Origin of the sequence: Priestia megaterium, assembly GCF_046599315.1 — a bacterium.
Lineage (GTDB): Bacteria > Bacillota > Bacilli > Bacillales > Bacillaceae_H > Priestia > Priestia megaterium_F.
Genome location: NZ_JBKIKC010000003.1, coordinates 293,357 through 524,042, shown reverse-complemented (window position 1 = coordinate 524,042; position 230,686 = coordinate 293,357). Strand labels below are relative to the sequence as shown.

Below are 230,686 nucleotides of genomic sequence, written 5' to 3'. Positions count from 1 at the left end.
ATCGCTTGTTTTACCTTAGATGTAATCGATCTTTTCGAAATCATTGAATCTGTTAGACCCGCTAAAAACAAGTCAAAATCAAAAGAATCCGCGCTCATCTCAATAGAGGCGCGTTTTGAAGAATCCATGAAATCCGTTTGGGTATCAGGAGAAAATACATCTTTGCTCTCAGCTTGAAAGCTTGGAGCCAGCTCTGTTGCTTTAACCGATTTAAATACATCGTTAAATGAATGCGTCACTTCTTTGAACGATTGGCTATCGACAAGTGAATCCGAAAAATAATTTTTTACTTTTTGAAAGATGGATTTCCCTAGTCGATTATATAAATACACATTTAATACGCCATCGTTAAAGAACTGATGAGGCGTAAGAGGAGGAATGAGCTCATAGATGAACACACGAACATCCTCTTCTTCCTTAATGTATGTTTTTAACAAACCAATGCCTTCTAGCTTTAAACGCTCCTGGTAAATAGCTTTCAAATTAATTTGCATCATCGACATTAGATGATGATGCGTTGACTCTTTTCCCCATAAACGATCTTGTTCTAGCTCGCTCCATAACGTCATATACAAACTAAAACACGTTGTACCTACCAACGGCTGATAAAGCATTGTTAAAATCTTTCGGTCGTATTCCTGCAGTATGCCGTTCGAACGAACAACATAACGATCGACCGGTATCATTTCTTTCCAATGTTGTTCTTTCATGTCGTTCCCTACCTACTTTTAAAGTAATAGAAATGACAAAAAAAGAGCCTAAAGAATACTTCAATAGCTCTTTTACAGTCGTTCCTTCTTAATTAAATCTTTTAATTCATCAATAAATACATTGATGTCTTTAAACTGTCGGTATACAGAAGCAAATCGAACATAAGAGACTTCATCGATAGCAGCTAATCGCTCCATCACCATTTCTCCTACCACATCTGACTGCACCTCTGATGTACCTTGACTGCGCAGCTCTGTTTCAATATCGTGTACAGTATCTTCTAATTGTTTTAAGCTTACTTGGCGTTTTTCACATGCCTTAATTAACCCTCGAAGGATTTTGTCTTTGCTGAACTCTTCTCTCGCTCCATCTTTTTTTACAACAATTAACGGAAGTTCTTCTACTTTCTCAAAAGTTGTAAAACGATAGTGACACTCTTCGCATTCACGTCTTCTACGAATAGAGCGTCCTTCTTCTACAGGGCGCGAGTCCAGCACTCTCGTTCCATTGTAATGACAGGATGGGCACTTCATATTCTCAGCTCCAATAATAAACCTTGTTTTTCTTTTTATTTTCTCTCACATAAGTTAATTTTCATCTATGTTAGCCGGCTATTTGCCATTTATTATGATTGTCATCATCATTTCCTTTAACAAACGGAATGCTATATTAAAGGATTTACTTTATTCCATCTTATAGAAAACAAGGCTTGAATACAAGTAAAGGAAAAGGAATTTCCCCATTTTATTTCCTGAAATTCAAAAAAAATGAGAAGTAACTTACGAAGAAAGAGGAATCAGTTTTTGATCAAAGCTCTTATAAAGCGTGCGTACAAGTTCTTTACTAAAACCAAAATCAACTGGCATCACTTTTGATTCTGTTGTAGCAGAAAAATCGATAGCGGTTTCAAGAGAACGCACGCTAATAATGGTAATCACAACAAAAGCTTTTCTTCCTTTTACAACATTTAAGCTAATTTCTCCTCGTTCTTCATATGCAGCAAGTATTTCTATCCCTTGCATGTGTTTCAACATTTCATGAACTTGCTTGAATGCATTCCCAGCTGTTGTTTTGTAATAATGTGTTTTTAGAGTTGAATCTGAATGGTGATCGCTTGTTTCTACATGATTAGAAAATAAAGATTTAACTGCTTGTACTACCCCCATGTTGCTATCCCCTTTGTTTTTACATACTAAAAGTTTATATACTAAAAAGAGGTGTGTAATACACCTCTTAACTTACGTAATCAATCGACACTATTAAAGTGCATTCGCTTTAGTTTGTTTTACCTGAACAGGACCCATTCCACGTGGCAATTCAATTGTTTCACGTGTTTGTGCACTTAGAGCATCTGCAATATAATCCGCTGCGATTGTAGGATCTAAATGACCACAAGTATAAACATCAATACTTGCATAACCATGCTCTGGGAAGCTGTGAATCGTTAAATGTGATTCTGAAATAATAACAACGCCACTTACACCTTGAGGTGCAAATTTATGGAACGCTACTTCGCGAACTTCCGCACCAGATTTTAAAGCTGCATCAACAAACGTTTTTTCAATATAATCAATATCATTTAACTTATCGAAATCGCATCCCCATAATTCTGAGATGACATGACGACCCATTGTTTCCATAATGATATTTCCCCCTTTAACAATTTTTAATCGTTAAACATGAAGTTCTTTCGCCATATAGCATGTTAACTACCACGGGGGAAAGTTAGTCCAAAGAGGTCCTAACCCTTTAAGTAGCCACATCACCGAAAGGTACACAAGAAGTTCACGAAACATAGTATACTTTGTTTACATTTATTTTGCAATACGTGTTTTGATTTTATTAAAGATTGTTCTTGCAGACAGACCTATACAAATTATCCCTATGTCTTATGAGGCTGCGCACAAAAGCTGCTAAACGACTGCTAATTTTTCATTAAAATTGCGGAAAAGAAACACCCCTTTACATGCTTATCTTATTGCCTTTCCCTATTCTTTTGAATAAAAACAAAAAAACAGGGCGATAGCTCCCTGTTTTTTTAAAAGCAATCCATAGCTTTCTTAGCTTACTCTTATTTTTGATCCATTACGCATTTCTGCAGCAATATATCTTACCAAATCGACTACGCGCTGAGAATAACCCCACTCGTTATCGTACCAAGCTAACACTTTAATTTTATGGTCTTCCATCACGATGGTCGATAGTCCATCTACTATAGCTGAATGAGGGTTTGTATTAAAATCGATTGATACAAGTGGTTCCATTGTTAAATTTAGAATATTCTTTAATGGCCCTTCAGCAGCTTTAATGAACGCTAAATTAACATCTTCCATCGTCACAGGTTTCTTTACATCTACAACTAAATCGACAAGAGATACGTTCGGCGTTGGCACCCGCAGCGCCATCCCATGAAGTTTTCCTTTCAAATGAGGAAGAACTAACGAAAGTGCCTTAGCTGCTCCAGTTGTTGTAGGAATAATTGATTGAGCACACGCGCGAGCTCTTCGCAAGTCTTTATGTGGATTATCAATATTCTTTTGATCATTTGTGTATGCGTGAACGGTCGTCATTAAACCGTTTTCAATTGTGAACGCTTCGTCTAGCACCTTGACAACTGGAGCTAGACAATTTGTCGTACAAGAGGCATTGGAAATAATGTTATGCTGATTCACATCAAACTCTCGCTCGTTCACACCCATCACAATGGTGATATCCTCTTGTTTACCCGGTGCTGTTAAGACAACTTTTTTCGCACCTGCTTCAATATGTAACTGCGCTTTTTCCCTTGAATTAAATTTCCCTGTTGCTTCGACAACTAGATCAATCCCAAGCTCTTTCCAAGGCAAATTTAACGGATCACGTGAATTTAATAGCTGAATTCTTTTACCGTTAACAATTAGCGCATCATCATCACATTTAACATCCCCATTAAATGGGCCGTGTATAGAATCATATTTGATTAAATGTGCTAGCGTTTCTGCTGGATAAGATGCGTTTATTGCAATAATATCTAAATTCTCCTCTATAATCGCTGTGCGAAACACCATTCTTCCTATTCTCCCAAAACCATTAATGGCAATACGTGCTTTCATGGCTATACCCCTCTCCATATGTGTTATACTAATTAACTTTTTATATTGAATAGTATAACATAAATATTTAAAAAGTGAATAATATTAATTTTTTTTAATAAATTATTTCAATTAAGTTTTACTATATGTATATAGAGAGAACAGATATTTAACACATTCTTTTTTAGAAGCTCTTAAATATTCTCAATAAAAAAAGAGTGAATGCAATCATTCACTCTTTAATCTAGCCATAGGGCTAATATACTTAAAAGCTGTTGTTTTGTTTCCTCTATAGGACCGTTGTTGTTAATCACCGCATCGGCTAATGCTACTTTTCGAATCAAAGGCAGCTGAGCATGAATACGCGCATAGGCATCCTCCGTCGAGAGATTATTACGCGACTTTAGTCGTTCTAGCTGTACACGCTCATCGACATATACAACTACTACTTTATCGACTAAGTGTGTTAAATCACTTTCAAACAGCAGCGGAATATCTAATACAACAGCTTCGTAGCCTTCCTCTATATATTTTTCCTTTTGAGAAAGCATTTCTTTTCTTACAGCAGGATGTACAATTGCATTTAGTTTTTTACGTTCTTCCTCTTGATAAAACACAATCTCCCCTAAAGCTGCTCGATTGATCTCCCCATTCTCGTGAAGAATAGCACAGCCGAACGTCTCTACAATTTGTTTGTATGCTTCTTTTCCTAGTTCTACAACTTCTTTTGCAATGTGATCAGCATCGATTACGGGAATATTAATATCTCTTAGCATTCCAGTTACCGTGCTTTTTCCGCTTGCAATTCCCCCCGTTAATCCAATTACAATTGACATTGGCCTCTCCTTTATCCATTTATTTAAAATCTAAAAATACCTAAAATAATAAGCAGAACTCCTGGTACAAACGAGAACATTTTCATCCATGATAAACGTGAAAAAATTTTACCAAACTGTATGCCAGCGCTTAAAAAAAGAGAACTCATAAGAGCTACAGCCAACGCTAAAGCATACGGTGAATAACCTAATAAAGCAGCTCCAAATCCCGCTCCAAATGCATCAAGAGATAATGCAATTCCAAGTATAAATGCCTCAATCCCAGTGATAGAACCTGAATTATCTAAATCTGCTGCAGTCGGTTTTTTCAATACGTTAATGACTAAGCCAATTGACTTAATTTCAATTTTCACTAATGTTTTTTCTTCTTTCACTCGAGACGAATCTGCTGGACGAAAAAACTGGTATAAAATCCACATTCCAAGCAGAACAAAGATACTTCCACCCACTTTATTTAATACATCCACTGAAAATAGATGCGTAAGTACCTTTCCTAAAAACATAGAAAACATTAGAGAAAATGCTGAGCAACACGAAATGATAAAAATGGATTTCAGCGGAATTTTTACCTTTCGAAGTCCGTATGTCAGGCCAACGCTAAAGCTGTCAAGACTTACGGCAAAAGCAAGGATAAGTAAAGAAAATGTTATCATGATGAGAGGACTCCTTTCCTTTCTGTCTATACATAGTATATGAAAGGAGCCCATCCATTGTTATTTTTTAGCCGGCTGACAATTTGGGCAGATATGTGTTCCTCGACCGCCTACAACAAATTTTTCAATTGGTGTACCGCAATTTTTACAGGATTCACCTTTTCTTCCGTACACATAGAGCTGCTGCTGAAACATGCCTATTTGTCCCTGTGTGTTTACATACGTGCGAATTGTGCTACCCCCTTGTTTTACAGCTTCTTGAAGGGTTGCTACAATTTCTTCATACAATTTTTCATACTCTTCATCTGTTAATTGGCTAGCCACACGTTCAGGATGAATCCCTGCGCGAAATAGTGCTTCATCTACATAGATATTCCCGAGCCCAACAACGACATTTTGATCGAGTAAAACCGGCTTGATTTTTCGAGACGTTTTGCCGATTCGCATTTTTAATTGACTTGGATTAAATGTTTCGTCAAACGGTTCAGGTCCAAGGCCAATAAGAGGAGGAAACAGATCTTCCTCTCCCTTTTTAAACAAGTGCATAGTACCAAATTTCCTTACATCCCGGTATCGCAATTCTGTTCCATCCGTGAAGTGAAAAAAGACGTGTACATGTTTGTCTGGTTCTTCTGCATTCTCATGAAGAGCATATTTTCCTTCCATACGCAAGTGAGAAACCATTGTATAATCGTCGAGTACAATTTTCAAAAACTTACCTCTGCGTTCAACATCTCGAATGGTTTGTCCAACAAGCGCGTCACAAAACTGTTCAACTTGTTCAGGACGTTTAATAATATTAGGCCATTTGACTGTTACACGCTCAATGGTCTTTCCACTAGCTAATTCAATTAACGTACGTCTGACGGTTTCAACTTCTGGTAATTCTGGCACGTTTGTCACATCCTTTTTTTCACTACTTTGCTTCGTACCAAGTCTTTCCGTAAGAATAATCTACTTTTAATGGAACTTTTAGCTCTAAAGCATGTTCCATTACTTCGGGTACGATTTTTTCTAAAATTTTAATTTCTTCTTCTGGGGCTTCAAAAATCAGCTCATCGTGTACTTGAAGCAGCAGCTTAGCCTGAAGATTCTCTTCTCTTAAGCGCTTATCCATTTCAATCATTGCTTTTTTAATAATATCAGCTGCTGTCCCTTGGATAGGCGTATTCATAGCCGTACGTTCAGCGAAGCTGCGGAGATTAAAGTTTCGGCTCGTGATTTCAGGCAAATAACGTCGGCGATGCAAGAGCGTTGTTACATATCCCTTTTCTTTTGCATCGCGTACAATCGTATCCATATACTCCTGCACACCTGGGAAGCTTTTTAAATAACGCTCAATAAAAGTAGCTGCTTCTTTTCTTGTAATTCCTAAACTTTGCGATAAACCATAGTCACTAATGCCGTAGACAATCCCAAAATTAACTGCTTTAGCCTGACGGCGCATATTCGACGTTACTTCTTCTCTTTCAACGTGAAATACATCCATTGCTGTTTTCGTATGAATATCTAAGTCATGCTTAAACGCATCAATTAACTTTTCATCATCTGCAATATGAGCCAATACGCGCAGCTCAATTTGTGAATAATCAGCCGCAAATATCAACCAATCAGGCTGTGACGGCACGAATGCACCTCTTATTTTTTTACCTTCTTCAAGACGAATCGGAATGTTTTGCAAGTTAGGATCTACTGAGCTTAACCTTCCCGTTTGAGTTAACGTTTGATTAAAGCGTGTATGAACCTTCCCATCGTTTTCATGAATAACTTTCTTTAATCCTTCAATATACGTAGACTGGAGTTTTCCTAGCTGACGATATTGGAGAATCTCTGGGATAATATCATGGGTACTAGCTAATTGCTCCAATACATCAGCTGATGTAGAATAGCCTGTTTTTGTTTTCTTTATGACTGGAAGCTGCATTTTTTCAAAAAGAACAACCCCTAGCTGCTTTGGTGAATTAATATTAAACTCTTGTCCAGCGTATTCGTAGATTTTCGCTTCAATTTTTTCAAGCTGTTCTCGAAGATCTTCTCCCATTTCATCCAAACGCGTACGGTCAATTTTCACTCCTTGATATTCCATATCAGCGAGGACAATAGCAAGAGGCATTTCAAGCTTTTCAAACAGCTCAAACTGTTCATTTTCAACCAATTCTTTTTCTAACGCTTCTTTTAAATAAGCTACAGCGGCTGCTTTTCGAATAACGTGCTCAGCTAGCTGCTCGGCCTCCGCAATGCTTCGCTTAGCTCCCTTTCCATACACAGCTTCATCTGACTGCACTTGGTGATATCCTTTTAATTTTGCAATTGTGGCTAGATCATCATTTGCCTCAGCAGGATTTAAAATGTAAGAAGCAATCATTACATCATGTTCAATTCCTTTAATTTCCTGACCCGCCCATTTTAACGATACAATCGTACGTTTTCCATTAAACACCGTCTTTTTTACACGTTCATCTTCTAACCATGCTTTAAATTTAGAAGATGAAAGAGCTGCATCTTTATCAATAAAATAGTGGCCATTTTTGTTGCTGATTCCAAAACCAAGCAACTGGTTGCGATGATAGTTTTCTTCATAACCTTCTACGATAAGAGCTGCTTCGCTTGTTAACATATCATCGTGAACTTCTTTCGCTACTTCAAACGTTAGTTCTTCAAAATTAACTTCTTCTTCTGCCGATTCACCAAATTTAGCAAGCAGAGAATTAAATCCAAGCTCTTTAAATAAAGAAATGACCTTTGAAGATTCAAACCCTTCATACTTTGCGTCTTCTACAGATACTTCAAGAGGCGCTTCGCAATAAATAGTCGCAAGCTTTTTACTCATAACGGCTGATTCACGATTATCTTCTAGCTTTTCTTTTAATTTTTTACCGCTGACTTGGTCGATAGATTCCAATACATTTTCAACCGTTTCGAACTCTTTTAATAGCTTTAAGGCTGTTTTTTCCCCGACTCCGGGCACGCCTGGGATATTATCTGAGCTGTCCCCCATAAGCCCCTTCATATCAATGATTTGTGCAGCTGTAATACCATATTTCTCATCAATAGCTGCAGGCGTATATGAATCGACATCTGTAATTCCTTTTCTCGTAATATCTACTGTTACATGCTCTGACACAAGCTGAAGTAAATCTTTATCCCCGGAAATGACTTTCACAGCCATTCCTTTTTGTTCAGCTTGCTTCGAAAGTGTACCGATAATATCATCTGCTTCATAATCAGGCAGTTCATAGCGCTTAATTCCATATGCATCTAATAATTCACGAATAAAGGGAAACTGCTCTGAAAGTTCAGGAGGTGTCTTTTGTCTGCCTCCTTTATATTCTGTAAATGTTTTGTGACGAAACGTTGTTTTTCCTGCATCAAAAGCCACAAGTAAATGCGTTGGCTTCTCTTCCTCTAAGATACGCGTCAACATCGTAGTAAAGCCATATATGGCGTTTGTATGTATTCCTTTATCATTGTTTAAAAGCGGCAAAGCAAAAAATGCACGGTAAGCAATACTATTCCCGTCAATTAATACTAGTTTTTGTGTCATTCGTGTTCCTCCATTTCGCTCTCTTCTTATCTTACCTTTATTTTAGCAAACAATAAGCTTTAAGGACAAAAAGTACTCTTGAATTCAACGTTTTATTTTCATATGGTGATAAGGTTCTATACATCATAAAATAAAAACACCGCCTAGTTATCTTAGGCGGTGTAACATGCAAATGAATAAAAATCGCAAAAAAGAATCGGCGAAAATAGCACGGTTAAAGCTATTTCCGCCTTACATATTGGCTCCTTGGATGAAGGGGTTTCCATGAAAAATTGTATCAACAATTTATTAAGCTACATTAAATAAATTGTAAAAGGAACGTAAACATTTTATATCTGCGGTAAATACTTGTGTAGCTTTACCGAAAAAGTTGTTCCTTTGTTGACTTCACTTTTCACTTCAATTTCCCCTTTATGAGCTTCAACCAGGTGTTTGACAATTGCTAATCCAAGACCTGTTCCTCCGGAATTACGGCTTCTTGCTTTATCTACTCGGTAAAAACGCTCAAAAATACGTGAAATTTCATCAGAATCAATACCGATACCTGTATCTTGAATATGAACCGTAATTGTTGCTTCTTCCTCTTCAAGCGAAACGTGAACGGTTCCTCCAGGCATTGTATACATGAGCGCATTGCCAATTAAGTTAACAAACACCTGCATAAGGCGCTGACTGTCACCATCAATCCACGCTTCTTCAGGAAGCGTATCTAATGTTAGCGTGATTTCTTTTTCAGTCGCTCGGTTTGATAGCAATGTCGTAACTTCATAAAGAAGTGTATTCAAATCTACTGAATGAATGCTTAGTTTAAACCCTTGCTGTTCAACTTTAGACAAATCTAAAAGGTCTTGAATCAAGCTCTCCATGCGCTGACTTTCCGTTAGAATAATAGATAGAAACTGCTGCCGCAGCTGCGGGTCTTCCATGGCACCGTCTAATAATGTCTCACTAAACCCTTTAATGGATGTAATAGGAGTTTTTAGTTCATGAGACACATTGGCTACAAAGTCACGGCGAACTTGTTCTAGTTTTTTCAGCTCAGTAATATCATGGAAAACAAGCACAATACCTTTCCATTCATCGTTTAAGCCAATAATCGGCGCTCCGTAAACATCAAAATACCTTCGTTCAATATTTAAAGGCAGAACCACTTGTTTTCGAACCTTTACCTCCGTCATAAATATCTTTTCCACAAGTTTAATGATTTCTTTGTGCTCAAACACCTCGTAATACAAATGATAAAGGAAGTCGTCCGGATGTATATGAAACTGCTCTTTATAAGCTCGATTCACTAAGTTTATATAGCCTCGACTATCGATGAGAAGCATGCCGCTTCCCATATTTTCAATTAGAGTGCGCAGCCTGTCCTGCTGCATTTCTTGATTAGTGATAGACTCTTGCAGATTACGCGCAAGTGCGTTAATAGACTGACTGAGCATACCCGTTTCATCTACGTAATCTTCATATGTACGAGCTTTATAATTCCCTTTTGCAAGTTCCATAGCCACCTTGGTTGCCGATTCAATAGGACGGGTATAGCGCCCCATGATCTTTACACCTAAGAGTAAAATTACAATTAAAGCTAGACCTAAACTCCCAATAAGAAGGCCCCAGATTTGCTGATTTACTTGTTTTAATGAATCAAACGATGTGCTCAGCACAACAAATCCCTCTTGCTTACCTTGTATAGTAAGCGGAATGCCATAGTAATATAAGTCATAATCTTCTTTAATTTGATCAAAGCTTTTTTTACTGTTTAACTGTTTTTTCAACACTTGTTGAATTACGATACTTTTTTCGATTCCTTGCTGTTTGCTACCTGGATTTGAATCAACTAATATTTTTCCGTCTTTTTGAACGATAGTCGTTCGTACACTTAACGAATTGCTGATTTGATCAACTTTAGATTTTAAAGCAGGACTTGCGATGCCTTCTTCGCTAATATACATTTCTACAAGCTTTGCTTCTTTTTCCATTCGCTCTTGAAACGTCTGAAAATAAAAGTTTTTAAATAACTGTCCCAGCAGCAGACCAAGACCTACTAATACAATAATGATAAGTACTAATAGAGCCAGAAGTAGCCTTGAACGAAATTTATTCATCTATCTTTGGTTCCTCCAGCTTATATCCTAATCCCCTAATTGTTTTTATATAAACAGGTTTTCGCGTGTTATGTTCAATTTTCTCACGCAGGTGGCTGATGTGCACATCTACAATTCGCGTATCTCCAGCAAAATCGTAATTCCACACTGCACTTAGCAGCTGATCACGAGTTAATACCCGCCCTTTGTATTTTGCCAAATATAATAATAACTCGAATTCTTTCGGGGTAAGCTCAAGCTGCTCTTGATTGAAATAGGCTTCATAATGATCTGGAAGAATTTTCAAATCACCAATCGTGATGCGTTCGCCGTCTTCCTCTTGTTCATTTTCCTGAGCAATAATTTGTGTTCTGCGTAAAATGGCTTTTACACGTGCTACTACTTCTCGAGGGCTAAATGGTTTAGTCATGTAGTCGTCTGCCCCAAGCTCTAACCCTAACACCTTGTCAAACTCATCGTCTTTTGCGGTTAACATTAAAATAGGTGTCATCACTTTTTGCTGACGAAGCTTTTTACAAACTTCAATTCCATCCATCTTAGGAAGCATCAAGTCTAATACAATTAAATCCGGTTTTCCTTCTAGTACCTTGTTATATCCTTCTTCCCCGTCTTCAGCTGTTTCTACTCTAAATCCAGCTTGTTGTAAATTATATTGTAATAATGTTGAAATTGATTGTTCATCATCTACGACTAATATTTTCTTACTCATATTAACGATATAAGCCTCCATCTAGTTAAATTAAACCGCAGCTTCATCCAAATGATATTGTTTTCTTTTTATCTTCTCTTATCATACAATGTTTTAGCCTCGTTCTCCAATACATTTCGACATTTTCAGAAAATATGGCCAAAGAGTTTCTTCTATACCTTAAACATTTACGTTGTTTTAAAAATTTTCAAAGTCGTGTGTTTCTACTGATGGAAGTCTAAACGGCGGATGCACAAGAAACTGTGCTGTTACGACTTTCTCCTTTTGCTCATTAACTGCTTCCACCCCAATCGTAACAGTTTTAGAAGAAATATCTACTTCTGTCACTTCGAATAAAAATTCGATTGTGCTATAATGATGAATTTTTTTAGGAAAGGCAACCGTATGTTCTGCAACGTGGCTTCCGGGTCCCGGTAAATACTTTGAAATGGCTGCTGTCATAATACCGGTAATCATAATGCTTGGTACAATAGGTTTTTTAAAAGGTGTCTGAGAGGCGTAATCATGTTGAATGTATAAAGGGTTAGAATCATTTGTCAGTCCTAAGTACAACAAGATATCTTTATCTTCAATTCGTTCAGTCAGCGTTAACTTCTCTCCAACTTTGATGTCTTCAATACTTCGACCTATTTTTTGTTTTTTACCTAATACCATCATCATTCCACCTTTTGTATAAAGTAATAGATTTTCTTTCTCTGTATACAAGAAAAATTCGAGGTTTCCCTCGAATTTTCCTTGTGACTATTGTTTGAATATCTATAATAACCTATACTCAAACCTATTTTATTGTATTAAGCTAATACACCCATGACAGTTTTGACTGACTTTGCTGATTGATCTAACGCAGCTTTTTCCGAATCAGTAAGTTCTAATTCAATTACTTGCTCAATTCCAGCAGCTCCTAATACAGTTGGAACACCTAAGTAGATGCCGTTATAACCATATTCACCCTCTAAGTAAGCAATCGCTGGTAAAATGCGACGCTGATCTTTTAAGATCGCTTCTGTCATTTCTACTAAAGAAGCAGCAGGAGCGTAGTACGCACTTCCGTTACCTAATAAGTTAACGATCTCGCCACCGCCTTTGCGTGTTCTTTCAACAATTGCTTCAAGGCGTGCTTTTGGAATAAGCGTTTCAAGAGGAATACCGCCAGCATATGAATAGCGTACAAGAGGTACCATGTCATCGCCATGTCCACCAAGTACAAAACCTGTGATATCTTTCACTGAAATGTTTAACTCCTGCGCTACGAACGTACGGAAACGTGCAGAATCTAGTACGCCTGATTGACCAATTACGCGATTCTTAGGAAAACCAGACTCTTTAAATACTGTGTACGTCATAGCATCCACCGGGTTTGTTAACACGATAATGTGACAGTTTGGTGAGTATTTAACAACTTCTTGAGTAACAGACTTCATGATTTTTTGGTTCGTTGTTACTAAATCATCGCGACTCATACCTGGCTTACGCGCGATACCAGCTGTAATAATGACAATGTCAGAATCAGCTGTGTCTTCGTAGTTGGCTGTTCCGGTAATGTTAGCATCAAAGCCTTGTACAGGACTTGCTTCTAACATATCCAGCGCTTTACCTTTAGCTGGATTTTCTAATTGCGGAATATCAACTAATACAACATCAGCTAATTCTTTTTGACCAATTAAAAAAGCAGTTGTAGCTCCCGTAAAGCCCGCTCCGATAACAGATACTTTTTTACGAATATTTGTCATTATAATTCCTCCCCTAAATGAATAGCTATTAAACTGTTACTTGTTTTCCTAGATTGCTAATTAATTCATCAGCAAACTCTGAACACTTTACTTCTGTTGCGCCGTCCATTAAACGTGCAAAATCATATGTTACTACTTTTGAAGCAATTGTTTTTTCCATTGATTTCATGATTAAATCAGCTGCTTCATTCCAGCCAAGGTGTTCAAGCATTAACACACCTGATAATAATACAGAAGATGGGTTTACTTTATCTAAACCAGCATATTTAGGTGCTGTACCGTGAGTTGCTTCAAAGATAGCATGTCCAGTTTCGTAGTTGATATTTGCTCCTGGAGCAATTCCGATACCACCAACTTGTGCTGCTAATGCATCTGAAATGTAATCTCCATTTAAATTCATAGTTGCTACTACATCAAATTCACGTGGACGAGTTAAAATTTGTTGTAAGAAGATATCCGCAATTGAATCTTTTACAATAATTTTTCCTGCTGCTTCCGCTTCCGCTTGAGCTTTGTTTGCAGCTTGTGCACCTTCTTTTTCAACGATGCGGTCATATTGAGCCCAAGTAAATACTTTATCGCCGAATTCTTTTTCAGCTAGCTCATAGCCCCAATTTTTAAATGCGCCTTCTGTATATTTCATAATGTTACCTTTGTGTACAAGCGTAACAGACTTGCGGCCTTGTTCAATTGCATAGTTAATTGCTGCACGCACAAGACGCTCTGTTCCTTCAGAAGAAATAGGCTTGATACCCAATCCAGAAGTTTCAGGGAAACGGATTTTATTTACTCCTAATTCCGTTTGTAGGAATGAAACAAGCTTTTGTACTTCTTCAGAACCCTTTGCATATTCAATACCCGCATAAATATCTTCAGTATTTTCACGGAAGATAACCATATCAGTATCTTCTGGACGCTTAATTGGAGAAGGTACACCTTCGAAGTAACGAACAGGACGTAAGCATGTAAATAAGTCTAATTCTTGACGCAATGCCACGTTTAGAGAACGAATTCCACCGCCTACTGGTGTCGTTAATGGTCCTTTGATTGCAATTATGTATTCGCGAATTGCATCTAACGTTTCTTCCGGTAACCATTCGCCAGTTTGATTAAATGCTTTTTCACCTGCTAATACTTCTTTCCAAACGATTTCTTTTTCACCGTTGTATGCTTTTGCAACTGCTGCTTCTAATACGCGAGAAGCTGCTGCCCAGATATCCGGACCAATTCCATCACCTTCGATAAATGGAATAATTGGATTATTTGGTACGTTTAAAACACCGTTTGCTACAGAAATTTGTTCACCTTTTGTCATGAGAATGACCTCCTTAAAAAATTTGTCTACTTTCACTTATGGAAGAGTGCTCAACGAACGTGAGCACCTTCGTCACATTGTTTAGTTGCGTTCTTCAAGCGGAATGTACGTTTGTTTTCCAGGACCAATATAATCAGCTCTTGGACGAATCAAACGATTGTTTGAATACTGCTCTAAAATGTGAGCAATCCATCCTGATACGCGGCTTACGGCAAAGATTGGAGTAAATAAATCGTGATCAATACCTAAGCTGTGGTATACAGAAGCTGAATAGAAATCAACGTTTGGCGGAAGCTTTTTCTCGCCTGTTACGATTTCCTCAATTTTCACTGACATATCGTATAACGTTGTATCTCCTGCTTGTTTTGTAAGTTTTTCAGACATTTCTTTCAAGTGCTTGGCACGCGGATCACCCTGCTGATACACACGATGTCCAAATCCCATAATCTTTTCTTTTTTCGCGAGCTTTTCGCGAATGTAAGGTTCTGCATTTTCAACTGTTTGAATGTCAGACAACATTTTCATAACAGCTTCATTCGCCCCCCCGTGAAGAGGTCCTTTTAACGCTCCAATAGCAGCTGTAATTCCTGAATAAATATCGGATAATGTTGCCACACAGACACGTGCTGTAAAAGTTGAAGCATTTAGCTCATGGTCAGCATGTAAGACAAGTGCTTTATCAAAAGCCTCAACTTGAATATCAGTTGGCTCTTCGCCGGTTAACATATATAAAAAGTTAGCGGCAATGCTATAATTTTCGTTTGGCTCAATTGGCTCTAATCCGTTACGAACTCTTGAAAAAGCAGTTACCACTGTAGGTAATTGTGCTTGCAAACGAACAGCCTTGCGATAATTTGCTTCTTCATCCATTAAATCAGCTTCAGGATCGTATAACCCCAATAGTGATACGACTGTTCTTAAAGCTGCCATTGGATGAACATCTTTAATTGGATAAGTTTTGAAATGATCTAAGACTTCTTGGGGTAATTTAGCGTTTTCTGCTAGTAATCTAGAAAACACAGATAATTCTTCTTTATTAGGTAATTTTCCGTGCCATAGTAAATACACCACTTCTTCAAACGTTGCATAATTCGCTAAATCATCAATATTGTAGCCTTGATATGTTAATGTGTCATCAATAATCGAACTTACTGCTGACGTTGTAGCGACTACCCCTTCTAGACCTCGAGTTGCTGTCATAAATCTCCACTCCTTTACAGAAAAAATTCCCCATACCTTTCTGTGTAAAACGTGAAAAACAAAATTGAGCCTCTGCTCAACTAGACATCAAATGATATACGAAGCGCCTCTTTTGAATATATATCTTGGAAGAACATTCCTTCACCCCACGTAAAGAAAATGCTTACATTTCCATTTGTTTCAATAACACACAAAAGTAAAACATCTGCATGTGTTATTGCTTTGTTACAGCCCTATAGGTAAAACATACAATTGTATGTAAAAAGATGCGGCCTCAAAATATATTATAAACAATTATCTGACTTTTGTGAATCAAAAGAGAGAAGAAATTTTAAAAAAATTATTATTATACAAAAATTTCTACGAAAAGAGTTCAGTTAATTTCATAAATAAATAAGCAATCCCAGCCCCGATTAATGGACCTACTGCTACCCCTTGAAACAGTGCCACAGCAAGAATTGTGCCGAAAACTAAAGCGGTTGTAATATGTGGATCATCTTCCAAAAGCGTAAGCCCATACTTAGCAATAATTGCCACAGCGATTCCGGCTCCTAGAGCAATCCAAGCGTAAGAAGATTTCACGGCTTCGCCTAATTGTTTGAACCCTATATCTCCTGTTGCAATTGGCACAAGAACGGCAATTGTAATAATGGTTACTCCAATGTTGATTCCTTTTGATTGTAAAAAAGGAAAAACCTTACTGTCCAAACCGATTAATTTTAAAATAAGTAAAAATGCAACTGCAATAATTAATGATTGATTTTTAGCCACCAATCCAATCACAAGTAAAATAGCTAAAAAAAGCATGGGTTGTGAGAACATTTTAATCATCCTTTCTTTTTTATTGTGATAAATCTAAAGCGTATCACGTAGATATTTTATGAGTAGCTTTTTCTTTTGTTGACTATCGTTTACAAGGAGGCCTCTATTTATTGTGTACAAGCTTCATTTACATCGACTATTTCGCTTAACTTATGTGTTAGTAATTATTGCAGCATCTGTATTTCTTAGTTATTATATCTCTTCTCTCATATATCCATTTATTATCGCCTGCTGCATTGCTTTTTTCATAAATCCTATGGTTAATCTATTTGAATTGAAGCTGCACTTACCTCGCTACTTAGCTGTTTTACTGTCAATGGTTCTTATCTTCTCTCTTTTGGCCGGACTTATTACGTTACTTATCACAGAAATCATTGCAGGAAGTACGTATTTAGCGAAAGTTGTTCCCACAAATTTCAAAGAAGTGGTCATATTTATTGAAAATATTGCTACAGAACAAATACTTCCGTTTTATGAACGCATTACTTCTATGTTTAATAACTTAAATATCGGTCAGCAAGCAACTATTTTATCGAACATTAAAGGGGTAGGCAACCATATCGCTCAAACGGTGGGCGATTTTCTGCAAAATGTATTGCAAAGCATCCCTATATTTTTATCCGTGCTGCCTAATGCGGCTACTGTGATTATTTTTTCATTGCTGGCTACTTTTTTTATTAGTAAAGATTGGTACAAGCTGATGACTAAAAGCAGCATATTTATTCCTAAAAAAGTAAGAGAAAATGGACAGACAGTTGTTGTGGAACTAAAAAATGCACTGTTTGGCTTTATTAAAGCACAGCTTACACTTATCTCGATTACCACAATTATCGTCCTTTTTGGTTTACTTATTCTTAGGGTTGATTATGCTATTACAATTGCTTTATTAATCGGCTTAGTTGATATTCTTCCTTACCTCGGAACAGGACTAGTTTTCGTTCCTTGGATGATTTATGCGTTTGCAACAGATAACGTGTCATTTGCCGTAGGGCTTTCGGTACTATATGCTGTAGTACTTGTGCAGCGACAAATTATGGAGCCTAAAATTCTGTCATCAAGCATCGGTCTCGATCCTCTTGCTACATTAATTGCTTTATTTGTAGGATATCAACTAATTGGATTTTTTGGATTAATAATTGGCCCTGTTATTCTTGTTATTTTAAAAACACTTTATACAACGGGAGTTTTCAAAGAAACATGGCAATTTATTATAGGAAAATGAAGAAAGTGTGTGAAAGAAGCTTCTTTCACACACTTTCTAGTTAACGAATAATCGTCATTCGATTACGTCTTTGAAAAAATCTTCTTAACCATGTTAAAAGAAAAGGCTTAACGATTCTGCGTGTAAACGGCAGTAAAAAGACAAAGCCTACAACATCTGTCAAGAAGCCTGGAAACAGCAAAAACAGCCCGCCAAATAGTACACATATACCATCAAGGATTTCACTGCTCGGAACATGGCCCTGGCTCATCTGGCGCTGTGCTTTTTGAAAAAGAGATGTTCCTTGTTTTTTCGCTAGAAACGCACCAATAAAACTGGTAGCAATAATCAGTAAAAATGTTGATATTACACCAATGAGATGACTTGAATAAATCAAAATCATTACCTCAACAGCAGGTACAATAAGAAGGAGCGGAAGGAGCTTCCTCACCATCATCACCTCTTCGCTTTTTGAATTGCCTAAACAAAAAGAGAAGGATTTCCCTTCTCTTTTTTCTATCATATACGTGTTCTTACAGTACGCTTGCGTGTCCGTTGTATACAACACCACGTGAAGCATCAACTGTAATATCTTGATCTTCTGAGAATACGCTTGTTGCGTTTTCTACGCCTACAATGACAGGAATGCTTAAGTTTAATCCTACTACAGCTGCATGGCTTGTTAGACCGCCTTCTTCTGTAATAAGAGCCCCTGCTTTTTCAATTGCACTGATCATATCGCGATCTGTGCTATTTGTAATAAGGATAGCACCTTCAGTCATTTTTGCATTTGCTTCTTCAGCATTTTTAGCAATAACTACTTTACCCACGGCTGCTTTACGACCGATTCCTTGTCCTTTAGCAAGAACGTCACCTACAACTTGAACTTTCATTAAGTTCGTTGCACCTGATTCTCCAATTGGAACACCAGCAGTAATAACAACTAAGTCGCCGTGTGCTACAACGCCAGTTTTTACTGCGTCATTTACAGCATGATCTAACATATCGTCAATTGTATTTACGCGCTCACCAACAACTGGTGTAACACCCCATACTAGAGAAAGACGACGTGCAACTGAATCGTTTGCCGCAACAGCTACGATTGGAGATTGCGGACGATATTTAGAAACGATTTTCGCTGTATAACCACTTTCTGTTGGCGCTACGATTGCACTAGCATTTAAGTTAAGAGCCGTGTGTACAACAGATTGTCCAATTGCATCTGTAATAGATGGGCCAACTTGCTTGCTGCGCTGTTGTAAAATCTCAGAGTAGTTTAGAGCTTGCTCAGCACGAGAAGCGATTGAATGCATTGTTTGTACAGCTTCAACCGGATAAGAACCTGCAGCTGTTTCACCAGATAGCATAATTGCATCTGTACCATCAAAAATGGCATTGGCAACGTCACTTGCTTCCGCACGAGTCGGGCGCGGATTGCGTTGCATTGAATCAAGCATTTGTGTAGCTGTAATAACTGGTTTGCCAAGCGCGTTACATTGTTTGATTAGATCTTTTTGTACTAATGGCACTTCTTCAGCAGGGATTTCTACCCCTAAATCACCACGAGCAACCATTAAGCCGTCTGAAACTTCAAGAATTTCTTTGATGTTATCTACGCCTTCTTGGTTTTCAATTTTTGAGATGATTTGAATGTGAGCTGCATTATGTTTTTCTAGTAGTTCACGAATTTCTAATACATCAGATGCGCGACGTACGAAAGAGGCAGCGATAAAGTCAATACCTTGTTCAATACCGAATACAATATCGTTTGCATCTTTTTCAGTGATACCAGGAAGGTTTACACTTACGTTTGGTACGTTTACACCTTTTTTATTTTTTAATGTACCTGGGTTAAGTACTTTTGTTTTGATTTCACCCTCAGTTTTATTGATGTCTAGTACTTCAAGACCGATTAAACCGTCATCTAAAAGTATTTTTGATCCTACGTGTACGTTCAATTAGACCTGGATATGTAATTGAGAATTTTTCAGTTGTTCCCACTACTTCTGTCATAGAAACGATGATTTCAGAACCTTCTTCTAACTCAATTGCACCATTTTCCATTGTGTTTGTACGAATCTCAGGTCCTTTTGTATCAAGTAAGATACCTACTGTTTTACCTGTTTGTTTCGCAGCTTCACGAATGTTAACAATACGTGCACCATGCTCTTCGAAGTCACCGTGAGAGAAGTTTAGACGACAAACGTTTAAGCCTGAGTTAATTAGTTCAACTAATTTCTCTACACTTTCACTCGCTGGTCCAATAGTACATACAATTTTAGTTTTACGCATTCAAATTTCCTCCTATATATTTACTATTTGCCCTTTAGGTAGAGCAAATAGCTATTTCCTTTACTAACCTTTTACTAGCAGGCTGTGAACAAATATTTTGTTACCTTAACTTGTCCACCTTGCTTTACGTGTAACTTATGAAATATCTACGTAGCACTGAATCAAATAGCAAACAAATACACAGCACTTTAACGATGAATTTCTTCATCGTTTGCTTCTTACTTTACTATTCCCTGCAATTCATACAGCAATACTTGCTGCCTGATTTGTCTTATATATCTCACGTTTTAAAGAAAAAGACAAACGCTCGCACAGCTACTAATAAACATAGGAAATTTTTAAAAACAATCTTTTTTCTACTTTTTCTTAAAGGTTTTTGCTGTCTATAAAATACCACGAAGAACTTGTAAACACAATAGAGAAGGGCTATAGAAACAGCATAAAAACGCGCACCCTTATTTTTCAAGAGTGCACGTTTCTTTATTTTATAGTAATGGCATCGTTTTCAGCTGCAAATTGTCCGATTTTTTTGTATTTTAAATAACGCTCTTCCACTAGCTGTTCTTTTGATAAATTCAGCAGCTCTTTTAATGATTTCTTAATAACACTTTCCATGTATCCAGCTTGTGCATCGATATCTCGGTGAGCTCCGCCTCTTACCTCTGAAACCATTTCGTCTACAATACCCAGTTCTTTTAAATCTGGTGCTGTAATCTTCATTGTTTCAGCAGCTTTTTTCGCCAGAGAAGAATCTTTCCAAAGAATGGCTGCCGCTCCTTCTGGAGAAATAACTGAATACGTGGAGTTCTCAAGCATATGAAGGTGATTTCCTAAACCTAATGCTAAGGCACCTCCACTTCCTCCTTCTCCAATCACAATGCAAATAATAGGTACAGTTAAGCCAGCCATTTCGAAAAGGTTTTTCGCAATAGCTTCACTTTGTCCCCGCTCTTCTGCCGCTTTCCCTGGATAAGCTCCTTTTGTATCAATAAAGCAAATAATCGGGCGGTTAAACTTCTCTGCTTGCTTCATTAGACGCAGTGCTTTACGGTAGCCTTCTGGATGAGGCATACCAAAATTACGACGAATATTTTCTTTTGTGTCTTTACCTCTCTGATGTCCAATCACGGTAACAGGCACGCCGTTAAACTTGGCAATTCCTCCTACGATTGCTTCATCATCTCCATAAAAGCGATCTCCATGACACTCTAAAAAGTTTGTAAACAAGCGAGAAATATAATCGAGTGTTGTAGGACGTTCAGGATGACGAGCAATTTGAACACGGTTCCATGGGCTTAGATGATTGTAAATATCGTTTTCTACTTTTTCTAAGCGATTTTCTAACTTATCAATTTCGCTAGATAAATCCACTTCTGTATTTTTAGCAAACTCTTTCAGCTCTGCAATCTTGTTTCGCAACTCAACAATTGGACGTTCAAATTCTAATTCACTTACCACTCCATGTCACCTCCTGCTACGTGTATATCTAAAATAGTTGTTAACGTTTCTTTTAAATCATGGCGGTCAATAACTCCATCTAGCTGGCCATGCTTCAATAGAAATTCAGACGTCTGAAAATCTTCTGGAAGCTCTTCTCTAATTGTTTGTTCAATAATACGTCTTCCAGCAAAGCCAATTAACGCGCCCGGCTCAGCTAAATTATAATCGCCTAACGAAGCAAAGCTTGCTGACACTCCTCCTGTAGTAGGATGTGTCATGATCGAAATGATTAAGCCGCCTTCGTCACTGAACAGTTTAAGAGCTGCACTAGTTTTAGCCATTTGCATCAAGCTCAGAACACCTTCTTGCATACGTGCACCGCCTGAGGCTGTAAAAATAAGGAATGGAACATGCATTTCCTTCGCTTTTTCAATGGCGCGAGTAATTTTCTCACCTACTACAGAACCCATGCTTCCCATACGGAAATGTGAATCCATCACAGCAACCACTACTTTGATTCCTTCAATATTTCCTTCACCCGTAACAATCGCTTCACTTAAATTAGTTTTCTCACGATCTTTTTCGAGCTTTTCAAGATAATCAGGGAACCCAAGAGGATTTTCTGACGTCATATCTTTGTCGTATTCAACAAACGTACCGCTGTCAATTAAGCTTTCGATACGCTCCGGTGCTGTCATTTGATGATGATATCCACAGTTCAAGCATACTTTTAAGTTTTTATTTAACTCTTTCGTATACATTATTTTCTTACACTTTTTACACTTTGTCATAATCCCTTCAGGTACATCTTGTCTTATATGCTCAGAAGGAATCGTAGCATACTTTCGCTTTTTTGGAGTTTTTGTGTTTTTTGTAAATAAATCTCGTAACAAGGTGTAACCTCCTTTTGGTTCTTCTCTTTACCATAAGAACCTTTATTCTTCCTCTTCTTCTACTTTACAGATTATGAAAGTCCGTCTCAAACGCAAAAACAAACGACGGATAGACAAAAATGGATGAATTGTTCGCTTCACTTTATTAGTTGCTATTTACTTTACTAGATGACTGTTTGATTTTGTGTAGAAAGATGGCATGTCCCTTTCGACAAATTCCTTCTTTCAAACTTGCTTATAGCACTGATGATGAAGATTTAATACAGTCGCTTCATCTTTTTTAGCTAACGCCTCTACCAATTCATTCACCAGAGTGTCGCTTGGCGCTGAGTTTTGTTGAAAAGTTTGAGAAAAACGGCAAATAATCAGCCAAATTCGGTGTAACAGCCGATTAGGCTGCAAAGAAAACAAGTAGTCAAACAAGTTCTTTAAACAATCATCATTCTGCTTTTGAATTGCTTTCGAAACATTGATTTCGTACTGTTCCGCGAAAACAGAAAACAAACAGCTCTTTTCAAGAATATACCTCGTTTGAATTAAATCTGATTTTGTTTTACTGTCTTGTACTAAAAAAGTAGCTAATAAATCAATAAATTGATGATCTCCTACTTCTTTAATAAACGTACCTTCACCTCTTCTAGTTTCAATCAACCCAATTAGCTCTAACGCTCTGAGCGCTTCTCGAACGGAAGAACGTCCTGCGCCTAATCGTTCAGAAAGTTCTCGTTCTGACGGGATTTTATCGCCCGTAGTTAAACGATCGTCTTCCATTAGCTGGCGAATTTGTTTCAGAATTTCTACATATACTTTTGAACGTTCATTCTTCAAGTTTACTACCACTCACTTTACATTACTTTAACAGGCATGCTTGAAGCATCATGCCTGTCAAAGAACAGTTGATGTAACCTTATTCAATAATCGCTAAGCGACGTGTATTTTCAGCTACCGTTTCTGGCTCTACTTTTATTCGGGCAACGCCTGTTTCCATAGCTGCCTTTGCAACAGCAGCAGCTACTGCAGGAGCCACTCGCGCGTCAAAGGGGCCTGGAATCACGTAGTCTGTATGCAAGCCATCTTCTGTAATTAAATTAGCAATAGCCTCAACTGCAGCCATTTTCATTTTTTCATTAATATGAGTAGCCCGCACATCTAGTGCACCTCGGAATATCCCCGGAAATGCTAAGACATTATTCACTTGATTAGGAAAATCTGAGCGCCCTGTGCCAATTACTTTTGCGCCAGCTTTTTTAGCTTCTTCGGGCATGATTTCAGGCACGGGATTTGCCATTGCAAAAATAATTGGATCTGAGTTCATTTTTCCAATCATCTCCGGTGTTAGTGCTCCTTCAACCGAAACTCCGATAAACACGTCAGCTCCTTCTAACGCATCAGCTAACGTCCCTTCTACTTTGCTTCGGTTTGTGTAAGCTGCCACTTCATCTTTTATACGGTTCATGCCGTGAGGACGCTTGTCATAAATCGTTCCTTTGGAGTCACACATAATGATATCGCGCACTCCATAGCTATATAATAATTTAATAATAGCAATGCCAGCAGCTCCTGCTCCATTCGCTACCACTTTGATCTGTGATATTTTTCTTCCTGTTAGCTTCAGAGCATTAAGAAGACCCGCTACTGTAACAATAGCCGTTCCATGCTGATCATCATGAAAAATCGGGATATTTGTTTCCTTTTTTAACCGCTCTTCAATTTCAAAACAGTTAGGAGCCGCAATATCTTCTAAATTAACGCCTCCAAAAGTAGGTTCTAGCAATTTAACAGTTTCTATAATTTTGTCCACATCTGTCGTGTTTAAACAAATTGGGAATGCATCTACGCCGGCAAAACTTTTAAAAAGGACAGCTTTCCCTTCCATTACTGGCAGAGCAGCTTCAGGGCCTATATTGCCCAAGCCCAATACGGCAGTGCCATCAGATACAACAGCTACCATATTTCCTTTCATCGTATATTCATACACATTGTTTACATCATCATATATTTCTTTGCAAGGTTCTGCTACACCAGGAGAATAAGCAAGGCTTAAATCCTCTGCGTTTCGAACAGGAATTTTGGACTTTGATTCTAGTTTACCTTTGTTAATGCGGTGCATATGCAATGCTTCTTCACGTAAAGACAATGAATTTCACTCCCAATAAACAAAATGATAACAAGTACTGCGCTTGAACCATGTTCTTTCCCACACTCATACGATGTTATAAATCCAACTGCATTTCATTTCAAGAAAAACGCATCTAATTCGTATATTTCATAAAAAAACGGTGGTCAGACCACTTTTTTAACTATTTTACCATATAACATCACATGAGATCTGTAAAGACTATATCTTCTTGAACACAACGTGCTTCTCTCCAAGCAGTGCTTTTAAAGTCTTTATTAACTCGTCGCTCCGTTTGATAGAATAATGAACGGGAAGCTTGACTAGTTGACGCTCTGCCTCGTAATAAATTTTCACTGGGATTTTTCCTTTATGAGACTGAAAGTGCTGGTAAATAGCATGCAGTAGCTTTTCTGTGCCTTGTTTTGTTTCTATACGCAAGTATAATTCTTCCGACGGGAGTTTTTGAACCGCTTCGCTAGCAGATTGAGCACGTTGACAAACAATTTGCTGCTGCCCGTTTCTCTCATCTATTTTTCCTTGTATCAGTAAAACATTCCCTTGTTCAAACAGCAGACGGTTCTGCTCAAATACTCGGGGAAATGCAACAACTTCTCCTTCTCCACTTTCATCCGTGATGCGCAAAAAGGCCATTTGCTCTCCTTTTTTCGTTCGAATGACGCGAATTTCCAATACAAATACTAAAAGAGAGACTGCTTTTCCGGAAACGTATTCTTTCGTATCTTGAAGAGGAACAATAGGATAAAAGGAAGTGAGCGCTTCATATTGAGAGGCTGGATGGCTTGACAAATAAAAACCTAGCATATCTTTTTCATATTGAAGCCGATCTTCTATTTTCATTTCCTCTGTTTCTATATATTTAGGCTTCAACGAAAATTCAGCGCCAAATCCAAAGTCATCATCAGGTAGTACCAAGCTTGCATGTTCAAATGCTACATCAATCGTTGCTAATAAAGTAGCTCTGTTTTCCCCAAACTCATCAAAGCCTCCAGATAGAATCAAAGCTTCAAGCGCCTTTTTATTCACGGCCTTTTGTGAAACACGTGCGCAAAAATCAAATAAGTCTTCAAACCTTTTTTTCTTTCTCTCTTCTGTTATTTCCTGCATAGCTGCTACACCAATATGTTTAATCGCCGCAAGGCTATATCTTATACTTTCACCTTCTACGTTAAACGAATACATGCTCTTGTTAATAGAAGGTGGGAGAACTTGTATTTTTTTTCTTTTTAGTTCATTAATATATTGAGCAATTTTCCCTTCGTTTCCAATAACACTCGTTAATAAGGCTGAAAAGAACTGCAGCGGATAATGTGCTTTTAAATAGGCTAACTGATAGGCTACCATGCTGTAGGCAACGGCATGACTTCGGTTGAAGCCATAATCAGCAAAGCGCACAATAAGATCATACACCCGATTAGCCACGGATAAGTCATACCCTTTCTTTTCACTCCCTTGAATAAAATGAGCTCGTTCACGATCAAGCACTGCCCGTTCTTTTTTACTCACTGCTCTCCTCAATAAATCTGCTTCCCCAAGGGAAAAACCAGCCATCTCTGAAGCAATCTGCATAATTTGCTCCTGATATACGATAACTCCGTGCGTGGATTGTAAAATGTCTTTGAGCTTAGGATGATCATATATTACTCTCTCCACTCCGTGCTTGCGCTTAATATAGGTTGGAATATTTTCCATCGGACCGGGTCTATAAAGCGCATTAACCGCTACAATATCTTCTAGCTCTGTAGGTCTTAATTGCTGAAGCACTCTTCTCATTCCATCTGACTCTAGCTGAAAAATACCAGTCGTATCCCCTTTGCTCAGCAGTTCAAAAGTTTTCTGATCATTAAATGGAATATGAGACAGCGACAGCTTTTGATTCATGTCCCGCTCGATTTTCTTTAAAATATGATCTAAAATCGTTAAGTTGCGCAAACCTAAAAAATCCATTTTCAAAAGCCCAACGTCTTGCAGTGCTTCCATTGGATATTGAGTCAGATAGACATTTTCATGTCCTTCTTGTACAGCTACAGATTGCGTGAGCGGCTTTTCACTAATTACAACGCCTGCTGCATGTGTAGAAGTATGCCTCGGCAGTCCTTCTATCTTCATGGCAATGTTGTACCATTGTTTTCTGGCTTCATTTTCAGATAAATAGGCTTGAAGCACTTTTGAATCACGACGAGCACTTTTTAATGTTGTGCCTGGTTTAGTTGGAATCGCTTTGGACATTTTGTTTAACGCCTCTTGATCAAATCCCATCACTCTTCCTACATCACGTACGGCTGCTTTAGCTGCTAATGTTCCAAACGTAATGATTTGAGCTACGTGCAGCGCTCCATATTTTTGAGCTACATACTGAATGACTTGATCTCGTTTATTATCAGGAAAATCAATATCAATATCAGGCATCGAAATACGTTCAGGGTTTAAAAAACGCTCAAATAAAAGCTGATGCTGAATTGGATCAACATTTGTAATTCGTAAAGCGTATGAGACCAGTGATCCTGCAGCTGAGCCACGACCTGGGCCCGTTAAAATACCGTGTTCATGAGCATAGTTCATAAAATCCCATACGATAAGGAAGTAATCACTAAATCGCATACTTTCAATAATGTTCAGCTCATAATCCAAGCGTTTCTGATACTCTTCTGTCATCATTTGAACTCTTTCGCGCAACCCTTTTTCGCAGAGAGTGCGCAAGTAGGTTGATGATGTAACAGACGAGGGAACAGGATATTTTGGAATGGACATTACTCCTAGAGAAATTTCTAGCTCGCATCGCCTTGCGATTTTTAGACTTTCTTCTATTAAAAAAAGCTGGTCATGAAAGAGAGCTTCCATTTCATGAGGTGATTTGAAATAGTACTCGCTGCTCTCTTCTTGCATCTGTTCATCGCTATGTAATTTCTCTCCGTCTCGAATAGCAGCTAAACAATCATACGCAACTCGATCTTCTTTTTTTAAATATTTCACTTGATTCGTTGCAACGAGCGGGATATTTTCTTCAATAGCAAGTTCCGTTAACCGTTGATTTATAAAAGCTTCATCCTGTCCGTGGCGCTGTATCGATATATAGAAAGACTGTGAATATATTTTTTTAAAAAATCGAAGTACTCGCTTAGCATCTTGAAACTTATTTTCTGCTAACAGAGTTTCTACTTCTCCCGTTACACCAGGTGTAATAGCAATCAATCCGCCGCTGTAATGCTGAAGCCATTTTTTATTTACACCGTGTTTTTCCTTGGTTTGAACTAAACTGCTTAGTTTTAATAGGTTTTCATATCCCTTATCATTTTCCGCTAACAACACTAAAGGATACGCTCGCTCGCTTTCTTCTTGTTCTAAAATTGATAATGTGAGCCCAATAATCGGCTTGATCCCCGCTTTTACGCAGGCTTTATAAAAAGGAATAACTCCGTACATCACATTTTCATCAGTCAAAGCAATCGCTTCATAGTTCATTTTCTTAGCTGTTTCTACAAGTTCAGGAATACGAATGGAACTGCTTAGTAAGCTATAAGAACTTTGAAGCTGTAAGTGAACAAAAGGCACAAGACTTTCCACCTTTCTTTAATTCTTTATTCTCATTATAAATTTTGTTGCCGGCGTAGACAAATTACATAACTCTGAGCGTTTGTCCATATATATGTAGGAAGCGTGATTCATCGATAAAATAGTAAAGGAGGACGCGTTATGACAAAAGAGCCTTTTATGTCTCTTTTCATTTGGAGTTACTTCACTTCGTTAGGTATTATTTTAGGCGGTTCATTAATTGGAGCATTTGCGGGGTTTTTAATTGGAAAATCTCCTTTATACGTCATGCATACCCTCAGCAATAGTTTGAAAATCTGGGCAATTGTCGGAGCAATTGGAGGAACATTTGATACGTTTTACAGCTTTGAGCGAGGACTCTTTGAAGGAGCCACAAAAGATGTATTCAAACAAATTCTTTTAATTCTATCCGCTATGGGAGGAGCCCAGACCGGTGCTCTTATCATCAAGTGGTTAACTCAGGAGCATTTTGTATGAGGGTGCCCAGCGAGCGAATGTTCAAGCGCTCCGACTGGCAGCGTTTTTTTGCCGGTATAGTCATTGGAGCAATTGTCAGCTGGGGTGTATTTTTAACGATTTATGGCGTTTCAAGAGATAGAGAGCTAGAAGAAGTTCGGATTGCTAATGATAAGCTAGAAAAAGCAAATTTGCAAATCAGCGCATGGCAAGAAGATGTAAAAGCATTAAACAAGGAAATGAAACAGCATTTGATTATTCAAAATGTGAAAGTAAAATTAGTAAATGGCAATCGTTATAAAGTAAATTCTGTGGTTGAATACAATATTCAAAAAAGCGTCGATGAAGAAGCGCAGCACTTAATTGCCCAAGATATTGAAAGTGCATATCGAAGCCGAGATATCTTAAAAAAAGCAATTGAAAATAAAAAATATGAATTCGATAAAACGATTTATGAAGTTGAAGTTCATCAAATTTATTTTTACACAACGCTTTCAATTGAAGTTCGAATTAAAAAGATGGAAAAAGTATTATAATAAGCCGATGATTTAAAATCACCGGCTTATCTTACGTATTATTCCTGACTGCAAAGCTCTTCTAAATCACGCAGTAAAGGTTCTACTTCTTCCCATGAATAAATAGACGCACCGGACGCAAGAGGATGACCTCCTCCATTGTATTTTCTAGCAATTGTATTAATGACAAGCTCTTTTGAACGAAGGCGAACACGAATCTGATTTTCTTCCTCTACAAAAAACACCCACGTTTTCACTCCGTCAATTTGTCCTAACGAACCGACTAACTGAGAGGCATCAGCAGGTGTCACATCATATTTACGAAGAATTTCATTCGGAATCTTCATGTGGGCAACTCCTGCTGGAGACATCGTGAAGTTTTGTAGCACATATCCATGTAAATGAGCGACGTTTTCTTTTGTTTTGTATAACTGATCATATACATCTTTAAAATTGAAACCATACTGAATTAACTCACTTGCATAGCAAAACGTTTTTGGCTTTGTATTTGGAAATAAAAATCGGCCCGTATCGCCGACAATACCACTGAAGATCAGCTTTGCTCCTTCATCATTAAGAGATAACCCATTTTCTTTTCCTTCTAAGTAAAATTCATAAATCATTTCGCTTGTTGAAGAAGCAGACGTCTCGACCCAAAGCAAATCACCGTAAGGAGTTTGGTTTGGATGGTGATCAATTTTAATAATCATTTTTCCATTTGCGTAGCGCTGATCTGATACTCGCGCTTCATTAGCCGTATCACAAACGATGACAAGCGCCTCTTCATAAGTGTCATCAGCGATATCATCCATACGGTATAAAAATTTTAATGACTCCGCTTCTTCTCCCGTTACGTATACTTTCTTTTCGGGAAAAGATGTTTTTAACAATTCTGCTAATCCACACTGAGATCCGTATGCATCTGGATCTGGTCGAATATGCCGATGAATAATAATGGTGTCAAACTGCTTGATGGCTTCTAATATTTGTGCTTTCATTCTCTCTCTCCTGTCAATGCTATTCTTGTTTTATGTATGTACCACATGCACTTACATTTCCACAGCGCTGTATCCATATTATTTATTAAATCATATCTCTTCTCTTTTTTAAAAGAAGAATCAATCGATAGTAGAATTTTCTGTCATCGACCTGTAAAATAATAGATACTACTGTAAACACTTTCAACACCAACGATTACTAGCATCAAGAAACATTACGGATAGAAATAAACCGGACTGGAGGAGCTTTTGTGCCATTTTTTATGATTTTAATCGTTGTTTCCTTTGTTTTCTACCTGTATTTAAAAGTAAAATACGTACGTTCGAAACGTCCGATGGAACGAAAGTGGATTTCCGCTAAGTCGAGTATTTGTCTCGGTTCTTTTGTATTATTTTTTGGCATCAATCAATGGTTTATTTACGAAACAAACGTTTCGCTTATCATCGGCATATTATTTGTATTATTCGGCTCAGGCAGCATATTAGCAGGTGTCAAAGCTTACAAGTACTATCAGCCTTATGCAATAAAGGAAGCAGATCAAATGTAAAAGAAGCTGCAAAGCAGCTTCTTTTTTTATACTCTTTCCAATAACTGAGCCATCATCATCGCTTTTCCTACTACAACCCCAGCATTATAGACTTCTACATCTAATTTAGCAAACTTCCGACCAAGTTCTAGCAGCTTAGGACGAATTTCAATTATACTTTCAATTTGAACTGGCTTAATAAAATAAACGGTGATGTTTTCAATAACCAAATCACCTTTTTTATATAAGCGAAGAACACGATTGGCGGCTTCTGTTACAATAGTAGTAAAAACTCCGTACGAAATAGTCCCCATATAATTCGTCATTTGCGGCGTTACTTCACATCGATACACCGGTGCTTCTTTTGTTTCTTGTACGTCCATAAATTGATTGGTTACAATGTCGTCAATGGTTTCCCCTACCTGTGGTTGACGCTGAATCATTTGCAGCGCCTTTAAGACGTCTTGACGGCTGATAATGCCTTCTAGTCGGTGGTAATCATCCACTACAGGCAACACTTCAATCCCTTCCCATACCATCATATGTGCAGAAGAAGCGACGGATGTTTTCCCATGAACGGTCATTGGATTTTTCGTCATCACTTTTTCAATCGGAGTAGAAAGGTCATATCCGATAATATCTTTTGATGTGACCATACCATGAACTTTCATATGCTGGTCCACTACAGGAAAACGACTGTGGTGAGTCTGATCGTTACATTCATGCCATTTTTCAATTGTATCGGTTAACTGCAAGCTAACCGCTTCAGAGACGGGTGTTAAAATATCCTCAACAAGCACAATTTCTTTTTTTATCAGCTGATCATAAATAGCACGATTGATCATGGTTGCAACTGTAAACGTATCATAGCTCGTTGAAATAATAGGAAGCTTAAGATCATCCGCAAGCTTCTTAACCCATTCTTCGGTATCAAAGCCGCCCGTAATTAACACGGCTGCTCCTGCTTCAAGAGCTAATTCATGAGCGTTTACTCGATTCCCTACGATAAGAAGGTTTCCAGCCTCGGTATATCTCATCATAGCATCAAGCTTCATCGCTCCAATAACAAACTTATTTAACGTTTTATGCAAGCCTTCACGTCCGCCCAGCACTTGTCCATCAACAATGTTTACTACTTCAGCAAACGTTAGCTTTTCAATGTTTTCTTTCTTCTTTCGTTCAATTCGAATGGTCCCAACTCGTTCAATGGTTGAAACATACCCTTTATTTTCTGCGTCTTTTATTGCTCGGTACGCCGTGCCTTCACTGACATTCAGTTCTTTGGCAATTTGGCGCACTGAAATTTTTTCACCAATTGGAAGCGAATCAATATATTGTAAAATTTGCTCATGTTTTGTCGCCACGTGTACTTCACCCTTCTAAAACGTTTTTACGTTTCATATGTCTTTTCTTTTATTATACGGGGGAAGTGAAATGGATTCAATCTAACCTCTTTGACGCAAAGGCTTTCTCGCACTATTTTTTTGAATACCTGCCTTTTTACGACGCGGTGTATAAAGTAGTGATGACAAATTTCCTCCGGCTACAAAAAGAGCAAAGGTAAGCCAGCTTATACTAAAAATCCCTTGCAAACTCGAAGTTGTTAACACTAGGTGCGGCATTGCATAGTAAAGCATCACTCCGCATAGTAAAAGCGATAAAATAACTCGATTTTTTTCCATAACTCTCCCTCCTTATTATTACTATCGTATGCAGGGAAGTAAAAAAAGCAGAACGTTTCTTTGCAAATAAAAAACACGATGCAATCGCACCGTGTTTTCTTCTTTATGATTAAAGATCCAATCCTTCTCCAGCTTTTAATACTTTTCCTTCAATACCAGATAAAGACTCAACAAATTGATAAGGATCTTGCTTAATCACAGGAAATGTATTGTAGTGAATTGGCACAACAAGCTTTGCCTGCACCCATTCCGCTGCGATAGCCGCATCTTCAGGCCCCATTGTAAAGTTATCTCCAATTGGAAGAAATGCTACGTCCGGCTTATGGCGACCAATTAATTTCAAATCAGAAAATAAAGCTGTATCTCCAGCGTGATAAATCGTCTTTCCTTCAATTGTTAAAAGCAAACCAGCCGGCATTCCTGTATAAATAATCTCTTCATTATTCTCTGTATAACTTGAACCGTGGAAAGCTTGCGTCAATTTCACCGTGCCAAAATCAAATGTATAGGCTCCGCCTATGCTCATTGGATGTACGTTTAAGCCTTGCCAGCTAAGATATGTAGCTAATTCTGCTACTGCCACAACAAGTGAACCACTGCGCTTAGCAATTTCAACCGTGTCGCCTACATGGTCATTATGGCCGTGAGTCAGTAAGATTACATCAGCTTTTACATCTTTAGCATTTAAATCTGTTACTTCATTTCCAGTGATAAACGGGTCAATTAAAATTGTTTTTCCTTTTGTTTCAATTTTAATAATAGAATGACCATGATAAGAAACGTGCATCATTTATTCTCTCCTTTTACACTAACCTTTTCTATATTCTACCCGTCTGTTTTGGCTACAAAACAAGTGAATACGCCGCTATCATATCATATACAGCACAAAAATATGCCTTATTATGCTTGCTCTAATAAAGTTGTTGCATCAGCGTAAGTTAGACCGTGCGCATCTGCCACAGCCGCATAAGTGACAAATCCGTTTAGTGTGTTGACACCTTGAAGAAGGGATGGATTTTTTAAGCACGCTTTTTTATATCCTTGACTGGCTATTTGCAGAGCATAAGGCACCGTTACATTCGTCAGTGCTAAGGTTGACGTGCGGGGAACAGCTCCTGGCATATTTGCAACAGCATAGTGTAAGACCTCATGCTTCAAATAAGTCGGGTTATCGTGAGTTGTAATACGATCAGTTGTTTCAAAAATCCCGCCTTGATCAATGGCAATATCAACTACAACTGACCCTTTTGACATCGTTTGAACCATTTCCTCGGTGACAAGCTTTGGCGCTTTAGCTCCAGGTATGAGGACCGCTCCTATAACTAGATCTGACTCTTTTACAGATTGTGCAATATTGTAGTGGTTTGACATTAATGTTGTCACTTCTTTTCCAAACAAATCATCAAGCTGGCGAAGGCGATCCGCATTTAAATCAATTATTGTGACGTCAGCCCCTAATCCAACAGCAATTTTAGCAGCATTGGTTCCTGCTACTCCTCCTCCAATAATCGTTACTTTTCCTCTTTGAACGCCTGGAACTCCACTTAATATAATCCCTTTTCCGCCTTTGGTTTTCTCTAAAAATTGAGCTCCAATCTGAGAGGACATTCTTCCTGCAACTTCGCTCATCGGCGTTAACAGAGGTAAACTTTTATTTGGAAGCTGTACGGTTTCATAAGCGATACCCACTACCTTTTTATCAATTAATGCTTTCGTTAACGCTTCTTCAGCTGCCAAATGTAGATACGTAAATAAAATAAGTCCTTCACGAAAATATCCGTATTCTTCTGAAATCGGTTCTTTTACTTTCATAACCATTTCAGCATCCCATACTTCTTTTGCAGTATTTACAATAGAAGCTCCTGCATTTGTGTAATCTTCATCATGAAATCCAGAGCCTTCTCCTGCCTGTGTTTCAATGTATACATCATGCCCACCGTTAACTAAAGCTGTGACACCAGCTGGAGTAATAGCCACGCGATTTTCATTGTTTTTTACTTCTTTCGGCACTCCAATTTTCACCTTTATCCCTCTTTTCTTATATCAGTGATTAACTGAAAAAAGAACGTCATACCAAATCCTTTAGAAAACCGGATTTACTATGACGTTATCTTTCGATAGAGCTCAGCATAATCCTGCTTTTCTTAGTCTATATACAGTATATGCATGCAGTTATTCATATAGTTCGTTATCACTCGTTGCTTCCGGATTTTCAACCACAGAAGCCATAGCATCGCCAATAACGCCGCTTGAATAAGAATCCATTAGCTGTCTTGATGTCTCTTTTTCTCCTTCAAAATCATATTCATATACATGCTGCGGGTGTTTTTTGTCTTTCATATGTCACTTCTCCTTTTTTCACTCTATTTTCTTTACGAATATGGACTTTACTTCCTAATACCTTGCATGATCTTTTCTATTTTCTTCTTAAATGATCTACTTATACCATTTATCTCATACCAAAAAACGCCCGCAGATTTTTCTGCGAACGTTTTGAAAACTTTTTTATCGTGAGGATTTTTCGTGCAATTCATCTTTAGCTAGCTGAATTGCTTTTTTTACTTGTTCAAATCCTGTTCCTCCCGCGCTATTGCGGCGGTTAACAGCTGTTTTTGGGCTTAATACATGGTAGATGTCTTCCTCGAATAAATCTGACGCTTCCTTATATTGCTCAAGCGGCAAATCCATTAGATAGATATTTTTCTGAATACAAACAAGAACCAGTTTCCCAACCACTTCATGTGCTTCACGAAACGGCATACCCTTTGAAGCAAGATAATCAGCTAACTCCGTTGCATTTGAAAAATCTTGTTGCGTAGCTTTTTCCATAATGTTCGTTTTTACTGTCATTGTTTCAATCATGCCAGCAAAAATGGTTAAGCACCCTTCAATAGTTGTAACCGTATCAAACATGCCTTCTTTATCTTCTTGTAAGTCTTTGTTATACGTTAAGGGCGTACCTTTTAATACAGTCAATAAGCTAAATAGATGACCATATACTCGTCCTGTTTTACCACGAATTAACTCGGCCATATCAGGATTTTTCTTTTGAGGCATAATACTGCTGCCTGTTGCGTACGTATCATCCATTTCAATAAATTGAAACTCTTGACTCGACCATAAAATTAACTCTTCACAAAAACGAGATAAATGCATCATTAAAATAGAACTATTGCTTAAAAACTCTAAAATAAAGTCACGGTCGCTGACAGCGTCCATACTGTTTTGATAAATTCCATTAAAACCTAGAAGCTCCGCGCTGTAATGACGATCAATTGGGAATGTCGTACCGGCTAAAGCTCCTGCTCCTAAAGGAGATAAATCAATACGCTTTAGCGATTCCACATAACGCTCAGCATCACGTTTGAACATTGAAACATAAGCCATCAAATGATGAGCAAAGGAAACGGGCTGCGCGCGCTGTAAATGTGTGTAGCCTGGAAAAATTGTTTCAACATGCTGATCTGCTTTTGTGAGCAGTACATCTTCTAGATTTTCAATCAGCCCTACAATTTGCTGAACATGCTTTTTTAAATATAAGTGCATATCTGTAGCAACTTGATCATTACGGCTGCGACCTGTATGAAGCTTTCCTCCAACAGGACCAATTTCATCAATTAATAACTTTTCTAAATTTAAATGAATATCTTCATATTGAGCAGAAAATGTTAATTCTTTCTTTTTAGCTTTTTCAAGCAGTGTTTGAAGGCCTTTTTTAATCTGTGACGCTTCATCTCCAGAAAGAATGCTGCATTTTTCAAGCATTGTTACATGCGCTAAACTTCCTTCAATATCTTCTTCTACAAGATGCTGATCAAATGAGATTGACGCACCGAACTCGTCAATCCATTGTTCAGGGCGTTTCGTAAAACGCCCTCCCCAAAGTTTGGTCATACCGTTGTCACCTTCTTTTGATTTACCATGCTGCTCACTTGTGTTGGAAGACCCCATAATGAGATAAAACCAACTGCTGCATTGTGATCAAATTCATCTTCTTTTGTATATGTTGCAAGTTTTTCATTGTATAACGAATTAGGAGATTTACGTCCCTCTACGATAGCATGCCCTTTAAATAGTTTTACTCGCACTGTTCCGTTCACATATTGCTGCGTATCTTTTAAAAATGCAAGCAGCGAATTTGTTAATGGAGAGAACCATAAACCTTCATAGATAACTTCTGTTAATTTTTTCTCAATTACTGGTTTGAAGTGCGCCACTTCTTTCACTAATGTTAAATCTTCAAGCTCTTTGTGTGCTTTAATTAGTGTCATAGCGGCTGGACACTCATATACTTCACGTGATTTGATTCCGACAAGGCGGTTTTCGACATGGTCAATACGTCCAACCCCGTGCTTACCTGCGATTTCATTCAGTTCTAAAATTAACTGAGCTAACGTATACGATTGACCATTTAATGATACTGGCACACCTTCAACGAATTCAATTTCTACTACATCCGCTGTATCAGGAGTGTTTTCAAGAGAAGCTGTTAGGTCATATGCTTCTTCAGGTGGAGCTGCCCAAGGGTCTTCAAGAACGCCACACTCGTTACTTCTTCCCCATAAGTTTTGGTCAATTGAAAATGGGCTGTCTAAGTTAATTGGAATTGGAATATTCTTTTCTTTTGCATACTCGATTTCTTCTTCACGAGACCATTTCCAGTCACGAACAGGAGCTAAAACTTCTAAGTGTGGATTTAATGCTTTAATTGATACTTCAAAACGCACTTGGTCATTTCCTTTTCCCGTACATCCATGTGCGACAGCTACTGCATTTTCTTGTTCTGCTACTTCTACAAGCTTTTTAGCGATTAGCGGTCTAGATAGTGCAGATACTAATGGATACTTCCCTTCATATAATGTGTGTGCTTGAAGTGCTGCTAATGCAAATGTATTGGCATACTCTTCTTTTGCATCAATCACATATGATGATACTGCTCCAACTGTTAATGCTTTTTCTTTAATAAATTTCAAATCTTTTCCTTCACCTACATCTAAACAGCAAGCTACCACATCGTACCCTTTTTCCTGTAACCATTTAATTGCAACTGATGTATCTAAACCTCCGGAATATGCTAAAACAACTTTTGGATTACTCATCATGTATTCCTCCTACAAATTATATATATTAATACAACCGTTTTAATTTTTATTCATTTAATCTACTATTACTTTAACAACTTTTTAATCTATTTTCAATAGTTATTCAAAAAAAAGTATATAAATTCACGTTTATTTTGAATCAACAGGATAAAACCTCTTAAAATACTATAAAAATGGACAAAATTGAATATTTACAACTTAAATGCCGTGTATATTTACATGCATAAATTGAGTATAAATGATTTATTTTTTCACTTTCAGTAGCTCTGGCTTTTGTCATTGTATAAAATGGAGGGGAAGAGGTGAAAAAATGGAGCGCTTTTTTACTTATGACAACAGACTCGGTATAAAAATTCCTGCTCTTGAAAGAGAATGGACATTCTATTCTGAAAAAATTCAGCAAGATATCCTCCTAACCTGGGAAGCGATTCGGGGGCAGATACCAGACAAAATTCAATCTTTAGAAAAGAGCATTAATCAAAAACAAGCAGCATTAGAAGATGAGACCAACTTCATCCGCTCCTGTGAATTGAATAGCGAGATAGGGGAACTTGCTTCAATTATTAATGATCTATGGATTTGGTATCGAACGAATGAGGAAATATCCAAAAAAGTTCACGGATAGACAAAAAAACGAGTCTCATGAAAAATTAATGAGACTCGTTTTTCTTATCCAGCAAATAGCGGTATTGGTAAAAGCGCTTCGCATAATCCGTCACTTGTTTGGCCATTCGGTAATTCATACCTCCGCCAACCATCATACTCACCACCGGCAAACGATTGTAAACTTTTCGTTTCGCAGCAAATATAGCGAGGGTTTTTCCAATTTGTACAACGATTTTTTGCAGCCACGTCTTATCTACAATTTGGTCCACACCTTCATAAAAATAAGGGTCAAATTCTTGGCTTAGCTCGCTCTTCAAATGATGCCATCCCTCAGCCTGAAGATGTTTAGGTAACGTTGCTGCATGAAAAACTTTTAGAGTTAGCATAAGCTCTGAAGGAGTCTGAATATGATAACCATAGCTCATTGCTGCCTGTTGCACCGCTTGAATATTCATGCATAAAACAACGGGTATATCAATGCCGACTAGCAGCGATTGTCCTGTTCCTGAAAGTGCGCCTTGACTTAGCGCATACAGCCGAAGCTTGGCCATTTGCTGCTCGCATATATATGAAAGCTGGTCTACTTGAAGGGAATTCATTTCTGATAAATCTGTGATATCCTCTTTGAATACACGAGCAGTTTCAATAATTCTTTTTGTCGCTTGAGTTTGCATTTCCGTACCTTGAATTAATGCAGTTAACTGAAAGAGTCCCTCATCAATTTTATGTAAATAGGTCTCACGAACGGAAGAAGGAATTAAGTTAATCCCTTTTTCTAACCACTCTTCGTATAACAATTCCATATCAGTTGCTTTTACGCTCTGTAAGCTCTCTTCCCATTTGTGGATTTCTTCTAAAAGCTGTTCTTCACGATTCGTTAGTATCATCATGTCACCCTTTCAAGAAATAAGTAGTTTTATTTTCATTATAACAAATAATACATCCGTTACATTTTCCTGCCTATATTATTTCTTTCTTCTATATGTTGTAAACCTTCTTTAAACCGTCAGCTATTTATGCTATATAAAAAGCCGATTTCCTTCTTAGGAAATCAGCTTTTAGTTAGTTTGCCTGACAATTTATGAGAATTCATTCATTGAAGAGGCACTTTATGAACTTAAATATTCGCTAAACGAATAACGTCGCGTGCAATCATAACTTCTTCGTCTGTAGGAATAACCATAACTTTAACTGGAGAATGAGGATAGCTAATAAATGCTTCTTCCCCTTGTACGCTATTTAAAGCTGGATCCCAATAAACGCCCATGAACTCTAAACCGCGAAGAACGCGAGCACGTACAACATCACTGTTTTCTCCAATACCTGCTGTGAAGATGATTGCATCTACACCAGACATGCGAGCAGCATAAGAACCGATATATTTATGAATACGGCTAGCAAATACTTCAAGTGCTGTTTCAGCGCGTTCATTGCCTTCAGCGCTTGCTTTGATTAGATCGCGTAGGTCACTAGAAATACCAGATACTCCCAAAAGACCACTTTCTTTATTTAATACATTTAATACTTCGTCAGCAGTTTTTCCTGTTTTCTCCATAATAAATGGAATTAACGCAGGGTCAATATTACCTGAACGAGTCCCCATTGCTACACCAGCTAATGGTGTGAAGCCCATTGATGTATCAATTGACTTGCCGCCTTCAATTGCAGCGATACTTGCACCGTTACCTAAGTGACAAGAGATTAAGCGTAATTGTTCAATTGGACGGCCAAGAAGCTCAGCTGCACGCTCAGAAACATATTTATGAGATGTGCCGTGGAAACCGTATTTACGAACGCCATATTTTTCATAGTACTCGTACGGTAAGCTGTACAAGAATGATTTTTCTGGCATTGTTTGATGGAACGCTGTATCGAAGACTGCTACAGCCGGAACATTTGGAAGAATATCTTGGAACGCTTTAATTCCCACAATGTTTGCTGGGTTATGAAGCGGTGCTAAATCAGATAAAGCTTCAATTTCCGCTAGTGTTTCATCTGTAATTAAAACAGAATCAGCAAATTTCTCTCCGCCGTGTACGACACGGTGACCTACACCAGTGATTTCATCGTATGATTGAATGATGTTTTGAGAAAGTAACTTTTCAACTAAAATTTTAACTGCAACAGCATGGTCAGGGATTTCTGTAATATCCGTTTGCTTTTCACCATTTACCGAGATCGTGAAAACAGCGTTATCTAAACCAATTCGTTCTACTAAACCTTTTGTTAATACCGTCTCACTTGGCATTTCAAATAATTGAAACTTAAGTGAAGAACTGCCGGCGTTGATTGCCATGATTTTTGACATAAAAAAACAGCTCCTTCTTTATTATACGTGCATCATAAACATAACGAACAGAACATAAAAGTGTAATCTCTACAATATTCTATGCATTTCGACACGATTTCTATCCTTATTCATTTAATCATTCACGACAATAGATTTCAAGAGCTATACATCATGAAAACGCTACCGACAAATATTCATTATTTTCGAAAAAGACTTACTTTTTATTAACGCGGAACCATTGGTCCATTTGAGCCATAATATCACTCATTGCTTCTCGATTGCTGAACTTCGGCAAATTCACAAGCAGCGCTTGCTTAGGTGCTGTTACGCCTTCTCCCTGCTTTTGAAGAATGATAATGCTCTTAGCAGCCTGTTCCTGTTTGAACAATGAAAGTGGTAGCTGAACGATTCCTTGAACGATTGCTTCCTCTTTTAGCAGCGGCTGTAATAAATGAGACTGTTCAGATTCGAACAAGTTATTTGGAATAAGGGCAATTACGTATCCGCCGTCTTTTACATGACGCAAGCTTTGTTCAATAAATAAGTGATGAGCATAGGTATGGCCTTCTTCAGCTCTTACTTTATATTCTTTTGCCCCTTCATCGTTTGGATAATAACCAACCGGCAGGTCACAGACAACTAAATCAACAGGATCAATAAAAAGCGACTGCAAGCTGTCTTGATTGAATAATTGAATGCCGTGCTTCTGTAAATTTGCATTTACATATGTCAATTGAAGTAATAAATCATCCACATCTACACCGTATACATGTTCAATTGACGCAGCGTGTGTATTTAAAATTGTGGTTAATAAGTTCCCTGCTCCTACTGCTGGATCTAAAAGCGTGTATTTGTCTTTCCCTGCCATGAACTTTCCAACTAGGTAGCTGACAAATAGTCCTACAGCATCAGGCGTCATTTGATGGTTAGGCTGAACAGCTTCTTTCATCCCTTTTAAAATGGCTAGCTGATACGCTTTTCGAATGGTTTCTTTCTCAAAATGATCAAGCGTAATAGAATCGTACTCTTTTTTTAAACGTTTTTTCGTTACCTCATCTAGCTCTTCTTGCAAAATAGTTCCTTGAAACAAGTTTTCTCCCGTTTCAGCTACTGCTTCTAAATATACGCAGTTTAGTTCTTTTCTTAAAATAATAGCTGTTTGATCAATTACACCAAATAGCTTTTCCATACTAGCTAACTGACTCATATTCTGCCTCCTGTATAATAAAAGAATATCTATATAAATGAATAAACGTCCTATTTGGAACATCATATTTTATCATAAAAGCTTCTTAAAACACAAAGAAGGCGAAAAACATTGTTTTCCGCCTTCTGCCGAACGTCACCGACAATCTTACTTAGCTGCTTTAGCTGCTTCGATTGCTGCTTCGTAGTTCGGATGCTCAGTTACTTCTGGTAAGTACTCAACATACGTTACGTTGTCATTTGAGTCTACTACAAAAATTGAACGAGCTAATAAGCGTAATTCTTGAATAGCTACACCATATGCTTCTCCGAAAGATAAGTCGCGGTGGTCAGATAAAGTTTGAACATTCTCAATGCCATTAGCACCACACCAGCGCTTTTGAGCAAACGGTAAATCTACGCTTACTGTTAATACTTTTACATTATCTAATTTAGCTGCTTCTTCGTTGAAGCGACGAGTTTGCGCGTCACAAACTCCAGTATCAATAGAAGGAACTACACTAATTAGGCGAACAGAACCCTTTGTGCTGTCAAGCGTTACTTCTGATAAATCGTTTGCTAAAACGGTAAAGTTTGGAGCCTTGTCTCCAACTTTCACTTGATTTCCTAATAATGTTACATCGTTACCTTTAAATTTAACCTTAGTCACGAATAATTCCTCCTTTAAATAAGTATGTACACTGTTCATATTAGCTTGTCTGTCTCTATATTGCAATTAAATGACATACATAACATGATGATTTATCCTAGAAAACACACCCAACAAAAAAAGGCTTTGCTTGCTTCTTTCATCATTCCAAGAAGCAAGCAAAGCTTTATTTTATTCCTACAAATTAAAATCGTTTGCACTGTCATGATGCTGATTTTGTTGATCCTGCTGCTGATTGTTTTGTTTAAACATTTGCTGCACGCGTTCAATTGCTTGAGGTGCTGTATCTAAAATCTTTTCGTATAAATGCGTACTTTCGTTAAGATGAAGCATTTTAATTCCGCTTCCACTCACAATTAAAAAGGCAATTGGCGTAATTGATACACCGCCACCGCTACCTCCGCCAAATGGATGACCTGATTCTTGCTGATGCTGCCCTGAAGAAGATGGTGCATGTCCCTCTACTCCAAATTCACTTCCGCCCGCTGCAAAACCAAAACCTACTTTTGAGACAGTTAAAATGACGCTGCCATCAGGTGTTTCTACAGGATCACCAATGATCGTATTAACATCAATCATTTCCTTTAAATTTTCCATAGCTGTCGACATTAAACTTTTAATTGGATGTTCTGCCATTAAGATAACCTCCTTATGTTTTCACAGAGTGTGTCTTGTTCTTATTTGACGACTTCCATCTTTTGCGACGCTTTTTGGACGTATGCCGCCAGTATCTCAAGGTCCGTAAACCTACTAGAATAGCTTGACCAACTCGAAAAGAAATTATGCACTCAAATACCGTTTCTGACCAAAGATGTTGAAATACAGGAGTAACGCTCATTACAGGCATATCTTTTAGTTTCATATAACGGCTGATTATACCAACTATGCTCCCTTTTGCAGACCATACAGCCCCGGTTAATACACCAGTTAGCGCAGCATCACCCAAGCCGAAACGGCTGTGCCACCTAATGTCGCTTACCGTCACTTTTTTTAGAAAACGGCGAAGAATTTTATGAAAACCGATTACCTGTTCAAGGAATTGCTTCGCATTGTCTAGCATGCTTAGCCCATCTTCTACCGAATAATCACTCCATGAATTCTCGTCTTCTTTCCCTTGATCACCCATTCCTTTCTTCTTCTTAACTAGCAAACGCGGAGAATCTTCTTTCACTTTGACTACCGGAATTTCATATGTATAGCGAATAAGACCGAACCAAGCTCTAAGCCTCACTCTGTAATAATCGTTATCTCGGACATGATGAAGCTCTACAAATACCGTGATTTTTGTCCATACAATAAGTACAATAACAATTAAAAGTGCTAGCAATATCCATAAAAGCCATAGCACATCCTTCACTCCTTCTTAGCTTCACATTATCTCCAAAACCCAGAATATTAAACGTTATAGAAACTATAAAAAGAGCTGTTCCCTAAGGGAACAGCTCTTTTTATCATTTGCTTATTGTACCTTCATGTATGACGGTTGTATCTGCGTAGTAATCATGTGCCCCTTGCTTTTTAGGTAAAAAAGCAACTAATAAATAGCCAAGTAAAAAAACTGTTTTAGAAATATAACGTCCGACTCCTTCACGAAACAGCACAACGGGCCAGGTTAAAGTGGAGTCTTTTAACGATACTACTTTAAGTCCAAACACCATCTTTCCAAGCGTTTGTCCAAAATACTTTGTCATTAAAACAAAGTAACCATAAAAGATAATAACCGTTACAATTGTATAGGGAGAAAAAAATCCATCCCTTTGAGGGATATCTGCTAAATGAAAAATGGGCTTGATCAGCAGAGAGTTCAAGCTAGCTACCACAGCTAAGTCCAAAAGATATGCCCAAAACCGCATCCAAAAGCCTGCATAGTGAAATTCACAACCAGTTGGAGCACTTGCTACTGACTCATGTTTTATATTGTCATTTGATTCGGTTGAATGAGACTGATTTTCCATGTTCCCACCTCTATTCTGCATATAAATACATCAGGCGCGGAGAACTTGGCTGCGCAAATGTTTTTAACATTGCAGTGACTTGTTCATCTCCACCTATTACTTTTTGCATACTCATTGAAAGCCAAGAAGGCAGTCCGAATCCTTGATTGTATTGAATTACCTGTGCACCTTTTAACTTATAATCTTTCTCCATACCTTTTACCGCATCTTCAAAATAGCCTAATTGATCGACCAGCTTCAGCTCTTTAGCCTGACGTCCATCGTATACTCGCCCATCTGCAATAGAACGTACTTTTTCTTTAGACAAGTGACGTCCTTCAGAGATAACATTGACGAAGCCATCGTATGAGTTGTCTACAAGTGTTTGCATAATTTCTTTTTCTTCTCCGGTCATTTCTCTTGTTGGAGACATAATATCTTTATGAGCTCCGCTTTTGATGACAACAGATTCTACTCCTAGTTTATCAGCCAGCTTTCCGTAATTAACGCTTTGCATAATTACGCCTAACGAGCCTGTTAAAGTATCCGGGATTGCATAAATTTTATTAGCAGCTGTTGAAATGTAATAGCCTCCTGAAGCAGCCATTGAGCCCATTGAAATGTACACTGGCTTTTTCGTTTCTTTCTTCAACTCTTCAATTTTTTTATGTATTTCAGCACTTTCAACGACGCCGCCGCCCGGTGAATTCACCTTGATAATAACTCCTCTGACTGTTTTATCATTTTTTGCGCTTTCTAACTGTTTTAAAAACGCTTGGTGGTTATAACCATTTTGGGACATAAGCGGTGAGGAACTGCTTCCTGTATCTTGAATTGTTCCATTGACCTCTAGCACTGCAATTTTCTTAGCTGCATTCCCTTTTTCGATAACTGTTTCTGATAGTTCACTGTCATCTCCTCCAAATATACCTGCCAGGCCATCATTTTTTTCTTCCTTGACAGAAAAACCAATATTCACAATCGCAGAAAAAACAAATAAGCAGGCTGCAATTAAAAGAGCAATCCACCTTTTTTTATTCATGAAAATCCTCCTTTTTAGGTGTCAGAATTAAAAGATTATTCTTTTAATTCTTAAAGCAATAATGCTATAATTATTGTAACAAACTTTTTTTAAAAAGTTTACTTTATCGCTAATATTTTACATATCAGACAAACAAGGGGGAACTATCTATGCCAAATCGTCGTAACGTTTATTTCTTTCATCCAAAAAACCAGGAAACAAAAGCGCTCGTAAGTCCACTTATTGAACTTGCAAAACAATATGACTTTCAAGTAGTAGATCATTTCGACAGCGCTAACATCATTGTAAGTATTGGCGGTGACGGAGCTTTCTTGCAGGCTGTCCGTCAATCTGGCTTTCGAGATGACTGCTTATATGCTGGTGTCACAACTTCAGACCAACTAAGCTTTTACTGTGATTTTCATATTGATGAAACGGATAAAATGATTGAAGCTATTACGACTGAAAATATAGAAGTACGTCGATTTCCTGTTTTGCAAACTCAAATTGATCAAGGAACTTCTTTTTATTGCTTAAATGAATGTTCGATTCGATCAGGTGTTATAAAAACATTCACTCTAGATGTTTTTATTAACGAAAATCACTTTGAAACATTCCGTGGGGATGGGATGATTATTTCAACACCAACAGGCAGTACCGCTTATAATAAATCGGTAAATGGAGCCGTAGTTGATCCGTTAATTCCTTGCATGCAAGTCAGCGAATTGGCATCGTTAAATAATAATAACTATCGTACATTAGGATCTTCATTCATCCTAAGCGCCGAGCATACGCTCACTTTGAAATTATCCAATGACAACAATCACAATCCAATTATTGGAATAGATAACGAAGCATTAAATGCCCGTCAAGTTGATCAAGTTCAAATTCGGTTAAGCGATCGTCAAATTAAAACAGTTAAGCTGAAAGATAACTCTTTCTGGCAACGTGTTAAGCGTACGTTTTTATAATAAAAAGCGCCCAAGGGCGCTTTTTATTTTTGATATACAACTTCTCCATCAATGACAGTCATCTGCACCTGTACCCCAGGGATATCATCTACAGGTATCTCAAACAGATCTCTTTCTAATACGGTAAAATCAGCTACATAACTCTTTTGAATATACCCTTTTTTATGCTCTTGATGAATGGCCTGCGCGCTTCCTAAAGTAAACAGCTGAACAGCTTCAAATACAGTTAGCCGCTCAGAAGGTATGTAAACGACCGAGCTGTTCGGGGAAGTTTTTCTAGAAACCGCTGCATGAATCGTTAACATCGGATTGATAGGTTCAATAGGAGCATCTGATCCCCCTGCACACATAACACCTTCGTCCAATAACGTTTTCCACGCATAGCAGTAGTCCAAATGTTCTTCTCCAATTTTTTCAATGACCCATGGAAAATCACTGGCTAAAAACCGTGGCTGAATATCCAACACGACAGGGAGCTTTTTTACACGGTCAACTAAATCTTTTCTCAGAATTTGTGCATGAATAATACGATCTCTTTGCCCTGTTTGAGGAGGATATTGTTCGATGCTTTCTACTACATATTCAAATGCTAAATCACCAATTGCATGAATTGCAACGGTCATACCAAATTCTCTCGCTTTCCTCACTAGCTGTTTTAATTCATCTAGTGATTGAATAGCTACACCTCTTGTAGAAGGGTCGCTTTTATATGGAAAGCTTAAAAGCGCAGATTGACTGCCGAGCGAACCATCAGCAAAAATCTTCATTGGTCCTATTTCGATAAAAGCCGATGTATCTTTCTTTTCTTCAAAGTATGTATACATATCATCTACAGCTTCATGATGAACAAGTAAATGGGCACGAAACAGCTGCTTTTCTTTGTGGATAACGTCTTGAAATGCTTGATATGTGCGCAAAAAGCCTCCATAATAATTTAAATCTTCCGTGTGTCCACCCGTTAACCCATACTGAACACAATCTTTAATAGCTACTGAGAGCGCTTGTCGAATGTATGATTCTGATACTTGAGGAATATGAGCCGTTACTAACTCTTGCGCTTGATCAGCCAAAAAACCGGTAGGATTTCCTGATTCATCTCTTTGGATAATACCTCCTTCCGGATCGCGTGTTTCAGCTGTAATCCCGGCTATTTTTAGAGCCGTTCCGTTTGCTACTAATCCATGACGACAGACTCGTTTTAACATAATGGGATGGTCAGTTGATAGATGGTCAAGCTCTTGAAACTGAATCAAAGAGGAATCTCCCCACTGATTTTCATCCCAGCCTTCTCCAATCACCCATTCTCCTTTTGGTGTACTCTCTACTTTTTGCTGAACACGTATCAACACGTCTTCCCGAGAAGTAGCTTGAGACAAATCAAGCCTAAGAAGCTTTTCACCGTGACCAATTAAGTGAAGATGGCTATCCACAAAGCCCGGATACATTGTATATCCTTTGAGCTGTACTTCTCTTTCAATCACAGAACCCCATTTGTTTCTTAGGTCTTCTTCTGTACCTATATCTTGAATGAATCCTTTTTCAACATATACGCTTTCTACATGCTCATCTTCTTTTAGCATCGTATATATTTTGCCGCCGTAAAATAAAGTCCCCATCGCCAACATCTCCTTTACTTTATAAAGCTTGACCTTCTCTCTATTATACGTGACAAAACAAACAAGACAAAAGAGTGAGGTTTCCCTCACTCTTTTTAGCCATCATTATTTAATTAATATGACTTATTTACCACCAAGTTGTTGCTCAGCCATTTGAACTAAGCGTTTAGTGATTTCTCCACCAACAGATCCGTTAGCGCGAGCTGTTGCTTCTGGTCCAAGGTTTACACCGAATTCAGAAGCGATTTCGTATTTCATTTGGTCGATAGCAGCTGCTGAACCAGGAGCTACTAATTTATTTCTGTTTGCCATGTGTTTTCACCTCCTTGTTGAATATAGATTGTGTCAAAACACATGGCTTCATACATTATTTAATTAGTAATTTTATGAAATTTCACTTTTAAAACAAGTCTTCTACGCTGTCTGCCGTATTTGTAGCCGAAGAAGCTGTCATTTCAAGCGTTTCTACATTATTTACCGCTTCCTGAATCAATGTTTCAAAATCATAAAATTGTTCGTATCGATTGATTTTTTCACGCTTTGGCTTAGTTTTTGGTGAGCTTGGCGTAAAAATTGTACAGCAGTCTTCATACGGACGATTCGAAATTTCATGTGTATCAATTTTACGGGCAATTTCAACAATCTCCGTTTTATCCATTGTCACAAGCGGACGTAAAATTGGCGTATTGGTCACTTCATTAATCGCATACATGCTCTCAACCGTTTGACTAGCTACTTGCCCTAAGCTATCACCAGTTACAATAGCTAACGATTCATTTTTTTCACGAATGAGATCCGTAATTCGAAGCATCATGCGGCGGGTAGATGTCATTGTATAATTCTCTGGAATTTGTTTTTGAATCGCTTGCTGTACAGCTGTAAACGGTACAATGTGCAGCTTTACTTTTTCGTGATAAGCCGTTAATTTTTGCGTTAAATCAATTACTTTTTGCTTAGAACGTTCACTTGTAAAAGGCGGACTATAAAAATGAACCGCTTCTATTTCTAAACCGCGCTTCATTGCTAAGTATCCTGCAACCGGACTATCGATTCCTCCAGAAAGCATCAGCATCGCTTTTCCACTTGTACCAACTGGAAGGCCACCAGCTCCGCGATAATCAAAACATGTAATATACGTTGCTTCACTTCTCACTTCTACTCGTACATTTACGCTTGGTTCTTTTACGTTGACTTGTAGATGCTCTGTATTTCGTAGAACATGACTTCCTACTGCATAATTTAATTCGTTTGTATCAAGAGGAAATTGTTTGTACGCTCTCCGAGTAGATACTTTGAATGTTTTGCCTTCTATATCAAATTCTTTCATTGCTTCTAACGCTGCTTCTTGAATCGCTTCAAGTTCATTTTCAACTTTTAAAGCTAAACTAAAGCTTTGAATACCAAAGATTTGCTGAAGGCGTTCAATGATAGGCTCATGATTTTCACCGTTTAAGTGAATATACATGCGGTCTCTCGTGTATTTTACGTGAATGTTTTTGAATGTACTAAGTGCCGTTACAATATTTTTTCTTAACTGTGCAACAAATTTTTTTCTGTTTTGTCCTTTAGTTGAGATTTCTCCGTACCGGATTAAAATATGGTTATATATCATTATCATTTACCTCATTACTTTCTTTAGATCTTCAATGACTGTGAAAATAGCATTTATAATGGGCGTTACTTCATTATAATCATTTAAACCAGACAAGCTTAAACGAATGGACTGATCTGCTTCTTCATAATTTTTACCGATGGCTAAAAGCGTTTTACTTGGCTTTTTCCGCTTTGACGAGCAAGCAGATGTAGTGGATACAAACACTCCTTTTTCCTCAAGAGCGTGAACAAAAACTTCGCCTTTAATACCTTGTGCTGTAAAATTTATAATATGAGGAGCTGAATGCTTGACCGGCGTATTAATCGTGATTCTTTCGTGAGCAGAAAGCTTGTCCATCAGTTCTGCTTTTATTTTTCGCATCTTTTGCTGGTTCTGGGCTGCATGCTCAAGTGTTAAACGAAGTGCTTTAGCAAATGCCACAATTCCCGGTACATTTTCCGTGCCTGATCGATGCTGCATTTCCTGAGAGCCTCCGCTAAGTAACGGATGAAGCTGAACACCATTTCGTTTATATAAAATTCCCGTCCCTTTTAAGCCATGAATTTTGTGCCCTGATAATGTGCATAAATCAATTTTATGATCCGCTAAAGAAAGCGGAACTTTTCCAATCCCTTGCACATGATCGACATGAAAAAGCACCTTCGAATAGTTCGTCAGCATTTGTCCAATTTCTTCAATTGGCTGAATGGTGCCAATCTCATTATTTACATGCATAACAGATACTAAAATGGTTTCATCTGTCATAGCTGATTCAATAGCCGCGGGTGACACAAATCCACTTGAATCTACCGGAACATACGTAACCTTAAATCCTAGTGCTTCTAACTGCTTAAATGGTTCATGAACGGAATCATGTTCAATATTTGTCGTAATGATATGCTGACCTCGGCTTTTATATTGCATCGCTACGCCTTTAATAGCCAAATTATTCCCTTCTGTCCCTCCTGATGTAAAGATAATTTCATTTGACGATACGTGTAGCAACTCTGCCACTTGCTCACGCGAACGACTCAGCAAATTCTCTGCTTGTACGCCAAATTGATGGAGGGACGATGGATTGCCATAGTAAGTTGTAGCTACTTTGGTAAAAGATTGTATTACTTCATTATAGGGTTTAGTTGTAGCGCTATTATCTAAATAAATCAAGGATGCACGCCCCCTTCTTCATTTTTTCGGAACAACGTATTATCATACCATACCTTGCTACTTTTTTAAATTAGGCTTTGCCTTAGTAATCATAACAAGTATAGACGATCTTTTCAAAAACTATTTACCGCTTTATAACCAAGGTGTTGGCTGGCTCATCCCAACAGTTGCTGCCGCATTCATAGGCTATATTATTAGCGTTGAAAGAGGTTTCCATTAAACAGATGGTATACGAAGAACAGCATCATAAAAAAGCTCGTGTCCTTTGGACACGAGCTTTTTAACTCTGTGAAGATACAATACGCTGTATACGATCAAGCGCACCAGGATCTACTTGCTCAATAGCCGCAGATGCCTGTTTTAATGCTTCTTTATATTCATAGTGGCGAAATGCTTCTTCTGCTTCTTCTAAAGACTGTGCAATTCCATGATGAGTACTTCTATAACGGTTACCGTATTGAATCACTCGTTCAACTAGTCGTGCTTCTTCTAGCATTGCCTCTGTCTCATCAAATGTATCTTGAACAAAACCAACAGCATCTTCAAGTAAAGATTGAACAGCTCGAATATTAAGCGGTTTTTCTTTCAGCTTAGCGGTTACTTCATTTAAGATATGAACCGTTTTTTCAAGCTGCACTTTATATTCTTCAGGAACACCAGGAAGGTTGCTTTTTTGAATAAGGCGTCGCGCTTCAATCAACTGAGATTTCAGTTCTTCTATTTTGTCTTTAGCCGCGAGCTCATCTTTGCGAAGAGCTTGTAGCATATCGCTATAAGATTCCTGAGATTCTTTTAATTGGTTGAGCTGCTTGGAAACGTCTTCGAGTTCTTCTTGGATCACACTGTAGGCTAAATTGTGTTCCGCTACCTTGTCCGAAATATTATAGTACAAGTTAGTTAATCTTTTTAGTTCGCGGTCCATTTTATAATATACATCTAAGTCTCGCTCTTTAAAATGATAGCTTTGCTGTACAAATAGCGTTTCTTCACGAAGTTCACGGTTTCGTTCTTGAAGCATACGAAGGAAGTTAGATACCGTATGAGATTCACGGTTCATTTTATGATAGGAGAAAACCTCATGCTCAAGTGAGTCATATAACTGCTCTAAACGTTCGTTCACATCATCTAGTTTTGTAATCGCTTCTTCCACATATAATTCCTCAATATCTGCAATAATTTCAGCAGTTTCTTGTTTTAAAAGCTCTACCGTTTCTTCTACTTGCAGATGATCTAACACGTATCCCTGCTCACTCATTTCGCGGAACCCTTCAAGCAGTTCATTGAACTGGACAGGAAGAGTGGTCTGACACTCAACTAGTACTTTTGGAATTTGTTCTAAATACGAATCAATAGCTGTTAAATCAGTTTTTAATTGAAGAACAATCTCGCGTGCTTGAAGATAGTTTCCGTTAATCGTCTCTTCCTCGTATTTTTTAAACTGCTCTTTAGATGTATTAATTGCGTATTCTAGCGTTTTTTCAGCATTCCCATAGGAATAACGATGTGCGAGCAATTTTTTCTTCACATGGCGGTGAAGCTGATTTAATTCCTCAATATCATATCGATTATCTTGTTCGCTACCAATTAAATTTTGAAGTTCAGTAAGTATGTTTTCAATATCTATCTTGGTTTGTTCTAAGGCTTGATCAATATGTATAGATAACTGCTTCGCTTTTTTAAATCGGTATTTATCTGCTGCTTCTTCCGTTTCAAACAGTTCTTTATCAATTTTCGGGAGATTAGTTGATATAATTTCATCCCACTGCTCACGCCAACGTTCAAATAGCTCTTCAGTTTGACCTGTCATGTTCAATTCTTTTACTTTTGAAATTTCCTCTGCAACTGGCGTATTTGCTAATTCGACTTTGATCGTTTCCAGGCGATCAATTTCTTGATAAATCTTTTTACGTGAAAACATTCCGTACACAACTAATCCGATAATAAGTATGATTAGCGCTATAATGAATTCCATACTAAGCCCCCTTACAGTGCGTTCTACATGACAAGTTTCTTATTTATAAAAAGGGTGAATTTAATCCTTTAAATTTTTTTGCGTCAATGTTTTTATGATACCATGTAAAGTCCAACTTTTGAGCAAAAAATTAAATTTTTTTATACAAAATATTGGCATGGAGTCACTTTATGTCGTTACAATGGAAAAAGAAGAAAAAAGGAGGCATTTTTTATGAAAGTTGACAAACATATTCATACTCCATTTTGCCCACACGGTTCACCTGATTCATTGCAACAATATGTTGAACAGGCGATTTCCTTGAACTTTGGCGAGATTTCATTTACAGAGCATGCTCCATTACCAAAAAGCTTCAGCGATCCGACGCCCGATCGAGACAGTGGAATGGATCCTGATAAACTTGATCACTATATTCACAGCGTACAGCAAGTCAAAAAAGAATTTGAGCGCGATATTCGTATTAATATCGGGTTGGAAGTTGATTTTATCGAAGGATTTGAACACGAAACAATGGATTTCTTAAACGAATATGGTCCTTATCTCGATGACAGCATCCTTTCCGTTCACTTCTTAAAGTATGAAGAAGAGTACGACTGCTTAGATTTTAGCGCTGACGTATTTGCACATATTGTACAGAAATTTGGCAGCGTAAGCAAAGTATATGATAAGTATTACAACACGGTATTACGCTCTGTACAAGCCGATTTAGGCGTTTATAAGCCTAAGCGTATTGGTCATATGACGCTGGTACATAAATTTAAAACGCGCTTTCCATACGAAGACACACTTTCCCCGATTATTTTATCAATACTCGATGAAATAAAAATGAAAGATCTAGCTTTGGATTATAATAGTGCAGGATTGTTTAAACCTTTGTGCAAGGAAGCGTACCCAGCTTCATTTGTCGTAAAAGCAGCTCAACAGAAAAAAATCCCTCTCGTATATGGGTCAGATGCCCACTGTGCGAAGGATTTAGGCCAAGGCTATAGAGAGCTCCACTTAGGATAATTGAACGCGCAGTTTGTTTGTCCGTTCATACGGCAAACATACCGTTGTGTGCACCCATTGCTCAAGTTCAATCGCATATTGCTGAACAAAATATGGTTCGTGAGGCAATATATGAAGAACTTCACTTAGATACTGAGGATGAAGATAAGGCATAGACAGCATTCCCTTAAGCTCAATGATTGTAAAAGAAACGTGCAGCTTTCGAAACTCCTTTTCTTTCATCCCTCTTTCGAGGATTGTTTTTAAGTAATACTTTTCCTTGGTTAAATACGTAGTCATGACTTCGCGAATTAAAATCGTATCGAGAGAGGTTTCTCTATATACAAGCCGTGCAATATGCCTATTTTCGTGCTGGTAATGTAAGATGGCTCGAATCATCACAATAATACTTTCTGTTGAAGACAGCCTTTTCATTTCTTGGAATGCTTGCTCCAGCACCTGAATATAACCTTCAAAATAAGAAATCACCAAACTTTCAAGTAACCCTTCTTTGCTATGAAAATAATATGAAATATTCGCTACGTTCACTTTTGCTTTTCCTGCAATCTCCCTCACGGACGTACCATCAAAACCTTTTACGTTAAAAAGAGAAACAGCCGCATCAATAATTTTCTCTTTTGTTTTTGACTGTACAGCCATCTATCTACACCTCATTTCGATTTATTTTCACAAAACACATATGATTGCAAAATTGTGTAGAAATCGTTACAGTATTTAAAAAGGATTTTAATAGCCTCTCTACATAATTCGTGATGGGCTCTTTAGTTCCTGTAATCTTTTATCGACAAAGTAGCGTTAAAACTGACGTTTCCTGATAAAATTTCATTAAACCTTATGTTGAATGGAGGAGAATACATTGTTTAATGTCGAAAACTACAGCGGCTCAAAACAAAAAGATTATGAATTAGTAATTAAGCAATTGCGCGCCTTACTAGAAGGAGAAAGCAATACAATTGCTAATCTAGCGAATGCTTCAGCTTTATTAAATCAATTTTTAAATGAAGTAAACTGGGTAGGTTTTTATTTAATGGAAGACGGGGAGTTAGTGCTGGGCCCTTTCCAAGGGCTGCCGGCTTGTGTTCGTATTCCACTCGGAAAAGGCGTATGCGGTACAGCAGCTCAAAATCAAAAGACAGAGCGAATCGAAGATGTTCACGCCTTCCCTGGCCACATTGCATGTGATGCTGCTTCTCAATCTGAAATCGTTGTACCAATTGTAAAAAACGGTCAGCTTTTAGGCGTTCTTGATATTGACAGTCCAATCAAAAATCGCTTTGATGAAATTGATCAACATTATCTTGAAGAATTCGTGAAAGAACTCACCTCTTTTCTTTGAATATGAACAAGCAAAACCAGCTGCTTTGCAGCTGGTTTTGCTTGTTAAACAAACGTTTGTTTAGTCCATCAACACCGTTTTCTTATGCTGTTTCTTTTCCTTTTATACTTCAAATGAACATATTCTTTCTTTTACATTCTTTTAATCTTCAATCTTCCTTGACTTTATACGTGAAAACACCTATAATACTCGTTGTGTGAAATATTGCAGCTTATACAATCTTCTTTATGTTTTTCATTTTGTTCCTCATTAAAAGATTGTTTTACAGAAGTAGCAATTCTTTTAACAAGATGGTGTATCGTGTAACTCTCTGCTGCTAGAGCGATGGTACATGAAAACAAAATGAGCATATCGCTAGAATGTGTCTGTTTTTGTTTTGCATAAAATAAAAACACAAACAAGGAGGAGTCATCATGGCTCGTTATACAGGTCCAAGTTGGAAAATCTCTCGTCGCTTAGGTCTTTCTCTAAGTGGTACAGGTAAAGAATTAGAAAAACGCCCTTACGCTCCAGGTCCACACGGCCCAGGTCAACGTAAGAAAATTTCTGAGTACGGTTTACAATTACAAGAAAAGCAAAAATTACGCCACATGTATGGTGTAACTGAGCGTCAATTCCGTAACTTATTCGTTGCTGCCGGTAAATTAACTGGTAAGCACGGTGAGAACTTCATGATTCTTTTAGAAGCTCGTCTTGATAACTTAGTATACCGTATGGGTCTTGCACGCACTCGTCGTCAAGCTCGTCAATTAGTTAACCACGGTCACATTTTAGTTGACGGTAAACGCGTTGACATCCCATCTTACCGTGTACAACCTGGTCAAGTGATCGGTGTTCGCGAAAAATCTCGCAACCTTTCAATCGTGAAAGAAGCGCTTGAAGTTAACAACTTCGTACCAGACTACTTAACAGTAGACGCTGAGAAATTAGAAGGTACATTCACTCGCTTACCAGAGCGTTCTGAATTATCTGCTGAAATCAACGAAGCACTAATCGTAGAGTTCTACTCTCGTTAATAGTGAAAAGCCGTTCCCTATGGAGCGGCTTTTTTACTGTCTTTATATAAAAAAAAGGCCTTTCGGCCTTTTTTTTATGCGTATTGAATAAGCGTATACTTTTTCTTGCCTCGACGAATTACCGTGAATTGACCTTCAATACGGTCTTCCGCACCTACTATTTTTTGTAAATCCTGTTCACGCTCACCGTTTAAGTAAATCGCACCGTTTGAAATATCTTCACGTGCTTGACGTTTGGAAGGAGAGATTTTACTTTCTACAAGTAAATCAATTAAACCAATATCTTCCCCTGTATGCGTGTAAGAAGGAACATCCTTGAACCCTTGCTTAATTTCTCCTGCTGTTAACTCTGAAATACTTCCGCTAAATAAAGCTTGTGAAATACGAATTGCTTGCTCAAGAGCATCTTCACCGTGTACAAGCGTAGTCATCGCTGCCGCTAGTGCTTTTTGTGCCTCGCGTTTTTCAGGAGCTTCTTTTGCAGACGCTGCTAGTTCATTAATTTCTCCGTGCGATAAGAATGTAAAGTATTTTAAATATTTTATAACATCACGATCATCTGTATTAATCCAGAATTGGTAGAATTCATACGGACTTGTTTTTTCAGCGTCCAACCAAATTGCTCCGCCTTCTGTTTTACCGAACTTCGTGCCGTCTGCTTTTGTTACAAGCGGAACTGTTAATCCAAATGCTTTTGCATCTTCTTCTGATTTCCGAATTAATTCTAAGCCAGCCGTAATATTTCCCCATTGATCGCTACCGCCAATTTGAAGCTTACAGTTATATGTTTGGTATAAATTCAAGAAATCATATGATTGTAAAATCATGTAGCTAAATTCCGTAAATGAAATGCCTGATTCGATACGAGATTGAACAGAATCCTTTGCCATCATGTAGTTGATACCAAAGTTTTTACCGATATCTCGTAGGAATGTAATAACGTCTAAAGAGCCAATCCAATCGTAGTTATTCGCAATAACTGCTGCATTTTCACCTTCTTCGAAATCTAAGAAGCGTGAAAGCTGACCTTTAATACGCTCACTAAACATGGCAACCGTTTCTTTTTCATTTAACGTACGCTCTGCTTTTTTACCACTTGGATCTCCAATAAGACCTGTACCTCCACCAACTAATGCAATCGGTTGGTGTCCAGCTTGTTGAAAGCGACGTAAAATTAAAACAGGCAGCATGTGGCCAATGTGAAGGCTGTCGGCCGTCGGATCGAATCCGCAGTATAAACGAACAGACTCTTTACTCAAAAGTTCACTTAAACCTTTTTCATCCGTTTGTTGGTTAATGAGCCCTCGAAACTCAAGATCTTGTAAAATATCCATGTTATATTCTCTCCTTTATCTAATTGCTCGTTACAATTTGTTGAACAACATAAAAAACGCCCCTTCTTAAAAAAGAAGGGACGAAAATATCGCGGTACCACCCTATTTGGAAATAAATTATTTCCCACTTAAATGATGTAACGGTCTACCCGTCTTTTGCTACTGTAAGTTCACAAAAGATGCTCAAGGACGTATTTCATATTTGTCTATGTACTGATTTTCAGCAACCATCAGCTCTCTTAAACAGGGAGACAAGTATTACTTCTTCCTATCACTGCAGTTTATTTTATTTAAAAGTTTACACCCCACAATTATGAATGATTTCATTTTAAAATTCAAGTCCAAAAAAAAGTTCAAACAGCTGACTGTTTGAACTTTATAAAAATCACTTATTTCCCTACAAAGATTGAAACGTTTACTCCTTAGTCTTCCATCGTTGATAAATCGCCCGTTGGCAAATCTAATTCCCAGGCTTTTAAAACGCGACGCATAATTTTACCGCTTCGTGTTTTAGGTAGCTTGTCTTTAAACTCAATTTCACGCGGGGCTGCATGAGCAGCTAACCCTTTTTTCACAAATTGACGGATATCTTCAATCAGTTCATCCGAAGATTCATAACCATCTCTAAGCGCGATAAATGCTTTAATAATTTCCCCGCGCACAGGATCAGGTTTGCCAATGACACCAGCTTCTGCGACAGCAGGATGTTCAACAAGCTTACTTTCCACTTCAAATGGACCCACCCGTTCTCCTGCCGTCATAATAACGTCATCGATTCGACCTTGGAACCAAAAATAACCCTCTTCATCCATATACGCCGAATCACCTGATACGTACCAATCACCTGGCATAAAATATGACTCATACTTTTCTTTGTTGTTCCAAATTGTATGCATCATAGATGGCCAGCCTTTTTTGATTGCTAAGTTACCCATTCGATAAGGTGGAAGCTCTTGTCCTTGATCGTCAACGATTGCTGCTTGTACACCTGGAATTGGTTTCCCCATAGATCCTGGCTTAATTTTCATAGACGGATAATTACAAATCGTCTGACCTCCAGTTTCAGTCATCCACCACGTATCATGAATACGTTTTTGGAAAACCTTCATTCCCCAGCGTACCACTTCAGGATTTAACGGTTCTCCCACACTTAATACATGTCTGAGATTGCTTAAATCATAGCGTTTAACTAAGTCATCACCAGCGCCCATTAGCATACGAAATGCTGTAGGTGCACTATACCAGACCGTTACGCCAAAATCTTCAAGTGCTTGATACCATGCATCTGGACTAAATCGTCCTCCTACAATCACATTGGTTGCTCCAGCAAGCCAAGGACCAAAAATTCCGTAGGAAGTACCCGTCACCCAACCGGGATCTGCTGTACACCAATACACATCGTCATCTTTTAAATCGAGCACCCATTTTGCAGTTTGATAGTGCTGAAGCATTGCATTGTGAACATGAAGTACGCCTTTTGGCTTGCCGGTTGAACCTGATGTATAATGAAGCAGCATGCCATCTGTTCTATCTACCCACTCAATTTCCACCTCTTTATTCGCCGCTTCTAATCGCTTCAGGAAATCTAGTTGAATGCTTTCTTCTTCTACATTTTCCCCTACAAGCAAAATATGTTTTAAAGCTGGCAAATCTTTCACCGGCACACGGCTAAGCAGTTCAGGTGTTGTAATTAACACTTTTGCATCACTGTCTTGCAAACGATCTTTTACTGCACCTTCCATGAACGCTTCAAATAAAGGCCCAACAATAGCGCCAAGCTTTACTGCTCCTAACAATGCAAAATAAAGTTCCGGAGAGCGAGGCATAAAGATAAACACACGATCTCCCTTCTCTACGTCTGCTTGTTTTAGCACATTTGCGGCTTTATTTGACCATTCTTTCATTTCTTTAAATGTATATTTTTCATTGCGCTGCGCATCTCGATAATAAAGCGCAACTTTATTTTTACGCGTAGAGTTTGCGTGCTTATCAATCGCTTCATAAGCTGCATTTAATTTACCTGTTTCATGCCATGAAAATTCCTTCTCCACTTGTGACCAATCAAAGGTTTGATACGTTTTATCATAGTCCTGTAAGTTGTATACCCCTTCAATTACAGGAAGCGCTTCCACCTTCATCACAAACTCCCCCTTATGTATAAAATTTACAAACCTATTATATAACAAAGTTAGACTTTTCACAATTTTATAAAATTTTTTTGTCGGAATTAGGATAATAGTCTCCCTTGTTATATGACAACCTCTGTTATAAAAGTGTCGAATTAACAAGAATCTCTTCTAATTTTTCTATTCTATGTTTTTTTAAAAACTCCTTTTCTTTTATTTAATTTTTTGAAAACGCTTTAGTACGGAGTTTTTTTTGTATTATAATACAGATAAGACTGCTTGAAGGTGGTGATTCATTTGAAACATTCCCAAACATACAATATGAAAGAAGTAAAAACAGCTGTTGGGGCAATTGTTATTGAAGGACCTGTCTCCTCAGATACCTTGCAACAACTTGATTTTCATGAGCAACTAACGGCTTTTCGCCCACCTGAACAGCAAAAAGAAGCATTAATTGAGATTGCCAATTTGCCTGAAGGTAGAATTATTATTGCTCGCCATCACCATACAATCATTGGTTACGTAACCTTTTTATATCCCGATCCTCTAGAACGATGGTCGGAAGGAAATATGGATAATTTAATCGAATTAGGAGCTATAGAGGTAGCCACTCCGTTTCGCAGTTATTCTATTGGAAAAAACTTACTTACCGTATCTATGATGGATGATGCAATGGAAGATTATATCATCATTACGACAGAATACTACTGGCATTGGGATTTAAAAGGAACAGGGTTAAACGTGTGGGATTACCGTAAAATCATGGAGAAAATGATGAATAAAGGCGGGCTAACGTGGTTTGCCACAGATGATCCAGAGATTAGTTCCCACCCCGCTAATTGTTTGATGGTAAGAATCGGAAGCAGAGTTCCTCAAGAAAGCATGCAAGAATTTGACAGCCTGCGCTTTCGAAATCGTTTTATGTATTAAGCTGACCATTAAGAAAAGGAGCCATGTCTGATGATTGTTGAAGAGATGATGAAAACCGATCTCATTACCTTAACCCCCGACCATACGATCGCTGAAGCTATGAAACTTTTAGATACACATAAGATTAGACATATTCCCATCATTAATGAATTTCATCACGTAGTTGGCATCATTTCTGATCGAGACGTAAGAGACGCAAGCCCTTCTATTTTAGATAGTACTTATACATCTGCTCTTCTATCCGAACCCGTGCGGATGATTATGCAAACAGAAGTTATTACAGCTCACCCTCTTGATTTTGTTGAAGAAATTGCAAGCATTTTTTATGAACATCAAATCGGTTGTATTCCCGTCATCAAAAACAAACGTTTAGTAGGCGTTGTGACCGAAAGAGATCTATTACATACGTTTATTCAGCTTACCGGCACCAATAAGCCAGGTTCACAAATTGAAATAAAAGTAGAAAATAAGGCTGGCGTGCTCGCTGAAGTTACATCCCTCTTTGGTTCAAAGAGAACGAACATCTTAAGCGTACTTGTCTACCCTGACGTAGACGAACGATATAAAATTCTTGTGCTTCGCATTCAAGCTATTAATCCATTAATTAGTGTAAATTTATTAAAAGAAAACGGCTATGAGGTGTTATGGCCTAAATTACCGGAGATGACGTAATGACTAGTAATGCTGTATTTATTTATTCAGATGATATTCTTTCATACAAATTCAGAAATAATCATCCGTTTAACCAGCTTCGTGTTCAACTAACATATGAACTGTTACGGGAATTTGGCGCTTTAGGCAATCAAGATATCATATTACCGCGGATGGCATCTGATGAAGAACTTCAGCTTGTCCATGATACTAGCTATATTCAAGCGGTAAAATTAGCAGGAAGCGGCGAGCTTTCTGTTGAAAAAGCAGCGGATTTCGGCCTCGGAACAGAAGATACACCTATGTTTCCTAACATGCATGAAGCCAGTGCGTTTTTAGTGGGCGGAACACTTACTGCTGTAGATTATGTTATGACTGGAAAAGCTAAGCATGCTCTGAATTTAGGAGGAGGACTGCACCACGGCTTTCGAGGAAAAGCTTCTGGCTTCTGTATTTACAACGATAGCGCAGTAGCCATTAAATATATGCAGCAAAAGTACAATGCGCGCGTTCTCTACGTCGATACAGATGCTCACCACGGTGACGGCGTGCAATGGACATTTTATGACGACCCTTCCGTTTGTACTCTTTCTATTCATGAAACGGGACGCTACTTGTTTCCAGGCACAGGAAACGTAAACGAACGCGGGCACAGTAAAGGCTATGGTTATTCATTTAATGTACCGGTTGATGCTTATACAGAAGATGACTCTTGGCTCGATGTTTATAAGACCTCTTTAAAAGAAGTAGCTGCTTTTTTTAAACCGGATGTTATCTTGACGCAAAATGGAGCCGATTCTCATTATTACGATCCACTTACTCATTTATGCGGCACCACTAAAATATACCGTGAGATTCCTAAAATCGCCCATGAAATTGCCCACAAGTACTGTCAGGGAAGATGGATTGCCGTTGGCGGAGGAGGATATGATATCTGGCGCGTTGTTCCTCGGGCATGGTCATTCATCTGGCTTGAAATGATCGAACGAAAGGCAGAAGGCATGCTTCCTCTGTCATGGCTTGAAAAATGGACGAAAGTATCACCTCATCCCGTTTGCACACAGTGGGATGATGAACTCAATATCTATCAGCCAATTCCAAGAAAACCAGAAATAACTGAAAAAAACGCTCAAACTCTGGAGCGCGCTCTTTATCCTATTCGTTCTCATACATCTCATTCTTAAAAAAAGGCTATACAAGCGTATGGCCTTTTTCACTGTGCTTCAGGATCTGCAATAATAATTTCGACGCGTCTATTTTTTTGTAGATTGCCATTAGACGTATTCGGGATAAGCGGCTTTGTATCTCCGTATCCAATTGCTTCAAAGCGTTTAGCAGAAAGAGAAAAATGGTTTGTTAAATAACGTATGACGCCGCTAGCACGTGCTGCTGACAGTTCCCAATTAGATGGATAACGATAGGTGTGAATGGGTCGATTGTCGGTATGACCTTCTACTTTAATATCATTTGGAATAGTACTGAATAACTTTCCTAATTCATCTAGAAAAGGGGTACCTCTTTCCAAAATGTCTGCTTGTCCTGTTTCAAACAGCACCTGTTCTTGTAAAATAAGCACAACTCCGCGTTCCTCTCGTTTAGCAGTAATGACGTGCTGAAGCTTATTTTCCTGCAAGTAGTCCTCTACTTTTGCTAAAATACTATCCAGCTTTTGAGACTGTTGGCTCTTTTCTACAGAGGCCACAGAACTACTGCTTGTAAGCGAATTAACAACGGTCTGAAACTTTTGATTATCAACGCTAGACATTGAAAATAGTAAAATAAAAAAAACTAAAATTAACGTCACCAAATCAGCAAATGTTACCATCCATTTTGGCGACTGTGCCGAGTACCTTTTTCTTCTACGCTTCACGAACGTGCTCTCTCTTTTCTTCAAGCTTTCGTTTTTCAACAGGGGCAAATACTTTTAGCTTGGCCTGCACAAAGCGAGAATTTTGGCCCGCCTGCAAGCCGATGACACCTTCGATAATCACTTCTTTAACAAAAAGCTCATGCTCCGTTTTACCAGCTAATTTAGCCGCGATTGGTTGAAAAAACAAGTTTGAAAGCAGTGCTCCATAGAAAGTCGTTAACAGGGCAATCGCCATATTAGGACCAAGCGATGAAGGAGCATTAAGGCTTTTTAGCATCAACACTAGTCCAACGAGCGTCCCGATCATTCCCCAAGCAGGGGCATAATCGCCTGCTTTTTCAAACATGTTTCGGCCTCTGGCATGTCTTTCTTCCACTGCAGCTATTTCAGCTTCAAGCAGCTCTCGAATCATTTCTGGTTCTACTCCATCAATGGCTAGTAAAATACCTTTTTTTACAAATGAATCATCGATTTGTTCAAGCTCTGCTTCTAATGATAAAAGTCCTTCTCGACGCGCTTTTTCAGATAAATGTACAAATGTTCCTACAATTTCTTCTACGTTTATTTCTTTAGATTGAAACGCTTGTTTCCCTACTCTTCCCATGTTTTTTAATTGTTTTAATGGAAAGCTCACACACAGCGTACCGAAAACGCCTCCTAGTACAATCAAAATCGATGGAACATCAATAAAAGCTAAAAAGCCGCTTATTCCTCCACTAGAAATAACCCCAAACACAACCATAGAGATACCAATTAGTATCCCTATAGGTGTGAGCATATCAATTTTTTTCATATTTTATCTCCACGTGTTTGAACTTTTAATTCGTTCTTATTCATTCACAGGTATTATTTTGTTGATTGTCTGAACTCGATGCGGTGAGGAAGCTGTACAATACTACTGTCTACCGTTTCTTTGTTCATGTATTTTGTTAATAGGCGCATCGCTACTGCACCAATATCATACATTGGCTGTACAACAGATGTTAACTGAGGACGAACCATTGTTGAAAGTCTTGTGTTATCAAAACCGATAACTTCTAGATCGTTTGGTACATTCAATCCGCGATCTTGTGCCCCGTGAATAACGCCTAATGCCATTTCATCCGTTCCAACGAAAATAGCAGTTGGCTTTTCATCTTCTTCTAATAGTTTTTCAACAGCTTCAATACCAGAATCGTACGTGTAGTCTCCTTCTACAATATAAGAATCACGCACAGGCAACCCGTTTTCAGTAAGAGCACGCTTGTATCCCTTTACTTTTTTCTCATGATTGATTGGTTCTTCTAACGTACCTGAAACGAATGCAATATTTTTATGACCGCTGTCAATTAGTGTTTGCACTGCATCAAAAGCTGCTTGTTCATAATCAATAGTTACAGATGGGATTTGATTGGTTGATTCGATCGATGCTGCAAGTACAACTGGAACCGGTGATTTTTTTAGTTCTTCTACGTGTTCTTCCGTTACATTCCCACTCATGAAGATGATTCCATCTACTTGTTTACCAAGCATGTTATTTAAAAGGTGAAGTTCTTTATCTTGATTTTGATCGGAGTTACTTAAGATGATATTATACTTGTACATCGTTGCAATATCTTCGATTCCACGCGCTAATTCTGCATAAAAGATATTTGAAATATCCGGAATGATAACTCCTACTGTCGTTGTTTTTTTACTTGCTAATCCACGCGCTACTGCATTCGGACGATAGCCAAGTCTTTCGATTGTTTCTAATACTTTTTTTCTAGTTGATGGTTTTACATTTGGATTTCCGTTTACCACACGAGAAACCGTTGCCATCGACACGCTTGCTTCCCTTGCTACATCATAAATTGTTACGTTCACAACAAACACTCCTTATCGAAAAACATTTCGTTTATTTTATCCTTATTTCATTTTTTGTATTTACGTATATAAATCCATCTTCCTTTATAGAATGGCTATTTCTAGCTCTTTCACTCTTACATACAGCTTAGATACCCTGTATGCATCTAAATCATTCCTGTTATGTCCTTATTAGTGTACAAAGACAATTTTACCAGTTAATATGTAACAATGTAAAAGACGGTGTATAGTAAGTAAATAAAAAAAGTGAATCGCGAATTTATATCATATGCAATCACAGAATGATAGCGAATATCTGTAACTACTATACGACACTATGTGCTTCATCGCAACGTATTTACCGCCTTTTTCCGACAAGTTTCACGAGAATTTCATAAATTCTTGTTTTTTGGATTTGCACTTATTCTTTCCTATTTTGACAAAAGTTATCGACTATTTTCAAAATACGTGATAATTTCGCGTATCTTTATTATAACGAAAGGCAAACAAGCTTGAAACCATTAAGTGCCTCAAACTTGTCATAAAAGTATACGAATTTTTCATTTTTACGTTTTTTTATAAATTTAAGTTACATACAGGTTTTAACTGCTTCATAAATTCAGTGAATTGCGGAATATCCATTTGCTGAGCTGAATCAGAAAGTGCTACAGCAGGATCTGGATGAACCTCTGCCATAATTCCATCCGCACCAATGGCAAGAGCCGCTTTAGCCGTTGGAACAAGTAAATCTCGTCTTCCCGTTGAATGCGTGACGTCGACTAAAACAGGTAAATGAGTTTCTTGTTTTAAAATTGGAACGGCTGAAATATCCAGCGTATTTCGCGTTGCTCGCTCATACGTACGAATTCCTCGTTCACACAAAATTAGCTGATTATTTCCTTTTGAAACAATGTATTCAGCGGCATTAATAAACTCATCGATCGTAGCGGCTAAGCCTCGCTTTAATAAGATAGGCTTGTTCACGGCACCCGCTTCTTTTAACAGCTCAAAGTTTTGCATATTACGAGCGCCAATTTGAATTACGTCCACGTACTCTAACGCTGTTTCAATATCAGCTGGGTCGACAATTTCACTAATAACGGCTAAATCGTATTCATCAGCTACTCTTTTTAAGATTTGTAGTCCTTCTAAGCCAAGGCCTTGAAAATCATAAGGAGACGTTCTTGGTTTGTACGCGCCGCCTCTAAGCATCCGCACGCCTTGCTGCTTCACCACTTTCGCTACGGCTGCTACTTGCTCATAGCTTTCAACTGAACAAGGGCCTGCTACAAAACGCTGAAGTCCGTCGCCAATTCTTTCTCCTTTTACCATAACAATTGTATTTTCCGGCTTCTTTTTACGAGATACAAGAAGTGCTTTACGATGATCATCTTCTTGAAGCTCTAAATGAGCTTTGAAAATCTCTTTGAAAATATGTTGAAGCGTAGATGTTTGAAATGGTCCTTCGTTTTTGCTTAAAATCGAGTCAAGCATTGCTCGTTCACGAACGGGATCAAACCGTTTGGTTGACTGCATTCCTTTTAACTTTCCTATTTCTTGAACAAGCTCTCCTCGCTCATTAATAAGCTTTAACAGTTTCATATTTACTTCGTCAATTTGAGATCGCAAATGCTGAAGATCTGAATTCGTCATGTACGTCCACCCTTTCACTAATTTTAAAAAATCCGTTTAGCAGGGTTACTACATAAGATGATAGATGATGGAGGATATATGTAAGAGGCTTCTCTGCTTTTATGTGCTAAACTACATCTATTGTACGAAAAAGCAGATGAAACCGCAATCAGCATATAAAAAAAGAGGTTGAGACATAATTAAATTACTCCAATCTAAAGACGAACAAATGGGAGAAATAAGCTAGTATGGATTGCTTGTTCCACCGCTGTTGATTTCCGTGCAAGACTTCGCTTTCCACGGGCGGCCGGTGAGCCTCCTCGTCGCTTGCGCTCCTGCAGGGTCTCAGCTGTTCCGCTTTTCCCGCAGGATTCTTCGTCTTCCCCTCCAATCAACAGCTAGAAGCAACTACATACAGTAAACCTACGTTCACCATACCAATGAAAAAATCCGAACGATTCATCGTTCGGATCTTCCTTCACCTAAACTGCTTTTGTCCCATTCTCTTTTCGATTAATGAGCTACATTTTTCGCTAATTCTTCTTCGTTAATGTTCCAGTGAGAAGCATGCCACTTTACTTTCCCATCTTCAAACAGAAGCGCTTGAGGTGATTCATGCTTCACTTCATATGTTTCAGCGATATAGTTAGATACATCTCGTGAATCTTGCACATGAAGATAATAAGAAGGAATGTCTTCATGACTAGAAGCAAACGCTGAGAATGCCTCATGACCAGCTACACTAATTGGACATGTTGTGCTGTGCTTTAAAAATAAAAATCGGTTATTTTCCTTTACAACTTGTTCGAACTCTTCAACTGTTGAAATCTTTTTCATTTTTTTCACCCTTTCTGTACTTACTCTTAAGTTTACATGGTTTGACCGTTTCCATACAAAAAGAGTGCTCAGCTTTATGTATTAAACTGATGAGTTCATTTTAATAAATTTTATAGAAGATATAATCTTATAAGTACGTTTTTCTTAAAATATCTATTCAGACATCTTAAAGCATACCGAAGAGATAGTGGTATAAGCACGAGCTTTGAATTTTTCATTTTGAGGATTGCACTTTTCTCCATTACACTATTCATAATAAACATCTTGTACTCTTCTTCTTCCTTCCGTTGGACATATAGCTAGCGTAACCATATAAACCGGAATACAAATTAAATAGAGCTATGTACATTATTTTAGTATTTAATTCCACTTGCTTAAAATTTCCCTTTATACCAAGTTCGCTTTTTAAGAAATCTAATGAATATTTTATGTTGTTAGGGCTATTTGATGGCTCACCATTAAATTGTATTCTAATAGCAACTTCTGAGTCATCTTTGGATTTAATGCCTACTGAAACAAATTCATTTTTTATCTTCTATTCTTAAATAACTGTTTTTATCAATTTTACTCTCTTCAGGAAACAGCATCTCATACTGATTCGTCTTAGAGTGAAAGGTATAATAGCCCTTTTTTTCTTTTATGGACTTTATAAATCCGTGCGTAAACTTGTTTTGAAAAGCTCGCCCATCTGGAAATTCCCCCCTCATCTTAACCAGGATTTCTTCTTTTGACCTCTCACTAGTTTCGCTGCTCGTTTGAAACCCGCTTAACCATAGAGAGGCAATTAAGCATATTAAGATTTGTTTTTTGTTTTAGATATAACTTCTCCTTTTTACTTGCTAACTGTATCATCGTCAAAACTTTTTCCATTTTTTACATAACCCTTTTTAGACCCTTATTTTGAAACAGTCATTTACGTGCTGCTAGCCAACCTAAATTACATACAAAAGAAGCGTTCACCCTATAGGGTAAACGCTTTTGATTCTTTATTATGGTCGTGGCACTGTGCTTTCCACTTCATCTAGTGCTTTTTGAGCTTCTGTTAGCTTCTGCTGGACGTCTTCGTTGCTTTGAGACTCCACTTCATCAGCCAGCACTTCTAAGCTTGTTGGAGGCAATGCTTCGTGTTCAGGATCTACTTTACGGAAGTTTTTCACTTTGTCCACTACTTGCGCAGATTGCTCAGACAGTGTTTGTGATAAACCAGCCGTTTTTTCTTTAGCCGTTTGAGCAAAGCCTTGTCCTTTTTCAAAAGCACTGTTTTTCGCTTGCTCTGTTTTTAAACGAACGTAAGCTGCTTGCTCATTTAAATCAGAACGGAACTCTTTACCTGATTTTGGAGCAAGTAGTAACGCCGTTGCAGCTCCTACAACTCCTCCAATCACTGTTCCTAATAAAAAGCCTTTATTTGAAGTGTCGTTTGGTTTGTTTGATTTGTTTGACATATTCTTCTCCTCCTCTAAAGTTCATTTTTATGAAAATGAGCGTGAACGCTGAACCGCTTTTTCTTCCTTAACAGGAACAACGGGTTCTACGCTTGTTTGTTTCTGTTTTCTTGACTTTATACGTTCCCATACGTCTAATGCAACATTACTCCATTGAACGACTTGAGCAACGGTTTCTTTATTTTCTTCTACTTTTTCTGAAACGCTTGATGATACGCTTTTAATAGACTTATTTAAGTCTTGAATTGAATCTCCTACGCCTTTAACAGAATCCACCACCGTATTCAGCGCTTCGGATTTACGCTGAATATCTTCAGCTAACAGATTAGTCTTATGTAAAAGTGCAGTTGTTTCGGTTGTGATTCCTGTCATTTGCTTTTCTACACCGTCTAAAGTACCTGCCACTGAATTTAATGTGTGCTGAACGGATTTCAACGTTTTGGATACGGAAACCACTAGGTAAAAAATTGCAATGGCAACAATAGCAGCGCTTAAATAAAGAATAATAACCATCTGTGCAAGGCACCTCCTATTTTCATCTCTCTTGTTATAACTACTTTCCCAATTTTATAAACAATTAAACCTTCTATTCCCTATAGACTCTTTAACTTTACCATATTCTTTCTGCCTTTATTCATAAAAAGGGAAGATTGCTACATTATTTCGCGATATATGAGTTATTTCCCTTCCTAAAGAAAAAAAGGATTTTAAAGCATAAAAACAAACAAAATAAGCTCAGTGGGGTACAATAGAAAGTGAATCACCAATCATTGTTATTTTAAGGAGGCCCTATTTATGAAAGACCCTAGAATTGCAACATTAGCTAAAAATTTAATTAATTATTCTGTTCGCCTTCAAGAAGGAGAAAAAGTATTAATCGAAAACTTTGGACTTCAGCGCGAACTTGTAACAGCACTTGTAGATGAAGCGTACAAGGCGGGTGGCTATCCGTTTGTACTGCTAAAAGATCATTCGGTAGACCGAGCTCTTTTAAATGGTGCACAAGAGGAGCAGTTCAATATGATGGCAGACTTCGAAGCAAACGTGATGAAAGAAATGGATGCGTATATTGGCTTACGTTCTGGTTCAAACATCTTTGAACAATCAGATGTTCCTGCAGATAAAATGAAAATTCAAGGGAATACGATCGGTAAAAAAGTACATAGAGAAATTCGCGTTCCAAAAACAAAATGGGTCGTTCTTCGTTATCCAAACGATTCAATGGCGCAGCTTGCTAAAATGAGTACAGAAGCATTTGAAGATTTTTATTTTGATGTATGTAACTTAGACTATGGCAAAATGAGCAAAGCAATGGATGCTTTAGTTGAGTTGATGAACCGTACGGACAAAGTGCGCTTAACAGGTGAAAATACGGATTTAACGTTCTCTATTAAAGATATTCCGGCAGTAAAGTGTGCCGGAGAAATGAATATTCCGGACGGTGAAGTATACACGGCTCCTGTACGTGATTCCGTAAACGGAACAATTTCTTACAACACTCCTTCTAACTATCAAGGTTTTACGTTTGAAAATGTATCCTTAACATTTAAAAACGGTAAGATTGTTGAAGCAACCGCTAATGATACAGAACGCATCAACGGCATTTTCGATACGGATGAAGGCGCCCGTTTTATTGGCGAATTCGCAATTGGCGTAAATCCTTACATTCAACATCCAATGCAAGATATTTTATTTGATGAAAAAATTGACGGAAGCTTCCACTTTACTCCTGGCGAGTGTTACGAAGATGCGTATAACGGAAATAAGTCAAATATTCACTGGGATATGGTAATGATTCAGCGCCCAGAATATGGCGGTGGCGAGATTTATTTTGATGACGTATTGATTCGGAAAGACGGACTATTTGTCATTGAGGAATTAAAAGCGTTAAATCCTGAAAATTTAAAATAGGTTTTGAAATAAAAAAAGCACTCAGAAGAGTGCCTTTTTTTATGATACGGTTTGCTGATATAGTTTTTCAAACTTTTGAATGTCTCCAGCACCCATAAATACTAATACAGCTTCATTATGGTCTTTTAACGATTCAATTGTTTCTTCATTAATTAATTCAGCTCCGCTGATTTTGCTTCGTAAATCTTCAATTGATAATTTCCCTTGATGCTCACGAGCTGATCCAAAAATGTCGCATAGATATACTTTATCAGCGTGCTGTAAGCTTGCTGCAAAGTCCTCTAAGAACGTTTGTGTACGCGTAAACGTGTGCGGTTGGAAAACAGCCACAACTTCACGGTTTGGATACTTTTGACGAGCAGCTGAAATTGTTGCATTAATTTCTGTTGGATGGTGTGCATAATCATCGATTAGCACTTGTTTGCCAACGTTCTTTTCACTGAAACGACGCTTTACGCCTTGATATGTTTTAAAACGCTCTTGCAGCACAGCAACGTCAATTTCTTCATAATGACAAAGTGCAATAACAGAAAGTGCATTTAAAATGTTATGGTCGCCATATCCTGGAATTTCAAATGATGCGTGGAACGTATTGCGAACGAACACATCAAATGTTGTGCCTGTTGTACTTTTTACAATATTACGAGCTTGAAAATCATTTTCTTCTCCTAATCCGTAATAAAGAACGGGCACTTTTGCTTGAATTCGCTGCAGATGTTCATCGTCACCACAGGCAATAATTCCTTTTTTGACTTGAAGTGCCATCTCTTGGAATGCACTGAATACATCGTCGATATTGGCAAAATAATCAGGGTGATCAAAATCAATATTCGTCATGATTGCATAGTCTGGTGTATAAGATAAGAAGTGGCGGCGATACTCACATGCCTCAAACGCAAAATACTTGCTGTCTTTTACACCCTTACCTGTACCGTCTCCAATTAAATATGAAGTAGGCTCAGCTCCTTGAATCACATGCGCTAACATACCCGTTGTGGATGTTTTTCCGTGTGCTCCTGTTACGGCTATACTCGTATATTGTTTCATGAAGTCACCTAAGAAACGGTGATAGCGTACAAGCTTGACTCCTTCTTTTGAAGCTGCTTCTGCAATTTCTTCATGCGTATCAGGAAAAGCATTTCCTGCGATTACAGTCATGCCGTCTTTAATATTATTTTTATCAAATGGTAAAACAGGAATTCCCTGCTGTTCTAGTGCTTTTTGCGTGAAAATTTCTTTTTCAATATCCGATCCTTGAACTTGAAAGCCCATATCGTTTAGGATTTGCGCAAGCGCACTCATTCCTGTTCCTTTAATACCTACAAAATGGTAAACTGTCATATAAAGAACCTCCAACATTCGTCTATCTGTAAGACAGTATATGACGGTTATCTAGAATTGCTCTTACAAACGTATATAAATGTCGTTTGATTGCTGATTTCACGATAACATTCGTACATTATATCACTTCTTATAACATAACACCATGACTCCATTTTTACTCTCTTCCCTTGCGAAACGGCCTTTTATTTTGGCTTCATCACATATTGTATAGCCTGCTGTTTTAAAAACGAGCGCCATGTCATTGCATTTTTTTTGTCATTATATTGCGTTACTAACTGTTCAATGCGTTGTTTATGTCCTAAAAAGAAAGAGTCAATTAACACGTCATATCCGATTGATTTTATTTTTCGAATCCAAATTACTTGTTGTTCCTCTACATTTGCAAATCTTCCTCTTACATCTTTGATGATAACCTGCTCATTTGTCAATGGGGTATATCCTTTTAAAAAAAACGAATTAGGTACTTTAGACACAATAATTGGCTCTAGTACACTCGTTAAAAAAAAGGCTCCTTGAATCAAAAACGGCTCTGTTTTCTGCTTTGCTTGATCAGCTAAAAAAAGCTGTAGCAGAGTTTTCCCCTGAATGGTTACATACTCAAATGCAAACCATTGAAAAAATAATTGTTCATGGGAATCAGACAGAGGCACCTCATGAGGCAAGTTTACTAACTCTTTAAATATATGTGAAGCCCGCACTTTTTCTCGTATATTCGTGTAGCGGTTCACAAAAAAGAAGTATTGATTGTAAAAGTCGCAAATAGCATTGTCAGACTGAATCTGCTTTTGTTCACGAATTTCATTAAAGTTAATCAGTTCATGATTTTCTTCTGTCATTACTCTTCACTCGTACTCTAATTATTTTGGTTTGTCCTCTTTAAAACATTTTCAGCTTATATGTTTCTACTGGTGAGGCATGATAGCAAACTATCACATGCTAAAAAGCAAAGCACACATTATCTTTACATATAGTAAATCATTTTACTAGTTCTGACAAACCTTTTCCTTTTTTTCTTGATGAATTTCTTCCACAACCCCTGCTTAATTTCTGTGTAAACAGACTTAAAGCAGCAGAAAAAGAAGCAGCGGATGCAGCGACAGAGCATTAGCTCCCATGAAACTGAATCCTGCTTGTCTCACATAGCCTCTTTTTCTAACCTACATGTAGAAAAACAGCTTAAAATGTAGAAGTCGCTGTTTGACTTTCCATTTCTTGAAGCTCGTTTTCAGTAATGAGCACATCTCTCGGCTTGCTTCCTCTTGCCTCTGAAATAATTCCTTGCTGCTCCATCATATCAATTAGGCGAGCAGCACGATTGTAGCCCATTCTGAAGCGTCTTTGCAGACTGGAAGTAGAAGCACCGCCTTGATCTAGAACAAACTCGCATGCTTCATAGAAAAGCTCATCTTCTTCATTTGAAGCAAAGCTTTGCTGCTTTTTCAACAAATCTTCTTGATCAAATAAGTATGTCGGCTTCATTTGTTTTTTGACATGATCTACAACGCGGTCAATTTCTTCATCTGAAACAAAGTTCCCTTGAATTCGAACGCTTTTAGAAGAGCCGTTTTCAAGAAGCAGCATATCACCTTTACCTAGTAGTTTCTCTGCTCCCCCTGTGTCGATAATTGTACGTGAATCAACTTGGGAAGAAACAGAAAATGCGATACGCGTTGGCACATTCGCTTTAATTAAGCCTGTAATAACATCTACGGAAGGACGCTGCGTTGCAAGCAATAAGTGAATACCACAAGCTCTTGCCTTTTGAGCAATACGACAAATAGCTTCCTCTACTTCTCCTGGAGATACCATCATTAAGTCGGCAAGCTCATCAATGATAATTACCAGATATGGCAGCTCACCGCTTTTTTCATTATGTTCTTTTACACGTTCATTGTATTTTGTAATATCACGTACGCCCGCATGCGCAAACAGTTCATAACGGCGCTCCATTTCCTCTACTGCCCATTTTAAAGCTGTAGTAGCTGCTTTAGCATCCGTAATAACCGGGCTTACTAAATGCGGAATGCCGTTGTAAGGAGCTAGCTCAACCATTTTAGGATCAATTAACATAAGCTTGACTTCGTGCGGCGCAGCTTTATAAAGCAAGCTGACGATAATGGTATTAATACATACACTTTTACCGGACCCAGTTGCCCCGGCAATCAAGCCGTGAGGCATTTTGTTTAAGTCAGTCACAACCGGCGTGCCTGAAATATCTAATCCTAACGCCACCCTTAAAGGAGAGTTATCTTTTCTAAAAGAAGGATGCCTTAAAATTTCACGAATTAACACCGGTTTACTCTGACGGTTTGGCACTTCAATTCCAATCGTATTTTTCCCTGGAATTGGCGCTTCAATTCGGATATCGCGCGCAGCTAGGCTCAGTTTAATATCATCTGTTAAATTCGTAATTTTGTTTACCTTCACACCAGGTTCAGGATGTACTTCAAACCTGGTCACGGTAGGACCTTGCGTGACGTTTACGACTTTAGCTCGAACGTTAAAGTTTTTTAATGTCATATCCAACAGCTCACGCTGCTTATCCGCCCATTGATTATCTTCTTCAATAGCTGCCGGAGGAATGTTAAGTAAATTCATTCCTGGAAATGTATAAGGAGAAGAAGCCTTTACATTTACAGGTTCTTCAGCCTTTAACGAAGCTTGTGGAACCGCTTCTTGTCTTTTTTCACTACGAACTTCTTGCCTATTTAATTCCGTTTTTTTTTGCAGAGCTTCGGGCTCCTGCCTTTGGTATAAACCTTGTGACGGCTGACTTTTTTCTCGAGAGCTGTTCTCCATCTTTGTGCGATCTTTTTTTAGCATCATCACGTTAAAAGGAACTAATCGCTTACCGCGAGCTTTTTCAGCATTCCCTGGCTGTTCTGCAGGCATAAGAGGTTCTACAGCTGGCTCTTGCTGTACTTCTACTTGTAACTGTTGGTCTTCCTCTTTTATCATCGAATTTTCAAGCTCCGGGTGAACACCAGATACAGTCGCTTCTAGTTGCAATTCATCAGTTGCGGGTTGCGATGGATTTAAACTTTCAGAATTCAGCTCATGTTCTGCTTCAGTATCCATACTGTTTGTAGGCTCTTCTAGAATCAAATCACTTTCTTTCTCAACAGCCGGAGCTTCTTCTTTCTTTCTAGGCTTCAGTGCTTCTACTTCTTCTGTTGCTTGTAAAAGCGCTGCGCCTCCGTCCGTCAACGTTTCTGCTTCTACCTCTTCAGCTTCATTTCCCATCTCTTGTTGGAAAGAAATTGATGATTCAAACGGAGGCGTTTCCTCTGAGATGGGAACTTCTTCAGCTACTTTTAATTGTTCCGCTAAATCCCAGTTGAGAGTTTTCTCTTGTGCCACTAACGGTTCGACCGCGCGTGATTCTTCAAAAGTTAGAGTCTCTTCTCGCTCTTTTACGGCTACTGAAGAGCTTGGCTTTTCCTCAGGAAATGATAGTTTCTCTTTTTGGTTTTCCTCATATTGCTTCCACTGAGCAAAACGCTGAGAAGACTGTTGCTTCATTTCTTCTGTTTCTTGAATCGCCACTTCTTCGGCTACTGGCTTAGAGGCAGGTTTTCTTAACGGCTCTACAACAGCCGTATTCATCGCTCGTCGGTAAATCTCATCTTCAAACGCTACTTTTGATAACTGTGTACTCGGAAGCTCATATTCTACTACTTCCTCACTTCCACTTTGTACAACATTAGAAGGCCGCTTATTAAACCCATAGACGGGTGAAGGAATTTCAGTCGGACGAAACGGACGTTTTCTTACTTGAGGAACCGTTTCTTTCTTTTCTGATACCTTTTTTAACGGCTGAGACACTGACTTAGGCTGCGTTAGCACCGACTTACGAACAGGCTCTTGATAAAATGGAGCCGGTGCCTTTTTTGTTACAGCTCTTGGCTCATTTTTAGGAAACACTGCCTTCTTTGCTTCTCCCGTGTCCTCAATCAAAGGAAAGCGAAACGTTCCTTTTGGGTATTGATAAGCTACTTTTGTATGAACATCTTGCTGCTCTTCACTGTAACTACGCTTCTGCGGTCTAGTTGAGTGTGAGACGGGAAGTTTTGGTGCTGCTTTCATCACTGGCTTTTGGTGAACTGACTGCATTTGCTTAGGCTTAGACGCCTTCTTTTTAGGAATTGTTTTTTCTCTATTTAAAGGGTATTCTTCCGTTGTATTACCATGTTCGTCTACAACGATTTCTTTCACTTCGTATCCTAGTAAATAATCCATTACTTTTCGTACAAAACCCATTTTTATCACTCTTTCTATCAGACTATCTTACTTCGTTTAGCCTCGTATATCGCATTGCTGCGACATCTACAAAAAGCTATCCATGCATCCTTTATTTACCTTTGGCCTCAAAGTATTATCTGAGATGGATATATATACTATCTTTTCATTTATCATTCTATCACGTATGCTTGAACTCTTACTATAAAATCTACTATTTTGCTTCCCTTATTTATACAGTAAAATTCCTCTTTGCAAAAATATTTTTTTGCATTTAGTTAGCACCCATAATTAAACGCGAAAAAGCCACTAGTATATACTAGTGGCTTTTAATTTTATCAAACCTTTTTGAGAATTGACAATTGCTTTTCAGCAACTGTAACGCTTTGAAACATACGTGTAAAAAAACTTCGTGCTTTTGCCCTATAAATCACTGTTGCACTCTGCTTTTATGCTTGAAAAGATTGACCTACTTCGTATTTGTCCTCAAGTACTAAAATTCCTTTTTCTTGAGGAGCGTTCGGAAGCGCCAGCTCTTTAGCAGAACAAATCATACCTGAAGAAGGTACACCGCGCAGTTCCGCATCTTTAATAATCATACCACTTGGCATAACCGCTCCTACTTTTGCTACCACGACTTTTTGACCTGCTTCTACATTTGGTGCTCCACATACAATTTGAAGTGTTTCTGTGCCAACGTCTACTTTACAGATATTCAGCTTATCTGCATTTGGATGCTTCTCTTTTTCTTGAACATATCCCACTACAAATTTAGGAGATAAATCCACTTCAATTTTACCTTCAAAGCCGCTTTCGCTAAGTACACGATTCTTCTTCCACCATTTCTTCCGTTAATTCAAGAGAACCATTTCCCTCTACTTTTAACTTAGAAGAAGCATGAAAGATGTTATAGCCAGCTGTTGTATTTGATTTTTGATCAAAGATACGCACAACGTCACCTTTTGTTTCAAATGTTCGATTTTCAATTGCGATATCTTCTAGTTTGACGATTAACGTATCGCCGATGCCTTCTTTATTATAAAAAAGATTCATAATTAATCCCGTCCTTTACTGCGATTTTTTCCTAGAATAAAAATAGGTTCTAGCTCACCGTTTTCGTATAAAAATGAAAGAGCTGTGATGGGTACACGTCCACTTGCAAAAAAGCTCATGGTCATCTGCGCAAGAATATCATAACCTGTTTCATTTTGAATGTCAGCTAGAATCAGTACATCTTGGTGAGGTACTGCTACAGCCATTGTGCCCGAAACACGAGAAGCAAAGTCCTGCAAAAATGCCTCGTTAAGAATTCGGCTTGCATCATAACCATCGTTCTGATTTACAAAATAAAAGTCATTGCCTGCTACCGTATCTTTTTTATGTGAAATTGGCAAAGAGCGAAGATTAAATTTAGCCATTTCCCGCACTGCGGTTAGATCTAAATTTTCCTTGCGAATTAATTTCTCATCTAATAAGCGATATGTATTGCCTAAATCAAGCGCATAATAAATGCGTGTTTCAGCTGTATGTTCATCATAAATCAACGGCACGTCTTCATTCGATTTATCCGGAAAAGACGTTGAGCGAATAACTGGATAAATGCGTTTTTCTTTTCCCGTTACCTGCTGTTCATCGTTCATAACACGAAGAGCTTCTTTTATATAATATACCATTTCATCTAGAGCTGCTTCCTTTTTTTCTTCCCATTTTGCGATTAGTCCAGGTAAAGAAATGGTTACACCCTTTTTCGTTTTTTGATGTTCAACGCGCAGCGTATCTTTTTCCCGATCAAATAAAAATGACCAATCGGAACTCGTTAATCGCTCTTCAAGTAGTTTTCTCATCTTTTGACTATTCATTTTCGCCATATTTACGCCTCCTTTTCTCATTTTTATGTATGAAGACTGATAGCTGGATATAGCTATCAGTCTTCACTTGATTTATGCATTTAAGCCGTTAATAAACTCTTCAATTTCTTCTTTTGTTTTACGGTCTTTGCTGACAAAACGCCCTGTTTCTTCTCCGTTGCTGTAACCAACAAAGCTTGGAATACCAAAGATGCTTAATTCTGCACAAAGATCGATAAAGTCGTCGCGATCGACGTAGTGAAATGTATACTCACTATGATTCGCCTCAATTTCTGGAAGCACAGGCTCGATTACTCGGCAATCTGGGCACCAATCTGCTGAAAACATCATGATATGTTTTCCTTCTTTAATTGTTTCTTTGTATTGTTCAATTGTTTTCATTTTTTCCATTTTTCTTTCCTCCACTTTTTCTTTTTCTTTCGTATTTAAACGGCTAAAACCCTATACATTATTTAATCCTTTTACATCAAAACATAGTATATGAGTTGTTGCAACTATCATACACTGATGCTTTTCCATTATAAAGGGTTACAAAGAAATTTCCTACTGAACAGCTTAATTTGCTCTAAAATCCAGCTGTCCTTTCAGCATTAAAACAACCTGATAAAACATAGCGGTCCGATCCAAATATCCATTGGTAAAAATACCAATTGCCCCTTCTTTTTTTCGAATATTCTTTTGGTTTGTATACACTTCCATAGCTTCGGCTAATTCTTTTTTGTCATGGCAAAGCATATCGGCTACCGCTTCAGGAAGCTGAATACGGGCCCCTCCAGCTAAAATCGGTTCAAGGTCCTTAGAGGTAACAAGACTTCCCCAGTTGCAGAGGAATAAGCCATGAGGCGTTTCTTGAACCCCTCCTTCAAGTCCAATGCCAATATCAGCACCTGTTTCTTTGACAGCAGCATGCGCGCGATTGATCGCTCCTTGGATCGTTTCTTTATCAGAAAAAGGCTGTGGTGACACCCCGGACTGCACATCTATCTCTACATATGTAAAAGTATCTCCAAATACTTTTTTTACTGCACTTATTTTTGTTGGGTTCTTCGTTCCGATTGCAATTTTCATTTTTTTCTCCCATCATGATGAAACAAAGCAACCGCAAAAGCAGCTGCTTTGTTCTTTTTTATCCGTTTTGCTTAATCGTATCAAGCGTTGTTTGGTCTGTAGAACGTACAAGTTTGACTAATAATTCCTTTGCAGCTGCATAGTCATCTACGTGAATCATAGATGCATGGGTATGAATATAACGTGAACATACGCCGATCACTGCAGAAGGAACTCCATTATTAGAAGTATGAACGCGCCCTGCATCCGTACCTCCTGGAGAAACAAAGTATTGATAAGGAATGCTGTTTGTCTCAGCTGTATCTAAAACAAATTCTCTCATTCCTCTATGTGTGACCATCGTGCGATCAAAGATCCGAAGTAATACGCCTTTTCCCAATTGTCCAAATGCATTTTTATCGCCTGATGTATCGTTAGCAGGACTAGCATCTAGTGCATAAAATAAGTCTGGTTTAATCATATTAGCAGCTGATTGAGCACCTCGGAGTCCTACTTCTTCTTGAACAGTAGCTCCAGAGTACAAAATATTTGGCAGTTTTTCATCTTTTACTTCTTTTAATAATTCAATAGCAAGTCCGCACCCATAGCGGTTATCCCATGCTTTCGCCAGTATTTTCTTTTCATTTGCCATTGGCGTAAACGGACAAATCGGTACAATTTGATCGCCAGGACGAATGCCCATTTCTGCCACTTCCTGCTTACTATCTGCACCCACATCAATCATCATATTTTTAATAGCCATTGGTTTGTTGCGCTGTGATTCGTCCAATAAATGCGGAGGGATAGAAGCAATAACGCCGGTGATTGGGCCTTTTTTTGTAATAACATGTACGCGTTGAGCCAGCAGTACTTGACTCCACCATCCTCCTAGAGTTTGGAAACGAAGCATTCCTTTATCTGTTACAGACGTAACCATAAACCCTACTTCGTCCATATGTCCTGCTACCATTACTTTAGGACCCTTTTCTTCATTATAGCGAACGCCGAATAAACTTCCCAACCCATCTTGAATGACTTCATCTACAAGAGGTTCAATTTGCGAGCGCATAAATGAACGTACTTGATGTTCGTTTCCAGCGGCACCTGGTAACTCAGTTAATGTTTTAAATAAAGATAGCGTTTCATTGTTCATGTATACTCTCCTTTATGTATCTTTTTCTTTATTGTATCGAAAACCGGAAATAGTTGCTAGTTCCGTCCTTCTCTTCTACGACTCAACTTAACAAAGCATTCGACAATTTGGTATAATGATGAAAACATATCCTTAAAAAGCAGGTGAATAACGTGAAATGGACTCAACTAGTAGCAGGAGCAGTAGTCGGCTTTGCAAGCGCTTATATTATTCAAAAAAGAAAGTCGTCAATTTCCTCATCGGAAGCCCTTACGATTGTTAAAAGCGCCTTCAAAAAAAATGGGGCAATCGACGGCTCGTGGATTGAAACAACGACTAAAGTTATTCAAAAACATGGTCTCTCTTTTTATGGTTATACAGGCGGAATTACCAGAACACGTGATGCAAAACAGGAACACTACGAGTTTTTCGTTGATAAAAAAAGCGGTGCTATTATTGAATTGACGCTGAATGCATCCGTTTAATTTCGTCAACTATTTCTCCTTTATTATCCCATTTTACAGCTCGATAAAAAGCATCATGATAAAAACTTAGCCAAGCTTGATGCTCATAGGCATAAGCTAGCCACTGCTGCTTTTGTTCAATCGAAGTCATTGGATAATCATCATATGCCATTACCCATAAGACATTTTGATGTGCATGTGTTGGCAAAAGATCGCCCATGTGCACTAAGATGTCATTGTTTCCTTTTACTACAACTACAGCATGACCATCGCTGTGACCGCCGGTATGATGAGCCGTTACTCCAGGCAAAATTTCATCTTTGTCGCTAAACGTTATCACTTGATGTTGAATAAATTCCCAATTTTGTTTCCAGTACGTATTTTTAGAACGTATATTAGGATTTCTCATTTCATTCCACTCAATTTCACTAACAAAAATTTGCGCATTTGGAAAAGAAGAGGAAAACTGTCCGTTTATACATTTTGTTAAGCCTGACACATGATCAAAGTGAAGATGCGTCATAATGATATGAGTAATATCTTCGCACGTAAACCCTAGCTTTTGTAAATCTTCAGCAATAAATGATTCTTCCGTTACACCAAAATGACGCTTTTTTTTCTCATCCAACATACCATTTCCTATGCCTGCATCAATTAACATAAGGTGTTTTTCAGTTTGAACGAGCAAAGGATCAGTTCTCATGGGAATTCGATTTCCTTCTGAGATAGGATATTTTTTTGTCCAAAGCTCTTTTGGAACAACACCAAACATTGCCCCTCCGTCTAAATGATTATTCCCTCCACGAAGCCACGTCACTTTTAATTCGCCTATTGTTAACGTTTCCATTTTACACCTCCATTATATTCCTTTTTATTTTATCACTATCTTCTTCTTTTTTTGAACAAAAAAAGACTGAGCAACTCAGTCTTTTTCGTTCAGGTATTTTACTTCACAGCGATAAATGCGGCTGCCCTTTTGTGAAAACTTCTCTTCATATTCCGTCATAACATTGCCTTCAAAATCGCTTTTATGCAAATCTAAGCTAATGTATTTGAGAAGAAGTCCATATTCTGAAAAACTTGTTAATGAATACTCAAATAGCCCTTGATTATCTGTTTTAAAGTGAATTTCTCCACCATCAACCAGCAGATTTTCATACATGCTTAAGAACGTTTTATATGTTAAACGGCGCTTGGCATGTCTCTTTTTAGGCCATGGATCAGAAAAATTGAGATAAACGCGATCCACATCATTTTTTACAAAGAACTCACTAAGATGGTTAGCGTCTACATTCAACAGCTTTAAATTCGGTAGCTCTTCTTCGATCAATCGTTCTAGCGCACTTAAGATGACACTTTCATACATTTCAATTCCAATGTAGTTGATATGAGGATTTTGTTTAGCCATTCCTACTAAAAACTGGCCTTTTCCTGTTCCTACTTCAATATGAAGGGGGTTTTCATTCCCAAAAACCTCTTTCCATTTCCCTTTGTAGTCTGCTGGGTTTGGAACAACATAATGGGGATTTTCAGCAATTTTATCCTTCGCCCAAGGTTTGTTTCGTAATCTCATACTGCACCTCTTTAATGTATTTTTGACGCATTGAAAATGTCGGTCATTCGAAACAACCGACATTCTCATGCATAATTGTGTTTAGATAGAAAAAAATAAGAGCATCATACGAGAAAGGATGATGCTTAATGCCTTTAAATGCCCAACACCAAATGAATATATTAAAAGATATTTTATCTAATCATCAAAGTGATTGCTGCGGAACGGTTGCGGAATGTGAACAGGTTGAACGTTTAATTCAATCAATGTTAGCAAAAGGATATGCTAGCACAAATGTACAAGCAACACTACAAAACGTGTACAAATACACGCAAGATGCAAAAAGTGCTACTCATTTAGACGAACATATTCAAACCAATCAACAAAATTTATCACAGTGGGTCCAAGAACTATCTACCTTGTCATAATCTTTGCTACTGTGCTTGAATGTCGTTAACGAGTAACATCCGAAGATATTCAAGCCAGTAATTCATTTCAGAATGCTCATTTTTCGAACGATGCCATTCAATAAACAAAATGGTTTGACTTATCACATACCACTTCATTCTCTTTTTCAAGTTTTCAGTTAGTTCAACCCCATAATGCTCAAGCCATTCTTCCCACTGAGAGGGATTGATGTACCAATAAAGCAACAAACCTAAATCGATAGCAGGGTCTGCAATCATCGCTCCATCCCAATCAATTAAATATAGCTGCGTATCCTCTCCAAGCATCCAGTTATTGTGATTCACATCACAGTGACACACAACATATTTATCTGTCTGAACGGATGGAAGCTCTGCTTGTAAATAGCTAATTCCCTGCTCTACAATACTCTCGTTTTGAAGTCGTTCGTTCACGTTCTCTAGAATATCGGCTAGCACGTCTTCAGGAAGAAGCGGTGTTTTTCCTAACCTCTTTAACATATCTAATAACTCGTTTGAATGATGAATTTTACTAAGCAATTCTGTCACTCGACTCGAATTCATATCTTTTGGTTTTAATTCTCGACCATCTAGCCAGTGCTGAGCCGTGATCACATCTCCATTTTCCATTCGTCTTGTCCACACGAGCTTCGGTACAATTCCTTCAGCTGACAATACTGCTAAAAAAGGTGATGAATTACGCTTTAAAAAAAGCTTTCGGTCTTGAAATTTTGCAAAATAAGCTTCTCCTGTCGCTCCGCCAGCAGGAGTAATTTCCCATTCGCTTCCTAGTATATCTTCCAACCAATTCACCTTCAATTTCAACACACACATTTCGTTTAAAAATTTCACTCAATAAAGCAATCTATTAAGACATCATGACGTTATTTTCTTAGTAAATAAAAAAGACGGCTATTGAGGATATGTATCAATAGCCATCCTTTATAAATATTATCTCCATCACACTTTTTTCGTCAAGTGGTTGAAGACAATAATTATGTTTGAAATAAAATAAGAACGCTAAGCTTTGAAACGTTTATGACATTATCCTCTATAGTAGGATACCCATTTTTATATACTTTACAATGATCAAGTGCTATTTTCCATGAACCTTCTGGCAAAACCACTGTTTCTTCCATTAGGCCTTGATTAAAAAACACGATAATATTCTTCCACGGACCATACGCCAATACATTTGATAAGCAGTAGCCAATAACGGATTGCGGCGTGTTTAGGAAAGAGACATGCTGCCTAATCGCTGAAGCATCTTCCAAACGGAATGCACCGTGCTGTTTGCGAATACGAATCAGCTCTTGAACCCAATTTACATCAGAAGAAAATTCCATTCTTCGATTCCAATCAAGTGCATTAATATCATCAGGTGAATTATAGCTGTTCTCTACACCTTTTTTAGTGCGGTAAAATTCTTGACCACTATGAAGAAATGGTATACCTTGCGAAAGAAGAACAATAGCAGTAGCAAGACGGTGGCGACTTCTACGAGTGTCTTCGTCTTCTTCTCCGTTTGAATTTATTAACTTATCCCACAGCGTATGATTATCATGTGATTCAACGTAATTAATTGACTGTGCTGGATTTATAAATAAAGACCGACCGTCATCTTTATCTAGAATGCTCCCCGCTATCACAGATTGCACCGCTTCTTTTTGATGAGGATTTCCGCTGATAAAACCTTTTTCATATATATCAAACGTGCTTCCTTTTACAGAATCTCGAAAGCGATCATTAAAATAGCCAATTTGAGGCGTTTGGCTGGCATTCGCCATAATTGCTTTTTGATTGTGTGGAAGAGGAGTATTTAAATCCCAGCCTTCGCCAAACACCAAAATAGTGGAATCAATTTCATTTATTTTTTTCCGAATGATGTTCATCGTTTCTACATCTAAAATCCCCATGAGATCAAATCGAAAACCATCAACACCGTACTCTTTTATCCAAAATAATACTGAATCGATAATAAATTTTTGCGCCATTTTCCGTTCAGACGCAAAATCATTTCCTACTCCCGTCCCGTTCGAAGGCATCCCAAACTCATCGTGTCGAAAATAATAGCCCGGAACAATTTTTTCAAAAGGAGATTCTTCTTGTACAAATACATGATTATAAACTACATCTATAATAACACGGAATCCCTGTTGATGAAGTGTTGATATTAATTGTTTCACTTCAACGATACGAGTGGCAGGATTTGAAGGATCAGCAGAGTAACTTCCTTCCGGCACGTTAAACAACAGTGGATTGTACCCCCAATTATAAGAAGCGTGAGGATTTAATTCATCTACTCCTCCAAAGTCGTTAATAGGAAGAAATTCAAGGTGGGTGACTCCTAGTTCTTTTAAATAGTGAAGTCCTGTTGTTTTGCCTGGCTGCCCACTTGATTCAGTAACAGCTAGATACGTACCTTTTTCCTCTATTCCACTTGAAGGGTGAATAGAAAAGTCTCGCACGTGCATTTCGTAAATAACAGCATCCGTTGGCTGAAGAAAAGGCGGTTTTTCATGGAGATGGACATAAGTTGTATGAAGATTTATCAGAACTCCGTATTCACTATTTGCTGTAGCTGCAACGGCATAAGGATCCACCGCTTCATTTGTCCGGCCGTTTACGTCTATTAAAAACCGATAATAATATCCTTCTTTATCTAAGGGAAGTTCCTTTTCCCACACGCCTTTTCTTTGACGAGTCATGACGTATAGTTGTTCTTCCCTGCTCTTCGCATGTATTAATTTTAAAACCACTGCTGATGCAGTCGGAGCCCAGATTTTTACCGTAATATGATCTGAACAAAAGACTGCCCCCAAATCATTTTGATTATAATAAAATCTCTCATCAAACTCCTTAGTTCGTATAACAGCCCCTACCTGCAGCGGAACTTTCTCCCCGTAGTTATCACAGATAACGTACGAATGTCCAATTTCTATGCTAGCTTTAACCTTGCCTTCATATTTAATAAAACCTTCTAATTCATGTACGCTTTCAATAGAGATGGTCTCATGCATTTGTGTACTTTTAATCACAAAAAAATCAATTTGACCTTCATGATAAGAAGTTGGAACTAAAAGAGTAATACGATCTATTTGATCTAAATAAGCCTGAAACTTATTATCACCAGTCATCTTTTTTCCTCCTTATGTCAATTATCTCTTTAGTAGCATTATATGTAGCAAACGCAAAAACGAAAGCACTTTCATAGTATGAATGTGTGTATTATTCACCTGCTTCAAATTCTTTGTCAAAATAAATACTTTGGCTGTGTTCAAGCAGTACTTGAGCTGCTTTCATCTGATTAAATTTTAAAGGCGCTTTAGCCTTCCTAAGTTCATAAAACCACTCTTTATACTTTCTAGCATCTATAAATTCAACTTGATAGGGCTCCGCAGCGTAATCAATGTATCCATTTCTGCTCAGCAATACTTTCTTTACGTTATGTTCGATATCGTGAGTGCGATAGATGCTTCGGACAATTTGCTCCGTTCGATTTAACCCAATTAAAGGGTTTAATATTTTTTTTCGATCTCTTCCTCTTAACTCTGTCCAAAAGTTTTCTTTTGAATACTGAAAAACAGCGCTTTTATATGTTTCTATCAAACAAATACAGAGGGTTTCCGTTGGAGTAACAATAATGATATCTCCTTCTATTGGAGCTTTATTAAGCAGGAAAACAGGCTTGTACATCACGAGATACGTATCGGGAAAGCGCTGAATAAAATAACGGAGAGCTTCATCATGGTAATATTTTCGATCTGCTTGTGAGAACTCAAATAAAGTGGATGTAGCCCATTTCATTTGAAGATCAAATACATTTTCTAAAAACAATATTTTCAAATCTTCCTCTGTTGATGGAAGAGTCGTAAACCTCAATAGTTCTTGATTTTCCATGCTATCGCTAGAGAACTCTTCTTCCACTTCAAACGTTTCTTTTTTTCTTGTAAATCGTTCTTTTGCTTTTTGAAAAAATGAACGATGAGCTTTTGTTTTTTCTTGTACAGGCGGCTCATGTAATAGTCCTTCTTCAAACAATTGTTTCGCTTGCTTCCAATTATGTTTTTTTAAATGATTAAACTGAGACGTGTAGTGATAAACGTCTTTTTCATAACGGGAAATATAATCTTGCACCTTAAGTAGCTGCGCCACGTTTACATCAATCCCCTAATTAAAATTCCTCTAAAACTTTGTTCACCGATTGTTTCTCTATTATCATCGGCGTTTTCTTTCCTTTAACAAGAGTGATTTTTAAATAACCTCTCCACACTTGTATGTTCATATGCTACTGTGACTGCAATGAAAAAGATAGTATTTTTTTATATTTAGGTTTGCTAGCAGGATGAACTTCAAAAAGGGCAAATGAACTTACTTGAAACTGTTCTTCAATTGACGTTTGCTTTAACTGCTCCCCTAAAACCCCTGCTTCTCCTCCCCACTTCTTTGCAATCGTAATGTGAGGACGATAAGGACGTTTTTCGTATAAGCCGCTTAGGTCTTCCCATACGGCCTGTATATCCCTTTGCAGATTCACAAGCTCATCGTTTAGCTTAAGGCTTACATATAGCACTCTAGGCTTGTTATACGCACCAAACACATCGTACTGACCTGTCTGCAGTGAAAAGCTTGAGTGCTGAGAGGCTACTTCTTTTAAGTGGCTAATCAGCTTTTCCTTTTTGTTACCTACAAACCCTAAAAATTGTAGCGTTATATGATAATCCTCAGGGTATGTCCTTTGTTTGAAAGGAAAAGGCGTTAATTCCTTTGCCCAACTTTCTGCCTGATGCGCAACGGATACAGGCACGTTGATTCCAATAAAATAATGTTTATCACCTTTCATCAAATCGCTCCTTTTCTTTTCATTATCTTTCCCCAATTTTTTATGTTCAAAAAGAATTAGATTTATTTTAAAGGTTTTTTGAATAAAATAGAGAGGTTTTTCTGAAAATTTGTCATGTGCTTAAAAAATAAGAATTTGTGTTATCATAGAAACAATACAGAGAATTTTTATAAGAAAAGGATGAGAAAAATGAAAGTTGTTAATAATATGGCTGATTTGATTGGCGAGACACCTCTTGTTAAATTGAATCGTCTTCAACCAGCAGATGGAGCATCCGTTTACTTAAAACTAGAATTTTTTAATCCGAGCCGTAGTGTAAAAGATCGTGCTGCTTTTAATATGATTGTGGAAGCTGAAAAAGCAGGCTTGCTCAATGAAAATTCTACTATTATTGAACCAACGAGCGGAAATACAGGTATTGGCTTAGCTATGAATGCAGCGGCAAGAGGATATCGCTCTATTTTAGTCATGCCAGATACAATGACTCAAGAACGAATCAACTTGTTAAAAGCATATGGCGCTGAAGTTGTTCTAACACCCGGCGATGAGAAAATGCCCGGAGCAATTCGCAAAGCAGAAGAGCTTACAAAAGAAATTCCAAACGCATTTATGCCCATGCAGTTTAAAAATAATGCAAACCCTGACGCTCATCGAAAAACGACTGCTAAGGAAATTATCGAGGCAATGAACGAGTTAGGAAAAGACCTATCTGCTTTTGTCGCTACTGCTGGAACAGGCGGAACGATTACAGGCACCGGTGAAGTCCTAAAAGAAAACTATCCAAATATGACTGTTCACGTTGTGGAACCAGCTGGGTCTCCGGTATTATCTGGAGGAAGACCTGGAAAGCACAAGCTTATAGGAACAAGCCCTGGATTCATTCCTGATACGCTTAATGTAGATGTTTACGACGAAATTTTAAAAATTAAAGATGAACAAGCCTACGATATTACGCGACGCTTGGCTTCTGAAGAAGGAATTTTAGTCGGCCCTTCATCTGGCGCTGCGTGCTATGCTGCTATCGAGGTAGCCAAAAAATTATCTCCTGATCAAGTGGTCGTATGTATTGCTTGCGATACAGGTGAACGCTATTTATCAAGCGATTTGTTCTCATTTGAATAATAAAAAAGCGAGCGCAAAGGCGTTCGCTTTTTTATTTAGTTAATTCGTAGATAGCTTGTGCATAGATAGCTGTTGCACTAAGCAAATCTTCAATTACCACGTATTCATCTTTTTCATGTGCTACGTCTTCACGGCCTGGGAAAAGAGGGCCAAATGCCACACCCGCTTCTAATGATCTTGCGTATGTTCCTCCTCCGATTGAAATAAGTGTAGGTTCTTCATTTGTTTGTTCTTGATAAACCTTTTGAAGCGTTTGAATAAGCTCATGTTTCTGATCAACATGATGTGGTTTGGAATCTGTAAAATGTTTGACAGTCATTTGATAAGATTCACTTTTTGCTTTAATTGTATCAATAATGTCGTCAATATGAGCTGACACAGGATAGCGAATGTTCAAACCAAAGTGTCCCGCTTCTTCTTGACTATAAGACATGATTCCAACATTTATCGTTAAATCACCAGTGACCTCATCTTTACGATTTAAGCCCATTTTTTCTCCTAGTGAATCTTGGACTAAATACGCATTTGCATAACCAACAAACTGATTAGCTTGTTCATCAAGTTCTAGTGTGTGTAAAAAGCGAAGAAGTGTAAGCCCAGCATTTCTCCCCTTTTCAGGAACACTACCATGTGCTGAAACTCCTTCTAGAGTAAGTGTGTACAACCCCTTCTTTTCTTTTATAGAACCTTTTAAGGACTCATCATTTAAAAATTGATCATACTTATTTTTAATATCCGTTTCACGTTGAAATTCAAGAACTGCTGTTGCAAGATCAGGAACCATATTATATCGTCGCCCAGACGCAAACGATGTGAGCTGAACGCTTCCCTTTGTTCCTTCAATCGGCTGCTGGCGAATTTCTACATCTGTAATGCCTTTTTCAGCATAGATGATAGGAAAATCCGCATCGGGTGCAAACCCCATAGTTGGCATCTCTTCATGCTTGAAGTAATGATCCACACATCTCCAGTCGCTTTCTTCATCCGTTCCAATAATCATTCGAACTCGTTTAGATAGCGGAAGTCCTAAATCTTTCACAATTTTCATTGCATAATAAGCAGCCATCGTCGGGCCTTTGTCATCGATGGCTCCTCTAGCAAAAATTTTCCCGTCTTTTATTTCACCGCCGTATGGATCAACCGACCACCCGTCTCCTTCTGGGACAACGTCTATGTGACAAAGAATGCCAAGAAGGTCTTTCCCTTCTCCTGCTTCAATGTGACCTGCATATCCGTCCACGTTCTTGACCGAAAACCCATCATTTTTTCCTTTATCTAAAAGAAAGTGAAGCGCTTGAGCAATGCCAGGTCCAAATGGCTCTTCTTTTTTTTCTGTGCTTGTCAAAACACTTTTAATTTGTAGAAAACGCTGTGTCTCAGCTAGAATTTCAGCTTCTCTTTTTTGAACTTCCTCTTTCCAATTAATTGCCGTCATCTGCTTATCTCCTTTACCTGTTTTTACAGATTATGTCTATCATTACTATTGGTAAATTTAACTTTATCATACCTTTATATAGAAAGAAATAACTGTCTCTTTCCCTTCATATCAAAGGTTTATAGAGCCAAAATTCCGGGAAATAATTTGTAGGCACAATCAATAAAAACGGATTCTATTTGTTTATTGTTTACATATACTATAAAAAATGTGCAAATAGAAGAAGGAGATGTTACGAAAGGATTACATATTTATATCATTTTTTGTAAATATTGTGTTAATTTGCGTTTTCTCTTTTATTTTTCTGTCGATTTTGTGTACAATAAGTATAAGGACTGAAATAGTGCTTGACATCTCAGAGTTATAAAGAAGTTGTGCCTTACGAAAAACGAATAAGGAAGTGGTTTTTTGAAACCTTCAACTAATCGAATGCTAACTCGTATCAAATCGGTCTATATGTTCATTTGTAAAAATGGAACAGTTACAACGCAAGAGCTCGTAGACGAATTTGGTATTACACCAAGAACCATTCAGCGTGACTTGAATGTGTTAGCATATAATGATTTAGTTCGCAGCCCAAGTCGCGGTACATGGACGACTACGCAAAAGAAGGTCAAGATGTCATCCTAGTAAGTTTATTTCAAGGGTAGTAAGTGATTTATATATAGAGATAAAATTCTACGCAGTAGAAAGTCAAGACTTGGACGAGTGCATAGTCCCCCGCTCCATTTGCACGTCAAGCAGAGTTGGTACTCGTTTAAGTGCTTTAACGTGAAATGTTTCACTTGTCTAACAAAGTGGACAAAAAAAGGAACCATTTTAGACTTAGGTTCCTTTTTCTTTCGCCTCTTCTTAGGCATTGGATTTCTGCAATAAAGCTAGTTCTTCTTCCGTTAACTCCCTGTACTCTCCTAAACCTAACGACTCATCTAATAGCAAAGCTCCCATAGATAAACGTTTTAAATACGTTACTTTTTTTCCTCTTGCTTCAAACATACGCTTCACTTGATGAAATTTCCCTTCAACGATCGTTAATTCAATCTCTGATTCCACACCGCTCTTTAGTATCTTTAATTCTGCTGATTTTGTTACGTAGCCATCATCAAGCGTAACGCCTTGTCTAAATGCTTCAGCATCTTCTTCAGTCACCGGTGCATTAATTTTTGCAAAATACGTTTTAGGAACGTGCTTTTTAGGAGACAGCAGCTGATGCGCAAGCTGACCGTCGTTTGTCAGTAGCAAGAGCCCTTCTGTATCTTTGTCTAAACGCCCTACCGGAAATGGGTCATACACAGCATCGTCAATTTCTAGTAAGTCCACTACTGTTTCATGAAGAGAATCTTCCGTCGCTGATATGACACCTTGCGGCTTATGAAGCATAAAGTAAACAAATTCTCGATAAGAAACGGCTTCGCCATGCACAGTTATTTCTTGTTCATCTGGATTAACGTGTACTTTAGCATCTTTAACTGCTGTACCATCTACCTTAACAGCTCCCGTCTTTAAAAGACCTTTAACTTCTTTTCGACTTCCGTACCCAATGGTAGAAAGCAATTTATCCAAACGCATGTAATATCCTCCTTTTTTTGAAAAGAAGATGACTCTGACGAGTCATCTTCTTATGCACTGCGCTGTTTATTTCGGCGCAGTATTTTTCGTTCAATTGCACCTGTTACCCTCGCTCCCATTACTTTCTCAAGCAGGCTTGAACGGTAGGTAATAATAAAGTAAATAAGTCCGCCTACTGCTGCTCCTACAATCGTAATAACAGTGGCAGAAAATCGTCCCGTTGTTGTAAACAGGCCAATCACTGCTGCGACAATTTTTACACTGATTCCCATAATTGCAACAAAAATAAGAATGAGCACAGAGCGTTTTACAAACTCACTGTAATTATATTTTGCGTGTTTTTGAATAAGCGCAAACATATAAACAAGAGATACGATATAGCCTAGCGCTGTCGCTAAAACTGAACCAATCTCGTGGAACATAAGAATAAATGGAACGTTCACGACAATTTTCACAATCAACCCAAATAATAGACTTAAAACAGCATATTTTTGTTTGTTGATTCCTTGTAAAATAGCTCCATTAACCGTAAAAAATGAGAACAATAAAGCTACTGGCGCATAATAAAGCAAGACATTTCCACCTGCATCTGATGCATCTGTTCCAAAGAAAAACGTATATGCTGGGCCAGCTAAAGCCATTAATCCTACAGATGCTGGCAGCACAAGGAACATAATGGTTTGATATGTTTGATCAATTTGCTTTTGCAGTACGTTATAATCTTTATTCACAAATGAACGTGTAATCGTTGGTACAAGAGTCAAACCAAACGCAGTAGCTAATGAGACAGGAATCATCACAAGCTTTGGAACATAAGACTGAACAATTCCATTCATTGACTCCGCTATTTCTTTTTGTCCAGCCGCTACCATCGCACGGTTAAATGTGAATTGATCCACATACTGATAAAGCGGAATAGCTAAGCTGACAAATACATATGGCAATGAATACGTAAGCAGCTCTTTGAAAATAGATACGGTAGAAATACGCGTAGGCGTTACCGTCTGCTCGTTTACCATTTTATCGAGATGGGGCTTTCGTTTTTTCCAGTACCAAATTAACACGGCCAGTCCAGCAAGAGCTCCTACAAAAGCCCCCATCGTAGCAAATCCAACGGCTAATGCAAGACTCCCATGTACAACTTTGATGACAATATAAGTGGATGCCAATAAAAAGACAACCCGCACAAGCTGTTCAACTACTTGTGAAACAGCCGTTGGCCCCATAGACTGATGCCCCTGGAAAAATCCTCGCATTAAACTCATCATCGGTACTACAATTAACGCGACACTCACCATTCGCATAACCATTACTACATCTTCTAGAGAGTTATTTAAATCAGAACCTCCCAGTGTAATTCTAGACATAACGGGAGCTAATGAATATAAAAGTAAAAATGCAAGTATTCCTGTGACAAGCATTAATTTCATGCCGGCCCGGTACATTCTTCTACTCGTATAATAATCACCGAGTGCATTATATTTTGACACAAATTTCGATACGGCCATTGGCATACCGGCTGTAGCAATACTTAAATAAATAGCATATTGGTTATATCCGTAACCAAACAGTGCTCCCCCTACGGTTCCAACAAGGATCGCAAATGGAAATAAATAAATCATTCCCAAGATTCGGGATACATAGGTGCCGAGCGTTAGCACAAAGGTCCCTCTTAACAATTTTGAATCAGACATACGTTTGCCTCCGATACTTAATGTTACATACTGATAATAATGATAGAATTGAAAAGAAGCAAGTGACAGTATACACTAAGAAAGGTCTTATACTCACTCGCACTCATCAACAAACTAAAAAACAAAGACTATAGCCCATTTTATCCAATGTTGAGAGATTTGTCAGTGAACAAACTAAAATTTTTTAAGAATAGACAGGTTGGTGAAAATATGATATATGATGTAGTCGTAATCGGAGGGGGACCTTCTGGTTTGATGGCATCGATTGCAGCTGGTGAGGCAGGTGCAAACGTATTATTAATTGATAAAGGCAATAAACTCGGAAGAAAGCTTGCCATTTCTGGAGGCGGGCGCTGTAATGTAACAAACCGCCTTCCAATTGATGAACTTATTAAACACATTCCAGGAAACGGACGCTTTTTATACAGTGCGTTTTCTGTTTTTAATAACGAAGATATCATCTCCTATTTTGAAGGTCTTGGAATTAAATTAAAAGAAGAAGATCACGGGCGTATGTTTCCGGTCAGCAATAAAGCTCAATCCGTTGTTGATGCACTAATTAGCGAACTTCGCCGTCTTCGTGTGACAATTCGCACCAATACAGCCGTTAAACGCGTAAACTATGAGAATAACACCGTCAAAGAAGTTGTGCTTCAAAACGGGGAAGCAATCCAAACGAAAAGCGCTGTGATTGCAGTAGGTGGAAAATCAGTGCCTCATACAGGTTCGACAGGAGACGGTTATCAATGGGCAAAAGATGCGGGGCATAAAATTACCGAACTTTATCCAACAGAAGTTCCTATTACATCTAGCGAACGGTTTATTAAAACTAAAACGCTTCAAGGTCTATCGCTTCGCAACGTGGGACTAAGCGTACTTAATAAAAAAGGCAAGCCTGTCATTACTCATCAAATGGATATGATTTTCACTCACTTTGGCATTTCTGGTCCCGCCGCTCTCCGCTGCAGCCAATATGTTGTTAAAGAGTTAAAGAAACAAAAAAGCAATACTGTTCAAATGTCTCTTGATTTATTTCCTAGTCAAAATGAAGAAGAGATTTGTCAAAAATTAGCCAAAATGACAAAAGAAGAGCCGAAAAAAGCGATTAAAAATGTTTTAAAAGGTTTTGTATCTGAACGCTATCTATTATTTTTACTTGAGCAAGCAACTATTGATAGCCAAGCGCTAGCGGGACAGCTTCATCATGAGAAACTGAGAGAGTTTTCAAGACTGTGCAAACGATTTGAATTTGCTGTAAACGGCACACTTTCTTTAGAGAAAGCATTCGTCACAGGAGGCGGCGTATCAGTTAAAGAAATTCACCCGAAAGAAATGTCTTCGAAATTTATGCAAGGCCTTTACTTCTGCGGGGAAATTCTTGATATTCACGGATACACTGGAGGATACAATATCACTTCTGCTCTTGTAACAGGCCGTTTAGCTGGCAGTAATGCAGGAGAATTTGCAACAAGCCTAGCATAATATGCTAGGCTTTATACATAACCATGGCTGAAAAGCAGTACACCTGCTCATCACGATCGACATCCACTGTCACTTGGTACTTAATATCCACGACATCTTCATCTTCTAATTTCCGTAAAAATCGATTCACCGCAAACTCTAAATCTTTTTCATGCTCTTTATCAAACATTTTCACTTGTATCACAGCTTCTACCACCTTGTCCTATCAAATTTGTTTCAATCAGAATGGACTGTTTCTCTCGATGATGGTTTTTATACTGATTTTTAACTTCTTCCTACCTCTATTTTTATGAAGACTTTTATAGATTTAGTCATCATTTATTTTCTTACTATCAGTTTAGGCAGATGTAGAAGTTTAATTTAAAAAGAAAAAAGCGCCTGCCAAAGGCGCTTTTTTCTTATTTATTAACCGTTTTTCCTTCCCATTCTAACATGCCGCCAACCATATTTGTTACTTTATATCCTTGTTCTTGAAGGTAGTAACATACGTTTTCACTGCGGCGGCCAGAACGGCAAATGAAAATATATTCTTTGTCTTTATCGAAATAATCCACATTAGTTGGAATATCATTCATGCGAATGTGTTTAGCAGTTGGAATCATTCCTTCTGCTACTTCCTCATCTTCACGCACGTCAACTAAATGAAGTTCTTCTCCATTTTCAACGCGTTTTTGAAGCTCTTCAGGCGTAATTACTTTTACTTCTTCCATCTTTGTCATCCCTCTCTATTCTTTCATTCAGCTTGCTATCGCTATTGTAGCAAATTCAAATACCTTTATGCCACTAAATAAAAAAGCTTAAGCAGTAACATGCCTAAGCTTTTCGAATCATTGATACAACTTCAAAGTTTTGAATAAGCGCCTGATGTCGACATCAGGCGCTTAAGTCTAGAACAGAACCCCTGACTGCTCTTTAGTCAGGGGTTCTGTTCTACATCAATAATTAATTAGCTACGATGTTTACTAATTTACCAGGCACAGCAATCACTTTGCGCACTGTCTTACCTTCAATGAACTCTTGAACGTCTTCATTAGCCATTGCAATATCTTGAAGTTCTTCACGAGATGCCTCAGCAGGTACGTTTACTTTTGCACGTACTTTACCGTTAATTTGAACGACAATCTCCACTTCATCATCTACAAGTTTTGCTTCGTCAAACGCAGGCCAAGCCTCATATGAAATGGTATCTTCGTGACCTAGTTTGCTCCATAATTCCTCGGTCGTATGAGGACAAATTGGTGCTAATAGCTTCACAAACCCTTCTACATATTGTTTTGGCAGCACGTCAACTTTGTATGCGTCGTTAATGAATACCATTAGTTGAGAGATACCTGTATTAAAACGAAGACCTTCGTAATCTTCCGTTACTTTTTTCACCGTTTGGTGATACACGCGTTCAAGTGTAGTATCATTGCTTTCTTGAACCTTGCTGCTTAATTCACCATTATCTTCAACAAGTAAACGCCATACACGATCTAAGAAACGGCGCGCACCATCAAGCCCTTTTGTTGACCAAGCGATTGATGCATCTAAAGGTCCCATAAACATTTCGTAAAGGCGAAGCGTGTCTGCGCCGTGGCTCTCTACGATTTCGTCTGGGTTTACAACGTTACCTTTTGACTTACTCATTTTTTCATTGTTTTCTCCAAGAATCATACCTTGGTTAAACAGTTTTTGGAACGGCTCTTTTGTTGGAACTACGCCAATATCATATAAAAACTTATGCCAGAAACGAGCATACAATAAGTGAAGAACAGCGTGTTCAGCTCCACCGATATAAATATCAACCGGCAACCATTCTTTTAATTTATCTGCATCTGCTAACGCTTCACTGTTTGTTGGATCAATGTAGCGTAAGTAATACCAGCAGCTGCCTGCCCATTGAGGCATTGTATTTGTTTCGCGGCGCCCTTTTTTGCCCGTTTCCGGATCTACAACGTTCACCCATTCATCAATATTTGCTAAAGGAGATTCTCCTGTACCTGATGGTTTGATTTCAGACGTTTTTGGTAACACAAGCGGAAGCTGATCTTCAGGCACTGCAGTTGTTGTGCCATCTTCCCAGTGAATAACAGGAATTGGTTCACCCCAGTAGCGCTGGCGGCTGAATAACCAGTCACGCAGACGGTATGTTACTTGTTTTTCACCTTTTTCATTTGCTTGAAGCCACTCAATCATATTTGAAATTGCTTCTTCTTTATCTAGACCATTTAAGAAGTCTGAATTAACATGCTCGCCGTCGCCTGTATAAGCTTCTTTTGAAACGTCTCCGCCCGCTACTACTTCTTTAATCGGCAGTTTAAATTTAACCGCAAATTCATAATCGCGATCATCATGAGCCGGAACAGCCATAATTGCACCTGTGCCATAGCTCATTAAAACATAGTCAGCAATCCAAATTGGCATTTTCTCGCCATTTACAGGGTTAATCGCATAAGCACCAGTGAATACACCTGTTTTGTCTTTTGCTAAGTCTGTACGTTCTAAATCGCTTTTGCTTTTAATTTGATCTAAATACGCTTCTACTGCTTCTTTTTGTTCGGCTGTTGTAATTTTTTCTACAAACGGATGTTCAGGTGCTAAAACAGCATACGTTGCACCAAATAGCGTATCAGGACGCGTTGTGAATACAGTAAATGTTTCGTCGTATCCATCGATTGTGAAGTGAACGTGAGCTCCTTCCGAGCGACCAATCCAGTTGCGCTGCATTTCTTTAATACTTTCTGGCCAATCAAGCTCATCTAAATCTTCTAGTAAGCGATCTGCATAAGCTGTGATTTTAAGCATCCACTGCTTCATTGGGCGGCGCTCTACCGGGTGTCCTCCACGCTCACTTTTGCCATCAATAACTTCTTCGTTCGCAAGTACCGTTCCTAGAGCAGGGCACCAGTTAACAGCTACTTCATCTACATAAGCTAAGCCCTTTTTATATAGCTGTAAGAAAATCCACTGCGTCCATTTATAGTAGTTTGGATCAGTCGTATTAATTTCACGTTCCCAATCATAAGAGAAACCTAACGATTTGATTTGACGACGGAAATTATTAATGTTAAGTTCAGTGAATTCAGCCGGATCGTTTCCTGTATCCAATGCATACTGTTCAGCAGGTAGCCCGAATGCATCCCATCCCATCGGATGAAGTACATTGTATCCTTGCATACGCTTCATTCGAGATAAAATATCCGTTGCTGTATAACCTTCTGGATGCCCAACGTGTAAACCCGCTCCAGATGGATAAGGGAACATATCTAATGCGTAAAATTTACGCTTTCCTTCGTCTTCTGTTGTTCTAAATGTTTTATTTTCTTCCCAAACTTTTTGCCATTTTTGTTCGATCTTTTCATGATTAAAAGCCATACATAATCCTCCTTGTACGCTCCAGCTGTATTTAATTAAACTAAAAAACCCCTCATCCCTCAAACAAAGGGACGAGAGGTTGAATAAACTTCCCGCGGTACCACCCAAATTAGCACAATTATGTACTCACTCATTTTCCTTAACGCGGATAGACGGTAAATGTTACTTTACTTCACATTTACAACTCCAAGGTGAGTTCATGAACGCTCGTTTGCTGACTCGCACCAACCGTCAGCTCTCTTAGCTCGCTTCGTTCACTACTATTCCTTATCATAGTTTTTACATCATACTACCTTGTATTGTAAATAATATGTTCGCAAACTGCAAGTTGTTCAACGGATTTTGTAAAAGTTTCTACGCTGCAGCACTGCTTTGTTGCCAAATCTTCTCTTTTATTCTTATATATAAACAACTTCTCTCAAAAACATACGTGCAACGCCACACAAAAAAAGAGAGCGTACTAGGGTACGCTCTCTACTTTCTTTAGCTGCTATTATTAAATGCCAAGTCCAAAAGAAAACAGAATAATCGCAAGCACAAGACCGACAAGCGGAACAATCACCGTCATCGCTGCAACCGATCCATAGGCATCTTTATGAGTTTCTCCACAAATAGAATTAATCGTTGTGACCACGTAACCATTATGAGGCAAGGAATCTAACACTCCAGAAGAAATAGCCACTACACGATGAAGAGCTTCTGGATTTACACCAGCATCAAGATAGTGAGGTGCTAAAATCGGCAAAGCAATCGCCTGACCTCCTGAAGCCGAACCTGTCATCCCTGCGATAACACTCACGGCAATAGCTCCCCCGATTAACGGACTTCCTGGAATATGCGTCATGGCATCTACAGCCACTCCAAACGCAGGAACCGCCTTGGCCACTCCTCCAAAACCTACGACAGCAGCTGTATTCCCAATAGCAATTAACGCCCCCAGCGTTCCTTCTGAAGCTGCATTCCAAAACCCTTTAAAGTATTTTCGGTTTACAATGTAGGTAACAATGATGCCACTTAAAAGTGCGACAATCAAAGCAGATTGCTGAAGTGGCTTATGAAGCGCAAAAGAAATAATAAGCACGACAACAAGCGGAAGCAAGCTTAACAGCGGATTAGGCAAAGACTGACCTTCTGTTACTACTGGGTCTTTCTCGCGCGATATAAAACGCTCTCCATTTTTAACTGCTTTTGAAATCAAGCGCTTTAACCACCAGTAGCCGAATACAGCCATCACTACTGCTACAATTAAACTAACTTCCCATCCTGCATATGGACTAGTCTTCAAATATTCAATTGGAATCCAGTTTTGGATTTCAGGCGACCCAGCCGAAGTCATCGTAAATGTAACGGAACCAAACGCTAAAGCAGCAGGAATAAACCGCCTCGGTAAATCGGCTTGTTTGAATAGGCTCAAAGCCATTGGATAGACAGAGAATGCCACTACAAACAGGCTGACTCCCCCGTATGTTAAGACAGCACAGGCAAGTACAATCGCCAACACCGCTCTTTTCATCCCAAGTTTACTGACAATCCAACGTGAAACACTATCAGCAGCCCCGCTGTCTTCCATCACTTTTCCAAAAACTGCGCCCAATAGAAACATTAAATACCAAGAAGCAATAAAACCTGTGAAACCAGACATGTAATTCCCAACAAAATTTGCTTCTTCTTCTTTAACAAGCTGTGGAAATAAAGGCATGCCACTTGTTAAAGCAACAACTAAAGCACTGAGTGGACCTGCTATAAATAAATTCATGCCTCTCATCGTTAATACAATGAGTAACAATAATCCTCCAATTAATCCAATCATACTAAGCATGTTTAGCCCCCCATGAAGTCACATAATTAGAAAACGCTTACATATTTGCAGGTATATACTCCTTTCTTTGCTTGTCACGACTCTTACTATATTATTAAAGGAATACTAAAGACATTCCTACGTTTATTTAACAGTCAAAAATAAAACCACCTCTATTTATTTAGAGATGGTTAGTGAACGCTGACGTTTTTCTTTTAATTTATAATCGTATATCCATGTTGTACACATGCTAAATAACAATAGCGCAATTAATAAATAACACAGCGTAGACATATTAAACATATCAAAAATAACGCCTCCAAAGAGAGGGCCAATCATTTTACCTGCAGTAGCCATACTGTTAACTACGCCTTGATAAAACCCTTCTTTTCCGGATGGAGCTAACTGACTTGCAACAGCTGGAATTGCTGGCCAAACGAACATTTCTCCGATTGTTAACACAACCATGGCTGTTAAGAACTGCGGAAATGTCGTTGCATTCACCACGATGATGAAAGAAGCCACAAAAATAACCGTCCCAATCAGAACTTGCACTTTTAATGTCTTTGCTACTTTTTGAATAATAGGCACAATCAAAGGCTGACCGACTACAATTAAAATGCCGTTAATCGTCCAAAGCAAACTGTAGCTAGAAAGAGGTATATTCAGCTCACGCGTATGCGTAGCAATCGTTGTTTGCCACTGCACATACGCGACCCAGCATAATACGTACCCTGTACATAAAATAAGAAGGGCCGTCAGCTTCGTTCTATGCTTAATACTACCGGCTTCATTAAGGACATTCGTTTGCCCAACTGTAACCGAAATATGACGATATGAAAAAATAGCAATAAGCAGAAAAATAACGTATAAAAGTGTATTAGCTAAAAAAATATACGTAAATGAATAAGACGCCACAACGCCTCCTACTGCCGCGCCAATAGCCACTCCTGCATTTTGAGCAACGTACATCGCATTAAATGCTTTTCTTCCGCCTTGCGGCCAAACAGAGCCTGCCATTGCATACATAGATGGAAACACAATACCAGATCCAAACCCTACAATAACCAAGAGGACAACGTATGTAGGCCAACCATGGAAAAACACCAGTCCCACTAATGCAATAAGGGTAATAATAATTCCTGATAAAATGGATTTATATCCTCCAATTTTGTCAAAAAGTGTTCCCCCGAGCAAATTCCCCACTACGCTTGCAGCAGAATTCAACATAAGAACTACTCCTGCAACGGATAACGACTTTCCTAAATGTTCATTTATATAAATTGTATTGAGAGGCCATAAAAATGAAGCTCCCGTTACGTTTACAAGCATACCAATAATCAAAAACCAAAGTGATTTGGGCATTGATCTCCCCCCTATCTATTTGAATGCCAACGTACATTCTAGTCTTTTCTTAAGGGGTTCGCAATGCTTTTACATATAGACAATTTATTTGAAATTCGCTGACTATTTAAAAAGGTGATTTCACATGACAATATCATGCAAAATCACCTTTTTACGATTTATTTTTGCTTCGAACGAACCGGCTGTGCACGCTTGCTGTTTCGTGCTTTTAATTCTTTTACCGGATCAAAGTCTTTTCCTAGCTCAATATCGTTGCTGTTGACACCATTTTTTGTTTTTTGTTCCGGGTTATTTTGATTTGAACGAGTTGCCATAAAATCCTCTCCTTAATGCTGAGTTGTGATCAATTTATTTTGCAGCTGCTGAACTTGTAGGCGCATGCGATATAGCTGCTCTCTTTGCTGTGCATTTGCACTGTGGGAAAATTCCTCGATCTCTTTATAAGCATTTTCTAATTTTTCTTGTGCTTTTGTATATTCAGTGTCATTATAATGTTCTTGCTTCATGCCTTCCTGTAACTGACCTTGTCCAAAGCGAATAGCATCTTCACACTGCTGCATAAGTTGATCCACTGCTTGACGAGTTGTCATTCTCTATTCCTCCTATTCGTTCATTTCGGTTTTATTTTGCGCAACTTTACTCTCGTTTACGACAAAAAGAACCTGTTAAATATAAGCATCCTTAAATTTGTTTGGCACTTTTTCACGTTTTTGATACAATTTGTTGATGTATATTGCATGTAAAAAGGAGGTTGCTGATTTGAATCAGACAAACCCATTTCCGTATAAAGCTGAAAACAAACGTTATCATACGTGGAACTATCACTTACGTAACCACTTTGGCCATAAGGTATTTAAAGTAGCCTTAGATGGAGGATTTGATTGTCCAAACAGAGACGGCACGGTAGCTCACGGCGGCTGTACGTTTTGCAGCGCTGCTGGTTCAGGAGACTTTGCCGGGAATAGAGCGGATGATCTTGTCACACAATTTAATGAAATTCGGGAAAAAATGCATCATAAATGGAAAGATGGAAAATACGTTGCTTACTTTCAGGCATTCACTAACACTCATGCCCCTGTCAAGGAGCTTCGTGAAAAGTATGAAGCCGTCTTAAAGCTTCCCGGAGTTGTTGGACTTTCTATCGCCACTCGCCCTGACTGTCTTCCCGACGATGTGGTGGAGTATTTGGCTGAATTAAATGAACGAACTTATCTATGGATAGAACTTGGACTACAAACGGTTCACGAACGAACTTCACTGCTTATCAACCGGGCACATGATCATCAATGCTATATAGATGGTGTAGCAAAGCTTCGAAAACACGGTATTCGCGTTTGTTCTCACATCATTAACGGCTTGCCTTTAGAAACACCTGATATGATGATGGAAACGATACGTGAAGTAGCAAAATTGGACGTTCAAGGAGTTAAGATTCACCTGCTTCATTTGCTAAAAGGAACTCCTATGGTCAAACAGTATGAAAAAGGCCTTGTTGAATTTCTTTCATTTGAAGAATACGTAAAACTTGTATGCGATCAGCTTGAAGTGATTCCTCCTAAGATGATTGTTCATCGTATTACAGGTGATGGACCGATAGACCTCATGATTGGACCGATGTGGAGCGTGAATAAGTGGAGCGTATTAAATGCCATTGACCAAGAGCTCGAACGTCGCCAAAGCTTTCAAGGAAAATATTACAAAAAAGAGTTGATGGAAAGATGAAAATAGAACGTATCTTACCCTTTGCCCGCACGCTGCTTACTAATGCTGTGGCCGAAGGAGATATCGCGATTGATGCTACAGCAGGAAATGGACATGACACACTGTTCTTAGCTAACTTAGTCGGAGATAAAGGTCATGTGTATGGATTTGATATTCAAACCCAAGCAATTCAAACAACTCAGCAGCGTCTGACAGAACATAACCTAGAAAACAGAGTAACGCTTATCCAAGAAAGCCACAGCAATATAAACATGCTTCCTCATTCTATTAATGGACGAGTCACGGGCGCTGTCTTTAATTTAGGTTATTTGCCAGGTGGAGATAAAGACATCGTTACCACTTCTGAAACAACAATCTCTGCAATTGAACAGTTGCTTGATTTGCTAGCCCCTGAAGGAGTGATTGTGCTCGTTATTTATCATGGACACGATCAAGGAAAACAAGAAAGAGACGATTTATTAACATTTGTCCAAAGTCTTGATCAAAAAGACGTCCATGTTTTACAATATCGCTTCATGAATCAGCAAAATAATCCTCCGTTCATCATTGCTATTGAAAAAAGATAAGCCGCGTATGGCTTATCTTTTTAACATTCGGTACAAACGTCCGTTGATATAGAAAAAGTAGCTGAGTGCTCCTCCCGCTTTTATTAGTCTACGTGCATTCACATGAACTTGTTTTTGTGCCCGCACCTTTTGATCCGATAGATAAACGCCTAAGAGTCCTTTATAGATAAAGCAGTGAAAGTGATAATCCGGAAGGTTTTTAGCATATTCATCCGCTTTTACGACAAAATGCAAAAAGCGATCCATCATTTGCTGATAATGAGGATAATAAAAACAAAAGTTCAAATCTCCTCCGACCTTATCTTCCTCTTGGTCAATTAAATAATCCAGTAAAATATGTAAGCCTTGAATATAAGGGAAATATCCCGCTTTTATTTTCTGTGTCATTTCTTCGGTCATCTCTTCTTGAAAACTGTAAGCGACTAAGCAAAAAATGCCTAACGTTGAACCAGAGCACGCTGAAAATTCATACCACTCCATTTCAGGAACACTGTGCCGATGAGCATCGAACCAATTCTCTAATCGTGGAACTCTTTCCTTGATTTCAACATGCTTATGTATTTGCAAATCACAATAATAAGTAGCTAGTTCTAATAAATGTGAAGAGACTATATGATAATTACAAGCTTTTCGCAAGGACTGCTGACAAGTCTGGACAAGTTCAGCTAAGTATCCTCCGTCGTCTTTATCCTCTCGAAAACGATAGTAGTCGCCAAGAGCTGCATGAGGAGTCAACGCATCTGGCATCGATTCATGTAAGGCTGCAAAATCTTTAGGGTCGAGCGAATTGCTGCGGTCACATAAGTTATCTAAGTAATCGCTGATTGTTTGGTAAGCAACAATGAATTTTACGCATTCAATCATGTTTTCTTTCGCTAAAATCGATAGGATGCCGCCTCCTTCACAATGAAAAGTTTTTGTATCGATACTTGCTAATGCTTGGGTACGCAATTCTTTATTAGGGATCTCTTTTGCACGTTCGCGCCAATGATTGAGCTCATGATGAACGACAGGAAACACTTCTCGATAAATTTTTCTCATTAATGAAATAGGATGAGACGGAATCTTCATTTATTTTCACCTCAATTTCTTACAACACTCATTAAATGTGAAGATCAACAAAACTTTTCGCATATGTAAAAACGTATTCTCTTTCAGGCTCATTAAAGATTTCGTGATACAACTGAGACCATTCTTTGTAAATTTTTTCACTTAATTCTATTTCATCAAACCACTGTCTAACAATCAATTTTTCAATAATTTTATCTTCTCCTGCCTGCATCACAAGAAGCGGAACGTCAGGCAATCGGTCGATATCTTTAAAAGCTAAGTTAACAGCTTGAATCAATTCTCGATACCATCTTACAGAAACTTTTGTAACGTAAAGTGAGTCGTTTTCATCTTCATCTCGAACTTCTTGGTTTCTTGTTGCTTTTTCAACAGTGAGACCCAAATCAAAAAGTTTGTTCGGCATGACTTTATTTAATCCTTTAGATAACATATCCAAATACGCTGGTACTTGCTCTTTTAATCCTAGACAAGGAGAGGAAAGAATCGCACCCCATATAGGGAGATTTTTTGTCTGCAGCGTACGAATAACTGCCAATCCTCCCATACTGTGCCCTAAAAGGAAAATAGGCAAATCATATTTTTGCGCTTCACGTACCCATTCTTCTACTTCATATACATATTCATCAAAGGATAGGATATGTCCTCTTCTTCTCGTTGTTAAGCCTTGGCCAGGAAGGTCTCCCATAATTACGTGCATTCCAACTGAACGCCACATCTCAATCAGCCAGCGATAGCGTCCGTGATGCTCCGCTGCTCCATGGACCATGACAATAACGCCTTTTGGATTTACTGCTTCCCATTTATGCATTTGAGTTACTCCTTCTTCCTTTTTTTGTTTACCTGCTTAAAAAACCTTTGTACACTTACATTAGAAGATTTACTACTTTTTTTCAACTAATAAAGGGAGATGATTTGATGATTTATCCGTATAAAGAAAAAATGCCTACCATTGCACCCAGCTGCTTTATCGCAGATTATGTCACCATTACTGGAGATGTCACCATTGGTGAAGAAAGCAGCATTTGGTTTAACACTGTTATTAGAGGAGATGTTTCACCTACTATTATCGGTAAACGAGTAAATATCCAAGATCAGTCAACACTCCACCAAAGCCCAAATGCTCCTTTGCTTATTGAGGATGATGTGACAATAGGGCACCAGGTCATTTTGCATAGCTCCATCATCCGCAAACGCGCGCTCATTGGCATGGGTTCTATTATTTTAGACGGCGCGGAAATTGGTGAAGGTGCTTTTATCGGTGCTGGAAGCTTAGTACCTCCCGGCAAAAAAATCCCGCCTAATACCCTTGCACTCGGCCGACCCGCTAAAGTGATTCGCACTCTGACTGAAGAAGATTTAAAAGATATGCAGCGCATTCGTACAGAATATGTAGAAAAAGGGCAGTATTATAAATCTATTAAGAAATCTGATTCTTCATTATAAAGGAAACGTTCCCTCAGAAAGTCATACTGAGGGAATTTTTTTAGTATCTCCACAAACTCTCTAATCATGTTCTATTCTCTCCACAATTGTAAAGAAATTTCCATATTAATTTACATCGTTTTAGTACTGCCTCCACAATTAAGGATTAAACTGAATAATAAAGACGTATTTATTAAAAAGGGAGCGACTTTATGAAAGCCAAATTAATTCAGTATGTATACGATGCCGAATGCCGATTATTCAAAAGTGTAAACCAACATTTTGACCGAAAGCACTTAAATAGATTTTTACGTTTGCTAACTCACGTCGGCGGAGCCACGTTCACCATTGTAATAGCGTGCTTGCTGCTATTTCTGCATCCTTCGTCCGTAGCTTACGCTTGCGCGTTTTCTCTAGCTGTTAGCCATATTCCTGTCGCCATTGCTAAAAAACTATATCCGAGACAACGACCGTATATTCAATTAAAACATACAAAAGTATTAGAAAATCCATTAAAAGATCATTCATTCCCATCAGGGCATACAACAGCTATTTTTTCGTTGGTTACCCCTCTTATGATTGCTTATCCAGCCTTCACTGCCGTTCTTTTGCCGCTTGCAGTAACGGTAGGAATTTCAAGAATTTATCTCGGTCTGCACTATCCGACGGATGTCATGGTAGGCCTGATACTGGGCATCTTTTCAGGTGCTGTTTCACTGAACATCTTTTTAACCTAACTGATAGGAGGAGTACTCATGAGAATCGCTTTATTTACGGATACATTTGCTCCTGAAGTTAACGGAGCTGCTAAAACACTTTATCAATTTACTCAGTATGTCAAATCAAAGCAGATTCCCATCCAAGTATTTGCTCCTGAATTTGCTCATGACCGTTCATTTTCAACGTATGTTCATCGTTCGCCTAGCATGCCGTTTTTCCTTTATCCAAACAGCCGCTTTTCATTGCCAAACGTTCTAAAAATCAAAAAGCAGCTGCAGGAATTCAACCCTTCTCTTATTCATTTAGCCACTCCTTTTACAATGGGGCTTTGCGGCTCCTATTATGGGAAAAGGTTAGGTGTTCCTCTTGTCGGCTCTTATCATACCAATTTTGATGATTATTTATCTCATTATGAACTTGAAAAAATGCGTGTACCGCTGCAAAAATATATGAAGTGGTTTTATAAACCTGTGCAAAAAATATTTGCTCCCTCTGAAGTGACCAAACAGCAGCTAGAAGAACAAGGGTTTCAAAACGTAGCTATTTGGTCGCGAGGGGTAAATCACAAATTATTTCACCCCCACTATGACCGCTTTGATATTCGTATTAAATATAATATTAAAAAACCCTACATTTTAACGTATGTAGGAAGATTAGCTAAAGAAAAAAACGCTGATTTTTTGCTTAAAATCGCACGATCTCTACCTGATCATATCCGTCATCAAATTCACTGGCTTATTGTAGGAGACGGTCCTTTAAAAGAACAAATGCAGCAGCAAGCATCTGAGCATATGACATTTACAGGTTTTCTTGAAGGTAAACAACTTGCTCATATCTATTCATCATCTGATTTGTTTGTTTTTCCTTCAGAAACAGAAACGTTCGGAAATGTTGTACTGGAGTCTCTTGCTTCTGGAACTCCTGTGATAGCAGCAAATGCTGGAGGCGTTAAACAGATGGTTCAGCACGGGCGAAACGGCTACCTTTGCAAACCTGACTCCTTAGAAGAATTCAGTTCGGCTATTGCAGGTTTACTCGATGATTTGCACCAGCGGCTTCACTTTGGCCATGCAGCGAGACACTATGCTCTGACTCAGTCATGGGATGCCATTTTTCAGCATTTGCTTTCAGAATATGAAATGGTCGTAGAAAAATCTGCTGAAGGGATTCAATGGGCATAAAAAAAATCTCCGTAAAAACGGAGATTTTTTTATTATTTAGCTAAAGCTTGAGTTTTTAATGCTTCAGCTTTGTCTGTGAACTCCCAAGGAAGCTCAACATCTGTACGACCAAAGTGACCGTAAGCTGCTGTTTGCTTATAAATTGGGCGACGTAAATCAAGCATTTTAATGATGCCTGCTGGACGTAAGTCAAAGTTTTTGCGTACTACATCTACTAGTACTTCTTCAGAAACTTTTCCTGTACCGAATGTATCAATTGAAATAGATACTGGTTGTGCAACACCAATTGCATATGCTAATTGTACTTCACATTTATCAGCAAGATCAGCTGCTACAATGTTTTTCGCAACATAACGAGCTGCATAAGCTGCTGAGCGGTCTACTTTTGTCGCGTCCTTACCAGAGAATGCACCGCCGCCGTGACGAGCATATCCGCCGTAAGTATCTACGATAATTTTACGACCAGTTAAACCAGCATCTCCTTGAGGACCGCCGATTACGAAACGTCCTGTTGGGTTAATAAAATACTTTGTATTTTCGTCAATTAACTCGTTTGGAACAACTGGATTAATAACATATTCTTTTAAGTTACGTTGAATTTGCTCTAACGTTACTTCTGGGTGGTGCTGAGTTGAAATAACAATCGTATCGATGCGAACAGGTTTGTTGTTTTCATCATATTCAACTGTTACTTGTGTTTTACCATCCGGACGAAGGTAAGGAAGAATTTCTTCTTTACGTACTTCTGTTAGACGGCGAGCAAGTTTATGAGCTAATGAAATTGGAAGAGGCATTAATTCTTTTGTTTCGTTACATGCATAACCAAACATTAACCCTTGGTCTCCAGCTCCAATTGCTTCGATTTCTTCATCTGACATTTGACCTTCACGTGCTTCTAACGCTTGGTCTACACCAGCAGCGATATCAGCTGACTGCTCATCGATAGATGTTAATACTGCACAAGTTTCAGCATCAAATCCGTACTTTGCACGAGTATAGCCAATTCCTTTAATTGTTTCACGAACTGTTTTAGGAATATCCACGTAAGTAGAAGTTGTAATTTCCCCACTTACTAAAACTAAACCAGTTGTTACGCTTGTTTCACAAGCAACACGAGCATTTGGATCCTTTGCTAGGATAGCATCAAGAATTGAGTCAGAAATTTGGTCACAAATTTTATCGGGATGTCCCTCTGTAACAGATTCTGACGTGAACAGACGACGTTGTGTTGACATCAGTTTTCCTCCTTATAAATACGATACATTGTGATACGGTACTCATTCCCTTATTTTATTACACGTTAAAAAATATAAAAAAACCTTTCCTTGTATCGAGGAAAGGTATCAAATTCTACATAAGCCTTTCACTCTTATCGATCAAGGTTGTGCCCTTGCATCAGGTTAGCACCTTATCGTCTACACAAAAAAATGACGATGGTTGCTGGGTTTCACAGGGCCTGTCCCTCCACCAGCTCGGGATAAGAGAGTATCCGTTCAAGGACATATAATACATGAAAAAGCGCTTCACTGTCAACAACATTCAAATGGAAATCATCTCTTTGCGTTTAAACCCGTTTTAATGTAACATACTCATTTTTTAAAATAGTATCCCTTATAAAAAATGATTACTAAGTTTGTTTAACTTAGGGAGATTAAAACGAGACTTTCACTTGAAATAGCTTCACTTTTTTCGCTTCTAACACATATACATGTGTCTAAAATAGGTATAACGTACATTTTTTTATAATACACAAACATTTTTAGTTAAATAGTATAGAATAATTAAATAAATGTGTTATACTAATTATAAATTTTAAACATTAATGAATAAATAATAGCTAAAAAAGGAAGGTAGTGCACATGAGTACTGTTGATATGTCTATCGAATTAAATGGTTTGCTTCAATTAAAAACAACAAAACACCAATTATCTGTTCCACAACTTGTTGAAAAAATTCTAGCTCGACGCGAAGGAACGCTGACTTCTACAGGTGCTGTATCAGTCGAAACAGGAAAATATACAGGTCGCTCGCCTTTGGATAAATTTATTGTAAGCGATGCTGTTTCTTCAAAAACAGTTGAATGGGGACCTGTCAATCAACCAATTTCTACTCAGCGATTCGATGCGCTATACAAAAAAGTATTAACTCATTTAAAGAAGCAAGATGAACTTTTTGTTTTTAATGGATATGCTGGAGCTGATAAAAAGTATCAGCTACCAATTCAAGTAGTTAATGAATTTGCATGGCACAACCTATTCGCTCAGCAGTTATTCATCCGTCCTTCAACTGAACAAAAAACAAATGATGCTGTGAAGCCTTTTACAATTGTAGCAGCTCCAACGTTCAAAGCTGATCCTGAAACAGACGGGACCAATTCTGAGACGTTCATTATTCTTTCATTAGAGCGACGCATTGTGTTAATTGGAGGAACTGAATACGCTGGTGAAATGAAAAAATCTATTTTTTCAGTGATGAACTTCTTGCTTCCTCAAAACAATATTCTATCCATGCACTGTTCTGCTAACGTAGGAGAAGAAGGTGACGTTGCATTATTCTTCGGATTGTCTGGAACGGGCAAAACAACGCTTTCTGCGGATGCAAACCGTCGTTTAATCGGAGACGACGAGCACGGTTGGTCAAGCTCTGGTGTATTTAATATTGAAGGAGGCTGTTACGCGAAGTGCATTCAGCTTTCTGAAGAAAAAGAACCGCAAATTTTTAATGCAATTCGCTTCGGAGCCGTGCTGGAAAATGTGGTGTTAAATCAAAATACAAAAGTAGCAGATTACAATGATAATAGTCTAACAGAAAATACTCGTGCTGCTTATTCAATTGATTCTATTGATAATACGGTACTGCCAAGCGTTGCTGGGCATCCTACAGCTATTGTCTTTTTAACTGCTGATGCCTTCGGTGTCTTGCCCCCAATCAGCAAGCTTACAAAAGAACAAGCGATGTACCATTTTCTGAGCGGATACACTAGTAAACTAGCTGGAACAGAGCGCGGCGTAACTTCTCCGCAGGCGACTTTCTCTACGTGCTTTGGTGAGCCTTTCTTACCTCTTGCTCCAACAACTTATGCAGAAATGTTAGGAAAGAAAATTGATGAACATAATGTAAGTGTCTACCTCGTGAACACTGGATGGACCGGTGGTGAATACGGCGTGGGTGAACGAATGAAGTTAAGTTACACTCGAGCTATGGTGCAAGCAGCTCTTGAAGGAGAACTAGCTAATACTGAAACAGTAACAGACGCTATTTTTGGTTTATCGATTCCAACTCATGTTCCTGGAGTCCCTGATGAAGTTCTTCAGCCTTCTAAAGCGTGGAACGATGCAACAGCTTATAACCAAAAAGCAACTGAGCTTGCCGCTAAATTCAAAGCGAATTTCAAGCGCTTTAATGATGTAGCATCTGACATTTCAACACTAGGTGGACCTAGAGTCTAATAAAAAAACCGATCGTCTTATGGACGATCGGTTTTTTAGTTAGTCGAATGTAATTTTGTCAGTTCATATGTGACAATAGTTTTTTCTTGCTCCATTTCTACCTTACGCACAATAGCAGTTCCAATACATTCTCCATTTTTCGTTTTATGAATGTTTAACGGAATATCTAGCGGATACAAACGATATCCTTTTTTCTCAACTTGAAAAATGTTATCTCTTACACGCTTTTCACTGCCTTTTGTCACAATCATTGTATTTAATTCTAGTGGCATCCCCATTTTTTCTCACTCCTCACTGTTATTTTACTTGTTTTTTCTATCGTAGCATATCTTTTATTGCGCTTTCATCCACTTTGTTAGCTTCTTCACCGTTTCACGGTTTTCTTTTGGTGGAAAAGCATGTGGAAAGTTTTCGAAGTACCAGCTGGTAACTTTTTTATTGGATTCTTTTAATTTGGATTCGAGCTGATAGGAATGATCAATCGACACGTTTTTATCTTCTAAACCATGAATGAGCAGAACCGGCGGCTCGACAAGATGAGCCCGGTGCAAAGGTGTCCTCCATTCGTATCTTTCAGGATATTTGGCAGGAGTCCCTCCAATCACCCGCTTCATCATTCTTCTTAAATCTTCTCTTTCTTCATATGTCAACACCATATCCGTGACTCCTCCCCATAACACAAGAGAACGGCTATCGTTTTTTTCAATTGCGGTGAGCAAAGCCATCACTCCTCCTCTTGAAAAACCAAAAATATGAATACGATCATGATGGACATTAGGCAGATGTTTCAGTAAATCGTAAGCAGCAAAGGCATCGTAGCGATCATCTCCTGCAAAATCTTCATTTCCTTCTCCTCCTTGATTTCCCCTATAGAACGGAGCCATCACAATAAAACCTTGAGAAGCAAATTGAATGAGTCGAGCAGGACGAACGGTTCCTACGTTCTTAATACCTCCCCTTAAGTATAAAAAGCCGTCATACACTCCTTTTTCTTTTGGCTCTGCGAGCATCCCTTTAATCTTAAGCCCTTGACACGCATATGTAATCACCCACAGCGCCACGCGAGGGTTTGGTGATGGGAAACGCTGTTTATGTAGAATTGTTCCATCTTTCATTTTTTTCCTCCATTCTTTATATAACTAGCCTGTTTTCTCCCGCCAGGATATACTTTCAATCGTTAACTAATACTTCTTTGATTTTCCACATGGTTATATAGGCACTCACCTTCTTCTACTTTCTTACATACATTATCATAAAATATTTTATTATCTTAAGGAGGTTTGCTTTATGAAACCAATTAAATGGCTCTTTTCTTTGCTTGCTATTATGATTTTACTCATTCCACTAATTAGCTGCAGCAAAACAACATCTTTACAAACGGTTCGCGTCGGTGAAGTAACCCGTTCTATTTTTTATGCTCCCCAGTATGTCGCCATTTCAAAAGGCTTTTTTGAAGAAGAAGGAATAAAGGTAGATTTAAAAACAACATGGGGCGGAGATAAGACAATGACGTCACTTTTATCTGACGGCATTGACGTCGCTTTAGTCGGATCGGAAACTTCAATCTACGTATATGCACAAGGGTCTAGTGATCCCGTCATCAACTTTGCACAGCTAACCCAAACTGACGGAACATTTCTAGTAGCGCGTAACAAGGTTGATCAATTCTCATGGGATCAGCTTAAAGGCAAAACGTTTCTTGGTCAACGCAAAGGCGGCATGCCGCAAATGGTGGGGGAATATGTGCTGAAAGAGCATAACATTGATCCTAAAAAAGATGTAAAACTCATTCAAAACATTGATTTTGCTAACGTTGCGAATGCTTTTGCTTCTGGTACTGGAGATTACGTTCAATTATTTGAGCCAACGGCTAGCATTCTAGAGAAACAAGGAAAAGGACACATCGTTGCCTCTTTCGGAAAAGAATCAGGAACAGTTCCTTATACAACATTTATGGCCAAAGAAAGCTATTTAAAAGATAATCCTGAAGCAGCAGCTAAATTTACTCGAGCTATCTATAAAGCACAAAAATGGGTAGACACACATAGTACAGAAGAAATTGCCGAAGTGATTGCACCATATTTTGAAGATACTCCTAAAGAAACGCTAAAAACCGTTATTGACCGCTATAAATCCCAAAAATCCTTTGCAACAAACCCTTTATTAGATAAAAAAGAGTGGGATCATTTACAAACAATCATGGACGAAGCAGGAGAGCTCCCAAGACATATTGATCACAACAAGCTTGTCAACACAAAATTCGCAAAAGATGCAATGAGTGAGTAATATGATAAAACTTCACATTCAAGACGTTCAGCATATGTATCTTACGACAAAGTCTGCTACGACTGCGCTTGAACATATTAACTTGTCTATTGAAGAAGGAGAATTTGTTTCCTTTCTCGGACCCAGCGGATGTGGAAAAACAACGCTTCTATCTATTATTGCAGGGTTGATTGAACCAACGTCGGGCCTCGTCACAATAGACGGTGAAAATATTGGAACATCTGTCCCAAACATCGGTTATATGCTTCAACAAGATTATTTGTTTCCGTGGAAAACCATTAAAGAAAATATTTTACTTGGACTTGAAATTCGCGGACAGCTAACAGATGAAACAGAAAGCAAAGCATTGTTACTTCTAAAAGAAATTGGTTTACAGGGCGTAGATAGCCTATATCCCCACCAGTTATCCGGAGGCATGAGACAACGTGTTGCTTTAGTCCGAACACTAGCCATTGATCCTGCTATTTTACTCTTAGATGAACCTTTTTCAGCACTCGATTTTCAAACAAAACTCAAGCTTGAAGAACTTGTCTCGAAAACGCTGATGACCTATCAAAAAACCGCCGTTTTGGTCACACACGATATCGGCGAAGCTATTGCCATGAGCAGCCGAATCTTTTTATTCTCAGCCAAGCCGGGAAAGATTGCAAAAACATTTACGGTTCCCTCTATTCTACGAACCCTCTCTCCGTTTGAAGCACGACAGCATCCTGTCTATAACGACTTATTTATGGACATATGGAAGGAGCTTGATCAACTTGAAACCCGCTAGCTCCCTAAATACTCTTCATGAAAGCTACCTTCGAAAAGTTAGGGCCGAAAAACGATTAGTACTAAGCGTGCAGGTGATAATTTTCTTAGCCTTTTTTAGCTTATGGGAACTGGCTTCTCGTTTAAAGTGGATGGACCCTTTAATCTTCAGTTCTCCTACTAAAGTGTGGCATTTATTTGTAATTAAACTTGCCGACGGCTCGCTAGCAGAACATATTGGCTTTACTTTATTTGAAACGATTCTTGGCTTCATTTTGGGCACATTGCTAGGCATTTTACTTGCAACAGCCCTTTGGTATTCAAGTAGACTTGCACATATATTAGACCCTTACCTCGTTATTTTAAACGCCATGCCTAAAGTAGCGCTGGGCCCTATTTTAATTGTAGCTATCGGTCCAGGATTTTTCTCAATCTTAATGATGGGGGCAATTATATCCGTTATTATTACATCCATCGTCGTTTACACAGCATTTAAAGAAGTTGATCCAAACTATATTAAATTACTAAAAAGCTTTGGGGCAACGAAAACCCGCTGTTTTAAAGAAGTAATTTTGCCAGCTTCCATGCCTGCCATTATTTCCACATTTAAAGTAAACGTCGGGTTATCTTGGGTAGGAGTCATCGTAGGAGAATTTTTAGTTTCTTCAAAAGGACTTGGATATATGATTATTTATGGTTTCCAAGTCTTCAACTTTACTCTTGTTCTTCTCAGCTTATTATTAATTGCCATTTTCGCTACGATTATGTACCAAGGCGTGGCTTATTTAGAAAAGAAATTGATCAGACGCTCATAAAAAAACCCCCCGTACAAACGGGGGATTTTCATTGATATGATGCTATTACAAAAATGTTCGCTTTACATGTTTCATTACATATTGTAAAACATTATCTTTCATGATGAAGCTGTACGCATCATCTTGTTGAATGCCCAAAGGTAGTTCATCAATCATTACGGGGCCATCCGTTTCCATGTAGTCTTCTTTTTTAATTACATTTCCAATAGTAGCAAAATAAATATTTTTAATAATGGTCTTTCCTTTACTTACTACTTTATATTGACCAATATAAGTTAAAGAAGAGACTTCTCCACCTGTTTCTTCAAATACTTCTCGAACCGCTGCTTCTTCTGGTACTTCATTACCTTCTAGTTTTCCTCCGGGAAATTCTAAACCTCGTTTTGAGTGATTCGTTAGCAACCATCGATTTTCATACCTGCATACGACCCAAACATGACGTGGAGTTTTCGAGAATGGATTTTTTTCAAATGATAAAAATACTTGATTATGATATGCATCCTTAAATGTGTACATGGTCTACTCAAACTCCATTTGATTTTTCCCTTATTTTATCATACATTACTGCCGTAACTGATAAGAAAAGTATGCTCGTACTTTTTTTCTTTATTTTTTACCTATTATTCCATTCTATCTGAAGATAAGATATTCATCTGTTTGATATGTGATTTTGTTTCATCATCTCCTAGCTGATAAAGCATTGCATATATTTCAACTGTCGTTTTATCATACATATCATTTTGAGAATCATGATGATATTCCAAATACGGAATATGTGATCGCCAAAAGCTTGACCAATCGCTTGAAGCATGCTGATCTAAACACGTTCTCAGCAGCTCCACTTCTTCATCTGTTGCTTCAATCGCATAATTCCAATCTGAGGCAGTATTTGACTGATTGATTTCTCCTGAACTCAGAGATACATAATATTTTTTTGTCATGAAAGATATTCAGCTCCTTCTTTCTAGTGCCAACTTATCTTTCTTATTTGTATCTTATTCTTTTTTTATGCACTCTACGATTTAAAGTGGTCTTTTAAAACCTCTATTGCTTTTTTTAAAGGTTCTGGAATTGGAATTCCTACAATTCCTGCATTTTCTGTAATTGAAATCATTTCATTTAAAATATAAAATAAAATAGCTCCATCTCGAATAATATGACCGTTTTCCCAAAATACAGAATCGATAAAGTTTGCTACGGCAATCATGGCAAAAATAAAAATCTTTTTGGCAATTCCTTTAAAACCTACTTTGCTAGATAAACGTTTATTTATAAAAGCTCCAATCGTACCTGTCAAATAATCTATTGCCACTAATGCTACTAAAGCTATTAGTAAATAGTCCCACTCTCCAAATAAAAAAAAAGCCAGTGAACCTAAACTTGAGATTATCAAGACAGAAAGCTTCTGCATATCCACTTTTTTCACCCTTTCAGCAGTCATATCCCTACAGTATATGCTGGTGAAAAAAAAGTGTTCGTCCATCTTCTCATAAAAAAACCTGCGATTACTCGCAGGTTTTAATTACTTACCTAGGAATGATTTTAACATCCACATATGTTTTTCTAAGCTTTGATGAATGGCTAACAGCATGTCTCCTGTTGTTTCATCGCCCGCTTCACCCGCTGCGTCCATTCCTTCTTTTAATTCAGCAGTTAGCGTATCAAAATCGCTTACTAAAGAAGCAACCATATCTTTAGCCGTTTCACTGCCATCAGCTTCTTTAATAGAAGAAAGTTCTAATGATTCTTTCATTGTTGCTACAGGTTTTCCTTCTAATGCTAAAAGACGTTCTGCAAGGTCATCAATAATTGTAGCTGTTTCCGTATAGAGCTCTTCAAACTTTTCATGAAGAGTGAAGAATTGTTCACCTTTTACATACCAGTGGAAATTATGAAGTTTTATGTACATTACACTAAAGTTTGCTACTTGTTTATTAACAATTTCATTTACATTTGCTGCCATGTTGTTCGCTCCTTTGTGAACTTTTTATATAGTATAGTTGTACCCTTTTTTAGTTGATTAAAACATTTTTTCACCAAAAGAGGCATTTCCCTTTCTTTCGACCTAGAAAAAATTAGTCATCTTTTTCCAAATAAAATAAGCAGCCCAGCGGACTGCTTATTTTTAGCCAAATACTTTTTCTAAATCTTCTTTGTCCTGTTCTAACCAGAACTTCATCAAGCGTTTTGCTCCTTCTAAGTCATGAAGTTTCGCTTGACCGCACTGCTTTTCATTTGCTGCTGGAATTTCAGTAATGTTAATCGCATCTTTTAACGTATCGTCTAACAAATCAATAATTTCACGTACAGTCGGCTCGCCGCTCACTACTAAGTAGTACCCTGTTTGACATCCCATAGGCGAAATATCAATAATATCAAAGTGATCATATTTCTCTACATGAGTACGAATATTAAAAGCTAATAAATGCTCTAACGTATGAATAACGTCCGGCTTCATTGCTTGTTTGTTTGGTTGACAGAAACGAATATCAAATTTATTTACAACGCCGTCGCTTCCCACTTTGTGAACACCGCAGTGTCTTACATAAGGTGCTTTAACCGCATTATGGTCTAGCTCAAAACTTTCTACTGATGGCATAATACCACTCCTTTTTTCTTCTTTCACCTATCATAACATGCAATTCCGATATATTTCATCCATTTAATAACCTTTATTTCTTTTAGTTGCTTTTTATTCCTTCTATCCCTTATAGTATGAGCAAACACGAAAGAAAGAACGTGATAATAAATGATTGCAAAGCTTTTGCTTTTACTTATAAAAGGATATCAAAAAGGAATTTCACCTTTCCTTCCAGCAAGATGCCGGTTTTACCCTACTTGCTCACAGTACGGAGTTGAATCCATTAAACGCTTTGGTGCCATAAAGGGATCTTATTTGACTGTGAAACGCATTTTAAAATGCCACCCTTTCCATCCGGGTGGCATTGACGAAGTACCTGAAAAAAAATCACACTAAGCTTTAGTTATTTCCAACAGCTTCATACCCATTTACAACAACGTCTAGCTTTCCTGTATTTGGATCAATAACTAGTCCATGTACAGGAATATCCTTTGCAAATAGAGGATGATTACGGATTGTATCTACACTATGCTGAACCGTTTCTTCTACTGAATCAAAACCCGTTAACCATTTTTTTAGATCCATTCCAGAGTATTCAATGGTATTAATCACTTCATCTGAGATACCTTTTGCTCTTACTTTTTCTAAAAAAGGTTCCGCTTGAAGTTTACCCGCTCCACAGTCATGGTGACCAATTACGCATACCTCATCTGCTTGAAGCTCATATACAGCTACTAAAATGCTTCGCATAATACTTCCAAATGGATGTGAAACAAGCGCTCCTGCATTTTTAACGATCTTTACATCTCCGTTGCGCAAATTCAAAGCGTGTGGAAGTAATTCTACCAATCTTGTATCCATACACGATAAAATAACCATTTTTTTATCAGGGAATTTGCTTGTTTCGTAAAGTTCATACTTTTTTTCTTCTACAAATTTTTGATTAAATTCTAAAACATCTTGTAATAAGCTCATTTGCTGTCTTCTCCTTCATAAAAAAATTCTTTCTTGTATTATAATACTTTTTCCTATAAGATGAAAAGTGTTAAATCGTAATCATTATTATTTATAAACAAGAAAGTAGGTTATAACAGTGAAAAAAATCCCCGTTACCGTGTTAAGCGGATACCTTGGTTCAGGTAAAACAACTCTTTTGAATCATATTTTAAAAAATAAAGAAGGCTTAAAAGTCGCGGTTATCGTCAATGACATGAGCGAAGTAAATATTGATGCTGATTTAGTTAAACAAGGCGGATTTTCTCGAACAGAAGAAAAACTTGTTGAAATGCAAAATGGCTGTATTTGCTGTACACTTCGAGACGATTTAATGAAAGAAGTAGAGCGCTTAGCTGACAATGGAGACATTGATTATATTGTAATTGAATCCTCTGGAATCAGCGAGCCTATCCCTGTTGCTCAAACATTTACTTATATTGATGAAGAGCTTGGCATTGATTTAACTCAGAAATGTTCATTAGACACGATGGTGACTGTAGTAGATGCTAATCGCTTTTGGGAAGACTTTTCATCCGGCGAAAGCTTATTAGACCGCAAAGAAGGAACGGATGAAAACGATACAAGGGAAGTGGTTGATTTATTAATCGATCAAATTGAATTTGCAAACATCATTTTGTTAAACAAAGTTGATTTATTAACAAAAGATGATGCAGATGAGCTGCAAGCTGTACTTCACAAATTAAACCCAGAAGCCACTATTATTCAAACGATTAATAGTGAGGTAAACCTTGAGACCATACTTCATACCGACTTATTTGATTTTGAAAAAGCTAGTCAAGGAGCCGGTTGGATTAAAGAACTAAATGAAGAACATCATACTCCTGAAACTGAAGAGTTTGGCATTTCTTCTTTTGTATACAGAAGGAGTCGTCCTCTTCATCCTGAACGCTTTATGAAATGGTTAGAAAACTGGCCGGTTGATATTGTACGTGCAAAAGGATTTTTCTGGCTTGCTTCACGTAACCATATGGCAGGACTTCTTTCTCAAGCTGGTACGTCCATTATGATTCAAGGAGCGGGTGAATGGGTAGCGACGTACACAGCGGAGGAAAGAGAACAAACCTTAAAAGAAGAACCTGAATTACGATCAAAATGGGATGAACAATTTGGAGACCGCATTAACGAGCTTGTGTTCATTGGTATTGATATGAATGAAGCGGAAATTATCAAAACATTAGACCGCTGTTTGTTGACAAATGAGGAAATGAATCAAGATTGGACTACTCTCAACGATCCTCTTCCGAAATTCACAGTAAATGCATAAATTTTTAGTTTTCAAATCGTAATAATTACGATATAATAACATAGGCCATAAATGGTTACGATACGAACGGAAGGAGAAACATAATGAACTTTAAACCACTTTTAATGGTGCTTGCATTAGGAATTGGAACAGCCCTTGCAGGGTGCAGTTCAAGCAGTGCAAATAACGCATCCGATAATAAAAACAAAAAATTAGAAGTTTATACAACAATTTACCCTTTACAGGACTTTACTGAAAAAATCGGCGGAAAATATGTAGAAGCTAAAAGTATTTTACCAACCGGTGTAGATGCTCACTCATTTGAACCTACAACAAAAACAATGGTCAAAATCGCAAACGCAGACGCATTCGTTTACTCAGGAATTGGACTTGAAGGTTTTGCAGATAAAGCACAATCCACACTAGAGAATGAAGATGTAGCTTTAGTAGAAGCTGCAAAAGGAATTGAATTAGCAAAGAGTTCCGAAGATGAGCATGCTCATGAGGACGAACATGCCCATGAAGAAGAGCATGACCACGGAGATACAGACCCTCATGTTTGGCTCGATCCTATTTTAGCTATTCAATTAGCAGAAAATATTAAAAATGAACTTGTTGAATTAAAACCGGATAAAAAAGCAGAATTTGAAAAGAACTTCCAATCGTTAAAAGCTCAGCTTAAAGATGTAGACCAAGAGCTAAATACAACAATTGGTGACGCACCTCATAAAGAAATTTTAGTATCGCATGCAGCTTACGGCTACTGGGAAAAACGATACGGCTTAAAGCAAATTAGCGTAGCGGGTTTATCCCCTACAAATGAACCTTCTCAAAAACAATTAAAAAACATCGTAAAACAGGCAAAACAAGACAACATCAAATACTTTATCTTTGATCAAAATTTAAAACCTAAAGTGTCTACGCTTGTTAAAAATGAAGTGGGAGCCCAAGCTTTAACACTTCATAACTTAGAGTCATTAACAAAAGACGATGTTAAAAATAAGGAAGATTATTTCTCCATTATGCAACACAATATTGATACGTTGAAAAAAGCATTATATTAATAAAAAAACTAGCCTCTCGGCTAGTTTTTTTATTGTAATTTATATTTTTGCTTAAAGCGTTCTACGCGTCCGCCTTTATCAGCAAATTTTTGTTTTCCTGTATAAAACGGATGTGTATCTGAACTGATTTCTACTTTTAAAAGCGGATATGTGTTGCCATCTTCCCATTGAACGGTCTCATTCGATTGTTTTGTAGATCCTGATAAAAATGATGTTCCGCTATTTGTATCCATAAATACAACTTTGCGATAGTCTGGATGAATATTTGTTTTCATAAAATATCTCTCCTTTAAAACAATATACCTTTATTATAATCGTAATGATTACTATTTTCAAGTGATATGTTTTACCAATTCCGATGCATAAAGTGTGGTAAAAAGTGGACAATAAGGTTTATCAATACTTTACTGGAAAGGTTGAAAAATGAATGGATCATTTAGTTACTGCACGTTCAATGTTTGGTCTGAACATGGGGGTACATATTATTTTTGCCACTCTTGGCGTCGGCATTCCTCTCATGATTTTATTGGCTGAAATTCTTTACTACAAAACAAAAGATAAAGATTATGAACTTATGGCACAGCGCTGGACAAAAGGAGCCGCTGTCCTCCTTGGAGTCGCAATTCCTACGGGAACGATTGCTGGTGTTCAATTAGCGTTGCTTTGGCCAGGTTTTATGGAAATCGTAGGAAAAGTAATGGCTCTTCCCTTTCAAATTGAAATTTATGCTTTCTTTATTGAAGCACTTTTCCTCTCTATTTATGTATACGCAGCGGACCGTATTTCTAGAAAAATGCGGATTATTAGTCTGATTTTAGTGGCAATAGGAGCTCTTGCCTCTGCCGTTTTAATTACAAACGTGCACGCATTTGAAGGAACACCTGCTGGATTTCGAATTTTAAATGGAGAAATTGCAAGCGTAGATCCTTGGGCAGCTTTCTTTAACCCTAGTTTCTTTGTAACGTCTGGCCACGTAGCCGTTTCTGCCTATACAACAGGCGGCTTTGTTATCGCTTCAGTGGCTGCCTTTAAAATGCTTCGTGCACGAAAACATAATCCAAGAGAATATAAATTTCATCATAAAGCGTTGATGATGGGATTGGTAATCGGCGGAATCTTTTCTTTTGTAACGGCTTTAAACGGACATGAATCCATGCAAAGAGTATACGAATATCAACCTGAAAAACTTGCAGCGGCTGAAGGACTATTTGAAACGCAAGACCATGCTCCATTAGCTTTAGGGGGATTTACGGATGAAAAAGAACAGCGAGTCAAGTATGGGATTGAGTTTCCTTGGATGCTCAGCTTCTTGTCAGGTAATAGCTTTGACACAGTGATTACTGGGCTTAATGACTTCCCTAGAGATTATTGGCCGCCGCTTTTCGTGCATACTTTGTTTAACGGTATGGTAATTATCGGATCAATTTTAATTTTAGTGGCCCTAGTGGGCGTTGTTTGGTATAAGTTTTTAAAGAAGAAAAGCTTCCCGAAAATTTTCATGTGGGCATTTGTCGCAACTGGTCCTCTCGCTATTATGGGCATTGAATTCGGCTGGATTTTTGCGTGTACAGGAAGACAACCTTGGGTCATTTACCGAATTATGCGTACATCAGAAGCGGTTACTACTTCTGCTAATTTGCATATTTTATTTTTTTTATTTTTGCTTGTTTATATTGTGCTCGTGGCAGCTGTGGCACTTGTGCTGGTATTTTATTTCAGACGAAATCCGCTTTCTAAAGAGCTTGCTGCACAAGCAGATTAAAAAGGATGTGAGAATATGGGTGATTCATTACTAGCAATTACTGTAATATGGGGCTTCATTTTCATCTATGCCGTAATGGGAACGATGGACTTTGGAGCTGGTTTTTGGTCGATGGTATATATCAATCGTACGAAAACAAATGCTACAGACGTAGCAAACAGATATCTATCGCCTACTTGGGAAGTAACCAATGTATTTATTGTTGCGATTGTTGTTGCACTGTTTAGCTTTTTTCCTCGAGCTACATTTACGCTTGGAACAGTGTTATTAGTACCGGGGAGTATTATTTTACTTCTCTTATCTATTCGAAGCGGATTTTTAGTGTTTTCACATTATGCTAGTAGCTTTAAATATCGGAGAGCATTGGTTTATATATCCGGTATATCTGGCGTGTTAATTCCTGCTTTTTTAATCGCCGTACTGCCAGTAAGTCAAGGTGGATTTATTGATATCATTGACGGAACGCAGCAATTAAATTTAGCAAGAGTGTTTTCAAGTCCGCACGTTTATTCATTTATTGGCTTTGCCATCACCTCTTCGCTGTTTCTGTCGTCTCTTTTATTAGCAGATTACTCGAAGTCATCTGACGAAATGGAAGCTTATGCGGTCTATCGGCGTGATGCGCTCATTACAGGACCTCTTTCATTGCTAATGGCTATCTTTATTATGATTACAATGCAATCAGAAGCAAGCTGGTTATATGATAAAATGATGCAGTTTAAGCCTCTTCTTTACGGGTCTGTAGGTCTATTTGTAGTAGCTGGCATTGCCCTGCTGCTGCCTTCTCAAAAAGGAAAAGGAATGCCTCGTTTAGCCGTGGTATCCATTATCCTTCAATATTTCTTAGCAAGTTACGTATATGGGCGAAGCCATTTACCTTATGTTGTGTATCCAAACGTAACGATCGAGAATGGATTTACACATCCCGATGCGTTTCATTCCTTATTTATTGTCTATATCGTTGGTTTTGCCATTTTATTTCCTGGATTCTTTTATTTCTGGCGTCTATTCATGAAAGATAATAAATACAGTAAAAAGAAGCCATATTAAAAAACCGGTCAGCTATTGACCGGTTTTTCTTATGAAGCAGCAGATTTTACTACTACTTCAGCAAAATTTCTAACAAACGTTTTACATCTTTCTACATCTTCTCCAAAGGGCGAGAGCTCAATTTTTAAACTGGGAACAATTACGTTTCCATTTCGTTCCGTTATTTTTTCTTCGAGCAAATCCACCGCTCCGCAAAAAATATCATATGATGAATCACCTGAACCAAATACAGCCACCTGCTTTTGACTGAAATCCATGTTATCCATTTCATCATAAAGATCTAAAAAATCATCTGGCAGCTCTCCGTCTCCCCACGTGTAAGCTCCAAGGATAATGGATTCTGCGGATACAAGATCAGAAGCATCGATATCATATACTTCTGATCGTTTCACATGTAATCCATGTTTGACTAATTCTTCTTCAATCAAATCAGCTATTGACTCTGTGTTGCCTGACATACTCGCATAAGCTAGTAAGATTTCTTTCATTTTAATGACGCTCCTTTACACCAGTAGTGTTGGCGGCACATCCCCTTCCTCAGCACATTCTTGTTTAAGAGGACAGTTTTCACACTCACTGGATGCATTATTCTTCTGAAAATGTATTGGTTCCATTAACACACTTTTGACAATATGTAGTTGAAGTATGGCTTTTTTATAATCATCTAGTGCAATATGATAAGTTGTTGTTTTTCCTGTTAATAATGAATAAAAGTGGATTTGTTCAGGAACCTTTTTAAATGCTTGTCTGGAAAAAACGACGATAAAATCTTTCATCGTACGCTTCACTTCTTCGTGGTCGTCTAGAATAAACTTCGTTACCGTATAAGAATTCTCTGTCCATGCAGCAAAATCAATCGTTAGAGAAAGGTTACTTTGAATTTCTTCTACATAAACACTGTATTTCTCAAACACAAAAAGCGGTAGTTCTACATGTGCTTTCTCTCCTAAAAACCTCAGTAAATAATCACTTACTTTAGCTAACACATCGTAATAGTGTACGGGTGATGAAAACATATTTGGCTTTAGGCGCCAATATTTTTCAATGAGCTGTAAAACATAGAACTTTGAGCGATACTGAATTGGCTTGCTACAGTACCTTTTAATAATTTGATGGACAGTTACTTGAACATGCTGTTTCCAATCTATAGATGTTTTTTTCAAAAGAAGCTGCTGCTGATAAAATTTGTACGGGCATCGAATAAATTGTTCGATGTGATCGTTGGAGAGTGTCTTTATATGAACTTTCATCGGTTCCACCTATGCCTCACCACCCTAATTGAAATTCATTCTCAATAGTAGTTAAAAATTAAATCATGAAATCTGCTCAATCACTTTACGGATAGCACTCCATGAATGTTTGACGAAATAAATCGGTTTTTGCTGTTTTTTTGCTTTTTCTTTAATGACTTTTGCCATGTTGTGATTAATAAAATCCGTAATAACTAATACAAACCCAATGTGTTCAGGGATTTCTCGCTTCACCATATTGCTTTTACGTCCGTCTAAATGAATTACTTCATTAAATCCTTCTCCCTCTAGACGATCTGTAATATGCTTTAACCTGTCTCCTCCTACAACCATAACTGATGACATGTTTGTTCCCTCCAAGTTAATTATTCATTTAATGATTTGACAACAACCTGTAGTTTCTACTATATACACAGTTTAATTGAGAATGATTCTCTTTGTCAATGTTTAATTGATAAAAATTCTCAATTAAAATGAAAGTCTACCATCTTTCTTATAAGTTATTTGAGTTTTGACCATACTATAGCTATCACATACAAAGGAGGGTTAACGTTGGAACAAAACATTCTCTGTGAAGTAAATAACTGTCACTTTTGGAAAAGTGGAAATCACTGCAGTGCAGAAGAAATTTACGTAGTAAGTCATAGCGGAAAACATGCAGCAAGCAGCTATGAAACAGACTGTAAAACGTTCAAGCCAACTGAAGCGTAACCCGCAAAAGGACAGCCTCTTGGTTGTCTTTTTTCTCTTCAAAATAATTACAAAAGGAGAATAATATGAAGACTGAACAACTCATTCATTTTTTTAAAGAAGAAGCAATAAAAGCAAATGAACAAACCTTTCCAATCTATGTACAATCGTTTACTCATTTATGGACATATAAATGGGGAACGCTTGAAAACATCCCAGAAGAAATTGATGACTTAATTACCACACGCGCGTTAGAACTTGGACTTATTCACTTAAAAAAAGCTGACTAATCAATAAAGAAATTAGTCAGCTTTTGTCTTTATAGATCATCAAACCCATTCGCATCTGATGCTTTTGTATATTGTCTTGATTTCTGTTCAAAGAAATCAGTTTTTCCTAAATCCACCTCTTGATAAGCAATAATCCAACGAAGAGGATTTTCAATCGGCGCTTCTGGGAAAGCAGCTCGACCGAAGCCTAACTGATTACAGCGTTTATTAGCCATATATTCAATATACTGCTGCAGCTCTTTCATCGTGATCCCGTCAAATTTTTCCCCAATAACAGATTCCGCCCACTCAATTTCAAGACGAGCTGCCTCTTGGAACGTTTCAACTACAAATGTTTCTAGCTCCTGCGTACGATAAGCTGGATTTTCATTTAGTACTTCCTTGAAAATCTTTTCAAATAACCCGACGTGCAACTGTTCATCACGATTGATATAGTTAATCATCGTAGATGTTGCCACCATCTTTTGATTTCTGGCAAGATTATAGAAGAACGCAAATCCGCTATAGAAGAAAAGACCTTCTAAAATAATATCATATACCATAGACTTCAAAAAGTTTTCAACCGTTGCTTCTTCACTAAATGCTTTATATCCGTTTGTAATAAAGTCATTTCGAGCACGAAGTTTTTCATCCGTACGCCAGTATTCAAATACTTCATCTTGTTTTCCTTTTGGTACAAGACTTGATAAAACATATGAATACGAATGATTATGAACCACTTCTTGCTGCGCTAAAATAATCATTAGAGCATTAATCGAAGAATCGGTTACATAGTCAGCTACTTTGCTAGCATAATCTGATTGAATACTGTCCAGTAGCGCCAGCAAGCCAATAATTTTCAAAAAGCTCTCTTGTTCATCGGCCGTTAACTGAGGGAACTGCTTAATATCTTGACCCATATTAATTTCAAACGGCGTCCAGAAATTAGCTAGCATACGTTTGTATTTAGGAAAAGCCCATGAAAATCGGACGTCATCCCAGTTTAGAATATTCGAGCTCTTGCCGTTGATAATTCCTGTCGAACGGTTCGGAGCTGTTTCGTTCATTAATTCTCGTTTTAACATGCTTGTCATCAATTATTCACTCCTTTTAACTATGACAACTTTCACATTCTTCAATGACTTCACTTGATGTTGAACGTACATAGTAGGTTGTTTTTAATTTTTCTTTCCATGCTGTCATGTGAAGATCCAGCAACTCTTTTGCTCGGATATCGTTTTGTACATATAAGTTGAATGAAATGGATTGATCAATATGGCGCTGACGCTTTGCATTTTGCTTAATGCTCCAGTGCTGATCAATTAAATAAACCGACTTATAATACCAGTTTGTTGCTGGTGATAAATCTGGTGCCGTCACCGGAATTTTATAGTTTTTCTTCTCCTCTGAATAAAACTTACGGAAAATTGGATCAATACTTGCAGTAGAACCAGCGATAATAGATGTTGATGAATTAGGTGCTACAGCCATTAAGTATCCATTTCTTATCCCGTTGCTTTGAACTTCTTTACGCAGTTCATTCCAAGCTTCACTTGTGTATTCACGTGTTTCAAAATAAGCGCCTGACTCAAAATCTGAGCCTTTAAATAATGGATATGCGCCTTTTTCTTTAGCTAAGTTCATGCTTGCCTGTACCGTTAAGTAAGCAATTTGTTCATACAGTTCATCACAATATGCTACCGCTTCTTCTGTCTCCCATGCTATTTTCTTTAAGGCAAGCAAATGGTTCCAACCGAATGTGCCAAGCCCCACTGCGCGGTACTTTTGATTCGTTAGTTTTGCTTGAAGTACCGGCAAATCATTTAGCTCAATAACGTTATCAAGCATGCGTACTTGAATTGGAATTAAACGTTCAAGCACACCTTCCGTAACGGCTCTTGCCAAGTTAATAGAAGAAAGATTACATACGACAAAATCACCAGGATTCTTTGTAATAATAATTTTTCCGTCTTCTGTAATTTCCTCTGTTACTACCGTTGTACTTTGGTTTTGCGTGATTTCTGTACATAAGTTGCTGCAGTAAATCATGCCCGCATGGCGGTTTTGATTAGCTCGGTTAACCGTATCACGATAGAACATATAAGGCGTCCCGGTTTCAAGCTGAGAAATCATAATACGCTTGAAGATTTCAATAGCAGGCACTGTTTCTCTTGAAAGCTGTTCATTGTTTACACACTCAGCGTAACGAGTGCGGAACGAACCGCTGCCTTCTTCTTCATCATAAAAATCTTCTAGCGAGTACCCCATCAGTGTACGAACTTCGTGAGGATCGAATAAATACCAGTCTTCACGTGCTTCTACTTTTTCCATAAACAAATCTGGCAGACATACACCAGTGAATAAATCATGCGTGCGCTGGCGTTCGTCACCATTGTTTAAACGCGCGTCTAAGAATGAAAAGATATCTTTATGCCATACGTCTAAATATACGGCAATAGCTCCTTGTCGTTGACCTAGCTGGTCCACACTTACAGCCGTATTATTTAGCTGTTTCATCCATGGAATTGTTCCTGATGATACGCCTTTAAAACCTTTTATATCACTTCCGCGGCTTCTGATATGGCCGAGGTACACACCAATTCCGCCTCCATTTTTACTAAGCGTAGCCAAATCTGTATTGCTATCATAAATACCGCGTAAGCTGTCATCAATTGTATCAATAAAGCAGCTAGATAGCTGTCCGTAGCTCTTTCCTGCGTTTGAAAGTGTTGGTGTAGCAACCGTCATATATAGACTAGAAAGCGCCCAGTACGCTTCTTTTACTAATGCTGTTCGATTTTCTTTCTTTTCTTGAGACATTAGCGTCATAGCAATAATAAGAAAACGTTCTTGCGGTAGTTCGTATACGCGCTTATCGTGTGATGTCGCTAAATAGCGATCTGCTAGTGTCAACAATCCAATGTATGTAAATAAACGATCGCGTTCAGGCGTAATGACTGAAGCAATTTCATTAATTTCTTCTTCTGTATATGTTTTTAATAATTGTTTATTGTAAATACCGATTTTCGTTAATTCTTGAATAAGGTGATAAAACGAACCGTACTTCTCTTTTTTATCATAGCCTCGGTTGTCAGCTGCTTTTCGATATAGCTCGTTTAAGTAAACGTCTGCCGCTACATATGTCCAATCTGGCTCTTCCATTGAAATACGCTCTAGGGCTGCTAAAATTAGCACATTTGCAACCTTTTCATCCGTCATATTTTCCTTTACTGTGACAGTTTGAATAACCTTTTCCTCATACAAAGAAAAATCAAGCTGCGTAAACTCTTTTTTTAAACGCTCAATATATGCATTTAATTCATGTAGAATTGTAGGCTTTAATGTATTCACCATAAATATGGCTCCTCTCTTCACTTCAAAATAAAAAATCGCTCACCATACCCGGGTGAGCGAATAGAACGAAGATAGAAGAAGACATTAAGTCTTTTCTCAATCCTCGCTCTACCCTCTCACCTCCCGAAGAAGATAAAACGACATAAAAAAGGCAGGTCTCCTGACTTATGCTTCTTTTTACTTTAAGGCCTTCCCATGATGTTTACTCACAGTGGATCTCCTTATTTCATCAGCATTCACAGTTGCGGGAACAGCTTTGGATTTTCACCAAATTCCCTTTTAAGTCTTTTTATCAGACACCTTTTTCACTGGAAAACACAAAATATAGTATTTTATTATTGATTTCAAAACAACATATTGTGTTATGTTATAAACACATTATATAGGACAACTTAGAAAACTATCAACCTATTTTCAAAAATAATTTTGTTTTTAACGATAAAATTCTTCGTCTTTTTTCATCAAACTATTCCATCATAACATGTTTTGACACGCTTGATGGAACAATGTGCTCTTTTTTAAAAATTTGTCCTATTTTTCTACTAAACATTTACAACATCATTAAAAAATCCGTTTTTCGTAAAAAAACGGATTTTAATCATTTGTATTCTTTTTCAAATGCTGTGATTTTTTTTATAAATTTTTTATCAATATCGTATCCTATCCCAGGTTCTGGCTTCACCTTTATTACTCCGGCTTCTACCTCTACTTCCGGCTTAATAATATCTTTTTCCCAATAGCGAGATGAAGCAGAAATATCACCTGGTATCGTAAAAGAAGGCAGTGTGGCAAGGGCTATGTTATGAGCTCGTGAAATTCCGGCTTCCAACATTCCTCCCACCCAAAGTCTTACACCATACTGGGCGCATAAATCATGAATTTGCTTTGCTACCGACATTCCGCCAACTCGACCAATTTTCACATTGATAATTTTACAGCTTTTTTGTTCAATCGCATGGCGTGCATCTTCATAGCTCACAATACTTTCATCCAAGCAAATGGGCGTTTTCATTTGCTTTTGCAATAATCGATGATCAAGGATATCATCAGAACTTAACGGCTGTTCAATCATCATTAAATTTAATTCATCCAGTTTTTTTAATGAATCAATATCGCTTAACGTATATGCTGAATTAGCATCAGCCATAAGAGGAATTGATGGAAACTCCTTCCGAATTTGTTTTAGTAGCTCATAGTCAGCGCCCGGCTTAATTTTCACTTTAAAGCGCTTATAGCCATCTTTCATGTAAGTCTTTATTTGTTCTTTCATTATGGAAATATCATTTAAGCCAACTGCTACTCCAGCCTCTACAGCAGGCTTTACTCCGCCAATCACTTCAGCTAACGGCTTATTTTGCCGCTTTGCATACAAATCCCATACAGCACAGTCCAAAGCTGCTTTAGCCATGTTGTTTCGCTTTAAAGGCTTGAATAGTTTTTGAACGTCGTCTGGCTTTTGAACTTGCTGATGAAGAAGCGACGGAATTAAAAAATCGTCTAGCATATGAAAACATGTCTGAATCGTTTCTTCTGTATACCAAGGAGCTGAAAAAGCAACGACTTCTCCCCACCCTGTAAATCCTTTTTCATCTTCTACTTCAAGCAAAATCAATTCTCGATCCTGCACCGTGCCATAGCTTGTTGAAAAAGGAGAAAGAAGCCTCATGTCAATTTTATAAAGATGTACTTTTTTTATAATCATCGATTAACTCCCTTTCCGTATGAACGCTGATAGCTTCCGGCGTATGATTTTATTGGAGGCCGTTCGTGGCAGTTCCTCTACTCGAATGAAATACTTTGGAAGTTTGTACTTTGCTAAAAACTTTTTGGTGTGTAAAGATAATTCTTCATTTGAAACATCTTCGTTTGTAACGATGCATGCAGCTGGAACTTGTCCCCATTTTTCATCGGCTACTCCCGTTACACCAGCCTCTTTAACAGCGGGATGCTTCAATAAGACATTTTCAATTTCAGCTGGATATACATTTTCTCCACCTGAAATAATAAGGTCCGAACGTCTGTCTAATACATATAGAAAGCCTTCTTCATCTACTTTGCCGATATCGCCTGTATAGAACCACCCTTGTTGAATAGCTTGTATAGTAGCTTCAGGTTTATTTAAATATCCTTTTGTGACATTTGGGCCTTTAACAATGATCTCTCCTGCTTCCCGCGTTTCATTTCCATTCTCATCCACAATTTTCATTTCACACGGAAATAATGGTTTACCTGCTGATCCGAGTTTTCGCAAACTGTCTTCAGGTGAAAGCGTAACGAACTGTGAAGATGTTTCTGTCATTCCATACGTTTGATAAACAGGAATCTCTTTATTCACACAAGCCTCTAAAATAGTAAGCGGTGCTGGTCCTCCTCCTAAAAGCATACAGCGAAACGTATGCGGATATTTCCGTTCAGCTAACTCATCAAGCATATTGGATAGCATGGAAGTGACAACCGAAATAATCGTTACTCCTTTGTTTTCAATTGCTTCATTCACCGCTCTTGCTTCAAATCGTTCTTCTAAAATAATTTTCATTCCGTAAAAGACACTTCGCATTACAATAGATAAGCCGCTGATATGAAACAAAGGAACAGCTATAAGCCAACAGTCTGTTTCATTTAATCCCAAATTAAGTGCTGAACCAATGGAACTCCACCAATGATTTCCATATGTCTGTAGCACTCCTTTTGGATTACCTGTTGTGCCAGACGTATACATAATGGTAAACGTATCGTCAAGATTCCACGTTTTCTGAAAATCCGTCTCTGATTCTGGGGAGCTTGTTAAGGCAGATAAAGTAAGCTGGTTGATATCACTTTGGAATTCTCTATCTAAAAATGCTTCCTCCATAATGAGCAACGATACATTTGCATCTGTTAGCTGATAATTGATTTCTTCATTTGTCAAACGGGTATTGACGAGCAGCAACCGAGCACCAATATAAGACACCGCATGTAAAATCTCAATAAACTCCAAGCTATTTTTCATGCACAAAGCAATAGTATCACCTTGCTTTACACTATTAAACGCAAGCTTCTTCGCTACTTTTTGAACACGCTTATGAAGCTCTTGAAAAGTAAGGGACGTTTGCAGTGTTTCTACCGCCACTCGATTTGGCGTCAAATACGCTCTTTGCATAAGCCCATTAGGAATCGTTTGGCTACTCATAGATTTCTCTCCTTTTTATACTAATTAACTAAAGCAAATTGAAAAAAACAGCCTGATGATAATCACCAAGCTGTTTCAGCTGTTTAAGGGAAACGTGGGAACTGTTGGAAGTCTGGATTGCGTTTTTCTTTAAACGCATCGCGACCTTCTTTTGCCTCGTCCGTTGTGTAATAAAGAAGCGTTGCGTCCCCTGCAAATTGCTGGATACCAGCTAAGCCATCCGTATCTGCATTAAATGCTGCTTTTAAGAAACGAAGAGCCGTTGGGCTTTTTTCTAACATCTCTTCACACCATTGAATTGTTTCAGCTTCAAGTTGCTCTAGTGGAACGACTGTGTTTACTAATCCCATGTCTAATGCTTCTTGAGCGTTATACTGACGACATAAGAACCAAATCTCACGTGCTTTCTTGTGACCTACGATACGAGCTAAGTAACCAGAGCCATATCCTGCGTCAAAGCTTCCAACTTTAGGACCTGTTTGTCCAAAGACTGCGTTATCCGCTGCGATTGTTAAGTCACATACGACGTGAAGAACGTGACCTCCACCAATTGCATAGCCTGATACCATCGCAACAACTGGCTTTGGAATTACACGAATTAAACGCTGTAAATCTAGAACGTTTAAACGTGGAATTTCGTCTTCTCCTACATAGCCGCCGTGACCACGAACTTTTTGGTCTCCACCTGAACAAAATGCTTTATCTCCAGCACCTGCTAATACAATTACTCCAATGCTTGCATCGTCACGAGCATAAGCAAATGCATCGATCAATTCCATTACTGTTTTTGGACGGAATGCATTGTGCACTTCCGGACGGTTAATCGTAATTTTAGCGATTCCATTATATGTTTCGTATAAAATGTCTTCATACTGACGTACTGATGTCCATTCAACTGTCATCTTTATTTCCTCCTAATTATGTAGTAGCTAAGAACTCACTTACTATTCTATCAAAAATCTCAGGTTGTTCCACGTGAATTGCATGACCTGTCCCTAAAATAATTTTAGCAGTAGCATTTGGTATTAATGTTTGCATTTCTTTGGAAATTAAACAAAACTTTTGGTCTACTTCTCCTGTAAGAAGTAAAACCGGCATCAACAGATCGTCTAGCTTCTCCCAAAGAGACGGCTGGACTCCTGTTCCCATTCCTTTTAAACTGTTGGAAAGACCGATTTCTGTGTGGGAAAGTCTTTCTTTACGCACCGCTTCTTGAACATGGCTAGGCAATTGCTTTTGAGAATCAAAAAGAGGGACTCCCTCCCAGAAATCAACAAATTTCTCAATTCCATTTTTCATAATGCGGCTCGCCAACTGCTCATCTTTTTCTTTTCTTAGCTTTTGTTCTTCTCTCGTTTTTAAACCAGGCGATGCGCTTTCTAATACCAGCTTTTTCACAAGGTGTGGATATCGCTGAGCAAAAGAAAGAGCAAGCCTTCCTCCCATTGAATATCCAATTACATTCACTTGTGAAAGAGATAGTTGTTGAAGCAACTCATACAGTGCTTCAACAACTGATTCCATTGAGTATGGTTCGATTTCTTTGGGAGCTGCTGATTGGCCATGGCCAATAATGTCAACAGCAATCACTTGATAATCTTTACCGTATTTCTCCATAAAGGTACGCCAGGTTTGAGAAGAACCGGTAAAGCCGTGAAGCAGTAGCAGCGGTTCTCCTTTTCCCTCAGTGTGCACATAGTAAGGTACACCATTCAATTGATACATCATCACTTATTCCTCACCATTTGACAAATTTATTTCCTCGGAAACAAGTTTCCACAAACTGCGATGAGTTTCTACATTTTCTGTACGAGTTGTAAGGATTTCAACAACATGTAACCCGCCTTTTGTGAAAGCATGATTCATTGCATGGCGAAACTCTTCCCAACTGTTTGCTGAAGAAAACGTTCCATCATATAGATGAGTAGCATGCTCAAAATTTAATCCAGTTGGCGTACCAAATAAAAATTCAAAGTGCTTTTCTTCTTTTGACTGCGGTAAAAATGAGAATATTCCTCCGCCATCATTGTTAACTAACACAACGGTTAAATTTAAATTATGCATTTTAGCTGCTAGCAGGCCATTTAAATCGTGATAAAACGATAGATCACCGATAAATAAAACAGTATGATCGTAAGCGGTACTTACACCTAAAGCAGATGAGACCACGCCATCAATTCCATTTGCTCCGCGGTTAACAAAAAGCGGAATATCTTTTTCCGTATTTAAAAAGAAAGAATCAATATCTCGTACAGGCATTGAGTTTCCCGCAAATAAAGCCGTGCCTTCAGGTACTACGTTAACAATTTCTTGAACCACTTGCCCCTCGAACCACTCTTGGCTAGAAGTTAATGTTCTCAGAGCCTGTACAGTTTGATAATTAATCTTTTTCCACAAGCTCAGCCATGAAGTAGACTCCTCTTGGCTTGCTGAAAGACGCTTGATCAGTTCTTCACAAAATAATGTTTCGTCAGCTTCAATCATCACTGTTGAACGCAAAGTAGGATCTCTCCAGCCCTTACCTTGGTCAACTACAAACATTTCCTTCGGCTCGTGTGCTTTTAAAAATTGCAATAGCGGTTTCGATACCGGCATCGCACCAAAACGAATGACAACTTCCGGATAAAAACGCTCATCAATCTTATCACTTTTTAAAAATGTATCATACGTCTCTATTATATTTTCTTTTGAATGCTTGCCGCTCCTTAATTGCGATAACGGATCTGCAAGCACTGGAAAGCCTAAATAATCTGCTAAGCGGCATATGCTGTCCACTGCTTCTAAAGACATTTGATCTCCGCATATAATAAGTCCTTTTGCTGCTCCACTTAAGCGCTTCGCAATTTCTTCGAATCCTTTTTCAGATAGAGATGCTTCTCCGTGAATAGCAGACACATATGATTTGTCGCGTTTTCCATGACTCCATAAATCCTCAATAGACAAATCTGGTACAATTGGTTCACGTAAAGGTATGTTAATGTGTACAGGACCGCTCGGTATAGCTTGAGCTGTATTAACAGCTCTTGAAGCTACTGTTCGAATATAACGATTCATTTCTGCACTTTCCTCTGGTAAAGCTGTATCTACAAACCACTTCGCATATTGACCGAAAAGATGGTGCTGATTAATTGCCTGGGGCGCGCCTATATCCCTTAACTCATGTGGCCGATCCGCTGTAATAACGACTAAAGGAATACGCGAGTAGTGAGCTTCAATTACTGCAGGATAATAATTCGCCGCAGCTGTTCCAGATGTACATACAAGCGCCACTGGTTTTTTCTTTGCTTTTGCTATTCCTAGAGCAAAAAAGCCGGCGGAGCGTTCATCAATGTTTAAGTGCACATGAATATCAGGGTGCTCAGCCATAAGCATCGCAATAGGCGTTGAACGTGACCCTGGACTGACAACTACTTCTTCAACATTTGCTTCTACTAATTCATCCACGAATGACGCAACATACGTTGTTAATGACTTAATGTGTTCCACGCATAATCCCTCCTAAAGCTGAAAGCATCGGGTTGAATTTAATTCTTGTTTCTTCATATTCACTCTCAGGCATAGAATCTGCTACAATCCCACAGCCTGCAAATAAAACTGCTTCTTTTTGCTGAATAACAGCGGAGCGGATTCCTACTATAAATTCACCGTTTCCGTTAATATCCATCCATCCTAAAGGAGCTGCATACCACCCTCGGTCAAAGGACTCTAGCTTTCGAATAATAGGCAGGGCTTCCTGTTGAGGATATCCTCCTAGCGCTGGTGTTGGATGGAGCTTTTGAATAAATGAAAATAGCGTCACATCTTCCTTTATACGCCCTTTAACAGGTGTATACAAATGTTGAATATGCTTTGTTTTATATAAACTTGGCTTACCCGGAATTTCTACTTCATAACAATAAGAATTCATCGCTTCTTTAATCATATGAACAACAACATCGTGCTCAATTAAGTTCTTAGGATCCTGAAGTAATTCCTCGCCTAGTTCATGATCTTCCTGCGTTGTCTTCCCTCTAGGAATGGAGCCTGCTAAACAAGTGGAAAACACATAATCTCCTTGTTTTTGCACAAGTCTCTCTGGAGAAGCGCCGATAAAATGCTGATGCTCTCCTTCTAAAATATATGTGTAGCTAGTTGGCTGTTCCTTTAACAGGCGCTGAAGCACATATTCAGTAGAAATATCTTCACTAAATTTCACTTTTAATTGACGAGCAAGAACCACTTTCTCTATGGCCTGTTTCTTAATTAACGTAGTAGCTCTTTCAACGTTTCCTTTAAATTCCCCTACCCCAATCTCTTCCTTTTCCAATAATAAAGGTGAAGTATGAGCGTCCCCGTCGTACTCTTCACAAAGAACAAGTTTTTGGACCTCTTCAAAATAATTGATATGCTCTTTTACAGAATCTTGTTCTTTAATCATCATATTAACGGTAAGATATGCTTCTTTATCTACCTGCGTATATAACACAGTTGGAATCATAAATTTTGAACTTGGGAAATCACTCCAATAGTTTTCTCGATACTGATTTGGGTCAAATGAAAATCCTCCAAATAAAAGAGGACCTGTCCCACCCGGAAAAATTTGACTGTTTTTATAGAAGTCTTCTTTTATAAAGCGCTTCCATTCGTTTTCAATGTGGAAATAACGTTCTTTTGCCGCATTGGTACAAATAGTATGCGCATATCCTAATCCAACAAATGTATAATAACTGTTGGGATCTTTCCAAAAAAAGCGTTCTTTATAAAACTGGTCATGTCCGTTCGCATAAAAAATAAGGGGGTCAATAGGTCTTACTTTTTTCACTAAACTGACCAATTTAGGCTGATTTTCATTTTTTGCACACTCAATTGCATCTTTAATGTATTCTTGTACTAACTGTTCGGTCGTTGCAATCACACTACGTCCCCCCGTTCATCTTTTTTCTTAAGTCTGTAACCAATTTATTATAAACTTTCAGTTCAAAAAAATCTAGCATCGTGATTCACGAGAAAAAATTAATTTTGTTTGTTTAAATTATGCCTTTTCATTAAATAAGCCAAAAATCTTTATGATCTATTCAATATCCTTATACCTCCGGAACGTTGTTTTTATCATACCCTTTTCTATAACCTTTAAATTTCCTTAATTTTCTACTTCCTTTCTCTCTTAGCTTCATGAATACCCCAAATACTCCTAATATGAATCGTGTTTTTTTGATTTTTTAACACATACTAAAAAAGCACAATAAATTTTTAAGGGGGAGCTGCATGACACTTTCAAAACAAGAAATCAGCCAGTTAAAGCAAAATTTACAGCAGCAGCAGGCTGATATTCAATCGCACTTTGATCAAAATGATCATTTTGGTCTAACTCGAAGCGACGCTCACGATGCTGTAGGAGAACTTTCAAGCTATGATAACCACCCTGGCGATACAGCGACGGAAACGTACGAACGTGAAAAAGACCTTGCACTAAATGAACATGCAAAACAAGAGCTACATGAAATAGAAGAAGCATTTCAGGCAATTGCTCAAAACTCGTATGGGACATGCAAAGTATGTGGAGCAGATATCTCGTTTGAAAGACTTCAGGCTGTACCAACTACTCTATACTGTAAAGAACATAGCCCATCACAGGATATTCCAGAGCACAGACCTGTAGAAGAAAATGTTCTTCACCACCCATTTGGCCAATACGACTACGATGATACCGAAACGACAGGATATGACGCAGAAGATTCTTGGCAAGACGTTGCACGTTACGGGACGTCTGAATCTCCTTCTGATTTTATAGAAGATACGTCCAACTATGGTGAAACCTATATTGAAGCAGATGAAGCTATTGGGTACGTTGAAGATTATGAAAACTTTGCCGCTACCGATTTATATGGACAGCCTCTTCCTGTTTACCCTTCAAAAGAGCATGAGCGATACGAAAATGCACTGGATGAAGAAGGTACAATGACCATGTTCGGAGATTTACCGGCCTATGAGAAAGACCCATATACTGAAAAGGAGTAGTTCTTCATACTACTCCTTTTTTCTTTTTTTAGTAGGAGCTAGAGGAGATCACATCGAATAAATAGGAGATTAGAATTAATAATGAGGTGAAAATATGAATGCACATGAAATTGACTATAAATTGTATGGAGACGACATGCAATTTGTTGAAATTGAATTAGATCCTTCTGAAAGTGTTATAGCAGAAGCTGGAGGAATGATGATGATGGAAGATGACATTGAGATGGAAACCATTTTTGGTGATGGCTCTTCTTCCAACAGCAGCGGACTTTTTAACAAACTAAAAGGAGCTGGGAAACGCGTATTAACTGGTGAAAGTTTATTTATGACGGTATATACAAATAATGGGTACCACAAACGAAAAGTATCTTTCGCTTCACCTTTTCCAGGTAAAATTATTCCTGTTGATTTAGAGCAGCTCGATCATAAAATCATTTGTCAAAAAAGCTCCTTTTTATGTGCAGCCAAAGGCGTATCCGTTGGCATTGATTTTCAAAAGAAATTAGGAACCGGCTTCTTTGGCGGTGAAGGTTTTATCATGCAAAAATTAGAAGGTGATGGCCTAGCATTTTTACACGCAGGCGGCACCATTTATAAGAGACAATTGCAACCGGGTGAACGCCTTCGTGTGGATACTGGATGTCTTGTAGCCATGACCCGTGATGTAAACTACAACATTGAATATGTAGGAAAAATTAAAACCGCTCTGTTTGGAGGAGAAGGCATGTTCTTTGCTACCCTGTCAGGACCAGGAACAGTTTGGATTCAATCTCTTCCTTTTAGCCGATTAGCGGATCGCGTCTTATCAAGTGCAGTTTCACCAACGGGAGGTAAAGGAGAAGGCAGTATCCTTGGCTCTTTAGGTGATTTCTTAAACGGTGACAACCGGTAAAATAAAAAAGGTGTAGTCAAAGACTACACCTTTTTTATTTATTGATTTAATAAATTTTTAGTAGAGCGAATTCCCCAAATATCAGATGCATACTCCTCAATCGTTCGATCACTAGAAAAAAAGCCGGAATGTGCAATATTAGTCGCACTCATTTGAAGCCATCTATTTTCGTCTCTATAAGCTTCGTTCACCTTTTGCTGTGCCGTAACATATGAATCAAAATCGCGGAGTACATAATATTCATCATTTTGCATTAACAATGAATCATATATAGGCTCAAATAAGTCATATGTGTCAGGTAGGAAGCCGTTTGTGAGCTGCTCGAGCACTTGACGAATCCGCTTATCATGGTGGTAATAATCATAGGCACGGTATCCTCCATTTTGCTGATAGCTCAGCACTTCTTCGGCTTTTAACCCAAAAATAAAGACATTGTCTTTTCCTACTGCTTCGCTAATTTCAATGTTCGCTCCATCCATGGTGCCAAGAGTTAACGCTCCGTTCATCATGAATTTCATATTTCCCGTTCCCGAAGCTTCTTTGCTTGCGGTTGAGATCTGTTCACTGACATCAGCTGCAGGAAAAATATACTCAGCAAGCGACACTCGGTAGTTTTCTAAAAAAACGACTTTTAAAAACGGCGATGTTTGTGGATCATAATTGACAACATCGGCTACAGAATTAATTAGCTTTATGACTTTTTTTGCATAATAATAGCCTGGAGAAGCTTTTGCACCAAAAATAAATGTACGAGGAACGATTTGAAAATTAGGGTCTTCTTTTAGTCGATTGTACAAATACATAATGTGCAACACATTTAAAAGCTGCCTTTTATAAGCATGAAGCCTTTTAACCTGTACATCAAAAATAGAATTTGAATCTATTTTAATTCCCGTTTGCTCTTGAATAATATTGGCAAGCAGTTTTTTACGCTGCTGTTTTACTGCTTTGAGTCCCTGTAAAAAGCTTGGATCCTCCACATACTCTTGAAGCTTTATAAGAGAATACGGTTGTTTAATCCATTTATCTCCTATCACCTCGGTAATAAGAGAGGAAAGCTGCGGATTAGCTTTTAACAACCAACGCCGATGGGTAATTCCATTCGTTTTATTGTTAAATTTAGCAGGATAAAACTGATAGAAATCTTTCATTTCTCGTTCTTTTAAGATATCAGTATGAATTTTTGCCACGCCGTTTACTTTATAGCTTCCCACAATCGCTAAATGAGCCATTTTTACCAGCCCGTGCGCTAAAATAGCCATATTTTCAATCCGCTGCCAGTCTCCTGGATATACTTCCCATAACTCTTTGCAAAAGCGTTCATTAATTTCTTCAATAATCATATACACACGCGGAAGCAAAGGTTGAAATAAATCGATAGGCCACTTCTCAAGGGCTTCAGAAAGAGTCGTATGATTTGTGTATGATATGGTATTGGACGTAATATGCCATGCATCGTCCCATTCCATTTTTTCTTCATCTAGCAAAATTCTCATTAGCTCAGGAATTGCAAGTACAGGGTGCGTATCATTAATATGAATGGCTACTTTTTCGTGAAAGTTTGTAAGTGTTGGATAGGTATTTCGATGCGCTCTGATAATACTTTGTAAGCTAGCTGACACAAGAAAATATTGTTGTTTCAGTCTTAATATTTTGCCATCTTCATGTGTATCATCCGGATATAAAAATTCTGATACAGCTTCCGTTTGACGCTTATACTCCATCACATCTTTATGTACTGGAAATGATGAAGGCTCCGCATTCCAAAGGCGAAGTGTATTTACTGTATCTGTCTCATACCCGATAACCGGGATATCATAAGGAACAGCAGAGACGGGTTCACCTTTTACATGACGAAAAGAGAATTTTCCGTCTTCCTGTACCATTTCGACTTCTCCCCAAAAGTTCACTTCTATGGCTTGGTCTAATTTGCGTACCTCCCATGAGTTCCCGTGCCTTAACCACTGCTCGGGGAGCTCAATTTGAAAACCGTTTACGATCTTCTGATCGAACAAGCCATGTTTATAGCGAATGCCATAACCGTGGCCTGGAAGATTAAGTGAAGCAAAAGAATCTAAAAAACAAGCGGCTAACCTGCCTAATCCGCCGTTTCCTAATCCTGCGTCTACTTCTATTTCCTCAATATTTTCAAGTGAAATATTCAGTTCACTTAATCCTTCTTTTACCACTTCTCGAATTCCTAAATTCAACAGATTTTGCCCCAGTAGTCTACCTAATAAAAATTCGATAGACAGATAATACACTTGCTTTGTATGTGAAGACCGATGAATTTCATTAGTTGAAATCCAATCGCTGCTAATATACTCTCGTACCATATTTCCTAATGTATGATAGTGATCTTGAACAGTAGATTCTTTGAAGCTCTTTCCATATGTCATTTCCAGCTTTTTTAAAAAAGCCTCTTGAAAGCTTTTTTTATCAGAGAACAATCTGCTCACCCTTTCACGATGGAGTAGATGTCAAGTTTGAATACAATTGATTATATTTAAATGCTGATTGTCCCCAGCTATAATCCTGACTCATAGCATCCATCATTAATTTTTTCCATACATCTTTTTGGTGATAAAATGAAACGGCTCTTTCTAACGTATAAAGCATGTCATGAGCATTATAATTCTTAAAAGAGAAGCCATTGCCCTCTCCGCTATATTCATTATAAGCTTTGACCGTATCATTCAGACCGCCCGTTTCACGTACGACTGGAATGGTTCCATATTTTAAGGCTATTAATTGTCCCAGCCCGCAAGGTTCAAAACGGGAAGGCATTAAAAACAAATCCGTACCGGCATAAACTTTATGAGCGAGTTCCTCGTTAAAACCAATAATTGCTTTTACTTGCTTCGGATACGTATCTTCCATCTCACGGAAAAACTGCTCAAACTCGTGTTCACCAGTTCCTAAAATGACAATTTGAGCTCCTAGGTTAACCGTCTCATGGAAAACGTGCTTAACTAAATCCAATCCCTTCTGCTGAGTTAACCTTGTAACCATCGAAATAATTGGAAGGTCCTCATTTTCTTCTAATTCAAGGTAGCGCTGCAGCTCTTTTTTATTTTTATATTTTCCTTCAATCTCTTCTACCGAATAAGGATAAGATATAAGCTGATCTGCGTCTGGGCTGTAAGCCTCCTCATCGATTCCATTTACAATCCCAATTAAATCTTGATTTCGTTGACGCAATAATCCGTCTAAACTTTCCCCGTAATATGGCATTTGAATCTCATCTCGATATGTAGGACTTACTGTGGTAATTTTATCGGCTGATACAAGACCCGCTTTCATAAAATTAATATTGCCGTAAAACTCGAGCTGGCTTGTAGTAAAATAATATTCATTTAAATTTAATAATTCATATAAATTACTCTTAGGGAAAATTCCTTGGAATTGCAAGTTATGAATAGTAAAGACCGTTTGAATATGATCGTACATATCATAATTAGCACGAAGTAAAAATGGAATCATAGCCGTATGCCAGTCATGACAATGAATAATATCAGGATCATTCTCTAAAAATGGAATAGTTTCAAGCACAGCTCTGCTGAAAAAAGCAAATCGTTCAGCGTCATCGTAGTGCCCATATAAACTATCTCTTTTAAAATAATATTCATTATCAATGAAAATATATTTAACGCCATCCATCGTCAATGATTCAATTCCGCAGTATTGTCTTCTCCATCCAACCTGCACATGAATAACTTTTTCAAGAACCATTTCATCCCGGTAATGTTGAGGGATCGTCCCGTACTTTGGCATGACTACACATACGTTCGTTCCTAACTTTTTTAATTCTTTAGGCAGAGCTCCGGCTACGTCCGCTAGTCCTCCTGTCTTAATAAAAGGTACACATTCTGATACAGCAAATAATACATTCACGACTTCATCAACGCTCCTTGAGTTGTTCCTTTAGCAATGACTCTAGGTAGTTCTGACTCACCTAGCAGCGTTTCATTACTTCCTATTTTCACATCTTTGTCTAAAACAACATTTTCTAATACACTATTTTCTAAAATAACGCCTTTTTGCATCACAATACTATTCTTAACGACCGTGCCTTTTCCAATTTTCACTCCTCGGAAGATAATACTGTTTTCCACATGTCCTTCAATTACACATCCGTTTGCGATCATTGAATTTTTCACAACCGCTTTCTTTGCGTAGCGAGTAGGCGGTTCATCTTTTACTTTAGTGAAAACAGGACGTTCGTTGATGAATAACTGTTTCCAAACATCAGGAGACAAAATTTCCATGCTTGTTTTATAATAAGCATCTAAACTAGAAATCTTAGCGGCATATCCATGATGCTCATACTTTTCTACGCGGTGAGATTGAGCCATATATCTAACCAGTTCTTTAATCGTATAAAAATCATGTGATTCATTTTGCAAAATATTAACAAGAATAGATTTATTGATAATATACATATTAAGCGATTTATCACCATGCCTCATTTCAGTAATATCTGCATTTGAAGCAATATGACGTTGCAGCACGTGCTCAAAATCAACTGTACATATCGTATAACTATTGGCAATTAATACGTATTCCTGCTTACTTCTTAAGAAATAATCGATATGATAACGGAACTGCGTGAATAGTGATGGACTTTCTAAGTGTAGATCACTTGTCATAGGAGGAAAGATAAATAATCCATCCCGCTTCCGATCTAAATCCCATTCTTTACCTGAACCTATATGATCCATTAGTGCACGATAGCGATCACGAGGAAAAATTGCAACGCTCGAAATTCCAGAGTTCACCATATTAGAAAGCATAAAATCGATTAGTCTATAGCGCCCTGCAAAAGGAATCGCAGCAATCGATCTATAAAAGGTTAAAGGCTGCAGCGCTGTTGTGTTTGTACAAGCATCAATAATACCAAGCATTTGATTATTCAATGTCGTTCATCCTCTCTGTTCGTTAAATGCATTTAGCAACTGAGTCAATCAATTCTTGAGTAACAAGAATTACTTCTTCGCTTCCTTTGTTCGGTCGAATAATAGTACCGTCTGGAACTTCAATGTCCGATGGGACAATTGCGTTTTCAATATATACGTTAGAACCTATCTTTGCAGTAGGCATAACAACCGTTTTCTTAACCTCAGAACCCGAGCCGATTTGTACACCTGGAAATAACACGGATTGCTCTACGTTTCCTTCGACAACGCATCCTTCATTTACTAATGACTCCACCACGCAGGCATTTGGCGCAATATATTGAGGAGGCTGATTAGGGTTAACAGAGTATACTTTCCATGAAGAGTCAAATAAATTAAGTTCGTCTTTGTCACATAATAAATCCATATTCGCTTCCCATAAGCTTTTTACAGTTCCTACATCTTTCCAATAACCTTGGAATGGGTATGCAATAAGCTTTTTCTTTTCATCTAGTAAAAGCGGAATAACATCTTTACCAAAGTCATGGCTTGAGTATGGATTACGAGCATCCATTTCTAAATATTCTTTTAAAATACTCCATTTAAAAATGTAAATCCCCATAGAAGCTAGATTATTTTTAGGTCGCTGTGGCTTTTCATCGAACTCCATTACGTCTAGGTCACTATTTGTATTTAAAATACCAAAACGGCTCGCTTCTTCCCAAGGTACTTCAATAACGGAAATCGTTACGTCTGCTTCTTTGTTTATATGATAATCAAGCATATTTTCATAGTTCATTTTATAAATGTGATCACCTGATAGAATCAGTACGTACTCAGGATCATATTGTGACAAATAGTTTAAGTTTTCATAAATAGCACTAGCCGTGCCTTTATACCACTTTACTCCATCTGACTCCGCATACGGAGGCAGTACCGTGACGCCACCATTCCGTCGATCCAAATCCCAAGCGCTTCCAATTCCAATGTAAGAATTCAAAACTAGCGGTTGATATTGTGTTAATACACCTACTGTTTCAATACCTGAATTTGTACAATTACTTAAAGCAAAATCAATAATTCGATACTTTCCCCCAAATGGTACAGCTGGCTTTGCTAGATTTTTTGTAAGTGAACTTAGCCGACTACCTTTTCCTCCTGCCAATAACATCGCTACGCATTTCTTTTTTAACATGTTGTTTTCTCTCCCCTCGTTTTCTCTTCGCTCGTAGTATACTAATGCCAAACGGCGGAATATTCATTTCAATGCAAAAAGGTTGACCGTGAAACGATTCATCCACTGATTTTAACGCTTTTTTATTTACAATGCCTGAACCGCCGTACACTTCGTCATCACTGTTAATAACCTCGATGTACTCTGTCTCGACTGGAACTCCGACTTTGTAAGAATGATATGGGTGCTCAGAAAAATTGCTAACGACTATAAAGATCTCCTGATTTTCTTTTGCCCTACGAATAAAGGAGAAAATTTGTTGATGATGATTGTTAACATCAATCCATTCAAATCCGTCTGGATTATGGTCTAATTCATATAGAGACTTGCTTCTCTTATAGATCTTAATAAGATCCTTCATATATGCGTTAAGATTGCGATGCATATCAAAGTCATAAAGCATCCAATCCAATTCATCTAAATCTTTCCATTCGTCAAATTGACCAAACTCTCCGCCCATAAATAAAAGTTTTTTTCCAGGATGTGCAAAGAAATATCCATATAACAGTCGAAGCTGTGCAAACTTGCGCCAGTAATCACCTGGCATCTTATTAAGCAATGACTTTTTACCATGTACAACTTCATCATGGGAAAGCGGTAAAATAAAGTTTTCATTAAACGCATACATTAGTGAAAATGTCATTTTATCGTGAAGATAGGGACGTCTTTCCACGCCGGCTTCCATATATGTTAAAACATCATTCATCCATCCCATGTTCCACTTGTAATTAAAGCCTAAACCGCCCTCATATGTAGGTGCTGTAACAAGGGGCCAATCCGTTGAATCTTCTGCCATCATTAATATAGTTTCATCAGACTTAAAAACAGCTTCATTTAACTTTTTTAAGAAGCTGACAGCTCCATCATTCACTACTTTTCCGGAAGAATTTTGCCAATAAAGCATATTGGCTACAGCATCTACTCGAAATCCATCTATATGGAAATACTCCATCCAAAACAAAGCGTTCGAAATGAGAAAACTTTGTACTTCAGGCTTTCCTAGATCGAAATTAGCCGTTCCCCAGACGTAGTTTTCACGATCCGATTCTTTTTTGTATTCATAAGTAGGTTCCCCATCGAACATATACAGACCATGTTCATCCTTACAAAAATGCCCAGGCACCCAGTCTAAAATAACTCCTATGCTGTTTTGATGACATTCATCTATAAAGTTCATCAACTCTTTAGGTGCACCGTATCGACTTGTCGCAGAATAGTATCCAGTTCCTTGATATCCCCATGACCGGTCGAGCGGATGCTCAATGACTGGTAATAACTCAATGTGTGTAAAACCTTGTTCAGCAATATAAGGAATAAGCTCCTGTGCTAATTCACTGTATGTATAAAGGCTGCCATCTTCGTGAGTTCTCCAAGACCCTGCATGCAGCTCATAAATACACAGCGGTCTTTCATATATATTTTGCTGTTTTTTCTTTCTACGCCAATATTGATCGTTCCATTTGTACCCATCTAATGAGTAAACAATGGATGCAGTATGTGGACGCACTTCACTGAAAAATGCGTATGGGTCTGATTTTAATTTTTTCTGATTGCTTTGTGTGATGATTTCATACTTATAAATAGTCCCTTGTTCTAATTCAGGGATAAATGTCATCCAAATACCTTCTTCATTAACTTTAACCATCGAATGCTGAAGACCATTCCATTTATTAAAATCACCTACAACGCTTACACTCTTTGCATGAGGTGCCCACACGCAAAATCGTACACCTTCAATTCCTTCTACCGATACATGATGCGCACCGAAAATAGAGTAACTGCGAAATAAGTTTCCTTCATGATATAAATGAACATCAAATTCAGTAGGCTGAACCGCTAGATTCACTTTTGCCACCCCTTTAACTTCAAACATAATATACGCTTCTTACCACTCATTCCCTTTTACAGTAAAAACATAAACATTTTCTACAAAAAATGTTCTTGAAAATTACTCTCTCCCCCATCCCCTTCATACTTTATTACCTTATGAATAATTCCATGTAATATAGGGAAAATCCTGCTTAAAACTGACTTTTTATTCTGAAAATTCATGGTAATTATTCCTAACTATTATTTCTATTTAGCTATCTTTAAAAAAGCTCAAATAAAAAAAGGTTTGCATATATGCAAACCTTTTTAAGATGACCCGTACGGGATTCGAACCCGTGTTACCGCCGTGAAAGGGCGGTGTCTTAACCGCTTGACCAACGGGCCATTTTATTTAACCCTCGCGCCGCTTACACGACCTACACCCTTAGCAGGGGCGCCTCTTCAGCCACTTGAGTACTTCTCCGTATGGCTCCACAGGTAGGACTCGAACCTACGACCGATCGGTTAACAGCCGATAGCTCTACCACTGAGCTACTGTGGAATATGGTGGGCCTAAGTGGACTCGAACCACCGACCTCACGCTTATCAGGCGTGCGCTCTAACCAGCTGAGCTATAGGCCCATTATTTGGAGCGGGTGATGAGAATCGAACTCACGACATCAGCTTGGAAGGCTGAGGTTTTACCACTAAACTACACCCGCATTACTTAAGATGGGGCGGCTGATGGGAATCGAACCCACGAATGCCGGAACCACAATCCGGTGCGTTAACCACTTCGCCACAACCGCCGTCTTAAAATGGTGGCTCGGGACGGAATCGAACCGCCGACACAAGGATTTTCAGTCCTTTGCTCTACCAACTGAGCTACCGAGCCTTTATACAAATGGCGGTCCCGACGGGAATCGAACCCGCGATCTCCTGCGTGACAGGCAGGCATGTTAACCGCTACACCACGGGACCACTTTGGTTGCGGGGACAGGATTTGAACCTGCGACCTTCGGGTTATGAGCCCGACGAGCTACCGAACTGCTCCACCCCGCGATGATATGATATAAATAAATGGCGGAGGAAGAGGGATTCGAACCCCCGCGGGCTTTAACACCCCTGTCGGTTTTCAAGACCGATCCCTTCAGCCGGACTTGGGTATTCCTCCGTATATTTATAACAAATGTAACTTATATATGGTAGCGGCGGAGGGAATCGAACCCACGACCTCACGGGTATGAACCGTACGCTCTAGCCAGCTGAGCTACACCGCCATATTATTCGTTACAATTATTTAATTTAATTGGTGGAGCCTAGCGGGATCGAACCGCTGACCTCCTGCGTGCAAGGCAGGCGCTCTCCCAGCTGAGCTAAGGCCCCATAAATGGTCGGGAAGACAGGATTCGAACCTGCGACCCCTTGGTCCCAAACCAAGTGCTCTACCAAGCTGAGCTACTTCCCGTTTATGGCGCGCCCGAGAGGAGTCGAACCCCTAACCTTTTGATCCGTAGTCAAACGCTCTATCCAATTGAGCTACGGGCGCTTATTAAAATGGTGCCGAGGGCCGAGCCGGCACGGTAGTCACCTACCGCAGGATTTTAAGTCCTGTGTGTCTGCCAATTCCACCACCCCAGGACACGGAAGACGAGGTTCGGCAAGGTGGTGTTCTACCACTGAACTACTTCCGCGCATATATGAAATTAAAATGCGGGTGAAGGGACCATGAAGACACTAGGAGCGCGTCTGCCAATTCCGCCACACCCGCGTGTGAATAAATGGTGAGCCATGAAGGACTCGAACCTTCCTCTGATTAAAAGTCAGTTATTTTGCCTGGCAACGTCCTACTCTCACAGGGACAAAGTCCCAACTACCATTGGCGCTAAAGAGCTTAACTTCCGTGTTCGGTATGGGAACGGGTGTGACCTCTTCGCTATCGCCACCAGACATGAGATTGTTCTCTCAAAACTAGGTAACAGTTGCTGAGTAAAGCATGTGCTTTTCAAATCTTGGTTAAGTCCTCGATCGATTAGTATCAGTCAGCTACACGTGTCGCCACGCTTCCACCTCTGACCTATCAACCTGATCATCTTTCAGGGATCTTACTAGCTTGCGCTATGGGAAATCTCATCTTGAGGGGGGCTTCATGCTTAGATGCTTTCAGCACTTATCCCGTCCACACATAGCTACCCAGCGATGCCTTTGGCAAGACAACTGGTACACCAGCGGTGTGTCCATCCCGGTCCTCTCGTACTAAGGACAGCTCCTCTCAAATTTCCTACGCCCACGACGGATAGGGACCGAACTGTCTCACGACGTTCTGAACCCAGCTCGCGTACCGCTTTAATGGGCGAACAGCCCAACCCTTGGGACCGACTACAGCCCCAGGATGCGATGAGCCGACATCGAGGTGCCAAACCTCCCCGTCGATGTGGACTCTTGGGGGAGATAAGCCTGTTATCCCCGGGGTAGCTTTTATCCGTTGAGCGATGGCCCTTCCATGCGGAACCACCGGATCACTAAGCCCGACTTTCGTCCCTGCTCGACTTGTAGGTCTCGCAGTCAAGCTCCCTTGTGCCTTTACACTCTACGAATGATTTCCAACCATTCTGAGGGAACCTTTGGGCGCCTCCGTTACATTTTAGGAGGCGACCGCCCCAGTCAAACTGCCCACCTGACACTGTCTCCCGGCCCGATTAGGGCCGCGGGTTAGAATTTCAATACAGCCAGGGTAGTATCCCACCGACGCCTCCACCGAAGCTAGCGCTCCGGCTTCTCAGGCTCCTACCTATCCTGTACAAGCTGTACCAAAATTCAATATCAGGCTACAGTAAAGCTCCACGGGGTCTTTCCGTCCTGTCGCGGGTAACCTGCATCTTCACAGGTACTATAATTTCACCGAGTCTCTCGTTGAGACAGTGCCCAGATCGTTACGCCTTTCGTGCGGGTCGGAACTTACCCGACAAGGAATTTCGCTACCTTAGGACCGTTATAGTTACGGCCGCCGTTTACTGGGGCTTCGATTCAGAGCTTCTCCCAAAGGATAACCCCTCCTCTTAACCTTCCAGCACCGGGCAGGCGTCAGCCCCTATACTTCGCCTTGCGGCTTCGCAGAGACCTGTGTTTTTGCTAAACAGTCGCCTGGGCCTATTCACTGCGGCTCTCTCGGGCTATACACCCTACCAGAGCACCCCTTCTCCCGAAGTTACGGGGTCATTTTGCCGAGTTCCTTAACGAGAGTTCTCTCGATCACCTTAGGATTCTCTCCTCGCCTACCTGTGTCGGTTTGCGGTACGGGCACCTCCCGCCTCGCTAGAGGCTTTTCTTGGCAGTGTGGAATCAGGAACTTCGGTACTATAGTTCCCTCGTCATCACAGCTCAGCCTTAATGATGAGCGGATTTGCCTACTCATCAGCCTAACTGCTTGAACGCGCATATCCAGCAGCGCGCTTACCCTATCCTACTGCGTCCCCCCATTACTCAAACGGCGGGGAGGTGGTACAGGAATATCAACCTGTTGTCCATCGCCTACGCTTTTCAGCCTCGGCTTAGGTCCCGACTAACCCTGAGCGGACGAGCCTTCCTCAGGAAACCTTAGGCATTCGGTGGACAAGATTCTCACTTGTCTTTCGCTACTCATACCGGCATTCTCACTTCTAAGCGCTCCACCAGTCCTTACGGTCTGACTTCGCTGCACTTAGAACGCTCTCCTACCACTGACATCTAAGATGTCAATCCACAGCTTCGGTGATACGTTTAGCCCCGGTACATTTTCGGCGCAGAGTCACTCGACCAGTGAGCTATTACGCACTCTTTAAATGGTGGCTGCTTCTAAGCCAACATCCTGGTTGTCTAAGCAACTCCACATCCTTTTCCACTTAACGTATACTTGGGGACCTTAGCTGGTGGTCTGGGCTGTTTCCCTTTTGACTACGGATCTTATCACTCGCAGTCTGACTCCCATGGATAAGTCTTTGGCATTCGGAGTTTGACTGAATTCGGTAACCCGTTGGGGGCCCCTAGTCCAATCAGTGCTCTACCTCCAAGACTCTTACAACATGAGGCTAGCCCTAAAGCTATTTCGGAGAGAACCAGCTATCTCCAGGTTCGATTGGAATTTCTCCGCTACCCACACCTCATCCCCGCACTTTTCAACGTGCGTGGGTTCGGGCCTCCATTCAGTGTTACCTGAACTTCACCCTGGACATGGGTAGATCACCTGGTTTCGGGTCTACAACCACATACTAAACGCCCTATTCAGACTCGCTTTCGCTACGGCTCCGCCTTATCGGCTTAACCTTGCATGGGATCGTAACTCGCCGGTTCATTCTACAAAAGGCACGCCATCACCCATTAACGGGCTCTGACTACTTGTAGGCACACGGTTTCAGGATCTCTTTCACTCCCCTTCCGGGGTGCTTTTCACCTTTCCCTCACGGTACTGGTTCACTATCGGTCACTAGGGAGTATTTAGCCTTGGGAGATGGTCCTCCCAGATTCCGACGGAATTTCACGTGTTCCGCCGTACTCAGGATCCACTCAAGAGGGAACGAAGTTTCAACTACAGGGTTGTTACCTTCTTCGACGGACCTTTCCAGGTCGCTTCATTTACTTCGTTCCTTTGTAACTCCATATAGAGTGTCCTACAACCCCAAGAGGCAAGCCTCTTGGTTTGGGCTAATTCCGTTTCGCTCGCCGCTACTCAGGAAATCGCATTTGCTTTCTCTTCCTCCGGGTACTTAGATGTTTCAGTTCCCCGGGTCTGCCATCAATACCTTATGTATTCAGGTAAGGATACTGTTCCATTACGAACAGTGGGTTTCCCCATTCGGAAATCTCCGGATCAAAGCTCACTTACAGCTCCCCGAAGCATATCGGTGTTAGTCCCGTCCTTCATCGGCTCCTAGTGCCAAGGCATTCACCGTGCGCCCTTTCTAACTTAACCATTAGCGAATAAATGGTACAACATACTGTTGTGTTATTTATTGGTTTGATTAAAAGAAAAGTTTCACTTTTCCTCAGCTATTACTGTTATCTAGTTTTCAAAGAACAATGTTTTTAAGAGATTACTCTCTCAAAACTGAACAAATTCAACAAACGTACGTCATCTAAAATCCTTAGAAAGGAGGTGATCCAGCCGCACCTTCCGATACGGCTACCTTGTTACGACTTCACCCCAATCATCTGTCCCACCTTAGGCGGCTAGCTCCTTACGGTTACTCCACCGACTTCGGGTGTTACAAACTCTCGTGGTGTGACGGGCGGTGTGTACAAGGCCCGGGAACGTATTCACCGCGGCATGCTGATCCGCGATTACTAGCGATTCCAGCTTCATGTAGGCGAGTTGCAGCCTACAATCCGAACTGAGAATGGTTTTATGGGATTGGCTTGACCTCGCGGTCTTGCAGCCCTTTGTACCATCCATTGTAGCACGTGTGTAGCCCAGGTCATAAGGGGCATGATGATTTGACGTCATCCCCACCTTCCTCCGGTTTGTCACCGGCAGTCACCTTAGAGTGCCCAACTTAATGCTGGCAACTAAGATCAAGGGTTGCGCTCGTTGCGGGACTTAACCCAACATCTCACGACACGAGCTGACGACAACCATGCACCACCTGTCACTCTGTCCCCCGAAGGGGAACGCTCTATCTCTAGAGTTGTCAGAGGATGTCAAGACCTGGTAAGGTTCTTCGCGTTGCTTCGAATTAAACCACATGCTCCACCGCTTGTGCGGGCCCCCGTCAATTCCTTTGAGTTTCAGTCTTGCGACCGTACTCCCCAGGCGGAGTGCTTAATGCGTTAGCTGCAGCACTAAAGGGCGGAAACCCTCTAACACTTAGCACTCATCGTTTACGGCGTGGACTACCAGGGTATCTAATCCTGTTTGCTCCCCACGCTTTCGCGCCTCAGCGTCAGTTACAGACCAAAAAGCCGCCTTCGCCACTGGTGTTCCTCCACATCTCTACGCATTTCACCGCTACACGTGGAATTCCGCTTTTCTCTTCTGCACTCAAGTTCCCCAGTTTCCAATGACCCTCCACGGTTGAGCCGTGGGCTTTCACATCAGACTTAAGAAACCGCCTGCGCGCGCTTTACGCCCAATAATTCCGGATAACGCTTGCCACCTACGTATTACCGCGGCTGCTGGCACGTAGTTAGCCGTGGCTTTCTGGTTAGGTACCGTCAAGGTACGAGCAGTTACTCTCGTACTTGTTCTTCCCTAACAACAGAGTTTTACGACCCGAAAGCCTTCATCACTCACGCGGCGTTGCTCCGTCAGACTTTCGTCCATTGCGGAAGATTCCCTACTGCTGCCTCCCGTAGGAGTCTGGGCCGTGTCTCAGTCCCAGTGTGGCCGATCACCCTCTCAGGTCGGCTATGCATCGTTGCCTTGGTGAGCCGTTACCTCACCAACTAGCTAATGCACCGCGGGCCCATCTGTAAGTGATAGCCGAAACCATCTTTCAATCATCTCCCATGAAGGAGAAGATCCTATCCGGTATTAGCTTCGGTTTCCCGAAGTTATCCCAGTCTTACAGGTAGGTTGCCCACGTGTTACTCACCCGTCCGCCGCTAACGTCATAGAAGCAAGCTTCTAATCAGTTCGCTCGACTTGCATGTATTAGGCACGCCGCCAGCGTTCATCCTGAGCCAGGATCAAACTCTCCGAAGAAATGTTTGACTTGCTCATATAAAATAAAAAAATTAACGTTGACGTTTGTCGCTTTGTTCAGTTTTCAAAGTTATTACGCAATAGTTTTTTGATATATTTTTCAAAAACTATTTTCTAGTAAATGAAACGTTAGCCAATTAATAGATACTAGCATATCTAGATCTACACTAGCATAATGTCTATTAAATCATTATCCACCAAGGAGGCGTTCATTTGAATACCTTAATTGCGGTCGCGCTCTATTTGTCTTTTTGTATGTCTATCCTCTTAATTTCACTTGCTTATTGGGAGTCAATTCGAATGTCCAATAGAGAAGGTAAAGTTAACGGTCTTTCATTTATTTCACTTTCAACATTCAGCATGATTTTTTGTTTGTTTACTTCATATTTTTATGCCATTCTTTATTAACACAACGTTACATTGTCTTCTTACAAAAAGGAGACATTTCTTTATTTTATTACAAAATTCGCATTTGGTATACTTACTTAGCGAAATCAATACGAGAAATTCAGTTACCTTCTCTTTCTATACATGTAGTAAAAAGTGAAGGAATTTGTCGAATAATTTTTTGGAACACTTTCCTTAAATTTGATAAACTACTTTTAGAAAACGCTTTCATATATACTTTAACATTATTCAAGGAGGAAACCAAATGAAACCATTGCTTGAATTAACAGTTGGAGAACTTTTAAAAGAAAGTACAGAAAAGTTTGGGCATCAAGAAGCGGTTGTCTACTCTGAACAAAATATTCGCTACACGTACGCGGAGTTTTACAAAGAAACCTCTCGAGTTGCAAAGGCCCTTCTAGCCACCGGCCTCAAAAAAGGCGATCATGTGGCTATCTGGGCTACCAATGTGCCGGAATGGTTACTTCTTCAATTCGCAGCAGCTAGAATAGGCGCTGTTTTGGTTACCATTAATACAAGTTATCAATCCTCTGAGTTAGAGTATGTATTGAGTCATTCTGATACAACAGCGTTATTTTTTATTGATAAATTTAAAAGCACTTCTTATACGTCTATTATCACCAGTATTGAACATAATCTTCCTAAACTCAAACATCTTATAAACTTAAGTGGATCAAGCGAACATACATCTTGGAACGAATTTTTAATGAGGAGCTTAATGGTATCGGATGAGCTTCTCGATAAACATGAACAATCCCTACATATCCACGAAGTTATCAATATGCAATATACCTCCGGGACAACAGGTTTTCCAAAAGGAGTTATGCTAAGTCACCATAACATAGTAAACAATGGATTCTTAGTTGCTCAGTCTATGAAACTGACTAACCAAGACCGCTTATGCATCCCAGTTCCTTTCTTTCATTGTTTTGGATGTGTGTTGGGTGTTCTAGCATGTGTATCTGTAGGTGCTACTATGCTGCCGATTATTGAGTTTCAACCTTCCTCTGTTCTACGCACTGTAGAGAAAGAACAATGCACAGCTCTTCACGGCGTACCAACTATGTTTATTGCGGAATTAAATACACTTGATTTTAATCAATATGATTTATCTACTCTTCGTACAGGAATTATGGCTGGTTCTAATTGTCCAGCAGAAGTAATGAAGCGGGTCATAAATGAAATGGGCATCAACGAAATTACCATTGCCTATGGTCAAACTGAAACATCTCCTGTAATCACCCAAACAACCCCAACAGATTCTATTGAGCAGCGAGTGCAAACAGTGGGGAAAGTTCATAATCATGTACAGATTCAAATTATTAATCCAGTTACAGGTAAAACAGCTTCTTTAGGAGAACAAGGAGAACTCTGTGTAAAAGGATATTTAACAATGAAAGGGTATTATAAAATGCCGGAAGAAACAGAAAAAACAATTGTAAAAGGCTGGCTACATACAGGAGATTTAGCTACCATTGATACAGACGGCTATGTAAAAATTACAGGACGTTTAAAAGATATGATTATTAGAGGCGGAGAAAATATTTATCCACGAGAAATTGAAGAATTTTTATATAGAATACCTGAGGTAGAAGATGTTCAAATTGTCGGTATCCCTGATCCAAAGTATGGAGAACGAGTTGCTGCATGCATTAAACTCAAGCAAAATTATTTTCTTACCGCTCAAGAAATTAAAGACTTTTGCAAAGGGAAACTTGCTCATTTCAAAATTCCGGAACATATTTATTTTATAGATGACTTTCCCATGACAGCATCCGGCAAGATTCAAAAATACAAGTTAAAAGAAAAAATCGTAGAGCTCCATAAGTAATCAGATTTTTTTGAATTTAACCTGTCATTATGAAGAAAAGTTTACTATACTGATACATATCTGTTTTTCTTCTTTCATACAGATATAAACAACAATGTTTATTGAAATAGGTGAAAATAATGGAAAATGAAATGTTGCTCAAATTAGGGATTTCCGCTGTACTTGGTCTTATTATTGGAATTGAAAGGGAACTAAAACGAAAGCCTGTTGGTTTAAAAACATCTCTCGTAATTTCCATTATTAGCTGTTTACTCACGATTGTTTCGATTGAGTCCTCTCAAATTTTTAATAAAGGTGATCATATCACAATGGATCCGCTTCGTCTGGCTGCTCAAATTGTTTCGGGAATTGGCTTTTTAGGAGCCGGTGTCATTTTACGAAAAGAAAATGACAGCATCTCCGGGCTTACAACAGCAGCTATTATCTGGGGAGCAGCAGGTATAGGCATTGCTGTGGGTGCAGGGTTTTATCCTGAAGCCATTACCGGAGTTGTACTGCTCATCATCAGCGTTGAACTTCTTCCCTTCCTTATTACTATTCTAGGGCCTAGGCAACTGCGTGAGAAAGAGCTTATTCTTCAACTCAAGCTGGCTGATAAGCACAATATCTTTGATACAACTAACAGCATTAGAGAAAAGAATATCACTATAAAAAATATTCGAATCAAAGACTTAGATACCAATGAATTATATATACGTATGAAAGTGTCAGTTAATAATCAGCGCCCTACTACGGAAGTGTATTACGAGATTCAAAAAATCAGCGGTATCCGTAGCATTGAAGTTGAAAATGTATAAATAAAAAAACGGCCAATTGGCCGTTTTTTTATTTATACTTTTCAATCTGTTGTAAAAATTCCCTCTGTTTTACGAGAGACAGACGGTATTGATCATCGATGATTTCTGTTAACAACTCATGTTTACGGCTCTTCGACACACTCAACCTGTGGATAAGAACCCTGCATTCGTACAAAAACTGTGTATACTGTGTGTAACTCTCATCATAATTTGAAGATAACTCTTCTTTAATTCGTTTTGTCAACAAAGGACTAGCACCATCTGTGGATATCGCTAGAGATAATCTGCCTCTAGAAAACTGTGCAGGAATTTGAATATTCCCATCGGAAAAACTGCTGGCCATATTAACCAACTGATCGCTTTTGATGTGCTGCTTAACAAACCGATTTACATCTTTATCATTTGTAGCCACAAGAATAAAGAAAACATTAAGTACGTCTTCCTTTTTTACTCTTCTTCTCTCTACACGCAGCTGACCTTTAGCTTCCCACTCGTTTATTTCAGCCGAAACAGTTGGAGCAACCACTGTGATGGCTGCTCCTTCTTGTAAAAAACCTTTAATTCTACGAGTTGCGATTTTCCCGCCTCCAACCACTAAGACCGAACGATCCTTTAAATCAAGCATAACGGTATACATCGTATTGGTTTCCTTTGCTCGATAATAACGTTTTTACTTGATGGCTTAAAATACGTGCAAGTCCATCATGATAACCTAAGTAGTTAGCTAGGATAAACTGCTGGTCGTCTGTTGATAACTGCCCCAATTCTTCCTTAATTTCGTTCATTAAAATGCCGGTAAACAAAAGATATGGAAGAACGAACACTTGATTATACGAAGTTTGTTTAGCAGCGTATAGGCCTTCTTTTAAATTAGGAGAAGCAGCAGCTAAATAGCATGTGCTCACTTCTTTAAAAGCACCTTTGTTCTTTAACAATTGAGCTATTTCGTTAAAGTCTTTTTGTACAGCAGGATCACTGCTTCCTCTGCCGACCAATAAAACCATAGAATTTCCATGCTTATCCACATTAGTTTCGTTGATTCTCTCTACTAAGATATCAACAATGCGTTCGTCAACGCCGAACGGTTCTCCGTACAGCACTTCCACCTGTGGATAACGTTCATATACCTTGTGTATTTCTTCAGGTATATCATGCTTTGCATGCGCAGCTGTTAATAACAGAAGCGGCACAATTGCAATACGAGTAGCACCTTGTTTAATACACGCTTCAAATCCTTGTTCAATGGTAGGGTAAGCTAGTTCTAGGAAACAAACTTCTTGAATCGGTACATCTAGATTTTTTTTACACCTTTCAATAAAAGCAACTGCCTGATCAGCGCCTTCTTTTACGCGGCTGCCATGGCAAACATATAAAACTGCATCCATATAATCAACCTCTTTAGTAAGCTTCTTGTGCGTACGAATAGTACTGCTGTCCAGTCTTCTCAAACCAATTTAATCGGTCGTGAAAATTTACAACTTCACCAACGATAATCATACTTGGATTTTCGATTCGTTCTTCTTTAACAATATCAACAATTGTACCAAGAGTTCCAGTTACAGTGCGCTGGTCAGCACAGGTTCCCCAGTGAATCAATGCAATTGGCGTAGCTGAAGGTTTTCCATGTCTCATTAACTGTTGGCAAATGTACGGTAAATTACGTACTCCCATATAAATCGCAAGAGTATCTACACCTTTGGCTAAGCTATCCCATTTGATCGCATCATGCTCACTATCTTTACGGTGTCCTGCAACAAAAGCAAAGCTTGCGCTGTATTCCCGATGAGTCACAGGGATTCCTGCATAAGCAGCTGCTGCGATACCTGATGTAATTCCTGGAACAATTTCAAAGGAGATGCCCTGTTGCACCAGAGCTTCTGCTTCTTCCCCTCCGCGTCCAAAAACAAATGGATCTCCGCCTTTTAAGCGTGTTACAATTTTCCCTTTTTTAGCGAATTTCACTAAAAAGTTGTTAATTGTTTCTTGCTTGAGGGTATGGTAGTTTGGAAGCTTTCCGCAGTAAATGATATCTGCATCACCTTTAGCATAATCCAGCAGGTCCTTATTCACTAAACGATCATATAAGATAACGTCTGCTTGCTGGATTGCTTTTAACCCTTTTAATGTAATTAAATCTGCATCTCCTGGTCCTGCACCGACTAGATATACTTTCCCCATGAATGCCTTTCACCCTTCCATCATTTCCACGTCTCCGCAGCGCTCCCAAATTTGAATGTGAATTAGAACAGCGGACAAAGTCCGCTGTCATTTAAATAAATTTTCGGTTAGCTAAATATTCAATAACAGTTTGTACACATTCTTCTACAGACTGTGTGCTTGTATTAATTGTTAATTCAGGGTTAGCTGGTGACTCATACGGAGAATCAATTCCTGTAAAATCACGAATCTCTCCGCTTCTTGCTTTTTTGTAAAGACCTTTTGGATCTCTTTTTTCACATTCCTCTAACGGGCACTCTACGTACACTTCCACAAATTCATTGCCCTCCAAAATCTCACGCACCTGAGCACGATCTTCTTGGAATGGAGAGATAAATGCTGTTAATACTACTTGACCGCTGTCTACGAATAGTTTAGAAACCTCACCGATACGGCGAATATTTTCCGTACGATCTTCAGCAGAAAACCCTAGGTTCTTATTTAAGCCAAAACGAACATTGTCACCATCTAATACATAGTTGCGAATATTTTTATCAAAAAGCGCTTTTGCCACTGCGTTTGCTACGGTAGATTTACCTGAGCCCGAAAGACCCGTAAACCATAACACAAAGCTGTGGTGATTATTTTGCTCGCGTCTTTCCTCTTTTGTAATTCCAGCATCATGCCACGTAATATTTGTTGATTTACTCACTTCAACCGCTCCTTATTTTGAAGATACTTTTTGGTTTGCTAACCCTTTAATTAACACTTCAATTACTTCTTTACGACTGAATGTGCTTGGTGGCACTTCTCCGTTACGAAGCATTTCACGTACTTTTGTTCCAGATAGAATCATATGATCTTCCTTGCTGTGAGGGCATGTTTTCGTTGATGCCATCGCTTCACATTTCTTGCAGTAGAAGCTGTGTTCAAAGAATAAAGGTGTAATTCCTAATTCATCTGCTGTAAAGTTACTGAAGATTTTTTGTGCATCGTATGTTCCATAGTAGTCACCAACACCAGCGTGGTCACGGCCTACAATGAAATGCGTGCATCCAAAGTTTTTTCGAACCATTGCATGGAAAATAGCTTCTCTAGGTCCAGCATAGCGCATCGCTGCAGGGAAAACTGCCAAAGCTACACGATCGCTAGGGTAGTAGTTCTCTAAAAGTACTTCGTAACTTTCCATACGGATATCTGCTGGGATATCATCTGACTTTGTTTCTCCTACAAGCGGATTTAAAAACAGGCCGTCTACAATTTCTAATGCCGTTTTTTGAATATATTCGTGCGCACGGTGAACAGGGTTACGAGTTTGGAATCCAACAACCGTTTTCCAACCGCGTTCTTCAAATGCCGCTCTTGTTTCAGCTGGATCTAAATAATACTTTTCAAAACGCGTTTTAGGTGTACGTTCTACAAGTACGATTGGACCTGCTACATATACATTTGGGCGTTCCATCATTTTTTTCACGCCAGGGTGAGCAAGTTCTGCTGTGCGGTACACGTTTTCCGCCTCTTTTTCTTTATCGGGCGTATATACTTCAGAAACCTCTAGAACACCATATGTCACGCCGCTTTGAACAAGCTTTACTTTGTCGCCAATGTTTAATTCTTTAGCTTGCTCTTCTGTTACAGGAAGAGTAATAGGAATACTCCATACTGTTCCATCTGCTAGACGCATATTTTCAACAACTGATTGATAATCCTTTTCTCCTAAAAACCCTGTAATTGGGCTGTAAGCACCAATTCCAATTAGTTCTAAATCACTTAGAGCCATGTTGTCTACTTCAATTTCTTTTGTTAGTGAAGTGTAATCATATGTTGGTTGATATAAATTAATTAATTCTCCACCGTGTGCTTGAATTGTTGTCATTTTGTAAAATCCTCCTTAAGTAATTAACACAATATAATAAAAAGCACTTGAATCACGCAGTCATTTTTTCTTTTTCCGACTGCAAGTTCGCTCTTTTTCTTCTAGTCGCTCTAGCTAAGCTTAGAACACCTGCTGTGGCAATGCACCCGCTAGCTAGCACCACAAATGAATACAAGTCGCTTTCAAGTACTAATTTCACAAGAACATATGAGATTACGAGTGAAAATACGGGAGATACCACCCAAACTTTTAGCATTTGAATGACCACTTCGCGCTGTTCTTTCGTAAATCCCGTTTTCGCTGCGCCTATTCCAATAATAGAAGACGTAGTGACCTGTGTAAGCGGTACTGGCAAACCAAAAAGTGAAGCTGCTGTGACAAGAGAAGCACCAGTACCAGAAATAATGCAACCTTCTCCTACAGAATAGCGAGTAATTTTTTTTCCGTTTGTTTCAATAACTCGGCCTCCTAGTAAAAAGGCTCCGAGCGCCACCGCCAATCCTCCTGATATGACGCCCGTTGTGGCATCCATTAATCCGGCTCCTACTAAAGGACCGACAGCATTTGCCACGTTGTTCATCCCAGCTGAGAAGGCTTCAAAGAATCCTGTCGCTATAACTAAAATGGTTAAAACTCTTTTCCACTTTCCCTCGGCTTCTTTTTTATACGCTCTACGTTTTATCACTTTCCCAATTAAAAAAGCAATGATAAATGAAACAAGCGGAACAATGATCCAAAAAGCCATTACAACTAAAAGTTTTTCTACATACAGAGATTGGTACGCTACTCCCACTCCCACAACTGAGCCGACTGTTACTTCACTTGTTGATAAAGGAATGCCAATCAAATTTGCGAAAAAGAGTGACAGCGTTGCAGCAGCAAGAATGATAATAACCAATTCTACCGACAGCAGTTTTTCAGGTATGATACCTGAACTGATGGTTTTCACCACCTCACCGCCTCCGGTAATGGCTCCAAGCACAATACCTACAGCACAGATGAGCAGGGCCACCCTTTGCTTTTTAATCGCACCGGAACCGTACGAAACGCCCATGGCAGCTGCTGCACCGCTTGCCCCAATATTCATTGCAAAAAAAAGCGCAATGACAAAGGCAACATATAAAAGCATCATTTATTCAGCTCTTTCATATTTAAGATTCGTGTAATCCGCACTCAACTTTTTGTGTACCTGCCCATCTTCCTGAACGTAAGTCGTCTACATTGTAGGCAGGTGCTGTACAGGGCTCACAGCCAATACTTGGGTAGCCTTGATCATGAAGTTTGTTATATGGCAAATCATGCTTATAAACATAGCGCCAAATTTCTTTCCAAGACCAATGAATTAACGGACAGACTTTTACTTTCTTAAATTTCTCATCTTTATTGAAATAATTTGTATTGGCACGAGACTCAGACTGCTCGCGTCTCAAACCAGAAATCCACGCATCATAAGGGGCAAGAGATTCTCTTAACGGAATGATTTTTCGAATTTGACAGCATAGGTTAGGCTGACTCTTCCAAAGCTCATCTCCATATTTTTCAGCTTGTTCTGCAAGAGTTAAATCGGGCTTTTTCATATGAATGCGTAAATCCGGAAAGCGTTCTTTAATTGCATCAATCACTTCATACGTCTCTTTAAAATGAACGCCCGTATCTAAAAAGACAATTTCAGCATCTTTTTTTACTTTTGAAATTAAGTCAATTAGTACGATTCCTTCGATTCCAAAGCTTGATGCATAGATAATCGAATCTCCATAAGTATCGTACGCCCACTGCAATGCTGAAAGAGCTCCTTTTGTTTCATCTTCACTGTCGAACTCTGGAAATGTATCGCTCCAGTTTTCATACGTATATAAATCTGCCATTTTCTCCACTCCAATTCTTAGTTATCCGCGTTATCCAATAAAAAAAGACGGTTTTACCCACTAGATTTGGATAAAACCGCCTCTAGTGTGTCTAGTCAGCGAAACTATTTAATTCTTACTTTGCTTCGACGTGTTCAAAGATTTGTTTTAAGTCGGGGTTTACAGTCATTGTTATCCCTTCTCAAATGATCGCTTGCGCTATATCAAAATAAAAAGTCTTCCATATTGAAAGACTGGCTAGGCAATAATTTTTCACCTTATCTTTCAAAATGATACACACTTTGCTGGAATTAGCACCTTGCTAGGCAGGTTGCCGGGTTTCAGCGGGCCAGATCCCTCCACCACTCTTGATAAGCATTTTTTAAAAATTTTAGCATATTTAGAATATTTGTCAACATTAAAAATTATATATCCGATAAGAAAACTATACTTTAAGTTCACAGAAATATCTATACTTTTGCTTAAAACAACATATGTAAATTTAATCCAAATGTGAATACGTCAGTTTATAAAACGCTTTCTTTCCTTCCCCATTTTTTCATATTCTCTTGCTAAGTCAAACACGAGCTCCCTCTATAAAATTAATAAGGGATTTATAAGCTGTACGGATAATTCATCCAAATTAGCACACATTACAGATAACACTGACTGACAGATAGGAGCTATGTAAGATGAAGATACAATCCTTTCAATTAGACGATACAATTAAAAATAATGTGCGAACATATTTACAGCAGATCTCAATTGAAGCCTCTAATTTAATTAAACATTTAGACACGAACGATCATTGTATCTTGTGTGATTTTGAAGAGATGAGAACTTTATTTCAAGATGTTCAAGCTACGGCTGCCTCTTATTACTTGCGTCATTATTTATCGCCTTATACATTTGAATATGCTGCTCTGTCCTTAGCTATTCATAACCTTTCTGAGAAACGTCACGGTGCTTTAATTGTTATTGAACGTGAACAAAATGTAGATTCTCTTATTCAAAAGGGCATGCCTATTCAAGCTCCTGTCAGCGCTACGCTAGTAGAGACGCTGTTCTATCCAGGAACGCCATTACATGACGGAGCTGTCCTAATTAGAAATAATCAGCTTATTTCGGCTGCTAATGTTTTACCCCTATCGTCTATTGTTTCAAAGAACAAAAAATTGGGCACACGTCACCGTGCAGCTATTGGAATGTCCGAAAAATCAGATGCATTAATTTTAGTTGTATCTGAAGAAACAGGTAAAATTTCGTTTGCTCTTGATGGAAGCCTCTACCCTATTCACTCCGGCAAAAACATGATTTAAGAGCCCTTTCCTGATGAGCAGCCCTATCTTGACTTCTATATCCTTTCTCTTTAATATATTCCATGGCTTTTACATACTATAGATATGGGGGATGTATATGGCAATTTTAAAATTTGAACATGTAGGCGTTCAAGTAAAGGATATAGAAGAATCTATTGAGTTCTATACACAAAAAGTGGGACTGGAACTCATCGAAACACTACCACATACCGATCCGTCTTTGAAGCTAGCTTTTTTAGGTTTAGAAGGAAATGTAATTGTAGAGTTAATTCAAGGGTATAACTCAAGTTTACCTAACGAAGGAAAAGTTCATCATTTTGCGCTAGCGGTAGACGGAATTGAAGAAGAATTTGAGCGTTTAAAATCAGCAGGCGTTTCATTTGTTGAAGAAAACATTATGACTTTGCCAAATGGCGCAAGATACTTATTTTTCTATGGTCCAGATAAAGAATGGATTGAATACTATGAAGTAAAAAGATAAAGATATCTTATACCTCCAGTGAAAAATGGTCATACTGTGGCTATGACTAATCACTGGAGGTTTTTTTGATGGAGTGGCTATTATTTCGACTTTTCCGTCGTTCTATTCTAGTGCGGCTTCTTTTTATTATCGGCTGCCTTGTTCTACTTTTCGGCACGCTGATACATTTACTAGAGCCGCAAACGTTCGGAAATGTGTTTGAAGGAATTTGGTGGGTTATTATTACAATTTCTACTATAGGGTACGGTGATTTTGCTCCAACCACTACGATTGGAAGGGTAGCTGCAATTATTTTAGTCCTGATTGGAACGGGATTTATTACTACTTATTTCGTCACGCTTTCTAAAATTGCCGTTTCCACTGAAAGCGCTTATTTAGAAGGGAATTTAAAATTCTATGGAAAAGATCACTTCATCGTTGTCGGGTGGAATGAGCGTGCAAAACTAGTGTTAGAGTCTTATCGCGACGCATTTCATAAAGAAGAAATTGTTCTTATCGATGAGTCTCTAACTAAAAATCCCATGATTTGTGATCGTGTTCATTTTATTAAAGGAAGCCCTTCTCACTATGAAGTATTAGAACTTGCCAACGCTCGGTACGCAAAAAAAGTACTGATTACTGCGGATCAGCATAAGGCAGAAGAATATGCTGATATGAATACTATTGTCACGCTAGTCGCTCTGCAAGGGGTAAACCCTTCAATTTACAGCATCGTTGAATTGTTAACAAAAAAGCATATTCAAAATGCGCAAAATTTAGGTGTAAATGAAATGATTAAAACAAACGAGTTAATTAGTCAGGTCATGTACGAGCATATTTTTGTGAAGAAATTAGAGAGTTTAAAAAAAGAATAGTTCCTTCAATTACTGAAGCAGCGCTTCTTCTGCCTCTCTAATTAGCTCCTCTCCTAAACTGATATACTTTTCTGGAAATGAAGCGTCTGCGTCTTGGGGTTCTGCAAACTGATTAAATGAAGCACTCACATTTCCATTGTGAACATTGTCAGCTAGGCCAACTTGATATTTATGCGAAAGTAAAAATGGCGTACCAATCTGTACTGTTGTTCCTTTAGAATCCAGTTCTCCATTCGTAGCTGTGAACGGGATACGTAAAAATTGATAGCCAACTTTATCATCCATCTTATAGTCGAATGAACCATGATTATAATCCCAATTTCCTCCAACGTTATATCCAAGCGGTTTAAGCGTTTTTTCTAATTCATAAAGATTAAATAATGTCCCCTCTAATCTTGAAGATAATTCAACCATGTTATCCCTCCTCTGGTTTAACATGTCCTTTTTCCAGTATTTTATCCTTTATCTCAAAAGCAAAAAAGTTCACCTTCTAATAAGAAGGTGAACTTTTGACTTATTTCAAACGCTTTTCTAATTCTGCTTTTTTCTCTTCGAAACCAGGCTTTCCAAGAAGTGCAAACATATTTACTTTATATGCTTCTACTCCCGGCTGGTCGAATGGGTTTACCCCTAATAAATAGCCGCTGATTGCGCATGCTTTTTCGAAGAAATATACAACATATCCGAATGTATACTCATCTAATGCCGGAATGTTCACAACTAAGTTCGGAACGCCTCCATCTGTGTGCGCAAGCATTGTACCTTGGAACGCTTTTTTATTTACAAAGTCAACTGTTTCACCAGCTAAGTAGTTTAATCCGTCTAAGTCCGCTGCATCTTCTTCAATTGTTAGCTCATGACGAGAGTCTTGAACTTGTACAATTGTTTCAAAAATATCGCGACGACCTTCTTGTACATATTGACCTAAAGAATGAAGATCTGTTGAGAAGTTAGCAGATGAAGGGTAAATACCTTTTTGGTCTTTTCCTTCACTTTCACCAAATAACTGTTTCCACCACTCAGCAAAATATTGAAGAGCTGGCTCATAGTTAATCAGCATTTCAATTGTTTTTCCTTTATTATAAAGAACATTACGAGCTACAGCATATTGATAAGCTGGGTTCTCCTCTAGCTCTGATGATGAGAATGCTTCTTGAGCATCAGCTGCCCCTTTCATCATCTGTTCGATATCAAGACCTGCAGCGGCAATCGGTAATAAACCAACCGCTGTTAATACTGAATAACGACCGCCTACATCATCTGGAATAACAAATGTTTCGTAGCCTTCTTCGTCCGCTAATGTTTTTAATGCGCCGCGTGCTTTATCTGTTGTTGCATAAATACGCTTGCGTGCTTCTTCTTTGCCATATTTCTCTTCTAATAATTTGCGGAAGATACGGAAAGCAATCGCCGGTTCTGTTGTTGTACCGGATTTTGAAATAACATTAATAGAGAAATCTTTATCTTGCAAAACATCCATTAAGTCTTTCATGTATGTTGAGCTGATGTTGTTACCAGCAAAAATAACTTGCGGAGTTTTACGCTGTTCTTTTGATAATGTGTTATAGAATGAATGCTGAAGCATTTCAATAGCAGCACGAGCACCTAAGTAAGATCCTCCAATACCGATAACAATTAATACATCTGAATCAGATTTAATTTTTTCTGCACTTTTTTGAATACGTGCAAATTCTTCTTTGTCATACTCTGTAGGAAGGTCTACCCATCCTAAAAAGTCGTTCCCAGCACCTGTTTTCTCATGAATTGAATGGTGAGCTACTTTCACGGCATCACGTAAGTATGTAAGTTCATGTTCACCAAAAAATGATAACGCGTTTGAATAATCAAAACGAACATGTGTCATAGTCTGTTCCTCCATTAAAATATCTTTATTTTTCACTTTATCGAAACTGTTAGCTGAATTCAAGTGAATCCACTTACAATTTGACACAATCATTATAGTTTGCTGAAACTGCAATCATTGTATGTACCCTTTTATTTAACGATAAATTCAGTTATGAAGTCAACTAATGTTCTTTGATTACAGAACGTAATCCGTCCACTATTATGCCAATAATACGCAAATAAAAAACGACTAAAGAGCAGCCTTCAATCGTTTTTTATTTGCTTATCAGAGGGTTCAATATCGTTCATTTCACCTATTTTCACATATTGTCTCGGTTTATAAGAGGCTTTTGACAGGGAAGAGTCTATTGATACGGAATGTTCAGCTTCGTTTTTAGAAGCGATTGGCATCCTGTTTTCTTCTTTCATTTCCAATTGATTATTCAGCGTAAATCCGCTCATACATAATGCAGTAAAAATGAGAAAACTGATGGCTATTTGTTTCCTATACATTTCCATCACCTCGTTCTTAGAGTGGCAATTTCGAATGATTTTTATGCATCTAAAAAAATTTTTTGTGTTTTTTTTATGGATTTTGTGACGAGTTTCTATTTATTTAATAAGCCTTGAAAATTCCGCTGATACTAAGAATTAGCATGGGTGCAGGCATAATTAAATTATTATATAATCGGTTACAGAATTGAATATCACAAGGAGGTTTGTCTTTTGTCGTGGTTACACTTGGTGATTTTATCGCCTTTTTTATTAGCCTTTTTTGTCCCGCTTCTGTATAGGAAATTCCAGCGCATTCATACAGGGTGGTTCGTTTTACCTCTTCCACTTGTGTTGTTCATTTATTTCACACAATATATTAGTGGTGTTTCTAAGGGGCAAACATACCTACATTCAATGAAATGGATACCTAGTCTGGGCATTAACTTTGATGCTTATGTGGATGGACTTGGCCTTCTATTTTCTCTGCTAATCACCGGGATTGGGACACTCGTTATTCTTTACTCCATTTATTATCTTTCTAAGACAAAAGAAGCGCTGCATTCGTTTTATGTCTATTTGCTTCTTTTTATGGGTTCTATGCTAGGAGTTGTATTATCAGACAATTTAATGAACCTTTATAGCTTTTGGGAATTAACAAGCCTTTCATCTTTTTTATTGATTGGTTATTGGTACAAACGAGAGAAATCTCAATACGGAGCCTTAAAATCTATGCTCATTACCGTGTTCGGAGGACTTTCCCTACTAGCAGGAATTGTGCTTTTATACGTCATGACAGGTACTTTCAGCATACGCGAAATTATCCCAAACGTAGATGTGGTGACATCAAGTCATCTATTCATTCCAGCTCTAGTCCTCATTTTATTAGGGGCCTTTACAAAATCTGCTCAGTTTCCTTTTCATATTTGGCTGCCAGATGCAATGGAAGCTCCAACCCCAGTGAGTGCATACCTTCATTCAGCTACAATGGTAAAAGCGGGAATTTATCTTTTAGCAAGACTCAGCCCGGTTTTTGCTATAAGCGCCACTTGGTTTTTTGTTATTTCAATTGTAGGACTAATCACGCTGTTCTGGGGCTCATTTTCAGCAGTAAAGCAACAAGACTTAAAAGGAATTTTAGCCTTTTCAACGATTAGTCAGCTCGGGATGATTATGTCGCTTATAGGAGTAGGCAGCGCAGCCATTCACTATGATTTTTTAGACGATAATATCTACTTAGTAGCTCTTACTGCAGCCGTTTTCCATTTGATTAACCACGCTACCTTCAAAGGCAGTTTGTTTATGGTAGTAGGCATCGTCGATCATGAAACAGGTACGCGTGACATTAGAAAGTTAGGCGGGCTAATGAGCTTCATGCCTGTGACATTTACCATTGCCATCATCGGGGGATTTTCAATGGCAGGTCTTCCTCCCTTTAACGGATTTTTAAGTAAAGAGATGTTTTTTACAGGTATGGTAAACGTGACAAAATTGGATATGTATAGCATGCAGGCGTGGGGAATTTTGCTTCCTATCATCGCGTGGATCGGGAGTATTTTCACATTCGTCTATAGTATGATACTTGTCTTTAAAACCTTTACAGGCAAATATCAGCCGGAAAAGTTAGAGAAGCAGCCCCATGAGGCACCAGTAGGCATGCTTATTTCACCTGTTATTTTGGCATCACTGGTTGTTATTTTTGGCTTTGCTCCTAATTTATTAGAATCAACCCTTATTGAGCCAACAATGACCTCTATTGCACCTAGCCTGCTAGCTGAAGGTAAAGAATATCAAGTGCACATTAAATTTTGGCACGGCTTTACGCCAGAATTATTTATGACGCTAGGGGTCATCACATTTGGTATTTTGTTATTTATGACTCTTCAAAAGTGGTCAAACATTTATACACGATTTCCTTCTTCTTTAACGCTTAACAACGGCTATAATTACGGCATTAAAGGGATGGAAAAAGTCTCAACACGTATCATGAAAACGTTAATGACAGGATTTATTAGAGACTATCTTTTGATCACCTTTACATTTATAGGCATTTTAATTCTCGCAACGCTCTTTTCTCAAAATGCCTTTGCGATTGATCTAAAAGATACAGCTTCTATCGGCGTTTACGAAACCATACTAGCAGTTGTAATGGTCGCGGCTACTATTACAACTTTATTGGCAAAGTCACGTCTCACAGCAATTATTTCGCTGGGAGTTGTAGGGTATACGCTCTCTTTATTTTTCGTATTATTCCGCGCTCCTGACTTAGCTTTGACTCAATTAGTTATTGAAACTGTATCAGTCTCACTGTTTTTACTATGTTTCTACTACTTGCCGGAGTTTCGGAAGCGAAAAGTGAGGGTGAAGTTTCAACTGCCAAACTTGCTTGTTGCACTTCTTGTAGGAACGACCGTTACATTGCTTGGCATATCAGCAAACAGTACGAAACTATTTGAATCCATTTCACATTACTTTATTGAAAACAGTTATGAAAAAGCAGGCGGCGAAAACATGGTGAACGTTATCCTTGTTGACTTCCGCGGATTTGATACATTATTTGAAATTACCGTACTTTGTATAGCAGCCCTTGCTATCTATGGCATGATTCGTCTTCGGTTAACAAAGGAGGAAGAAGAATGAAAAAAAATGATTTGATACTACAAACAACCGCGAAAGTAGTCACGTTCATTATTATCATTTTTGCCATTCATCTCTTCTTTGCAGGTCATTATACACCTGGAGGAGGGTTTGTTGGGGGACTTACTACTTCAGCTGCCCTTGTATTACTACTGCTCGCTTTCGATATAAAAACTGTGTCGAAAGTCATTCCATTTGACTATAAGCAAGTTGCGGCTTCAGGGCTTCTGCTGGCTATTTTAACAGGTCTAGGGTCATTTATCTTTAAAGTTCCATTTCTAACTCACACGTACAGCTACTTTAACCTTCCTCTTCTAGGGAAAACATCTTTAGCTACAGTCGTACTATTTGATTTGGGTGTATATCTAGTAGTTGTTGGTGTTACGATGACCATTATTCAAACGATTGGAGAGAGTGAATAGTGGAAATATTAATGTCCATAGTGGCGGGAATTCTATTCACTGCCGCTGTCTATCTCACGTTATCCCGCAGTTTACTGCGAATTATTATTGGAACAGGCTTATTAAGCCATGGTGTTCATCTGTTAATTTTAACGATGGGCGGATTAAAAGGGGGAAGCGTTCCCCTTCTAGGAGAAAAGGCTTCTTCTTATACAGATCCTTTACCTCAAGCATTAATTTTAACTGCCATTGTCATAAGCTTTGGCGTTACTTCTTTTTTCCTTGTACTAGCCTACAGGGCTTATCAAGAACTCGGAACAGACGACATGGACAAGTTAAGGGGAAATGAACATGACGAATAATTTTGTAATCATCCCACTGCTTATCCCGTTTGTTGTAGGTGTTGTGCTCATTTTTTTTAAAGACAATATTAAACTTCAAAGGATAATCAGTGTTTTATCATTAATCGCGACCACTGCTTTTGCCACCTATTTAGTAGGATTGGTTCAATCAAACGGTATTTTAACTCACGAGCTTGGGAACTGGAAACCCCCTTTTGGAATTATTCTAGTAGCGGACATGCTCGCTTCCCTTCTCGTACTTACTGCTAGTATCGTAACACTATGCTGCGTTCTTTTTGCTTTTCATACAATTGGCGAAAGACGTGAACGTTTTTACTTTTATTCGTTTGTGCAGTTTTTATTAGTAGGCGTATTTGGCGCCTTCTTAACAGGTGATATTTTTAACTTATTTGTCTTTTTTGAAGTCATGCTTATGTCTTCGTACGCTCTTATTGTAATTGGCGGTACAAAAGCACAGCTTCGAGAGTCTCTTAAATATATATTGGTTAACGTAATTTCATCCGCTTTGTTTGTAATTGCTGTTGCATATTTGTACGCCGTAACAGGAACTCTCAACATGGCGGACCTTTCACAACGAATTGCTGAGGTTAACCAGCCGGGAATTTTAACAACCATTGGTATGCTTTTATTTATTGTATTTGCATTAAAAGCAGCTTTATTTCCAATGTACTTTTGGCTTCCAGGTTCATACAGTGCACCTCCTCCCGTTATTATCGGATTGTTTGGTGCATTGCTAACAAAAGTGGGGGTTTATTCTATTTTCAGGACTTTCACTTTAATGTTTTATCACCATCCCGAATTCACTCATCCAATTATCGGCTGCGTTGCGCTTTTAACTATCGTGATTGGTGCAGTAGGTGCTATTGCTTATTCGGATATTAATAAAATTTTGATTTATAACATTATTATTGCTGTGGGAGTCATTGTCTACGGCGTGACTTTAACAACAAAAACGGGTTTTGAAGGAGCCATTTATTATTTAATTCATGACATGATTATTAAAGCAGCTCTATTCTTTCTTGCGGGAAGCATCATTCGAATAACCGGAACAACAAAATTAAAGAAAATGGGGGGGTTAATTAAAGATTATCCGCTGCTTGGCTGGATGTTTTTTATTGCTACTATTTCGCTGGCAGGAATTCCTCCCCTAAGCGGCTTTATTGGAAAATTCCTTTTAGTTCAAGGAGGCTTAGAATCAGAGAGCTACACGTTTGTAGCGGTTTTACTATTTTCAAGCCTGTTCGTTTTGTATTCTGCTATTAAGATTTTCATGAGCTGCTTTTGGGGTGAGCCTAAGCTTTCTTCTAAGCAGGAAAACGTATCGCTTAAAGGCACACTATACCCATCGGCTATCTTACTTGCTGTTTCTGTCTTTTTAGGACTAGGTGCAGAAGCTGTTATTCCTTATGTGTCAAGAGCTGCTCAAACACTTATGGATCCTTCACTTTATATCCAATCGGTGCTAAAGGAGTAGATCTGCATGTCATTTCAATTATTATTAAACGTTATCATTGCATTTACATGGATGTTTTTAAGAGGGATGTGGACGCTTCCTTCTTTTATTATAGGTTTTTTCTGGGGAGCGGTACTGCTGTTTGTTTTCCGCCGTTTTTTCGACAGACGTTTTTACTTGCATAAAGTGTATGCGATTATTAAACTGCTGCTTATTTTTATAAAGGAATTATTCAAAGCCAATATTGCAGTTACTAAAGACGTATTGCGTCCTAAATTAAATATTCAACCAGCCATCTTTGCAATGCCAACCCGACTGGAAAGTGAATGGGAAATTACCATTCTTTCTCTTTTAATTACGCTAACGCCAGGCACATTGGTGATGGATGTGTCAGATGATAATTCTACTATCTATATTCATGCAATCAATACAGACGATATTGATGACATTATTACAGGTATTCAGCAAACATTCGAAAAAGCTATTATGGAGGTGAGTCGTTAAATGCTCGATATTTTTCTAAATATTTCTCTCATTCTCATTTCTGCTTCAACTATTGGGTTTGTTTATCGAGTTGTAAAAGGTCCGTCAACTGCCGATCGAGCAATGGCCCTTGATGCTATTGGTATTAACACCATTGCCATCACGGCCATCATCTCTATTATTTTTCGAACTCAGGCTTTTTTCGAAGTAATTTTACTGCTAGGCATCATAGCCTTTGTAGGCACCGTTGCTTTTTCTAAGTTTTTAGAGAAAGGAGAAGTGATTGAATATGAACGTGATCAGTGAAGTCATTGTAGGAGCTTTGGTACTAATAGGGTCTCTTTTAACAGTTGTGACTATGATTGGGCTTATTCGCTTGCCTGATACGTACACAAGAAGTCACGCTGCATCTAAAAGCGCTACCTTAGGCATTATGTTTATATTAGTGGGCTGCTTACTCTATTTTTGGATTGACACTGGACACATTAGCGCACGGTTAATTTTAGCGATTGTATTTGTGTTTATTACCTCTCCTATTGGTGGGCATTTACTAGGAAGAGCTGCTTACTATAGCGGAGTTCCTCTTTCAGATAAGACCGTTCGTGACGATTTGAAAACAAACCAGCAAAAAAAGCTTACTCATCATGAATAGAAAAAACGCCGTGCAGTTGCACGGCGTTTTTTATCGAGAACATTATAAAGAAGCGCGCAGGATTGCTAGTACATCTTCTCTGTTTAATTTTTTGAATTTACCAAACTCACCTTTAGCCATTGCACGATCAGCCATAAGATCTAATTTGTCTTCACCAATATCATAATCAGCTAAGCGGGTTGGTGCACCTAGGCTTGACCAGAATTCACGAAGCTTATCCACACCTTCAAGTGCTACTTCTTTATCTGTCTTGCCTTCTGTATCTACGTTAAATACGCGTACAGCTACTTGCTTGAAGCGATCTACGTTTTCATCGATTACGTGTTTCATCCAGTTTGGGAATAAAATTGCCAATCCACCTGCATGTGGAATATCATACACAGCTGATACGGCATGCTCAATATTATGAGTTGCCCAATCGCCTTGATGTCCCATTTGTAACATACCGTTTAATGCGATTGTACCGTTGTATAAAATTGTTTCACGTAACTCGTAGTTCTCTAGGTCATTTAATAATTTTGGTCCCGTTTCAATAACCGTTTGCAGTACGCCTTCACACATGCGGTCTTGAAGCGGCGTATTTGTTGTATCATGGAAATATTGTTCAAATACGTGGCTCATCATGTCCACCATACCATAAACTGTTTGATTTTTTGGTACAGTAAATGTATTAACTGGATCTAAAATAGAGAATTGAGGGAATGTTGCCGGACTGCCCCAACCGTATTTTTCTTGTGTTTCCCAATTTGTAATAACAGAGCCAGCATTCATTTCTGAACCTGTTGCTGCTAACGTTAGTACAGTTCCAAATGGAAGAGCTTCAGCTGCGAATACGTCGCGGTTAATAATGTCCCATACGTCGCCATCATATTTTGCGCCTGCTGCGATTGCTTTTGTACAATCTATTACGCTTCCTCCACCTACTGCAAGTAAAAATTCAATACCGTTTTCTTTGCAGATATCGATTCCCTTGCGAACAGTTGTTAGACGAGGGTTCGGCTCTACTCCCGCTAACTCATGTACTTCTGCATTCATATCGTTCAGTACATCCATTACTTGATCGTATAAACCGCTGCGTTTTACGCTTCCTCCACCGTATACTAATAATATCTTTTTACCAAAGCGACTTGCTTCTGTTTTTAATTGTTCTAATTGACCTTTACCAAAAATTAATTTTGTAGGATTATAAAATGTAAAATTCTTCATTATAAACTCCTCCTTACGAGCTTTATTACATGCATCATTATGAAGAACAACTTTTTGATTGTAAAGAAAATTGACTTCCTAAAGATTATTCCCTGTTGGCTAGACGTTCACGCCATCCAAATGAACGTTTATTTGTCTGTATCTTCCAAAATTGAATATGTATATTTCCCTCTAAAAAAAGCAGGCTAATAAGTGAACTACAAAATAAGGAGGGTTCATCATGAGTGGTATTCAACGTATTGCGCTCGTATTAACGATTATTGGAGCAATTAACTGGGGACTTATTGGCTTTTTTCAATTTGATTTAGTAGCAGCAATCTTTGGCGGTCAAACATCTGCTTTCTCCCGCATTATTTATGGATTAGTTGGAATCGCAGGACTGATTAACCTAGGTCTATTATTTAAACCTTCTGCTGAAGTAGAGCGTACAGAACCTAGACCGGAACATTAAAAAAGAAGGATAGCTAAGCTATCCTTCTTTTTTGTCTTATTTCTTAATTAGATCTTCGCGGTTTGATTGCTCAATCCACTCTTCTAATTTTTCTTTTAATGTGTTGAACCCTTGAGTAGATTCAGTGTGAACTGTTGCTTGACCTTGACGCTTTTTAGCAGGTTTTTTAGGTGCAGAAGCTTCAGTTTTTTCTGGAGCTGGCTCAGTTGCACGGATAGATAAACCAATTTTACCAGTTGACTCATCAACAGATAAAACTTTAACGTTTACTTCGTCTCCTACTGATAAATGTTCGTTAATATCTTTAACGAAGCCATGTTTTACTTCTGAGATATGAACTAATCCTTGAGTTTCTTCATCTAATGCAACAAATGCACCGTATGGTTGAATTCCTGTTACTTTACCTTTTGTAACAGTACCGATTTCAAATTTTGACATATAAACACTCCTAGATACCTTATTATTTTCACCATTATAGCCAATTTAAAATTATAGCACAGTTCATAGATTGAATCAAAAAGTAGTTATACTATATTTATTATTTACCAATTTCGTCACAAATATAAACTAACACTACATTTCATCATAGCAAAAAAGATATTATATCAAACCGTCAATACGATATGACATAATATCTTATTTTTTATTATAACTTATTTTCAACAAAACGGCTAATCCGTTTTATGGATTCTTCTAATGATTCCATTGAAGAGGCGTATGAACAGCGAATATGTCCCTCCCCGCCTTTTCCAAATACATTGCCTGGCACCACGGCTACTCGCTCTTCAAGCAAAAGCTGCTCGGCAAATTCTTCCGACGACAATCCAGTTTTCTTAATAGAAGGGAACACATAGAACGCTCCTCCGGGAGAGTGACACTCAAGGCCAATTTGATTTAATGACTTCACCATATAGTTCCGTCTTCTGCGATAGCTTTTTCTCATCTCTTCTACGTCATGCTGCCCATTTTGTAACGCTTCAATTGCTCCATATTGTGCCATGGTAGGCGCACACATCATTGTATACTGATGAATTTTTAGCATTGCTTTAGCAATCTCAGTTGGTGCACATATGTACCCAAGACGCCATCCAGTCATGGCAAATCCTTTAGAAAAGCCAGAAATAATAATGGTTCGTTCTTTCATTCCTTCTAAAGAAGCAATGGATGTAAATTCTTCATCATATGTTAATTCTGCATATATTTCATCGGTGATGACAAGCAAGTCATTCTTGATTACAATATCCGCAATAGCCTGTAGCTCTTCTTTAGATAGTGAGCTTCCTGTTGGATTATTAGGAGAGCATAAAAGAAGGGCTTTCGTGTTGCTTGTAATGACTTCTTCAATCTGCTTAGGCTGTAGCTTAAACTCTGTCTCTGCCGTTGTTTCAATTGCCACAGGAACTCCTCCTGCTAGCGAAATTAACGGGCTGTAGGACACAAAGTTTGGCTCTACGACAATAATCTCATCTTCAGGGTTAATCAAAGCGCGCATTGTAATGTCTAAAGCCTGACTTCCTCCCACGGTCACAATAATATCGTCTTTATAATCATATGACACGTTAAAATTTCTTTTCATATACTTCATAATTTCAAAGCGGAGCTCTAAAAGCCCCGCATTTGCTGTATAAGAGGTATATCCTCTTTCCAACGATAAAATACTCGCTTCTCGAACAGCCCAAGATGTGACAAAATCAGGTTCACCTACTCCAAGAGAGATGACATTATCCATACTGGCTGCTAAATCAAAAAAGCGGCGAATACCTGAAGGTTTCAGCTGTTGTACAGTTGCTGACAAGCGCTCTTTCATTACGGAGACACCACGATTCTGCGATCTTCATCGCCTTGGTCGTAGATGGTACCATCGTGCTTGTACTTTTTCATAATAAAATGAGTCGTTGTAGATAAAACAGAGTCTAGCGTAGACAGCTTTTCAGAGACAAAAAAGGCTACTTCAGACATTGATTTTTCTTCAATAATGACAGACAAATCATATGCTCCTGACATTAGGTACACAGATTTCACTTCTTGAAAACGATAGATTCGCTCCGCAATCTCGTCAAAGCCTACTCCTCGCTTTGGTGCAACTTTTACATCTATCATAGCTGTGACGCCTTCGTGTCCATCTACTCGTCTCCAGTTAATATCAGCTGAATATTGTACAATTACCTTTTCTCTCTCTAGTTTTTTAACAATATTAGAGGTCTCTTCAAACGTTAAATCCACCATTTTTGAAATACTATCTATTGAAATACGGCTATTTTTTTCCAGGATTTCTAAAATTTCTAACTCTTTTTCTTCTAAGAACACCGCTTTCCCCTCCTCCAGTGATTAAATTTTTTCACTTTTTCCATTATATCAAATTTAAACACATCTTTAATGTGAAATCTATACCGGTAATTGAGTTTCATTTTATAGACTGCTGGAAATTAGGACAGACTAGAAAGAAAAAGATGGAGTGAAACAAATTGATTGAATCTAAAATCACTTGCCACCAACGTATCTTTAATGGAGTCAATGTTTACTACGAATGTCATAACTATCACCCTGATAAACCAGCTATTGTATTTATTCACGGCTTTTTATCATCCAGTTTTAGCTTCCGGCGTTTAATTCCTTTATTTGAAGATACGTTTTCTATCATCACACTGGATTTGCCACCATTTGGTCGAAGTGAAAAATCATTGACCTTTCAATACTCGTATAGAAACTTAGCCAGAATCGTCATCGAGCTAATCCATTATTTAAAGTTGAAAGATGTTGTACTATCGGGACACTCAATGGGCGGACAAATTTGTTTAAATGTAGCAAAATTAAAGCCTTCTTGCGTATCGAAACTAGTTCTTCTGTGCAGCTCAGCTTATTTAGGCCCTTCACATTATGGGTTGGTCATGTCTTCTTATGTTCCTTTCTTTTATCTGTGGGTAAAAACGTGGCTGTCTCGCAAAGGTGTACTAGGCAACTTGCAAAATGTCGTGTTTGATCATAAGTTAATCGACGAAGAAATGATTGATGGCTATACTGAACCATTTTTAGATGACCGTACGTTTATGGCTTTAACAAGAATGATTCGGGACCGAGAAGGAGACCTATCCTCCAAGGATTTGCAGCACATTAAAAAACCAAGTTTACTCATTTGGGGAGAAGAAGACCGAGTTGTTCCTCTACATCTCGGACGTAAGTTAAAAGATGATTTAAAAGACTCTACCTTTATATCTTTGAAGAAAACAGGACATCTTTTACCAGAAGAGTGTCCGGACATTGTTCAATCTCATATGGCCAATTTCTTGTACGGTGAAAAAGCTCTGTCTCATTAATGAAGGGTTGGGTTCTTATATTTCATACGAGGCGCTAACTTTAATAAAAAATATGTTTTGGGTGCTTCAGCAATTTTTTCACCTTCTTTATTTACTTCTTAAGTTCACTTCGTTGACAAACGTATTAAAAATAAGCAAACTATTGTATTAAAAAAGGGGGTACTTTTATTGTCTACTTATTCTTTTGATCAATTAATTAATCGTACAGGTACGCAGTCTGTAAAGTGGGATAAGACTGATATCGTTTTTGGGGCAAAAGATGTTCTGCCTTTTTGGGTAGCTGATATGGATTTCCAAGCGCCGCCTAACGTGCTTCAAACCATTAAAGAGCGTGTCAAACACGGTGTTTTCGGCTACACTTCTCCTACTGAATCTACGGCAAATGCTTTATCCTCTTGGGTACAAAAAAAACATCAATGGACCATTGATCATGAATGGATTACATACAGTCCAGGGATCGTATTTGCCCTGAGTATGGCTATTCAAGCGTTTACGGAACCAGGAGATTCAGTTTTAATTCAGCCTCCAGTCTACACACCGTTTTTTGACATGGTAAAAGTAAATGATCGAGAAATTGTGGAAAACCCGTTAAAACTTGAAGGAGATAAATATGAAATTGATTTTAGAGATTTAGAGAAAAAATTTGCATCAGGCGTAAAATTAATGATTCTTTGCAGTCCTCATAATCCAGTAGGACGCGTATGGACAAAAGAGGAACTGAAGAAGCTTGCGGACCTTTGCCAAAAATACAATGTATTAATCGTTTCAGATGAAATCCATTCTGATCTAATTTACCAGCCTTATAAACACGTTCCCATCAGCATGGTAAGTGAAGATGCAGCCAATCGAACCATTACATGTATGGCCCCTAGCAAAACATTTAATATACCAGGACTTCAGGCTTCAGCTATTATTATTCCAAATGAGAAACTGCGCACACAATATGTTCAGCAACAGCAAAAACAAGGGTTCTCTAATTTAAACACATTCGGAATAATTGGATTAGAGGCAGCTTACAGTGAAGGTGAAGAATGGTTAGAAGCACTGCTTATGTATCTGAAGAAAAATGTAGATCTCGTGACGCGATTTATAAGTGAGAACTTGCCCGAACTGCGAGTCATTCAGCCAGAAGGAACTTATTTACTATGGATTGACTGTAACAAGCTACATTTATCAGAAGAAGAATTACATGAACGCTTATTGAAAAAAGGTAAAATCGCCGTAGAAAAAGGCGAAAAATACAGCTCCACATATGGGAAAGGTTTTATCCGTTTGAACATTGGCTGTTCACACGAACAACTTCAAGAAGGATTAAACCGTTTAAAAGTAGCTTTAACGTAAAAAAGCGTTCTTTCGTACGAAAGAACGCTTTTTTTAGTGTTTTTTTGAAATGACTCCGCAGGCGATTCGCTTGCCAGAATTACCTGATGGCTCTGTCATTCCATCATCGCCTTGTTCTGTAATAACGAGGGATGATCCATCCATACGCTTAACTAGAGACGTCTTACCTTCTTTTAACGTGACTTGAGGAACCATATCTGTTCCTGTATACGTCTGATCGTCTTCTACCACAATATTTTTCATATCGCCTAAATGCGGTCCTTTTGGATTTAATAGTCCGTGTTTCTTTTTATCAGGATCAAGGTGATTTCCCGAACTTTTAAAGTTAGGAGCTTTGCAAATTCCCATTTCGTGAATATGTACGCCGTGTTCGCCAGGTGGGAGTCCACTTAAGTTGTACGTAAACTCAATTCCATCGGCCTGCTCTTTCAACTTAACTGTGCCGACGCTATCTCCATCTGCATTATAAACTTTGACTTCTTTATTGGATATTTCTTTTTCCATACACCCCGTTAACAAGAAAAAAGGCACGGTTCCAATGAGTAGTAGTTTTTTCATGTTGCCCTCCAATCGCATATGCACTAGCGAAAGTTTTAGATGTCTTTCCATAGATTGTCCAGCAACATATCATTTTAAACGCTTACATTTCATTACATTGATTTCTTGTTTTCTTGTTCTTTCAGCTTTGCTTCTAGGTCCTTCGTTTTTTCTTCTTCTTTCTTAGAGATCTTGATGATTAAACGCCATACCGCAACTGCCGCTATGACAAAAAGGGCCATTGTAGCAAAAGCAGGAATATATTCTGTTTTATCTTCCGGAAAATAAAGTAAAAACATTAAATACATCATATATAACATCCTTTCATAGAAACGATAGTGGTTTTTGATTTATACTGTTGCTAACAAATACTTTATTTAAAGGAGATCTGATAAATATGACATTCGAAATTGGTCAAACCGTTACGGCACTTTATAAAACCGGTAAATATATCGGTGAAGTTACACAAGTTCGAGATTCGCATTATGTTGTGCGAATTCAAGCTGTGTTAAAGCACCCAGAACAAGGTGACTTACATAATCCAGGACAAGTGGACGTACCTTTTTTTCACGAGCGAAAAGCACTTGCGTTTCGAGAGCAGGCCAATATTCCTCAAAAAATGGTTCACCTCTATGAAGACAGCGTTCCTGATTATAAGAATTCACTTAAAAAGGCCCTTGAACTAAAGATAGCTGAACAACAAACCAAAGATAGCCCTTTTGCTCAAGCAAGTATTGCCTGTTTAGAAGAGTTAAAAAAAGAGTACGGTATTCATTAAGCAAAAAGCCAAATTCACGTAGAAGTGATTTGGCTTTTATAATGCAAATTTATTTAGTACTTTTGAAAAATCGATTCGATCCCCTATGGTCGTCGGCTCCGGCTTTTGAAGGTATCGCTTATCTTTTTCTACCAGCTTAAAGATGTTGAGTGTCGTCATCGCATCATCAAGCGCGCAGTGGTGTTTTCCAGTTCCTTCTTTACCATACTCTTGCACAGCTTTCCAAAGGCCAGTTTGATTTTGATCCCCAAAAAAGCGCTTATACTCCATTGAAAGATCAATCTCTTTACCTGTAAAAGGAAATGGCACCTTGTTTTTTTGACAGCACTGCCTCAATACTTTCATATCCATGTTCCCCCATGTAATAATCGTGCTGTTTTTATACATGCCCAGTCGCTGTACAAGCTGCTCTAGTGTAATTCCTTCATTTACTTGATTTTGTTCGATATGGAGAAATGTTTTACAGCGCTCAGTTAATTTTGTAAAATGTGTAGGCTGTACGTAAGAGGAGAAACGATCAATGATTTCTTGATTTTTAACAAACACCAAACCAACTTCAATGATTTCCGGAAAAAAGCCTTTTGGAAAACCTTTATACTCTGGCATCGTAAATTCAAAATCAATGAATAAATACTGAGAGTTCTTATCCAATATTATCACCCCTTTGTAAAATAAACCGCCCTACTATATTAATGCTATTATAGCACGATTGAACAATCGGAAGGTCTATTTTCTGTTCTTATTTTTAATATTATGAATATTCTAGTTGCTGAATAAAAAGAATACTTTACTACTACTATATTCTAGAGCATGTCTCTATGCGCAGGGTAACTGTCACGAATAGACATAATTTCGCTTCTTTTTTTACCTATTTTTTCAATTTTTTATGTATCCGCTCTTCCAAATTCTCTCTAAATCCTAATACGGGTGTGTGAGGTGACTCCCGCTGACTCCAAAAGCATACCTCACACCTTCTAGACTAAGCGTTCTTACGTTTAAGCTTTAGGCAGAATAGCAAGCGTGCATCTCGATATGCAGATTAAATTCTCTTCTTCATCTTGAATTTTCACTTCCCAAACCGCTGTTTTTTTTCCTTTATGTAAAGGAACGCCTATCGCTGTGACTATTCCGTCTTTTTTCCCTTTGATATGATTGGCATTAATCTCTAAACCTACGCAGATTTCTTTTTCGATATCTACACTTTTAATAGCACCTAGACTAGCCACAGTTTCAGCTAACGCCACCGATGCTCCTCCGTGTAAAAGTCCGAATGGCTGACGCGTTCGCTCATCAACAGGCATCGTCGCTTCCACTCTTTGTTCGCTTGCACTAATAATCTCAATTCCTAATACTTCTAACAGCGTATCTTTTGTTTTCATATACATACCTCCCCTTGTATCTAGTATACAATAATGATTTTGCTACAACATATACGAACTCTCTACATATACATAATAAAAATCCGTTTTTTAGGAGGATTCTTATATGAAACCATTTGCTCCTTTGTCTTACTACTGGCCATCGTATTACATGCCTCACCCTCCTCACCCTTATACATACAGGGTACCTAACTTACCTGAGGCGGACGTAGCGACATTTCAGCAATCTCTTAAAGTTATTCCCTCTACCATGCAAAGCGCTACTCTGTTTATTCAAAAAGCTAACGCTTCGCCAGCTTTAATAAAAAAAATCAAAGCCGCTGCTCAAGAATCCAAAATGAGTGAAGTCAAAAGACTCATTCGTTCAACTGGTGTTAAGGCAAAAATTGATGTTTTTTATACCCCAGACTATATTAAAATTACGTTTATTCATCCGGATAGTCAATTTGACTGCTGTCACGTCTCGTTAAATATTAGATGGTAAAACCCAAGGAAAAAAGTCTTATTTTCTTTTAAAAAAGATGTACATGTTGTTTTGGTTTGAATATTATAATACATGACGTTTTTGGATGTAAAAACAAATTACACGATAATTGTATTTAGGATATAAATGTGATATTGTATTTGGAAATATATTTTTTCTTTAGGAGGGATGACATGATGAGACATGTTACGCTAGTAGAAATTTTCACGCATCCTATCGCTCAAAAATATTTAACTCGATCTGGCATTGCGCATGCTGTATCCGTTGCCTATCATGCGTTTCGTCTATCCGTACAGCATAATGTAAACCCCGATTTAGCTACAAAAGCTGCGCTGCTTCATGATATAGGCCACTACGAATGGTACACAAATGGTCAGTGGGATTATGAGAAGTATCGTCAAAATGATATTCATGCTATTAAAGGTGCTGAACGTGCACATAAATTACTCATTCGTTTAGGTGAGGAACCCCAGGCAGCAAAAGAAATTGCCTTAGCTATTTTACTCCACACAGACTCATATTTGCCTGAAGGAACGATTCACCAACGCCCTCTTCAAAAAGTAGTCAAACTAGCTGATGAAGCTGATGAAGAGCCTGGCGGCAAGCACCATTACCGTGAAATGGAATATAATTTGGCCGTAAAGAAAATTAAGGAGCTTGATAAGAAAGTGCTTGAACTTCTACATTCCAACCAATTTAAACAATTAGGCTGACAGGATTAACTCCTTTCATAAGAGTTAATCCTTTTTATTATTTCCCCTCATAATTCTCTGCAAATTACTCATACTACTTACTGATTCTCATTTTGGTTAGGAGGAAGAAGAATGTCTAAAAACGCTAGAGGTTACGTACAGGATTCTTGTACATCATTAAATCAAGCAAAAGCAAGCCTTGAACAGGCTCTTCAAACAGTAGAGAAAGATTCAAATCGCGAGCGCATTGAACAGTCTCTTCAAGCTGTAGAGCAAGCATTAGGAACTTGTGATAGCACGGCTTCTACTCTTTCTCAAGCATAAAAAAGCAGCCGGTTTTAATCGGCTGCTTTTTTTCATTATAGGCTCTCTATCTATAAGATAACCGAAGCAATCCACCCAAAAATAATGAGTGGAATGTTATAGTGAAGAAAGGTTGGCACACATGTATCCCAAATATGATCATGCTGACGATCGACTGCTAACCCAGACGTGGGTCCAAGCGTGCTGTCTGAAGCTGGTGAACCAGCGTCTCCAAGCGCTCCTGCTGTACCAACAATACAAATCGTTGCCATTGAACTCATACCAAGTTCTAAGCAAAGAGGAACAAAAATCGTCGCGATAATTGGAATGGTAGAGAAAGAAGAACCAATGCCCATTGTGACTAAAAGTCCGATCACAAGCATAAGAAATGCACCAAGCATTTGATTTCCCCCAATTAGAGCAACAGAATCTTTTACAAGCGCTTCTACATCCCCAGTTTCTTGAAGAACTTTCGCAAAACCAGAGGCTGACAGCATAACGAATCCGATGAAAGCCATCATTCTCATTCCGTCCGTTAATACTGGATCTGCTTCGCTCCACTTTAAAGCTCCGCTGAAGTAAAGGACAACAATTCCTGCCAGCGCTCCGAAAATCATAGAATCTACTAAGAGCTGCACAGTTAGAGCTGCTACAATCGCAACCAAAGCTATAATAATGCCTCTTGTTGTATAACCTGTACTCTCTTCTGAACCTTGATCAATGTCAACGTCTTCATACGGACGCGATTTGCGGTACGAAATAAAAACGGCAAACAATAAGCCCACTATCATTCCTAAAGCTGGAAGAGCCATCGCCGCGGTAATATCTCCTTTATTAATTGTTAATCCACTTTCCTTGATGTTAGTAAATAAAATGTCGTGATAAATCTTACCGAATCCTGCAGGCAAATACATATAAGGTGTAATCAACCCAAATGTAATAACAGTTGCGACTAATCGGCGATCGATTTTCAACTGATTAAATACTTTTAATAGAGGTGGAATTAAAAGCGGAATAAATGCAATGTGAACAGGAATAACGTTTTGAGAAAAACATGAAATAATAAGGATTATCAATAAAATCAGTACTTTTGACAGTGACTTCTTTTTCGTTTCTCCTTCTTTTCCTACTATTTTTAACGCTAGCTGAACAACGGCATCAGGCAGTCCCGTTCGAGAAACGGCCATTGCAAATCCTCCAAGCAAAGCATAGCTTAATGCAACAGAAGCACTGTTTCCCAGACCATCTGTGTATATACTGACTGTATCTGTGAGACTAATCCCGCCAACAAGTCCTCCAATTAGAGCTCCGACTGCTAAAGAAAAGACAACGTTGATACGCAATAAGCTCAAAATCAGCATCACGAGCACAGCTATTAATACTGCATTCATTTTGAAACCTCCATTTTCTTTTTACTTTATCTCATTAAAACATTAGAGAGATAAACAACATGTTCATTATATTAGGAATAGAAAAAAAGTCAATCACCCTACTAAATAAACGTTTGTTTAACTTCTCTCCAGCATTAACAATATAAGGATTTTTCTAAATAATCTTTTCTCACTAAAAATAAAAAACATTATGCAAACATACTAAAAAAGAAGCATCCGCGATGCTTCTTTTTTAGTATGTTTGTATCATTCCTATATCCTTTTTATTAATTGGCTTCAAATGAACAAACCATTGCAGCTAGTGTCCGCACCATCACGCCTGTTGCACCTGAAGGCCCTAATTCATGAGAAGCAGCAGACGTTGCAGTTCCAGCAATATCTAAATGAACCCATGGTGTTTGATCCGCAAATTCGCCAATAAATGTTCCAGCCATAATTGCGTGCCCCTCTCGTCCAGGAGAGTTGTTTAAATCTGCTACCTTACTTCCCCGAACACGCTTTTTGTCTCGTTCGGTAATAGGCAGCTCCCAAATCGGTTCACCTGTCTCGATGCTAGCTTTAGCTATTTGTTGTAAAAAAGCAGAATTATTCGTCATTGCCCCAGTTGTATGTGTACCAAGAGCTACAATTACACCCCCTGTTAATGTCGCCACATCTACTAAATAATTTGCTCCATGATGTTTGGCATATGAAATACCATCAGCTAACGCTAAACGCCCTTCAGCATCTGTATTCAGCACTTCTATTGTCTTGCCATTCATTGCTGTAATAACATCATCTGGCTTAAACGCACGTGCACTAATAACGTTATCAGTTGATGGAATGACGGCTACTACGTTTTGATGAGGTTTTAACTCTCCAATCGCTTCCATTGCACCAAGGACAGATGCAGCTCCACCCATATCTGTTTTCATGCCTACAATTCCGTCTTTAGATTTAATAGAGTAACCGCCTGTATCAAAGGTAATCCCTTTTCCTACTAATCCAATAACATCTTCCCATTTTTCTTTTCCTTGATATTTCAGCACAATCATTTTAGGAGGCTCTGCGGAACCTTGATTGACTGCTAACAGTGCGCCCATTCCTAATGTTTCCATATCTTCTTTTTCTAAAATTTCATATTCAAATCCATATGTATGTGCCATTTCTACTGCATAATTGGCTAAATCTGTAGCGGTTAGCATATTACTTGGTAAGTTAACGAGGGTGCGCGCTGAGTTTGTTGCTCTTCCGTACGTATATCCAACTAACGCAGATTGTAAAACGTCTTTATGAAACGAAAATAGTTCAATGTTCTCAAGCTGTTTGTCAGGTTCATTTGATTTCTTTTTGTAGTTTTCAAACTCATACATAGCAAGCTGCTGAGCTTCTCCTAATAAAGCTGCGGTTTCTTGCTCTGACCACTCTCCCGTATCAAAAGTATGGAGGGCAACCGATGCGTTTGAAATCTTTGCTTCTTTTAACTTTTTAAATAAAAGTCCAAAGCTCTCTTTGAGCCCATTTTTAGTTAACGCTTGCTTTCGTCCGAGTCCTACAAAATAAAGACGTTTTGCTCCTAATTTCCCTAGTGTATGAATCGTTGATATACGTTTTTCTTGTACACGAATATCCCCTTCCTTAATCAAATGAATGAGCTGCCCACCCAAAGCATCATCAATTTCTTTTAGAAGGCCTTCAAACTGCTGGTTTTGATTAAATAAACCGATTACAAGCGCTTCTGTTTGGCGATCAACACCGTATGTTTCTACATGCGAAAACATAAAATTCCTCCCTTTTACGTATAGATATTTTATTTTTATTTATCATCTGCTTTGTTTAATCTATTCAGCAAGTGGAATATATATCATATTCACCACTGTTTTCATCTATATACATATAATAGCAGAAATACATTTTTTAATCACAGTTCAAAAACCTTAGTTTCACACATATACTTTCATCTACCACTTTTTCATTATACGGATTTAGCTTTTCAGACATTTTAAGTTGAGGGAGGACATCTCAATGGAGTTATTCTCAAATTTTCCGCTTTGGAGTTCATTAATCGCTATTTTCTTTGCCCAATTTATTAAAATTCCACTTTCTTTTGTAGCTACTAAAAAAATAGACGGAAGCTTATTTTTTAGTACAGGGGGCATGCCAAGCTCTCACTCCGCAGCCGTTACTTCCTTAGCAACTGCCATTGGGCTAGCAGAAGGTCTTAAATCCCCTATTTTCGCTCTCTCCGCTATTTTTGCTATTATTGTTATGTTCGATGCTAAAGGAGTAAGAAGACACGCAGGAGAGCAAGCAACGGTTTTAAATCGTTTGGTTGAAGACTTTCAGCGCGTAGTAAAGGAAGCAAAGCTGTGGACGACCAACGAAGAGCAAGAAAAACAAGTGAAGCTAAAAGAGCTGCTTGGCCATAAACCCATTGAAGTTTTCTTTGGAGCCTTAACAGGAATAGCAGTTGCTTTTGTGATGTATTATGTATGGCCATAAACCATAAGAAAACACATGAAGAATTCTTCATGTGTTTTCTTGTTTATTTCACCTGCTGACGAAAAACTTGCATCGATTTCTTTTCATTCAGCATTGTTAACTCTTCTTCAGTTAAGCGGCCGTCTCCTGATTTCACTACATAGACGTTTAATTCTTTCTTACCCCATATGTTATATACGTCAGAAACGGTTTCAAAGTATAAATCAAGATGATTGCCTTTAATAGCCCCACCTTTATCCGCTACCACTCCGTAACCATAGCCTGGAATAAACAAGATCGTGCCGATTGGGAATATGGTTAAATCAGCAGCGATGGTTGAATACAAGTCGCGTTTTACTTTAACGCCCGAATATGTAATTCCATACCCTGGATGATTGGGATTTTTCCCAGTTGATTCGTAACCAGCTGTATAACCCGTAGCCAATACATTCTTAGCTGGATAGCGTGACCAATCAAATGCTTCCTCAATCGTTAGACGCTCTTTTTCATTGCTAGCTGCTTCAGCTCTTAGTGGTTTTAGAAATGATGGCAAGAGCCTTTCATTCATTAGAGACTGCCCTGTACTGTTTATAAAAGGCACATATTTGATAACTGTGGTTATTGGGATGCCAGTAATTGCTTCATATGTCGTAAACAGTGCTCCGACCAGTAATAGGCACATAATGAATCGCTTTGCTATTTTTCCAATCATTGTGATTTCCACAACTCCTCTCACGAATCTATTTGTTTCCAACCTAAAAACAAATTATTCGTTTATGAGAAGAATTTACATTTAAAACATTTGGTAACCTCTTGTTCGTAAAGATTTAATAGTAATGCCTGAAGCTAGTGCACCTACAAACCCAGCCATTAAAATTGCAATGTCAGCTGTAGCTAAAGATAGCACTTTTACTCCTAGTTGCTGAAAGGATTGAGTAGGATGTTGAATGTAATCAATTGCTCTTACATCATCAATAATAAAAATAAAAATCACTGGATAAATAATGGCCATAATCCAAGACATGCGAAGCAGCATATTTAGTAAGAAACCGATTCCAAAAAATAAAACAAAAAACAACAAGATGGAGATAATTAGTACAGGCACACTCATTTCCATTGCTTTTCGCCTCCGTTACTCTTTATACTCTCAGTTTACTTAAGAGTAAGGAAAGCGTCAATTACAGAAAAGTAAGTTAATACCAAAAAAAAAGCAAAAGGTTCAAAGACCTTTTGCTTTTTGTTTTAAAAGAAATTAAATTTTCCTTTTTTCAATACAAGACCTGCTCCGCCTTGAAGGAAAAGCGAGCGATTATCAACAACTTTTTTCATAAAAGATGCGCTTGAACCAAATAGTTTTCGACCATATACAACGCCGATTGCGTCATCATGTCCTAACGAACATACCGTTCCTTTAATATCTGGTTTGAACTCACTTAATTCTTTTTGACCTTTCATCAAACGGCTAATGTTTTCAGCGCATGTACCACCTTGCTGCATAGCAATTTGAGCTGTTGGCGGGTAAGGACGTTCTGTTTCCGGGTTAATCATTAGTGAACAGTCTCCAATAACAAAGACATCTTCATGTCCTGGCGCCAGCAAGGTGTTGCTTACTTTTACGCGTCCACGCATGTTTTCAAACCCAGCTTTTTCAATCAAATGACTGCCTCGAACACCTGCAGCCCATACAACCGTTGCTGATTTAATCTCTTCTACTTGATCATCTTTTGATACAATAATTCCTTCTGCTGTACACTCTTTAATGGCTGTTCCAATTTTGAATTCGATTCCTTTTCGTTCTAATTGTGTTACCGCATATTCTACAAGCTCTGGATCAAACCCAGGCAAAGCCGTAGGCGCTGCTTCTACACAAATAACGCGTACTTTTTCACGCGGAATATCAAATTCTTTGCACAGCTGAGGAACTCGGTTGGCTAATTCCCCCACAAATTCAATACCAGTAAAGCCAGCTCCTCCAACAATAATTGTCAGAAGTTCATCTCTTTTTTCCGCTTCATTGTTATAAGTCGCAAAAACGTAATCAATATGCTCACGAATTTGACGTGCTGCATTGATATTTGTAATAGTAAATGCATATTCTTTTAAACCTGTAATTCCGAAAGTTTCTGCCTCATATCCTAAAGCCACAACTAAATAATCGTACGTTAGCTCACTGTTTTCGAGAAGAACACGTTTTTCATCTAACTTAATATCTACGACCGTGTCTTTAATAAATGTAACCTTATTTGTATTAATTAAGTTTTTAACAGGAACACGAGAGCGATCTTGATGAATTGTACCTGCTGATACTTCATGAAGCCATGTCGTTTCGTAATGGTAATCGTTTTTATTTACCAAAACAATTTCCGCATCGCTAGCACCCAATTTTTTTTGTAAGTTAACAATTGTCATAATGCCGCCATATCCGGCGCCCAAGATGACGATTTTAGGCTTTTTCATAGGAATATCATCCACCTTTTTTAGTTATAGTCGCGAGTATGTCTTACAAATATAATGATAAGAGCAATTTTATTTGTTTTGCTTTTTTATGTTAGTTTGAACAAGAACGATCATCGCTATCCATTTATTATTCGTATACAAAAACAATGTGAACCACTTCACGTTCTTTTTTAAAAAAATACATTTTCTCTCTTCAAAAAAAATGTAAGCATAAGTCCTATCTTGATTTTCACAAACATCTTATGCTTTTTTGATGGGATTTTCAACACTTCGCCTTGGATTTACAAGCTTTTAAATTTTTAATTACTTTCCTGTATACCCAGCTTTATATTTGACTAAAACGTGTGGTTGTGTTGATGATTGTAAATACTGATATTTTAGTTGAGAAAGTTTCTCAAACATTTCAATGTGTTTTAATAATATTTTATAATTTACTATGCTATCATAAAGTAGAATATGCATTAGCACAGAACAATCTAGAGGTGATTACAAATGAAAGAAGATAAACAGGTATATGATATTACCATCATCGGAGGCGGCCCTACAGGCTTATTTACAGCATTTTATGGCGGTATGCGTCAAGCAAGCGTGAAAATTATCGAAAGCTTACCACAGCTTGGTGGACAGCTTTCTGCTTTATATCCTGAAAAATATATTTATGATGTAGCTGGTTTTCCAAAAGTACGCGCTCAAGAATTAGTCAACAATCTGAAAGAGCAAATGGATCAATTTAAACCTGCAGTTGCACTAGAGCAAGCAGTAGAAAAGGTAGAAAAACAAGCGGACGGCGTATTTCGATTAACCACTAATTCTGAAGTCCACTATTCAAAAACAATTATTATTACAGCCGGAAACGGTGCATTTAAGCCTCGTAAAATCGAGCTAGAAAACGCAGAACAGTTCGAGAAAACGAACCTTCATTATTTTGTGGATGATATGAACAAATTCAAAGGCCGCAAAGTATTAGTATGCGGTGGCGGAGATTCTGCTGTAGACTGGTCTCTTATGTTAGAGCCGATTGCAGAAAAAGTAACGTTAACGCATCGCCGAGACAAATTCCGCGCTCATGAACATAGCGTAGAAAACTTGCTTAATTCTTCAGTTGATATTAAAACACCATATGTGCCGGTTGAACTTATTGGAGATGACCGTATTACACAAGTTGTGTTAGAAAATACAAAAGGTGAAGAAAAAACAGTCGTAGACGTAGATGATGTGATTGTAAATTTTGGATTTGTTTCTTCCCTAGGTCCGATTAAAGAATGGGATTTACATTTAGAGAAAAATGCAATTGTTGTTAACTCAAAGCAAGAAACAAATATTCCTGGAATCTATGCAGCTGGTGATGTCTGCACATATGATGGAAAAGTAAAACTCATCGTGGCTGGGTTTGGTGAAGGTCCGACTGCCGTTAATAATGCTAAAGCATACATTGATCCAAAGGCTCGCTTACAGCCTATGCACAGTACATCAATGTTCTCATAAAAAAAGCAGGCTTTCGCCTGCTTTTTTTATTGCTGAATTGGTGTAACCATTCGATAAATCATTTCACTCATCATTTCTGCATCACTGCTTATTAAACAGATTTCATAAAATAAATGATTTCCTTTTTGACTAGTTATGCTCATTCTGTAGGCCTTCAAGCCTTCGAGCTTGCTTAAATATTTTACTACCTCTGCTTGACCGACAACATGTTCAATAATGAGAATATGCTCTCCTTCAGCCGCTCCGTAGCTTGCTGCCAAAGATGCGTTAGCATTCTCATAATAGCGAATGTAAGGTTCAGAATGATTAAGGGACGTAGAAAGTGAGTTTTGATGACAGACTTCACCTGAAGAAAAAGGCAAATGTTGAACAAATAAATGTGATTCACTGAAGTGAATACTTTTTGCATTCTTAGACTCCATTTCCCTACTTTCAAGTTTTAACCAATTTATAAACCCCTTCCATAGCATAGGCAAAGTGTTTTTCTTGCGAAAGCTTCCGTAACCTCCTACTTGTTTCACTTCGTAACGAGTCGCCTCTATCAAATCCGTTCATCTCCTCTTTTTATTGAGTATAAAAAGGTCTGATTATTCAGTCAACAAACTTGGTAGATGATGTAACACACAAAAATTTCTCACTAAAAAAGCTTTCTTCACCTGATGAGGTGAAGAAAGCTTTTTTTTAAAATTATATTTAGCACTCTTCCGGAGCACCTGCATTGGTCGCTGTACGGAAAGAAGATCCACAGCCACATGCTGCAATAGCATTCGGGTTGTCAATGGTAAACCCTCCGCCTAGCATAGATTGCTTGTAGTCAATTTTTACATCTTTCAAAATTGGAGCACTTTCGCTATCTACAAGAATCTTAATACCGTGTTGTTCAAACAACGTATCGTTTTCATTTACTTCATGAGCAAACCCCATGCCATAAGAAAGACCTGAACAGCCTCCTCCATTTACATTAACACGTAAATAAGCATTTTCTTCTTCATGTTCTTTCATCATATCTTTTATTTGAAAGCTTGCAGCTTCTGTAATTGTTAGGATATCTTGACTCATTTTTAAACAGACCTCCTTTTTGTTTAGTATACGACGAAATGTCTGTGACGACAAATCGTCTGCTTCTTCATGTTTTAATAATAATACGTGCCGTCACAAATCACATTAGCTGGACCTGTCATTAACACATTGCCTTTATTTTGCCAAACAATCGTCAAATCCCCTCCAGCGAGGTGTACCACAGTAGGAACGTCTTTTTTCGTCTTCTCATTTAACACAGAAGAAACAACGGCAGCGCATGCCCCTGTCCCGCATGCTTGAGTAATACCCGAACCTCTTTCCCATACACGAAAGTTCAGCTCGCTTTCGTTCACTACCTCGACAAATTCAACGTTCACTCCTTCTGGAAAACGCGAATCTTTTTCAACTACCGGGCCTAATGTAGTAAGAGGCGCTTGTTCAATATCATTTACATAAAAGACGACGTGAGGATTTCCCATGGACACAGCCGTTCCTTTTAGCCTTTCTTTTCCAAATTCCATCTCTTCATCAACGACTTGGGATTGGCTTGCTCCTGTCATTGGAATTTGCTCTCTAGCTAAAATAGGCTCTCCCATATCAATTGTTACTTCTGGAACTTCAGTGCCTTGCGGATGCACCGTTGCTTCTACAATTCCAGAAAGAGTTTCGATAAAAAATCTTTCGCTTGTTACTAACTTATGTTCATATGCATATTTAGCTACACATCTTAAACCATTTCCGCAATTTTTGGCTTCAGAACCGTCGTTATTAAATACGCGCATTTTTACATCTGCACGTTCAGATGGACAAATAAGAATCATTCCATCCGAACCAATTCCCGTATAAACATTTGATACTTTTACAGCAAGCGGCGCCAAATCTTGCTCTTCTATATGCTCTTCAAACATATTTACGTAGATATAATTGTTGCCAAGCGCATGCATTTTTGTAAACTGAAATTTTTTCATTTTATCACCCATTATTTTTTTATGTAGCTCTAGTATAAAGTGATTCTCTTTTGTACACAATAATATCATCCCCCGTTTTTTTAGCTCCTTAATCATAAAGATTAAGGGGTTTTTTATTTTATCTTCCTTTATAAAATAAGCAGTAGGATTGCAAAGAGAATGGTTAAAACGCAGATAGCTGCTCAAAAATGTATAAAAAAGCACGGCCAAAACTAACCGTGCTTACATTATCTATTCTATTAGCCTCTTGTCCATCTCTTAAAAAAAGAGATACGACAGCGGGGATACTTTAAAACATTGGGTTTTCTTCTAAATGGATGTAGATATTATCTACTAGCTGCTCAGGTGTTTCCGCCGTAACAATCTCTCCGTTTACCAAGGCAAATAAAGATTGTGCACACTTTCCGCAATAACCTAAACACCCGTATTCAATAATATCTAGATTTGGATCTTTTTCAAGCTTCTCTAAAGCTTTTTGAGAACCACTGGCTAAATTGCTAACGCAAAATTCGATAATTGGCTGTATCACGTTTTTCACCTCTCTACTATTAGTTTATCCTATCTCCTTTCATTTTCAACGTCAACTTTGGAAATTCACGTTCAGTTTGCACACCCTTTTTAGCATTAAAGACTTTTTTTAAAAAGCTCATCAATAAAGCTTTATTACAGGGATAGCTTGAAATTATGTTGAAACATATTGTGGTTTTTTATTAATTTAGTTATACTTTTATGTATAGAAAACCAAACGAGGTTATATTAAATTATTATTTAAGTAAAATATGTTATCTTATATAGCCTTTCATATCTTTTTGGCAACCATCCTTATTAACGGTAATTTGTACCCTCCTATTCTTAAAATCAAGAATAATAGAGAGAAAACAAAAATGCATGAAGCTAAAGGGGAAATTCACATGAAGAACCTTGTCATACTGGGCGGCGGATACGGTGGTATGCGCGTTTTGCAGCGCCTTTTTCCGAATCAATTGCCTAATGATGTAGAAGTAACACTTATTGACAAAGCACCTTATCACTCACTAAAAACTGAATTCTATGCACTTGCAGCTGGAACAATCTCTGATCAGCATGTCCGTGTTGCTTTTCCTGAACACCCTCGCTTAAAAATCCGCTACGGCTGTGTAAAACGCATAGACCTGCAAGAAAAATGTGTCTATGTGGATGATCAAATCATCGCTTACGATGACCTGATTGTAGGACTCGGATGCGAAGATAAATATCATGGAGTTCCCGGAGCTCTTGAGCATACATACAGCATTCAATCCATTGATGCTTCACGAGCAACTTATCAGACATTAAACAACTTGCCAGCTCACGCTACTGTTTCAATTGTAGGAGCTGGATTAAGCGGAGTAGAACTAGCAAGTGAGCTAAGAGAAAGCCGCCCTGATTTAAGAATTATCTTATTTGACCGCGGTAAATTAATTTTGTCTGCTTTCCCAGAACGTTTAAGCAATTACGTTCAAACTTGGTTTACTTCAAACGGTGTAGAAATCGTAAATAGTGCTAATATTACAAAAGTAGAACCGAACATTCTTTATAATCATGATGAACCCATTCAAAGCGATGCAATTGTATGGACAGCAGGTATCCAGCCAAATAAAGTGGTACGCGATTTAGACGTAGAAAAAGATCCTCAAGGACGAGTCGTATTAACAAAATACCATAACTTGCCTGACGACGAAAATGTCTACATTTTAGGTGACTGTGCAAGCCTGCCGCATGCACCAAGTGCTCAGCTGGCAGAAGGTCAAGCTGAACAAATTGTGCAAGTGCTTCTTCACCGCTGGAAAGGCGAAGCGCTTCCTGATGAATTGCCAACCATTAAATTAAAAGGCATACTTGGTTCATTAGGCAAAAAACATGGGTTTGGCTTAGTAGCCGAACGTCCGATTACAGGACGCGTAGCTCGATTATTAAAATCAGGTATTCTTTGGATGTATAAACACCATAGTGGATAAAACAAAAGCCGTTAGATGACTGACAATCTAACGGCTTTTTTCGTTACGAGGCGCGGAAACCGTACTTCTCCATTTCCTCAAATACACGCTTTAATTTCGGATTTCCTTCACCAACAATTTCTCCATTAATGACCACTACAGGATAGAATAAATCTTCCTCAATCACACGCTTGGCAAAGGCTTCTTTCTTTGGATCCGCAGGCGGCTTGTTTATATCTACATATGTGATAACAAACGGTTGATTTGGATATTTACGAGAAATAGCTGCCTCTAGCCAGTCATAGGTATCCTTTGAAGACGGTAGGTTAACACAGCTTGCACAAACAATTTCAGCTCCATAAATACATACTTCTACCTCAGTTGATTTCATAACACATCCCCCTTATACAAACTGTACGATTATTCACACTTTTACTTCATTTGAATACTATTTTACACAAAACTGATTCATTGCACATCTTTTTCTTTTAAGGTAACATTACCATGTATACTCCGATAGATTTTTCATGAAAGACCGTTTATAATAAGAGTAGAAGAAAGGAGTCGATAGTTATGTCAGAAATGCACGAGCAAGTTCAAGAAGTATTAGAAAAACTTCGTCCGTTTTTACTTCGCGACGGTGGAGACTGTGAGCTAGTAGACGTAGAGGATGGTATTGTAAAATTACGTCTTTTAGGCGCTTGCGGAAGCTGCCCAAGTTCAACAATTACGCTAAAAGCTGGTATCGAACGTGCCCTTTTAGAAGAAGTACCTGGTGTAGTTGAAGTAGAACAAGTATTCTAATCTCTTTGATTTTATTATAAAAGTAAGCTCCCGTTTTACTTTGGCTTGCAAATAAAAAATCCTCATTCATTTGAATGAGGATTTTTTTATTTGCTCGTTGTTACTTCAGTTTCTACAAATACACCTTTGCGATCGATTTGTAAAACATCTACTTCGCAGTTTGGCAGTAAAGTATGCATATACTCAGCAATCGCTTTTCCTTTTCCTTTTGGCGCTAAACATAAAACACTCGGACCGGCTCCGCTTAGTGACACACCGTATGCGCCGAGAGCTTTTGTTTCTTTTCGCACAAGAGAAAGCTCTGGAACGAGCTTCATACGATAAGGTTCATGATATAAATCTTTCTCCATAAATTCGCCTACCAGAGGTAAATCTTTATTTAACAGAGCTGCTACTAGCATGTTGCCGATTGCTCCAGCTTCTACTGCGTGGCGATAATTAATATCTGAAGGTAATACATCACGAGCATCGGTTGTTTTTAACTCATATTCCGGAATGGCCATTACGATATCGACATCAAATTCAGGTATTTGAGCAATATATGTTTCATCCTCATGATGGTAACCCACAACAATTCCGCCATAAATGGAAGGACTGACGTTATCAGGGTGTCCTTCCATTAAGCTGCTGATGCGAAGCTTTTCTCTTTTAGATAAACGTAAGTCACACAATACATTTGCCAGTTCGATTCCGGCTACGATAGCCGATGCGCTGCTTCCAAGTCCCCTTGCTAGTGGGATGTTGCTCCAAACAGATACTTTCGCACTTGGAAGGTCAATGTTAAATTGACGAGCTACGTTTTGTGCTACTTCATACATTAAGTTATCTGTACCTGTTGGAATACTTTCTACTTCTTTCGTTTCAGGGATAAAAATCCATTCTTCATGACGCTCTACTGTTAATCTTAAATAGCGAGATAAAGCCACTCCAATAGAATCAAACCCGGGGCCTAAATTAGCAGAGCTGGCTGGGACCGTAATGACAAAACGATCGTTTTCTAGCATGAAGCAACGACACCTTGGATATACTCAAATACTTTTTCTTCATCATTTGGTAAAACCACCGGCTTTACGTTATGAGCATCGATTGCCACGTTTGGATCTTTTAATCCGTTACCTGTTAGGACAGCTACAACCGTTGAACCTTTTGCAATTTTACCAGAAGCTACATCTTTGAACACACCAGCAATTGAAGCACAAGAACCTGGCTCTGCAAATACGCCTTCTTTGCGTGCAATTGTACGATATGCTTCTAAAATTTGTTCATCTGTCACTTCATCAATTTTTCCATTTGATTCTTTTGCTGCGTTTACAGCATAATCCCAGCTAGCTGGATTTCCGATTCGAATAGCCGTTGCAATTGTTTCTGGATTTTCAATAACTTGATTACGAACAATCGCCGCTGCGCCTTCTGCTTCAAAACCGTGCATGTGAGGCAGAGATGTTTGGTGACGCTCACTGTATTCTTTGAAGCCTTTCCAGTAAGCTGTAATATTCCCTGCATTCCCAACTGGGATAGCTAAAACGTCAGGCGCTTTTCCAAGCTGTTCACAAATCTCGAAAGAAGCTGTTTTTTGCCCTTCAATACGGTATGGATTCACGGAGTTTACAAGTGCAACCGGTGATGTTTCACTTAGCTTACGAACCATAGAAAGTGCTTGGTCAAAGTTTCCTTCAATTGCTACAATTTCTGCACCATACATAACAGCTTGAGCTAATTTTCCCATCGCAATTTTCCCATTTGGAATAACAACAATACAGCGCATACCAGCGCGTGATGCATAAGCCGCTGCAGCTGCAGATGTGTTACCTGTGGATGCACAAATAACCGTATTGCTTCCTTCTTCTTTTGCTTTTGCTACAGCCATTACCATTCCGCGATCTTTAAATGACCCCGTTGGATTTAACCCTTCTACTTTCACATGCAAATCAATGCCTAGCTCTTTTGATAAATGAGCAAGATGAATTAAAGGCGTATTTCCTTCATGTAGTGTAAGCATAGGTGTTTTATCTGTTACAGGTAAAAATTCTTTATATTGAGCTAATAGACCTTTCCACATCATACTGTGCCAACTCCCTCTACGCGGTAACTGCTTTTTACATTTTCTACAATTGGTAAATCCCTAAGCTGCTGAAGGATTTCCTCATAATCTTTTTGAGATGTTTTGTGTGTAACAACAACAATCTCAGCTAATTCGCTTCCTTTCACAGGAAGTTGAATAATTTTTTCGAAGCTCACGCCACGCTCTGAGAATAGTGTTGTTAATTTTGCAAATGCTCCAACTTGATCTTTTACATGAATACGTAAGAAATGCTTTGAAAACATTTCGTCTTCTGCTTTTAACTGTTTTGGATATTGAGGTGTCACCGCACTTTTACCATTTACACCTAAACGCATGTTTTTCATAACACCTACTAAATCTGATACAACAGCAGTTGCAGTTGGTAGGCTTCCTGCCCCCGGTCCGTAGAACATTGTCTCTCCGACAGCTTCTCCGTATACATATACAGCGTTATATTCATCGCTTACTGAAGCAAGAGGATGTGTATCTGCTAAAAGAGTTGGTTGAACACTCACTTCTACATTGTCACCGTCGCGATGTGCATACCCAATCAGTTTCATCGTATAGCCTAGTTGTTTACTATATTGCAAGTCTTCTTCCGTTACTTCTGTAATACCTTGAACACGAACATCATCCAAATCAATTTTCATTGAAAATCCTAATGTAGCCAAGATTGCCATTTTGCGAGCAGCATCTAGACCACCTACGTCTGAAGTTGGATCCGCTTCAGCATATCCTAAATCTTGCGCTTCTTTTAACACTTCATCATAAGCGCTTCCTTCTTTCGTCATTTTCGTCAAAATGAAGTTTGTTGTCCCATTTACAATTCCCATCATCTTCGTAATACGATCAGATGCTAATCCATCTGCTAATCCACGAAGGATTGGGATACCGCCTGCTACGCTTGCTTCATAAAATAAATCACAGTTGTTTTCAGAAGCTACTGTTAACAATTCTGAGCCATAAACCGCCATTAAATCTTTGTTTGCCGTTACAACATGCTTTTTATTACGCAGGGCTGTTAAGATATAATCTCTTGTTTCTTCAACTCCACCCATTACTTCAATGACAACGTCAATCTCTGCGTTATGTAAAACGTCTTCAACATTCGTTGTTAATTTATCTTCACTGATTTCTACGTCACGTTTCTTATCAATATCTTTAACTACTACTTTTTTAACTTCTACAGGACACCCAACTTGATGACTCAATTTATCTTGATGATTTTCAATAATTTTGACTACTCCACTTCCTACCGTTCCTAAACCTAATAATCCTACTGAAATACTTTTTGTCATATTCCTCACCTCTGTGTTCTTTCTACGTATACATTTGTTCTCTTATAGAGGACATTATAGACCTTATTTTTCTTTTTTACAAGGTTTACTTACCATCTTTTCTTGTAAACACGTTAAAAAAATTGCTATATAAAGATAAATGTAAATTTTTTAAATATTTCATTTTATTATCATAACATGGCTACCACTGTTTTTTAATAAAAAAAGACAATTTCACCGAAATGAAATTGCCTTTTTCTGTTATGATTTTTTCGCAAACGCTTCTTTATTTACAATTGTAATAGGAGACTCATTCGCAAGTACTGCTTTAATGTTTTTTACGCATAAAGAAATCATTTCCGTACGTGTTTCGATACTCGCACTGCCGATATGAGGAAGAGCTACAACATTAGGTAACTGAAGAAGAGGATGAGAAGCAGACACGGGCTCTCGATCGAATACGTCCAAGCCAGCTCCAGCAATTTCACCGGATTGAATTGCATGTAACAATGCTTGCTCATCAACCACTGCTCCTCTTGAAGCATTAATAAAAATCGCAGTATTTTTCATCTGTTCAAATGCTTCAGCATTAAATAAATGTTTGGTTTCCTCCGTTAACGGCGTCAAACAAACAACAAAATCAGATCGTTCAAGCAGCTCATCTAACTCACAGTAAACAGCATCAAGCTTTTGTTCTGCCTGAAGGTTGCGACTTCGGTTATGATAAAGAATTTCCATATCAAAACCTGTAGCACGTTTCGCAAGCGTCTCTCCAATTTTCCCCATTCCAACAATACCTATTGTTTTATGATGAATATCTCTGCCAGCTAACAAAAATGGGCTCCAGCTTTTCCACTTATTTTCTTTCACGTACTCAGCAGCCTCTACTAAACGTCTAGCTACACTCATTAACAAACCAAACGTTAGATCTGCTGTTGTATCAGATAAAACATCAGGCGTATTAGAAACGATAACTCCTTGTTCAGTCGCTGCTTCTACGTCAATATTATCAAATCCGACCGCCAAGTTAGCTACAAGCTTTAAATGGGGAGCTTGTGTAAGTAATTCACTATCAATACGGTCTGAAAGCATTGTTAATAGAGCATGTGCGTGCTTAGCTTTCTCACAAAGCACCTCATAAGGAACTGCCTCATCTTCTTTATCCCACATTTCCACATCCGCTACTGCCTTTAAAGGTTCAATTAATTCATTCGGTATTTTTCTCGTAATAAATACAAACGGCTTGTCCATATGTACGCCACCTCTTTATCCTTTTTAAAATGCATGCACAAAAATAAAATAGAAAAACGGGTTTGGATTATCCAACACCTATTTTTCTATTTTATCATATTCTATAGTAATCGCTTTTTAATGAATCCATGTTAATTCAGGAATATGATAACGAGATGTCGAAATACCCACCGACTGGTAAAAGCGCTTCAGAAACGCTTCGTAGTGAGAAGAATGGGCTAATACCCCTTCTAGCTTCTCATAATACACCTGTTTTTGCCGCTCATCTTGTACACTATAGTATCCTTCGATGACCTCAAAATAATGAATAGGAAAAAGAAGTCTAGCATATAACAGTCTCCATGAAAAAGAAGAAAGTGGATTTATCTTTTCATATTCGCTTAAAAACTGATGCATGTGCTTTTCATCGACAGCGTATGTTAATAAATATTGTTCCCTTATATATTCCGCTATATCTCTGCTAGGATGATCGAAGACCCAGTCCGCTGGAAGCTTATAAACGTAGTCTTCTCCCCATGTTTTTTGCCCGAACCGATGATGACAAATCGTCGCAGCGTCAACTGACCGAGGCAAATCGTCAATTTCCGTGTCTACTAGGTATTGAATAGCATTTTCCGTTAATCCTAGGTAATAAGGGAAAGTTTCTAAAAAACGTTTTTCCATCTCTTGATTAGGCAAAGCACGTAATCTTCCATACCAAAATTGCTCCATCTGGTCGAGACGCTTCTCCCACATGGACTTCCATTGTCCTAGCCGATTTGCTTTTTCCACTTCATAAGGAAACAGCCTCCCTTTTTGATGAAAAACAGCTAGCTCATGCCCAGGTGAAAAATTAGGGTTTTTCTCTTCCGCAAGACACCGGCAGATGATGAATTTTTCAGCTTCAGTTTCTGTAATCATTTCACCATTCAAATTAGGCATAAATGTTGCCACATGGCGATCACCTTGCCCCATCAGAAATTGACTCATTTGATACAGTTCATTTAACTCGTCTTGTTCCATTTGCTTGACATTAATAATCGTATATAAAATGTCTCGATACTGAAAACCTTCAAATTTACCAACGGGCATAAATTCGTTTGGACGTAATCCGTAATGCTCATAAATGGTTTGTATCATTTTAATCCCTCTCTTCATTCGTTCAAGAAATTATATGATGGAAAACAACATTACTTGTCATAATATTTACGGAGGAATGAATAGATTAGAAATACACCATTTATAGTTATTTACTCCGGGTTAGTAGTATGAAACAACTTTAGACTTAAAAATATATAGAAAACAGGTGATGATACTTGGAGAAAAAACATATACAAAGTGAGTTAGAAAAAAAAGCAAGAGAATGGTTAATAGAACGGGGCGTGGCTCTTACAGACATTGCTGAACTGGTCTATTACTTGCAAAAAAAGTATCACCCAAATTTAACAATCGAAGACTGTTTATATAACGTCGAGCGCGTCATTTCTAAACGAGAAGTTCAAAATGCTATTTTAACGGGTATTCAACTAGATGTTCTCACAGAAAAAAAAATTATTGAGCCACCTCTTTTAGATATTCTTGAAAAAGACGAAGGTTTATATGGTATCGATGAGATCTTAGCATTATCGATTGTAAATGTGTACGGATCAATCGGCTTTACTAATTACGGGTATATTGATAAACAAAAGCCGGGTATTCTAGAACGATTAAACGATAAATCTACTGGAGAATGCCATACTTTCTTAGATGATTTAGTAGGCGCAATTGCCGCTGCTGCTTCTAGCCGATTAGCACATCGAGCTGCTAGCCAAGAATAGCCTTCAAAAATAAAAAAGCTGTCAATTGACAGCTTTTTTAAATTAGATCCATCCACTCTTTTAGCGAATCTACCGTATAAGTTGGCTTTTTCTCATATCCTTCTAGCAACTCTCTTGTTGTTACCCCTGTATGGACTAATAATGTATCCAAGCCCGCATTCATCCCTGCTAAAATATCTGTATCATAATAATCACCAATCATAATGGTTTCTTCTTTTGGCGTACCGATGACTTCAAGGGCTTGTTCCATAATGATACTTTCTGGCTTGCCAATAAATACTGGATTTGTTTGAGTAGAAACCGTAATAACGGACGTGATCGATCCATTACCAGGCAGTAAGCCTCTTTCAGTAGGAATCGCAATATCTCCGTTTGTTGAAACAAAAAAAGCGCCGTTTCGAACGTTTAAACATGCTTTTGCCAATTTTTCATATGTAATTTCTTGATCCAAACCAACAACTACAAAATCCGTATCTTCTTCTTCAATGGTGAATCCTTTTTCAAGCAAAGCATGTCGGATTCCTTCTCCCCCAATTACATAAGCTGAACCGTTTGCTTTACGTTCATGCAAGTAATTAGCTGTTGCCTGACTTGTTGTAAAAACTTGCTCTTCTGTTGCAGGAATGCCAAATGCCTCTAGCTTTTCAGCTACTTTATCAGGTGTCTTTGTGGAGTTGTTTGTTACAAATAAATAAGGAATTCCTTTTTCCTTTAATTTAATAACAAAATCACGCGCTTCGGCAATTAGCTCTGTTCCTTTGTACATTGTTCCGTCTAAATCAATCAAATATCCTTTATATTCCTTCATGTTGTGTGATCTCCTTTCAAGTGTCATACTTGAAATCATAGCTTATTTTTTATGCAACTACAACTTTGCCTTTAGTTACGAAAAGCAGACACAGGCCCTAATTCTGTCTCTAGATACGTCTTTACGCGTTCTGAAAATGCTGCCAGTACGTCTTTATGCTGCATCACTTTTTGATAAATATCCTGATGATTAACATCCACATATTCTTGAACAAGGCTTTTACGCAATTGAACGACCTCTTTTAATGGCGTTTCTTCTTCTTTTTTAATCACTTTCTCATCAACTAAAATGTCAATGATATCGTCGTAACTGCCTGGATCTCTCATAATAAATCCATCAATCATTGCGTTTCCTACATCTAAAACGTTTTCAATTAAAAGGTGAACAATTCTTTCTAACGCCTTTTTTTCTAGTGCTGTGTTCCAGCTCGAATTCTCAGCAAACAAATGAACATGTTCATCAAAAAAAACAAGCGTGGCTTCTATTTTTTCACGATCTACAAAGTACATATTACTTCCTCCCTAGTTGTCAGCTCTCTATAATTCTTCTTTCATAAGCAAACGGGCTTCCTGTTCTATTTTATCATGACCCATTATCCATATGATAAATTCATTTTTGTTTTTACCCTTATTTGATATGATACAAATACAACCTATGAAAGGAGTATACCTATGAGCGAACGCTTTTATCTATATGACGATGTTGTATCTACAAAGACCCGGTTCGTCAGCTTTATGGGCGAAAATCAACGGTTTGATTTAGCTATTATCCAAACTGACCGTTATTATGGCAAACAAGTTGTTCTTGATATTCAAGGAGGACGCTTTGCCATTATTGGACAAGATGACCTTGAAGAACCCGACTATCTTGAAGAAGTATTTAAATTAAACAGTGAAGACGGTCAGGAACTTCGCGAATTTTTATATGAAATCATCTAAAAAAAAAGGCAGCGTGAAGGACAATTAGTGTCTTCGGCTTGCCTTTTTTTACTTATGGACTTTTTTTAAGACAAAATACGCACAGCCAAAATTACAGTATTCATGTAAATAGTCTTGAAGCGTACTAATCTTCGTATCATACGTTGCCTTTTGATTACGGTCATCAAAAAAGCCTCGCAATCGAAGCTGATTGTATCCCCAATCTCCCACAATATAGTCATAGCGGCTCAGCACGTCGATGAAGCGACCTTTAAATGCCTCTTCGTTAAATGCCTCACGCTCATCTTTTAATACTTCATAACAAATATTATTGATACAGACCATTGCTTACACCTCTTCTCTTAAAATTTACCATACCATAATTATGATGATGAAACCATCAATTAACATGAAATTTTTCACGTATACGCAGCACTCTAATTCTGTAGGAGTTTTATCGGTATACCTACTGATATTTATGCTCCCCATGAAGGTTCGCCGATTTACCCGGCGTACGATAGTTAACTACAGGAGGTGGAAATAGTGAAGAAATCTATTCTTGGAATCGCTTTGATAACAAGTATTTTAACCATTGGGTGTCAAAATAAAAACACAGCTGAAAATGAAAATTTATCACCAAACAACCCAGATGCCATTAATGTAAATGAGCCTAATCATTATTATAATCCAAATAATAATAGCGGCACAAATTATGGTTACGTCCGATACACCAAAAACACAAATGAACAAAGTTCCAATATGAACCAAGTAGGAACATTTAATCGAGAAGAAGCAGCAGACAATATTAGTAAACTGAGCACCGCTATTCCCAATATTAAGCAAGCCGCTACGCTAGTAACCGATAAAGATGTGCTTGTTGCTTATAAAACAGACGCTAAAAATAGGAGCAGCGCAGCTGATCAAGTAAAACGTACAGCTATGTCTGTAGTCCCTCGTTATTATCACGTATACGTCTCAGATAATCCGAAACATATGGACCAAATCGAAAATATCAGTGAAATGAATACGCAAACGGCCGATGCTAGGAAACGAATTGATGCGGTTATTCAACAAATGCTAAAATCTCCTCAAGGGCGTGAAATGAACGGCGGAGAAGATGCAAATGGAAGAGAGAAAAACGAATTGAATGAATCGATGACAGACAAAGATATGAGGGAATAAAAAAAAGGTGATGAGCATATCATCACCTTTTTTACCTTACTTGCTTTCTTGTGCTTTGTTTTTTGCAGCAGCGTTAACTTGTTCATCTGCATGGTAAGAAGAACGTACAAGAGGACCTGCTTCAACATGGCTGAATCCTTTTGATAATGCAATTTCTTTTAGCTCTTCAAACTCATTTGGATGGTAATATTTTTGAACTTTTAAGTGCTTTTTAGTTGGCTGTAGATATTGCCCTAGCGTCATAATATCTACGTTGTTTGCACGCAAATCGTCCATCGTTTCAATAATTTCTTCTTTTGTTTCTCCCAAACCAAGCATGATACTTGATTTTGTTGGGATATCCGGCTGCATTTCTTTTGCACGGCGAAGGAACTCAAGGGAACGCTCATATTTAGCACGAGCACGAACACGAGGCGTAAGACTACGTACTGTTTCAATATTATGATTTAATATATCAGGACGTGCGTCCATTACAATACGTAAGTTCTCTTCCACACCGCCCATATCAGAAGGCAATACTTCAATTGTTGTGAATGGATTTTTACGACGAATCGCACGAATTGTTTCAGCTAATACGCTTGCTCCTCCGTCTTTTAAATCATCGCGAGCTACTACTGTAATAACCGCGTGTTTTAAGTTCATTAGCTGAACAGAATCCGCTACGCGTTCTGGCTCTTCTAAATCTAATTCTGTTGGTAAACCTGTCTTAACCGCGCAAAAACGACAGGCACGTGTACATACTTCTCCTAAAATCATAAAAGTTGCCGTACGACGAACAGCCCAACACTCATGAATATTCGGACATCTTGCTTCTTCACAAACTGTATGAAGGTTTTTCTCACGCATCATTTTCTTTAAGCCTGTGTAATTTTCGTTTGTGTTTAGCTTAATCTTCAGCCACTCGGGTTTGCGGACATGCTCTTCTTTTGTTGCCATATTATCAACTCCACCAATCTAGAAAATGTCTATAACCTATATGCTTAATTTTAACTACATATTAAAAACATAACTATATGTCACTTTATCATAAAAAAGTGAGATTCGACAAGTTGTCTGCTCTTTATTTTCCTCAGTTTTCTTCTATTTTCTATTGAAATGTGTGCGTTTTCACCCTCCGTATAATTTCCATTTATCTTATGAATAAAATTCGTTAAAAAAGTTTTGGAGCTATTTCCATTAATTAATATTTATGAAATCTTTTTTCTCGCTGCAAACTATTGTTACACACTATTTTTGGAAAGGAGGAAACACGATGCATAAAACGATTATCTTACTTTTTATGTTCATATGTATGTTCACAGGATGGCACCATGTAACAGCTAAATCTTCAGCAGATCAAGAAAAACTGCTTATTCAAAAGAGATTAGAGCTTTACAAACAAATGGAAGCTGCTACTACGATTCCTTGGTATTACTTTGCTGGAATTGACCAGTATGAACGAAATATTCGACGCTCTCATAAAGATATTCCAAGAGAAAAAGGTGCAATCGCCATTTATTATCCTCCAGAAAAATGGTCAGGTTCTTTAAATCCAAATTTGGAAGATACAAATCCGCTTACTATTTCTCTCCTCGGGGGAATGGGTAAAGATGGAAATGGAGACAAAAAAGCAGACCAATTTAACGATGAAGATATGCTTTTTACAATGGCAAATTATATTCGGACATTTGGGGTGTCCGAAGATTATATTAAAATTGCCCTTTGGAACTATTATCATCGGGCCAAAGCAGTTGATATTATTTTAGGAAATGCTAAAATTTTCCGCCATTTCGATCGCATTGATTTAAAAGGTTCTTCATTTCCTGTGCCTCTCCGTGCCAACTACAGTTATCGCAGTACGTGGGGAGATGCACGCGGCTGGGGTGGAAAACGAATTCATGAAGGAACAGACATTTTTGCAGATTATGGAGTCCCAGTAAAATCTCCTTGCTATGGCATTATTGAACTCAAAGGATGGAATAAATACGGAGGCTGGCGAATCGGTATTCGTGACCTGCACAATAACTACCACTATTTAGCTCATTTAAGCGGATTTGCAAAAAATTTAAAAGTAGGACAAATTGTAGAACCAGGAACACTCATTGGTGGAGTAGGAAGTTCCGGTTATGGACCTCCTGGAACTTCTGGGAAATTCCCTCCTCACTTGCATTATGGAATGTATAAAGATAACGGCAAAAATGAATGGTCTTTTGACCCATACCCTCAGCTAAGAACGTGGGAAAGAAATGATCGTTTAAAATTAAAGAAAAAATAAAAATAGGAAGCAAATGCTTCCTATTTTTTATAATGAGGCTTTAAGCTAATATTATATTGTTAATTTTTCTTCGGAAGTTCAATCGCTGGAGAAGACGAGTTTCCACCGTTAAAATAGTCAGGAACATTGCCAGGGATAACCGTACCCCCTACTGGAATTGTAGCCGTAACGGTTGTTTCTCTAGTTGCAAACGGGATTATAATTTGCATGTTCACTTTTACTTTAATAGATACTTCAAGAAACGCATTATTTATTCCATACTCCTCAATTTTTCGCACAACGTCTGTTTGAACGTCACCGATAGCATGAAACTTAACCGGAATCAGCGGGCCTAGATTTCCAAGCAGTGCATTATTCGTAGCCTGCCCAAGCGGAACTTGGTATACAATCCCTTGATTACGCAACTTTTCACTTTTTTCAATACGAATATCTGTTGGAAGCTCAAGCGCATCTAAATTCCCTTTCTCTGCTTCTTTTAAGTTAGCCTGGACAAATGACGTAGTCTGAGCTCTAACCCGATTTACGAGCGCTGTGTCAATTTTGGCTACTTGACCGTTAGGTGTAGACTCCACTTTAATGACATCTACATCCAGTTGATCAAGTACCTGTTTATTCACCGCTTTATTAATAACTAAAGTTGCAATCTCTTTTGTTTGTGCTTCAGCATATTTCATTAACGTCGGTTCAATCCCTCTATTAATTAGCCATAATCCTACACCCGTAGAAAGCATAAAAAAAAGAAAGGTAAGCAACAGAACGTAGCGAAAAGGAAGCGGGCCTTTTCTTGTTAATTTTCTACGAAGTTTAACCAAAAAAAATCCCTCCTTACAAGCTATATGTATGCATGTATAAGGAGGTTCACGCTTCTTTTAAAAAGTTTTATCTTAAATCCACCACTATATTAAAGCATTTTTAATAAAGCATCTTTGCCAATTGTCCCTTTAAAAATCCCTCTTTTTTCAGCTTCAAGCGTTACAGATTCAAGCGGTGCTTCAAGAAGCTGCTCAATTGTACGTACTCCTACGGCTCTTCCTGCTATTATTTGACGATCAGCTAATTTATCATTTAATAGACCTACATCTAGTGCTCCGCACATAATATACCCTTTATCTGATGAGATTGTTAACAGAGTTGTTTTTGGCAGCAATACGGTAACTGCGTTAAACGTATGACCTTCAATTACGATAGGCGCTAAAGTAATCATGACAACTCACTCCTTTCTTTAATCAATTTATGATGTAGAAAGAAAAAAGTGAGGTTTTACATATACTTTTCTACCTATTTGACGTTTATATTCCTTCTTCCCTATTCAGATAACTTTTATAGGAATCCGTACTAAAATTCGTTAAAAAAATCTAATTGTTTAGGAGCTAAATTCTCATATTCAATATTTAATAAACTCATGAGCTGCTTGGCATTATGTACAGCATCTCCGCCGGAGTTATTATTAAATAACAGGTAAATATCCTTCGTTTGTTTTTGCAGCTTTTCAAGGCGTTCTTTCCACTCTAGCAGCTCTTTTTCATTATAGCGATACAAAAACCTTACCGCACGCCAATTACCTTCACCAGGCTTGTTCCAGCCGTGCACATTTCGCCCATGAAAACGTATGAGTGTTTTCCGCTTATCTGTAGCATGAAGCACAATTGGAATAGATCCTTCTCCTGCCTGCGGTTCATCACAAATACCATGAATCCACTTCTCTTGTTCCATAAACGTTAGCGTTTTATCATAGAAAAATGGTTTAAACCAAGATTGATTTCGAAACTCGAGAGCTACTGGCAACTCTCTGAACTTTTCACGGCTGTACCTCAAATATGCTACGTTTTCTTTTGTACAATCAAACCAAGGCGGCATTTGAAATAAAATCATAGCCAGCTTATTCGATGTTACGTACGGCTTTACTGATTCTAAAAATGCATTAAACATTTCTTCCTTACTATCAAACGGATTTCCTTCTCTCATATGTCCCGTCATTCCTTGATACGCTTTTACCACAAAACGAAAAGATTCCGGTGTATCATTCACCCACTTTTCTACATTTGATCTGGGTTGAATTGCGTAAAAAGATGAATCAACTTCAACGATTGGAAAATGGCCTGCGTATACGGCAAGCTTGTCTCTTGATGAAACACCAGCTTCATACAATGAATCATGATCTCCCCAGCCTGTAACTCCAATATAAATCATGCCATTCCTCCTCTATTTTCTTAGCAGCGCTTTTCTTTATTTTAATACAAATTATACAAAAAAACTCGTTTGCATAAACAGCAAACGAGTTTTTATCTATTATTAACCGATTGAACCTTCCATTTCGAATTTGATTAGACGGTTCATTTCTACTGCATATTCCATTGGAAGCTCTTTTGTAAATGGTTCAATAAAGCCCATTACAATCATTTCTGTTGCTTCTTCTTCAGAAATACCGCGGCTCATTAGATAAAATAATTGTTCTTCAGATACTTTCGATACTTTCGCTTCGTGTTCAAGTGAAATGTTATCATTTAAAATCTCATTGTACGGAATTGTATCAGAAGTTGATTGATTATCCATAATTAGTGTATCACACTCAATGTTCGCACGTGCACCTTCTGCTTTACGGCCGAAGTGTACAATACCGCGGTATGTTACTTTACCGCCTTGTTTTGAAATTGATTTTGATACGATTGTTGAAGATGTATTTGGTGCTAAATGAATCATTTTTGCACCAGCATCTTGGTGCTGTCCTTTACCAGCAAGAGCAATGGATAATGTCATACCACGTGCACCTTCACCTTTTAAGATAACAGCTGGATATTTCATTGTTAACTTAGAACCGATGTTTCCATCAATCCATTCCATTGTTGCGTTTGCTTCACAGACTGCACGTTTTGTTACAAGGTTGTATACGTTATTCGCCCAGTTTTGAATTGTCGTATAGCGGCAATACGCATCTTTTTTGATAATGATTTCTACAACCGCACTGTGAAGAGAGTTTGTTGTATAAACAGGTGCTGTACAGCCCTCTACATAGTGAACGTGTGAACCTTCATCAGCAATAATTAACGTACGCTCAAACTGTCCCATATTTTCAGAGTTAATACGGAAATAAGCTTGTAATGGCGTGTCTACTTTTACGCCTTTTGGTACGTAAATGAATGATCCACCAGACCAAACTGCCGAGTTAAGAGCAGAGAATTTGTTATCCGTTGGCGGGATAACTTTTCCAAAGTGCTCGCGGAAAATATCTTCATTTTCTTTTAGCGCCGTATCTGTATCTTTAAATACGATACCTTGTGCTTCAAGATCTTCTTTCATGTTGTGATAAACAACTTCAGATTCGTACTGAGCTGATACACCTGCAAGATATTTTTGCTCTGCTTCAGGAATACCAAGTTTATCAAACGTTTGTTTGATTTCTTCAGGAACTTCATCCCAAGAACGTTCAGACTTCTCAGACGGTTTTACGTAGTACGTAATTTCATCAAAGTCTAAGCTTGCCATGTCTCCGCCCCACTGTGGCATTGGCATGTTGTAGAAGTGCTCTAGAGATTTCAAACGGAAGTCTAGCATCCATTGTGGTTCCTCTTTCATACGAGAAATTTCTTCTACGATTTCTTTTGTTAAACCGCGTTTAGAGCGGAAAATTGATACATCTTTATCGGAAAATCCATATTTATAATCGCCGATTTCTGGCATTTTTTTAGCCATCTTTTATTACCCCCTACTTGATAGGATTGGGAATGAATGAAGGTCTTATTTTTTTTCGTTAAGACCTTTTTCCATCGCTTTCCACGCTAGTGTTGCACATTTAATACGCGCAGGAAATTTTGCTACACCTTGAAGTGCTTCAATATCTCCTAAATCTATACTATCATCATACTCTTTACCTTGCATCATGTCAGAGAAGATATGGGCCATTTTAAACGCTTTGTCTACTTCTTGACCTTTAATTGCTTGTGTCATCATTGAAGCTGATGACATTGAAATTGAACATCCTTCACCTTCGAATTTTGCATCCACCACTTTGCCGTCCTCTACTTTTAGAGAAAGTTCAATGCGGTCTCCGCACGTCGGGTTATTCATATGAATGTTCACAGTATCTTCATCTAAAGTTCCACGATTACGCGGGTTTTTATAATGGTCCATAATTACTTGACGATAGAGAGTATCTAAATTATTAAAAGCCATTTGTAAAATACTCCTTCGTTTTTATTAATGATGACACCAATTTATCTACTTCTTCTTCCGTGTTATACAGATAAAAGCTGGCACGTGCAGTAGAAGATACGTTTAAATATTTCATCAGAGGCTGCGCACAGTGATGACCTGCACGAATTGCAATTCCATCAGCATCTACTACTGTTGCTACGTCATGCGGATGAACATCTTCAATGTTAAATGTTACAACACCCGCTCGCTCTTTTGGTCCATAGATTGTAATACCATCTACTTGCGATAAGCGATCCAGTGCATATTGTGCTAGCTTGTGCTCATGTGCTTGAATGTTATCTAAACCAACTTCTTCTAAGAAATCAATCGCTGCACCTAAACCAATTGCACCTGCAATAATCGGCGTACCTCCTTCAAATTTCCAAGGAAGCTCTTTCCATGTTGATTCGTATAGGTTTACGAATTCAATCATTTCGCCGCCAAACTCAATTGGTTCCATTTTCTCAAGAAGCTCTTTCTTTCCATAAAGAGCGCCGATTCCAGTCGGCCCACCCATTTTATGTCCAGAGAAAGCAAAGAAATCACAATCTAAATCTTGCACATCGACCTTCATATGAGGCGTGCTTTGCGCACCATCCACAACCATTACTGCGCCGTTAGCGTGTGCAATTTCTGCAATTTCTTTTACTGGGTTAATTGTGCCCAGTACGTTAGAGACTTGCATAATTGATACAATTTTTGTGTTAGATGTAATCGTGCTTTTTACCTCTTCTAGTGAAAGTGCATGATCTTCTGTTAATGAAATATATTTTAATGTTGCACCTGTTTCCTTGGCAACTTGCTGCCAAGGAATGATGTTGCTGTGATGTTCCATATAAGTAATCACAATTTCATCGCCAGGTTTGAGATTAGCACGGCCATAGCTTGCAGCTACTGTGTTAAGGGCTGTCGTTGTACCGCGCGTAAAAATAATCTCTTCCGTTGATTTTGCATTAATAAACTTACGAACCTTTTCACGAGCGCCTTCATATCCGTCTGTTGCTCTTGTACCAAGCGTGTGAACGCCTCGGTGTACGTTTGAGTTATATTCTTTATAATACTTCTCAATCGCTTCAATTACAGCAAGCGGCTTTTGTGAAGTTGCTGCACTGTCTAAATAAACGAGTGGGCTGCCATTTACCTCTTGGTCTAAAATAGGAAATTGTTTACGAATATCAGAGATATTCATTATCGAACTTTCCTTTCAATTAAATCCGTTAATTGCTTTTTAACCGTTTCGATTGGCAACTCGTTTACAACTGGTGCTAAGAACCCGTGAATAACTAGACGTTCTGCTTCTGTTTTTGGAATACCGCGGCTCATTAAGTAGTAAAGCTGGATTGGATCTACGCGCCCAACAGATGCAGCGTGTCCTGCTGTTACATCGTCTTCATCAATTAGAAGAATTGGGTTTGCATCTCCACGTGCTTTCTCACTTAGCATTAAAACACGAGATTCTTGCTCAGCGTTTGATTTAGAAGCACCGTGTTCAATTTTACCGATACCGTTAAAGATTGAAGATGCACTTTCTTTCATAACGCCGTGTTTTAAAATATAACCTTCAGAATGTTTTCCGAAGTGTACGATACTTGTTGTTAAGTTTTGAGATTGCTCTCCACGTCCAACTGTTACCGTTTTTGTATCTCCATATGAACCATCGCCCATTAGATACGTTGTATTTTCTGAAACTGTATTTCCTTCACTCATTAAGCCTAAAGCCCACTCAATGCGACCATCTTTGCCAGCTACACCGCGGCGGTTCACATAAGTAGTTGTACCTTTAGCTAAGTAGTCAACAGCTCCGAACGTTACTTTTGCGTTGCTGTTAGCGAATACTTCCGTCACGATATTGACAACACCGTTTGACTCTTCAGCAGTAGCAATGTAGTTTTCTACATATGTTACTGAGCTATTGTCTTCAGCCACAACAATGACATGGTTGAATAAAGCTGATTCTTCATCTTCACGGACAAATACAGCTTGAAGCGGCTCTTGTACTTCTACATTTTTAGGAACGTACACGAATACACCGCCGTTTAATAATGCTGCGTTTAATGCAGTTAAACGATGCTCATCTACTTTAACTCCGTCTTTCATAAAGTACTTCTCAACAAGGTCGCTATGCTCTTTAGCAGCTGTTTGAATATCTGTGAAGATAACGCCTTGAGACTTTAATTCTTCTGTTAATGTTGAATATGCAGCTGTTTGGTCACGCTGAACATATAGATTTTTAACAGCTTCTGTATCAATCAATGCTTTAACCACTTCTGGAAGCTCGTCTACAGATGAGATTATGCTTGCCTGCGAAGTGTGCTTGTCAAAAGCAGTAAAGTTCCATTTTGAAATGTTAGTTTTATCTGGCTTTGGAAGTGCAAGATCTTCTGCTTTTGCAAGAGCTTGTAAGCGAAGATCTAGCAGCCAACTTGGTTCATTAGCTTCTTTTGAAAAGCTGCTGATGTACTCTTGATCAAATGGTAATTTCGTATCAATAGTCATAGAGATCCTCCTAACTCTTAAGCTTCTTGCCCTACAGTTTCGTCTTCAATACCTAATTCTTGTTTAATCCAGTCATAACCTTCTGCCTCTAGACGCTGTGCTAATTCTGGGCCACCTGATTTTACAACGCGACCTTGCATCATAACGTGAACTTTATCTGGTGTAATGTAGTTTAATAAACGTTGGTAATGAGTAATCATTAAGCAACCAAACTCGCTGCCACGCAGTTCATTAATACCTTTTGATACAACTTTTAACGCATCGATATCTAAACCAGAGTCGATTTCATCTAAAATTGCAATTCCTGGTTGAAGCATCATTAATTGAAGAATTTCGTTACGTTTCTTCTCACCGCCAGAGAAACCTTCGTTTAGGTAACGCTGTGCCATGTCTTGATCCATTTCTAAGAAATCCATGTTTTTGTCTAATTGACGGATGAATTTCATTAGTGAAATTTCTTCGCCTTCTTCACGACGAGCGTTGATTGCTGAACGTAAAAAGTCTGCATTTGTTACACCGCTGATTTCACTTGGATATTGCATAGCTAGGAATAGACCTGCACGAGCGCGCTCATCTACTTCCATTTCAAGTACATCTTCGCCGTCTAGCGTGATACTACCTTGTGTAACTTCGTATTTAGGATGTCCCATGATTGCTGAAGATAATGTTGATTTACCAGTACCGTTTGGTCCCATGATTGCATGGATTTCGCCGCCCTTAACTTCTAAATTAACACCTTTTAAAATTTCTTTGCCTTCAATTGCAACATGAAGATCTTTAATTGTTAAAGTTGACCCTGCCATATTAAAACCTCCAGTTATAGACGTATATAGTAAAAAACGATATACCTATATCTTTTTAATTATTCTCATTTTATTCTCATTACAATCTTATAACAAATGAAAACTTATAGCAACCTTTTGACCCAAAAGGTTTTAAACCATTATGTACGTTTTTTAAGACTAAATACAACCATAAAAAAGTTGCCTTAAAAGACTCAGTGGAGCCTTCTAAGACAAGTTTTTTTTACGTGTTGTATTTACTTAGTGCGTGTGGCGATTCAGTTCTGAAATACACTCTTGTACGAGCGTAACGGACTGACTCATCGCCGCACCTCCGCCAAATGCCGCTGACACTCCGCATGCTTCTAAAATTTCTTGCTCAGTAGCGCCTTGATCAATGCAGCCTTTTGTATGATAAATCATACAGTACTCGTCTTGAGCTACTACGCTGATTCCTAACGCAATTAACTGCTTTTCTTTTTTAGAAAGAGAACCTTCTCCAAAACATGCTTCAGTAAACGCATTAAACGTTTTTGTTACTTCCGGCAATTTTTCGCTAAATTTCCCAACACCCATTTTATAATCATGAAGTGCTTGCTCAGTTGAATGACGTGCTTCTTGCTGCATAACGTCAGCTCCCATCATCAGTAAAGTTCTCACGGTTAGTATGCGTGAGAAAAATAAAAGTTATTCGTTTTCCCGCATACAAAAAAGCACTTACCCAGAGTAGGCAAGCGCTTTTCTTCTATTATTTATTTACAGGCAGTACTCCGCCTTTGTATTTTTCTTTAATGTAGTCTTGAATTTCTTTGGAGTGAAGAACTTTCACTAAAGCTTTCACTGTATCTTTGTTTTCGTCACCTTTGTGAACCGTAATGATGTTTGCATATGGGTTATTTTCTTTGCTTTCCACTGCAATTGGATCTTTTACTGGATCTAAACCAGCATCGATAGCGTAGTTAGCATTGATAACAACAGCGTCGCCTTCATTATTTTTGTACATTTGAGGTAACAATCCGCCTTCAACGTCGGCTTTGAATTTTAAATTCTTAGGGTTTTCTACAATATCTTTAATTTGTGCATCTATTTTCTTCACGCCTGGCTTTAATTTAATCACGCCGGCTTTTTCAAAGATCGATAAAATACGCCCTTGCTCAGCTACTGCATCACGCATAATAACTGTACCGTTTTTCGGAAGGTCTTTTAAGCTTTTGTATTTTTTAGAGTAGATACCGATTGGTTCAATATGAATGGCACCGGCACTTACAAAGTCATAACCTTTTTCACCTTTGTGATCTTTTAGCACTGAATTCATATAAGGGACGTGCTGGAAATAGTTTGCATCAATTTCATTGTTTGCAAGAGCTGTGTTTGGTAAGATGTAATCTTGGAATTTTTTAATCTCTAAGTCAATTCCTTGTTTTTCCAAAATCGGTTTTGCTTGTTCTAAGATTTCAGCATGAGGCGTATTAGATGCACCCACAACAATTTTCTTTTCATCTTTTGATCCATTAGATCCGCACGCAGCTAATCCTACTACTAGCGCGGATGTTAATGCTAAAGCCGAAAGCCATTTTTTCATAATCAATCATCCTCCCTTTATCTCTTATCAATTTTTGCAGTAATTGCATCTCCAATAAGTTGAATAATAAATACAATAATCAAAATCAAGATTGTAGCAGCTAGCGTTACGTCATTATGACTGCGCTGGAATCCTTCTAAATATGCAAGGTTCCCAAGACCTCCAGCTCCAATCACACCTGCCATTGCCGTATAGCCGACTAACGCAATCGTTGTTACCGTCAAACCAGAAATTAAAGCTGGAAGCGATTCAGGTAACAGTACTTTAAAAATAATGGTGCTTGTTGTTGCTCCCATGGATTTAGCAGCTTCAATAACACCTTTATCAATTTCACGCAGACCAATTTCTACAAGACGCGCGTAAAATGGTGCTGCTCCAACAATTAAAGCAGGTAACGCTGCATTAGCACCTAAAATGCTTCCCACCAACGCTTTAGTAAATGGAATTAGTAAAACAATTAAAATAATGAATGGAATAGAACGAAAAATATTTACAACCGCTGATACAATACCATATAAAGGTTTGTTTTGCCAAAGCTGTCCTTTTGACGTTAAAAATAACAGCAAGCCTAATAAAATACCTAAAACAAATGTCGCTACGACTGAAATAGCCGTCATATATAGTGTTTCATTTGTCGCTTGAATAAAATCATCTAAAATAACGTTTGGGAATAGTTTCTCAAGCATTTGTCATTACCTCCACTTCTACCTGCTGTTCATGAATGTATGCAATGACTTTTTCAACTTCCCTTAAGTCCCCGTCTAAATGAACAAACAACGTTCCGTATGAACCTGTTTGTGTATGAGAAATCTTTCCTTGCAAAATATTAATCGTTACGTCAAACTGTTTTAAAATCGTTGTAATGAGCGGTTGCTCTGCTTTCCCGCCAACAAATGTCAGCTGAATAATTTGCCCACTTGGATACAACTCTTGTACTTGTTCAATTATTTCAAACGTTTCTTCTGGTTCAGAAATCTGTTGAACAAATCGTTTTGTAATTGGCTGCTTAGGTTTTCTGAATACTTCTAGCACTTGTCCTTCTTCTACCACTGCACCATTTTCCATAACGGCTACTCGATGACAAATTTTACGAATGACGTGCATTTCATGAGTAATCAATACAATTGTTAAACCTAGCTTCTCATTAATATCTACTAACAGATCTAAAATGGAATCTGTCGTTTGTGGATCAAGCGCTGATGTTGCTTCATCACACAGCAATACTTTTGGGTTATTCGCTAGAGCTCGAGCAATACCAACACGCTGTTTTTGTCCACCGCTGAGCTGTGATGGATAAGCATTTTCTCGACCCTCAAGTCCAACTAGCTTGATGAGTTCGTCTACTCGTTTCATTCTTTTTTCTTTTGAAATCCCGGCTATTTCTAACGGAAATGCAATATTTTCCCGGACTGTACGCGACCACAAGATATTAAAGTGCTGAAATACCATACTGATTTCTTGTCTAGCTTTTCTAAGTTTTCCGCCTTTAATTTTTCCAATATTATTGCCTGCTACTTCGACCGTTCCTGTCGTTGGTGTTTCTAATCCATTTAGCAAGCGAATTAAAGAGCTTTTCCCCGCTCCGCTATAACCAATAATTCCGTAAATTTCACCTTGGTTAACGGTTAAATTCACATTATCAACAGCTGTTACTTGACCGCTTTTGGCCTGATAAATTTTTGTAACGTCTGTTAATGTAATCATATTACTTCACCTTCTTTAGTAAAAACTTAATTATGTTAGGTTGCCCTATAGAATGAAAAAGCCGTAAAACAATTTTCTTCATTAAAAAAGCCTCTCTGCGCATGACAGAAAGGCTCAATATTTAATCCTTTCTCTCATCTTTCAAAGCGCATAGCTTTGCAGGAATTGGCACCATTTCAGTTAGTCTGACGGTTGCCGGGTTTCACAGGGCTCAGTCCCTCCACCTCTCTTGATAAGAGTTCGCAACAATTATTTTGTTTTTGGGAAATATTCATTCATTTATGAACATTCATGAGTGTGATTTTAGCATGTGTCAGATAGGCTGTCAACAGATTTTGCCTTTGGGATAATATCCCAAGGTTTCAACAGCCCCAACGGTTTGCTCTCTTTCTATTTCTTCACTTTAAACAAACGTTTGATTATCGAAGCTCTTCAAGCACGTGCTCAATGGAATGAAACGCATAAAGTTTTTTTACCATTTCGCCATTTTCCACTTCAATCAAACAAGGTACGCTTTCAATTGAAAATAATTCTGCTTTTGAAGGCATATAATTTAAATTGCTCATTCCGATGGTTACATCCGGCAGCATTGCTTCTGCTACGGTTAACATTTTTTTTGCCAGCTGACATGTTCCACAAAAAGGCGTATGGAAAAAGATAAATGCTCTTTCTCCTTCTTTCAACTGATCATCAAGCTGTTTTTCGCTCCATTCTTGCATGTTGCTCATTCCTTTTATGTTAAAAATTCTGCATTAACATCGATATTGGCACTCAGTAATACTGTTGCTATGTGATGTCTAGGGGCGGCAGCAACTTCTCGATACATTTTATCAATATATAAATGCTCTGCTTCCGGAAGCTCTCGTTTAAATTGTTTTCTTAGCTTATTCCCTGAATCATCAGAGTCAACGAGTATGTATACCTCTTTGTTAAACGTACAGTCAATAATTTCATCCAGCTTTGATAAACTAATCGTACCATTTGTGCAGATAATTTCGATTGGTTCTCGAATGATATCTTGAATACGTTTTTTATCTGATTTTCCTTCGACAATAATTACTTTTTCAATTTCAATTAGCCCCATTTTCATCACCCATAATCGTCAGTTGTATAGTAACATCATTTCTTTATGCTATACAATATTCGTTAATGTATCACAGTTCACCTGTTTTTTAAAAGAAATTTGCAAGAAAGAACTCTCTTAAAAGACAGCTTATACCGTATTGTTACCATAAAACAGGAAAAACAGCGGCTTTTGCCACTGTTTAGCACCATCCTGCTTCTTCGTCGCAGTCTGTATATTTTTGCGTTTCACCTTGTTTTTGTACGTCAGCATATTGATAAAACTTATTATTTTCATGCGAATATCCTTCTTCAAAACGGTATTCATTACCGCTTGTTCCGTAGCTAACTTCACCAATTGGCTGCTTATCAACATATAATTTCATGCCGCCGTTATGAAATTTAGCTGTAACGCGATCTGTAACGTCCATTTTTTGTCGTTCAAACATAAAAAGACACTCCTTTAGCTTGTTTACTAATAGAGTGTCCAGTCAAAAACTTTTCATCAAGACAATTTATGGAGGAGTCTTATCCTTCGTTTGTCATTTCTTCGTATTGCTCTGCTGTCATTAGCTTGTCTACTTGAGAAGCATCAGATGGTTTGATTGTAATCATCCATGCTTCTTCGTATGGAGATTCATTAACAAGTTCAGGGCTATCGCTTAAGTTGTCGTTTACTGCTACAACTTCACCGCTAATTGGTGCATAAAGCTCAGAAACAGTTTTTACTGATTCAACGCTACCAAACGGCTCGTCAGCTTCTACTGTTGCTCCTACTTCTGGCAGTTCAACGAATACGATGTCTCCAAGCTCAGCTTGAGCGAAATGTGTAATACCTACACGGACAACGTCTCCTTCTGTTTTTACCCATTCATGCTCTTCAGAATAACGCAAATCTTTTGGTGTACTCATCTTAATCCCTCCAAAATATGTATCGTAATTTGTTTATATAAAAAGCGCCTTCAACATAGAGAACACTTTCTACAACTAAAATAACTCCCTACTAACAGTGTAACGTAAAAGGTAAAAATTTTCTATTTGAAAACTTACTTCCACACGTCCTCGAACTGCTCTTCTTTGAAACCAAGCGTTACTTTTTGTCCATCTGTTAACAGGGGACGCTTAATTAACATGCCATCTGACGCAAGAATAGACAGAAGTTCATCTTCACTCGCACTACTTACTTTATCTTTAAGCCCTAATTCGCGATATTTTTTACCGCTTGTATTAAAGAATTTTTTTAATTCTAAGCCACTATTCTGATAATAAGATTGCAGCTGCTCTTTTGTTGGCGGGTTTTCTACAATATGAATTTCTTCATACGCTACTCCGTTGTCATCCAGCCACTTTTTTGCTTTTCGGCACGTACCACACTTTGGATATGAATAAAAAAATAATGACATTTCGTCAACCACCCTTTATTTTAAGCTTTTTTCGTATTTTAACACATCCTTTATGATTTACCTAGATAGAGGCTTCTTAAACAAAAAGGAGCTCGCAAAACGAGCTCCTTTTTGTTTAAACTGTAAATTTTTCTACTTCTAGAAGCGTTTTTGCAATCTCTCGCTTTACGCTAATTACATTGATTGGGGTATAGCGCGTTAACTTGCGAAGAGATGATAGCATGACTCTGAGCGTATCACCTTGTTCAACGCCAATTAACGTTTCTTTTGCATCTGCTTCAATTCGATTAAATGCTTCTTGGCAAAATACTTGCGTATATTTTACTTTTAAGCTGTTTTGATCTGCTCCTGTTTTGGAAATGGCTTTTTCAGTACGCAGAACAGTTGATTCCATTGCATATACATTACTGATCATATCGGAAATATTAACGAGAATTTCTTGTTCTTTCTCTAATTCTTTGCCATACTTCTGTGCAGCTAGACCTAAAAGCAAGAGCGCAATTTTTTTCCCGTTTTGCACAAGCATTTTCTCTTGATCTAACGGCTCATTTCCTACTTCTTGCGGCATAAGCATCACCAATTCTTCTTGAAGCGTTTGTGCTTTTTGAAGCAGCGGAAGCTCTCCTTTTAGCGCTTTGCGTAAATATGTGCCTGGTACTAAGAGACGGTTAATTTCATTTGTTCCTTCAAAAATACGATTAATACGGGAATCACGATACAGGCGCTCGATTTCATACTCACTCATAAAACCGTAGCCTCCGTGAAGCTGCACGCCTTCATCTACGATGTAATCAAGAGCTTCCGTTGCAAACACTTTATTTAATGAGCATTCAATAGCATATTCAGCAATAGAAGCTGCAATTTGTTTTCCGTCTTTCTGCTGTTCTTCCGAAAGCTGACCCATATGATCTTCAAAAAGTCCTACCGTACGATAGACGGAACTTTCAGTTGCATACAATTTAGAAGCCATTGTTGCTAATTTTTCTTGTGTTAATGAGAATTTAGCGATTGGCGTTTTAAACTGCTGACGCTGATTAACATATTGAGACGTAATTTCTAACGCACGTTTTCCTGCCCCAACTGCTCCAACTCCAAGCTTATAGCGCCCAATATTTAAAATGTTAAAAGCAATAACATGACCTTTTCCAATTTCACCTAACACATTTTCTTTTGGAACAAGCGCATCTTCAAGAATCAATGTTCTTGTTGATGAACTTTTGATTCCCATTTTCTTCTCTTCTGGCCCAACCGAAACGCCTGGGAATTCACGCTCCACGATAAAAGCAGAAAATTTATCGCCGTCGATTTTTGCATACACTACGAACACATCAGCAAATCCGGCATTCGTAATCCACTGCTTTTCTCCATTTAACACATAGTGTGTGCCTTCTGCGTTAAGGCGAGCTGTTGTTCGAGCACCGAGGGCATCGGAACCAGAACCAGGTTCAGTTAACGCATAAGCTGCTATTTTTTCCCCTACCGCTAAAGCAGGTAAATAAGCTTGTTTTTGCTCTTCAGTTCCAAATAAGACGATGGGCAATGATCCAATTCCTACGTGAGCACCGTGCGTGATAGAAAACCCACCTGCTCGAGACATTTTTTCAGCAATTAAAGCCGACGTAATCTTATCTAAACCGAGTCCACCATATTCTTCCGGTACATCTGCGCCAAGTAAGCCTAATTCACCAGCTTGTTTTAATAACTTTACAGAACGATCAAACTCATGCTTTTCTAAATATTCCACTTGTGGAAGCACTTCATTTTCTACAAATTCATCTGTCGTCTTGGCAATCATCTTTTGTTCAGATGTATAATCCTCCGGCGTGTAGACGCGACTTGCATCTCCTTCTTCAATTAAAAAGCTTCCACCTTTAATCATTTTTTTTGTTTTATTTGACATGTTCATCTCCCCCTTTGAAATGATTATGCTAACAATTCAAATACACCAGCAGCTCCCATTCCTCCGCCAATACACATTGTGACAATACCAAATTGTTCATTTCGACGCTTCATTTCATGCATTAAGCTCAGTGTTAGCTTAGCTCCAGTACAGCCTAATGGATGACCTAAAGCAATAGCGCCTCCGTTTACATTTACTTTATCTTCATTAATATTTAATTCTCGAATAACGCCGATTGCTTGAGAAGCAAATGCTTCATTTAATTCAAATAAACCGATATCGGAAAGTTCCAGCCCTGCTAGCTTAAGAGCTTTAGGAATGGCTGCTACTGGACCAATACCCATTACTTCAGGCGGAACTCCTCCAACTGCAAATGAGCGAAACTTAAGCAAAGGCTTTAGGCCTTCTGCTTCTGCTTGTTCTCTATCCATTAGAAAAACTGATGCAGCTCCGTCACTTGTCTGCGAAGAGTTTCCTGCTGTCACGGATCCTTTAATCGAAAAAGCTGGACGAAGTTTTCCTAATACGTCCGCAGTTGTGCCGGGGCGAACTCCTTCATCTTGTGAGAACATCAGCTTTTGTTCACGGAGCTTATTATTTTCATCAACTTTTCGAAGCGTTACTTCTACCGGAACAATTTCGTCTTTAAATCTTCCTTCTTGAAGTGCTTTTGCTGCTTTTTGATGGCTTCGTACAGCAAATGCATCCTGGTCTTCACGTGAAATACCGTATTTCATCGCCACTTGTTCTGCCGTATGTCCCATGCCCATGTAATACTCTGGCGCATTTTCAACCAGCTGGACATTCGGACGTGCTACATTTCCGAACATCGGAACAAAACTCATTGATTCTGCTCCTCCAGCTAAAACTGCTTTGGCTTGCCCTAGCATAATTCGTTCTGCACCATAGGCAATACTTTGTAAACCTGATGAACAATAACGGTTGATCGTTATTGCTGGCACCGTATAAGGCAAGCCCGCTAGAGCGCCAATATTTCGAGCCATATTCAACCCCTGTTCTGCTTCAGGCATTGCACAACCGATAATTAAATCATCAATTGGTCCTTCGTATCCCCCTGCTCGGCGAAGGGTTTCTTTAACCACAATAGCTCCCAAATCATCCGGTCTAACGCTTGCCAGTGAACCTTTTTTTGCTTTTCCAACCGGTGTCCTAGCACCCGCTACAATAACCGCTTCTCTCATCTTTTCTCCCCCTTAATTGCGCAGTGATTTTCCTTTAACTAACATGTGCTGCATACGTTCTTGAGATTTTGCTTCCCCAACAAGGCTTAAAAATGCTTCTCTCTAAATCCAGCAAATACTCTTCATCAACTTCAGAACCAAACGCTACACGTCCTCCAGCCAACACAAATGCTAGCTTACTAGCAATTTTATAATCATGTTCTGATATATATCCTGAATACTTCATGGATTGAGCTCCTAGCAGCAACGTTGCATACCCTGTTTCTCCAACAACAGGAATCTTACTTCTTACAGGCGGTTTATAGCCTGTGTCATACAAAGCAAGGACTGAATTCTTCGCATCATTTAGCAAGTGATCTCCGTTTACACTGATGCCGTCGTGGCGATTTAAGAAATTTAGCTGTCTCGCTTCTGCAGCAGAGGTGGATACTTTTGCAGTAGCAATTGTTTCAAATGTTTTATTGGCAATTTGCTGAAGATCCAGCGTTACACCGTTCGGTAAACCATTTAGCTGTTTGATATAAAGCTCCTTGTTACCTCCTCCACCAGGAATTAGCCCAACTCCTACTTCTACAAGGCCCATGTAAGTTTCAGCAGAAGCTTGGATTTTAGCTGACGGTAAGCAAATTTCTGCTCCCCCTCCCAGAGCCATAGCAAACGGAGCTGCAACAATCGGCTTCTCATTGTATTTCACCTTCATCATTGCCTGTTGAAATTGTTTTATAACAAACTCAATTTCAACATAATTATCGTCTTGCGCTTCCATTAAAATCATAGCTAAGTTAGCGCCAACGCAGAAATTTTTCCCTTGGTTTCCTATTACAAGCCCCTTATAGTTCTTGTTCACTTCTTCAAGAGACTGATTTAATAAGTTAATAATATCTAGCCCGATTGCATTGTTAGGAGAGGTAAACTGCAGGCACGCCACATCATCCCCTAAATCAATTAAACTCGCTCCGCTGTTTTCTAAAATGACATGATTTTGAGAGCGTAAAGATGACAGGTGAATGACCTTTTTATTTTCTTTTACCGCTTTATACTCATCATCTTCGTAGTAAAGCGTTTGACCTTCCATTTCTTTATAGAAGCTCGTAAATCCGTTTTCCTGCATTTGTTTTATCCACTGCGGAACTGCTAAGCCAGACTGCTCCATCTTCTCAATGGACTTTTCTAAACCAATTGCATCCCACGTCTCAAACGGACCCATTTCCCAGCCAAATCCCCACTTCATAGCTTGATCAATTGCCACGATATCGTCAGCGATTTCATCCTTTAACTGGGCTGCATACACAAGAACCGGACTGATCACATTCCAAAGAAGCTGCCCAGCACGATCACCAGAGTATATAAGCGCTTTCATTTTATTTTGCAGCCCTTTTGCCTGCTTACTTAATTCTGTAGAAGCTGTTTTTAATTTCTTTCTCTCGACGTATTGAAGTGTACCAGGGTCAAGTTCCAAAATTTCTTTTCCTTTCTTCAAAAAGAAGCCTTGCCCCGACTTACTTCCAAGCCAGCCATTTTCCTGCATTTGTTTCATAAATAAAGGTACATCAAACACTTCTTTTTCTTTGCCTTCTACTTTATCAAATACATTGTTAGCTACATGAATAAATGTGTCTAGTCCTACTACGTCTAGCGTTCGAAACGTCGCGCTTTTTGGTCTTCCAATTAACGGTCCTGTCACAGAGTCAACTTCTCCCACGCTGTAATTACCTTTTAACATTTCTTGAACGGTTATGAGTAAACCGTACGTACCAATGCGATTAGCAATAAAGTTAGGTGTATCTTTTGCAATAACTACCCCTTTACCTAACACATCTTCACCAAACATTTTCATATATTCAACAATTTCTGATTTTGTGTCATGAGTTGGAATGATTTCTAATAACTTTAAATAACGCGGTGGATTAAAAAAGTGCGTTCCTAAGAAATGAGCTTTAAAATCTTCTGAGCGTCCTTTAGCCATTTCATGAATCGATATTCCCGAAGTGTTTGAACTTACAATACTTCCTTTTTTTCGCACACTGTCAATCTTTTCAAACAACTGCTGTTTAATATCGAGGCGTTCGACGACTACTTCAATAATCCAATCGCAGTCGCTTAACTGCTGTAAATGATCTTCAAGATTTCCTGGCGTAATTAAAGATAGTGATGCCTTCGACGTTAAAGGCGCTGGTTTTTGCTTCGTTAATTTAGCTAGAGCAGCTGTACTCAACCGGTTTCTGACTTGCCTATCTTCAAGCGTCAGCTGTTTTTTCTCCTCGTCTGGTGTTAACGAAGCTGGAACCACGTCTAGCAAAAGCGTTGGAATTCCTACATTCGCTAAATGAGCTGCAATTCCAGAGCCCATAACTCCTGAACCTAAAACGGCGGCTTTTTTTATGTTCATAATCATCCCCACATCCCCTTTAATATATTGAATGAATCGTCATTCATTTTATGTGTAAAAAAAGAGAGTCACTGTTAATCTCTGTTTTTACTATAAATCATTTTTTAAATTTTCGCAATATATTCACAATATTATCTCTAACTATTTTTAATGCGTTTGGTTATCTTAATACACAGGAGGTGATTTTGTGAGCAAATTAAAGAAGGATCCATCGTCAGCAGGCGTAAGCGCAGCAAGCGTTAAGGGAAATGCAGGACCATTCAATGAACCACACGGACGCGGCAAAAAGACATCTCAAAACCAGCAGTACACAAAGCATAATACACAAGGACATTAACTTCAAAATCGAACATGAGTAATCGAATCATGTTCGATTTTTGATTATTTCTTACTTTGTCATCACAACCATTTCATTATTATTTTTTTACAATTCCTTTTAAAACAAATGCAACATTTGCAGGTCTTTCTGCAAGGCGCCTCATAAAGTACCCATACCAGTCCGTTCCATAAGGAACGTACACTCTCATTTTATATTGTTCTGCTACGAGCTGAATCTGCCTTTCTGATCGAATGCCGTACAGCATCTGAAACTCAAACTGATCGACTGAGATTCCATGCTTCTTAACGAACTCTTTTGTATACTGGATGATTCGTTCATCGTGAGTAGCGACTGCTGTGTAGTGACCATTCAACAAGTGAAGCCCAATGATGTTTTTGAAGTTTTCGTCTACATCTTCTTTATCAGGAAATGCCACGTCTGCTGCTTCTTTGTACGCTCCTTTCACTAACCTTAATTTAGGAGCATACGTATTTAATTCACGAATGTCACTTTCTGTACGATATAAGTATGCTTGAAGCACCGTCCCTACGTGTTCATACTCATTTTTTAATTGTTTAAATAATTTAATCGTCTTCCTGCATCGCTTATAGTCTTCCATGTCAATCGTCACAAACACGTTATACTTTTCCGCTTCTTTCAGAATACGCCGCATATTATGAAGCGCTAAATCTTCGGAAATATCGAGTCCCATAGACGTTAATTTTAAAGAAATTTCTGAATCCAATTTTTCTTTGTGTATAAGGTGAATGGCCTTTATGCATTGAGCTGCTGCGTTATTGACTTCAGCTTCACTTTCCACAAACTCCCCGAGATAATCAATTGTGACTTTTAATCCCTGTTCATTTAGCTTTTTTATCACACTAACGGCTTCATCAATGGTTTCACCTGCAACAAACCGTGCTGCTCCAAAACGTAAGCCATAGCGCTTAGCTAGCTTTGTTAACTTTTTGCTTTTTGATAACAATAAAAAAAAGTTTCTTATCGTTTGTTCCAAAGCAACCCCCCGCCTTCACTTGTCATGCGCCTAACAAAATTTATTTAATTATCATTAATTTTACCATTTCCTTAGCTAGATAGATAGGCACCTGTTATTAACATATGCACACCTAATCAAAAAGCAACTAGGAGCTTTTTGATAAAAAAACATCCATCAGCTTCGTGATGAATGTTTTTATTCTGGTTTTCGCTGTGAAGCTCGATGCGCTTCATTCAGCTCTTTTATTTCCTTCACAATCTCGACCATTTCCGCTTTTGCGTCTGGATATAATTGATTCCAATGCTTGGTTAAAGGTGGCATAGATTTTGAAATATGGTTGTAAAGTGCCCATATTTTCACTTTTTCCTGCAGCTGTTCGTTACTTTCACCGACCATTAGTTCCGTGTACTTTTCAATCAAACCGTCGAATTGCTCTTGAAAGGTTTTATTCATGCACACTCACTCCTTTCTTTGGTTTGCAAATAACCGGACACGTTCGACAGTAAGTCTCTTTAGCTCCTGTTTGGTAAGACAAACAGCACGTTTGCCGAACTCTTATCTCCTGCTTTTGTCTCTCTGCATATTCAGGAGGTAAACTGTAACGAGCAAGCGGATTGTTATGATATGAGCCAAAATGATGACCCTCAGCTTCTTCTAACACGTAACGCAAATCTTTTTGCAGTTCCATTTTGTCTATTTCTTCGTTTGCTAAAAGCATATCGTAAAGCCAGTGGATATAAACAGCTACGTTTTCCCACAGCGTCAGCTTTGAAATTTTTGTCACTTTACGCAGTGCTGACCATATCGGCTCAAGTTGATAAGCAAACAATTCATCAAGAAGCTCATCAAGAAGAATTTCCCGATTATCCTCTGTTACTTCTGTCGTTTCAATTTCTGAAATAAATACTTTTGGAAGCCACATGGTTTCAACTTCTTCTGTATGCAAAGAAATATTTTTAGTCGATGCGTTTATCTTTTTTTGAAAAACAATAAATGAATATAAAGCCGCCACCACAACAAAACTATATCGCTTCGCTAACATGGAAGCAGCTGCTCTCAAATTAGCAGCCTTCATCGTCTGCTGAACCCATAGCAGCTGTACCTTCACCTTGCTTTCATCCATGCAGCTGGTGGGAGACAACCTGTACAGCGAGTTATCTGTAAACGTACAGCGGAATTTTTCTGCTAACTCACTTTGCTCTTTCCTACTGAGCATGCTGCGTTTCAACTCGCAGCTTATTCACAATACATCTTCCGCGTCCATGAGGAATACAAAGAGGTGTTCCAAATAACGGATCCACTGTCACTTCACAGTTCATATTAAAGACCCGCTGTACTAAATCGCAGTTAATGACTTCTTCCGGTCTTCCCTGTGCGTATATCTTTTTATCTTGAAGCGCCACAATATGATGAGCATAGCGGCAGGCTAGGTTTAAATCATGCAGCACCATTACGATGGTGCGATTTTCTTTTTCATTCAGTTCAAATAACAAGTCCAATATCTCAATTTGATGCGTCATATCTAAATACGTTGTCGGTTCATCAAGTAATATAATATCCGTATCTTGCGCTAGTGTCATGGCAATCCATGCGCGCTGACGCTGTCCTCCAGAAAGCGAATCAACTTGACGGTCAGCCAAGTCTGCTAGACCTGTTGCTTCGAGTGCGTTTTGTACTTTTTCTTCATCTTCTTGAGACCACTGGCGGAACCAATTTTGATACGGATAGCGCCCTTGTTTAACAAGCTGCAGCACAGTCAACCCTTCAGGTGCAACAGGACCTTGCGGAAGGATTGCTAGCTGCTTTGCAATTTCCTTTGTAGGAAGAGAGGAAATTTTAGAGCCTTCTAGTAAAATAGAGCCGGCATGTGGCTTTAATAACCTTGCTAGTGAACGAAGCAGCGTAGATTTTCCGCATCCATTACTGCCGATAAAAACCGTAATCTCACCCTTTGGGATGGTGACGTCAAGCTCATCTATAATCATCGCTTCTCCATATGATAATGTTAGCGACTTTGTTTCTAACGAATGCATGCGAATCGCTCCTTCTACAAAGAATGTTATACGTTTCTTTGTTTATATAGTAAATAAA

Annotated in this window: 232 protein-coding genes, 13 tRNA genes, 3 rRNA genes, 3 pseudogenes, 4 riboswitches and 2 other annotated features (2 of these 257 cut by a window edge); of the genes and pseudogenes, 66 read left to right on the top strand and 185 right to left on the bottom strand. The window is 38.5% G+C overall.

Going from position 1 to position 230,686, the window contains the following annotated elements; translation table 11 throughout:
* The 16 genes from ACLHDF_RS13765 to ACLHDF_RS13690 form a co-directional block, all read right to left on the bottom strand.
* Positions 1 to 710: the beginning of a replication initiation and membrane attachment family protein gene (locus tag ACLHDF_RS13765; protein ID WP_413919318.1), read on the bottom strand. The gene continues 718 nt to the left of window position 1, outside the view; the window shows 710 of its 1,428 coding nt (coding positions 1–710); its start codon is at positions 708 to 710; its stop codon lies off the left edge, out of view.
* Positions 711 to 782: 72 nt separating this feature from the next.
* Positions 783 to 1,244: a transcriptional regulator NrdR gene (gene nrdR / locus ACLHDF_RS13760; protein WP_013059432.1), complete on the bottom strand. Its 462-nt coding sequence runs from the start codon at positions 1,242 to 1,244 to the stop codon at positions 783 to 785.
* Positions 1,245 to 1,490: 246 nt separating this feature from the next.
* Positions 1,491 to 1,877: a cytosolic protein gene (locus ACLHDF_RS13755; protein ID WP_413919317.1), complete on the bottom strand. Its 387-nt coding sequence runs from the start codon at positions 1,875 to 1,877 to the stop codon at positions 1,491 to 1,493.
* Positions 1,878 to 1,970: 93 nt separating this feature from the next.
* Positions 1,971 to 2,351, bottom strand: a complete 381-nt coding sequence (gene speD, locus ACLHDF_RS13750) for an adenosylmethionine decarboxylase (protein ID WP_013059434.1) — start codon at positions 2,349 to 2,351, stop codon at positions 1,971 to 1,973.
* Between the two features lie 420 nt (positions 2,352 to 2,771).
* Positions 2,772 to 3,803 (bottom strand): glyceraldehyde-3-phosphate dehydrogenase, encoded by a 1,032-nt coding sequence (locus ACLHDF_RS13745; protein ID WP_413919316.1) that lies wholly within the window; start codon positions 3,801 to 3,803, stop codon positions 2,772 to 2,774.
* 218 nt (positions 3,804 to 4,021) lie between these two features.
* The gene (gene coaE / locus ACLHDF_RS13740; protein ID WP_413919315.1) at positions 4,022 to 4,618 is read right to left on the bottom strand and encodes a dephospho-CoA kinase; all 597 of its coding nucleotides are present in this window, start codon (positions 4,616 to 4,618) and stop codon (positions 4,022 to 4,024) included.
* Positions 4,619 to 4,641: 23 nt separating this feature from the next.
* Positions 4,642 to 5,271 carry a sporulation membrane protein YtaF gene (ytaF, locus tag ACLHDF_RS13735; RefSeq protein WP_413919314.1) on the bottom strand — a complete coding sequence of 210 codons (630 nt, stop codon included), beginning with the start codon at positions 5,269 to 5,271 and terminating at the stop codon, positions 4,642 to 4,644.
* A gap of 60 nt (positions 5,272 to 5,331) precedes the next feature.
* Positions 5,332 to 6,165, bottom strand: coding sequence for a DNA-formamidopyrimidine glycosylase (mutM, locus tag ACLHDF_RS13730; protein ID WP_413919313.1), 834 nt, complete (start codon positions 6,163 to 6,165; stop codon positions 5,332 to 5,334).
* A 22-nt stretch (positions 6,166 to 6,187) separates the two neighbouring features.
* Positions 6,188 to 8,815 (bottom strand): DNA polymerase I, encoded by a 2,628-nt coding sequence (gene polA, locus ACLHDF_RS13725; RefSeq protein WP_413919312.1) that lies wholly within the window; start codon positions 8,813 to 8,815, stop codon positions 6,188 to 6,190.
* A gap of 329 nt (positions 8,816 to 9,144) precedes the next feature.
* A complete protein-coding gene (gene pnpS, locus ACLHDF_RS13720) occupies positions 9,145 to 10,917 on the bottom strand; it encodes a two-component system histidine kinase PnpS (RefSeq protein WP_413919311.1) in 1,773 nt (590 codons plus the stop codon).
* Positions 10,910 to 11,626: a response regulator gene (locus ACLHDF_RS13715; protein ID WP_413919310.1), complete on the bottom strand. Its 717-nt coding sequence runs from the start codon at positions 11,624 to 11,626 to the stop codon at positions 10,910 to 10,912. Before ACLHDF_RS13715 ends, pnpS begins: the two co-directional genes overlap by 8 nt.
* Positions 11,627 to 11,803: 177 nt before the next feature.
* Positions 11,804 to 12,280 (bottom strand): MaoC family dehydratase, encoded by a 477-nt coding sequence (locus ACLHDF_RS13710; RefSeq protein ID WP_413919309.1) that lies wholly within the window; start codon positions 12,278 to 12,280, stop codon positions 11,804 to 11,806.
* A 137-nt stretch (positions 12,281 to 12,417) separates the two neighbouring features.
* Positions 12,418 to 13,356: a malate dehydrogenase gene (mdh, locus tag ACLHDF_RS13705; RefSeq protein ID WP_413919308.1), complete on the bottom strand. Its 939-nt coding sequence runs from the start codon at positions 13,354 to 13,356 to the stop codon at positions 12,418 to 12,420.
* A 28-nt stretch (positions 13,357 to 13,384) separates the two neighbouring features.
* Positions 13,385 to 14,677 carry an NADP-dependent isocitrate dehydrogenase gene (icd, locus tag ACLHDF_RS13700; RefSeq protein WP_269091680.1) on the bottom strand — a complete coding sequence of 431 codons (1,293 nt, stop codon included), beginning with the start codon at positions 14,675 to 14,677 and terminating at the stop codon, positions 13,385 to 13,387.
* Positions 14,678 to 14,752: 75 nt separating this feature from the next.
* The gene (gene citZ / locus ACLHDF_RS13695; RefSeq protein ID WP_413919307.1) at positions 14,753 to 15,871 is read right to left on the bottom strand and encodes a citrate synthase; all 1,119 of its coding nucleotides are present in this window, start codon (positions 15,869 to 15,871) and stop codon (positions 14,753 to 14,755) included.
* Between the two features lie 360 nt (positions 15,872 to 16,231).
* Complete coding sequence (locus tag ACLHDF_RS13690) at positions 16,232 to 16,693, bottom strand: DUF441 domain-containing protein (protein WP_413919306.1); 462 nt, start codon at positions 16,691 to 16,693, stop codon at positions 16,232 to 16,234.
* 112 nt (positions 16,694 to 16,805) lie between these two features.
* Between ACLHDF_RS13690 and ytvI the strand changes: the two genes are divergently transcribed.
* Positions 16,806 to 17,915 carry a sporulation integral membrane protein YtvI gene (gene ytvI / locus ACLHDF_RS13685; protein ID WP_413919305.1) on the top strand — a complete coding sequence of 370 codons (1,110 nt, stop codon included), beginning with the start codon at positions 16,806 to 16,808 and terminating at the stop codon, positions 17,913 to 17,915.
* Positions 17,916 to 17,955: 40 nt separating this feature from the next.
* Here the strand turns inward: ytvI and ACLHDF_RS13680 are convergent, their stop codons facing one another.
* From ACLHDF_RS13680 to dnaE, 7 genes and pseudogenes are all read right to left on the bottom strand, one after another.
* On the bottom strand, positions 17,956 to 18,348 hold the full coding sequence (locus tag ACLHDF_RS13680) for an FxsA family protein (RefSeq protein WP_413919304.1): 393 nt from the start codon (positions 18,346 to 18,348) through the stop codon (positions 17,956 to 17,958).
* Positions 18,349 to 18,427: 79 nt separating this feature from the next.
* Positions 18,428 to 20,186 (bottom strand): annotated as a pseudogene (pyk, locus tag ACLHDF_RS13675) (pyruvate kinase).
* A 480-nt stretch (positions 20,187 to 20,666) separates the two neighbouring features.
* Entirely contained in the window at positions 20,667 to 21,644 is a 978-nt protein-coding gene (gene accA / locus ACLHDF_RS13670) for an acetyl-CoA carboxylase carboxyl transferase subunit alpha (RefSeq protein WP_413919303.1), read from the bottom strand.
* Positions 21,638 to 22,519 (bottom strand): acetyl-CoA carboxylase, carboxyltransferase subunit beta, encoded by an 882-nt coding sequence (gene accD / locus ACLHDF_RS13665; RefSeq protein ID WP_413919302.1) that lies wholly within the window; start codon positions 22,517 to 22,519, stop codon positions 21,638 to 21,640. Before accD ends, accA begins: the two co-directional genes overlap by 7 nt.
* A 225-nt stretch (positions 22,520 to 22,744) precedes the next feature.
* Entirely contained in the window at positions 22,745 to 23,347 is a 603-nt protein-coding gene (locus ACLHDF_RS13660) for a FadR/GntR family transcriptional regulator (RefSeq protein WP_413919301.1), read from the bottom strand.
* 79 nt (positions 23,348 to 23,426) lie between these two features.
* On the bottom strand, positions 23,427 to 24,656 hold the full coding sequence (locus ACLHDF_RS13655; protein ID WP_413919300.1) for an NAD(P)-dependent malic enzyme: 1,230 nt from the start codon (positions 24,654 to 24,656) through the stop codon (positions 23,427 to 23,429).
* 201 nt (positions 24,657 to 24,857) lie between these two features.
* Positions 24,858 to 28,208: a DNA polymerase III subunit alpha gene (dnaE, locus tag ACLHDF_RS13650; protein WP_413919299.1), complete on the bottom strand. Its 3,351-nt coding sequence runs from the start codon at positions 28,206 to 28,208 to the stop codon at positions 24,858 to 24,860.
* A 141-nt stretch (positions 28,209 to 28,349) separates the two neighbouring features.
* On the opposite strand from dnaE, the gene ACLHDF_RS13645 reads away from it, so the two are divergent.
* Positions 28,350 to 28,685: a YtrH family sporulation protein gene (locus ACLHDF_RS13645; protein WP_013059455.1), complete on the top strand. Its 336-nt coding sequence runs from the start codon at positions 28,350 to 28,352 to the stop codon at positions 28,683 to 28,685.
* Positions 28,682 to 29,200 carry a sporulation membrane protein YtrI gene (gene ytrI / locus ACLHDF_RS13640; protein ID WP_057233227.1) on the top strand — a complete coding sequence of 173 codons (519 nt, stop codon included), beginning with the start codon at positions 28,682 to 28,684 and terminating at the stop codon, positions 29,198 to 29,200. The genes ACLHDF_RS13645 and ytrI overlap by 4 nt, the downstream gene beginning before the upstream one ends.
* Positions 29,201 to 29,238: 38 nt before the next feature.
* On the opposite strand, the gene ACLHDF_RS13635 is transcribed toward ytrI, so the two are convergent.
* Complete coding sequence (locus ACLHDF_RS13635; protein ID WP_413919298.1) at positions 29,239 to 30,177, bottom strand: DHH family phosphoesterase; 939 nt, start codon at positions 30,175 to 30,177, stop codon at positions 29,239 to 29,241.
* A 251-nt stretch (positions 30,178 to 30,428) separates the two neighbouring features.
* On the opposite strand from ACLHDF_RS13635, the gene ACLHDF_RS13630 reads away from it, so the two are divergent.
* Positions 30,429 to 30,725, top strand: coding sequence for a YtpI family protein (locus tag ACLHDF_RS13630; RefSeq protein WP_413919297.1), 297 nt, complete (start codon positions 30,429 to 30,431; stop codon positions 30,723 to 30,725).
* Between the two features lie 26 nt (positions 30,726 to 30,751).
* On the opposite strand, the gene ACLHDF_RS13625 is transcribed toward ACLHDF_RS13630, so the two are convergent.
* From ACLHDF_RS13625 to ACLHDF_RS13595, 7 genes are all read right to left on the bottom strand, one after another.
* Positions 30,752 to 32,068 (bottom strand): DRTGG domain-containing protein, encoded by a 1,317-nt coding sequence (locus tag ACLHDF_RS13625; RefSeq protein WP_413919296.1) that lies wholly within the window; start codon positions 32,066 to 32,068, stop codon positions 30,752 to 30,754.
* Positions 32,069 to 32,149: 81 nt separating this feature from the next.
* The gene (locus tag ACLHDF_RS13620; RefSeq protein ID WP_252284444.1) at positions 32,150 to 32,386 is read right to left on the bottom strand and encodes a hypothetical protein; all 237 of its coding nucleotides are present in this window, start codon (positions 32,384 to 32,386) and stop codon (positions 32,150 to 32,152) included.
* 109 nt (positions 32,387 to 32,495) lie between these two features.
* Complete coding sequence (locus ACLHDF_RS13615) at positions 32,496 to 33,173, bottom strand: metal-dependent hydrolase (RefSeq protein WP_413919436.1); 678 nt, start codon at positions 33,171 to 33,173, stop codon at positions 32,496 to 32,498.
* Positions 33,174 to 33,286: 113 nt separating this feature from the next.
* Positions 33,287 to 34,408 (bottom strand): alanine dehydrogenase, encoded by a 1,122-nt coding sequence (gene ald, locus ACLHDF_RS13610; RefSeq protein WP_413919295.1) that lies wholly within the window; start codon positions 34,406 to 34,408, stop codon positions 33,287 to 33,289.
* Positions 34,409 to 34,558: 150 nt separating this feature from the next.
* The gene (locus ACLHDF_RS13605) at positions 34,559 to 34,726 is read right to left on the bottom strand and encodes a hypothetical protein (protein WP_413919294.1); all 168 of its coding nucleotides are present in this window, start codon (positions 34,724 to 34,726) and stop codon (positions 34,559 to 34,561) included.
* Between the two features lie 165 nt (positions 34,727 to 34,891).
* Positions 34,892 to 36,280: an argininosuccinate lyase gene (gene argH / locus ACLHDF_RS13600; protein WP_413919293.1), complete on the bottom strand. Its 1,389-nt coding sequence runs from the start codon at positions 36,278 to 36,280 to the stop codon at positions 34,892 to 34,894.
* A complete protein-coding gene (locus ACLHDF_RS13595) occupies positions 36,277 to 37,485 on the bottom strand; it encodes an argininosuccinate synthase (RefSeq protein ID WP_413919292.1) in 1,209 nt (402 codons plus the stop codon). Before ACLHDF_RS13595 ends, argH begins: the two co-directional genes overlap by 4 nt.
* A gap of 313 nt (positions 37,486 to 37,798) precedes the next feature.
* Between ACLHDF_RS13595 and ACLHDF_RS13590 the strand changes: the two genes are divergently transcribed.
* Positions 37,799 to 38,113: a hypothetical protein gene (locus ACLHDF_RS13590; RefSeq protein WP_413919291.1), complete on the top strand. Its 315-nt coding sequence runs from the start codon at positions 37,799 to 37,801 to the stop codon at positions 38,111 to 38,113.
* Positions 38,114 to 38,138: 25 nt separating this feature from the next.
* On the opposite strand, the gene ACLHDF_RS13585 is transcribed toward ACLHDF_RS13590, so the two are convergent.
* The 8 genes from ACLHDF_RS13585 to sppA form a co-directional block, all read right to left on the bottom strand.
* Positions 38,139 to 38,981: an EcsC family protein gene (locus ACLHDF_RS13585; protein ID WP_413919290.1), complete on the bottom strand. Its 843-nt coding sequence runs from the start codon at positions 38,979 to 38,981 to the stop codon at positions 38,139 to 38,141.
* A gap of 230 nt (positions 38,982 to 39,211) precedes the next feature.
* Entirely contained in the window at positions 39,212 to 40,402 is a 1,191-nt protein-coding gene (locus tag ACLHDF_RS13580) for an acetate kinase (protein ID WP_413919289.1), read from the bottom strand.
* A gap of 196 nt (positions 40,403 to 40,598) precedes the next feature.
* Positions 40,599 to 41,591 carry a class I SAM-dependent methyltransferase gene (locus ACLHDF_RS13575; RefSeq protein ID WP_413919288.1) on the bottom strand — a complete coding sequence of 331 codons (993 nt, stop codon included), beginning with the start codon at positions 41,589 to 41,591 and terminating at the stop codon, positions 40,599 to 40,601.
* Positions 41,592 to 41,738: 147 nt separating this feature from the next.
* Positions 41,739 to 42,239, bottom strand: a complete 501-nt coding sequence (gene tpx, locus ACLHDF_RS13570) for a thiol peroxidase (RefSeq protein ID WP_413919287.1) — start codon at positions 42,237 to 42,239, stop codon at positions 41,739 to 41,741.
* A gap of 177 nt (positions 42,240 to 42,416) precedes the next feature.
* Complete coding sequence (gene ytfJ, locus ACLHDF_RS13565; protein ID WP_413919286.1) at positions 42,417 to 42,875, bottom strand: GerW family sporulation protein; 459 nt, start codon at positions 42,873 to 42,875, stop codon at positions 42,417 to 42,419.
* Between the two features lie 13 nt (positions 42,876 to 42,888).
* Positions 42,889 to 43,587, bottom strand: a complete 699-nt coding sequence (locus ACLHDF_RS13560; protein ID WP_413919285.1) for a DUF2953 domain-containing protein — start codon at positions 43,585 to 43,587, stop codon at positions 42,889 to 42,891.
* A 103-nt stretch (positions 43,588 to 43,690) separates the two neighbouring features.
* Positions 43,691 to 44,194: an RDD family protein gene (locus ACLHDF_RS13555; RefSeq protein WP_413919284.1), complete on the bottom strand. Its 504-nt coding sequence runs from the start codon at positions 44,192 to 44,194 to the stop codon at positions 43,691 to 43,693.
* A gap of 10 nt (positions 44,195 to 44,204) precedes the next feature.
* The gene (gene sppA / locus ACLHDF_RS13550) at positions 44,205 to 45,215 is read right to left on the bottom strand and encodes a signal peptide peptidase SppA (RefSeq protein ID WP_413919283.1); all 1,011 of its coding nucleotides are present in this window, start codon (positions 45,213 to 45,215) and stop codon (positions 44,205 to 44,207) included.
* A gap of 149 nt (positions 45,216 to 45,364) precedes the next feature.
* Between sppA and ACLHDF_RS13545 the strand changes: the two genes are divergently transcribed.
* On the top strand, positions 45,365 to 46,165 hold the full coding sequence (locus ACLHDF_RS13545; protein WP_413919282.1) for an NAD kinase: 801 nt from the start codon (positions 45,365 to 45,367) through the stop codon (positions 46,163 to 46,165).
* Between the two features lie 23 nt (positions 46,166 to 46,188).
* Here the strand turns inward: ACLHDF_RS13545 and ACLHDF_RS13540 are convergent, their stop codons facing one another.
* The 4 genes from ACLHDF_RS13540 to ACLHDF_RS13525 all read right to left on the bottom strand — a co-directional run bounded on the left by ACLHDF_RS13540 (position 46,189) and on the right by ACLHDF_RS13525 (position 50,542).
* Positions 46,189 to 47,781 (bottom strand): amidohydrolase, encoded by a 1,593-nt coding sequence (locus tag ACLHDF_RS13540; protein WP_413919281.1) that lies wholly within the window; start codon positions 47,779 to 47,781, stop codon positions 46,189 to 46,191.
* Between the two features lie 123 nt (positions 47,782 to 47,904).
* Entirely contained in the window at positions 47,905 to 48,093 is a 189-nt protein-coding gene (locus ACLHDF_RS13535; RefSeq protein ID WP_095378902.1) for an alpha/beta-type small acid-soluble spore protein, read from the bottom strand.
* Positions 48,094 to 48,181: 88 nt separating this feature from the next.
* Positions 48,182 to 49,393, bottom strand: coding sequence for a tRNA uracil 4-sulfurtransferase ThiI (gene thiI / locus ACLHDF_RS13530; protein ID WP_413919280.1), 1,212 nt, complete (start codon positions 49,391 to 49,393; stop codon positions 48,182 to 48,184).
* Between the two features lie 6 nt (positions 49,394 to 49,399).
* On the bottom strand, positions 49,400 to 50,542 hold the full coding sequence (locus ACLHDF_RS13525) for a cysteine desulfurase family protein (protein WP_413919279.1): 1,143 nt from the start codon (positions 50,540 to 50,542) through the stop codon (positions 49,400 to 49,402).
* On the opposite strand from ACLHDF_RS13525, the gene ACLHDF_RS13520 reads away from it, so the two are divergent.
* A complete protein-coding gene (locus ACLHDF_RS13520) occupies positions 50,538 to 50,762 on the top strand; it encodes a branched-chain amino acid transport system II carrier protein (protein WP_413919435.1) in 225 nt (74 codons plus the stop codon). The genes ACLHDF_RS13525 and ACLHDF_RS13520 overlap by 5 nt on opposite strands.
* Before the next feature lie 60 nt (positions 50,763 to 50,822).
* Here ACLHDF_RS13520 and ezrA read toward each other — a convergent pair whose 3' ends face one another.
* Positions 50,823 to 52,514: a septation ring formation regulator EzrA gene (gene ezrA / locus ACLHDF_RS13515; protein WP_413919278.1), complete on the bottom strand. Its 1,692-nt coding sequence runs from the start codon at positions 52,512 to 52,514 to the stop codon at positions 50,823 to 50,825.
* A gap of 213 nt (positions 52,515 to 52,727) precedes the next feature.
* Between ezrA and hisJ the strand changes: the two genes are divergently transcribed.
* Entirely contained in the window at positions 52,728 to 53,522 is a 795-nt protein-coding gene (gene hisJ, locus ACLHDF_RS13510; protein ID WP_413919277.1) for a histidinol-phosphatase HisJ, read from the top strand.
* Here the strand turns inward: hisJ and refZ are convergent.
* Entirely contained in the window at positions 53,514 to 54,161 is a 648-nt protein-coding gene (gene refZ / locus ACLHDF_RS13505) for a forespore capture DNA-binding protein RefZ (protein ID WP_413919276.1), read from the bottom strand. The genes hisJ and refZ overlap by 9 nt on opposite strands.
* 217 nt (positions 54,162 to 54,378) lie before the next feature.
* On the opposite strand from refZ, the gene ACLHDF_RS13500 reads away from it, so the two are divergent.
* Together ACLHDF_RS13500 and rpsD are read left to right on the top strand one after the other, a co-directional pair.
* Entirely contained in the window at positions 54,379 to 54,858 is a 480-nt protein-coding gene (locus tag ACLHDF_RS13500) for a GAF domain-containing protein (protein WP_413919275.1), read from the top strand.
* A gap of 413 nt (positions 54,859 to 55,271) precedes the next feature.
* Positions 55,272 to 55,874 (top strand): 30S ribosomal protein S4, encoded by a 603-nt coding sequence (rpsD, locus tag ACLHDF_RS13495; protein ID WP_075419729.1) that lies wholly within the window; start codon positions 55,272 to 55,274, stop codon positions 55,872 to 55,874.
* 74 nt (positions 55,875 to 55,948) lie between these two features.
* Here the strand turns inward: rpsD and tyrS are convergent, their stop codons facing one another.
* Together tyrS and acsA are read right to left on the bottom strand one after the other, a co-directional pair.
* Positions 55,949 to 57,208, bottom strand: a complete 1,260-nt coding sequence (gene tyrS, locus ACLHDF_RS13490; RefSeq protein WP_413919274.1) for a tyrosine--tRNA ligase — start codon at positions 57,206 to 57,208, stop codon at positions 55,949 to 55,951.
* A 73-nt stretch (positions 57,209 to 57,281) separates the two neighbouring features.
* Positions 57,282 to 57,492, bottom strand: a binding site (T-box leader).
* Positions 57,493 to 57,630: 138 nt separating this feature from the next.
* A complete protein-coding gene (gene acsA, locus ACLHDF_RS13485; protein ID WP_413919434.1) occupies positions 57,631 to 59,346 on the bottom strand; it encodes an acetate--CoA ligase in 1,716 nt (571 codons plus the stop codon).
* Between the two features lie 285 nt (positions 59,347 to 59,631).
* Here acsA and ACLHDF_RS13480 point away from each other — a divergent pair, with 285 nt between their 5' ends.
* The 3 genes from ACLHDF_RS13480 to ACLHDF_RS13470 are packed head-to-tail and all read left to right on the top strand — an operon-like array spanning position 59,632 to position 62,099.
* Positions 59,632 to 60,264: an N-acetyltransferase gene (locus ACLHDF_RS13480; RefSeq protein WP_413919273.1), complete on the top strand. Its 633-nt coding sequence runs from the start codon at positions 59,632 to 59,634 to the stop codon at positions 60,262 to 60,264.
* Between the two features lie 30 nt (positions 60,265 to 60,294).
* A complete protein-coding gene (locus tag ACLHDF_RS13475) occupies positions 60,295 to 60,936 on the top strand; it encodes an acetoin utilization AcuB family protein (RefSeq protein ID WP_413919272.1) in 642 nt (213 codons plus the stop codon).
* On the top strand, positions 60,936 to 62,099 hold the full coding sequence (locus ACLHDF_RS13470) for an acetoin utilization protein AcuC (protein WP_413919271.1): 1,164 nt from the start codon (positions 60,936 to 60,938) through the stop codon (positions 62,097 to 62,099). Before ACLHDF_RS13475 ends, ACLHDF_RS13470 begins: the two co-directional genes overlap by 1 nt.
* Before the next feature lie 29 nt (positions 62,100 to 62,128).
* Here the strand turns inward: ACLHDF_RS13470 and motS are convergent, their stop codons facing one another.
* The 8 genes from motS to ACLHDF_RS13430 all read right to left on the bottom strand — a co-directional run bounded on the left by motS (position 62,129) and on the right by ACLHDF_RS13430 (position 69,036).
* A complete protein-coding gene (motS, locus tag ACLHDF_RS13465) occupies positions 62,129 to 62,785 on the bottom strand; it encodes a flagellar motor protein MotS (RefSeq protein WP_413919270.1) in 657 nt (218 codons plus the stop codon).
* Positions 62,775 to 63,578: a flagellar motor protein MotP gene (gene motP, locus ACLHDF_RS13460; RefSeq protein ID WP_413919269.1), complete on the bottom strand. Its 804-nt coding sequence runs from the start codon at positions 63,576 to 63,578 to the stop codon at positions 62,775 to 62,777. The genes motS and motP overlap by 11 nt, the downstream gene beginning before the upstream one ends.
* Positions 63,579 to 63,631: 53 nt before the next feature.
* Entirely contained in the window at positions 63,632 to 64,630 is a 999-nt protein-coding gene (gene ccpA, locus ACLHDF_RS13455) for a catabolite control protein A (protein WP_413919268.1), read from the bottom strand.
* Positions 64,631 to 65,185: 555 nt separating this feature from the next.
* The gene (locus tag ACLHDF_RS13450) at positions 65,186 to 66,262 is read right to left on the bottom strand and encodes a bifunctional 3-deoxy-7-phosphoheptulonate synthase/chorismate mutase (RefSeq protein ID WP_413919267.1); all 1,077 of its coding nucleotides are present in this window, start codon (positions 66,260 to 66,262) and stop codon (positions 65,186 to 65,188) included.
* Between the two features lie 194 nt (positions 66,263 to 66,456).
* Positions 66,457 to 66,636, bottom strand: a complete 180-nt coding sequence (locus ACLHDF_RS13445) for a hypothetical protein (RefSeq protein ID WP_413919266.1) — start codon at positions 66,634 to 66,636, stop codon at positions 66,457 to 66,459.
* A 118-nt stretch (positions 66,637 to 66,754) separates the two neighbouring features.
* Positions 66,755 to 67,078 (bottom strand): bacillithiol system redox-active protein YtxJ, encoded by a 324-nt coding sequence (gene ytxJ / locus ACLHDF_RS13440; RefSeq protein WP_413919265.1) that lies wholly within the window; start codon positions 67,076 to 67,078, stop codon positions 66,755 to 66,757.
* A gap of 989 nt (positions 67,079 to 68,067) precedes the next feature.
* Positions 68,068 to 68,523 carry a YtxH domain-containing protein gene (locus ACLHDF_RS13435; protein WP_413919264.1) on the bottom strand — a complete coding sequence of 152 codons (456 nt, stop codon included), beginning with the start codon at positions 68,521 to 68,523 and terminating at the stop codon, positions 68,068 to 68,070.
* Between the two features lie 27 nt (positions 68,524 to 68,550).
* Positions 68,551 to 69,036 (bottom strand): DUF948 domain-containing protein, encoded by a 486-nt coding sequence (locus ACLHDF_RS13430; RefSeq protein ID WP_413919263.1) that lies wholly within the window; start codon positions 69,034 to 69,036, stop codon positions 68,551 to 68,553.
* A gap of 282 nt (positions 69,037 to 69,318) precedes the next feature.
* Between ACLHDF_RS13430 and ACLHDF_RS13425 the strand changes: the two genes are divergently transcribed.
* Positions 69,319 to 70,434, top strand: a complete 1,116-nt coding sequence (locus tag ACLHDF_RS13425) for an aminopeptidase (RefSeq protein WP_413919262.1) — start codon at positions 69,319 to 69,321, stop codon at positions 70,432 to 70,434.
* A gap of 39 nt (positions 70,435 to 70,473) precedes the next feature.
* Here ACLHDF_RS13425 and murC read toward each other — a convergent pair whose 3' ends face one another.
* The 8 genes and pseudogenes from murC to ACLHDF_RS13385 all read right to left on the bottom strand — a co-directional run bounded on the left by murC (position 70,474) and on the right by ACLHDF_RS13385 (position 80,085).
* On the bottom strand, positions 70,474 to 71,775 hold the full coding sequence (gene murC, locus ACLHDF_RS13420) for a UDP-N-acetylmuramate--L-alanine ligase (RefSeq protein ID WP_413919261.1): 1,302 nt from the start codon (positions 71,773 to 71,775) through the stop codon (positions 70,474 to 70,476).
* Between the two features lie 185 nt (positions 71,776 to 71,960).
* The gene (locus ACLHDF_RS13415; RefSeq protein ID WP_413919260.1) at positions 71,961 to 72,614 is read right to left on the bottom strand and encodes a nicotinate phosphoribosyltransferase; all 654 of its coding nucleotides are present in this window, start codon (positions 72,612 to 72,614) and stop codon (positions 71,961 to 71,963) included.
* A 340-nt stretch (positions 72,615 to 72,954) separates the two neighbouring features.
* The gene (locus ACLHDF_RS13410) at positions 72,955 to 76,038 is read right to left on the bottom strand and encodes a DNA translocase FtsK (RefSeq protein ID WP_413919259.1); all 3,084 of its coding nucleotides are present in this window, start codon (positions 76,036 to 76,038) and stop codon (positions 72,955 to 72,957) included.
* A 428-nt stretch (positions 76,039 to 76,466) separates the two neighbouring features.
* Positions 76,467 to 77,070 (bottom strand): annotated as a pseudogene (gene ytpR / locus ACLHDF_RS13405) (YtpR family tRNA-binding protein).
* A gap of 2 nt (positions 77,071 to 77,072) precedes the next feature.
* A complete protein-coding gene (locus ACLHDF_RS13400) occupies positions 77,073 to 77,885 on the bottom strand; it encodes a DUF1444 domain-containing protein (protein WP_413919258.1) in 813 nt (270 codons plus the stop codon).
* Positions 77,886 to 77,957: 72 nt separating this feature from the next.
* A complete protein-coding gene (locus tag ACLHDF_RS13395; RefSeq protein WP_413919257.1) occupies positions 77,958 to 78,275 on the bottom strand; it encodes a thioredoxin family protein in 318 nt (105 codons plus the stop codon).
* A 165-nt stretch (positions 78,276 to 78,440) separates the two neighbouring features.
* Positions 78,441 to 78,953, bottom strand: a complete 513-nt coding sequence (locus ACLHDF_RS13390) for a DUF84 family protein (RefSeq protein ID WP_413919256.1) — start codon at positions 78,951 to 78,953, stop codon at positions 78,441 to 78,443.
* Positions 78,954 to 79,011: 58 nt separating this feature from the next.
* Positions 79,012 to 80,085: a M42 family metallopeptidase gene (locus ACLHDF_RS13385; RefSeq protein WP_413919255.1), complete on the bottom strand. Its 1,074-nt coding sequence runs from the start codon at positions 80,083 to 80,085 to the stop codon at positions 79,012 to 79,014.
* A gap of 152 nt (positions 80,086 to 80,237) precedes the next feature.
* Here ACLHDF_RS13385 and ACLHDF_RS13380 point away from each other — a divergent pair, with 152 nt between their 5' ends.
* Positions 80,238 to 80,549 carry a peptidase gene (locus ACLHDF_RS13380; RefSeq protein ID WP_413919254.1) on the top strand — a complete coding sequence of 104 codons (312 nt, stop codon included), beginning with the start codon at positions 80,238 to 80,240 and terminating at the stop codon, positions 80,547 to 80,549.
* On the opposite strand, the gene ACLHDF_RS13375 is transcribed toward ACLHDF_RS13380, so the two are convergent.
* The gene (locus ACLHDF_RS13375) at positions 80,518 to 81,375 is read right to left on the bottom strand and encodes a YtnP family quorum-quenching lactonase (protein ID WP_413919253.1); all 858 of its coding nucleotides are present in this window, start codon (positions 81,373 to 81,375) and stop codon (positions 80,518 to 80,520) included. The two genes, ACLHDF_RS13380 and ACLHDF_RS13375, sit on opposite strands and share 32 nt — an antisense overlap.
* A 75-nt stretch (positions 81,376 to 81,450) precedes the next feature.
* On the bottom strand, positions 81,451 to 82,101 hold the full coding sequence (trmB, locus tag ACLHDF_RS13370) for a tRNA (guanosine(46)-N7)-methyltransferase TrmB (RefSeq protein WP_413919252.1): 651 nt from the start codon (positions 82,099 to 82,101) through the stop codon (positions 81,451 to 81,453).
* Positions 82,102 to 82,229: 128 nt separating this feature from the next.
* On the opposite strand from trmB, the gene ACLHDF_RS13365 reads away from it, so the two are divergent.
* Positions 82,230 to 82,508, top strand: a complete 279-nt coding sequence (locus tag ACLHDF_RS13365; protein ID WP_413919251.1) for a YtzH-like family protein — start codon at positions 82,230 to 82,232, stop codon at positions 82,506 to 82,508.
* 6 nt (positions 82,509 to 82,514) lie between these two features.
* Here ACLHDF_RS13365 and ACLHDF_RS13360 read toward each other — a convergent pair whose 3' ends face one another.
* The 4 genes from ACLHDF_RS13360 to thpR all read right to left on the bottom strand — a co-directional run bounded on the left by ACLHDF_RS13360 (position 82,515) and on the right by thpR (position 87,348).
* The gene (locus tag ACLHDF_RS13360) at positions 82,515 to 83,339 is read right to left on the bottom strand and encodes a phosphotransferase (protein ID WP_413919433.1); all 825 of its coding nucleotides are present in this window, start codon (positions 83,337 to 83,339) and stop codon (positions 82,515 to 82,517) included.
* Between the two features lie 161 nt (positions 83,340 to 83,500).
* Entirely contained in the window at positions 83,501 to 85,642 is a 2,142-nt protein-coding gene (gene pulA, locus ACLHDF_RS13355) for a type I pullulanase (RefSeq protein WP_413919250.1), read from the bottom strand.
* 91 nt (positions 85,643 to 85,733) lie between these two features.
* Positions 85,734 to 86,660 (bottom strand): hypothetical protein, encoded by a 927-nt coding sequence (locus ACLHDF_RS13350; protein ID WP_413919249.1) that lies wholly within the window; start codon positions 86,658 to 86,660, stop codon positions 85,734 to 85,736.
* 133 nt (positions 86,661 to 86,793) lie between these two features.
* Complete coding sequence (gene thpR, locus ACLHDF_RS13345; RefSeq protein ID WP_413919248.1) at positions 86,794 to 87,348, bottom strand: RNA 2',3'-cyclic phosphodiesterase; 555 nt, start codon at positions 87,346 to 87,348, stop codon at positions 86,794 to 86,796.
* 189 nt (positions 87,349 to 87,537) lie between these two features.
* On the opposite strand from thpR, the gene cysK reads away from it, so the two are divergent.
* Positions 87,538 to 88,470: a cysteine synthase A gene (cysK, locus tag ACLHDF_RS13340; RefSeq protein ID WP_413919247.1), complete on the top strand. Its 933-nt coding sequence runs from the start codon at positions 87,538 to 87,540 to the stop codon at positions 88,468 to 88,470.
* 31 nt (positions 88,471 to 88,501) lie between these two features.
* Here the strand turns inward: cysK and pepV are convergent, their stop codons facing one another.
* Positions 88,502 to 89,905, bottom strand: a complete 1,404-nt coding sequence (gene pepV / locus ACLHDF_RS13335; protein ID WP_413919246.1) for a dipeptidase PepV — start codon at positions 89,903 to 89,905, stop codon at positions 88,502 to 88,504.
* Positions 89,906 to 90,313: 408 nt separating this feature from the next.
* Between pepV and ACLHDF_RS13330 the strand changes: the two genes are divergently transcribed.
* On the top strand, positions 90,314 to 90,535 hold the full coding sequence (locus tag ACLHDF_RS13330; RefSeq protein ID WP_013059517.1) for a DeoR family transcriptional regulator: 222 nt from the start codon (positions 90,314 to 90,316) through the stop codon (positions 90,533 to 90,535).
* A gap of 222 nt (positions 90,536 to 90,757) precedes the next feature.
* Here the strand turns inward: ACLHDF_RS13330 and ACLHDF_RS13325 are convergent, their stop codons facing one another.
* Together ACLHDF_RS13325 and ACLHDF_RS13320 are read right to left on the bottom strand one after the other, a co-directional pair.
* Entirely contained in the window at positions 90,758 to 91,474 is a 717-nt protein-coding gene (locus ACLHDF_RS13325; RefSeq protein WP_413919245.1) for a pseudouridine synthase, read from the bottom strand.
* 50 nt (positions 91,475 to 91,524) lie between these two features.
* Complete coding sequence (locus tag ACLHDF_RS13320) at positions 91,525 to 93,168, bottom strand: putative polysaccharide biosynthesis protein (protein WP_413919244.1); 1,644 nt, start codon at positions 93,166 to 93,168, stop codon at positions 91,525 to 91,527.
* Positions 93,169 to 93,378: 210 nt separating this feature from the next.
* On the opposite strand from ACLHDF_RS13320, the gene ACLHDF_RS13315 reads away from it, so the two are divergent.
* Complete coding sequence (locus tag ACLHDF_RS13315; protein ID WP_413919432.1) at positions 93,379 to 94,650, top strand: NAD(P)/FAD-dependent oxidoreductase; 1,272 nt, start codon at positions 93,379 to 93,381, stop codon at positions 94,648 to 94,650.
* A 4-nt stretch (positions 94,651 to 94,654) separates the two neighbouring features.
* Here the strand turns inward: ACLHDF_RS13315 and ACLHDF_RS13310 are convergent, their stop codons facing one another.
* From ACLHDF_RS13310 to ACLHDF_RS13280, 7 genes are all read right to left on the bottom strand, one after another.
* Entirely contained in the window at positions 94,655 to 94,834 is a 180-nt protein-coding gene (locus tag ACLHDF_RS13310; protein WP_013059521.1) for a sporulation protein Cse60, read from the bottom strand.
* Between the two features lie 214 nt (positions 94,835 to 95,048).
* Complete coding sequence (locus tag ACLHDF_RS13305; protein ID WP_014457977.1) at positions 95,049 to 95,360, bottom strand: rhodanese-like domain-containing protein; 312 nt, start codon at positions 95,358 to 95,360, stop codon at positions 95,049 to 95,051.
* Between the two features lie 232 nt (positions 95,361 to 95,592).
* Entirely contained in the window at positions 95,593 to 98,007 is a 2,415-nt protein-coding gene (gene leuS, locus ACLHDF_RS13300; protein WP_413919243.1) for a leucine--tRNA ligase, read from the bottom strand.
* Positions 98,008 to 98,071: 64 nt separating this feature from the next.
* Positions 98,072 to 98,290 (bottom strand) — a binding site (T-box leader).
* Between the two features lie 213 nt (positions 98,291 to 98,503).
* The gene (locus ACLHDF_RS13295) at positions 98,504 to 99,826 is read right to left on the bottom strand and encodes a GntP family permease (protein WP_413919242.1); all 1,323 of its coding nucleotides are present in this window, start codon (positions 99,824 to 99,826) and stop codon (positions 98,504 to 98,506) included.
* Between the two features lie 156 nt (positions 99,827 to 99,982).
* Positions 99,983 to 101,170 (bottom strand): MDR family MFS transporter, encoded by a 1,188-nt coding sequence (locus tag ACLHDF_RS13290; protein WP_413919241.1) that lies wholly within the window; start codon positions 101,168 to 101,170, stop codon positions 99,983 to 99,985.
* A 158-nt stretch (positions 101,171 to 101,328) separates the two neighbouring features.
* Positions 101,329 to 101,484, bottom strand: a complete 156-nt coding sequence (locus ACLHDF_RS13285; RefSeq protein WP_413919240.1) for a glycogen biosynthesis protein GlgD — start codon at positions 101,482 to 101,484, stop codon at positions 101,329 to 101,331.
* A 12-nt stretch (positions 101,485 to 101,496) separates the two neighbouring features.
* Positions 101,497 to 101,760 carry a YtzC family protein gene (locus ACLHDF_RS13280; protein WP_013059528.1) on the bottom strand — a complete coding sequence of 88 codons (264 nt, stop codon included), beginning with the start codon at positions 101,758 to 101,760 and terminating at the stop codon, positions 101,497 to 101,499.
* A 169-nt stretch (positions 101,761 to 101,929) separates the two neighbouring features.
* On the opposite strand from ACLHDF_RS13280, the gene ACLHDF_RS13275 reads away from it, so the two are divergent.
* Both ACLHDF_RS13275 and ACLHDF_RS13270 read left to right on the top strand, forming a co-directional pair.
* Positions 101,930 to 102,892, top strand: coding sequence for a TIGR01212 family radical SAM protein (locus ACLHDF_RS13275; protein WP_413919239.1), 963 nt, complete (start codon positions 101,930 to 101,932; stop codon positions 102,890 to 102,892).
* Entirely contained in the window at positions 102,889 to 103,458 is a 570-nt protein-coding gene (locus tag ACLHDF_RS13270) for a class I SAM-dependent methyltransferase (protein WP_413919238.1), read from the top strand. The genes ACLHDF_RS13275 and ACLHDF_RS13270 overlap by 4 nt, the downstream gene beginning before the upstream one ends.
* A gap of 12 nt (positions 103,459 to 103,470) precedes the next feature.
* Here ACLHDF_RS13270 and ACLHDF_RS13265 read toward each other — a convergent pair whose 3' ends face one another.
* Entirely contained in the window at positions 103,471 to 104,529 is a 1,059-nt protein-coding gene (locus ACLHDF_RS13265) for a tetraprenyl-beta-curcumene synthase family protein (protein ID WP_413919237.1), read from the bottom strand.
* A 31-nt stretch (positions 104,530 to 104,560) separates the two neighbouring features.
* Positions 104,561 to 105,337 (bottom strand): alpha/beta fold hydrolase, encoded by a 777-nt coding sequence (locus tag ACLHDF_RS13260; protein ID WP_013059532.1) that lies wholly within the window; start codon positions 105,335 to 105,337, stop codon positions 104,561 to 104,563.
* A 107-nt stretch (positions 105,338 to 105,444) separates the two neighbouring features.
* Between ACLHDF_RS13260 and ACLHDF_RS13255 the strand changes: the two genes are divergently transcribed.
* From ACLHDF_RS13255 to ACLHDF_RS13245, 3 genes are all read left to right on the top strand, one after another.
* The gene (locus ACLHDF_RS13255; RefSeq protein ID WP_413919236.1) at positions 105,445 to 105,972 is read left to right on the top strand and encodes a gamma carbonic anhydrase family protein; all 528 of its coding nucleotides are present in this window, start codon (positions 105,445 to 105,447) and stop codon (positions 105,970 to 105,972) included.
* A 191-nt stretch (positions 105,973 to 106,163) separates the two neighbouring features.
* Positions 106,164 to 106,688 carry a phosphatase PAP2 family protein gene (locus tag ACLHDF_RS13250; RefSeq protein WP_413919235.1) on the top strand — a complete coding sequence of 175 codons (525 nt, stop codon included), beginning with the start codon at positions 106,164 to 106,166 and terminating at the stop codon, positions 106,686 to 106,688.
* An 18-nt stretch (positions 106,689 to 106,706) separates the two neighbouring features.
* Positions 106,707 to 107,852 carry a glycosyltransferase family 4 protein gene (locus tag ACLHDF_RS13245; protein ID WP_413919234.1) on the top strand — a complete coding sequence of 382 codons (1,146 nt, stop codon included), beginning with the start codon at positions 106,707 to 106,709 and terminating at the stop codon, positions 107,850 to 107,852.
* Positions 107,853 to 107,884: 32 nt separating this feature from the next.
* On the opposite strand, the gene metK is transcribed toward ACLHDF_RS13245, so the two are convergent.
* Positions 107,885 to 109,087, bottom strand: coding sequence for a methionine adenosyltransferase (gene metK / locus ACLHDF_RS13240; RefSeq protein ID WP_013059536.1), 1,203 nt, complete (start codon positions 109,085 to 109,087; stop codon positions 107,885 to 107,887).
* Between the two features lie 131 nt (positions 109,088 to 109,218).
* Positions 109,219 to 109,336, bottom strand: a riboswitch (SAM riboswitch).
* Between the two features lie 375 nt (positions 109,337 to 109,711).
* Between metK and pckA the strand changes: the two genes are divergently transcribed.
* Positions 109,712 to 111,301 carry a phosphoenolpyruvate carboxykinase (ATP) gene (pckA, locus tag ACLHDF_RS13235; protein ID WP_413919233.1) on the top strand — a complete coding sequence of 530 codons (1,590 nt, stop codon included), beginning with the start codon at positions 109,712 to 109,714 and terminating at the stop codon, positions 111,299 to 111,301.
* Between the two features lie 35 nt (positions 111,302 to 111,336).
* Here pckA and ACLHDF_RS13230 read toward each other — a convergent pair whose 3' ends face one another.
* Entirely contained in the window at positions 111,337 to 111,579 is a 243-nt protein-coding gene (locus tag ACLHDF_RS13230; protein ID WP_413919232.1) for a DUF2584 domain-containing protein, read from the bottom strand.
* A 54-nt stretch (positions 111,580 to 111,633) separates the two neighbouring features.
* Positions 111,634 to 112,416 (bottom strand): alpha/beta hydrolase family protein, encoded by a 783-nt coding sequence (locus tag ACLHDF_RS13225; protein ID WP_413919231.1) that lies wholly within the window; start codon positions 112,414 to 112,416, stop codon positions 111,634 to 111,636.
* Positions 112,417 to 112,588: 172 nt separating this feature from the next.
* On the opposite strand from ACLHDF_RS13225, the gene ACLHDF_RS13220 reads away from it, so the two are divergent.
* The 3 genes from ACLHDF_RS13220 to ACLHDF_RS13210 are packed head-to-tail and all read left to right on the top strand — an operon-like array spanning position 112,589 to position 115,152.
* The gene (locus ACLHDF_RS13220; RefSeq protein ID WP_413919230.1) at positions 112,589 to 113,587 is read left to right on the top strand and encodes an ABC transporter substrate-binding protein; all 999 of its coding nucleotides are present in this window, start codon (positions 112,589 to 112,591) and stop codon (positions 113,585 to 113,587) included.
* 1 nt (position 113,588) lies between these two features.
* The gene (locus tag ACLHDF_RS13215; RefSeq protein ID WP_413919229.1) at positions 113,589 to 114,359 is read left to right on the top strand and encodes an ABC transporter ATP-binding protein; all 771 of its coding nucleotides are present in this window, start codon (positions 113,589 to 113,591) and stop codon (positions 114,357 to 114,359) included.
* Positions 114,346 to 115,152, top strand: coding sequence for an ABC transporter permease (locus ACLHDF_RS13210; protein ID WP_413919228.1), 807 nt, complete (start codon positions 114,346 to 114,348; stop codon positions 115,150 to 115,152). The genes ACLHDF_RS13215 and ACLHDF_RS13210 overlap by 14 nt, the downstream gene beginning before the upstream one ends.
* 45 nt (positions 115,153 to 115,197) lie before the next feature.
* On the opposite strand, the gene ytkD is transcribed toward ACLHDF_RS13210, so the two are convergent.
* The 5 genes from ytkD to ACLHDF_RS13185 all read right to left on the bottom strand — a co-directional run bounded on the left by ytkD (position 115,198) and on the right by ACLHDF_RS13185 (position 117,751).
* Entirely contained in the window at positions 115,198 to 115,668 is a 471-nt protein-coding gene (gene ytkD / locus ACLHDF_RS13205; RefSeq protein WP_413919227.1) for an RNA deprotection pyrophosphohydrolase, read from the bottom strand.
* 104 nt (positions 115,669 to 115,772) lie between these two features.
* On the bottom strand, positions 115,773 to 116,093 hold the full coding sequence (locus tag ACLHDF_RS13200; protein WP_413919226.1) for a hydrolase: 321 nt from the start codon (positions 116,091 to 116,093) through the stop codon (positions 115,773 to 115,775).
* 74 nt (positions 116,094 to 116,167) lie between these two features.
* Complete coding sequence (locus ACLHDF_RS13195) at positions 116,168 to 116,593, bottom strand: holin family protein (protein ID WP_413919225.1); 426 nt, start codon at positions 116,591 to 116,593, stop codon at positions 116,168 to 116,170.
* A gap of 81 nt (positions 116,594 to 116,674) precedes the next feature.
* Complete coding sequence (locus tag ACLHDF_RS13190) at positions 116,675 to 117,115, bottom strand: Dps family protein (RefSeq protein WP_116515011.1); 441 nt, start codon at positions 117,113 to 117,115, stop codon at positions 116,675 to 116,677.
* A gap of 162 nt (positions 117,116 to 117,277) precedes the next feature.
* The gene (locus ACLHDF_RS13185; RefSeq protein ID WP_013059547.1) at positions 117,278 to 117,751 is read right to left on the bottom strand and encodes an S-ribosylhomocysteine lyase; all 474 of its coding nucleotides are present in this window, start codon (positions 117,749 to 117,751) and stop codon (positions 117,278 to 117,280) included.
* 150 nt (positions 117,752 to 117,901) lie between these two features.
* On the opposite strand from ACLHDF_RS13185, the gene yidD reads away from it, so the two are divergent.
* Entirely contained in the window at positions 117,902 to 118,129 is a 228-nt protein-coding gene (gene yidD / locus ACLHDF_RS13180) for a membrane protein insertion efficiency factor YidD (RefSeq protein ID WP_413919224.1), read from the top strand.
* Positions 118,130 to 118,132: 3 nt separating this feature from the next.
* Here yidD and ACLHDF_RS13175 read toward each other — a convergent pair whose 3' ends face one another.
* Positions 118,133 to 118,708: a beta-class carbonic anhydrase gene (locus ACLHDF_RS13175; protein ID WP_413919223.1), complete on the bottom strand. Its 576-nt coding sequence runs from the start codon at positions 118,706 to 118,708 to the stop codon at positions 118,133 to 118,135.
* Between the two features lie 118 nt (positions 118,709 to 118,826).
* Between ACLHDF_RS13175 and ACLHDF_RS13170 the strand changes: the two genes are divergently transcribed.
* Both ACLHDF_RS13170 and ACLHDF_RS13165 read left to right on the top strand, forming a co-directional pair.
* Positions 118,827 to 120,014, top strand: a complete 1,188-nt coding sequence (locus ACLHDF_RS13170; protein WP_413919222.1) for a GTP-binding protein — start codon at positions 118,827 to 118,829, stop codon at positions 120,012 to 120,014.
* 83 nt (positions 120,015 to 120,097) lie between these two features.
* A complete protein-coding gene (locus ACLHDF_RS13165) occupies positions 120,098 to 121,057 on the top strand; it encodes a metal ABC transporter substrate-binding protein (protein ID WP_413919221.1) in 960 nt (319 codons plus the stop codon).
* Positions 121,058 to 121,086: 29 nt separating this feature from the next.
* Here ACLHDF_RS13165 and ACLHDF_RS13160 read toward each other — a convergent pair whose 3' ends face one another.
* Positions 121,087 to 121,332, bottom strand: a complete 246-nt coding sequence (locus tag ACLHDF_RS13160; protein ID WP_013059552.1) for a type B 50S ribosomal protein L31 — start codon at positions 121,330 to 121,332, stop codon at positions 121,087 to 121,089.
* Positions 121,333 to 121,484: 152 nt separating this feature from the next.
* Here ACLHDF_RS13160 and ACLHDF_RS13155 point away from each other — a divergent pair, with 152 nt between their 5' ends.
* Positions 121,485 to 122,819, top strand: a complete 1,335-nt coding sequence (locus ACLHDF_RS13155) for a cytochrome ubiquinol oxidase subunit I (RefSeq protein WP_413919220.1) — start codon at positions 121,485 to 121,487, stop codon at positions 122,817 to 122,819.
* 15 nt (positions 122,820 to 122,834) lie between these two features.
* Positions 122,835 to 123,869, top strand: a complete 1,035-nt coding sequence (locus tag ACLHDF_RS13150; protein ID WP_413919219.1) for a cytochrome d ubiquinol oxidase subunit II — start codon at positions 122,835 to 122,837, stop codon at positions 123,867 to 123,869.
* A gap of 29 nt (positions 123,870 to 123,898) precedes the next feature.
* Here ACLHDF_RS13150 and ACLHDF_RS13145 read toward each other — a convergent pair whose 3' ends face one another.
* The 3 genes from ACLHDF_RS13145 to ACLHDF_RS13135 form a co-directional block, all read right to left on the bottom strand.
* Positions 123,899 to 124,357, bottom strand: coding sequence for a flavodoxin (locus ACLHDF_RS13145; protein ID WP_413919218.1), 459 nt, complete (start codon positions 124,355 to 124,357; stop codon positions 123,899 to 123,901).
* Between the two features lie 15 nt (positions 124,358 to 124,372).
* Positions 124,373 to 125,119, bottom strand: a complete 747-nt coding sequence (locus ACLHDF_RS13140; protein WP_413919217.1) for a hypothetical protein — start codon at positions 125,117 to 125,119, stop codon at positions 124,373 to 124,375.
* A gap of 63 nt (positions 125,120 to 125,182) precedes the next feature.
* Entirely contained in the window at positions 125,183 to 125,464 is a 282-nt protein-coding gene (locus tag ACLHDF_RS13135; protein ID WP_328107234.1) for a DUF2325 domain-containing protein, read from the bottom strand.
* Between the two features lie 207 nt (positions 125,465 to 125,671).
* Here ACLHDF_RS13135 and ACLHDF_RS13130 point away from each other — a divergent pair, with 207 nt between their 5' ends.
* Together ACLHDF_RS13130 and ACLHDF_RS13125 are read left to right on the top strand one after the other, a co-directional pair.
* Positions 125,672 to 125,830 carry a DUF1540 domain-containing protein gene (locus tag ACLHDF_RS13130; protein ID WP_413919216.1) on the top strand — a complete coding sequence of 53 codons (159 nt, stop codon included), beginning with the start codon at positions 125,672 to 125,674 and terminating at the stop codon, positions 125,828 to 125,830.
* 65 nt (positions 125,831 to 125,895) lie between these two features.
* Positions 125,896 to 126,099, top strand: coding sequence for a hypothetical protein (locus ACLHDF_RS13125; protein WP_013059559.1), 204 nt, complete (start codon positions 125,896 to 125,898; stop codon positions 126,097 to 126,099).
* Between the two features lie 29 nt (positions 126,100 to 126,128).
* On the opposite strand, the gene ACLHDF_RS13120 is transcribed toward ACLHDF_RS13125, so the two are convergent.
* The 8 genes from ACLHDF_RS13120 to ACLHDF_RS13085 all read right to left on the bottom strand — a co-directional run bounded on the left by ACLHDF_RS13120 (position 126,129) and on the right by ACLHDF_RS13085 (position 137,495).
* Positions 126,129 to 127,172, bottom strand: a complete 1,044-nt coding sequence (locus ACLHDF_RS13120) for a ribonucleotide-diphosphate reductase subunit beta (protein WP_413919215.1) — start codon at positions 127,170 to 127,172, stop codon at positions 126,129 to 126,131.
* A gap of 16 nt (positions 127,173 to 127,188) precedes the next feature.
* Positions 127,189 to 129,432 (bottom strand): ribonucleoside-diphosphate reductase subunit alpha, encoded by a 2,244-nt coding sequence (locus ACLHDF_RS13115; protein WP_413919214.1) that lies wholly within the window; start codon positions 129,430 to 129,432, stop codon positions 127,189 to 127,191.
* Between the two features lie 132 nt (positions 129,433 to 129,564).
* A riboswitch (cobalamin riboswitch) is annotated at positions 129,565 to 129,751 on the bottom strand.
* Positions 129,752 to 130,030: 279 nt separating this feature from the next.
* Positions 130,031 to 131,134, bottom strand: coding sequence for an o-succinylbenzoate synthase (menC, locus tag ACLHDF_RS13110; RefSeq protein WP_413919213.1), 1,104 nt, complete (start codon positions 131,132 to 131,134; stop codon positions 130,031 to 130,033).
* Positions 131,135 to 131,137: 3 nt separating this feature from the next.
* On the bottom strand, positions 131,138 to 132,601 hold the full coding sequence (locus ACLHDF_RS13105) for an o-succinylbenzoate--CoA ligase (protein WP_413919212.1): 1,464 nt from the start codon (positions 132,599 to 132,601) through the stop codon (positions 131,138 to 131,140).
* An 83-nt stretch (positions 132,602 to 132,684) separates the two neighbouring features.
* Positions 132,685 to 133,503, bottom strand: coding sequence for a 1,4-dihydroxy-2-naphthoyl-CoA synthase (menB, locus tag ACLHDF_RS13100; protein ID WP_116074065.1), 819 nt, complete (start codon positions 133,501 to 133,503; stop codon positions 132,685 to 132,687).
* A 16-nt stretch (positions 133,504 to 133,519) separates the two neighbouring features.
* Positions 133,520 to 134,329 (bottom strand): 2-succinyl-6-hydroxy-2,4-cyclohexadiene-1-carboxylate synthase, encoded by an 810-nt coding sequence (menH, locus tag ACLHDF_RS13095; protein ID WP_413919211.1) that lies wholly within the window; start codon positions 134,327 to 134,329, stop codon positions 133,520 to 133,522.
* Positions 134,330 to 134,332: 3 nt separating this feature from the next.
* The gene (menD, locus tag ACLHDF_RS13090) at positions 134,333 to 136,087 is read right to left on the bottom strand and encodes a 2-succinyl-5-enolpyruvyl-6-hydroxy-3-cyclohexene-1-carboxylic-acid synthase (protein WP_413919210.1); all 1,755 of its coding nucleotides are present in this window, start codon (positions 136,085 to 136,087) and stop codon (positions 134,333 to 134,335) included.
* A complete protein-coding gene (locus ACLHDF_RS13085) occupies positions 136,074 to 137,495 on the bottom strand; it encodes an isochorismate synthase (RefSeq protein ID WP_413919209.1) in 1,422 nt (473 codons plus the stop codon). Before ACLHDF_RS13085 ends, menD begins: the two co-directional genes overlap by 14 nt.
* A gap of 350 nt (positions 137,496 to 137,845) precedes the next feature.
* Here ACLHDF_RS13085 and ACLHDF_RS13080 point away from each other — a divergent pair, with 350 nt between their 5' ends.
* Together ACLHDF_RS13080 and ACLHDF_RS13075 are read left to right on the top strand one after the other, a co-directional pair.
* On the top strand, positions 137,846 to 138,598 hold the full coding sequence (locus ACLHDF_RS13080) for a TraR/DksA C4-type zinc finger protein (RefSeq protein ID WP_413919208.1): 753 nt from the start codon (positions 137,846 to 137,848) through the stop codon (positions 138,596 to 138,598).
* Between the two features lie 94 nt (positions 138,599 to 138,692).
* Positions 138,693 to 139,490, top strand: coding sequence for a TIGR00266 family protein (locus ACLHDF_RS13075; protein ID WP_413919207.1), 798 nt, complete (start codon positions 138,693 to 138,695; stop codon positions 139,488 to 139,490).
* A gap of 38 nt (positions 139,491 to 139,528) precedes the next feature.
* On the opposite strand, the gene ACLHDF_RS13070 is transcribed toward ACLHDF_RS13075, so the two are convergent.
* The 21 genes from ACLHDF_RS13070 to ACLHDF_RS12970 all read right to left on the bottom strand — a co-directional run bounded on the left by ACLHDF_RS13070 (position 139,529) and on the right by ACLHDF_RS12970 (position 154,104).
* Positions 139,529 to 141,940 carry a glycogen/starch/alpha-glucan phosphorylase gene (locus ACLHDF_RS13070; protein ID WP_413919206.1) on the bottom strand — a complete coding sequence of 804 codons (2,412 nt, stop codon included), beginning with the start codon at positions 141,938 to 141,940 and terminating at the stop codon, positions 139,529 to 139,531.
* Positions 141,941 to 141,953: 13 nt separating this feature from the next.
* Positions 141,954 to 143,384, bottom strand: a complete 1,431-nt coding sequence (glgA, locus tag ACLHDF_RS13065) for a glycogen synthase GlgA (RefSeq protein WP_413919205.1) — start codon at positions 143,382 to 143,384, stop codon at positions 141,954 to 141,956.
* Positions 143,381 to 144,406 (bottom strand): sugar phosphate nucleotidyltransferase, encoded by a 1,026-nt coding sequence (locus ACLHDF_RS13060; protein WP_413919204.1) that lies wholly within the window; start codon positions 144,404 to 144,406, stop codon positions 143,381 to 143,383. Before ACLHDF_RS13060 ends, glgA begins: the two co-directional genes overlap by 4 nt.
* A gap of 22 nt (positions 144,407 to 144,428) precedes the next feature.
* Positions 144,429 to 145,580, bottom strand: coding sequence for a glucose-1-phosphate adenylyltransferase (locus tag ACLHDF_RS13055; protein WP_413919203.1), 1,152 nt, complete (start codon positions 145,578 to 145,580; stop codon positions 144,429 to 144,431).
* The gene (gene glgB / locus ACLHDF_RS13050; RefSeq protein ID WP_413919202.1) at positions 145,531 to 147,492 is read right to left on the bottom strand and encodes a 1,4-alpha-glucan branching enzyme; all 1,962 of its coding nucleotides are present in this window, start codon (positions 147,490 to 147,492) and stop codon (positions 145,531 to 145,533) included. The genes ACLHDF_RS13055 and glgB overlap by 50 nt, the downstream gene beginning before the upstream one ends.
* 269 nt (positions 147,493 to 147,761) lie before the next feature.
* A tRNA-Glu gene (locus tag ACLHDF_RS13045) sits at positions 147,762 to 147,833 on the bottom strand.
* A gap of 82 nt (positions 147,834 to 147,915) precedes the next feature.
* Positions 147,916 to 147,990, bottom strand: a tRNA-Asn gene (locus ACLHDF_RS13040).
* Positions 147,991 to 147,993: 3 nt separating this feature from the next.
* Positions 147,994 to 148,070: transfer RNA gene (locus ACLHDF_RS13035), tRNA-Ile, on the bottom strand.
* A 6-nt stretch (positions 148,071 to 148,076) separates the two neighbouring features.
* Positions 148,077 to 148,150 (bottom strand) — tRNA-Gly (locus tag ACLHDF_RS13030).
* Positions 148,151 to 148,161: 11 nt separating this feature from the next.
* A tRNA-His gene (locus ACLHDF_RS13025) sits at positions 148,162 to 148,237 on the bottom strand.
* 10 nt (positions 148,238 to 148,247) lie between these two features.
* Positions 148,248 to 148,323, bottom strand: a tRNA-Phe gene (locus ACLHDF_RS13020).
* A gap of 10 nt (positions 148,324 to 148,333) precedes the next feature.
* Positions 148,334 to 148,409, bottom strand: a tRNA-Asp gene (locus tag ACLHDF_RS13015).
* A 4-nt stretch (positions 148,410 to 148,413) separates the two neighbouring features.
* Positions 148,414 to 148,490: transfer RNA gene (locus ACLHDF_RS13010), tRNA-Met, on the bottom strand.
* A 19-nt stretch (positions 148,491 to 148,509) separates the two neighbouring features.
* Positions 148,510 to 148,602, bottom strand: a tRNA-Ser gene (locus ACLHDF_RS13005).
* A gap of 29 nt (positions 148,603 to 148,631) precedes the next feature.
* Positions 148,632 to 148,708, bottom strand: a tRNA-Met gene (locus tag ACLHDF_RS13000).
* A 30-nt stretch (positions 148,709 to 148,738) separates the two neighbouring features.
* Positions 148,739 to 148,814 (bottom strand) — tRNA-Ala (locus tag ACLHDF_RS12995).
* Positions 148,815 to 148,819: 5 nt separating this feature from the next.
* Positions 148,820 to 148,896, bottom strand: a tRNA-Pro gene (locus ACLHDF_RS12990).
* Positions 148,897 to 148,900: 4 nt separating this feature from the next.
* Positions 148,901 to 148,977, bottom strand: a tRNA-Arg gene (locus ACLHDF_RS12985).
* 285 nt (positions 148,978 to 149,262) lie between these two features.
* Positions 149,263 to 149,378, bottom strand: a 5S ribosomal RNA gene (gene rrf / locus ACLHDF_RS12980).
* Positions 149,379 to 149,440: 62 nt separating this feature from the next.
* A 23S ribosomal RNA gene (locus ACLHDF_RS12975) occupies positions 149,441 to 152,376 on the bottom strand.
* A 176-nt stretch (positions 152,377 to 152,552) separates the two neighbouring features.
* Positions 152,553 to 154,104, bottom strand: a 16S ribosomal RNA gene (locus ACLHDF_RS12970).
* The 16S, 23S and 5S rRNA genes sit together here with 13 tRNA genes alongside, the layout of an rRNA operon.
* 213 nt (positions 154,105 to 154,317) lie before the next feature.
* On the opposite strand from ACLHDF_RS12970, the gene ACLHDF_RS12965 reads away from it, so the two are divergent.
* The 3 genes from ACLHDF_RS12965 to ACLHDF_RS12955 all read left to right on the top strand — a co-directional run bounded on the left by ACLHDF_RS12965 (position 154,318) and on the right by ACLHDF_RS12955 (position 157,140).
* A complete protein-coding gene (locus tag ACLHDF_RS12965) occupies positions 154,318 to 154,512 on the top strand; it encodes a hypothetical protein (protein WP_413919201.1) in 195 nt (64 codons plus the stop codon).
* Between the two features lie 244 nt (positions 154,513 to 154,756).
* A complete protein-coding gene (locus ACLHDF_RS12960; protein WP_413919200.1) occupies positions 154,757 to 156,343 on the top strand; it encodes an AMP-binding protein in 1,587 nt (528 codons plus the stop codon).
* 119 nt (positions 156,344 to 156,462) lie between these two features.
* On the top strand, positions 156,463 to 157,140 hold the full coding sequence (locus ACLHDF_RS12955) for an MgtC/SapB family protein (RefSeq protein ID WP_013059577.1): 678 nt from the start codon (positions 156,463 to 156,465) through the stop codon (positions 157,138 to 157,140).
* A gap of 28 nt (positions 157,141 to 157,168) precedes the next feature.
* On the opposite strand, the gene ACLHDF_RS12950 is transcribed toward ACLHDF_RS12955, so the two are convergent.
* The 7 genes from ACLHDF_RS12950 to ACLHDF_RS12920 form a co-directional block, all read right to left on the bottom strand.
* Entirely contained in the window at positions 157,169 to 157,777 is a 609-nt protein-coding gene (locus ACLHDF_RS12950; protein WP_413919199.1) for an NAD(P)-binding protein, read from the bottom strand.
* Positions 157,758 to 158,525 (bottom strand): sirohydrochlorin chelatase, encoded by a 768-nt coding sequence (locus tag ACLHDF_RS12945; RefSeq protein WP_413919198.1) that lies wholly within the window; start codon positions 158,523 to 158,525, stop codon positions 157,758 to 157,760. Before ACLHDF_RS12945 ends, ACLHDF_RS12950 begins: the two co-directional genes overlap by 20 nt.
* Positions 158,526 to 158,538: 13 nt before the next feature.
* Positions 158,539 to 159,318, bottom strand: coding sequence for a uroporphyrinogen-III C-methyltransferase (gene cobA, locus ACLHDF_RS12940; RefSeq protein WP_413919197.1), 780 nt, complete (start codon positions 159,316 to 159,318; stop codon positions 158,539 to 158,541).
* Positions 159,319 to 159,409: 91 nt separating this feature from the next.
* A complete protein-coding gene (cysC, locus tag ACLHDF_RS12935) occupies positions 159,410 to 160,009 on the bottom strand; it encodes an adenylyl-sulfate kinase (RefSeq protein WP_413919196.1) in 600 nt (199 codons plus the stop codon).
* Positions 160,010 to 160,021: 12 nt separating this feature from the next.
* Positions 160,022 to 161,173, bottom strand: a complete 1,152-nt coding sequence (sat, locus tag ACLHDF_RS12930; RefSeq protein ID WP_413919195.1) for a sulfate adenylyltransferase — start codon at positions 161,171 to 161,173, stop codon at positions 160,022 to 160,024.
* A 52-nt stretch (positions 161,174 to 161,225) separates the two neighbouring features.
* Positions 161,226 to 162,305: an anion permease gene (locus tag ACLHDF_RS12925; protein WP_413919194.1), complete on the bottom strand. Its 1,080-nt coding sequence runs from the start codon at positions 162,303 to 162,305 to the stop codon at positions 161,226 to 161,228.
* Between the two features lie 19 nt (positions 162,306 to 162,324).
* Positions 162,325 to 163,038, bottom strand: a complete 714-nt coding sequence (locus tag ACLHDF_RS12920) for a phosphoadenylyl-sulfate reductase (protein ID WP_413919193.1) — start codon at positions 163,036 to 163,038, stop codon at positions 162,325 to 162,327.
* A 254-nt stretch (positions 163,039 to 163,292) separates the two neighbouring features.
* Positions 163,293 to 163,395, bottom strand: a riboswitch (SAM riboswitch).
* A 314-nt stretch (positions 163,396 to 163,709) separates the two neighbouring features.
* On the opposite strand from ACLHDF_RS12920, the gene cdaS reads away from it, so the two are divergent.
* The 3 genes from cdaS to ACLHDF_RS12905 all read left to right on the top strand — a co-directional run bounded on the left by cdaS (position 163,710) and on the right by ACLHDF_RS12905 (position 165,671).
* Positions 163,710 to 164,336: a sporulation-specific diadenylate cyclase CdaS gene (gene cdaS / locus ACLHDF_RS12915; RefSeq protein ID WP_413919192.1), complete on the top strand. Its 627-nt coding sequence runs from the start codon at positions 163,710 to 163,712 to the stop codon at positions 164,334 to 164,336.
* A 97-nt stretch (positions 164,337 to 164,433) separates the two neighbouring features.
* Positions 164,434 to 164,817 carry a VOC family protein gene (locus tag ACLHDF_RS12910; protein ID WP_413919191.1) on the top strand — a complete coding sequence of 128 codons (384 nt, stop codon included), beginning with the start codon at positions 164,434 to 164,436 and terminating at the stop codon, positions 164,815 to 164,817.
* Between the two features lie 68 nt (positions 164,818 to 164,885).
* Entirely contained in the window at positions 164,886 to 165,671 is a 786-nt protein-coding gene (locus tag ACLHDF_RS12905; protein ID WP_413919190.1) for a potassium channel family protein, read from the top strand.
* 9 nt (positions 165,672 to 165,680) lie between these two features.
* Here ACLHDF_RS12905 and ACLHDF_RS12900 read toward each other — a convergent pair whose 3' ends face one another.
* The 3 genes from ACLHDF_RS12900 to ACLHDF_RS12890 form a co-directional block, all read right to left on the bottom strand.
* Positions 165,681 to 166,085, bottom strand: a complete 405-nt coding sequence (locus ACLHDF_RS12900; protein ID WP_413919189.1) for a YugN-like family protein — start codon at positions 166,083 to 166,085, stop codon at positions 165,681 to 165,683.
* 100 nt (positions 166,086 to 166,185) lie between these two features.
* Positions 166,186 to 167,535, bottom strand: a complete 1,350-nt coding sequence (locus ACLHDF_RS12895) for a glucose-6-phosphate isomerase (RefSeq protein ID WP_013059589.1) — start codon at positions 167,533 to 167,535, stop codon at positions 166,186 to 166,188.
* Positions 167,536 to 167,780: 245 nt separating this feature from the next.
* Complete coding sequence (locus tag ACLHDF_RS12890; protein WP_413919188.1) at positions 167,781 to 168,029, bottom strand: hypothetical protein; 249 nt, start codon at positions 168,027 to 168,029, stop codon at positions 167,781 to 167,783.
* A 213-nt stretch (positions 168,030 to 168,242) separates the two neighbouring features.
* Here ACLHDF_RS12890 and ACLHDF_RS12885 point away from each other — a divergent pair, with 213 nt between their 5' ends.
* The 7 genes from ACLHDF_RS12885 to mnhG are packed head-to-tail and all read left to right on the top strand — an operon-like array spanning position 168,243 to position 173,996.
* Positions 168,243 to 170,648, top strand: coding sequence for a Na+/H+ antiporter subunit A (locus tag ACLHDF_RS12885; RefSeq protein WP_413919187.1), 2,406 nt, complete (start codon positions 168,243 to 168,245; stop codon positions 170,646 to 170,648).
* Complete coding sequence (locus ACLHDF_RS12880; protein WP_413919186.1) at positions 170,645 to 171,067, top strand: Na(+)/H(+) antiporter subunit B; 423 nt, start codon at positions 170,645 to 170,647, stop codon at positions 171,065 to 171,067. Before ACLHDF_RS12885 ends, ACLHDF_RS12880 begins: the two co-directional genes overlap by 4 nt.
* Positions 171,067 to 171,408 carry a Na(+)/H(+) antiporter subunit C gene (locus tag ACLHDF_RS12875; RefSeq protein ID WP_413919185.1) on the top strand — a complete coding sequence of 114 codons (342 nt, stop codon included), beginning with the start codon at positions 171,067 to 171,069 and terminating at the stop codon, positions 171,406 to 171,408. The genes ACLHDF_RS12880 and ACLHDF_RS12875 overlap by 1 nt, the downstream gene beginning before the upstream one ends.
* The gene (locus ACLHDF_RS12870) at positions 171,398 to 172,882 is read left to right on the top strand and encodes a Na+/H+ antiporter subunit D (RefSeq protein ID WP_413919184.1); all 1,485 of its coding nucleotides are present in this window, start codon (positions 171,398 to 171,400) and stop codon (positions 172,880 to 172,882) included. Before ACLHDF_RS12875 ends, ACLHDF_RS12870 begins: the two co-directional genes overlap by 11 nt.
* A gap of 6 nt (positions 172,883 to 172,888) precedes the next feature.
* On the top strand, positions 172,889 to 173,365 hold the full coding sequence (locus tag ACLHDF_RS12865; RefSeq protein WP_413919183.1) for a Na+/H+ antiporter subunit E: 477 nt from the start codon (positions 172,889 to 172,891) through the stop codon (positions 173,363 to 173,365).
* On the top strand, positions 173,366 to 173,650 hold the full coding sequence (locus tag ACLHDF_RS12860) for a Na(+)/H(+) antiporter subunit F1 (RefSeq protein WP_413919182.1): 285 nt from the start codon (positions 173,366 to 173,368) through the stop codon (positions 173,648 to 173,650).
* Complete coding sequence (gene mnhG / locus ACLHDF_RS12855; protein WP_413919181.1) at positions 173,634 to 173,996, top strand: monovalent cation/H(+) antiporter subunit G; 363 nt, start codon at positions 173,634 to 173,636, stop codon at positions 173,994 to 173,996. The genes ACLHDF_RS12860 and mnhG overlap by 17 nt, the downstream gene beginning before the upstream one ends.
* 42 nt (positions 173,997 to 174,038) lie before the next feature.
* Here mnhG and ACLHDF_RS12850 read toward each other — a convergent pair whose 3' ends face one another.
* Positions 174,039 to 175,202, bottom strand: coding sequence for an iron-containing alcohol dehydrogenase (locus ACLHDF_RS12850; protein ID WP_413919180.1), 1,164 nt, complete (start codon positions 175,200 to 175,202; stop codon positions 174,039 to 174,041).
* Positions 175,203 to 175,422: 220 nt separating this feature from the next.
* Here ACLHDF_RS12850 and ACLHDF_RS12845 point away from each other — a divergent pair, with 220 nt between their 5' ends.
* Positions 175,423 to 175,653, top strand: coding sequence for a DUF378 domain-containing protein (locus ACLHDF_RS12845; protein ID WP_413919179.1), 231 nt, complete (start codon positions 175,423 to 175,425; stop codon positions 175,651 to 175,653).
* Between the two features lie 36 nt (positions 175,654 to 175,689).
* On the opposite strand, the gene yugI is transcribed toward ACLHDF_RS12845, so the two are convergent.
* The 3 genes from yugI to ACLHDF_RS12830 all read right to left on the bottom strand — a co-directional run bounded on the left by yugI (position 175,690) and on the right by ACLHDF_RS12830 (position 177,960).
* Complete coding sequence (yugI, locus tag ACLHDF_RS12840) at positions 175,690 to 176,091, bottom strand: S1 domain-containing post-transcriptional regulator GSP13 (protein ID WP_413919178.1); 402 nt, start codon at positions 176,089 to 176,091, stop codon at positions 175,690 to 175,692.
* Positions 176,092 to 176,299: 208 nt separating this feature from the next.
* Positions 176,300 to 177,460, bottom strand: a complete 1,161-nt coding sequence (locus tag ACLHDF_RS12835; RefSeq protein ID WP_413919177.1) for an aminotransferase — start codon at positions 177,458 to 177,460, stop codon at positions 176,300 to 176,302.
* Entirely contained in the window at positions 177,460 to 177,960 is a 501-nt protein-coding gene (locus ACLHDF_RS12830; protein ID WP_013059601.1) for an Lrp/AsnC family transcriptional regulator, read from the bottom strand. The genes ACLHDF_RS12835 and ACLHDF_RS12830 overlap by 1 nt, the downstream gene beginning before the upstream one ends.
* A gap of 158 nt (positions 177,961 to 178,118) precedes the next feature.
* Between ACLHDF_RS12830 and ACLHDF_RS12825 the strand changes: the two genes are divergently transcribed.
* On the top strand, positions 178,119 to 178,967 hold the full coding sequence (locus ACLHDF_RS12825) for an alpha/beta fold hydrolase (RefSeq protein ID WP_413919176.1): 849 nt from the start codon (positions 178,119 to 178,121) through the stop codon (positions 178,965 to 178,967).
* Between the two features lie 168 nt (positions 178,968 to 179,135).
* Complete coding sequence (locus tag ACLHDF_RS12820; RefSeq protein WP_413919175.1) at positions 179,136 to 180,308, top strand: MalY/PatB family protein; 1,173 nt, start codon at positions 179,136 to 179,138, stop codon at positions 180,306 to 180,308.
* Between the two features lie 33 nt (positions 180,309 to 180,341).
* Here the strand turns inward: ACLHDF_RS12820 and ACLHDF_RS12815 are convergent, their stop codons facing one another.
* Together ACLHDF_RS12815 and ACLHDF_RS12810 are read right to left on the bottom strand one after the other, a co-directional pair.
* A complete protein-coding gene (locus tag ACLHDF_RS12815) occupies positions 180,342 to 180,866 on the bottom strand; it encodes a superoxide dismutase family protein (RefSeq protein WP_413919174.1) in 525 nt (174 codons plus the stop codon).
* Between the two features lie 92 nt (positions 180,867 to 180,958).
* Positions 180,959 to 181,156 carry a hypothetical protein gene (locus tag ACLHDF_RS12810; RefSeq protein ID WP_413919173.1) on the bottom strand — a complete coding sequence of 66 codons (198 nt, stop codon included), beginning with the start codon at positions 181,154 to 181,156 and terminating at the stop codon, positions 180,959 to 180,961.
* A gap of 80 nt (positions 181,157 to 181,236) precedes the next feature.
* On the opposite strand from ACLHDF_RS12810, the gene ACLHDF_RS12805 reads away from it, so the two are divergent.
* Positions 181,237 to 181,623: a kinase-associated lipoprotein B gene (locus ACLHDF_RS12805; protein WP_413919431.1), complete on the top strand. Its 387-nt coding sequence runs from the start codon at positions 181,237 to 181,239 to the stop codon at positions 181,621 to 181,623.
* 36 nt (positions 181,624 to 181,659) lie between these two features.
* On the opposite strand, the gene kapD is transcribed toward ACLHDF_RS12805, so the two are convergent.
* Positions 181,660 to 182,274 (bottom strand): 3'-5' exonuclease KapD, encoded by a 615-nt coding sequence (gene kapD, locus ACLHDF_RS12800; protein WP_413919172.1) that lies wholly within the window; start codon positions 182,272 to 182,274, stop codon positions 181,660 to 181,662.
* A gap of 344 nt (positions 182,275 to 182,618) precedes the next feature.
* Positions 182,619 to 183,002, bottom strand: coding sequence for a hotdog fold thioesterase (locus ACLHDF_RS12795; RefSeq protein WP_413919171.1), 384 nt, complete (start codon positions 183,000 to 183,002; stop codon positions 182,619 to 182,621).
* Positions 183,003 to 183,108: 106 nt separating this feature from the next.
* On the opposite strand from ACLHDF_RS12795, the gene ACLHDF_RS12790 reads away from it, so the two are divergent.
* The 3 genes from ACLHDF_RS12790 to ACLHDF_RS12780 all read left to right on the top strand — a co-directional run bounded on the left by ACLHDF_RS12790 (position 183,109) and on the right by ACLHDF_RS12780 (position 184,502).
* Positions 183,109 to 183,486: a hypothetical protein gene (locus ACLHDF_RS12790; RefSeq protein ID WP_413919170.1), complete on the top strand. Its 378-nt coding sequence runs from the start codon at positions 183,109 to 183,111 to the stop codon at positions 183,484 to 183,486.
* A gap of 176 nt (positions 183,487 to 183,662) precedes the next feature.
* Positions 183,663 to 184,199: an HD domain-containing protein gene (locus ACLHDF_RS12785; protein WP_413919430.1), complete on the top strand. Its 537-nt coding sequence runs from the start codon at positions 183,663 to 183,665 to the stop codon at positions 184,197 to 184,199.
* A gap of 111 nt (positions 184,200 to 184,310) precedes the next feature.
* Complete coding sequence (locus ACLHDF_RS12780; protein WP_016765809.1) at positions 184,311 to 184,502, top strand: hypothetical protein; 192 nt, start codon at positions 184,311 to 184,313, stop codon at positions 184,500 to 184,502.
* A gap of 50 nt (positions 184,503 to 184,552) precedes the next feature.
* Here ACLHDF_RS12780 and ACLHDF_RS12775 read toward each other — a convergent pair whose 3' ends face one another.
* The gene (locus tag ACLHDF_RS12775; RefSeq protein ID WP_413919169.1) at positions 184,553 to 185,872 is read right to left on the bottom strand and encodes a Na+/H+ antiporter family protein; all 1,320 of its coding nucleotides are present in this window, start codon (positions 185,870 to 185,872) and stop codon (positions 184,553 to 184,555) included.
* Between the two features lie 266 nt (positions 185,873 to 186,138).
* A complete protein-coding gene (locus tag ACLHDF_RS12770; protein ID WP_413919168.1) occupies positions 186,139 to 187,632 on the bottom strand; it encodes a leucyl aminopeptidase in 1,494 nt (497 codons plus the stop codon).
* Between the two features lie 244 nt (positions 187,633 to 187,876).
* On the opposite strand from ACLHDF_RS12770, the gene ACLHDF_RS12765 reads away from it, so the two are divergent.
* On the top strand, positions 187,877 to 188,353 hold the full coding sequence (locus ACLHDF_RS12765) for a divergent PAP2 family protein (protein WP_413919167.1): 477 nt from the start codon (positions 187,877 to 187,879) through the stop codon (positions 188,351 to 188,353).
* 43 nt (positions 188,354 to 188,396) lie between these two features.
* Here ACLHDF_RS12765 and ACLHDF_RS12760 read toward each other — a convergent pair whose 3' ends face one another.
* From ACLHDF_RS12760 to ACLHDF_RS12750, 3 genes are all read right to left on the bottom strand, one after another.
* Positions 188,397 to 189,044 (bottom strand): 3D domain-containing protein, encoded by a 648-nt coding sequence (locus ACLHDF_RS12760; RefSeq protein WP_413919166.1) that lies wholly within the window; start codon positions 189,042 to 189,044, stop codon positions 188,397 to 188,399.
* 81 nt (positions 189,045 to 189,125) lie between these two features.
* Positions 189,126 to 189,449 carry a YuiB family protein gene (locus tag ACLHDF_RS12755; protein WP_413919165.1) on the bottom strand — a complete coding sequence of 108 codons (324 nt, stop codon included), beginning with the start codon at positions 189,447 to 189,449 and terminating at the stop codon, positions 189,126 to 189,128.
* A gap of 125 nt (positions 189,450 to 189,574) precedes the next feature.
* Positions 189,575 to 190,789, bottom strand: a complete 1,215-nt coding sequence (locus ACLHDF_RS12750) for an NAD(P)/FAD-dependent oxidoreductase (RefSeq protein ID WP_413919164.1) — start codon at positions 190,787 to 190,789, stop codon at positions 189,575 to 189,577.
* 492 nt (positions 190,790 to 191,281) lie between these two features.
* Between ACLHDF_RS12750 and ACLHDF_RS12745 the strand changes: the two genes are divergently transcribed.
* Positions 191,282 to 192,274 (top strand): NAD(P)/FAD-dependent oxidoreductase, encoded by a 993-nt coding sequence (locus ACLHDF_RS12745; protein WP_413919163.1) that lies wholly within the window; start codon positions 191,282 to 191,284, stop codon positions 192,272 to 192,274.
* Positions 192,275 to 192,300: 26 nt separating this feature from the next.
* Here ACLHDF_RS12745 and ACLHDF_RS12740 read toward each other — a convergent pair whose 3' ends face one another.
* From ACLHDF_RS12740 to ACLHDF_RS12725, 4 genes are all read right to left on the bottom strand, one after another.
* Complete coding sequence (locus ACLHDF_RS12740; protein WP_413919162.1) at positions 192,301 to 192,819, bottom strand: hypothetical protein; 519 nt, start codon at positions 192,817 to 192,819, stop codon at positions 192,301 to 192,303.
* A 148-nt stretch (positions 192,820 to 192,967) separates the two neighbouring features.
* Positions 192,968 to 193,333, bottom strand: coding sequence for a HesB/IscA family protein (locus ACLHDF_RS12735; protein WP_413919161.1), 366 nt, complete (start codon positions 193,331 to 193,333; stop codon positions 192,968 to 192,970).
* A gap of 74 nt (positions 193,334 to 193,407) precedes the next feature.
* A complete protein-coding gene (gene dapF, locus ACLHDF_RS12730; protein ID WP_413919160.1) occupies positions 193,408 to 194,262 on the bottom strand; it encodes a diaminopimelate epimerase in 855 nt (284 codons plus the stop codon).
* Positions 194,263 to 194,551: 289 nt separating this feature from the next.
* Positions 194,552 to 194,791, bottom strand: a complete 240-nt coding sequence (locus ACLHDF_RS12725) for a YuzB family protein (protein ID WP_413919159.1) — start codon at positions 194,789 to 194,791, stop codon at positions 194,552 to 194,554.
* 382 nt (positions 194,792 to 195,173) lie between these two features.
* On the opposite strand from ACLHDF_RS12725, the gene ACLHDF_RS12720 reads away from it, so the two are divergent.
* On the top strand, positions 195,174 to 196,238 hold the full coding sequence (locus ACLHDF_RS12720; RefSeq protein ID WP_413919158.1) for an NAD(P)/FAD-dependent oxidoreductase: 1,065 nt from the start codon (positions 195,174 to 195,176) through the stop codon (positions 196,236 to 196,238).
* Between the two features lie 43 nt (positions 196,239 to 196,281).
* Here ACLHDF_RS12720 and ACLHDF_RS12715 read toward each other — a convergent pair whose 3' ends face one another.
* Positions 196,282 to 196,608: a YuzD family protein gene (locus ACLHDF_RS12715; protein ID WP_413919157.1), complete on the bottom strand. Its 327-nt coding sequence runs from the start codon at positions 196,606 to 196,608 to the stop codon at positions 196,282 to 196,284.
* Positions 196,609 to 196,790: 182 nt separating this feature from the next.
* Here ACLHDF_RS12715 and ACLHDF_RS12710 point away from each other — a divergent pair, with 182 nt between their 5' ends.
* Positions 196,791 to 197,021: a NifU family protein gene (locus tag ACLHDF_RS12710; RefSeq protein ID WP_013059625.1), complete on the top strand. Its 231-nt coding sequence runs from the start codon at positions 196,791 to 196,793 to the stop codon at positions 197,019 to 197,021.
* Positions 197,022 to 197,107: 86 nt separating this feature from the next.
* Here the strand turns inward: ACLHDF_RS12710 and thrB are convergent, their stop codons facing one another.
* The 5 genes from thrB to yutH all read right to left on the bottom strand — a co-directional run bounded on the left by thrB (position 197,108) and on the right by yutH (position 202,730).
* Positions 197,108 to 198,025, bottom strand: a complete 918-nt coding sequence (gene thrB, locus ACLHDF_RS12705; protein ID WP_413919156.1) for a homoserine kinase — start codon at positions 198,023 to 198,025, stop codon at positions 197,108 to 197,110.
* Entirely contained in the window at positions 198,019 to 199,080 is a 1,062-nt protein-coding gene (thrC, locus tag ACLHDF_RS12700; protein ID WP_413919429.1) for a threonine synthase, read from the bottom strand. Before thrC ends, thrB begins: the two co-directional genes overlap by 7 nt.
* Complete coding sequence (locus ACLHDF_RS12695) at positions 199,080 to 200,381, bottom strand: homoserine dehydrogenase (RefSeq protein ID WP_013059628.1); 1,302 nt, start codon at positions 200,379 to 200,381, stop codon at positions 199,080 to 199,082. Before ACLHDF_RS12695 ends, thrC begins: the two co-directional genes overlap by 1 nt.
* 240 nt (positions 200,382 to 200,621) lie before the next feature.
* Positions 200,622 to 201,611, bottom strand: coding sequence for a 2-hydroxyacid dehydrogenase (locus tag ACLHDF_RS12690; protein ID WP_413919155.1), 990 nt, complete (start codon positions 201,609 to 201,611; stop codon positions 200,622 to 200,624).
* A gap of 117 nt (positions 201,612 to 201,728) precedes the next feature.
* Complete coding sequence (yutH, locus tag ACLHDF_RS12685) at positions 201,729 to 202,730, bottom strand: spore coat putative kinase YutH (protein WP_413919154.1); 1,002 nt, start codon at positions 202,728 to 202,730, stop codon at positions 201,729 to 201,731.
* A gap of 176 nt (positions 202,731 to 202,906) precedes the next feature.
* On the opposite strand from yutH, the gene ACLHDF_RS12680 reads away from it, so the two are divergent.
* On the top strand, positions 202,907 to 203,407 hold the full coding sequence (locus tag ACLHDF_RS12680) for a phosphatidylglycerophosphatase A (RefSeq protein ID WP_413919153.1): 501 nt from the start codon (positions 202,907 to 202,909) through the stop codon (positions 203,405 to 203,407).
* A gap of 37 nt (positions 203,408 to 203,444) precedes the next feature.
* On the opposite strand, the gene ACLHDF_RS12675 is transcribed toward ACLHDF_RS12680, so the two are convergent.
* Both ACLHDF_RS12675 and ACLHDF_RS12670 read right to left on the bottom strand, forming a co-directional pair.
* The gene (locus ACLHDF_RS12675) at positions 203,445 to 204,215 is read right to left on the bottom strand and encodes a TIGR01457 family HAD-type hydrolase (protein ID WP_413919152.1); all 771 of its coding nucleotides are present in this window, start codon (positions 204,213 to 204,215) and stop codon (positions 203,445 to 203,447) included.
* A gap of 71 nt (positions 204,216 to 204,286) precedes the next feature.
* Positions 204,287 to 204,724, bottom strand: coding sequence for a DUF86 domain-containing protein (locus ACLHDF_RS12670; protein ID WP_413919151.1), 438 nt, complete (start codon positions 204,722 to 204,724; stop codon positions 204,287 to 204,289).
* 162 nt (positions 204,725 to 204,886) lie between these two features.
* Between ACLHDF_RS12670 and ACLHDF_RS12665 the strand changes: the two genes are divergently transcribed.
* Positions 204,887 to 205,153 carry a DUF3055 domain-containing protein gene (locus ACLHDF_RS12665; RefSeq protein WP_413919150.1) on the top strand — a complete coding sequence of 89 codons (267 nt, stop codon included), beginning with the start codon at positions 204,887 to 204,889 and terminating at the stop codon, positions 205,151 to 205,153.
* 48 nt (positions 205,154 to 205,201) lie between these two features.
* On the opposite strand, the gene ACLHDF_RS12660 is transcribed toward ACLHDF_RS12665, so the two are convergent.
* Positions 205,202 to 205,477 (bottom strand): YutD family protein, encoded by a 276-nt coding sequence (locus ACLHDF_RS12660; RefSeq protein WP_268587941.1) that lies wholly within the window; start codon positions 205,475 to 205,477, stop codon positions 205,202 to 205,204.
* Between the two features lie 198 nt (positions 205,478 to 205,675).
* Between ACLHDF_RS12660 and ACLHDF_RS12655 the strand changes: the two genes are divergently transcribed.
* Positions 205,676 to 206,314, top strand: coding sequence for a YhcN/YlaJ family sporulation lipoprotein (locus ACLHDF_RS12655; protein WP_413919149.1), 639 nt, complete (start codon positions 205,676 to 205,678; stop codon positions 206,312 to 206,314).
* Between the two features lie 36 nt (positions 206,315 to 206,350).
* Here the strand turns inward: ACLHDF_RS12655 and lipA are convergent, their stop codons facing one another.
* Positions 206,351 to 207,250: a lipoyl synthase gene (lipA, locus tag ACLHDF_RS12650; protein ID WP_413919148.1), complete on the bottom strand. Its 900-nt coding sequence runs from the start codon at positions 207,248 to 207,250 to the stop codon at positions 206,351 to 206,353.
* 316 nt (positions 207,251 to 207,566) lie between these two features.
* Between lipA and ACLHDF_RS12645 the strand changes: the two genes are divergently transcribed.
* A complete protein-coding gene (locus ACLHDF_RS12645) occupies positions 207,567 to 208,568 on the top strand; it encodes a M23 family metallopeptidase (protein WP_413919147.1) in 1,002 nt (333 codons plus the stop codon).
* A gap of 59 nt (positions 208,569 to 208,627) precedes the next feature.
* On the opposite strand, the gene yunB is transcribed toward ACLHDF_RS12645, so the two are convergent.
* The 20 genes and pseudogenes from yunB to ACLHDF_RS12545 all read right to left on the bottom strand — a co-directional run bounded on the left by yunB (position 208,628) and on the right by ACLHDF_RS12545 (position 227,282).
* A complete protein-coding gene (gene yunB, locus ACLHDF_RS12640) occupies positions 208,628 to 209,380 on the bottom strand; it encodes a sporulation protein YunB (RefSeq protein ID WP_413919146.1) in 753 nt (250 codons plus the stop codon).
* A gap of 89 nt (positions 209,381 to 209,469) precedes the next feature.
* Positions 209,470 to 209,772 carry a YunC family protein gene (locus ACLHDF_RS12635; protein ID WP_013059641.1) on the bottom strand — a complete coding sequence of 101 codons (303 nt, stop codon included), beginning with the start codon at positions 209,770 to 209,772 and terminating at the stop codon, positions 209,470 to 209,472.
* Positions 209,773 to 209,903: 131 nt separating this feature from the next.
* On the bottom strand, positions 209,904 to 210,758 hold the full coding sequence (locus ACLHDF_RS12630) for a DUF72 domain-containing protein (protein WP_413919145.1): 855 nt from the start codon (positions 210,756 to 210,758) through the stop codon (positions 209,904 to 209,906).
* A gap of 102 nt (positions 210,759 to 210,860) precedes the next feature.
* A complete protein-coding gene (sufB, locus tag ACLHDF_RS12625) occupies positions 210,861 to 212,258 on the bottom strand; it encodes a Fe-S cluster assembly protein SufB (protein ID WP_013059643.1) in 1,398 nt (465 codons plus the stop codon).
* A 45-nt stretch (positions 212,259 to 212,303) separates the two neighbouring features.
* Entirely contained in the window at positions 212,304 to 212,738 is a 435-nt protein-coding gene (sufU, locus tag ACLHDF_RS12620; protein ID WP_413919144.1) for a Fe-S cluster assembly sulfur transfer protein SufU, read from the bottom strand.
* Positions 212,728 to 213,948, bottom strand: a complete 1,221-nt coding sequence (locus ACLHDF_RS12615) for a cysteine desulfurase (RefSeq protein WP_413919143.1) — start codon at positions 213,946 to 213,948, stop codon at positions 212,728 to 212,730. Before ACLHDF_RS12615 ends, sufU begins: the two co-directional genes overlap by 11 nt.
* Positions 213,948 to 215,255 (bottom strand): Fe-S cluster assembly protein SufD, encoded by a 1,308-nt coding sequence (sufD, locus tag ACLHDF_RS12610; RefSeq protein WP_413919142.1) that lies wholly within the window; start codon positions 215,253 to 215,255, stop codon positions 213,948 to 213,950. Before sufD ends, ACLHDF_RS12615 begins: the two co-directional genes overlap by 1 nt.
* A gap of 17 nt (positions 215,256 to 215,272) precedes the next feature.
* Entirely contained in the window at positions 215,273 to 216,058 is a 786-nt protein-coding gene (gene sufC, locus ACLHDF_RS12605) for a Fe-S cluster assembly ATPase SufC (protein ID WP_413919141.1), read from the bottom strand.
* A 240-nt stretch (positions 216,059 to 216,298) separates the two neighbouring features.
* On the bottom strand, positions 216,299 to 216,664 hold the full coding sequence (locus tag ACLHDF_RS12600; RefSeq protein ID WP_413919140.1) for a carboxymuconolactone decarboxylase family protein: 366 nt from the start codon (positions 216,662 to 216,664) through the stop codon (positions 216,299 to 216,301).
* A 121-nt stretch (positions 216,665 to 216,785) separates the two neighbouring features.
* Complete coding sequence (locus tag ACLHDF_RS12595; protein WP_413919139.1) at positions 216,786 to 217,619, bottom strand: MetQ/NlpA family ABC transporter substrate-binding protein; 834 nt, start codon at positions 217,617 to 217,619, stop codon at positions 216,786 to 216,788.
* Positions 217,620 to 217,636: 17 nt separating this feature from the next.
* Positions 217,637 to 218,305 (bottom strand): methionine ABC transporter permease, encoded by a 669-nt coding sequence (locus ACLHDF_RS12590; RefSeq protein WP_413919138.1) that lies wholly within the window; start codon positions 218,303 to 218,305, stop codon positions 217,637 to 217,639.
* Positions 218,298 to 219,323 (bottom strand): methionine ABC transporter ATP-binding protein, encoded by a 1,026-nt coding sequence (locus ACLHDF_RS12585; protein ID WP_413919137.1) that lies wholly within the window; start codon positions 219,321 to 219,323, stop codon positions 218,298 to 218,300. Before ACLHDF_RS12585 ends, ACLHDF_RS12590 begins: the two co-directional genes overlap by 8 nt.
* A 131-nt stretch (positions 219,324 to 219,454) precedes the next feature.
* Positions 219,455 to 219,562, bottom strand: a riboswitch (SAM riboswitch).
* Positions 219,563 to 219,742: 180 nt separating this feature from the next.
* On the bottom strand, positions 219,743 to 220,042 hold the full coding sequence (locus tag ACLHDF_RS12580; protein ID WP_033580445.1) for a thioredoxin family protein: 300 nt from the start codon (positions 220,040 to 220,042) through the stop codon (positions 219,743 to 219,745).
* Between the two features lie 14 nt (positions 220,043 to 220,056).
* Positions 220,057 to 220,407 (bottom strand): toprim domain-containing protein, encoded by a 351-nt coding sequence (locus ACLHDF_RS12575; RefSeq protein WP_025752660.1) that lies wholly within the window; start codon positions 220,405 to 220,407, stop codon positions 220,057 to 220,059.
* A gap of 181 nt (positions 220,408 to 220,588) precedes the next feature.
* Positions 220,589 to 220,834 (bottom strand): YusG family protein, encoded by a 246-nt coding sequence (locus ACLHDF_RS12570; RefSeq protein WP_413919136.1) that lies wholly within the window; start codon positions 220,832 to 220,834, stop codon positions 220,589 to 220,591.
* A 79-nt stretch (positions 220,835 to 220,913) separates the two neighbouring features.
* On the bottom strand, positions 220,914 to 221,297 hold the full coding sequence (gene gcvH / locus ACLHDF_RS12565; protein WP_013059655.1) for a glycine cleavage system protein GcvH: 384 nt from the start codon (positions 221,295 to 221,297) through the stop codon (positions 220,914 to 220,916).
* Positions 221,298 to 221,431: 134 nt separating this feature from the next.
* Positions 221,432 to 221,788 carry an arsenate reductase family protein gene (locus ACLHDF_RS12560; protein WP_013059656.1) on the bottom strand — a complete coding sequence of 119 codons (357 nt, stop codon included), beginning with the start codon at positions 221,786 to 221,788 and terminating at the stop codon, positions 221,432 to 221,434.
* Between the two features lie 115 nt (positions 221,789 to 221,903).
* The gene (locus tag ACLHDF_RS12555) at positions 221,904 to 223,688 is read right to left on the bottom strand and encodes an acyl-CoA dehydrogenase family protein (protein ID WP_413919135.1); all 1,785 of its coding nucleotides are present in this window, start codon (positions 223,686 to 223,688) and stop codon (positions 221,904 to 221,906) included.
* A 23-nt stretch (positions 223,689 to 223,711) separates the two neighbouring features.
* A complete protein-coding gene (locus tag ACLHDF_RS12550; RefSeq protein ID WP_413919134.1) occupies positions 223,712 to 224,890 on the bottom strand; it encodes an acetyl-CoA C-acetyltransferase in 1,179 nt (392 codons plus the stop codon).
* A 12-nt stretch (positions 224,891 to 224,902) separates the two neighbouring features.
* Positions 224,903 to 227,282, bottom strand: a pseudogene (locus ACLHDF_RS12545) (3-hydroxyacyl-CoA dehydrogenase NAD-binding domain-containing protein).
* A gap of 184 nt (positions 227,283 to 227,466) precedes the next feature.
* On the opposite strand from ACLHDF_RS12545, the gene ACLHDF_RS12540 reads away from it, so the two are divergent.
* Positions 227,467 to 227,616, top strand: a complete 150-nt coding sequence (locus ACLHDF_RS12540) for a YuzL family protein (protein WP_413919133.1) — start codon at positions 227,467 to 227,469, stop codon at positions 227,614 to 227,616.
* Positions 227,617 to 227,695: 79 nt separating this feature from the next.
* On the opposite strand, the gene ACLHDF_RS12535 is transcribed toward ACLHDF_RS12540, so the two are convergent.
* The 5 genes from ACLHDF_RS12535 to ACLHDF_RS12515 all read right to left on the bottom strand — a co-directional run.
* Positions 227,696 to 228,613: a proline dehydrogenase family protein gene (locus tag ACLHDF_RS12535; protein WP_413919132.1), complete on the bottom strand. Its 918-nt coding sequence runs from the start codon at positions 228,611 to 228,613 to the stop codon at positions 227,696 to 227,698.
* A gap of 177 nt (positions 228,614 to 228,790) precedes the next feature.
* Positions 228,791 to 229,048 (bottom strand): YusU family protein, encoded by a 258-nt coding sequence (locus tag ACLHDF_RS12530; RefSeq protein WP_413919131.1) that lies wholly within the window; start codon positions 229,046 to 229,048, stop codon positions 228,791 to 228,793.
* Positions 229,041 to 229,703, bottom strand: a complete 663-nt coding sequence (locus ACLHDF_RS12525; RefSeq protein WP_413919130.1) for an IucA/IucC family C-terminal-domain containing protein — start codon at positions 229,701 to 229,703, stop codon at positions 229,041 to 229,043. The genes ACLHDF_RS12530 and ACLHDF_RS12525 overlap by 8 nt, the downstream gene beginning before the upstream one ends.
* Before the next feature lie 97 nt (positions 229,704 to 229,800).
* Complete coding sequence (locus ACLHDF_RS12520) at positions 229,801 to 230,628, bottom strand: ABC transporter ATP-binding protein (RefSeq protein WP_013059664.1); 828 nt, start codon at positions 230,626 to 230,628, stop codon at positions 229,801 to 229,803.
* 26 nt (positions 230,629 to 230,654) lie between these two features.
* A protein-coding gene (locus ACLHDF_RS12515) for a FecCD family ABC transporter permease (protein ID WP_413919129.1) crosses the window boundary here: on the bottom strand, positions 230,655 to 230,686 show its end. 1,018 nt of this gene lie beyond the right edge of the window; only the last 32 of its 1,050 coding nucleotides appear in the window; its start codon lies off the right edge, out of view; its stop codon occupies positions 230,655 to 230,657.

Bases quoted from the DNA above. Each gene is read 5' to 3' on its own strand.
- nrdR (WP_013059432.1), bottom strand. From the start codon at position 1,244: ATGAAGTGCCCATCCTGTCATTACAATGGAACGAGAGTGCTGGACTCG.
- ACLHDF_RS13755 (WP_413919317.1), bottom strand. From the start codon at position 1,877: ATGGGGGTAGTACAAGCAGTTAAATCTTTATTTTCTAATCATGTAGAA.
- speD (WP_013059434.1), bottom strand. From the start codon at position 2,351: ATGGAAACAATGGGTCGTCATGTCATCTCAGAATTATGGGGATGCGAT.
- ACLHDF_RS13745 (WP_413919316.1), bottom strand. From the start codon at position 3,803: ATGAAAGCACGTATTGCCATTAATGGTTTTGGGAGAATAGGAAGAATG.
- coaE (WP_413919315.1), bottom strand. From the start codon at position 4,618: ATGTCAATTGTAATTGGATTAACGGGGGGAATTGCAAGCGGAAAAAGC.
- ytaF (WP_413919314.1), bottom strand. From the start codon at position 5,271: ATGATAACATTTTCTTTACTTATCCTTGCTTTTGCCGTAAGTCTTGAC.
- polA (WP_413919312.1), bottom strand. From the start codon at position 8,815: ATGACACAAAAACTAGTATTAATTGACGGGAATAGTATTGCTTACCGT.
- pnpS (WP_413919311.1), bottom strand. From the start codon at position 10,917: ATGAATAAATTTCGTTCAAGGCTACTTCTGGCTCTATTAGTACTTATC.
- ACLHDF_RS13715 (WP_413919310.1), bottom strand. From the start codon at position 11,626: ATGAGTAAGAAAATATTAGTCGTAGATGATGAACAATCAATTTCAACA.
- ACLHDF_RS13710 (WP_413919309.1), bottom strand. From the start codon at position 12,280: ATGGTATTAGGTAAAAAACAAAAAATAGGTCGAAGTATTGAAGACATC.
- mdh (WP_413919308.1), bottom strand. From the start codon at position 13,356: ATGACAAATATTCGTAAAAAAGTATCTGTTATCGGAGCGGGCTTTACG.
- citZ (WP_413919307.1), bottom strand. From the start codon at position 15,871: ATGACAGCAACTCGAGGTCTAGAAGGGGTAGTCGCTACAACGTCAGCA.
- ACLHDF_RS13690 (WP_413919306.1), bottom strand. From the start codon at position 16,693: ATGTTCTCACAACCCATGCTTTTTTTAGCTATTTTACTTGTGATTGGA.
- ACLHDF_RS13680 (WP_413919304.1), bottom strand. From the start codon at position 18,348: ATGGTGAGGAAGCTCCTTCCGCTCCTTCTTATTGTACCTGCTGTTGAG.
- ACLHDF_RS13645 (WP_013059455.1), top strand. From the start codon at position 28,350: ATGACAAAAGAGCCTTTTATGTCTCTTTTCATTTGGAGTTACTTCACT.
- ytrI (WP_057233227.1), top strand. From the start codon at position 28,682: ATGAGGGTGCCCAGCGAGCGAATGTTCAAGCGCTCCGACTGGCAGCGT.
- ACLHDF_RS13635 (WP_413919298.1), bottom strand. From the start codon at position 30,177: ATGAAAGCACAAATATTAGAAGCCATCAAGCAGTTTGACACCATTATT.
- ACLHDF_RS13620 (WP_252284444.1), bottom strand. From the start codon at position 32,386: ATGGAAAAAAATCGAGTTATTTTATCGCTTTTACTATGCGGAGTGATG.
- ACLHDF_RS13615 (WP_413919436.1), bottom strand. From the start codon at position 33,173: ATGCACGTTTCTTATCATGGTCATTCTATTATTAAAATTGAAACAAAA.
- ACLHDF_RS13605 (WP_413919294.1), bottom strand. From the start codon at position 34,726: ATGAAAGACAAAAAACACCCGCAGCATGTATATGAATATGATTTTGAA.
- argH (WP_413919293.1), bottom strand. From the start codon at position 36,280: ATGACCAAACTTTGGGGAGGGCGTTTTACGAAACGCCCTGAACAATGG.
- ACLHDF_RS13595 (WP_413919292.1), bottom strand. From the start codon at position 37,485: ATGAGTAATCCAAAAGTTGTTTTAGCATATTCCGGAGGTTTAGATACA.
- ACLHDF_RS13590 (WP_413919291.1), top strand. From the start codon at position 37,799: ATGGAGCGCTTTTTTACTTATGACAACAGACTCGGTATAAAAATTCCT.
- ACLHDF_RS13585 (WP_413919290.1), bottom strand. From the start codon at position 38,981: ATGATACTAACGAATCGTGAAGAACAGCTTTTAGAAGAAATCCACAAA.
- ACLHDF_RS13580 (WP_413919289.1), bottom strand. From the start codon at position 40,402: ATGTCAAAAATCATGGCAATCAACGCCGGCAGTTCTTCACTTAAGTTT.
- ACLHDF_RS13575 (WP_413919288.1), bottom strand. From the start codon at position 41,591: ATGAGTCAGTTAGCTAGTATGGAAAAGCTATTTGGTGTAATTGATCAA.
- ytfJ (WP_413919286.1), bottom strand. From the start codon at position 42,875: ATGGCAGAACATCCAATTAAAAGTTTAATGTCGACAGCTATGGAAAAT.
- ACLHDF_RS13555 (WP_413919284.1), bottom strand. From the start codon at position 44,194: ATGGAAAATCAGTCTCATTCAACCGAATCAAATGACAATATAAAACAT.
- sppA (WP_413919283.1), bottom strand. From the start codon at position 45,215: ATGAATAAAAAAAGGTGGATTGCTCTTTTAATTGCAGCCTGCTTATTT.
- ACLHDF_RS13545 (WP_413919282.1), top strand. From the start codon at position 45,365: ATGCCAAATCGTCGTAACGTTTATTTCTTTCATCCAAAAAACCAGGAA.
- ACLHDF_RS13540 (WP_413919281.1), bottom strand. From the start codon at position 47,781: ATGGGGACTTTATTTTACGGCGGCAAAATATATACGATGCTAAAAGAA.
- ACLHDF_RS13535 (WP_095378902.1), bottom strand. From the start codon at position 48,093: ATGGCAAACAGAAATAAATTAGTAGCTCCTGGTTCAGCAGCTGCTATC.
- thiI (WP_413919280.1), bottom strand. From the start codon at position 49,393: ATGATATATAACCATATTTTAATCCGGTACGGAGAAATCTCAACTAAA.
- ezrA (WP_413919278.1), bottom strand. From the start codon at position 52,514: ATGGAATTCATTATAGCGCTAATCATACTTATTATCGGATTAGTTGTG.
- hisJ (WP_413919277.1), top strand. From the start codon at position 52,728: ATGAAAGTTGACAAACATATTCATACTCCATTTTGCCCACACGGTTCA.
- refZ (WP_413919276.1), bottom strand. From the start codon at position 54,161: ATGGCTGTACAGTCAAAAACAAAAGAGAAAATTATTGATGCGGCTGTT.
- rpsD (WP_075419729.1), top strand. From the start codon at position 55,272: ATGGCTCGTTATACAGGTCCAAGTTGGAAAATCTCTCGTCGCTTAGGT.
- tyrS (WP_413919274.1), bottom strand. From the start codon at position 57,208: ATGGATATTTTACAAGATCTTGAGTTTCGAGGGCTCATTAACCAACAA.
- acsA (WP_413919434.1), bottom strand. From the start codon at position 59,346: ATGAAGGTGGAAGCGCTTCCTGTAATTGAAGGGGTATACAACTTACAG.
- ACLHDF_RS13475 (WP_413919272.1), top strand. From the start codon at position 60,295: ATGATTGTTGAAGAGATGATGAAAACCGATCTCATTACCTTAACCCCC.
- ACLHDF_RS13470 (WP_413919271.1), top strand. From the start codon at position 60,936: ATGACTAGTAATGCTGTATTTATTTATTCAGATGATATTCTTTCATAC.
- motP (WP_413919269.1), bottom strand. From the start codon at position 63,578: ATGAAAAAAATTGATATGCTCACACCTATAGGGATACTAATTGGTATC.
- ACLHDF_RS13450 (WP_413919267.1), bottom strand. From the start codon at position 66,262: ATGACGAATTCAGATCTTCAGCATTTGCGATCTCAAATTGACGAAGTA.
- ytxJ (WP_413919265.1), bottom strand. From the start codon at position 67,078: ATGAAAAAGATTTCAACAGTTGAAGAGTTCGAACAAGTTGTAAAGGAA.
- ACLHDF_RS13435 (WP_413919264.1), bottom strand. From the start codon at position 68,523: ATGTCAAACAAATCAAACAAACCAAACGACACTTCAAATAAAGGCTTT.
- ACLHDF_RS13430 (WP_413919263.1), bottom strand. From the start codon at position 69,036: ATGGTTATTATTCTTTATTTAAGCGCTGCTATTGTTGCCATTGCAATT.
- ACLHDF_RS13425 (WP_413919262.1), top strand. From the start codon at position 69,319: ATGAAAGACCCTAGAATTGCAACATTAGCTAAAAATTTAATTAATTAT.
- murC (WP_413919261.1), bottom strand. From the start codon at position 71,775: ATGACAGTTTACCATTTTGTAGGTATTAAAGGAACAGGAATGAGTGCG.
- ACLHDF_RS13415 (WP_413919260.1), bottom strand. From the start codon at position 72,614: ATGACAGAAGAAAATCATGAACTGATTAACTTTAATGAAATTCGTGAA.
- ACLHDF_RS13410 (WP_413919259.1), bottom strand. From the start codon at position 76,038: ATGGGTTTTGTACGAAAAGTAATGGATTATTTACTAGGATACGAAGTG.
- ACLHDF_RS13400 (WP_413919258.1), bottom strand. From the start codon at position 77,885: ATGGCGAAAATGAATAGTCAAAAGATGAGAAAACTACTTGAAGAGCGA.
- ACLHDF_RS13395 (WP_413919257.1), bottom strand. From the start codon at position 78,275: ATGGAAAAAATGAAAACAATTGAACAATACAAAGAAACAATTAAAGAA.
- ACLHDF_RS13390 (WP_413919256.1), bottom strand. From the start codon at position 78,953: ATGAAAATTGCAATCGGAACGAAGAACCCAACAAAAATAAGTGCAGTA.
- ACLHDF_RS13385 (WP_413919255.1), bottom strand. From the start codon at position 80,085: ATGAACAATGAAACGCTATCTTTATTTAAAACATTAACTGAGTTACCA.
- ACLHDF_RS13375 (WP_413919253.1), bottom strand. From the start codon at position 81,375: ATGGAAACGTTAACAATAGGCGAATTAAAAGTGACGTGGCTTCGTGGA.
- trmB (WP_413919252.1), bottom strand. From the start codon at position 82,101: ATGAGATTACGAAACAAACCTTGGGCGAAGGATAAAATTGCTGAAAAT.
- ACLHDF_RS13365 (WP_413919251.1), top strand. From the start codon at position 82,230: ATGCCTTTAAATGCCCAACACCAAATGAATATATTAAAAGATATTTTA.
- ACLHDF_RS13360 (WP_413919433.1), bottom strand. From the start codon at position 83,339: ATGTGTGTGTTGAAATTGAAGGTGAATTGGTTGGAAGATATACTAGGA.
- pulA (WP_413919250.1), bottom strand. From the start codon at position 85,642: ATGACTGGTGATAATAAGTTTCAGGCTTATTTAGATCAAATAGATCGT.
- thpR (WP_413919248.1), bottom strand. From the start codon at position 87,348: ATGAAAGGTGATAAACATTATTTTATTGGAATCAACGTGCCTGTATCC.
- cysK (WP_413919247.1), top strand. From the start codon at position 87,538: ATGAAAGTTGTTAATAATATGGCTGATTTGATTGGCGAGACACCTCTT.
- pepV (WP_413919246.1), bottom strand. From the start codon at position 89,905: ATGACGGCAATTAATTGGAAAGAGGAAGTTCAAAAAAGAGAAGCTGAA.
- ACLHDF_RS13325 (WP_413919245.1), bottom strand. From the start codon at position 91,474: ATGCGTTTGGATAAATTGCTTTCTACCATTGGGTACGGAAGTCGAAAA.
- ACLHDF_RS13320 (WP_413919244.1), bottom strand. From the start codon at position 93,168: ATGTCTGATTCAAAATTGTTAAGAGGGACCTTTGTGCTAACGCTCGGC.
- ACLHDF_RS13315 (WP_413919432.1), top strand. From the start codon at position 93,379: ATGATATATGATGTAGTCGTAATCGGAGGGGGACCTTCTGGTTTGATG.
- ACLHDF_RS13305 (WP_014457977.1), bottom strand. From the start codon at position 95,360: ATGGAAGAAGTAAAAGTAATTACGCCTGAAGAGCTTCAAAAACGCGTT.
- leuS (WP_413919243.1), bottom strand. From the start codon at position 98,007: ATGGCTTTTAATCATGAAAAGATCGAACAAAAATGGCAAAAAGTTTGG.
- ACLHDF_RS13295 (WP_413919242.1), bottom strand. From the start codon at position 99,826: ATGCTTAGTATGATTGGATTAATTGGAGGATTATTGTTACTCATTGTA.
- ACLHDF_RS13290 (WP_413919241.1), bottom strand. From the start codon at position 101,170: ATGCCCAAATCACTTTGGTTTTTGATTATTGGTATGCTTGTAAACGTA.
- ACLHDF_RS13285 (WP_413919240.1), bottom strand. From the start codon at position 101,484: ATGGCAACTCGTTCAAATCAAAATAACCCGGAACAAAAAACAAAAAAT.
- ACLHDF_RS13280 (WP_013059528.1), bottom strand. From the start codon at position 101,760: ATGACAACTCGTCAAGCAGTGGATCAACTTATGCAGCAGTGTGAAGAT.
- ACLHDF_RS13270 (WP_413919238.1), top strand. From the start codon at position 102,889: ATGAAAATAGAACGTATCTTACCCTTTGCCCGCACGCTGCTTACTAAT.
- ACLHDF_RS13265 (WP_413919237.1), bottom strand. From the start codon at position 104,529: ATGAAGATTCCGTCTCATCCTATTTCATTAATGAGAAAAATTTATCGA.
- ACLHDF_RS13260 (WP_013059532.1), bottom strand. From the start codon at position 105,337: ATGCATAAATGGGAAGCAGTAAATCCAAAAGGCGTTATTGTCATGGTC.
- ACLHDF_RS13255 (WP_413919236.1), top strand. From the start codon at position 105,445: ATGATTTATCCGTATAAAGAAAAAATGCCTACCATTGCACCCAGCTGC.
- ACLHDF_RS13250 (WP_413919235.1), top strand. From the start codon at position 106,164: ATGAAAGCCAAATTAATTCAGTATGTATACGATGCCGAATGCCGATTA.
- ACLHDF_RS13245 (WP_413919234.1), top strand. From the start codon at position 106,707: ATGAGAATCGCTTTATTTACGGATACATTTGCTCCTGAAGTTAACGGA.
- metK (WP_013059536.1), bottom strand. From the start codon at position 109,087: ATGTCAACACAACGTCGTCTGTTCACGTCAGAATCTGTTACAGAGGGA.
- pckA (WP_413919233.1), top strand. From the start codon at position 109,712: ATGAGTACTGTTGATATGTCTATCGAATTAAATGGTTTGCTTCAATTA.
- ACLHDF_RS13230 (WP_413919232.1), bottom strand. From the start codon at position 111,579: ATGGGGATGCCACTAGAATTAAATACAATGATTGTGACAAAAGGCAGT.
- ACLHDF_RS13225 (WP_413919231.1), bottom strand. From the start codon at position 112,416: ATGAAAGATGGAACAATTCTACATAAACAGCGTTTCCCATCACCAAAC.
- ACLHDF_RS13220 (WP_413919230.1), top strand. From the start codon at position 112,589: ATGAAACCAATTAAATGGCTCTTTTCTTTGCTTGCTATTATGATTTTA.
- ACLHDF_RS13215 (WP_413919229.1), top strand. From the start codon at position 113,589: ATGATAAAACTTCACATTCAAGACGTTCAGCATATGTATCTTACGACA.
- ytkD (WP_413919227.1), bottom strand. From the start codon at position 115,668: ATGTACACATTTAAGGATGCATATCATAATCAAGTATTTTTATCATTT.
- ACLHDF_RS13200 (WP_413919226.1), bottom strand. From the start codon at position 116,093: ATGACAAAAAAATATTATGTATCTCTGAGTTCAGGAGAAATCAATCAG.
- ACLHDF_RS13195 (WP_413919225.1), bottom strand. From the start codon at position 116,593: ATGACTGCTGAAAGGGTGAAAAAAGTGGATATGCAGAAGCTTTCTGTC.
- ACLHDF_RS13190 (WP_116515011.1), bottom strand. From the start codon at position 117,115: ATGGCAGCAAATGTAAATGAAATTGTTAATAAACAAGTAGCAAACTTT.
- ACLHDF_RS13185 (WP_013059547.1), bottom strand. From the start codon at position 117,751: ATGCCATCAGTAGAAAGTTTTGAGCTAGACCATAATGCGGTTAAAGCA.
- yidD (WP_413919224.1), top strand. From the start codon at position 117,902: ATGATTGCAAAGCTTTTGCTTTTACTTATAAAAGGATATCAAAAAGGA.
- ACLHDF_RS13175 (WP_413919223.1), bottom strand. From the start codon at position 118,708: ATGAGCTTATTACAAGATGTTTTAGAATTTAATCAAAAATTTGTAGAA.
- ACLHDF_RS13165 (WP_413919221.1), top strand. From the start codon at position 120,098: ATGAACTTTAAACCACTTTTAATGGTGCTTGCATTAGGAATTGGAACA.
- ACLHDF_RS13160 (WP_013059552.1), bottom strand. From the start codon at position 121,332: ATGAAAACAAATATTCATCCAGACTATCGCAAAGTTGTATTTATGGAT.
- ACLHDF_RS13155 (WP_413919220.1), top strand. From the start codon at position 121,485: ATGGATCATTTAGTTACTGCACGTTCAATGTTTGGTCTGAACATGGGG.
- ACLHDF_RS13150 (WP_413919219.1), top strand. From the start codon at position 122,835: ATGGGTGATTCATTACTAGCAATTACTGTAATATGGGGCTTCATTTTC.
- ACLHDF_RS13145 (WP_413919218.1), bottom strand. From the start codon at position 124,357: ATGAAAGAAATCTTACTAGCTTATGCGAGTATGTCAGGCAACACAGAG.
- ACLHDF_RS13140 (WP_413919217.1), bottom strand. From the start codon at position 125,119: ATGAAAGTTCATATAAAGACACTCTCCAACGATCACATCGAACAATTT.
- ACLHDF_RS13135 (WP_328107234.1), bottom strand. From the start codon at position 125,464: ATGTCATCAGTTATGGTTGTAGGAGGAGACAGGTTAAAGCATATTACA.
- ACLHDF_RS13125 (WP_013059559.1), top strand. From the start codon at position 125,896: ATGAAGACTGAACAACTCATTCATTTTTTTAAAGAAGAAGCAATAAAA.
- ACLHDF_RS13120 (WP_413919215.1), bottom strand. From the start codon at position 127,172: ATGACAAGCATGTTAAAACGAGAATTAATGAACGAAACAGCTCCGAAC.
- ACLHDF_RS13115 (WP_413919214.1), bottom strand. From the start codon at position 129,432: ATGGTGAATACATTAAAGCCTACAATTCTACATGAATTAAATGCATAT.
- menC (WP_413919213.1), bottom strand. From the start codon at position 131,134: ATGATTATAAAAAAAGTACATCTTTATAAAATTGACATGAGGCTTCTT.
- ACLHDF_RS13105 (WP_413919212.1), bottom strand. From the start codon at position 132,601: ATGAGTAGCCAAACGATTCCTAATGGGCTTATGCAAAGAGCGTATTTG.
- menB (WP_116074065.1), bottom strand. From the start codon at position 133,503: ATGACAGTTGAATGGACATCAGTACGTCAGTATGAAGACATTTTATAC.
- menH (WP_413919211.1), bottom strand. From the start codon at position 134,329: ATGATGTATCAATTGAATGGTGTACCTTACTATGTGCACACTGAGGGA.
- ACLHDF_RS13080 (WP_413919208.1), top strand. From the start codon at position 137,846: ATGACACTTTCAAAACAAGAAATCAGCCAGTTAAAGCAAAATTTACAG.
- ACLHDF_RS13075 (WP_413919207.1), top strand. From the start codon at position 138,693: ATGAATGCACATGAAATTGACTATAAATTGTATGGAGACGACATGCAA.
- ACLHDF_RS13055 (WP_413919203.1), bottom strand. From the start codon at position 145,580: ATGTTAAAAAAGAAATGCGTAGCGATGTTATTGGCAGGAGGAAAAGGT.
- glgB (WP_413919202.1), bottom strand. From the start codon at position 147,492: ATGTTTGAAGTTAAAGGGGTGGCAAAAGTGAATCTAGCGGTTCAGCCT.
- ACLHDF_RS12960 (WP_413919200.1), top strand. From the start codon at position 154,757: ATGAAACCATTGCTTGAATTAACAGTTGGAGAACTTTTAAAAGAAAGT.
- ACLHDF_RS12955 (WP_013059577.1), top strand. From the start codon at position 156,463: ATGGAAAATGAAATGTTGCTCAAATTAGGGATTTCCGCTGTACTTGGT.
- ACLHDF_RS12950 (WP_413919199.1), bottom strand. From the start codon at position 157,777: ATGTATACCGTTATGCTTGATTTAAAGGATCGTTCGGTCTTAGTGGTT.
- ACLHDF_RS12945 (WP_413919198.1), bottom strand. From the start codon at position 158,525: ATGGATGCAGTTTTATATGTTTGCCATGGCAGCCGCGTAAAAGAAGGC.
- cobA (WP_413919197.1), bottom strand. From the start codon at position 159,318: ATGGGGAAAGTATATCTAGTCGGTGCAGGACCAGGAGATGCAGATTTA.
- sat (WP_413919195.1), bottom strand. From the start codon at position 161,173: ATGACAACAATTCAAGCACACGGTGGAGAATTAATTAATTTATATCAA.
- ACLHDF_RS12925 (WP_413919194.1), bottom strand. From the start codon at position 162,305: ATGATGCTTTTATATGTTGCCTTTGTCATTGCGCTTTTTTTTGCAATG.
- ACLHDF_RS12920 (WP_413919193.1), bottom strand. From the start codon at position 163,038: ATGGCAGATTTATATACGTATGAAAACTGGAGCGATACATTTCCAGAG.
- cdaS (WP_413919192.1), top strand. From the start codon at position 163,710: ATGAAGATACAATCCTTTCAATTAGACGATACAATTAAAAATAATGTG.
- ACLHDF_RS12910 (WP_413919191.1), top strand. From the start codon at position 164,434: ATGGCAATTTTAAAATTTGAACATGTAGGCGTTCAAGTAAAGGATATA.
- ACLHDF_RS12905 (WP_413919190.1), top strand. From the start codon at position 164,886: ATGGAGTGGCTATTATTTCGACTTTTCCGTCGTTCTATTCTAGTGCGG.
- ACLHDF_RS12900 (WP_413919189.1), bottom strand. From the start codon at position 166,085: ATGGTTGAATTATCTTCAAGATTAGAGGGGACATTATTTAATCTTTAT.
- ACLHDF_RS12895 (WP_013059589.1), bottom strand. From the start codon at position 167,535: ATGACACATGTTCGTTTTGATTATTCAAACGCGTTATCATTTTTTGGT.
- ACLHDF_RS12890 (WP_413919188.1), bottom strand. From the start codon at position 168,029: ATGTATAGGAAACAAATAGCCATCAGTTTTCTCATTTTTACTGCATTA.
- ACLHDF_RS12880 (WP_413919186.1), top strand. From the start codon at position 170,645: ATGAAAAAAAATGATTTGATACTACAAACAACCGCGAAAGTAGTCACG.
- ACLHDF_RS12870 (WP_413919184.1), top strand. From the start codon at position 171,398: ATGACGAATAATTTTGTAATCATCCCACTGCTTATCCCGTTTGTTGTA.
- ACLHDF_RS12865 (WP_413919183.1), top strand. From the start codon at position 172,889: ATGTCATTTCAATTATTATTAAACGTTATCATTGCATTTACATGGATG.
- ACLHDF_RS12860 (WP_413919182.1), top strand. From the start codon at position 173,366: ATGCTCGATATTTTTCTAAATATTTCTCTCATTCTCATTTCTGCTTCA.
- mnhG (WP_413919181.1), top strand. From the start codon at position 173,634: ATGAACGTGATCAGTGAAGTCATTGTAGGAGCTTTGGTACTAATAGGG.
- ACLHDF_RS12850 (WP_413919180.1), bottom strand. From the start codon at position 175,202: ATGAAGAATTTTACATTTTATAATCCTACAAAATTAATTTTTGGTAAA.
- ACLHDF_RS12845 (WP_413919179.1), top strand. From the start codon at position 175,423: ATGAGTGGTATTCAACGTATTGCGCTCGTATTAACGATTATTGGAGCA.
- yugI (WP_413919178.1), bottom strand. From the start codon at position 176,091: ATGTCAAAATTTGAAATCGGTACTGTTACAAAAGGTAAAGTAACAGGA.
- ACLHDF_RS12835 (WP_413919177.1), bottom strand. From the start codon at position 177,460: ATGAAAGAGCGCTTGTCAGCAACTGTACAACAGCTGAAACCTTCAGGT.
- ACLHDF_RS12815 (WP_413919174.1), bottom strand. From the start codon at position 180,866: ATGAAAAAACTACTACTCATTGGAACCGTGCCTTTTTTCTTGTTAACG.
- ACLHDF_RS12810 (WP_413919173.1), bottom strand. From the start codon at position 181,156: ATGATGTATTTAATGTTTTTACTTTATTTTCCGGAAGATAAAACAGAA.
- ACLHDF_RS12795 (WP_413919171.1), bottom strand. From the start codon at position 183,002: ATGAAAACAAAAGATACGCTGTTAGAAGTATTAGGAATTGAGATTATT.
- ACLHDF_RS12790 (WP_413919170.1), top strand. From the start codon at position 183,109: ATGAAACCATTTGCTCCTTTGTCTTACTACTGGCCATCGTATTACATG.
- ACLHDF_RS12785 (WP_413919430.1), top strand. From the start codon at position 183,663: ATGAGACATGTTACGCTAGTAGAAATTTTCACGCATCCTATCGCTCAA.
- ACLHDF_RS12780 (WP_016765809.1), top strand. From the start codon at position 184,311: ATGTCTAAAAACGCTAGAGGTTACGTACAGGATTCTTGTACATCATTA.
- ACLHDF_RS12775 (WP_413919169.1), bottom strand. From the start codon at position 185,872: ATGAATGCAGTATTAATAGCTGTGCTCGTGATGCTGATTTTGAGCTTA.
- ACLHDF_RS12770 (WP_413919168.1), bottom strand. From the start codon at position 187,632: ATGTTTTCGCATGTAGAAACATACGGTGTTGATCGCCAAACAGAAGCG.
- ACLHDF_RS12765 (WP_413919167.1), top strand. From the start codon at position 187,877: ATGGAGTTATTCTCAAATTTTCCGCTTTGGAGTTCATTAATCGCTATT.
- ACLHDF_RS12760 (WP_413919166.1), bottom strand. From the start codon at position 189,044: ATGATTGGAAAAATAGCAAAGCGATTCATTATGTGCCTATTACTGGTC.
- ACLHDF_RS12755 (WP_413919165.1), bottom strand. From the start codon at position 189,449: ATGGAAATGAGTGTGCCTGTACTAATTATCTCCATCTTGTTGTTTTTT.
- ACLHDF_RS12750 (WP_413919164.1), bottom strand. From the start codon at position 190,789: ATGAAAAAGCCTAAAATCGTCATCTTGGGCGCCGGATATGGCGGCATT.
- ACLHDF_RS12745 (WP_413919163.1), top strand. From the start codon at position 191,282: ATGAAAGAAGATAAACAGGTATATGATATTACCATCATCGGAGGCGGC.
- ACLHDF_RS12735 (WP_413919161.1), bottom strand. From the start codon at position 193,333: ATGAGTCAAGATATCCTAACAATTACAGAAGCTGCAAGCTTTCAAATA.
- dapF (WP_413919160.1), bottom strand. From the start codon at position 194,262: ATGAAAAAATTTCAGTTTACAAAAATGCATGCGCTTGGCAACAATTAT.
- ACLHDF_RS12720 (WP_413919158.1), top strand. From the start codon at position 195,174: ATGAAGAACCTTGTCATACTGGGCGGCGGATACGGTGGTATGCGCGTT.
- ACLHDF_RS12715 (WP_413919157.1), bottom strand. From the start codon at position 196,608: ATGAAATCAACTGAGGTAGAAGTATGTATTTATGGAGCTGAAATTGTT.
- ACLHDF_RS12710 (WP_013059625.1), top strand. From the start codon at position 196,791: ATGTCAGAAATGCACGAGCAAGTTCAAGAAGTATTAGAAAAACTTCGT.
- thrB (WP_413919156.1), bottom strand. From the start codon at position 198,025: ATGCTAGAAAACGATCGTTTTGTCATTACGGTCCCAGCCAGCTCTGCT.
- thrC (WP_413919429.1), bottom strand. From the start codon at position 199,080: ATGTGGAAAGGTCTATTAGCTCAATATAAAGAATTTTTACCTGTAACA.
- ACLHDF_RS12695 (WP_013059628.1), bottom strand. From the start codon at position 200,381: ATGACAAAAAGTATTTCAGTAGGATTATTAGGTTTAGGAACGGTAGGA.
- ACLHDF_RS12690 (WP_413919155.1), bottom strand. From the start codon at position 201,611: ATGGACAAGCCGTTTGTATTTATTACGAGAAAAATACCGAATGAATTA.
- yutH (WP_413919154.1), bottom strand. From the start codon at position 202,730: ATGATACAAACCATTTATGAGCATTACGGATTACGTCCAAACGAATTT.
- ACLHDF_RS12675 (WP_413919152.1), bottom strand. From the start codon at position 204,215: ATGAAGGAATATAAAGGATATTTGATTGATTTAGACGGAACAATGTAC.
- ACLHDF_RS12670 (WP_413919151.1), bottom strand. From the start codon at position 204,724: ATGTACTTTGTAGATCGTGAAAAAATAGAAGCCACGCTTGTTTTTTTT.
- ACLHDF_RS12665 (WP_413919150.1), top strand. From the start codon at position 204,887: ATGAGCGAACGCTTTTATCTATATGACGATGTTGTATCTACAAAGACC.
- ACLHDF_RS12660 (WP_268587941.1), bottom strand. From the start codon at position 205,477: ATGGTCTGTATCAATAATATTTGTTATGAAGTATTAAAAGATGAGCGT.
- lipA (WP_413919148.1), bottom strand. From the start codon at position 207,250: ATGGCAACAAAAGAAGAGCATGTCCGCAAACCCGAGTGGCTGAAGATT.
- ACLHDF_RS12645 (WP_413919147.1), top strand. From the start codon at position 207,567: ATGCATAAAACGATTATCTTACTTTTTATGTTCATATGTATGTTCACA.
- ACLHDF_RS12635 (WP_013059641.1), bottom strand. From the start codon at position 209,772: ATGATTACTTTAGCGCCTATCGTAATTGAAGGTCATACGTTTAACGCA.
- ACLHDF_RS12630 (WP_413919145.1), bottom strand. From the start codon at position 210,758: ATGATTTATATTGGAGTTACAGGCTGGGGAGATCATGATTCATTGTAT.
- sufB (WP_013059643.1), bottom strand. From the start codon at position 212,258: ATGGCTAAAAAAATGCCAGAAATCGGCGATTATAAATATGGATTTTCC.
- sufU (WP_413919144.1), bottom strand. From the start codon at position 212,738: ATGGCTTTTAATAATTTAGATACTCTCTATCGTCAAGTAATTATGGAC.
- ACLHDF_RS12615 (WP_413919143.1), bottom strand. From the start codon at position 213,948: ATGAATATCTCTGATATTCGTAAACAATTTCCTATTTTAGACCAAGAG.
- sufD (WP_413919142.1), bottom strand. From the start codon at position 215,255: ATGACTATTGATACGAAATTACCATTTGATCAAGAGTACATCAGCAGC.
- sufC (WP_413919141.1), bottom strand. From the start codon at position 216,058: ATGGCAGGGTCAACTTTAACAATTAAAGATCTTCATGTTGCAATTGAA.
- ACLHDF_RS12600 (WP_413919140.1), bottom strand. From the start codon at position 216,664: ATGCAGCAAGAAGCACGTCATTCAACTGAGCAAGCACTTCATGATTAT.
- ACLHDF_RS12595 (WP_413919139.1), bottom strand. From the start codon at position 217,619: ATGAAAAAATGGCTTTCGGCTTTAGCATTAACATCCGCGCTAGTAGTA.
- ACLHDF_RS12590 (WP_413919138.1), bottom strand. From the start codon at position 218,305: ATGCTTGAGAAACTATTCCCAAACGTTATTTTAGATGATTTTATTCAA.
- ACLHDF_RS12585 (WP_413919137.1), bottom strand. From the start codon at position 219,323: ATGATTACATTAACAGACGTTACAAAAATTTATCAGGCCAAAAGCGGT.
- ACLHDF_RS12580 (WP_033580445.1), bottom strand. From the start codon at position 220,042: ATGCAAGAATGGAGCGAAAAACAGCTTGATGATCAGTTGAAAGAAGGA.
- ACLHDF_RS12575 (WP_025752660.1), bottom strand. From the start codon at position 220,407: ATGGGGCTAATTGAAATTGAAAAAGTAATTATTGTCGAAGGAAAATCA.
- ACLHDF_RS12570 (WP_413919136.1), bottom strand. From the start codon at position 220,834: ATGTTTGAACGACAAAAAATGGACGTTACAGATCGCGTTACAGCTAAA.
- gcvH (WP_013059655.1), bottom strand. From the start codon at position 221,297: ATGAGTACACCAAAAGATTTGCGTTATTCTGAAGAGCATGAATGGGTA.
- ACLHDF_RS12560 (WP_013059656.1), bottom strand. From the start codon at position 221,788: ATGTCATTATTTTTTTATTCATATCCAAAGTGTGGTACGTGCCGAAAA.
- ACLHDF_RS12555 (WP_413919135.1), bottom strand. From the start codon at position 223,688: ATGTCAAATAAAACAAAAAAAATGATTAAAGGTGGAAGCTTTTTAATT.
- ACLHDF_RS12550 (WP_413919134.1), bottom strand. From the start codon at position 224,890: ATGAGAGAAGCGGTTATTGTAGCGGGTGCTAGGACACCGGTTGGAAAA.
- ACLHDF_RS12530 (WP_413919131.1), bottom strand. From the start codon at position 229,048: ATGAATAAAACCTTTCAAGAGCAATTCGACGGTTTGATTGAAAAGTAC.
- ACLHDF_RS12520 (WP_013059664.1), bottom strand. From the start codon at position 230,628: ATGCATTCGTTAGAAACAAAGTCGCTAACATTATCATATGGAGAAGCG.